Source organism: Microbacterium sp. NPDC089698 (assembly GCF_044749045.1).
Classification (GTDB): Bacteria; Actinomycetota; Actinomycetes; order Actinomycetales; family Microbacteriaceae; genus Microbacterium.
The window spans coordinates 113,210-296,283 of the sequence record NZ_JBIVHE010000007.1; the positions used below are offsets into that span (position 1 = coordinate 113,210).

Sequence of the window (183,074 nt, forward strand, 5' to 3'; positions counted from 1 at the left end):
TCGCGACCGAGGCGGCGGGACTTCCCACCGACGCGCTGCCGGACCCGGCCCTCTCGGCGCAGGCGTACGCGGTCAGCGCACCGGATCCGCTCGCGGCGGGACGTCTCGCTGCCGGAGCCGGTGAGATCCGGGCCGTCGGCGTCGACGCCGTCGCGGAGCGGCTGTCCCGCAACGTCGACGCCGTGCTGGAGCTGGCCGATCGGCACGGCATCGAGGTCGTCTCCTCGCGCGAGCCCGCGGAGCGCGCCGGGATCGTGGTGCTCGCGCCCGCGCATCCGCAGGGCGTCGGCGAGGTGCTCGCCGCCGCCGGGATCGAGGTCACGGTGCGGTCGGGGGTCGTGCGCGTGGCGCCGCATGCGGGGACGACGGCGGAGACCCTGGGCCTGCTCGATGCGGCCCTCGCCGACGCGCGAGAGTTCACCCGCCCTTAACCGGGAAGAGCGCGTGTCCTTCCTGCGCGATGTCGGTGGGGAGTCGTACGTTCATGGCATCGGACACGGCGTCCGATCGAGTCGGCCTCAAGGATCGCGACTCGTGGCCCTGGCTGACTCGCCTAGTACCGGGAATCCCGGGTCGGGAGAGCGTTGTGGCCGCACGTACCGCACTGAAGAGCACCACCCGCACCACTGCCGTGAGCGAAGGGGGTGCAACGCTCGATCAGGATCTGAAGACGTACGTGCTCGACACGTCCGTGCTGCTGTCGGATCCGCAGGCGTTCTTCCGCTTCGCCGAGCACTCCATCGTCCTGCCGGTCGCCGTGATCGGCGAGCTGGAGGGCAAGCGCCACGACCCCGAGCTCGGGTACTTCGCCCGGCGCGCGCTGCGCCACCTCGACGAGCTGCGCGTCGAGCACGGCCGGCTCGACTTCCCGGTCCCGATCGGCGACGGCGGCACGCTGCGCGTCGAGCTGAACAACTCCGACCAGACGGTGCTGCCGAGCGGCATCCGCCTCGGCGACAACGACAGCCGGATCCTCGCCGTCGCGATGCATCTCGCGCAGGACGGTCAGGATGTCACGGTCGTCTCGAAGGACCTCCCGATGCGCGTCAAGGCCGCCTCGCTCGGCATCAACGCCGAGGAGTACCTCGCCGAGCAGGCGGTGGACTCGGGCTGGACCGGGATCAGCTCGATCGCGCTGTCGGGCGACGAGATGAGCGACCTCTACGAGAGCGAGGTGGGCACGAGCGAGGAGGCGATCGGGCTCCCGGTGAACACGGGCCTCATCATCCACTCGGAGCGCGGCTCCGCCCTCGGTCGGGTCACGGGAGACGGCGAGTACGCACTGGTCCGCGGGGACCGTGAGGTGTTCGGCCTGCACGGGCGCTCGGCCGAGCAGCGCATCGCGATCGACCTGCTGTCCGACCCCGACGTCGGCATCGTCTCGCTCGGCGGGCGCGCCGGCACCGGCAAGTCGGCCCTCGCGCTCTGCGCGGGCCTGGAGGCGGTGCTCGAGCGGCAGCAGCAGAAGAAGATCATCGTCTTCCGTCCGCTGTTCGCCGTCGGCGGCCAGGAGCTCGGCTACCTGCCGGGCGACAAAGACGAGAAGATGAGCCCCTGGGGCCAGGCGGTCTTCGACACGCTCGGATCCGTCGTCTCCGGCAACGTCATGGACGAGGTCGTCGAGCGTGGGATGCTCGAGGTCCTCCCGCTCACCCACATCCGCGGGCGCTCGCTGCACGACGCGTTCGTGATCGTCGACGAGGCGCAGTCGCTCGAGCGCAACGTGCTGCTCACGGTGCTGAGCCGGATGGGGCAGAACTCCCGCGTCGTGCTCACCCACGACGTGGGCCAGCGCGACAACCTGCGGGTGGGTCGCCACGACGGCATCGCGAGCGTGATCGAGACTCTGAAGGGCCACAGCCTCTTCGGCCACGTCACCCTGCAGCGTTCCGAGCGCTCGGCGATCGCCGCCCTCGTCACCGAGCTCCTGGAGGGCGGCGAGCTCAGCTGATACCGGGCGGGCGTTCTTGATCGCGACGCCTGCACGATCGAGCGACGGATGCACGACGGATCCGCCGCTCGGATCGTGCAGGCGTCGCCGCGTCCTGCGGTGCTCCGGCCGGCCGTCTCGGCGCCCCGGGCTCGGCGGCGAGCACCTGCACGACCCAGGAACGGATGCACGACGGATCCGGGGGAGCGGCCGTGCATCTGTGCCGGCGTCGTGCGTGCGTGCGTGCCGGCGGGCATCAACGGGCGAGGCGCGTGAGGGCGGCGAGGACCGCGGTCTGCACGGTGGGCCAGTCGTAGAGGATCTGCGCATAGTCGAAGCGCAGGGTCTCGTAGCCGAGTCGGGAAGCCGCTGCATCGCGCACGAGATCCTTGTGCCGGGCCGACCGGCCGTCGTGGTTCTCCTTGCCGTCCGCCTCGAGGATCAGACGCCCGGCGATCACGATGTCCACGATCCCGACCCCGGGGATCCGCATCTGGCAGTCGAGTCGGATCCCGAGGAGATGCAGGCGCAGGCGCAGCAGCGACTCCAGGCCGCTGTCCGCATCTCCGCGCGCGACATCCACGAGCCATCGTGCAGCCTCGGGAAGCGCGTCCCGGATTCGATTTCGGGCGGCGCGAGAGAGGTGCCCTCGGCGCCACGCGGACTCGTAGGAGGCGAAGAACGCTTCGTCGCCTCCGCATCGATACAGGTGCAGGAGCGCCGTCTCCACGTCGACCACTCCGAACCGGGTCGGCCCTTCGAAGAAGTGAGCGACGCAGGTGCACCCCGGATGCGGATGGCTCCTGCCGTTGCGGCCGAGCCACACGTGCGGCGTCTCACGATCGTCCAGGACCCACATGCCGTGGTGCCGGAGTGCCGGACCGCAGGTCAACGCGCCCCCGTGCGCGGCGGCGGTGACGACAGCCGCGGGCAGGGATGGAACCGCGAAGACGCCCGGCCGTACCCGTCGGATCCGATCCTGAGCGACGGCGTCGGCCAGTGCCCTCCGGCTGAGGCCGAAGCGCTGCAATTGCCTGCCGCGGGCGATGCCGCCCAGGCGGTCGAGTGTGGTCGAAGGATCCAGCATCCCCACACCATGTCGCTTGCACGGCCCGCGCAGGGGAGCGCTCCCGCAATCTGGGGAATGCCGGTTCCGAGGCCCGACGGGGGAGGACGATCGACGGACGGACACGTGCACGACCCAGGAACGGATGCACGACGGATCCGGGGGAATGGTCGTGCATGTGTGCCGTCGTCGTGCATGTGTCCCGCCACGCCCCGGAACGACGGAAGCCGCGGTCCCGAGGGGACCGCGGCTTCCGCGCGAGGGGATCCGGCGTCAGCCGGCGTGCGTCATCGACAGCAGGTCGAGCTTGGCGTCGAGCTGCTCGAGCGTGAGCTCGCCGCGCTCGACGTAGCCGAGGTCGAGCACGGCGTCGCGGACGGTGATGCCCTTGGCGACGGCGTGCTTGGCGATCTTCGCCGCGGCCTCGTAGCCGATGAGCTTGTTCAGCGGCGTGACGATGGACGGGCTCATGCCGGCAAACGCGGCCGCGCGCTCGACGTTGGCCTGGAGGCCGTCGACCGTCTTGTCGGCGAGCACGCGCACGGCGTTGGAGAGCAGGCGGATCGACTCGAGCAGCGCGGTGCCCATGACGGGGATCGCGACGTTCAGCTCGAACGAGCCGGAGGCGCCGGCCCAGGCGACGGTCGCGTCGTTGCCGATCACGCGGGCGCACACCATGAGCACGGCCTCGGGGATCACGGGGTTGACCTTGCCCGGCATGATCGAGGAACCCGGTTGCAGGTCGGGGATGTGCAGCTCGCCGAGACCCGTGTTCGGGCCCGAGCCCATCCAGCGCAGGTCGTTGTTGATCTTGGTCAGCGAGACCGCGATCGTGCGCAGCGCGCCCGATGCCTCGACGAGGCCGTCGCGGTTGGCCTGGGCCTCGAAGTGGTCCTTGGCCTCGGTGATCGGCAGCTCGGTCTCGGCCGCGAGCAGCGCGATGACCTTCTGCGGGAAGCCGAGCGGGGTGTTGATGCCGGTGCCGACCGCGGTGCCGCCCAGGGGGACCTCGGCGACGCGGGGGAGGGCCGCCTGCACGCGCTCGATGCCGAGGCGGATCTGGCGGGCGTAGCCGCCGAACTCCTGGCCGAGGGTGACCGGAGTGGCGTCCATGAGGTGGGTGCGGCCGGACTTGACCGCGTCCTTCCACAGCACCGCCTTCGCCTCGAGCGCGACCGCGAGGTGGTCGAGCGAGGGGATGAGGGTGTCGATGAGCGCCTGGGTCACGGCGATGTGCACCGAGGTCGGGAAGACGTCGTTCGACGACTGCGACGCGTTCACGTGGTCGTTCGGGTGCACGGTCGCGCCGAGGATCCGGGTCGCGAGGGTGGCGAGCACCTCGTTCATGTTCATGTTCGAGGACGTGCCGGAACCGGTCTGGTAGGTGTCGACCGGGAACTCGCCGTCGTGCTTGCCTGCGGCGACCTCGTCCGCCGCCTGGGCGATCGCGTCGGCGATGGCGCCGTCGAGGGTGCCGAGCTCCTTGTTGGCGAGCGCTGCGGCCTTCTTGATCCGCGCGAGGGCCGCGATCTGCGTCGACTCCAGGCCCTTGCCCGAGATCGGGAAGTTCTCCACGGCGCGCTGCGTCTGCGCCCCGTACAGAGCGTTCACGGGCACGCGCACCTCGCCCATGGTGTCGTGCTCGATGCGGTACTGCTCGTTGTCGGTCACTGCTGTTCCTCCAGATGTGCCGGGGTGATGAGGGGGGATGTTCAGGCGTGGGCGTCGCTGAGGCCCACGGTGACGACGGGCACGGCCGTGCCCTCGTTCAGCCGGTAGTTGGCGCCGACGATGCCCAGCTTGCCGTCGGCGACGGCCTGGGCGATCAGCTCCGAGGACTGCAGGAGATCGCGCACGGTGTTGCGCAGGTGCTCCTGCCCGACGAGCTCCGCGTCGATCTCGGCCACGGTGGATCCGCCGTGCTCGGCGAGAACCTTGCGCGCGGCCGGCACGATCGGGGCGACGAGCCGCCAGATGTGCGGGGGGAGGGGCGCGGCATCGATCGCGGTGCCGTCGATCGCGGCGCGCACGGCGCCGCAGCTGTCGTGCGCGAGCACCACGATCAGCGGGACGCCGAGGATCGCCACGGCGTACTCGAGGCTCGCGACGATCGACTCGCCGAGGACCTGCCCGGCGTTGCGCACCACGAACAGGTCGCCGAGACCCTTGTCGAAGATGATCTCGGCCGCGAGGCGCGAGTCGGAGCAGCCGAACAGCGTCGCGAGCGGCGCCTGCCCGTCCACGAGCTCGTGGCGCTTGCCGACATCCTGGTTGGGGTGCTCCGGATCGCCCGCGACGAAGCGCCGGTTCCCCTCGCTCATGAGCTGCCAGGCCTGGTCGGGGGTCAGGGTGCTGATCTCGGTCATCGTCCGCTTTCGAGTTGGTCGATCTGCGGGCTGATCTTGGCGACCAGCTCCGCCGTGCCCGCCTTGCCCAGAGCGCCGTAGACGAGGACGTAGTCCTTGCCGACCTGCGTGCCGAGCGCGTAGTTGATGTTCGCCGCCGAGTCGGGGTTCGGGATCACGTACTCGTCCCAGGAGCGCCCGCCGATCTTCAGGGTGCCCTTCGAGGACGTGCCGCGCAGCGGGGTGGCCGCCCAGTCGGCGTCGGCGTCGAACGCCTGGGCGACGTGCGCGTAGCCGCGCGCGTCGTCCGCCTGGGGGGCGACGGTGATGTCCCACACCGTGGGCTTGCCGTCGATCAGGACGGCCTTGTTGACGCGCCAGTTGTTGGGCGGGGTCGGCAGCAGCACCGGGCGGTTCAGCGTGCTCTGCGCGTTCTTCGCGGCGGCCGGGAGATCCACGGCGTTGGATCCCGTGAAGTCGCCGCGCGGCACGATGAGCACGATCAGCAGCACGACGCCGACGGTCGCGATGAGGGCGGCGATCAGGCCGCGGAACGTCTGGCTGGAGCGGTAGGCGGCAGAGGACGCGGCCTTGCGGTCGGCGGTCTCCTGTGCCGTCTCGGGTCGGCCGAGCTCGGCGACGACCGGTGCGTTCTTCGGGGTGCGGCTCATCGTGCGTCTCCCTCGGAGGGGCGGGCCGCGTCCAGACGGCGCTTGGCGCCGAGCAGCCATTCCTCGCAGCGTGCCGCGAGTGCTTCGCCGCGCTCCCACAGCGTGAGCGACTGCTCGAGCGTCGGGGCTCCCTGTTCGAGTTCGGCGACGACGCGGACCAGTTCGTCTCTCGCCTGCTCGAAGCTGAGGGCGGCGGGATCAGCGACGGTCGGCGCAGAGCTCCCTGCGGGGGCGGACGGCTCGTTCGACACAGTCACGCCTTCATCCTACCGGCGCGCGTCGGAGCCCTCGGCCGGTGCGGCGGAGCCCGCGGCAGGACCGTCGGCATCGCGGGACTCGGCGATCTCGCCCTCCGAGACGGCCCGCAGCGAGCCGCGGTCGACGGTGAGGGTGAGCGCCGTGCCGGCCGGGGCGTCGGCGGGGTCGCGGACGATCACGCCGTCGTCGCGGTGCGCGATCGCGTATCCGCGGGCGAGGGTCGCCGCCGGCGACAGCGCGCGCAGCGAGGCGCGCAGCTCGGCCGTGCGTCTCCCGGCCGTGTCGATCGCGCGTCCCAGCGTGTCCCGGGAGCGGGCGGCGAGCAGCCACACCTCCTGCGCACGGCGCTCGATGAGCGGCTCCGGATTCCGCAGCACGGGCCTGGACCGCAGTTGTTCGAGCTGGGCGATGTCGTGCGCGATGCGCTGCGACACCCGGGTCGTCGCCCGGGCCCGCAGCTGCGCGACGAGCGCGCGCTGCTCGCCGACATCGGGCACGACCCGCTTGGCGGCGTCGGTCGGTGTCGAGGCGCGCAGGTCCGCCACGTCGTCCAGCAGCGGATGGTCGTTCTCGTGCCCGATCGCGCTGACCACGGGAGTCGCAGCCGCGGCGACCGCGCGCACCAGGCGCTCGTCGCTGAAGCCGAGAAGGGTCTGCGGATCCCCGCCGCCGCGCGCGATGACGATGACATCGACCTCGGGATCCGCGTCGAGCACCTTGAGTGCCGCGAGGGTCTCCGGCACGCAGCGATCGCCCTGCACCGCGGCGTGCACGGTGCGGAAGCGCACCTGAGGCCAGCGCAGCTCGGCGTTGCGGTGCACGTCCTTCTCGGCATCGGAGTTCTCACCGGTGATCAGTCCGATCACGTGGGGGAGGAAGGGGAGCGGCTTCTTGCGCGAGGGGTCGAAGAGGCCCTCCTGGCGCAGCTGCGCGCGCAGCCGCTCAAGACGCTCGAGCTGGTCGCCGAGGCCGACGTGCTTCATCGCCGAGACCGTGAAGCTGAAGTCGCCGGCCTTGACGAAGTAGTCGGCCTTGACTGCAGCGACCACGTGGTCGCCGACCGCGAGGTCGGCGGGGATCCGCGCCCGCACGCTCGACCACACCCGGATCGAGATCTGCGCGTCCGAGCGGGTGTCCTTGAGACGTGCGAAGACGTTGCCCGCGCGCACGTTCCAGCTGGTGATCTCGCCCTCGACCCAGACCGTGCCCCACTGGGCCACGAAGTCGCGGATCGTCGCGTTCAGCCTCGCGATGGAGGTCGGAGCGTCCGCAGAGGACTCGCGCGGCGCGACGGAGTCGGCGGGCGGGGCCTCACCGGGGACGGAGGCGGCTTCGAAGACGGTCATCGCCTCCCCAGCGTAGCAATGGCCTTCTGCCGGATCCCGGCCGGCTGTCAGGACGCCGCCGGTAGAATCGGGGCGTGAGTTCTCCCGTCGCGCTGCCCGTGCCGCAGATCCCTCGCCGCCGCCCCACGGCCGTGCGCGAGCCGCTCCAGGACCGTCCCGTCGACGGCCGCAAGCGCGTGCTGCTCGCCGCGCCGCGCGGCTACTGCGCCGGTGTCGACCGCGCCGTGGTCGCGGTGGAGAAGGCCCTGCAGCGCTACGGCGCCCCTGTGTATGTGCGCAAGCAGATCGTGCACAACATCCACGTGGTCACCGAGCTCGAGGAGCAGGGCGCCATCTTCGTGGACGAGGTGGACGAGATCCCCGAGGGCTCGCACGTCGTCTTCAGCGCTCACGGCGTCTCGCCGATGGTCGTCTCCGCCGCCGAGGACCGTCACCTGCACGCGATCGATGCGACCTGCCCGCTCGTGACCAAGGTGCACCGCGAGGCCGTGCGCTTCGCCCGCGACGACTTCGAGATCCTGCTCATCGGCCACGACGGCCACGAAGAGGTCGAGGGCACCGCCGGAGAGGCCCCGAACCACGTCACGGTGGTGAACTCCCCGGCCGAGGCGGACACCGTCGAGGTGCGCGACCCGTCCAAGGTGGTCTGGCTCTCCCAGACCACGCTCTCCGTCGACGAGACCATGGAGACCGTGAACCGGCTGCGCACGCGCTTCCCGGAGCTGCAGGATCCGCCGTCCGACGACATCTGCTACGCCACCCAGAACCGGCAGGTCGCGATCAAGAAGGTCGCCGCCGACGCGGATCTGGTGATCGTGGTCGGATCCGCCAACTCCTCCAACAGCGTGCGCCTGGTCGAGGTGGCGCGCGAGTACGGCGCGAAGGCCGCCTACCGCGTGGACTACGCGGACGAGGTGCGGCAGGAGTGGCTCGACGGCGTCACGACGGTCGGGGTGACGAGTGGCGCCTCCGTGCCGGAGGTTCTCGTGCAGGAGGTGCTGCAGGCGCTCGCCGAGGCCGGCTACGGCGATGTCGAGGAGGTGCGCACGGCGGAGGAGGACCTGATGTTCTCGCTGCCGAAGGAACTGCGCCAGGATGTCTCCGGTCAGCGCGACGAGCGGGCTCTGGGCGGACGCAGCCGATGACCGATTCCGGTTCCGTGGAGCAGCCGCGCCGGCCGGCCTTCGGCGAGTACGCGACCCCGGAGGAGCAGAGCAGGCGATCGGGACGGCCGCTGGTGCCACCGCCCGTCGTTCCTGCTTCGCCGACGGCGGAGCCTGTCGCCCCGCCTGCCGCTCCCGCAGCGGCGACGGGGGAGCGCCCGGCACACCCGGTCGACCGGATGGCATCGATCGCGCTTCTCGCCTACGGGCTCTGGAACGTGATCACCTCGATCATCACGTTCATGAACCCCTCCTCGCTCATGACGACGATGCTGCAGGCGGTGGGGATCTCCGGCACCTTCTCGAACTACGGGCAGGCGCGGGTCTGGGGCATGGTCGCCGGCGTGGTCCTGATCGTCGGCTGGATCGCGACCGCCGCCTGGTCGGTGCTCCGGCTGCGACGCGGCAAGCTCACCTGGTGGCTCCCGGTCGCGGGCGGGGTCGTGTTCGTCACCCTGTCGGCGATCTGCATGATGGTGCCGTTCTTCACGGATCCGGCTGTCATGTCCTACCTGAGCGGGCAGATGCAGAAGTAGACCCCTCCCACCGTGAGAGCCCGGCCCCTGCGGGACCGGGCTCTTCGCGATCCGGGGATCAGTGCGCGTTGCCGTTGTTGAAGTGGTAGCCGCCGTTCCCAGTGCCGTGGCCGCCATGCGCGCCGGGACCGCGGCCTCCCGTGCCGGGCTCGACGTGGTTGGTCCTGGTGTGCACGATGTCGTAGTACACGCTCTGGTCGGCCGCGTTCGGGAACACCCGGTAGGTGAAGACGTTCTTGTCGAGCTGCACGATCGGCACGACGCGCTGGAACAGCACCGCGCCGTTCGCGTCCTTGGCGGCGATCCAGCGCGACGAGCCGTCGGCTGCGACGCTCCAGTCGCCGTGCATCTTCGGGCTGTCGTCGAGGTTGTACATCGTGAAGGTGCCATCGGCCTTGAAGTAGGCCCAGCCCACGAAGTTCGACACGGCCGGGTCGTCCAGCGCCACGCGGTTCCCCTGGGCGTCGCGTGCGCTCGTCGTCTTCCACGGTGTGGACGCCAGCGTCTCGGACGGGGGCAGGGCCTTCTTCGCGAAGGGGGCGGCGACCGCGGCGGTCGGGGCGGCTGCGGCGGCCGTCGTGGGGATGACGGCGACGGCGGCGAGGGCGATGGTCGAGGCGGCGATGAGCCTGCGCGAGAGGGAGATGTTCATGTCCTCCACGTTAGGAATCCGGATCTCGCCCCCGCATCGGCCGATCGGCTATTCCGGGCCTCGCCGACCGGATGATCCCGCGGCGCCGATGCCGTCCCGACGGATCGAACGGATCGAACGGATCACGGGAGCACGCAGCGTCCATACTGGGAGCACGACGCCTCGGGATCCGGGTTCGCGGTGGGCACGGCCACGTCTCGCCCACCGGTGAACCTTCGGGGCACGGGCCTCGTTTCCCTGTGAGGAGGCGACTGTGGACGATGACGACGAGCGGCTGACGGCGCTCTACGACGTGCACGCGGGACCGATCCGCCGCTACGTCGTGCACCTCACCGGGAGCAGCGCCTCGGCGGACGACGTGGTGCAGGAGACGCTGCTGCGTGCCTGGCGCACGCCGCGGATCCTGGAGCAGGAGGTGACGACCACCCGGGCGTGGATGTTCACGGTCGCCCGGCACCTCGTCATCGACGAGGCGCGCAGCGCCCGGCGGCGCCATGAGCAGTCGATGGCCGACCTCCCCGAGCGGGTCTCGGGGGACGTCACGGACCGGCTTTTCGACGCGATCCTCATCGAGGACGCGCTCGCAGACCTCAGCCCGGAGCATCGCGCGGTGATCGTCGCCGGCTACTACGGAGGCCGCAGCGTCGACGAGATCGCGACCGAGCTCGGCATCCCGGGCGGCACCGTGAAGTCGAGGATGCACTACGGACTGCGGGCCCTGAGGCTCGCGCTGCAGGAGAGAGGGGTGATCCGGTGAGCGTGGATCCGGATCCGTTCGCGACGTGGGACGCCGCCTATGCGATGGGCGCGCTGTCCGCGGCGGATCGTGCGCGGTACGAGGCGCATCTCGCGGTCTGCGCGGACTGCCGCGCGGCGCTCGCGGAACTCGTCCCCGCCGTGGGGCTGCTGTCGCGCGTGCACGCGGACGATGCGGCGCGGATCGGCACCGAGGACGTCGACCCCGCGGGGCCGAAGCTCCTGTCGATCGCCCGGGCCAGGCGGCGCTCCCGGCGCCGCGCGCTGTGGGCCGGTGTCGGGATCGCGGCCGCACTCGCCGTCGCCGTGCCCGTCGCGCTCGTCGCGCTCGCTCCGCGGCCGGCGGTCTCCGTCGCCATGAAGGGAGCCGGTGAGGTGCCCTTGAGCGCGACGGTCTCGCTGACCCCGGTCGCCTGGGGGACGAAGATCGACATGGCCTGCCTCTACGCCGCCGACGCTCCCGATGCGGGCTGGACCTACGTCCTCACGGTCGTCGGGGGTGACGGGAAGAGCACCGACCTCTCGACCTGGAAGGCCGATCCCGGACGCACGGCGACCCTCTCGGCGGGAACCGCGCAGCCGCTGTCCGACATCCGCACCGTCGAGATCCGCAACGCGGCGGGCACGGTCCTGCTGCGTCAGGACATCGGCCACGGTTCGACGTCGGGGTGATCCTCGACGGCCGATCCGGAGACGACAGGAGCGCCGCGGGAAGGGACTCCCGCGGCGCTCCTGGATGCCGGTTTCTGCGGTGCCGGTGGTCAGCTCTTCGACTGGCCGTAGGAGCCGAGCTGGCGCGTCGACTCGATGACGCGCTGCGCCATCGCGGTCTCGGCGACCTTGCCCCAGGCGCGCGGGTCGTAGACCTTCTTGTTCCCGACCTCGCCGTCGACCTTCAGGACGCCGTCGTAGTTGTTGAACATGTAGCCGGCGATCGAGCGCGTGAATGCGTACTGGGTGTCGGTGTCGATGTTCATCTTCACCACGCCGTTCGCGACTGCGAGGGCGATCTCCGCGTCGGTGGAGCCGGATCCGCCGTGGAAGACGAGGTCGAGCGGCTTGGCGCCCGTGCCGTACTTCGCGGCGACCTGCTGCTGGATCTCGCCGAGCAGCTCGGGGCGGAGCTTCACGCCACCCGGCTTGTAGACGCCGTGCACGTTGCCGAACGTGAGGGCCGCGATGTAACGGCCCTGCTCGCCGAGGCCGAGAGCCTGCACGGCCTGGTCGACGTCCGCGAACGTCGTGTAGAGCGCCTCGTTCGAGCCCTCGTGCGCGACGCCGTCCTCCTCACCGCCGACGACGCCGATCTCGACCTCGAGGATCGCGTTGATCGCCTTCATGCGGGGGAGGAGGTCGCGGGCGATCTCGATGTTCTCCGCGAGCGGCACGGCCGAGCCGTCCCACATGTGCGACTGGAAGATGGGGTTGCGGCCCGCCTTGACCTCTTCCTCGGAAGCGGCGATGAGCGGCTCCACGAAGCCGGCGAGGGCATCCTTCGGGCAGTGGTCGGTGTGCAGCGCGACGGTGACGGGGTAGGACTTCGCAACCTCGGTGGCGAACTTCGCGAAGGCGAGCGCGCCGGTGGCGCGGGCCTTGACGGTCTGGCCGGCGAAGTAGTCGGCACCGCCGGTGGTGACCTGGATGATGCCGTCGGATCCGGCCTCGGTCAGACCCTGCAGCACGGCGTGGATGGTCTGCGAGCTGGAGACGTTGAAGGCCGGGTAGGCGAAGCCGCCCGCCTTCGCGCGGTCGAGCATCTCGGCGTACTGATCCGGGGTGGCAACGGGCATGGCTTCTCCTGTGCTGGACGACGGGGGTCGGTGCCACTCTAGCGCCGCAGGATCGGCGATTCAGAGCGCGTGACGGCGGGCCCGAGAACGCGGATCTTCGGCCTGGTAAAGAAGAGCCGATCTTTCGGTTTCCTGGCGCGGAAATCTGCGGATCCGTAACCTGCCCGCGCCTACGCTGGGGTGCATGGTGAGCCTCACAGCCGATCTCAGCCCCCTCAGCCCCGACCGCAACCTCGCATTGGAGCTCGTCCGTGCGACGGAGGCCGCGGCGATCCGCGCCGTCCCGTTCATCGGGCGCGGCGCGAAGGAGGCGGCCGATGGCGCCGCCGTGGACGCGATGCGCGCCTTCCTCGGCACCGTCGACTTCGATGGTCGCGTGGTGATCGGCGAGGGCGAGAAGGACAACGCCCCCATGCTCTTCAACGGCGAGCACGTCGGCAGCGGATCGGGCACGGGCCCGCAGTGCGACATCGCCGTGGACCCGATCGACGGCACGTCGCTCACCGCGGCCGGCCGCCAGAACGCGCTCTCGGTGATCGCGGTCTCCGATCGTGGCACGATGCTCGACGCCTCGAGCGTCTTCTACATGGACAAGCTCGTCACGGGCCCCGCCGGTGTCGGCGTCGTCGACATCCGCCTCCCCGTGGCCGAGAACATCAAGCGCCTGGCCGGCGCCCTCGGCAAGCCGGTCGAGGAGATCGTGGTCTCCGTGCTGAACCGTCCGCGTCACGAGCAGCTCATCCAGGAGATCCGCGACGCCGGCGCCGGCACGCGTCTGATGAGCGACGGCGACGTCGCCGGCGGCATCAATGCGGCCCGTCACGGCGCGCGCACCGACATGTGCATCGGCGTGGGCGGCAGCCCCGAGGGCATCGTCACGGCGTGCGCGATCAAGGCGCTCGGCGGGCACATCCAGGGCCGCCTGTGGCCGCGCGACGACGACGAGCGCCAGCGCGGCATCGACGCCGGACTCGACATGGACAAGGTCTACGAGGCCGACGACCTGGTGAGCGGCAACAACACGATCTTCGTCGCCACCGGAGTGACCGACGGACAGCTCGTCGCCGGCGTCCGCCGCGACGGCGACTACCTCTACACGGAGAGCGTCGTGCTGCGCAGCGCGTCGGGAACCCTGCGCCGTATCGCCTCGGAGCACCTCGTCTCGAAGTGGCTCTGACCGCTCTGCACACGGCACCGGCTCCCTGAGGGAGGCGGTGCCGCGGAAGCCTGCTGTGGAGGCCCGCGGGTAACGACCTGATCGCATTCCGCGTCTTCTCGGCGTCACCTGGCACAATGGAGGAGGCGCCGACCGGCGTGCACGGCGCATTCAGCGCGGTTCGGAATGCGGAGCAGGGGAGCGTGGACGATGGCTGCGGAGAAGATCTACCGCCAGGAGACGGTCACCGACACCGGATCCGTCAAGATCGTCGAGATGGATGCCGCTCGCCGCACCGACGTCCTTTTCCGAGTGCGCCGCGAAGAGGGCCACGAGATCAGCGCCTGGTGGATGATCGGGGCCTTCGTGCTCTTCTCCGCCACGGTCGTCGCTCTGCTCAGCGGGGTTCCCGGGAGCGCGTGACCTCCTCCTGATCGGTCCGATCGTGGTGCTCACCGCGGTCGGAGTCCCGGTCGATCCGCGCAGGGGCGTCCGCGTCCTGACCGCTCAGTCGGGCACGCAGCTCGCCGAGGTCTGCACGGATCCCCTCCGCATGGCCTGCATCCGCGGATGATGCCAGCTCATCGGCGGTGAACCGCCGCGTCGAAGCGGTCAGCGTCGTCGGGGCGGTGAGCACATCGGCGTCCACGCCGGGGAAGCGGCGCGCCGTCACGAGCACCCGGGATTCGAGGGATCCGGCGAAGCGGTTGTAGCTGTCGACCGTGCGCTCGAGCGCGCGACGCAGGTCGTCGGCGTGGCCGGCCAGCACGCCGAGCCGGTCGTACAGCTGCGTGCCGAGATCGAGGAGCACGGCCGCCTCCGCGGACAGCTCCTGCTGCTTCCAGGTGTAGGCCACGGTCTTCAGCACGGCCCACAGGTTGACCGGGGTGGCCAAGGCGACGCGCTTGTTGAAGGCGTAGTCGAGCAGAGCCGGATCCTCGTCGAGCGCGGCCGACAGCAGCGACTCGGTAGGCAGGAAGCAGATCACGAACTCGGGGCTCACCTCGAGCCCCGACCAGTAGGCCTTCTTCGCCAGCGCGTCGATGTGCGATCGCACGGCCTTGACGTGCTGCTGCATGAGGGAGCGCCGCTGCGGGTCCTCGGATCCGAGTGCTCCCGCGGCGAGGAAGGCGTCGAGCGGGGCCTTGGCGTCCACGGCGATCGACGCGCCGCCGGCGAGACGGATCACCATGTCGGGGCGGCCGTGCCCCGCATCGGAGTGGATCGTGGCCTGCAGGTCGAAGTCGACGTGCCGGGTCAGGCCGGCGGCCTCCACCACGCGCCGCAGCTGGGTCTCGCCCCACACGCCGCGCGCGGAGGTCGAGCGGAGCGCCCCGGCGAGCGACTCGGTCGTGGAGCGCAGGGCCTCGCCGCTCTCCTCGGTGCGCCGCAGCTGTTCACTGAGCTGGCCGAACTGGGCGTGCCGCTCGCGCTCCAGCACGGTCACGGTCTGCTGCATGCGGTGCAGGCTCTCGCGCACCGGGGCGAGCGCGGTGAGCACGGCGTTCTCCTGACGGACGCGTTCCGCGGCGTCGTGCTGTTCGCGGCGCGCATGCTCGACGGCGTCGCGGTACAGGTCGTTCTGCCGGTCCCTGTCCTCGCGCACGACGGCGAGCTCTGCGTCGGCGCGGGCGAGATCGGCGGCGCCGCGGCTGCGGCCGAGGAACCAGCCGAGCGCGAGGCCCGCCACGGCGGTGAGTGCGGCGATGAGCAGTGCGAGCGCGTCCATGCGTCCATCATGGGCGGGGCCACGGACATCGCGGGAGAGCCCGGCCGTGGGCGGCCGGAACGGCGTCAGGCGGCGGCGCGCACCTTCTGCGGCGCGGCGGGGGCGAGAGGGGCGCCGAGGCGCACGCCGATCGCGTCGGCGAGCTGCTGCACCGTGCCCGACGCCGTGCGCCGGGCCGCGTCGATCACGATCTGCGCACACGCACGTGCGTCTGCGAGGGCGTCATGGTGCGGGAAGGCCCCGAAGCCGGCGGCGGCTGCGGCGACCGGGAGCTTGTAGGAGTCGAGGTCGTACACCTTGCGTGCGACGCTCAGGCTGCAGAGCGATTCGTACGGTGGGCACTCGTCTCCCGTGGCCTCGCAGGCGCGCCGGATCACGTTCAGGTCGAAGCCCGCGTTGTGCGCGACGAGCACGTCGGCGCCCGCGAACGCGCAGAGCCGGTCGAGCTGCTCACTCCAGCCGTCGGCGTCGACGACCTCGTGCGCCTCGATGCCGTGGATCCGCACGTTCCATTCCTGGAAGGCGTCGTGCCCCGCCGGAGGGCGGATCAGCCAGCCGGTCTGCGCGACGACGATGCCGTCCCTGACGCGGACCAGGCCCACCGCACACGCAGAGGCAGGGGAGGAGTTCGCCGTCTCGAAGTCGATCGCGGTGAAGTCCAGTGCCACGCATCCACCCTCCGTCGCGGAGGCGCCTGCGTCGTCCAGGCGCGCCGGGGCGGTACGGATCCGGGCGTAGGCTCGGCCCATGGTCGAACGTGCGACGAGCTTCGGATCCGAGACGGGCAGCTATGAGAAGGGACGGCCGGAGTACCGGTCGGACGCGGTCGCCTGGCTGCTGGAGCCGCTGGCGGAAGGCGACAGGGCGGTCGTCGACATCGGTGCGGGGACCGGCAAACTCACCCGCGCCGTGCTGGCCCTGGGCGGCACGGGCGTGACGGCCGTGGATCCGGATCCGCAGATGCTCGAGGCCCTGCGGGAGAAGACGCCCGGTGTCGAGGCCGTGACCGGCACGGCGGAGGCGCTGCCGCTGGCCGACGCGAGCGCCGACGCCGCCACTCTCGGCCAGGCCTGGCACTGGGTGGATCCCGTCGCCGCCTCCGCCGAGATCGGCCGCGTGGTGCGGCCCGGTGGCGTGCTCGGGCTCGTCTGGAACGTGCGGGACGACCGCACCGAGTGGGTGCGACGGCTGACCGAGATCATGGGCGGCAGCGCGGCGGAGGAGATGATCGGCGAGAACGCCGTGCGCGTCGCCGCTCCGTTCGGCGAGCTCGAGGAGCGGCGCTGGGAGTGGTCGCGGGACATGACGCGCGCCGAGCTGCACGCGATGGCGAGCTCGCGCAGCCTCATCATCACGTCGCCGCCCGAGGAGAAGGTGCGGATCGCGCGGGCCATGGACGAGCTCTTCGACGAGCTCGGCCTCGCTGAGGGTGCGACGCTGTCGATGCCGTACGTGACGGCCGCCTATCGCGCGATCCGCGGATCCTGAGTCGAGGCGCACCCCGGTAGACTCGTACCCCGTGGCTCTCACCATCGGAATCGTAGGACTGCCCAACGTCGGCAAGTCCACCCTCTTCAACGCCCTCACCAAGAACGACGTGCTCGCGGCGAACTACCCGTTCGCGACGATCGAGCCGAACGTCGGCGTGGTGAACCTTCCGGACGCGCGGCTGAACGCGCTCGCCGAGATCTTCGGCAGCGAGCGGATCCTGCCCGCGACGGTGTCGTTCGTCGACATCGCCGGCATCGTGCGCGGCGCGAGCGAGGGGGAGGGGCTGGGCAACCAGTTCCTCGCGAACATCCGCGAGGCCGACGCGATCGCGCAGGTCGTCCGCGGCTTCGCCGACGACGACGTGGTGCACGTGGATGGTGAGATCGACCCCAAGAACGACCTCGAGACGATCAACGCCGAGCTCATGCTCGCCGACCTGCAGACGCTCGAGAAGGCGATCGTGCGCATCGAGAAGGAGGTGCGCGGCCGCAAGACCGACGCCTCCGTGCTCGACGCCGCCAACGCCGCGAAGGATGCGCTTGAGCGCGGCCAGCTGCTCTCGACGAGCGGCATCGACCTGACTCCGATCAAGGAGCTCGGCCTGCTGACCTCGAAGCCGGTCATCTTCGTCTTCAACGTCGACGAGGCCGTGCTCACGGACGCCGCCCGCAAGGCGGAGCTCGCCGCTCTCGTCGCTCCCGCGCAGGCGATCTTCCTGGACGCGAAGATCGAGTCCGAGCTCATCGACCTGGATCCCGAGGACGCCGCAGAGCTCCTCGCCTCCACCGGTCAGGACGAGTCGGGCCTCGACCAGCTCGCGCGCATCGGGTTCGACACCCTGGGGCTGCAGACCTACCTCACGGCCGGCCCGAAGGAAGCGCGCGCTTGGACGATCCACAAGGGCGACAAGGCTCCTCAGGCGGCGGGCGTGATCCACACCGACTTCGAGAAGGGCTTCATCAAGGCCGAAGTCATCTCGTTCCAGGACCTGGTGGACACCGGATCCGTGGTCGAGGCCCGCTCCAAGGGCAAGGCGCGCCTTGAGGGCAAGGACTACGTCATGCAGGACGGCGACGTGGTGGAGTTCCGCTTCAACGTTTAGGTTTCTCGTGTGGGTGTACATGCCAGACGGTTACCCGAACTGATGCGTGACGGCGATACGGGACCTTCCGCCGACGTACCTGTGGTGGGCGACGGACTCGCGGTCAAGTCTCCAGAGGGCAGAGCGTTTCTTCGAGGGCAGCTCACCCCTGACGAACCGGTTATCCCCGGACCCATCATTGCGACTCACCCCGAGCAGCCGATGGCAGCATCCCGGTACATCGAGATGATCGAATATCACGGCGAGCCGCAATGGACAAGTGTCGTGGGGTCTGTGTCCCGGAGGGCGTGGGAGGGGCTCGAGACTCCCGTGCTGCGGAACCTGAGCTACCGACCGTATCCTGTTGAGCGTCGCACCCCAGTGGGCCGCGATGCCGATGCGGCAATGACGCTCTTCCCGCCGGTCGTTCTGAGTGCGGCTACGAAGCCGATCGCGCTGAGCCTGACGCCAGCAGAACGAAGCGCCGAGGACCTCGTTGAGAACCGCGACACGGTGCTCGAGATCTCGGGACTCGAGCTCTGGCGGACGGCGACAGGCATGGGGGCAAGCTCTTCTCTGATGTCGGGTTCGTCACCACGGTTGAGGTTCCGCTGTTGACGTTGCCGATGCAGGAATGGCTCACCAACACCTTACGCAGGGTAGCCGTTCGCTCGGTCCTTCGAAGCGCTCCCGAGCGGTCGCTCTAAGCTTGAATCCATGCTCATTGGAATGATCCGCCCGTGCGAGACGCACATCCTCACCGTGCAGGCGTAGGAACTCGACGAGATCCAGGATCTGATCCGCGCGCAGGCCCCTGCAAATTAGGAGACGTCCTCCGCACCCGTGTCGATGAGTTCCGGTTCAACGTCTAGGTTTCTCGTGTGCATTCGCTGCGTGATCCGGCGGTCATCCGTCCTCGACACCGCGAGATTGCCGAGCCGTTGGCGGTCGTATGAGCGATCGGTCCGGCTATGTGCCGAACGAGCTGTTATCGCGCCTTGTCGGCAACCGGATCTACTCGGTCGAGTTCGTCCTCAGCGGCTACGTGCAGCTGTGGTTCGATGGGTAACCAGGCGGATAATGTCGACGTCGAGGTCGCTCATCTGACGGGCTTCGCTGACGGCGCATGGACGGCCTGGAGGCCCGGAGAGGACAGCCTTGAGGATCTGGTCACTGCCAGACACTGACGGCTGATCTGCTGGCGTCGATGCTGTGCTGGTTCGTGTTCGCGAGCCGGCGGGCGAGCTCGCGGAGCAGGTCATTCATCGCTTCCAGGGCTGAGAGCCACTGCGTCTGTGCAACGCGATATGCGTCGCGTGCCTCACCTGACCAGTCCGACTGCAGCTGCTGTGACCGTCGATCGAGGTCTTCCAACACGCTCGCGATGTTCCTGCGAGCAATGACCATGTCTGCCACCAGGCCCGCGATGTCGTTGTGGCGAACACGGATCTGCATGAACTACCGCTCCTCGGACTGCGGAACGCTGAGATCGATCTCCCGCAGCTGGTACGGCTGGGCGACGGCGTCGGTGAGGTAGAAGGTCATGAAGATCACGGCAGCCTCGTCGGCGGTGAAGATCTCGTTCGTGAATACACGAACCATGCGCTTGTCGCTGATGGGGACGGTCGTCGTCTCGTTGTTGTGGGGTTCCTGGCGTCCCACCGCGTAGAGGTGCGAGGTTCCGTCGGAGGTCATCACCCGCGCCTCGATCGCCAGCTTGTCGGCGCTGCCTGCGGCCTGGATGAACGTCTCACCCATACGGCGAGGATCACCACCCGGCTCCGCAAGCCGCCAGATGGAGTACGTCGTGCGATCGTCACCGTTCATTCTTGACAAGATGCGATGAATGCCATCCGAAATTGGGCGGCCCCACTCCTCAAGATAGCCGGACGTCCCCCCGCCGATCTGCTCGCCATGAGTTTTTGTCATGTTCATGGAACATGCACCACCTTTACTTCGGTGATTTGAATCACATCACCATTGTAGATTCCGGTCGCTGGATTCTCGGGATTGACCCCAGAATCGAATATGCGCTGCGGATTTCCATTCCGGAAGTAATCGTCGTAGGCGCTCCCGGACTTCACTTCCACGCCTGCGTACGTTCCGTCAGGTTTTTGATAGATGCCATCGTAGTATCTGGCCGTCCTCCCTGACCCGTCGTAGTTGACGCGCACCTTATCAGAAATGATGTTCACACCACGCTCGTCACGGATCAGGTCGAGGCCTTGTTGTTCTTTGAGTGCGTAGTCGGGGATGGGCGCGTCGGGGTCGCGGTTGGTCCAGTGGCCGCCGTCGTCACGTCCGTCACCACGATTCACACCGGGTTGCCGGTCGCTGCTCTTGGCTTCGCGGAACATGCGGTTCATGCTGTCGCCGAGGAGTCCGGCGCCACCGCTCGCGAGGGCGGCACCGCCCACAACAGCAGGGACAGCGATCGGTGTGCCTGTGCCGACCGTCACCACCTCCAGCCCGCCACCGCCGACGATCAACGCCCCACCACCCACGATTCCGAGAACGCCGCCGAGCATCTCCAGCACGAGATCGGGATGCTCCCAGAGGTTCTGTGCGACACCTCCCAGGAAGTTGAGAGCGGCCAGGAATGGGTGAACGACGGTCGCATCAATCATCGTGCGCGCGGCGGCATCCATGACGGCCTGTTGCGCTTGCTCAGGTGTGAGCGGAAGCGGGGCCGCGTCGCTGGCTTCGCCGATGATGTTCGCGTACCCGGTCGCCAGCACGTCCAGCTGGTACCGGGCGTTCGCGAGTACCTGCTGTGCTTCCTCGTGCGCGGATCCGGACGGGTCGACGAACGGGACATCGACCTCGATGTGGCGCAGACCGGAACTACGCCACATCGTGCGTAACTGCTCGTCGTAGGTAACGCGTGCCGCGACGGCCTGCGCTTCGGCCGCGTTCCACATCTCGATCGCGCGCGCTGCTTCACCCTGCGCCCATTCCAGCGCGCCTGCGTAGTTCTCGAGTGCGTTCGCTGCCGCGATGAACGTGTCGCTCGTTGTCCGCCAGTACGACAGTTGATGTTCGAAGCGTTCCAGATACTTGTCGTAGGCCGCGCCGGACCAGGAGCCATCGTCGTCGAGCTTCGCGAAAGCGGTACGCGTGCTACCCGCCCGAGTGGAGATGTCACGCCAGTCGGTTGCGCCGGATCGTGCGTTGGCCGGTGACCCTGGAATCAGATCGACCGCGTTCTGCGTTTGACCGAGTTCCATCACGAGTCCCAGATCAGCGAGTCCATCTCATGCTTTCCTGCATCCTGTCCCTCGTCGAAGATCCGGGCAGTGGTCTTCAACTTGTCCGCGAAGTCATTCAACTCGCCCACACGAGTTTGCAACCCGATGCCCCACTTCTCCGTGAAACAGCGGACCGCCTCTGTGATCTCCGCGTGATGCAACGCCGCCGGTCGCGGCAGATCCGTGCTCCCGAAATCCTCGGCGATCCTGACCGTCTTCGACGCCATCGCTCTCAGCTGATCAGTGTCCACACCGTAGTCAGCGCCCACAACGCCCCCCTCCAACCACACCCTCACGATAGGCGACGCACGCTCAGGCCGACGCGTGTCCGCTGTCACCGCTCAGCGGCGACGGCAAGGCCGCCCAATCTTCGCGTCAGCGCCCCTGGCGCTTCTTGTAGGGCTTGGGCTGTCCCTTCACGGCGGGAGCACGGCCCTTTCCTTTGGAAGCCTTGGCCTTGCCACCGGACGGCGCATCCGACTTCTGCGGAGGCGGTGGGGCCGCGGCGATCCTGTCGCGCGCCTCGGGGAGCAGGAGAAGGCCGGCGCTGGTCAGGGTGGTTGAGCTTCCACGGGTGACGAGCGGGTGCCCGACCTCTTCTTCGAGCTTCTCGATGGACGAGTACAGCGCGGCGAGCGGGATCCCGAGCCGGGCGGCTGCGCGCGGGAAGTGCAGTTCCTCCGCGACGGCGACGAACCGCCGAAGCTGGGTGATCTTCATGGAGTCCGTCCTTTCGCGCACAGATCGCGGCGTCGTCCAGCGTACGGGCTTCCGCGCCGTCGCACCCACGCGCCGCAGGTGCCCGCCCTCGTAGGATGACGGTGTCGTCCAGAGGAGGCACGGCCATGTCCGATACCGATGAGCAGTCCACGCCTCGACATGTCCCGGCGCCCGGCGAGCCCACGATCCCGGAACTCGAGGAGGACGAGAACATCGCGCCTCGTCCGGAGGAGGAGATCGCGGATCTGTTTCGCGCCGAGCCCGACGAGGGGAACCGGGTCAGCTGACCCGGCGCACCTCCTGCGGCCAGCCGCAGGCCTCGGCGATCCTGCCTGCCCAGACCTTGGCGGTGTCGTCGTCGGCGACGTCGATGATCGTGAAGCCTCCGATGCGCTGCTCGCCCGGGGCGAAGGGGCCGGAGGCGATCACCGTCGCTCCGCTGGTCGCGTCCGCGGTGAACGCCGCATCGTCGTCCTCGTGCACGCCCGCCGCGAAGACGAGGGCGCCGGTGTCCTCGATGTCCGACACGACAGCACTGGCGAGCGGGCCGCGTCCGGCGACCCACTCCGGGCTGTGATCGCCGACCCACTGCTGGTTGAAGTAGATGATGTAGTGCGCCATCGCCGCTCCTCGCATCGCCCGTGTGATCACGGGCTGTGCCGCGATCGTACGCCGCGGATCTGGTGCCGGCGAGCCGCGTGGCGGAGCGCGTGGGGACCGTGCCGCCCCGGCGACCGCCCCAGCGGAGGCCCTGGTGAGACTCGGTACGATGTCCCGGTGACTACCGAGAACAACAGCATCTTCGAACCCGATGGCCGCGCGATCCCCTACATCGATGAGATGTCGGAGGGTGACGGACCCGTTCTGGTGCTCATCCCGGGTCGCGGCCTCGAAGGCGGAGCGCTGGGATCGGTCGCACACATCCTCGCCGGTGAAGGGATCCGCGTACTGCGGATCGGCAACCGCAAGGACGACGACGCGACGCTCGAAGACCGGGTGCAGGACGCGAGCGACGTCATGGACCACGCCGGCATCGGCGCGACGTGGATCGGCGGTCACGGCGTCGGCGGCACGGTCGCCCGCGCCCTCTCCGCGAAGCGCACCGACCGCGCCCTCGGCGTGCTGCTGCTGGGCGTCGAGGACGTCGACGTGCCGATCGCGCCCTCCGTGCCGATCCTGATCATCCAGGGCTCCGAAGACGATGTCATGCCGCCGGCGAACGGCGAGAAGCTGCGCGCCTCCGCGGTGGAGCGCGCCAGCGTCGTGACGATCGAGGGCGGCGGGCACCTGTTCCCCGTGAGCGACCCCGTCGACACGGCGTTCGCGATCGAGGACTACCTGGCCTGGGACTGATGCCGGACGCCGCCGAGCGGTCGGTGGGCCGCACCGTCCTCCTCGTGATCGACATGCAGGCGGGCGTCATGCCCGGCTGCTTCGACGAGCACGGGGTGCTCTCGAGGACCGAAGCCCTCGTGCGCCGTGCGCGCAGCGAAGGCACTCCGGTGGTGTGGGTGCACCACGACCCCGTCGGTGTGGGCACGCCGGACTGGGAGCTCGCGGCGCCGCTCGCCCGCGCCGACGGCGAGCCTCTCGTGCGCAAGAGCTACCGGGACGCGTTCGCCGGAACCGACCTGCCGGCGGTGCTCGACGGCTACGCCGCGACCCGCTTGGTCGTCGCGGGGGCTCAGTCCGACTTCTGCGTGCGCACGACGACTCAGCGGGCGGCGGCGGAGGGCTACGACGTCACGCTCGTGCGCGACGCGCACACGACCATCGACACGACGGCGGACGGCGTCCGGATCACGGGCGAGCAGATCGTCGCCCACACCAACATGTACTTCGCGGGGCTCCGCTATCCGGAGCAGGAGTTCGCCGTCGTGCCACACGACGAGGTCGCACTCGCCTGAGAAGCCTGGCGCGAATGTCCGACCCCGGTGCGAGGATGGGCGCATGCCCGAGTCTCCGGAGGTGCAGGCGCTGGTCGAATTCCTCGACGAGCGGATCCGCGGTCGCGCGATCGCCGAGCTGGACGTCGGTGAGTTCCGCATCATCAAGACGCGGGATCGCCCGCCGGGCTCGCTGATCGGCGCGCGCATCCAGCGTCTGGAGCGCTTCGGCAAGCACGTCGGCCTCGACACCGACGAGGGATGGCTGATGATCGGCTTCGGCCGCAACGGCTGGATCCGCTGGACCGCGCCGGAGGATCCGCCGAGCGACGAGCCCGTTCCGGAGGTCGCCCGGATCGCGCTCGACGACGGCGCGGTGATGCAGCTCGTGGACATGGGCGACTTCCTCGCCGTCACCGCCAACGTCGTGGACGCGCCCGCCGACGTCGCGGGCATCGCGGCACTCGGGCCGGATCCGCTCGAGGAGGGCTTCGATCGCGAGGCCTTCGAGCGCGCCCTCGGCAGCCGGCGCAAGCAGATCAAAGCACTCCTGCAGGAGCAGACCTCGCTCGCGGGGATCGGCAACGCCTACTCCGACGAGATCCTGCATCGCGCGAAGATCCCACCCGCCGTCCACGCCGCCCTGCTCGACGGCGAGGAGCGGGATCGGCTCTTCCACGCCACGATCGATGTGCTGCGGGGTGCCGTCGCGGATCGGCGGGGTCTGCCGCCCGACCGGCTCAAGCCTGCCAAGGTTGCCGCGATGGCAGTGCACGGGCGCGGCGGGGAGGCTTGCCCGGTGTGCGGGACGACGATCGTCGACCGCGTCTTCGGCGGCGCCTCGGCGCAGTTCTGTCCCCATTGCCAGCCCGAACGGTCCGCGGCCTGAACCGACCCCGGGGATAGCATTCGGTGGTGAGCGAGCTTCCTCTGCGACACCGTTGGCGCGTGCGCGCGACGGTCTCGATCATCGTCGGCGTAGTGGTCGGCTTCCTCGTCACGCCGTTCCTCGGCCTCGCGGCGGGGATCCTCGCCGGGTGGGGCACGCTCGCCCTCGTGAGCGTCGTCTGGATCCTGCTGGTGGTGTGGCGGATGGACGCCGCGCAGACGCACGCGCATGCGACCGAGGAGGATCCCGGGCGCGGTGCCGCCCGGGTGATTGCGCTGACCGGCAGCTTCGTCAGCATCGCGGCCGTCCTCGTCGTGGTGCTGCAGGCCCGGCACGCCGAGGGCTGGACCCAGTTCGCGCTCGCGGGGAGCGCGGTGCTGAGTGTCGCCGCCTCATGGGGGCTGATCCAGACCGACTACATGCTGCGGTACGCCAAGCTCTACTACGACGGCGCCGGGGGGATCGTCTTCAACCAGAAGGAGGACCCGGAGTACACCGACTTCGTCTACTTCTCGGTCGGGCTCGGGATGACCTACCAGGTGGCCGACACCAACGTCACGCGCAATGCGATCCGGCGCATCGTCATCGCACAGACCACGATCGCCTACGTGTTCGGGGCGCTGATCCTCGGCACGATCATCAACCTCGTCACGGGACTGGGATGACCGCGGGGAGTTCCTCACGCAGGCGCGGCTCGGTGCGCCTTTCGGGGCGCACGCCGGCCTTGTCGGCGTAGAACGCGCGGATCCGGTCCATGTCGGCCGCGACGTCACCGGTGAGCTCGAACGTGGGCCCGAGGCCGGTCGTCATGGTGGTGCGATCGACGAAGCCGAGGGTCACCGGCATCCCCGTCTCGCGCGCGATGCGGTAGAAGCCGCTCTTCCAGTACTCGTTTCCGCCCCGGGTGCCGTCGGGCGTGACGACGAGCCCGAACACAGCGCCGCCGTTCACCTGCGAGACGACCTCGTCGACGACGCGGGATGGATCCGATCGATCCACCGGGATGCCGCCGAGGCGGCGCATGAGCGGACCGCGCCAGCCGCGGAACAGGCTCTTCTTGCCCAGCCAGTGCACGTCGAGGCCGAGCCGCCACGCGATGCCGAGCATGAGCACGAAGTCCCAGTTCGACGTGTGCGGGGCGCCGACCAGCACCGTGGGGCGCGTCGGGGCCGGTTCCGTCGCGAGCGTCCAGCGACTGAACGCCCAGAACAGGCGGGCGGCGAGGCGTTTGAGCATCCGTCCACGGTAGAGGGGAGCGCATGCCGCGCTCCGCATGAATGCGGGATGGGAACGGGCGCATGACCGGACGCGAGGTCCTGGTCATGCGCCCGTGGGGGGCGTGCCGCGGGTCAGGCGACCTGCGGCAGCAGGGAGAACGACACGGCGCCCTCCTCGTTCACGTTCGCGTCGAGGACTTTGTCGTCCAGGACGATGGCGGCCTCCCCTTCCAGGAAGACCGGGGCGCCGGGCAGATCCAGGATCTGATCGTCCGGCTCCGGCGAGATGACCACGTCGGCGGCGAGGCGGGGTTCGCCCGCCTGTCCCGGCGTCTCGGCCGTGTGGATGCGCAGACCCGCACCCTCCGTGTCGGTGCGACGACGGACGAGCGTGGTGACCAGCGCGGTGGCGTTGTCGGTCAAGGTGAGCACGAGGCACTCCTTCCGGTTGCGGACATGCCGAGGACACGGCATGTGTCCGGGCCACGATTCCCTCTTGGGGTCGAGCTCTCAACCGCTCTGCGGCGATTCGGCCTGATTCGGAGGGTCTTCCCACCTGGGAGCGCGAGGCGGCGCGGGCGTGTGCTTCGGGTGCGCTGGCACGCGGGCGGGCCGGCTTCAGGCAGCGGCGGTTCGGAGTGCCGCGGCCGTCGCCGGATCCAGCCCCGGCACCTCCTCCGTCGGCACGGCGAGAGCGAGCAGCGACCGGCTGAAGTAGTTGCGCGCGGCGGACGCGAGGGTGATGTCCACGATCTGACGGTCGTCGAAACCCGTATCCCTCAGGCGCTGCGTGTCGGCGTCGGTCATCGCGCGCGGATCCTTGGAGAGCGCCTCGGCGTAGCGGATCACGGCCTGTTCGGCAGGGGTGAAGCCGGCGTCGTCGCCCTGCGCGAACGCGGCGAGCCCGTCCGCGGTGAGCACCTCGGCCCGAAGCGACTTGCGCCCATGGGCGAGCAGACAGTGCGGGGACCCGATGGCGCGGGCCGCACCGAGCGTCGCCGCCTCGTACACGCGTACGCCGATCGATGGGACGATCGCGCGGATGAGGGCCATGAACGCCTCGTGCGCCGCCGGATTCACGGCCATCGCCCTTGTATAGGCGAAGACGAAGCCGGCGTCAGCGAGGTCTTCGGCGTACATGTCGGCCGCGTGCCCTTCTGCGGTCTCGGCCGGGGGAGTGCTGATGATCATGGGAGGCTCCTTCGCGTCCGCGTCGGGGCTTTCTCGCAGGCGGCGATCCCCAGCGCACGAGCGAAGACTACGCCGGGCGAACGGCCCGCGACATGGGGCAGACGCCTCAACGGCGCCCGCTGCCGCGCACGGGCGTAGCATCGAGGGATGACCACCGCAGCCGAATCCGAGCAGCAGACCTCCGCGGACGCCCAGCGCCCGACGAATGGTGCTGCTCCGGGCGGCGTCTCGGGCGGCCTGGCGCTGTTCCCAGGCCTCGACGACGCCGACGCCGGCCTCTGCATCGACGGCGTCTGCCGCCTCCCCGGCACCAAGGCCTGACCGAGCCCCGCTCCGGCGCTCCAGCCCCGGCGCTCCCTTTCAGAGTCGTCCCCGTCAGCGGACCCTATGGCGTGCGCTCGTGGGGACGACTCCGGGCCGTGCGCGGCCGCATCCCGATGACGCCCCGAAGGGCGGGTCAGGCAGCGCGGGGGACCCCGAGCAGTCGGAGGTCGCGGGCGATGGACCCCGGGTTGTCCCGGAGCTCCCGGGCGGTGCAGCGGATCTGCACGCGGTCGTGCGCGGCGAGTGCTCGCTGGCGGGCGAGGTCGTCCTCCCAGTGCTCGACCTCTATGTGGAAGGCTCCGTCGACCTCGAGCACCAGGGTTCGCCCATCGGACAGCAGCCACTCGCAGTCGGTGAACCGGATCCGACCGCTCGCATCCCGACGCTTGGTCTGCTGCCGGGGCATGCACAGCCCGTACTCGCGACACATCCGCAGCACGTCGAGTTCCGCTACGGACTGGGATCCTTCTGCGATCTCGCCGAGTGTCTGGCGGAACATCGGTGCCCAGCGCAGAGGCCGCATCCGATCTACCCAGTCGCGAAGCAGTGCCGGCGTCGTGAGTCCTTGCTGCACCGCTGCCGCCACCACTCCCTCTGCCGTGCGCGTCGAGGGCTGGTACGTCGCGAAGTGCAGCACAGCCGGTTCGAGCCGGCAGACAGGCAGATCGAGGTCGGCTCGTCTCATCGTCCTCAGAGGGCGTCGGGTCTCGACGAAGCGGATCCCCTCGATCGGCGGTCCCAGTTCGCGGCCTTGCGGGACCAGCACGGTGATCTCATCGCGATGCCAGTTGCGCAGCCCGCCGAGCTCTGCTGCCGTCAGTCGCCGATCAGCGCGGCGCCGCCCGCGTGCAGGACACCGAGCCGCATGAGCTGCGTTCGGGTGAGTTCGCCGGTCGTCGTGCCGATCACGAGCGACGATCGTGCGACCCACCGATCCGTCGAGATCCGATGCCGGATCATGCCTCTCGTCACCCCGAGCGCGTGCAGCTGCGCCCGGGTGATCAGCCCCTGTTGTGCGTGTGCGATGTCGCGCCATCCCATGCCACGCAAGCGTGCCGCATGGAGGCGAGGCGATGCGGAAACTATCCACAACCACCGAGTCGTCCCCACCAGCGGGCCCCATGGCGTGCGCTGACAGGGACGACCCGGAAGGTGGAGACCCGCATCACCGAGTCGTCCCCACCAGCGGGGCCTATGGCGTGCGCTGGTGGGGACGACTCGAGAAAAGCAGGGTCAGTGCATCGCGGGGGCGGAGCCCTCGGGGGAGCCGGCCTCGTCGGAGTCGTCCTCGGGCTTGCGGATGACGAAGGCGCCGAGGATCGTCACGGTCGCGATGACCGCGCCGATCACGAAGGTGCTGCGCGATCCGGCCGCGACGGCGTCGGGCACCTCGGTGCCGCCGTTCGCGTTCACGATGAGCGTGAACACCGCGATCATCACCGCGATACCGGCCGCACCCGCCACCTGCTGCACGGTGCCGATGACCGCGCTGCCGTAGGAGTAGAACTTCGGCTTGAGCGACGCCAGCGACGCGGTGAACAGCGGCGTGAACGACAGGGCCAGCCCGATCGACAGCAGCGTCTGCGCGACGAGCACGATCCACACCGGGGTGGTCGTGGCGAGGGTCGTATAGAACCACAGCGACGCGGCGGTGAGGATCGAGCCCGGGATCAGCAGGATCTTCGTGCCCCGGGAGTCGTAGATCCGCCCGATCACGGGGCCGAGCAGGCCCATCGCGAGCGCACCGGGCAGCAGCACGAGGCCCGCTTCGGTGGTCTCCAGGCCGAGCGCCTTCTGCAGGAACAGCGGGATCACCGTGAGCGTCCCGAAGAACGCGAGCGACAGCAGGAACATCTGCACCATCGAGAGGGTGAAGTCGCGCGAGGCGAACACGCGAAGGTCGAGCAGCGCGTCATCCTTGCGCTGCAGGACCACCTGCCGCCAGAGGAACGCGACGAGGCCCACGACGCCCACGATCAGCGAGATCACCAGGGGAGCGGCGGTTCCGCCGCCGCCGGCGAGGGCGCCGATCTGGCTGAGGCCGAACACGAGACCACCGAAGCCGAACGCGCTCAGCACGATCGAGAGGACGTCGAGCGGTGCGTCGGTGCGCTCGCCGACGTTCGTCAGGAAGCGCCAGCCGATCACCATCGCGACCAGTGCGATCGGCAGCACGACCACGAAGATCGCGCGCCAGCTGAAGTGATCGAGCAGGAAGCCCGACAGCGTGGGGCCGATCGCGGGTGCGAGCGAGATGACGATGCTGACGCGCCCCATCATCCGGCCGCGGCTCGCCGCGGGGACCAGGTTCATGAGCGTCGTCATGAGCAGCGGCATCATGATCGCGGTGCCGGAGGCCTGCACGACGCGGGCGATGAGGAGCACCGTGAAGCCGGGCGCGAGCGCGGCGATGAGCGTTCCCGCGGAGAACAGGGCGAGGGCGCCGAGGAACATCTGCCGGGTCGTGAAGCGCTGCAGCAGGAAGCCTGTCGTGGGGATCACGACCGCCATGGTCAGCATGAACGCGCTCGTCACCCACTGCGCGGCGAGGGGCGTGATCTTGAGATCGTCGATGAGGTGCGGGATCGCCATGCTCATCGTCGTCTCGTTGAGGATCGCGACGAAGGCGGCGGCGAGAAGCACCCAGATGACCGCCATGTCTCGGCGGGGGATGAGAGAGGATCCTGCGCTCGTGGGCACGGAATCGGTGTGTGTGGCGGACATGCGCTCCTCCGGGAATGCGTTTCGAGGGGGAAGCTGCGCGGAACGGCGAGCGACTCCCAGGCTAACCACAGGGTCGGACATTCCATTCCCGGATCGGATCCGCGGCCGTCCGCGCTGCCGTGAGCAGCGCGCTGCGGCGCGCGTTGCGCCCTGAGCGGACGGGTCCGGCGGGTGCGCCGCGACGTCCGTGCACGGACATACGCTTACCCCGAAGCAGAGAACGGCAGGTGCCGACGGCGAGGGCGACCGGCGGCGGGCAGGGGTGTGGGCGGATGAGCATGATGGCCAGGATGGGCGGCGTGCGCGGCGGCCGCCCCGTCGACGAGGCGGCGCAGCGCAAGCAGAACGCGGACGCGCCCCGCATCCCCGACCTCGGGCGCAGAGTCGTGGGGCTGTTCCGGCCCTACCGGAACCGGATCCTGATGACGGTCCTGCTCGTGATCGTCGGCGCCGCGCTCGGCGTCATCCCCCCGCTCCTGGTGCAGAAGGTCTTCGACGACGCGCTGTTCCCGCACGGCGGGGGAGGACCCCAGCTCGGGCTGCTGGTGGTCCTGGTCGTCTCGATGATCGGCCTGTACCTGCTCTCGTCCGGGCTGGGCGTCGTGCAGACCTGGCTCACCTCCACGGTCGGCAACAGCGTCACGGGCGACCTGCGCGTGCGGCTGTTCGAGCACCTGCAGTCGATGGAGCTGGGCTTCTTCACCCGCACCAAGACCGGCGTCATCCAGTCCCGGCTGCAGAACGACGTGGGCGGCGTCTCCGGCGTGCTCACGAGCACGGTCACGAGCATCCTCGGCAACACCGTCACGGTGATCGCCTCGCTCGTCGCGATGATCCTGCTGGACTGGCGGCTGACCATCATCGCCGTGTGCGTCATGCCGATCCTGGTGCTCGTGCAGCGCAGGGTCGGGCAGGTGCGCGCGCGGATCGCCGGGCAGACGCAGGAGTCGCTCTCCGAGCTCACCGCGATCACGCAGGAGACGCTGAGCGTCTCGGGGATCCTGCTCTCGAAGTCGTTCAACCGTCAGCGCTCCGAGTCGGCGCGCTATCAGGCGCAGAACCGCACCCAGATCCGCCTGCAGGTGCGCACCGCGATGAGCGGGCAGGGCTTCTTCGCCGTGGTGTCCGTGCTGATGTCGAGCGTCCCGGCGATCATATACCTCGTCGCGGGATTCCTCGTCGCCGGCGGCACAGGGACGATCACGGCCGGTGCGATCGTGGCGTTCACGACCGTGCAGGCGCGCCTGCTCATGCCGCTGATCGGGCTCATGCGGGTCGCGCTCGACGTGCAGACCTCGCAGGCCCTGTTCGCGCGGATCTTCGAGTACCTGGACCTGGTGCCGCAGATCCAGGACGCACCGGATGCGCAGCCGGCGACGGCGGCGCCGGGGCCTCGCGGGCGGCTCGAATTCCGCGACGTGCGGTTCCGCTACCCCGATGCGTCCTCCGCCGCGCGCGACACCCTGCAGGGCATCTCGTTCACGGCCGAGCCGGGCCAGCACGTGGCCTTCGTCGGGCCCTCCGGTGCGGGCAAGACGACGATCCTCTACCTCGCGCCGCGCCTCTACGAGGCGTCGGAGGGGGCGGTGCTCTTCGACGGCGCCGACGTGCGCGACCTCACGCAGGAGTCGATCATCGACGAGATCGGGATCGTGTCGCAGGAGACCTACCTGTTCCACGCCACGATCCGGGAGAACCTCGTCTACTCCAAGCCCGACGCGACGGACGAAGAGCTCGTGGCGGCGTGCACCGCCGCCAACATCCACCACGTGATCGCCGGCTTCGAGGACGGCTACGACACCGTCGTGGGGGAGCGCGGCTACCGGCTCTCCGGCGGTGAGAAGCAGCGCATCGCGATCGCGCGGGTGCTGCTCAAGGATCCGCCCGTGCTGCTGCTGGACGAGGCGACGTCCGCGCTCGACACGGTCTCCGAGCGCGTGGTGCAGGAGGCGCTGGACGAGGCCGCGAAGGGCCGAACCACGCTCACGATCGCGCACCGGCTGTCCACGGTGATCGGCGCGGACGTCATCCACGTGGTGCAGGAGGGCCGGATCGTCGAGTCGGGCACGCACGCCGAGCTGCTCGCGCAGGGCGGCCTCTACGCCGACCTCGCCGCGCAGCAGGTGGCCGCGGCCCGGATCGACGACGACATCCGCTCGGCCTGATCGTCGGAGGGCCGGGAGAGCCGGGCGCGAAGGCGCCCGGCTCCGACCCCGAGAGCAGGAACCCGAGCGCTCAGTGCGCGCTCAGCCCGCCGTCGACGAACAGCGAGTGCCCCGTGACATAGGCGGATCCGGCGCCGGCGAGGAACACCGCCGCGCCGGCGAAGTCGGAGGGCAGCCCGTTGCGGCCGATCATCGTGCGGGCGGCGAGCGCCGCGATCTGCTGCGGATCCTCCTGCAGGCGGGCGTTGAGCGGCGTCAGCACGAAGCCGGGCACGAGGGTGTTGCTGGTGACGCCGGAACCGCCCCACGCCTCCGCCTCGGAGCGCATCAGGGACTCGATCGCGCCCTTCGAGACCCCGTAGATGCCGCTGCCGACGAACGCGCGGTGCGCCTGCTGCGAGCTGATGTGGATGAGGCGGCCGTAGCCGCGCTCCGCCATGCCCGTCGCGTACCGCTGCCCGAGCAGGAACGGGGCGAGCGTGTTCACGGTCATCGTGGCGTCCCAGTCGGCCTCGGTGATGTCGGCGAAGGCGGGCCGGATGTTGATGCCCGCGGAGTTCACGAGGATGTCGGGCTCGCCGAAGGGCTGGGCCGCCGCCTCGCCGACCGCGCGGATCCCGTCCCGGGTGCCGAGGTCGCCGACCACGCCGGCGACGCGGCAGCCCGCGTCCGTGAGCTCGCGCGCGGTCTCGTCGATCCGCTCGGCGCCGCGGGCGACGATCACCGTCGCGGCTCCGGCCCGGGCGAGGGCGGTCGCGATGCCGCGGCCGATGCCGGAGCTGCCGCCGGTGACCACGGCGGTGCGGCCATCGAGGGAGAAAAGTCCGGAGAGATAGTCGTTCATGCTGGTCCTGATTCTGGGCGGCTCGATGCGCGCGGGCACGCCTGCCGTCCTGGCAGTGGCCGCGGCTACCAGTGCAGCGCGGCGGCGAGGGTGGGATCCACGCGGGCGTCGGCGAACTCGGGGAGTGCCTCGAGCTCTTCGAGGAACGCTCGGACCGCCGCGGGATACGCGGGGTCGGGGTGGGTGCCGGCGATCTCCTGGAGCGGCGGCACGTCCATCGCGAGGATGAGGTCGAGCCTAGCGGCCACGGCGGCGCGCGCGCCCGCCCGATGCAGTACGTCGATGCCTCCGCGGAGCGCCGCGAGATAGTCGCGCAGCACGCGGAGGCGGTGCTTGCCCTGCGTGATCGAGGTGCCGTTCTCGCGCAGCCGCCACTTCACCACCACGTCGGGGATGACGTCGAAGGCGCGGGCCGTCGTGTACATCCGCTGCGCCACGATCTGATCCTCGTAGGCCACCCCCTCGGGGAACCGCAGGTCGTGCCAGAACGCCGTGCGACTGATCTTCGACCACGCCACGATGTTCGCCGACGCGGCCGGGTGCGCGAAGATCGTGGTTCCGAGACGTCTCGGATCCGTCGCCGCGGCGACCCACGGCTGCACCCGTCCGGCCGCGTAACCCTGCCCGTCCCAGCGCGAGCGCACGTAGGCACCGGTCACGAAGTCGCTCCCGGTCGTGGAGAGGGTGCCGGTCATCCGCTCGAGGGCGGTCGGGGTGAGCTCGTCGTCGCCGTCGAGGAAGCCGAGGTACTCGGTGTCGACGAGGTCGAGGGCCGCATTGCGGGCGGCGCCGAGACCCCGCGAACGTTCGTGACGCAGCAGCGTGAACCGCGGATCCTCGTGCGTCGCGGCCTCGAAGATCCGGCCGGTGTCGTCCCGGGAGCCGTCGTCGACGAGGATCGCACGCCACGAGGTCTCGGTCTGCGCACGCAGCGAATCGAGGGCGGCAGGGGCGAAATCGGCGATGTCGCGGCCGGGCACGATCACGGTCACGAGCGGAGCAGGCACCTCGCCAGTCTAGGAGCGCACGGCGGCCACGGCCTCGGAGACGAGTGCCGCGAGTCGATCGGGACCGTCGCCGGGCAGACCAGCGCGGCCGAGCGTGAAGCGCACCGCGGTCTGCGCGACGACGGGATCGATCCCGCAGGCCAGCAGCACATGCGAGGGCTCGTCGCTGCCGGCCGCGCACGCCGACCCGCTCGATGACACCACGCCGCGCCGCTCGAGTTCGAGCAGCACCGCCTCGCCGGAGACCTCGGCGAACGTGAAGCTCGCCGTGCCGGGCAGCCTTCGCTCCGGGTCTCCGGTGAGGCGGGCCGAGGGCACCGTTGCGAGCACGCCCGCGATGAGTTGCGCGGACTGCGCGCCGACGCGGGCCGCGGCCTCGGCGCGTTCGCCCTCGGCCAGCTCGAGCGCCGTGGCGAGGGCCACCGCACCCGCCACGTTCTCGGTGCCGGAGCGGCGTCCGCGCTCCTGGCCTCCGCCGTGGACCAGGGGCTCGAGCGGCACGCGTCCGCGCACCGCGAGCGCGCCGATGCCCTTGGGGGCGCCCAGCTTGTGGCCGGCGATCGCGATCGAATCGGCGCCGAGGCCCGACAGCGGCAGCCAGCCCGCGGACTGTACGGCGTCCACATGCAGCGGGATGCCGCGCGCCGCCGCCGCGGCGGCGATGCCCGCGACGTCCTGGATCGTGCCGATCTCGTTGTTCGCATGCCCGACCGCGACCAGCGCGGTGTCGTCGCGGATCGCCGCGGCGACCGCGGTGGGATCCACCCGTCCTCGGCCGTCGACGGGAACCAGGGTCGCCTCCACGCCGTGGAAGCGCGCGAGGTACGCGACCGACTCCAGGATCGACTCGTGCTCGATCGGCGTCGTGATCAGATGCCGCCTGCCCCGGGCGCCCCTCGTCTCGTCGTTGCGCTCCTCGCTCGGGAACCGCGCCGCCAGCACGATGCCCTTGACCGCGAGGTTGTTCGCCTCGGTGCCCCCGGCCGTGAAGACCACGTCTCCGGTGCGCATCCCGAGCACGCGGGCCACCCGGGCTCGGGCGTCCTCCAGCGCCGCGCTCGCCGCCTCGCCCACCGTGTGGTGGCTGGACGGGTTCCCGAACGTCCGAGTCAGGAACGGGGCCATCGCCTCGAGCACCTCGGGCCGCACCGGCGAGGTCGCCGCGTGATCGAGGTAGAGCGGACCGGCCATCTCAGTCGATCCGCGGTCCGGCGTCGATCCGCACATCGAGTCCGAGGTCGAGGGCGCGCGCGGAGTGGGTGAGGGCGCCCACCGAGATCACGTCGACCCCGGTGCCCGCGATCCCGCGCACGGTGTCGAGGTCCACGCCGCCCGAGGCCTCCGCGGTCGCGCGGCCGTCGATCAGCGCGACGCCCGCGCGCAGGTCGTCGAGGGAGAAGTTGTCCAGCAGCACGGTGTGCGCGCCGCCCTCCAGGACCGCGGGGATCTGGTCGAGGCGGTCGACCTCGACCACGACGTGCGCGGTGTGCGGCAGCGTCGCGATCGCCTCGCGCAGCGCGGTGGCGAGGTCGCGTCCGCCGCTGCTCAGCACCGCGAGGTGGTTGTCCTTCGCCATCACCGCGTCCGACAGGGAGAACCGGTGGTTCCGTCCGCCGCCGGCGAGCACGGCATGCCGCTCGAACGCGCGCAGGCCGGGGGTGGTCTTGCGGGTGTCCACGATGCGCACCTGCTTGCCGTCGGGACCAGCGCCATCGACCGCGGCGACGTAGGCCGCGGTCAGCGTGGCGATGCCGCTGAGGCGCTGTGTGAAGTTCAGCGCCACGCGCTCGGCCGTGAGCAGGCTGCGCGCGGATCCGGTGACCGTCGCGAGCACGTCGCCGGCCGCGAAAGCGTCCCCGTCCGCGACGTGCAGGTCGACGACGGTCACCGGATCCGTGAGCGTGAACGCCGCGGCGAAGACGTCGCCGCCGGCCAGCACACCGGGTTCGCGTGCGACGAGATCGGCGGCCGCCGTCGCGTCGGCGGGCAGCAGAGCCGTGCTCGTCAGGTCGCCCCACGGGGCGTCCTCTTCGAGGGCGGCGCCGACGACGCGGGTGAGGAGAGCGGGGGTGAGCATCAGACTCCGATCAGGGCGGGGGTCGGATCCGTGACGGGAACCGGAGGAGAGGAGGCGAGGATGTGGTGGGCACCCACCGAGACCGGGCGGGCGAGCGCGGCATCGATCATGGCCTCCGCGACCTGCAGCAGGTTGCGGTCTTCGACCGCGCTGCGGGTCAGGTCCTCCGAGGGCCGCCAGCCGAGGACGGCCGTCCGAGCCTCTTCCAGGCCCTCGGCGGTGCGCAGCGGCCCGACGAGATCCCACATGAGGTCCTGCAGGGCGGCGCGGGAGAACGGATCCGCCGCGGGGGCCCGATCGAGGTCGTCGATCGCGGCCGGCCGCTCCGGGAGGTCGGCGACGACATCGGCGAGGATGCGGGGGCCCGGCGCGACCGTCCCGAGGGCCGCCGCGGCGCGGGCTCCGAACACGGCGCCCTCCAGCAGCGAGTTCGAGGCGAGCCGGTTGGCGCCGTGCACGCCCGTCCTCGCGGTCTCCCCGACCGCGTAGAGGCCGGGCAGCGTGGTGCGACCGTCGGCGTCGGTGACCACGCCGCCCATGAGGTAATGCGCGGCGGGCGTGACGGGGACGGGCTCCCGGGCCCAGTCGAAGCCGCGCTCGCGCGTCACCCGGTCGATCGTGGGGAAGCGGTGCGCGAGACGCTCCGCACCCAGCGCCGTCGCGTCGAGCCGTACCGGGCGTCCCTGCTCCCGGGCGCGGCGGACGACTGCCCGCGTCACGACGTCGCGCGGGGCGAGCTCGCCATCGGGATGGGCGTCGAACGCGAAGCGGACTCCGTCGTCGTCGATGAGAGTCGCACCCTCACCGCGCACCGCTTCGGAGATCAGGAACGCCGGTCCCGGTGCGGCCAGGATCGTGGGATGGAACTGGACGAACTCCAGGTCGGCGACGGCGGCGCCCGCGCGCAGGGCGGCGGCGATGCCGTCGCCCGTGCAGACCGCCGGCGCCGTGGTGTGCCGGAACAGCCGCCCCGCCCCGCCGGTCGCGAGGATCACGGCGTCCGCCGAGACGTCGAGGATCCGTCCGGCGGAGAGGAGCCGGGCTCCTCGCACCACCCCGTCCTCGACGATCAGGTCGACGAGCATCGTGTGCTCGCGCACGGCGATGCCCGCATCCCGGACGGCGCGCACGAGCGCGGCCGAGATCGCCGCTCCCGTCGCGTCGCCGCCGGCGTGCGCGATCCGCGCCGCGGAGTGCGCGGCCTCGAGTCCGCGCAGGAGCCGTCCCTGGCGGTCGCGGTCGAAGGGCACCCCGCGGGCGACCAGCTCGGCGATCCGTGCCGGTGCCTCGTCCACGAGCACGTCGACCACCGCGGCATCGGAGAGGCCTGCGCCGGCCGCGAGCGTGTCCGCGGCGTGCAGCGCGGGGGAGTCCGCCGTGCCATCGGGATCCGCTCCGTACACCCCGGCGATGCCCCCCTGGGCGAGCGCGGTCGCGCCGTCGCCGAGGGCGTCCTTCACGACGACCTCGACCCGGTGCCCAGCCTCGTGCGCGTGCAGCGCCGCGGTGAGGCCCGCGATGCCGCCGCCGATCACGAGCACGTGCAGCGCCTCGGTCGTGCGGCGCTCGCGGGAGGCGGACATCAGGCCACCGCCACCGGAGGGCGCGCCGCGAGCATCCGCTCGAGCGCGACCCGCGCCGGGTCGGCCACATCCGCGGGAACCGTGATGCGGTTCGGGGTGCGCCCTGCCACGAGCTCCTCGAGCACCCAGGCAAGGTAGCCGGGGTGGATCCGGTACATGGTCGAGCAGGGGCAGACCACGGGATCCAGGCAGAAGATCTCGTGCTGCGGATACTCCGCGGCGAGCCGCCGGACGAGGTTGATCTCGGTGCCGACCGCGAAGGTCGTGGGCTCGGTCGCGGCGGCGATGGCCTTGCGGATGAAGTCGGTCGAACCGGCCTCGTCCGCGGCGTCCACGACCTCCATCGGGCACTCGGGGTGCACGATCACGCGCACGCCGGGGTGCTCGGCGCGGGCCTGGTCGATCTGGGCGACGGTGAAGCGGCGGTGCACGGAGCAGAAGCCGTGCCAGAGGATGACGCGGGAGTCCTGCAGTTCGTCCGCGGAGGATCCGCCGAGCGGGCGACGCGGGTTCCACAGGGGCATCTGCGCGAGAGGCACGCCCATCGCCTTCGCGGTGTTGCGGCCCAGGTGCTGATCCGGGAAGAAGAGCACCCTGCGCCCGCGTGCGAACGCCCACTCCAGCACGGTCCGCGCGTTCGAGGAGGTGCACACGATGCCGCCGTGCCGGCCCACGAACCCCTTGATGGCGGCCGAGGAGTTCATGTACGTGACCGGGATCACCGGCACGAGGCCGTCGGCGTCCGGCTCGTCCAGAGGGCCCAGCACGTCGGCCAGCTGTTCCCAGCAGTCCTCGACCTGGTCGATGTCGGCCATGTCGGCCATCGAGCAGCCCGCGGCGAGGTTCGGCAGGATCACGGCCTGGTCCGCACCGGAGAGCAGGTCCGCGGTCTCGGCCATGAAGTGCACGCCGCAGAAGACGATCGCCTCCGCCTCGGGATGCTGCTTCGCGAAGCCTGCGAGCTGGAACGAGTCGCCGACGTGATCCGCGTGCCGCACGACCTCCTCGCGCTGATAGAAGTGACCGAGCACCACGACGCGCTCGCCGAGGGTCGCCTTGGCCGCGCGGATCCGCTCGTGCAGTTCGTCCTCGTCGGCCTCGCGGTAGTCCGCGGGGAGCTCGCCCTGGCGGGGCGCGCCGGTCGGGATCACATCTCCCATGGACGATCCGGGGCCGTAACCGGGGATCGTGTCGAAGTTCCAGGGGCCCGCGGCGAGATCGGTCGTGCACGTCGACTCGGTGGATGCTCCCGTGACGATCAGGCGCAGTGCGTGGTCGACGGACGGATCGATCGGTGAGTGCAAAGAGGTGGTGCTCATGAGGTCCTCGTCTCGTCGGGGGCGAGCGGGCCGCGATCGGCGAGCTCGACGTCGGTGGCATCCCGGTAGAGGCGGGCCGGCCGGTGGCTGCCCGTGCGGAACGCGTTGGTGGGGATCAGGGTTCGCGTCGCGTCGACCTGACGGCGGAAGTTCGCGGGATCCAGCCGGCGTCCGAGGATCGTCTCGTACGCCTCTCGCAGATCGGCCAGGGTGAATTCCGGGGGCAGGAACCCCTGAGCCACCCGGCTGTATCCGGCCTTGTTGCGCAGTCGCCAGAGCGCGTACTCGACGATGCGCGCGTGATCGAAGGCCAGTGCGGGCAGATCGGAGGCGTCGAACCACTCGACGTTCTCGATCTCCACGTCGGCCGAGCGGTGCGCGGCGAGCTGCTGGTCGACGAGGTCCTCGCGCAGCAGCGCCCAGTACACGACCGAGATCACGCGGCTGGGGGAGCGGTCCACGGCGCCGAACGCGTACAGCTGCTCGAGGTAGCTGGGGGCGAGGCCCGTCGTCTCGGCGAGCGTGCGCGCCGCCGCTGCCGCGAGGCCCTCGCTCGCGTCCAGCCATCCGCCGGGGAGCGCCCAGGCTCCGGCGTGCGGGTCGCGGGTGCGGCGCACCAGAGGCAGGGCGATGCGCGGAGCGGCGCTGCCGTCGCGGCGCATCGTGAGGATCACCGTCGAGACGGCGACGCGGATGCCGTCCTCGGATCCTTCGCTTCTGGTCATCATGACTCTAACCTCCGGGAACCGATCTTAGAGTCAAACTGACTCGAAGGCGAGTCCATGACGTCACGAAGCGCGGACCAGGGTCTTCGCGGTGCTGCCGCGAGAAGCCCTCATCGCGATAGGATGAGCGCGCACAATTGAACACGTGGCCGCATGGTCTGTGCGGGAGAGTCCGGTGATCGCTGCCGGACACCGAAGGAGCAAGCCTCCCCGCCAATCTCTCAGGTAACCGCACCGCGCTGACCCGGCCGCTCTGGAAAGTGATTTCGAGCGAAGCAAGAAGTCAGGTCGAGCGAGGCCGCCGAAGGCGCCCGAGCCGAAACCACGGTGAGCAGACCCTCGCGGATCTCCACCTCTTCTTGCTTCACGACGGATCCGCCGACGGTGAAAGCCCCGCGTCCTCTCGAGGAGCCGGGCGAAGCTCTCAGGCCCATGACAGAGGGGGAGTTCTCGGATCCGCGCGCCGTGCGGATCCTCACCGATCCGCACGGGAGAGCTCCATGACAGACCCCCGCTACACCCCGCTCCGGGAGCGCCATGAGGCGCTCGGGGCCTCGTTCACCGACTTCGGCGGCTGGCAGATGCCGGTCCGTTACACGTCCGACCTCGCCGAGCACCACGCGGTGCGCGAGAGCGCGGGCATCTTCGACATCTCGCACATGGCCGAGTTCACGATCGTCGGCGCCGGCGCGGGGGAGTACCTCGACTACGCGCTCGCCGGCCGGCTCTCGGCGCTCGCGGTGGGCAAGGCGAAGTACTCCCTGCTGCTCGCCGAGGACGGCGGGATCATCGATGACGTCATCGTCTACCGCCTCGGCGACGACGACTTCCTCATCATCAGCAACGCGGGCAACCGCGACGCCGTGCGCGAGGCTCTCCTGAACCGCACGACGGATCACGAGGTCGTCGTCGAGGACGTCTCCGACGACTACGCCCTCATCGCGGTGCAGGGGCCGAACGCCGAGGCGATCCTCGCCGGCACGCCCGGCATCGACGAGGTCTCGATCCCCTGGGCGGAGCAGAAGTACTACGCCTGGGCGTCCGCCGCCTACAACGGCAAGCCGCTGCTCCTCGCGCGCACGGGCTACACGGGCGAGGACGGCTTCGAGCTCCTCGTCGCGGCGGACGACGCCGCCGCGCTCTGGGACGCCGTCGTCGCCGCCGGTGCGGAGCGCGGGCTCGTCCCCGCGGGCCTCGCCGCGCGCGACACGCTGCGTCTCGAGGCGGGCATGCCTCTCTACGGCCACGAGCTGAACCGCGAGATCAAGCCGGCTCAGGCCGGGCTCGGCCGCGTCGTCGTCTCCGACAAGGAGAGCTTCGTCGGCAAGGACGGCACCACACCGGCCGAGGGCGCGCGCGTGCTGATCGGCCTGGCCGCGGAGGGCCGCCGCGCCGGTCGCGCCGAATACGCGGTCGTGACCGAGGACGGCGCGGTGATCGGCGAGATCACCAGCGGCGCCCTGAGCCCCACACTCGGCCACCCCATCGCCATGGCCTTCGTCGACCCCGCGGTCGCCGACGGCTCCGTCCCCCTGTTCCTCGACGTCCGTGGAACGAAGATCCCTGCGACCATCACCGCCCTGCCTTTCTACCGGAGGAAGAAATGACCGATCTGAACACCCTGCGCTACAGCGAAGAGCACGAGTGGGTCGCCGTGGACGGCGAGTCCGCGACCATCGGCATCACCGACTTCGCCGCTGACGCCCTCGGTGACATCGTCTTCGTCGAGCTGCCCGCCGTCGGCACCTCGTTCAGCCGCGGCGACGTCTTCGGCGAGGCCGAGTCGACCAAGTCGGTCTCCGAGCTCTACGCGCCGGTCGACGGCACGGTCCTCGAGATCAACGACGCCGTCATCGACGACCCGTCGCTCGTCAACTCCGCCCCGTTCGAGGGCGGCTGGCTGATCAAGATCTCGGTCGCGGCGGGCGCCGTCGACGGTCTCCTCGACCGCGACGCCTACGTCGCCCACACGGAGGGCTGAGAGTGACCGCGTTCCTCGACCGCCACATCGGCACCACCGCCGACGCCCAGCGGGCGATGCTCGACGCCATCGGCATCTCCTACGGCGCCGACGAGCGTCCGGTCGACGCCCTCATGCGCGAGGCCGTCCCCGCTTCGATCCGCTCGGCCGCCGACCGCGTGAGCGTCCTGCCTGCCGCGGCGAGCGAGGCGGAGGCCCTCTCCGAGCTGCGCTCGCTGGCGGACCGCAACACGGTCAACCGCCCCATGATCGGCCTGGGCTACTACGGCACGCTCACGCCGAGCGTGATCCAGCGCAACGTCCTGGAGAATCCGTCCTGGTACACGGCGTACACGCCGTACCAGCCGGAGATCTCGCAGGGCCGTCTGGAGGCGCTGATCAACTTCCAGACCATGGTGTCCGAGCTCACCGGCCTCGACACGGCGAACGCGTCGATGCTCGACGAGTCCTCCGCCGTCGCCGAGGGGATGCTGCTCGCCCGTCGCGGATCCAAGGCCGCGTCCCACACGTTCGTGGTCGACGCCGATGCGCTCCCGCAGACCAAGGCGCTCCTCGCCACGCGCGCATCCGCGCTCGGGATCGAGCTCGTCGAGCGCGATCTCGCGGGCGGCGAGACGCTCCCGGAAGACCTGTTCGGCGTGTTCGTGCAGTACCCCGGAGCCTCGGGGCGGATCTGGGATCCGTCCGCGGTCATCGACGCGGCGCACCTCGCCGGCGGCCTCGCCGTCGTCGCGGCCGACCTGCTCGCGCTCACCCTGATCGCCTCGCCGGGCTCGCTCGGCGCGGACGTCGCCGTGGGCACCACGCAGCGCTTCGGCGTGCCGATGGGCTTCGGCGGCCCGCACGCCGGCTACATGGCCGTGCGCTCGGGACTCGAGCGTCAGCTGCCCGGCCGCCTCGTCGGCGTCTCGCAGGACGCGGACGGCCACCCGGCCTACCGCCTCGCCCTGCAGACCCGCGAGCAGCACATCCGCCGCGAGAAGGCCACGTCGAACATCTGCACCGCGCAGGTGCTGCTGGCCGTCATGGCGTCGATGTACGCGGTCTACCACGGCCCGGAGGGGCTCAAGGAGATCGCCTCCGGCGTCGCGTCGAAGGCGCGCTTCCTCGCGACGCAGCTGGAGAAGGCCGGTGCCGAGATCGTGCACGCGGACTACTTCGACACGATCACGGTGCGCGTCCCCGGCCGGGCCGACGCGATCGTCGCGGACGCGCACGCGGCGGGGATCCTGCTGAACCCCGTCGACGCGGACACGGTGAGCATCGCCGCCGACGAGACCACGACCTACGAGGACATCCTCGCCGTGGCCACGGTCTTCGGCGCGGGGGAGGGGTCGTTCGCCTACATCCCGGTCACGAGCGTGCCCGCGGCCCTCGCCCGCCAGGACGAGTACCTCACGCACCCCGTGTTCCACGCGCACCGCTCCGAGACCGCCATGATGCGGTACCTGAAGAGCCTCGCCGACCGCGACTACGCGCTCGACCGCGGCATGATCCCGCTCGGATCCTGCACGATGAAGCTCAACGCCGCGACCGAGATGGCCGCGATCACCTGGCCCGAGTTCGCGCAGCTGCACCCGTTCGCCCCCGAGGCCGACGTGCAGGGCTCGCTCGAGCTGATCGACCAGCTCGAGGCCTGGCTCGCGGACGTCACCGGCTACGACGCGGTCTCCCTGCAGCCGAACGCCGGATCGCAGGGCGAGCTCGCGGGCCTGCTCGCGATCCGCGGCTACCACCTCGCGAACGGCGATGACCACCGCACCGTGTGCCTCATCCCGTCGTCCGCGCACGGCACCAACGCCGCGTCCGCGGTGCTCGCCGGCATGAAGGTGGTCGTCGTCGCGACCGATGAGCTGGGCAACGTCGACCTCGACGACCTGCGCGCGAAGATCGCGCAGCACGCCGACGAGATCGCCGCGCTCATGATCACTTATCCGTCCACGCACGGCGTCTATGAGCACGACGTGCTCGACATCACGGCGGCGGTGCACGCGGCCGGCGGCCAGGTGTACATCGACGGCGCGAACCTGAACGCGCTGCTCGGCTACTCCCGGTTCGGCGACCTGGGCGGCGACGTCTCGCACCTCAACCTGCACAAGACCTTCGCGATCCCGCACGGCGGTGGCGGCCCCGGCGTGGGTCCCGTCGCGGCCAAGGCGCACCTCGCGCCGTACCTGCCGGGACACCCGCAGGCGCAGCGCACCGCGCACGCGGGCGGCTACGTCTTCGAGGGCGGCCCGGTCTCCGCGGCGCCGTACGGCTCCGCGGGCGTGCTGCCGATCTCCTGGGCGTACGTCCGGATGATGGGCGCAGACGGCCTGCGCGACGCGACCGCGGCCGCGGTGCTCGCGGCGAACTACGTCGCCGCGCGCCTCGGCGAGCACTACCCCGTGCTGTACTCGGGGGAGCAGGGCCGGGTGGCGCACGAGTGCATCCTGGACCTGCGTCCGCTCAAGGAGGCGACCGGGATCACGGTCGACGACGTGGCCAAGCGTCTCATCGACTACGGCTTCCACGCCCCGACCATGTCGTTCCCCGTGGCGGGCACGCTCATGGTCGAGCCCACGGAGTCGGAGGACCTCGGCGAGCTCGAGCGCTTCGTCGAGGCCATGATCCAGATCAGGGCGGAGGCCGACGAGGTCGCCGCAGGCGTCTGGCCGGCCGACGACAACCCGCTGGTGCATGCACCGCACACGGCGGCGTCGCTGCTGATGGGCGAGTGGAACCACGCCTACTCCCGTGAGAAGGCGGCGTACCCCACGCACGCCCTGATCGCGGGCAAGTACTGGCCGCCGGTGCGCCGCATCGACAACGCGTACGGAGACCGCAACCTGGTCTGCGCCTGCCCTCCGGTGGAGGCGTTCGCGCTGTAGCATCCGCACGAGCAAGACGAGACCACGAGGCGCCCTGGGAACGGTCCCAGGGCGCCTCGTCGTCTCAGGTCACCAGTAAGTAACGGTTAACGTTACGCATTCGTGCGATCGGCGGATCGGCGGTTAGGCTCAGGTATCCCTGAGCACTCGACGACGAGTGCGCAGATTGCTGTCAACTGTCCACAGGAGGACACAACGTGAAGCGCAACAAGATCGCCCTCGCGGGCATCGGGCTGCTTGCGGTGGGCGCACTCGCCCTCGCCGGCTGCTCCAGCAAGTCGGGTGGCGGAGACTCCACCGCCTCGGCCGGTGGCAACTCGAACGCCATCATCAAGGTGAGCGGCAGCGAGCCCGAGAACCCGCTGATCCCGACCAACACCAACGAGGTGGGCGGCGGAAAGATCCTCGACTCGATCTTCGCCGGCCTGGCGTACTACGACGCCAAGGGCAAGCTCGTCAACGACATGGCCGAGTCCATCAAGGTCGACGACTCCAGCGACCTCACCGTCAAGGTGAAGCAGGGCAACACGTTCTCGAACGGCGAGAAGGTCACGGCCGACAGCTTCATCAACGCGTGGCAGTACGGCGCCAAGTTCTCGAACAAGCAGCTCAACCAGTCCTGGTTCAGCGACATCGAGGGTTTCAGCGACTCCGCCGACTCCGAGCTGACCGGCCTGAAGAAGGTTGACGACTACACCTTCACCATCAAGCTCTCCAACCCGGTCGCCGCGGACTTCTCGCAGCGCCTCGGCTACTCGGCCTACTACCCGCTGCCCGAGGCGTCCCTCAAGGACATGGCGACGGCAGGCGAGAATCCGATCGGCAACGGACCCTACAAGTTCGCCAAGGCCGGCGCCTGGCAGCACAAGGTCGAACTCGACCTCGTCAAGAGCGACACCTACAAGGGCGCGCGTCAGGCCAAGAACGGCGGCGTGAACTTCATCTTCTACGCGACCGCCGACGCCGCGTACGCCGACCTGCAGAGCAACAAGGTCGACGTCATCGACCTGATCCCCGCCTCTGCGCAGCAGACGTTCGAGTCCGACCTGGGCGACCGCGCGGTCAACCAGCCGGCCGCGATCTTCCAGTCGTTCACGCTTCCGGGCAATCTCGCGCACTTCACGGGCGACGAGGGCAAGCTCCGCAAGGAGGCGATCTCGCTCGCCATCGACCGCGCGGCGATCACGAAGACGATCTTCAACAACACCCGCACCCCGGCCAGCGACTTCACCTCGCCGGTCATCGCGGGCTGGTCGGACTCCCTCAAGGGCGCCGACGTGCTGAAGTTCGACGCGAAGAAGGCGAAGGAGCTGTGGGCCGAGGCCGACAAGATCTCGCCGTGGTCCGGTAAGTTCCAGATCGCCTACAACTCCGACTCCTCGCACCAGGCGTGGGTCGACGCGGTCTCGAACCAGCTGAAGAACAACCTCGGCATCGACGCCTCGGGCAACCCGTACGTCGACTTCGCCTCGCTCCGCAAGGACGTGAACGCGCGCACCATCCAGACCGCGTTCCGCACCGGTTGGCAGGCCGACTACCCGGCGCAGTACAACTTCCTGCAGCCGCTCTACGGCACCAAGGCCTCGTCGAACGACAGCGACTACTCGAACCCGCAGTTCGACGCGCTGCTCGCGAAGGGCGCCTCGGCATCCGACCAGTCCGAGGCCACGAAGGACTACTCGCAGGCGCAGGAGATCCTTCTCCAGGACCTCCCGGCGATTCCGCTGTGGTACTCCAACGTGAACGGCGGCTTCGCCAAGGGCGTGAACAACGTCCAGTTCGGTTGGAACTCGGTTCCGCTGTACTACGAGATCACCAAGGGCTGACCGGCCCGAGGGATCACAACCGCGAGGCGGTGACGACCACGTCACCGCCTCGCGCGCTGTCAAAACAGCGTGAATCAAAAGTGTCGTGCGCGTCGAACACGTGACACGATTCTCTCAGCGAGGCGTCGCACCCGCACAGATCGTGCCGGAGACCCGAGGCGCCTCCTCATCTGGAGGGAGGGCGAATGTTCGGATACATCCTCAAACGCCTCTTGCAGGTCATCCCCGTGTTCCTCGGGGCCACCCTGCTCATCTACTTTCTGGTGTTCGCCATGCCTGGCGACCCCATCGCTGCGCTCTTCGGTGACAAGCAGCCGAGTCCCCAGCTGCATGCGGCTCTCACGGCCCAGTACCACCTGGACCAGCCGTTCATCGTGCAGTACGGGTACTACCTGGCCGGCATCTTCCAGGGGAACATGGGCACCACGTTCTCTGGCCGCTCCGTCAACGACGTGCTCGCGGCGACGCTGCCGGTCACGGGCCGTCTGGCGGTGATGGCGATCGCGCTTGAGTTCGTGCTCGCGATTATCATCGGAACCTTCTCTGCGCTGCGGAAGGGCAAGATCTTCGACAACTCGATGCTCGTGTTGTCGCTGATCTTCATCTCGATCCCGATCTTCGTCATCGCGTTCCTCGCGCAGTACTTCCTCGCGGTGAAGCTGCAGTGGTTCAGCCCGACCGTGGGCGCCGACAACGACTGGGGTGACCTCTGGCTGCCGGCGATCGTGCTGGGCGTCAGCCTGTATGCGACGAGCATGCGGCTGATGCGCGGGTCGGTCATCGACACGCTCAACCAGGACTGGGTGCGCACCGCCTACAGCAAGGGTCTGCCGCGACGACGCGTCATCCCCGTGCACGTGCTGCGCAACTCGCTGATCCCGGTCATCACGAACTCGGCGACCAACTTCGGTGTGCTGCTGGTCGGCGCGACCGTGACCGAGGGCATCTTCAACGTCCCCGGCGTCGGCAACACCCTGTTCCACGCGATCCAACAGCACGAGGGGCCGACAGTGGTGTCCTTCGTGACCGTGTTCGTGATCATCTACGTGCTCGTCAACCTGCTCGTGGATCTGCTGTACGGCCTGCTCGACCCGAGGATCCGCTATGTCTGACACCAGCGCGACGCACTACGTCGCTCCCATTCCCGAAGGCACCGTCGCGGTCGATGCGATCAAGATCGCGGACAAGCCGTCCAATCTCTGGCGCGACGCCTGGTCCGATATCCGCAAGCGTCCGATGTTCTGGATCTCGCTCGTGATCGTGTTGATCGTGCTGCTCATGGCCATCTGGCCGACGCTTTTCACGCAGACGCCGCCGAACAACAACTGTCAGCTGTCGAACTCCAACGGCGGTCCTGCCGCCGGGCATCCGCTCGGCTTCACCTTCCAGGGCTGCGACATCTACGCGCGCACCGTCTGGGGAGCGAGGACGTCACTGTCCGTCGGTATCATCGCTACGCTCATCGGCTCGATCATCGGCCTTGTCATGGGTGCTCTGGCCGGCTTCTACGGAGGCTGGCTGGATGGGGTGCTGTCCCGCGTGGGAGACATCTTCTTCTCGATCCCCTACATCCTCGCGGCCGTCGTCGTGATGAGCGTGTTCGCGCAGTTCCGCAACGTGTTCACACTCGCCTTCGCGATCGGCGGGTTCGCCTGGGCGTCCACTGCCCGGGTTGTCCGCGCCGAGGTGCTGAGAGTGCGCCAGGCTGACTTCGTGATGGCGTCGCGTGCTCTCGGCAAGTCGCGTTTCGGCACGCTCATCTCACACGTCATCCCGAACGCGATCGCACCCTTGCTCGTGATCACCACGCTGAGCCTTGCCGCCGCGATCGTCGCCGAGGCGACGCTGTCGTATCTCGGTGTGGGACTCGGATCCGACACGATGAGCTGGGGCAACGATATCGGCCAGGCTCAGGCCTCGCTGCGCGTTGCACCGATGGCGCTCATCTACCCCTCGATCGCGCTGACCATCACGGTGCTCGCGTTCATCATGCTGGGCGAGCTCGTGCGAGACGCCCTTGACCCGAGAGCGAGGGCGCGCCGATGACTGCTTCGACCGACACACCGCTTCTTCAGATCCGCGATCTGAGGATCGCCTTCGACACGCAGAAGAGCTCGCGCGAGGTCGTGCACGGCGTCAACCTCGAGCTGTTCGCGGGTGAGACGCTGGCCATCGTGGGTGAGTCCGGTTCTGGCAAGTCCACCACGGCGTCCGCGATCATCAACCTCCTTCCCGGTACCGGGCATGTGACCGCGGGCAGCATCATGCTGGACGGACAGGAATTGACCGGCCTCACCGAGGGGCAGATGGAGAAGATCCGCGGACGCGAGATCGGCTATGTGCCCCAGGACCCGATGTCCAACCTCAACCCGGTCTGGTCGATCGGCTTCCAGGTCAAGGAGGCGGTCCGTGCGAACGGACTCGCCACCGGACGCAAGGAGATCGAGGCCCGCGCGATCGAGGTGCTGCAGCAGGCCGGTCTCGCCGATGCGGCCAAGCGGCTGCACCAGTATCCGCACCAGTTCTCCGGCGGCATGCGCCAGCGCGCGCTGATCGGCATCGGACTGGCGGCCGACCCGAAGCTGCTGATCGCGGACGAGCCCACGTCGGCGCTCGACGTGACCGTGCAGCGCGTGATCCTCGATCACCTGGCATCGCTGACGAAGGAGAAGGGCACCTCGGTGCTCCTGATCACGCACGACCTGGGACTCGCGGCCGAGCGCGCCGAGAAGATCATCGTCATGCAGAACGGCGAGATCGTCGAGGCGGGGCCCAGCCGGGAGATCCTGGAGAACCCGCTGCACCCGTACACGAAGAAGCTCGTGGCCGCGGCCCCGAGCATCGCGTCGCAGCGCATCCAGGCCGTGGCCGAGAAGCGGGGGATCGAGACGAGCGAGGATGTCGCCGACATCCCGCCGACGGTTTCCGTGCGGGATCTGACCAAGGACTACAAGATCCGTCAGGGGTCGTTCCGCAGCGTCCCGTTCCGCGCCGTCGACAACGTGTCGTTCGACATCCCGAAGGGCAAGACGCTGGCGCTGGTCGGCGAGTCCGGATCGGGCAAGTCGACCGTCGCGAAGATGGTGCTGAAGCTCGAGGAGCAGACCTCCGGATCCATCCACATCGACGGCTCCGATATCTCCGGCCTGTCCGGTCGGGAGACGCTCGCGCTGCGCCGCCGGATGCAGCCGGTCTTCCAGGACCCGTACGGATCCATGGACCCGCTGCGCAACATCGGCAACACGATCTCGGAGCCGCTGGACATCCACGGCGTCGGCGACAAGGCGTCGCGGCATGATCGCGTGCTGGAGCTGCTCGACCAGGTCTCGCTGCCGCGGGAGCTGGCCACGCGGTACCCGAACGAGCTGTCCGGCGGTCAGCGCCAGCGCGTCGCGATCGCTCGTGCACTGGCGCTCAAGCCCGACATCGTCGTGCTCGACGAGGCGGTCTCCGCGCTCGACGTGCTGGTTCAGGACCAGATCCTGAAGCTGCTCGCCGAGCTGCAGAACGAGCTGGACCTCACGTACCTGTTCATCACGCACGACCTCGCCGTCGTGCGGGTCGCGGCCGACATGGTCTGCGTGATGGAGAAGGGCAAGCTGGTCGAGCAGGGCACGGTGGACGAGATCTTCGCCAACCCGCAGCAGGAGTACACGGATCGCCTGCTCCAGGCGATCCCGGGCGTCTCGATCACCCTCGGTGGTCACGGCGCGTGAGTTCGATGGATCAGATGCCCGTGGGCGCGCAGACGTACCGCGCGCCCACGGGCATCGCCGTACTGGTGGTGTGCGCGGTCCTGGCGGTGTTCCTGCTCGGTGACGCGGTCGTGCGCGGCAGTTGGGCGCAGATGCTGCTGTACGCCCCGTGGGTGCTGCTCGTCCTGTGGCTGATCTACGCGATCAGCGTCGTCTCGATGGTGCGCGTGGACGAGGAGGGTGCGACGGTGCAGAACGTCCTGCGCCGCACCGCGTTCGGCTGGCGCCGCGTGGCAGAGCTCGACCTGCGCTGGCAGCTGGACTTCACGCTCGACGACGGCAAGAAGCTCGCGTGCTGGGGCGGGCCTGGCCGGGCGCAGTCGCCGCGACTGAGCAGGCGTTCGGGCGAGCTCAAGGTGCCGCAGAGCCTGCAGGCGCTCACCGAGGTGCGCACCCGCTGGGAGAACGCGGCCGAGCAGCCCGTCCGCACCGCGGGGGAGGGCGTCGACGCCCCGATCCGCCGCAGCTGGGACTGGCCTGCGATCGGCGCCCTCGTCGTGATCGTCGCCTGGGCCGCGATCGCCGTCGCCGTCACCCGCTGACGCCGTCGCTGTCACCCGCTGACGCCCCCGTCTCCGGCCTTCTTGACCGCGAGACTCCATCTCCGCGACGAGACTGCGTTGTTTGAGCGCAGTCTCGTCGCCCGGTTGGAGTCTCGCGGTCAGAATCAGTGCAGGGCGTCGCGGAGGGAAGCCAGCAGGAACGGGTCGGCGGGGAGCGGGCGCGGCACGCGCGCGGTGCGGAGGATGTCGATGAGCGGATCCAGCTCTCGCAACTCGGGCCAACCCCACCGGATCCGGCGCGACGCGCGGCGCAGCAGCCGGGCTTCGCGACGCTTCTCCTCGAGGATCGCCTTCGCCGGGTCGCCGAGCTCGCCGGCGTACTTGACGGCGCCGTCCGCCTCCCCGATGAGGTCCCGCGAACGCCAGAAGAAGTCGACGCGGTCCTCTGCGCCGTCGATGAGGAATGTCACCTGCGTCTCCGGCAGCTCGAAGCCCGCGAACTCCATCGCGGCGAGGCTGAGAGACTCGAGCACGCTCTCGGGGACGCCGCTCGCCCGGTCGAGGGCCCATCGGGCCCTGCGCCGGTTGCGTGAGGAGAGGCGCGTCTCGTTGATCGCGCGAAGCTGGGCGGCCGAGAGCCGGGGCGTGCGGCGGATCAGCGCGTCGGCGTAGGCGAGTCCCGCGCCGGGAGACGAGGCGCGGGCGACATCGACGGCGGTGTCGGCGCCCGACGTCAGCCGGATCCCGTCGATCTCTTCGATCGTGCGCCGGTCGGCGGAGGTGAGCACGCGCACGACGCCCGAGACGCGGCTGGTGCGATCGGGATCCAGGATGAGCACGGGATCGCTCTGCCGCCCGAGGAAGACGCCGCGAAGAGCGGCCGCGGTGGCGCCGCAGAACACGAACCCGGGATGGGCGAGGTTCACGGCATGCACGCGCGCCAGATAGCGGTCCCAGGGCGCCGAGGCCTCCCACTGCGCGACCGGTGCGTAGACGCCGGGGACGACGCGGACGAGATCGCCCCGCCGCCAGGCCCGGTCGAGGACGGTGGTGTTCGCCGCGCCGTGCGAGCGCATCAGTTCGATCGGGGTCGGTGCGAGTCCGGGCGCGAGAGTCGAGTTCGGCATCCGCTGATCCTCCGCGACCCGGGAACCGCCCGGTTCCCGGGTCGCGAGATCCGTGCAGAACTCCCGCCGCGCGCCGCCGGTGCGGACCGAAGCGCTCCCCGCCACCGTGTCCGCCCCCAGCCTGCGCCCGCACCTGACCGCGAGACTCCAACTCCGCGACGAGACTGCGCTGATCAGCCGCAGTCTCGTCGCCCAGTTGGAGTCTCGCGGACAAGGAGGGAGCTCGATCAGTGCGCGGGGAGACCGAACAGGGCGGGCCACATCGAGGCGGCCCAGGGGTAGCCGACGAAGACCGCGGCGTCGATCAGGAAGTGCGCGACGAGGAACGGCAGCAGCCGTCCCGTGCGCAGGAACAGGAAGCCGAACAGCAGCCCCATGCCGAGGTTGCCGATGAACGCGCCCGGTCCCTGGTACAGGTGGTAGCTCGCGCGCAGCACCGACGTGGCGAGGATGATCGTCCACGGACCCCAGCCGAGCTGACGGAGCCGGGCGAAGAGGTATCCGAGCACCACGAACTCCTCCTGCACGGAGGCGCGAGCGGCGGACAGCAGCAGTACCGGGATCGTCCACCAGTATCCGCTCTGCGGGCCGGGATCCACCGCGACGAACAGGCCCGTCGCGCGCCCCGCGAGATAGAGCGCGAGGCCGGGGATCCCGATCGCGAGCACCAGCGCCAGGCCCTGACCGGCGTCGCGTCCGACGCGTGCGCCGTCGAGGCCCAGGGCGCCGAGGTGCGGGCGCGACGGCCGCCAGAGCAGGAAGCACACCAGCAGGACGGGGACCACGGAGAACCCGATCCCGAGCACCTGATACAGGAAGTCGAACAGCTCGCGGCTGGACTGCGACGGATTCAGCGTCGCCGTCTGGTCCGCGAGAGGCGTCGAGAGCGTCAGGCGATCCAGGAGCTGCACGACCGCGTACACCGCGGACTGCCCGAGCCCGAGGCCGAGCACGATCGCGATCTCGCCGCCGAGACGCTTCCGGGACGGGGCATCCGGCGGGTCGAGCGGCAGGGCGATCCTCATGCGATGAGCGTACGCGTCGCCCTGCAGAGGACGTCCAGGAGCGGTGATGTATCCTGAAGAGTCCGGAATCCCGGGCGAAACCCCAGCTGCATTGGATTCCTTCATGGCGCACGCCCTCCGTTCCGATCTCCGCAACGTCGCCATCGTCGCGCACGTCGACCACGGCAAGACCACGCTCGTGGACGCGATGCTCCGCCAGACCGGTTCCTTCGGCGAGCACGCGCACGTCGAAGAGCGCGCGATGGACTCGAACGACCTGGAGCGTGAGAAGGGCATCACGATCCTCGCCAAGAACACGGCGATCACGTACAACGGCATCCACACCGAGACGCCGATCACGATCAACGTGATCGACACCCCCGGCCACGCCGACTTCGGCGGCGAGGTCGAGCGCGGCCTCTCCATGGTCGACGGCGTGGTGCTGCTGGTGGACGCGAGCGAGGGCCCGCTTCCGCAGACCCGCTTCGTGCTGCGCAAGGCGCTCGAGGCCAAGCTCCCGGTGATCCTGCTGGTGAACAAGACCGACCGTCCCGACGCGCGCATCGCCGAGGTCGAGGAGGAGGCGCACGACCTCCTGCTGGGCCTCGCGTCCGACCTCGTCGACGATGTGCCCGACCTCGACGTCGACGCCCTGCTCGACGTCCCCGTCGTCTACGCCTCCGGTCGCGCCGGCGCCGCATCGCGCACGCGCCCCGAGAACGGCTCGCTGCCCGACAACGAGGACCTCGAGCCGCTGTTCGAGGCGATCCTCGAGCACGTCCCCGCCCCGGCCTACGACGACGAGGCCCCGCTGCAGGCCTGGGTCACGAACCTCGACTCCTCGCCGTTCCTCGGCCGCCTCGCGCTGCTGCGCGTCTTCAACGGCACCCTGAAGAAGGGCCAGACCGTGGCCTGGGTGCGCGGCGACGGATCCACCAGCAACGCGCGCATCACCGAGCTGCTCAAGACCAAGGCGCTCGAGCGCTTCCCGGCCGAGTCCGCCGGCCCCGGCGACATCGTCGCGATCGCGGGCATCGACGAGATCACGATCGGCGAGACGATCGCCGACCCCGAGGACGTGCGTCCGCTCCCGGCCATCACGGTCGACGACCCCGCGATCTCGATGACGATCGGCACCAACACCTCGCCGCTCATGGGCAAGGTCAAGGGACACAAGCTCACGGCGCGCATGGTCAAGGACCGCCTGGACCGCGAGCTCATCGGAAACGTCTCGCTCAAGGTCGAGGACATCGGCCGCCCGGACGCCTGGGAGGTGCAGGGCCGCGGCGAGCTCGCGCTCGCGATCCTCGTCGAGAACATGCGCCGCGAGGGCTTCGAGCTCACGGTCGGCAAGCCGCAGGTGGTCACCAAGAAGATCGACGGCAAGACCTACGAGCCGTTCGAGCACCTCACGATCGACACCCCCGAGGAGCACCTCGGCGCCATCACCCAGCTCCTGGCGAACCGCAAGGGCCGCATGGACAACATGACCAACCACGGCACCGGCTGGGTGCGCATGGAGTTCATCGTCCCGTCGCGCGGACTCATCGGCTTCCGCAGCGAGTTCCTCACCACGACCCGCGGCACGGGCATCGCCAACGCCATCTCGCACGGCTACGAGCCCTGGGCCGGCCAGATCACGACCCGTCAGAACGGATCCATCGTCGCCGACCGCTCCGGTGTGGTCACGCCGTTCGCGATGATCGCACTGCAGGAGCGCATGTCGTTCTTCGTGCAGCCCACCGAAGAGGTCTACGAGGGCATGGTCATCGGCGAGAACTCGCGCGCCGACGACATGGACGTGAACATCACCAAGGAGAAGAAGCTCACCAACATGCGCTCTTCCACGGCCGACAACTTCGAGTCGATGACGCCGCCGCGCCTGCTGACGCTCGAGGAGAGCCTCGAGTTCGCGCGCGACGACGAATGCGTCGAGGTCACGCCCGAGAAGGTGCGCATCCGCAAGGTGATCCTGGACGCGACCACCCGCGGTCGCGAGGCCTCGCGCCAGAAGCGCCAGGACGCCAACGCCTGACCCGCGTCTCGTCCGTTCGCTGAGACCCCCTGCCGCGTGTGCGACAGGGGGTCTCCTGCATCAGCGCGGCCGGACGCCCGCCGGACGGACGTGCTCCGGACGCACGCCCAGACCGATCAGTCGTCCCGTGAGGTGACGAAGGAAGGCGAGGCGGCGCACGATCCGGAGCGGGCGCGGCAGGCGGATCGGGGCTGCGGCATCCGCGGGCGCGTAGAAGCCGCGCAGGATCCGGTCCTGGAACCTCTGCGTGACCCGCGCGGGGACGAGGCGGCGTCGGCGCACGGCGTCCAGCTCCCGGTCCGAGGGCAGCCGCTCGACGAGGATCGGTCCGAGCAGATTCGCCGTCGCGACGGCGTCCTGGATCGCCAGGTTGATGCCGACTCCGCCCGCGGGCGACATGGCGTGCGCGGCGTCGCCGATGCAGAGCAGGCCCGGCGCGCTCCAGCGGCGCAGGTGATCCACACGGACCTTGAGCTCGTGCACGTCGTCCCAGCCGGTCAGGGCGGAGGTCGCGTCGGCGAGCTCGGGGCGCAGGGCCGCGATCCGGGTGCGCAGCGCGTCCAGCCCTGCCCTTCGCAGCCGGTCGGCGGTGCCAGGGGGAAAGGCGTAGGCGAGCTGCCAGTACGCGCCGCGATCGATGCAGATCAATGCCCCGCCTCCGCCCGTGAAGAGCGGAAGGTGCTCGCCCTGACGGCGCGGCACGCGCATCCAGAACACGTCGATCGGGGTGGTGTCCGCGGTCACCGCGAGTCCGGCGAGCGTGCGGACCACCGAACTGCGTCCATCGGCGCCGATCACGAGGTCGGCATCGAAGCGCACGGCCTGGCCGTCCTGCATGCCCGTGACGCCCGTGACGCGCCCCCGTTCCCGGACCAGCCCCGTGACCTCGACGCCGTGCCGCAGAGCGAAGTCCGGCAGCGCGGCGCCTCTTTCGGCGAGGAAGGTGAGGAAGTCCCACTGCGGGACGAACGCGACGAACGGCGACGCGGCGCGCAGACGCGAGAAGTCGGCGACGAGCACCCGTTCGTCGCCGAACGCGATCTCGACCGAGGACATGGCGTCGTGGGGGAGGCGCAGGAAGTCGTCCCTCCAGCTGAGTTCGTCCAGGATCTCGAGCGTGGACGGGTGGATGGTGTCGCCGCGGAAGTCGCGGTGGAAGTCGGCGTGCTTCTCGAGAACGGTCACCGGCACGCCCTGACGTGCCAGGAGGACCCCCGCCATCACGCCGGCGGGTCCTCCGCCCACGATGCAGACCCGCGGACGGGTCCCGCCGTCGTGATCGGTCATGTCGGCTCCTTTCCTCCTCGCCCTTCCAGGAGACGGCGATGAGGGCGACAATGCAAGCATGGTGAATTCGCGGCGGGGTCGCCCTGCCGGCGGATCGGATGCGCGGGAACGGTTGCTCTCGGCCGCGGCGACGCTGTTCGAGACGGAGGGCTACACCGCCGCGACGGTCCGCCGGATCGCCGCGCACGCGGGTGTCGATCATGCTCTGGTGAATTATCATTTCGGCGGCAAGGAGGGCCTCTTCGCGGAGGTCTTCGCGCTCGAGACCGCACCGGGCGCAATGCTCGCGCGAGTTCTCGAGGCGGATCCCGCCCTGCGCGCCGAGCACGTGCTCGACACCGTCCTGCGCGTCTGGGATGCACCGGGCGCGGCCGAGCGGATGCGGGCGCTGCTCGCGGATGTGGCGGCGGATGAGGGGGCGCGGCGGGCGTTCGAGGAGTACGTGCGCACGCGCATCATCGCCCGGTTCGCGGAGGCGGACACCGGCGCGGGCGCCTCGGCGCGTGCGAGCGCGGCGGCGGTCGTGATCCTGGGACTGCTCGTCACGCGGTACGTCGCACGGATCGGACCGCTGGCCCAGGCCTCGCGGCCCGAGGTGGTCGCGATCCTCGCGCCTGTGCTCCGCTCCGCGCTGGACGGCGGCCGCGGGCGGGGCGTCAGCGCAGTTCGGAGATGAGCACCGCGGAGGTGCCCGGCTCGAGTGCCTCGAACACGTGCGACGCGTCGCCGGGATAGGAGAGGTAGTCGCCGGGGCGGAGTTCTTCCGCGGTGTCCGGCGGGCCGATGAGGGCCCGCCCGCTGATCAGCACCACGTGCTCGGTGGTGCCCACATGGTGCGGCTGCGAGCGGCGCGGCTCGCCGGGTTCCGCCTGGATGATGTAGAGGTCGCGGCGGGCGCCCGGGGGACAGGCCGCGATGAGGGTCGCCAAGTACGGGGCGGCGGCCGAGGGCACGCCGGCATGCTCGCCCGCGCGGATCAGCGTCGGAGCGTTGGAGCGCTCCTCGACGAACGCCGCGAACGGCACCCCCAGCGCGTCCGCGATCGCCCACAGCGTCTCGACGCTGGGCCCGGAGGATCCGTTCTCCAGCTGCGACACCGTCGCCTTGGAGACGCCGGCGCGCCGGGCGAGCTCGGAGACCGAGATTCCGGCGGCCTCGCGCTCTCGTCGCAGGGACCGGGAGATGCGCTCGCGGAGATCATCCATGCGGTCAGTATTCCAAACGATCGTTCGCCTTGACAAACGAATCGCCCCTGTTCAGAATGATCGTCATGCGTTCAGAGGAACGAACGATCGATCGCGGCGCCGAGGACGACGCCGCCACCGAGGTGCGCGTCGCGCGCCGGGAGGCGTTCGGCGTCGCGCTCGCCACGAGTGCGTACGGGATCTCCTTCGGTGCGCTCGCGGTCGCGAGCGGCTTCGACGTCTGGCAGACGTGCGTGCTGAGCCTGCTGATGTTCACCGGAGGATCGCAGTTCGCCTTCGTCGGGGTGATCGGCGCCGGCGGGCTCGCGGCCGCCCCCGCCGCGATCGCCTCCGCCCTGCTGCTGGGCGTGCGCAATGTCGCCTACGGCATGCGGATGTCACCGGTGATCGGCAGAGGGGCGGTCCGGCGCAGCCTCGCCGCTCCCTTCACGATCGACGAGTCCACGGCCGTGTCGCTCGCGCAGCGCTCGCCCCGGGCGCGCCGTGTCGGCTTCTGGATCACGGGTGTCGGGATCTACCTCGGCTGGAACCTGACCACCCTGCTCGGTGCGCTCCTGGGCGACGTGCTGGGGGATCCGAAGACCTATGGACTGGATGCGGCCGCCGCCGCGGCCTTCCTTGCCCTGCTCTGGCCTCGTCTGCGCAGACGGCAGGCCATCGCGGTCGGGATCGCCGCGGCCGCCGTCGCCACGGCGCTCACTCCCGTGCTGATCCCCGGCCTTCCGGTGCTCGTCGCGGCGTTCGTCGCGATCGTCGTCGGCTGGTTCAACTGGTTCGCGCCGAAGGACGCCGCGCACCCGGCGGGGGAGGGAGCGGCATGACCCTGTGGAACGCCGTGCTGCTGGCCGCCATCGGCTGCCTGGCGCTCAAGGGTGCCGGGTATCTCGTGCCCGCGTCGGTGCTCGAGGCGCCGCGGCCCGCGCGGATCACCGACCTGCTGACGGTGGCCCTGCTGGCGGCCCTCGTGGCGGTGCAGACGCTTGCGGCGGGCCCGCACATCATCGTGGACGCCAGGGTGCCCGCGGTGCTCGTCGCGGCGGGGCTCCTGCTGCTCCGGCAGTCGTTCCTCGTCGTCGTGATCGCCGCCGCCGCGGTGGCCGCTCTCCTGCGGCTCCTAGGGTGGGCCGCGTAAGCTCGGACCGTGCGTGGATCCTGGCTCGGCAGAGCGCTGTCGTGGGTGGCCCTGTTCGTGGTGGGGGCGGTGTTCGGCCTCGCGACGACGGTCACGCACGCGACCTCGGTCTGGGGACTGCCCTGGGTCGGTCTGGTGCTCGGCGCCGTCGCGTGCGGCGGGATGCTCCTCGCCGTCCGGCTGCTGCTGCACGATCGCTGGGGCGCGCTCGTGACCGGTCTCGGGATGCTCCTGGGCATGGTCGTGATCTCGGGTCGCGGACCCGGCGGCTCGGTCATCGTCCCGAACGATCTGCTGGGCGTGACCTGGACGTGGACGGTGGCCGTGATGGTGCTCCTGGTCGCGGCCTGGCCCGACTTCTCGAGGATCCGTCGCCTCCAGCAGGAGCAGGCGGCCCGAGGCCGGGTGGCGGGAGAAGCCTCGGCCGACGGGTCTTAGACTGGATCCGTGACCTATGTGATCGCCCTTCCCTGCGTCGACGTGAAGGATCGTGCCTGCGTCGATGAGTGCCCCGTGGACTGCATCTACGAGGGCGAGCGATCGTTGTACATCCACCCCGACGAATGCGTCGACTGCGGCGCCTGCGAGCCCGTCTGCCCGGTCGAGGCGATCTACTACGAGGACGACCTCCCCGAGGAGTGGGCGGACTACTACAAGGCGAACGTCGAGTTCTTCGACGAGATCGGATCTCCGGGCGGCGCCGCCAAGGTCGGCGTGATCCACCACGATCACCCCGTCATCGCCGTGCTCCCGCCGCAGGGCGAGTAGTCGCCGCCATGTCCGTCCGCGATCTCGCCGACTACCCCTGGGACGCGGTCACCCCGTTCCGCGAGCGTGCGGCCGCACACCCCGACGGCATCGTCGATCTCGCGATCGGATCCCCGGTGGATCCGACGCCCGACATCATCCGCCACGCGCTCGCCGAGGCGACCGATGCGCACTCCTATCCGCAGACGGTCGGCACCCCGGCCGTGCGCGAGGCCATCGTGGACTGGTACGCGCGGCGTCGTGGCGTGCCCGACCTGCGGGTGGACAACGTGATGCCCACGATCGGCTCCAAGGAGCTCGTGGCTCTGCTGCCGACCCTGCTCGGGCTCGGCGCCGGTGACATCGTGGTGCAGCCGCGCGTCGCCTACCCGACGTATGCGGTCGGTGCCCAGGTGGCGGGTGCGACGGTCGTGAGCGAGGACGATCCCGCGCTCTGGCCGGAGGGCGCCAGGCTCATCTGGATCAACACCCCCGGAAACCCGGACGGGCGCACCTGGACCGTCGACGAGCTCGCCGCGGCCGTGCGCCGAGCACGCGAGCTCGGCGCGATCCTCGCGAGCGACGAGTGCTACGCCGAGCTCGGCTGGGACGGTCCATGGGCGAGCGAGCCGGTGCCCTCGGTGCTGGATCCGCGTGCCACAGGGGGGACCAGGGCGGGCCTGCTCAGCGTGTACTCGCTCAGCAAGCAGTCCAACCTGGCCGGCTACCGGGCCGCGTTCGTCGCCGGCTGCGCCCGCGTGGTGGGGGAGATCCTCACCGCCCGCAAGCACCTCGGTCTCATGCCACCCGCGCCCGTGCAGCACGCCATGGCCGTCGCCCTGCGCGACGACGAGCACGTGGCGGCGCAGAAGGAGCGCTACCGGCAGCGGCGCGATGTGCTGCGACCGGCGCTCCTCGACGCGGGATTCCGGATCGACGGGTCCGAGGCGGGCCTGTACCTGTGGGCCACCCAGGGCCGTGACGCCTGGGAGTCCATGGGGGTGCTCGCCGACCTCGGGATCCTGGCCGGGCCCGGACCGTTCTACGGCGAGAACTCCCCGCAGCACGTGCGCCTCTCGCTCACGGCGCCTCTCGAGCGGATCGAGGCGGCCGCGGCGCGCCTGCGCGGAATGGCTTCGTAGCTTTCCACAGCGTCGCGGCGGTCACTCTTGGTCGTTTTCACAGTAGGTCTGCGCGCGGACTAGGCTGTATGAGCGACGCGATCGCGGGCCCACCGGCACGGATCGCGCATCCCCCACACGAGACAGACGCATGAGGAGGTCTGCGTGAGCGCAGCGGGCGAGCGGCCTACGAAGGCGACGCTGACAGTAGGCGACAAGACCGCGGAGTTCCCGATCCTGCAGGGCACCGACGGGCACGCCAGCATCGACTTCTCCACCCTGACCAGGCAGACCGGCCACACCGGTCTCGACTACGGCTTCGTGAACACGGCCTCCACCAAATCGGAGATCACGTTCATCGACGGCGACAAGGGGATCCTGCGCTACCGCGGCTACCCGATCGAGCAGATCGCCAACTCCTGCTCCTACCTCGAGGTCGCCTGGCTGCTCATCTACGGCGAGCTGCCGAGCGCCTCGGAGCTGGCGGAGTTCGACGAGAAGATCCGTCGGCACACGCTGCTGCACGAGGACCTCAAGCACTTCTTCTCCGCCCTGCCGCACACGGCGCACCCCATGTCGGTGCTGTCGAGCGCGGTCGCGGCCCTCTCGACCTACTACGAGGGCGAGACGGACGTGAACAACCCGGAGCACGTCGAGCTCAACATGGTGCGCATGCTCGCCAAGCTCCCCGTGATCGCGGCGTATGCGCACAAGAAGAGCGTCGGCCAGGCGTTCCTCTACCCGGACAACTCGCTGAGCTTCGTGGACAACTTCCTCAAGCTCAACTTCGGCGTGCACAGCGAGCCCTACGAGATCAACCCCGTCATGTCGCGGGCGCTCGAGCTGCTGCTGATCCTGCACGAGGACCACGAGCAGAACGCGTCCACCTCGACGGTGCGCCTGGTGGGATCCACCGGGGCCAACCAGTTCGCGTCGATCTCCGCCGGGATCCAGGCGCTCTCCGGGCCGCTGCACGGCGGCGCGAACGAGGCCGTGCTGACGATGCTCGGCCAGATCCGCGACTCGGGTCAGAGCGTGCAGCGCTTCGTGGAGCGGGTGAAGAACAAGGAAGACGGCGTGAAGCTCATGGGCTTCGGGCACCGGGTCTACAAGAACTACGACCCGCGTGCGAAGCTCGTCAAGGCCGCCGCGGACGAGGTGCTCACCGAGCTCGGCGTCACGGATCCGCTCCTCGACCTCGCGAAGGAGCTCGAGGAGATCGCCCTCGCGGACGACTACTTCCAGGAGCGTCGCCTGTACCCGAACGTCGACTTCTACACCGGCGTGATCTACAAGGCGATGGGCTTCCCGACCCGCATGTTCACGGTGCTGTTCGCGATCGGCCGCCTGCCCGGCTGGCTGGCGCAGTGGCGCGAGCTGAACCTCGACCCGCAGACCAAGATCGGCCGCCCGCAGCAGCTGTACACGGGTTCGCACGAACGCGAGTTCCGCCGCGGCTGAACCGTAGGTACGCGAAGGGGGAGGATCCGATTCGGATCCTCCCCCTTCGTCGTCACCGGCCGCTTCCGGGCTGCCTCCGTCCCGCACGAAGTCCGCGAGACTCCATCTGGGCGACGAGACTGCGGAGTCTTACTGCAGTCTCGTCGCGGAGATGGAGTCTCGCGGTCAGGGAGGCGGCCGCTGGGGGCGGTCAGCGAGCGGTCGGGGTGCCCTGGGGGCGCGAGGAACGGCGACGGCGGCGGCGGGCGGGAGCGGCGGGAGCCACATCGCCCGCCGCGGAACCGACGACGGATCCGGCCGCGCGGCGCTGGCCCTGACCCTGGCCCGGGGCCTGGCCCTGGCGACCCTGGCCCTGACGACCCTCGCCCTGGCCCTGACGACCCTGGGGCTGCCGGCCCTGGCCCTGCGGGGCGGGCTTCTTCTTCGCCGGCTGGCGCTGCTGCTGGACCGGCTTCGGCGCGGGCTTGACGTAGGCGGCGGTCTCGCCGACGAGCTCGGTCACGACTGGGGAGGACGCGGAGACCGGCTCGATCGCGGCGGTGATCTTCGCCTTGCGCAGCAGGTCCTTCACGTCACGGCGCTGCTCGGGGAGCAGCACGGTGACGACCGTGCCCGCGGCGCCCGCGCGCGCGGTGCGACCGGAGCGGTGCAGGTACGCCTTGTGCTCGGCGGGCGGATCCACGTGCACGACCAGGTCGACGTCGTCGACATGCACGCCGCGGGCGGCCACGTCGGTGGCCACGAGCACGCGCACGCCGCCGTCGGCGGGATCCCCGGCGAAGGCGGCGAGGTTGCGCTCGCGGGCGCCCTGGGAGAGGTTGCCGTGCAGGTCGACCGAGGGGATGCCGGCCGTGGTGAGCACCTTGGCGAGCTTCTTCGCCTGGTGCTTCGTCCGCGTGAACAGGATGCGGCGGCCCGCGCCGGAGGCGAGCGTCTGCACGAGCACCTTCTTGACGTCGGCGTCGGCGACCTCGAGCACGCGGTGGGTCATCTCGCCCACCGGCACGCTGGACTCGTCGACCTCGTGGCTGACCGGGTTCGCCAGGAAGCGACGGGCGAGCACGTCGATGCCGTTGTCGAGGGTGGCGCTGAAGAGCAGGCGCTGGCCGTCCTTCGGCGTCGCGTTCAGGATCCGGGTCACACCGGGGAGGAAGCCGAGGTCGGCCATGTGGTCGGCCTCGTCGAGGACGGTGATCCGCACCTCGTCCAGGCGCACGACGCCCTGCTTCATGAGGTCTTCGAGGCGGCCGGGGCAGGCCACCACGATGTCGACGCCGCGACGCAGCGCCTCCTCCTGGGGACGCTGGCTCACGCCGCCGAAGACCGTGGTGACGCGCAGGTTCGCGGCTTTGGCCAGCGGCGCGATGGTCGCGGCGATCTGCGAGGCGAGCTCGCGGGTCGGCGCGAGCACGAGGCCGCGCGGGTGCTGCGGCCGGGCCTTGGCACCGGTCAGGCGCGCCACGAGCGGGATCGCGAAGGCGAGGGTCTTGCCGCTGCCGGTGCGGCCCCGGCCGAGCAGGTCGCGGCCGGCGAGGGAGTCGGGCAGGGTGCCCTGCTGGATCGGGAACGCTTCGGTCTTGCCGTCGGCTTCGAGCACGGCGGCGAGCCCGGCGGGCACGCCGAGATCGAGGAAGGTAGGCATGGATATCTCCTGGACCGGATCGTCCGGCCGCATACGGGCGTCTGTGCGACGCGAGAGGTCGCCGCTCGAGAACCGGATCGCGAGGGGGAGCAGGGCTCCGCTTCCAGGGATCGAATCCAGGGGATCCGGGATGGCGACGAGATGCCGGAAGATCCGACATCCGGTCCATTCTATCCCGGATCCCCCGATCCTCGGTTCAGGCCTCGACGAGCTCCGGGAGCGGGGTCGCCGAGGTGGTGACCGCGGGGCGGGTGCGCACCACCCAGACGATCGCCCCCGCCAGCAGCGTGGCGATCGCGACGAGCCCCCACGCGGTGGCGAAGCCGGAGCCGGTGCCGTGCGGGGCCGTGCCGAACACGATCGCGCCGGTCGCGGCCGAGCCGATCGCGGATCCGATCGTGCGGAGGTTCGCGTTCACGCCGGTCGCGACGCCGGTGACCGCGGCGGGCACGCTCTGTACGACGATTCCCGCCGATGCCGCATAGGCGAGGCCGCAGCCGATCCCGAAGCCGGCGCCTGCCAGGGCGAGCTGCCACGGCGCCGAGTGCGCGAGCGCCGCGGACGCGCCGGAGAGCGCCATGAGCAGCGAGCCGGTCACCAGCAGGGTGCGCAGCGACAGGATGCGGTTCAGCGCACCGGTGGCGAAGCCGACGCCGCTCATGCCGATGAGCATCGGCACGAGCATGAGCCCGGCGTCGCGCACCGTGAGGCCGCCGCCGCCGGCGGACGCGGACAGCTCGAGGAACTGCGGCAGGTAGCCCCAGAAAGCGAAGACTCCGGCGCCGATCAGGAGCGATGCGGCGTTCACCGGCCAGATCGCAGGGGACGCCAGGAGGCGCAGATCCACGAGCGGCTCCTTGGCGCGGAGCTCGGAGGTGATCCAGGCGGCGAAGGCGAGGACCGCGAAGCCGAAGAGCGCGAGCACGGCCGGCGACGTCCAGCCCCAGCGCGAGCCGGTGCTGAGCGGCACGAGCAGGGCCACGAGCCACGCGGAGAGCAGCACCGAGGAGAGCGTGTTGACCCGGCCCTGTGCGCGGACGCCGCTGTCGCGGACCGCGGCGAGCGTGAGGAACGCGCCGAGCGCCGCGACCAGGAACGGCACGGCGAACGTGCCGCGCCAGCCGACGAGGTCCGCCAGCGGACCGGCGAGCACCGTGCCCGCGGCACCGCCGATGCCGATGACGGCGCTCACCACGCCGATGGCCCCGGTCACGCGCTCACGGGGCAGGGCATCGCGGAGGAGGCCGTAGGCGAGGGGGAACAGCGCCCCGCCCACGCCCTGCAGCACGCGGGCGACGATGAGCACCTCGAGGGTCGGGGCGATCGCGGCGAGGACGTCGCCGGCCGCCGTGACGCCGAGGGTGATCAGGAAGGTCGTGCGCCGGCCGCGCAGGTCGCCCACGCGACCGAGCGTCGGCGTCGCGACCGCGGCCGCGATGAGCCAGGCGGTCATGGTCCAGCTGGCCGCATCCGCGGTGACGCCGAACTCCGCCTGGATGAGCGGCACGAGCGGGATGACGAGGTTCTGCAGAAGTGCGATGGAGGAGACCGCCACGGCGATCGCGACCAGGATCGAGGTGGATGAGCGGGACATGAGTTCCCTTCCGGAGCCTGGAGAAGAGGGGTAAAGTGGAGGGAGACCTCCGAACGGAGGATGCCTCCGGATTGAGATTACCGGAGGGTCCCTCCGGTTTGCAAGAGGTCCTCCGAGACTTTTTGGAAGGACGGCACGATGGGCGGCCAGAACCGGGCGACGACGACGCTGGAGGAGCGGCGACCGCGCCGCGCCGACGCCGCGCGGAACTTCGACGCCCTCGTCGCCGCAGGGCGCGACGCCTTCGCCGAGGACGGCTCCGGCGCCTCGCTCGAGGACATCGCGCGCCGGGCGGGGGTGGGCATCGGCACCCTCTACCGCAACTTCCCGACCAGGGACGACCTGATCGAGACGCTCTACATCCGCGAGGTCGCCGCGCTCGCCGACGCCGCCGATGAGGTGGCGGACCTGCCGCCGCGGGAGGCCTTCGAGGCCTGGCTCGACCGCTTCGTCGAGTACGTCGGCACCAAGCATGTGCTTCTCGACGGCCTGAACCGGGAGTCGACGGTGTTCGCGGAGTGCCGCGGCGTGATGCTGGGCGCGGGGGAGCCGCTGCTGCGGCGTGCGCAGGAGGACGGCGCGGTCAAGGCGGACGTCGCGATCGCGGACGTCGTCAAGCTCATCGCCGGAGTGAGCGCGGTCGCCTACGACGACGAGGAGCAGCGCCGTCGCGTGCTCGGGCTCGCGATCGGGTCGCTGCGCTCCTAGACGCCCCGCCGCGGCGCCGTCGGTCAGGGATGCGCGGGCTCAGGCGTGCAGCGCCTCGTTGAGCGTGACACCCACGCCGGCGCGGCGCACGGCCTCGACGGCGCCGGAGAGCGAGTTGCGGCGGAACAGGATCCCGTTCTCGCCGCTCAGCTCGGCGCCCTTGACGACGGGGCGGCCGCCGTCGGCGAGCGGGGCGCCGTCGGCGAGCACGATCTTCGTGCCGGCCGTGACGTAGAGCCCCGCCTCGACGATGCAGTCGTCGCCGAGGGAGATGCCGATCCCGGCGTTCGCGCCGAGCAGTGTGCGGGCTCCGATCGAGACGCGGTGCGTGCCGCCGCCGGAGAGCGTGCCCATGATCGAGGAGCCGCCGCCGATGTCGGATCCGTCGCCGACGACGACGCCCTGCGAGATCCGGCCCTCGACCATGGAGGCGCCGAGCGTTCCCGCGTTGAAGTTCACGAAGCCCTCGTGCATGACCGTGGTGCCGGGGGCCAGATGGGCGCCCAGGCGCACCCGGGAGGCGTCAGCGATGCGCACGCCTTCGGGAAGCACGTAGTCGGTGAGCCGCGGGAACTTGTCCACACCGGAGATCTGGATCCCGGCGCGCTGCAGCAGCGGGCGCAGCCGTGCGGCGTCGGCGGGGAGCATCGGGCCGGCGCTGGTCCAGGCGACGTTGGGCAGATGGCCGAAGATGCCGTCGAGGTTCAGCTCGTTGGGGCGCACCAGCAGGTGGGAGAGGGCCTGGAGGCGCAGATAGGCGTCGGCCGCGGAGGCCGGGGCGGCGTCCAGGTCGATCGACAGCTGGACCGCCTCGACGGTGACGTTGCGGCGCTCATCCGGACCGGCGAGCGCTTCGAAGGTCATGGCGGAGGCGGCGAGGTCTCCCGCGGACGGCTCGACCGTGCCGATCTCGGCGAACCAGGCGTCCAGCACGGTGCCGTCGCCGGCGATGGTGGTCAGTCCGGAACCGTGGATCATTCGCGCGTCGGTCATGCCTCCACGCTACCGAACGCCGGCCCCCAGCTCGCCCTTCATGACACGGCGCTAGGGTGGGGTCCATGCCGCTCGATCTCACCGCCTCTGCGGCGGACATCACCCGCGCGATCTGCGACATCCCCAGCGTCTCGGGGGAGGAGAAGCCCCTCGCCGACCTGATCGAGGAGGCCGTGCGCGCGCTCGGCCATCTCGAGGTGCTCCGCGACGGCAACACGATCGTCGCGAGGACGAACCTGGGCCGCGCGCAGCGCGTCGCGATCGCCGGACACATCGACACGGTGCCGATCAACGCCAACGTGCCGACGCGCGACGTCGAGATCGACGGCGAGGCGCTGATCTGGGGGCGCGGCACGGTCGACATGAAGGCGGGGGTCGCGGTGCAGCTCAAGCTCGCCGCCGAGCTCACCGCGCCCGTGGTCGACATCACCTGGATGTGGTACGACAACGAGGAGGTCGAGGCCGCCCGCAACGGCCTCAAGCTGCTCGCCGAGCACCGGCCCGATCTGTTCGAGGCCGACTTCGCGATCCTCGGCGAGCCCTCGAACGGCGAGGTCGAAGGCGGCTGCAACGGCACCCTGCGCGCGGTCGTGCGCACGACCGGGGTGCGCGCGCACTCGGCGCGCGCCTGGATCGGCGAGAACGCGATCCACCGTGCGGCGCCGATCCTGACCCGCCTGGCCGAGTACCGTCCGCGCGAGGTCGCCGTCGACGGCCTGGAGTACCGCGAGGGGCTGAACGCCGTGCGGATCAGCGGCGGCATCGCGGGCAACGTGATCCCCGACGCCTGCGAGGTCGAGGTGAACTACCGGTTCGCCCCGAACAAGTCCGCCGCCGATGCCGAGGCGCACGTGCGCAACGTGTTCGCCGGGTTCGCCGTCGAGATCACCGACGTCGCCGAGGGCGCCCGCCCGGGCCTGGACGCCCCGATCGCGCAGGAGTTCGTCGCCGCGGTCGGCGCGACGCCGAAGCCGAAGTACGGGTGGACCGACGTGGCGCGGTTCTCCGCGCTGGGCATCCCCGCGGTCAACTACGGACCGGGGGATCCGCACCTCGCGCACCACGACGAGGAGCGGGTGCCGCTCTCGCAGATCACGGCCACCGAGCGGGGCCTGCGCTCCTGGCTCAGCGGTGTCTGAGGTCGCAGCCACGGCGGCCGCTCGCCGACGCAACGCCGCCGCGCCGCGATGGGCCGCCCGGTTCTACGCGCGCACACCCGCGTGGGCGGGAATACTCGCGGTCTACCTCGGCGCCCGCCTGATCACCACGGGCCTGATGTTCTGGGCCACCACGTTGTCCAGCGCGCCGGGCTCGCGGTTCGGCCACGGGACCTCCATCGCCTCGTTCGTGACCGGGTGGGACGCCCAGTGGTACTGGTACATCGTCGTCTACGGCTATCCGACCGTGCTGCCGCTCGGCCCCGACGGGCACATCACCCAGAACTCGTGGGCGTTCCTGCCGGTATACCCGTGGATCTCGCAGGTCTTCGCCCTGCCGTTCGGCAGCGGCGGCTGGGGCGTGGGGGCGGTGATCGTCTCGCTGGTGGCGGGATACCTCTGCTGCCTCGTGCTGTTCCGGATGATGCGCGGGCGGATCGGACGGATGGCGGCCGTGTGGACGGTCGTCTTCTTCGCCTCCGGCCCCCTGGGCGCCCTGTTCCAGGTGGGCTACGCCGAGGTCCTGAACATGCTGTTCCTGCTGCTCGCGCTGGACGGCCTGATCCGCCGCCGCTACGTGCGGCTGTACCCGCTGATCCTGCTGATGGGCTTCACCCGGCCCGGCGTGCTGGCGTTCGCGCTCATGCTGGGCCTCATGCTCGTGGTGCGCTGGGTGCGACGGAAGGCCGATCCTCTCGCCGGCCGTGAGATCGCGCACTACCTCGCCCTCGGCGCGCTCGGGGTCGTCGTGGGCTTCTCGTGGCAGGTGATCGCGGGGATCGCGACGGGTGTGCCGAACGCCTACCTGGAGACCGAGCTGAGCTGGCGCGGATTCTGGATGCCGCAGGACGGGCACACCGTGTTCTCCCCGTTCGAGGGGTGGTTGACCGCGGTGCCGTACTGGGCGCAGCTGATGGGGCTGCCGGGCTGGCTCGGGCTCGTGGTGCTGGCTCTGCTCATCCTGCTGTTCGCCGCGGCCCTGATCTTCGGCCCGGGCGTGCGACGGCTCGGTCCGGAGATCCGGCTCTTCGCCGCGAGCTACGCGCTGTACCTGCTGGCCGTGTTCTTCCCGCAGTCCAGCACGCTGCGGCTCCTCTTCCCGCTCGCGCCGCTCTGGGGCGCGGTCGGCTGGCGCCGCTCCTGGTGGCTGCGCGTCGGAGTCCTGCTGGTCTGCATCGGCCTGCAGGCGCTGTGGATCGCGAACGTCTACGGCTTCGCGAACACCTTCTGGCGCGTGCCCTGACCGGTCCGGACGACGCCGCACCGGGCCGTGCCGCGGTAAGCGGTGTCCCAGCACCCACTAATATGGGAGCTGTAGACCACCGAGGAAAGGGAGCACCGCGATGGCAGCGATGAAGCCGAGGACTGGCGACGGTCCCATGGAGGCCGTGAAGGAGGGCCGGCTGATCATCGTGCGCGTCCCGCTCGAAGGCGGCGGGCGCCTGGTCGTCTCCGTCAATGACGCAGAGGCGAAGGAGCTTCACGACGTGCTGAGCAGCGTCGTGGCAGCCGCCTGAGCGATCCGCACGATTGCACAGATCCAGATCTTCTCAGATCTTCGAAAGGCCCGCTTCCCGCGGGCCTTTCGTCATTCCGCGATGCCGGTCAGCTGCAGCAGGCCCTCGCCGACCGTGCTCAGCGCGGCGAGCACGGCCGGGGACTGCTGGGTCTCCTGGATGAGCGAGCGGTAGGCGACCGTCACCTCGTCGCGCTGCACCGGATCCGCGACCTTTCCGCCGGCCAGCACGCGCGGCACGAGCACGGTCCCTCCGGCGCGCACGAGCCGCAGACCGTGCTCGACGTACTCGATCACGTTCTCGGGATCCGCGTCCACGAGGACGATGTCGTAGGCGGCCTCGTTCATGCGGGGCAGCACATCGGCGGCCCTGCCGGCGATGAAGCGGGCGCGCGTCGGAGCGATCCGCGCATCCTGGAAGGCGCTGCGGGCCGCGGCGAGGTGCTCCGGCTCGTTGTCGATCGAGGTCAGCACGGCCTTCGGGGCGCCGCGCAGCAGCCACAGTCCGGAGACGCCGGCACCGGTGCCGATCTCCACGATCGAGCGCGCTCCGGTGGCCGCGGCGAGCACGGCGATCTGGGCTCCGACGGCGGCACTGATGGGCTGTGCGCCGAGCTCGACCGCGTGGGCGCGCGCCCGCGCGATCTCATCCGGTTCGATGATGGCTTCGCGCACGTACCGTGCGTTGGCGTCCTGCTCGCTCACGTCGACTCCCTGGCGGTCGCCCAGTGCACCGCATGTTCCCTCAGCGTAGGCGTCCTGCGTGTCCGCGCGGGCGAGGCGCGGCGGTACCCTTGTGACATGTTCTTCGGCATCACCATCGAGAAGCTGCTCGTGATCGGCGTGATCGCTGCCTTTCTCGTGGGCCCCGAGCGCCTCCCTCGGTACGCGGAGTCGTTCGCACGCCTGGTCAAGAAGGCCGGCGACTACCTGCGCGGCGCCAAGGATCGCATGCGCGAGGAAGTCGGGCCGGAGATCGATGAGCTCGACTGGCGCAAGCTCGACCCGCGGCAGTACGACCCGCGGCGCATCATCCGCGATGCGCTTCTCGACGACACCCCTGCCGCGACGCCTGCCGCCCCGGCAGCGGTCGAAGCCGCCCCGGCGCCCGCGGCCGTGGGTTCCGCCGCAGCGCTGCTGGCGACCGCGACCGCGATGAACGCGGCCTCCGCCTCGGGCGAGACCGTTCCCGCGACGAAGGCGCCGAAGGTGTTCTCCGCCGAGGAGCTTCCCCCCTACGACAGCGAAGCCACCTGATCCACGGCGGCGAAGCCGCCCGCGACCCTCAGCGCGGGCTGATCGTCAGGCGCCGCCCGGCGAGGCCGCGGCCCGCCTGATCGACGGCGTCCGCGACCGCGAGGATCGCGCGCGCCGCAGGATCCTGCGGGTCCCCGAGCACGACCGGCAGACCGGCATCGCCACCGGTGCGCAGCGCAGGACTCAGCGGCACGGAGGCGAGCAGCGGGACGGGATCGGCGTCCTGCGAGAGCGCATCCGCCACGGCCTGCCCGCCACCCGAGCCGAACAGATCCAGCACGGTCCCGTCGGGCAGCGTCAGTGCGGCCATGTTCTCGACGACCCCGATCACGCGCTGTCCGGTCTGCCGGGCCACGAGCCCGCTGCGGATCGCCACCTCGGAGGCGGCCTCCTGCGGCGTGGTCACGACGAGCACCTCGGCGTGCGGCAGGAGCTGGCCGAGCGTGATCGCGATGTCGCCGGTGCCGGGCGGCATGTCGATGAGCAGCACATCCAGGTCGCCGAAGAACACGTCGGTGAGGAACTGCTGCACGGTGCGATGCAGCATGGGCCCGCGCCAGGCGACGACGGACTCGCCCTCGCGAAGGAACATCCCGATCGAGATCGCCTTCACATCGTGCGCGACCGGGGGCAGCATGAGGTCGTCGATCCGGGTGGGCTGGGTGCCGGGCGCGATTCCGAGCAGGCCGGGGATCGAGAAGCCGTGGACGTCGGCGTCGATCAACCCGACGCGGCGGCCGCGGGCTGCCAGTGCGACCGCGAGGTTGGCGGTGAGCGAGGACTTGCCGACCCCGCCCTTGCCGCTCGTGACGGCGATCACCCGGGTGAGCGAATCCGGACCGAACGGCATCTGCCTGGGGGCCCTGCCGTCACGCAGGCGCTCGGTGAGCGCGCGACGCTCCTCGGGCGTCATCACGCCCACGGCGACCTCGACGGACTCGATCCCGGCCACCGCGGCGGCGGCCGCGTGCACGTCGGACTCGATCCGCGCGGCCGCGGGGCAGCCCACGATGGTCAGGGCGATCCCGACATGCGCGACCGCGCCGTCCACCGTGATGTCGCGGAGCATGTCGAGGTCGGCGAGCGGACGACGCAGCTCGGGGTCGGTGACGGCGCCGACGGCCCGGCGGACCGCGTCGGCGAGGTCGACGGTCACGGAGCCTGCTCCGCCGGATCCTCATCGCGCAGCTCGGCGAGCATCGCCCTGAGCTCGGCGCGCAGCACCTCGCGGGTGACGCCCTGGGCGGAGCGCTCCTCGAGGGCCATGCGCAGCGCGACGATCTCCCGGGCCAGGTACTCGGTGTCGGCGAGATTGCGTTCGGCGCGCTGACGGTCCTGCTCGATCTGCACGCGGTCACGGTCGTCCTGCCGGTTCTGCGCGAGCAGGATCAGGGGGGCGGCGTACGAGGCCTGCAGCGAGAGGATCAGCGTGAGCAGGGTGAAGTTCGTCGCGGCAGGGTCGAACTGCCACTCCTTCGGCATCGCGATGTTCCACCACAGCCAGACCGCGACGAACACCGACATCCCGATGAGGAAGCCGGAGGTGCCCATGGCGCGGGCGAACGCCTCGGAGAACCGCCCGAAGGTGTCGCTCGACGGCGTCGAGGAGGAGCCGCGACCCAGCATGCCGGAGCGGCCGCGGGGAAGGTCCAGTCCGCGACGGTCCGACTTCGCCATCATCCCGCCGCTCCCGGCGTCGGGACGGACCGCGCGGATCCGCTGTGGTCATCGGCGTCGTGCGAGCGCCAGTCGTCGGGGAGCAGGTAGTCCAGCACGTCGTCGACGCTGATCGCGCCGACCAGGCGGTGTGCCTGGTCCACGACGGGGAGCGAGACGAGGTCGTAGCTGGCGAGCATGCGCGCCACCTCGGCCGCGGACGCGGTCGCGGGCACGGGTTCCAGGGTGTCGTCGACGATCGCGCCCAGCCGTTCGTGCGGGGGGTAGCGCAGCATGCGCTGGAAGTGCACGACGCCCAGCAGGCGCCCGGTGGGGGTCTCGAACGGCGGCAGCGTGATGAACACGGCGGCGGCCAGGGCGGGGTGCAGCTCGTGCCGGCGGATCAGGGCCAGCGCCTCGGCGACCGTGGCGTCGGCGGAGAGGATGATCGGCTCCGGGGTCATCAGACCGCCCGCCGTGTCGGGGCTGTAGCGGAGCAGCATGCGCACGTCCTCGGCCTCCTCGGGCTCCATGAGCTCGAGGAGGTGCTCCAGACGGCCTTGCGGAAGCTGCGCGAGCAGATCCGCCGCGTCGTCCGGTTCCATCTGGTCCAGGATGTCCGCGGCGCGCTCATCGCCGAGGCGATCCAGGATGTCCATCTGGTCGTCCTCGGGCATCTCCTCGAGGGCGTCGGCGAGCCGCTCGTCCGGCAGCTCCTCCGCGACCTCGATCCGGCGCTGCTGCGGCAGGTCCAGCAGGGTGTTCGCGAGGTCGGCGGGGTGCATCTCGGAATAGGTGGCGACGAGCTGCTCCGCCGACTGCGCCTCGCCGGGACGGTTGTGCTCGTGCACCTGGTTCCAGGTCGCGAACGTGGTGGGCCCCTTCGCGAACGGAGAGGCGCTGGTCTTGGGCTTGCGCAGGAAGAGCTGGCTCACGGACCATTCGCCGAGCCGGTTCGGCTCGATCGCGACGTCCTCGATCACCGCGGTGCCGGAGGCGTCGGAGAAGTCGACCCGGCGGCCGACGAGTTCGGCCATGATGCGGACCTCGCCATTGCGCGGCTTGAACCGGCGCACGTTCATCAGACCGGACGTGATGACCTGTCCGGTGCTGATCGATCCGACCCGTCCGATCGAGAGGAACACCTGCCGGCGGCCGGGGATCTCGCACACCAGGCCGATCACACGCGGGGCCGCGCTACTTCGGTACACGACGACGACATCTCGGACTTTCCCGATCCGGTCGCCGGCGGGGTCGAACACGGCGCACCCGGCCAGGCGCGCGACGAAAACCCGCTGTGTGCTCATGGTTCCAGCGTACTGTCCGAAACCCTGGGATCCGGGGCGGGTGACGGCATCCGGCGGCCATGACGCGGCCGCGTGGAACAATGGACCGATGAGCATGCTCAACACGTCAGGACCCGCGGGCGAGATCGGCGAGACGGTCGCCACTGTGACCGAGTACGAGGCCGCGCAGAAGCTCGTCTCGCAGCTGATCGCGGGGGAGATCCCGGCCAGGGCGATCGCGATCGTCGGGGTCGGGGTGCAGACCGTCGAGCGGGTCACCGGCCGCCTCGGCTACGCCAACGCCGCGCGCTCCGGCGCGGTCAACGGCGTGCTCATCGGACTCTTCCTCTCGGCGATCTTCGTGCTGGGCAACCCCTCCGTGCCGATGCAGGCCTTCATCGGGATCCTCTTCGTCGGCGTCGCGATCGGCATGATCCTGAGCCTCATCACGTACTCGATCGTGCGCCGTCGTCGCGACTACGCGAGCGTCATGCAGCTCAAGGCGGATCACTACGAGGTCACGGTGCTGCCGGACTCCGTCGGCAAGGCGCGTCAGGTGCTCGGCCGCGCCGTGACGCCCATCCCGCAGCCCGGTCCCGCCGCCGGCGCTGCCACCGGCCCTGCCGTCGGTTCCGCGGCCGGCCCCGCGGCCGCACCCCCGCAGTACGGCGAGCGGATCGAGGAGCCGCCGCGCTACGGAGAGCGCATCGCGCCGCAGCGTCCGCCGATGCCGCCGGCCCCGCCGGTCGCCTCCGCCCCGCCGGTCGAAGGCGCGTCGGTCGAAGGCGCGCCCGCCTCGGGGGAGCCCGCAGCGGGCGAGCCTGCAGAGGGAGCGAACCCGGCCGAGGGGGAGAACCCGGCGGGCGACGGCGCCGCGCGATGACCGCGCTCCCCGAGGAGCGCTTCCGCATCCCGGTTCCGCTCCCGGCCGGGACGGTCGAGGTCTCGGCGGCGTTCGGCCGCGCGAGCGACGACAGCGGCGGGGACGCTGCTCCGGTCGTGGCGATCGCGCACGGCGCGGGCGCCGGCATGGACCATCCGTTCCTCCTCGGCTTCTCCGCCGCGCTGCAGGCCGCGGGTCTGCACACGCTGCGTTTCACCTTCCCGTACCTCGAGGCGGGGCGGCGCATGCCGGGCCCCGCCGCGCACGCGATCCTCGCCTGGCGCGCCGTGATCGCGGCGGCGCGGGAGCGCGGATCCGGATCCGTCGTCGCGTGCGGCAAGTCCTATGGCGGACGGATGGCGTCGATGGCCGCGGCCGAGGAGGCCGGCCTCGACGCCGACGCGCTCGTCTACCTGGGCTACCCCCTGCATCAGCCCGGCAAGCCGGAGAAGCCCCGGATCGAGCACCTGCCGGCCGTGACGCAGCCTCAGCTCTTCGTGGAGGGCACGAACGATCCGTTCGTGCAGCCGGTGTCGCAGCTCGAGGACGCCGTCGCATCCTGTCAGGACGCGGCGATCGTCTGGATCGACGGCGGCGGGCACTCGTTCGAGGTGAAGGGCCGCAAGCGCCCGGCCGACGCGATCGGGGCGGATCTCGCTCCGCTCGTCGCGGAGTTCGCCCGATCGGGATTCGTGATCGATGCGTCCGCACCGGGCGCACCGGGGAAGGACGCAGAGGGAGAAGCATGAGCACGGCGGAGGAGCTGGACGCGATCGGGATCGACAGGCTGCGCGAGATCGGCAGTCTGAAGTGGTCGGTGTTCCCCGAGGCGATCGGCGCGTTCGTCGCCGAGATGGACTTCCCGCCCGCCCCGGCGATCGCCGCCGCCATGAAGAACGCGATCGACGACGGTCTGACCGGATATCTGCCGGCAGCGGTGCGGACGCGCATGACCGAGGCGACCGCGCGGTGGCAGCAGGACCGCTACGGCTGGGAGGTGCCGGCGGAGCGGATCCGCCCCGTGCCCGACGTGCTCACCGCGCTGCGCGCGACGATCGACTTCTTCACCGCACCCGGATCGAAGATCGTGCTGCCGACGCCCGCCTACATGCCGTTCCTGACGATCCCGGCGATGCACGATCGCGAGATCATCGAGGTGCCGATGCTCGTCGAGGACGGGCGCCACGTCTACGACCTGGACGGCATCGACCGGGCGTTCGCGGACGGCGGCGGCCTGCTGATCCTGTGCAACCCGTACAACCCGCTGGGGCGCGTGTTCGAGCGGGCGGAGCTCGAGGCGGTCGCCGAGGTCGTCGCACGGCACGGCGCCCGCGTGTTCTCGGACGAGATCCACGCGCCACTCGTCTTCGCCCCGCACCGTCACGTGCCCTATGCGAGCATCAGCGCGGTGACCGCAGGACACACGATCACCGCCGCGAGCGCCTCGAAGGCGTTCAACCTGCCGGGCCTGAAGGCGGCGCAGGTGATCTTGACGAACGACGCCGATGCCGAGACCTGGGCGCGGCCGGAGGTCGCCTGGGCCGAGCACGGCACCGCGAACCTCGGCGTCATCGCGACCACGGCGGCCTTCGACGACAGCCGGGAGTGGCTGGACGGCACGCTCGACTACCTCGACGGCAATCGCCGGATCCTGGGGGAGCTCCTCGCGGAGCACATCCCGGGCATGGGCTACCGCGCTCCGGAGGGCACCTACATCGCATGGCTGGACGCGCGAGGGCTCGGCATCGACGGCTCGCCCGCCGCGTTCTTCCGCGAGCACGCGGGGGTCGCGATGACGGACGGCGTCGCCTGCGGCGTCGCGGGGGAGGGCTACCTGCGGTTCATCCTCGCGACGCCCCGTCCCGTGATCGAGCAGGCCGTGCGCCAGATGGCCGCCGCGCTCCGCGAGCACGCCGCCCGCTGAGCGCCGCCCGCTGAGCGCGCACTCCCACTTTCGCCGACGCCCCCTCGCAGCACCGAAGCCCCCTCGCAGTTACGAAACTGCGAGGGGGCTTCGACACTCAGAGGGGGCCTCGACGGAGATGGGCCGGCGTCAGCGCGGCTCGGTCAGGACGCGGATCCCTGCACGCGCGCGATCCAGGCCTCGACCTCGGCGGAGGTGCGGGGGATCGCGGAGGAGAGGTTCACGGGACCGTCGGCGGTGATGAGGATGTCGTCCTCGATGCGCACGCCGATGCCGCGGTACTCCTCGGGCACCGTCAGGTCGTCGATCTGGAAGTACAGGCCCGGCTCGATCGTGAACACCATGCCGGGCTCGATCCGGCCGTCGTAGTACATCTCGCGACGGGCCTGGGCGCAGTCGTGCACGTCGATGCCGAGGTGGTGGCTCGTGCCGTGCACCATGTACCGCCGATGCTGACCGCCCTTGTCGGCGTCGAGCGCCTCCTCCGCGGTGACGGGCAGCAGGCCCCACTCGGCGGTACGGCGCGCGATCACGTCCATTGCGGCGGCGTGCACCTCGCGGAACAGCACGCCCACCTTCGCGGCGGCGAAGGCGGCGTCCGCGGCCTCGACCACGGTGTCGTAGATGCGGCGCTGCACGTCGCTGAACGTGCCGTTCACCGGCAGGGTGCGGGTGATGTCGGCGGTGTAGAGGCTGTCCGCCTCGGCTCCGGCGTCGACGAGGATCAGGTCGCCCGGCAGTACGGCGCCGTCGTTGCGGGTCCAGTGCAGGTAGCAGGCGTGCGGACCGGATGCGGCGATCGTGTCGTAGCCCTCCCAGCTGCCGTCGCTGCGGGCGCGCTGGTGGAAGACGCCCTCGACGATGCGCTCGCCGCGCGGGTGCGCGATCGCGCGGGGGAGGTCGCGGATGATGTCGTCGAAGCCGTTCGCGGTGATCTCGACGGCGCGGCGCATCTCGGCCACCTCGTAGGCGTCCTTGACGAGGCGCAGCTCGGACACGAACTGGGTGAGCTCGCCGTCCTCGTCGACCACGAGGTCGTGCTCGCCCGCGGCGAAGTCGTCCAGGTGCGCGGTGGCCACGCCCAGGTCGGCGGCGACGCCCGCGAGCGCGGGACGCGGACCGATCCAGAACTCGCCGATCGTGGCGTCGGAGTAGAACTCGCTCGTGGTGCGGTCGGCGCGCTCGCGGAAGTACAGGGTCACGTCGTGGCCGTCCGCGGTGGGCTCGAAGACGAGCAGGGAGTCGGGCTCGGAGTCGGCGGCCCACCCGGTGAGGTGCGCGAACGCCGAGTGTGCGCGGAACGGGTAGTCGGTGTCGTTGCTGCGCTGCTTGAGGGATCCGGCGGGGATCACGAGGCGCTTTCCGGGGAAGGCAGCGGAGACCGCCGCCCGCCGGGCCTCGGCGTACGGCGCCTGCGCGCGCGGGGCGGGCAGGGACTCGGGGCGCTCGGCCCAGCCCGTGGAGATGGTGTCGAGGAAGCCCTGGGGGAAGGGCTGGCGGCGGTTGGTGTTCGTCGAGGTGGTCGCGGCGGCGGCATCGCCCTGCTGCTCGATCGTGTCGTGCTCGGAGGTCATGGATCCATCCTCTCACCGGCGGGTGGGAGAAGGATCCCGGCGGGAGGCGACGGAGGGGCCCGGACCGCCGGTGTCGGCGATCCGGGCCCCTCCTGCCGAACCGGGTCAGATCACTGCACGGCCTTGAGCGCGTTCACGATGCCGTGGCCGTAGTAGCTGTTCAGCTCGGGGGTGCCCACGCACGCGGCGCCCTCGTCGTACTGCGGAGCCGAGCACGCGGTCGGCGTCGCATCGTCCTCGAGCTTCTGCACCATCTGCGCAGGGGTCAGCTCGGGGTGCGCGGACTTCATCAGCGCGAGCACGCCGGCGACGTGCGGGGACGCCATCGAGGTGCCGCTCTTGAGCCCGTACTTGCCACCCGGGATCGTGGAGAGGATCCGGGATCCGGGCGCCGCCACGTCGATCTCGCCGAGACCGCGGTTGGAGAAGTACGACAGCTGGCCGGTCTGGGTGAGCGAGGAGACGGTCACGACGCCGGGGATCTGCGCGGGGATGTCCTTGCAGCCCTGGTTGATCGTGCGCGGGGTCGGCTGGGCGGCGTCGTCCGGGCTGCCCTCGTCCCGCGTGTTCACCGTCAGGTCGAGACCGGAGTTGCCGGCCGCGGCGGCGCTCACGACGCCCCGGGAGTTGGACCAGTTCACCGCGCGGGCCACGGCCTCGCGGACCGCCGCCTGGTCGGGCTGGTCGTCGCACCAGAACTCGAACGGGTCGACGTAGTAGCTGTTGTTGGTCACGTCCATCCCGCGCTGCGCGGCCCACATGAAGCCGCAGACCGCGTACTCGGGGTAGATGAACCCGTCGTCGTTGACGACCTTGACCGACGCCAGGCGCACGTTCGGCGCGACGCCGACGATGCCCACGCCGTTGCGCGCCGCCGCGATCGTGCCGGCGACGTGCGTGCCGTGGTCGGAGGTGGTCGGGTACCAGCCGCCCGCGGTCTGGTCGGGGCGTCCGCCGGTGGTGCAGTTGACGGAGTCCGCGACGTCGATGTTGGCCTGCAGGTCGGGATGCGTCGGGTCGATGCCCGAGTCCAGCACGCCCACGAGGACGTTGCGGCTGCCATCGGTGACCTGATGCGCCTGATCCGCCTGGATCATCGTCATGTCCCACTGCTGTCCCTCGAGGGAGTCCGAACCGGTCGCGGGCACCGGCTCGGTGGGCTCGTCGCCGTTGACGGGCTTGTTCTTGCCCTGCTTCCAGCCCGAGGAGCCGGGACCCCACGGCGCCTGCGGGCCGGTGACCTTGTCCTTGACCTCGACGGTGCGGGTCGCACCGACCGACGCGACGACGTTCTTGCCCTTGACCTTCACGGTGTCGCGGAACGCGGCGCGGTCGGACTGCGCGATCACGACGCCGATCTCGGGCCAGCTCTGCACGACGACGCCACCGGCCTCGGCGATGGCCTTCTCGGCCTTGCGGGTCTGGCCGGGGTTCGCCTGGCCGATGTTGACGACGTAGCTCATGACGGTGCCGTCCGGCGGGGTGATCGGCACGGGCGTCGACGGCTCGTTCGTCGCCGCGGTGGCGCTGACGGAGCCCGCCAGGACCAGTCCCAGCGCCGCGACGGTGCAGGCGATGGTGCGGAACGAGCGGTGGGGGTTTGGCATCCTCATCGGTGAGGGTCCTCTCGTGGGGGTGGGTGCCGACCAGGTCGGCGCGGGCGGATGGCCCTGCATCGTTTCTAGCCGCCTCTCCCAGCCATTTCAATGCTTGCTGATAGCCGGGTATCAGGGTAGAAGCGGTGCGGATCCGGATCCTCCCGCGCCTCGGCGCATAGCCCGCCGGGCTAGCGTGGAGGCATGACCGAAGCCGCCTCCGCCCGCCGATCCGCCCTGTCCTGGCCATGGGCGGTGGGGATCGACGCCGTGCTCGTGATCGTGTTCGCCGCGATCGGACGTGCGAGCCACGAGCACAGCGTCGACGCGCTGGGCGTGCTGGAGACGGCCTGGCCGTTCCTCACGGGGCTCGCGGTCGGCTGGCTCGTGCTGCGGGCCTGGAAGGCGCCCGCCGCGCCGCTGCGCACCGGAGCGCCGCTCGTCGTCATCACGGTGGTGCTCGGGATGATCCTGCGGGTCGTCAGCGGCGGCACGACCGCGGTGGCGTTCATCATCGTCGCCACCGTGACGCTGTTCGTGTTCCTCCTGGGCTGGCGCGGGATCGCGGCACTCGTGGTCCGGGCGCGCGCTCGGCGCTGACCGGGGCCCGGATCCGCGCTCGCCGCTGAGCGGCCCGGTTCTGCGCGTGCCGCTGAGCGGCCCGGATCCGCGCGTGCTCCGTGCGGGCGCTACGGCGTCACGCGCTCGAGCTGGGTGATGAGGGCGCGGTGGTCGCTGCCGCCGGAGCCGGCGGGGAGGACCGCGGATCCGGTCGCGCGCCAGTGATCCGTGGCCATGACGTGGTCGATCGGGGCGCCGAGGAGCACCGGCACCGACGTCGGCCAGGTGCCGACGCCGCCGGAGCCGGAGCGTGATGCCGCGTCGCGGCAGGCGCCGAGGTCCCCGCCGGCCGTGCCGAGCCCGCCCATGTGGTCGAGGGTGGCGTTGAAGTCGCCGGCGAGGATGACGTTCTTCCCGGCGGGGCATTGGTCGGCGACCCAGCGCAGATCCCGCGTCCAGTCCGCCATCTCGTCCTGGCGCGGGGCGACCGTGTGCACCGCGACGACCGTCGGCCCGTGGCCGTCGACCGGCATCACGACGGCGCTCGGCACCGAGGACGTGTTGCTGGTCCCGTCGGCGGAGGACGGGATCACCGAGTAGTCGCCGAGCGCGGGCGAGATGAGCACCGTGGTCTGCCACGAGTCCGGTCCCTGGGTGACCTCGGGGCGGTATTGCACGTGATGCACCCACATCGGGTGCCCTGCCTCGCGCAGCGTGAGCGCGATCTCCTCGCCCACGGCCTCGGTGGTCTCCGGCAGTGCCACGATGTCGGCCTTCTGGGCGACGATCGTGTTCGCGATCTCGCTCGCCGACACTGCCTCTCCCGCGGTGTTCCAGGCGAGCACGCGCACGCTCGTCGCGGTCTTCTCCGGCAGCGCGTCGGCGGTGTCGACGCCGCGCAGGGCCAGGATGGCCGCCGAGGCGCCGCCGCCGAGCAGCGCCACGAGCGCGATCGACGCCGCGAAGCCGCGCAGCGGACGGGCGATGAGGAGCAGCAGCGCCAGCACCAGGATCGCGCCGAACACGAGCACGAGCACCGCGCGCGAGGCCACGATCTGCGTGATCGGGAACGTCTGCTCGAGGTGGAAGAACTGCGGCCAGGTCACGACCGCCGTGGCGATCGCGAAGAGGACGGTGAGGAGGATCCCGATCAGTCGAAACATCGCCTCCGAGCCTAGGCGAGCGGATCTGTGAGGGTTCTGGTGTGCGGCCCTGGATCCGCAGAGGGGCGCCCGGCGGTGCGGAGGCTCTCTGCGGCGGCCCGGCGTGGCGCGGCGCGGGGCGGGGCGGGGCGGTCCACGGGCGCGGGGATCGCTACGCTCGGAGGATGACCGATGCCGATCCGACGTCTCGCCCCGCCCTCTTCGACGGGCCGATCGATCTGCATCTGCACTCGAACCGCTCCGACGGCACGGAGGATCCGGGGACGCTCGTCGACCGCGCCGCGCAGGAGGGGCTGCGCACGATCGCACTCACCGACCACGACACGACGGTCGGATGGGTCGATGCGGCGGCGGCCGCGACCGCGCACGGCATGACGTTCATCCCCGGCATGGAGCTGTCCGCCAAGGACGGCTGGCGGAGCGTGCACGTGCTGGCCTACCTGTTCGACCCGGAGGATCCGGATCTGGCCGCCGAGACCGCCCGGATCCGCGAGGACCGCATCGGCAGGGCCGAGCGCATCGTGCGCGGCATCGCGCGCGACTATCCGCTGCGCTGGGAGGACGTGCTGGAACAGACGGATCCGGGGGCGACGGTGGGGCGGCCGCACATCGCGGACGCGCTCGTCGCACGCGGGATCGTGCGCGACCGCGGAGAGGCGTTCGACGGGATCCTGCACCCGCGTCAGGGATATTACGAGGCGCACTACGCGCCGGATCCGCTCACCGCGATCGAACTCGTCGTCGGGGCGGGGGGAGTGCCGGTGATCGCCCACCCCGCGGGGCGCGAGCGCATGACCGATGCGACGCTGCGGCGCCTGATCGACGCCGGCCTGGCCGGGCTCGAGATCGAGCATCGTGAGAACACGGCCGAGGGTCGCGCCTGGCTGCGCGGCATCGCCGCCGAGAACGACCTCATCGTGACCGGATCCAGCGACTACCACGGTGCCGGCAAGCCGAACGTCCCTGGCGAGAACACCACGGATCCGGCGATGCTGCAGCGCATCATCGACAGCGGCTTCGGCTCGTCCCCGGTCTACCCGGTCCGCTCCCGGTAGCTGTCCGCGCCCGGCAACGGTAGCTATCCGCGCCCGGCAACGGCAACTGTCCGCGAGACTGCAAATGGGCGACGAGACTGCACTTTTGGAGTGCAGTCTCGTCGCCCAGATGGAGTCTCGCGGTCAGAGAGGAGCCTGACGCGGGGCAGGGACGAGCGCTGGCGGGGTCAGGCGCCGGGCTGGGGGGCGCTGCCCGCGGCGGCACCGCCGGAGGGGCGGCGACGACGGCGGCGACGGCGCTGTGCGGCCGGCTTGCCGTCGTGGTGCTCCGCGCCCTGGCCGTCGTGCGTTCCGGATCCTTCGGCGGCGCGATCGGCGTCACCGGATCCCGAGGCCTTGGCGGCGGGAGCCTCGGCACCCTCGGCGAAGGTCGATCCGACCTCGCCCTCCGCGTTGCGGCGGCGACGGCGGCGGCGCGTGGTGCCGTCGCTCGTGCCCTCGGCGGCCGCGTCGGAGGCGCGCTGCGGCTCGCGCTGCTTGCGCGCGGGCTTCTCGGACACCGGTGCGGTGACCAGACGGCCCTTGGTGCCGGCCGGGATGTTCAGGTCCTCGTAGAGGTGCGGGCTCGACGAGTAGGTCTCGATGGGCTCGGGCTGGCCGAACTCGAGCGCGCGGTTGATGAGGGCCCACTTGTGCAGGTCCTCCCAGTCCACGAACGTGACGGCGATGCCGGTCTTGCCCGCGCGGCCGGTGCGGCCCGCGCGATGCAGGTACGTCTTGTCCTCGTCCGGGATCGTGTGGTTGATCACGTGCGTGACGTCGTCCACGTCGATGCCGCGGGCGGCGACGTCGGTCGCGACGAGCACGTCCTTCTTGCCCGCCTTGAACGCGGCCATCGAGCGCTCGCGCTGATCCTGGCCCATGTCGCCGTGCACGCCGCCGACGTTGAAGCCGCGGTCGTTGAGCTCGTCGACGAGACGCTGCGCCGCGCGCTTGGTGCGCGTGAAGATCACGGTCTTGCCGCGGCCCTCGGCCTGGAGGATGCGGGCGATGACCTCGTCCTTGTCGAGCGAGTGCGCCCGGTAGACGAGGTGCTTGATGTTCGCCTGGGTGAGGCCCTCGTCGGGGTCGTTCGCGCGGATGTGGATCGGGTTCGTCATGAACCGGCGCGCGAGCGCCACGATCGGTCCCGGCATGGTCGCGGAGAACAGCTGCGTGTGCCGCACCGCGGGGACCTTGGAGAAGATCTTCTCGATGTCGGCGAGGAAGCCGAGGTCGAGCATCTTGTCGGCCTCGTCGAGCACGACCTCGGTCGCGTGCGAGAGGTCGAGCAGACGCTGGTTGGCGAGGTCGATGAGACGGCCGGGGGTGCCGACGACGATCTGCGCGCCGGCCTTGAGCTGATCGATCTGGCCCTCGTACGCCTTGCCGCCGTAGATCGCGACCACGCTGGTCGAGCGGTTGCCGGTCAGCAGATCCATGTCCTCGTACACCTGCACCGCGAGCTCGCGGGTGGGGACGACGATGAGGGCCTTGACGCCGGGCTCGGGGTCGAGGCCCAGGCGCTGCACCACGGGGATGCCGAAGCCGAAGGTCTTTCCCGTGCCGGTCTTGGCCTGTCCGATGATGTCCTGGCCGGGCAGCCCCAGGGGGATGGTCTGCTCCTGGATCGGGAAGGCGTCGACGATGCCCTTCGCCGCGAGGGCGTCCACGATGTCCTGGTCGATGCCGAGATCGGCGAAAGAAGTCACAGTCTTTGATTGCCTGTCCGGCGGGCCTTGCGATCGCGGCGCCGCCTCGTTGATGGGGTCCACGCCGAATCCGTATGCACAGGCGCGGGGCTCCGATCCGTCGCCGGAGCGGGATCCAGCCTACCGGAGCGGGCTCTTCTCGCCGGGATCGGATCGCTCAGGGTGCGCGCCGCCTCCGATCCGGCGGATCCGCTCCACTAGGCTGGGCGCGTGGTGAGGTGGTTCTGGCAGCGCGACAAGGCGCCGCGACGCACCCTGGTGCTCCGCTCCCGAGGCGACCTGGGCGACGCGACCCGCGTCGATTTCGCCGAGCTGGCGCCCGAGCTGAACACGTTCCTCGGCCAGGCCGCTTATCTGCAGCTGGGCTACTTCGAGACGCTCACCCGCCTCATCCGTGCGACGGACGATCTTGCCGAGAAGGAGATCCTGTCCCGCGCCGCCGGTGCGGCCCTCGTCAAGCATCACGCGATCGTCGCGATCATCGCCGCGCACGGCGACCGGCCGACCGAGGTCATGCTCCCGTTCCGGGAGCAGCTGGACGCGTTCCGGCGCAAGACCCTCGGACCGCGCATCGCGGAGACCATGCTCGCCGTGTACCTCACCGCCGGCATGCTCGACGACTTCTACATCGCGCTCGCATCCAGCTACGGCGAGACCGGGGCGGAGGTCGCCAGGATCCTCTCCGAGGCGGACGACCGGCACGAGATCATCGGGATCGTGCAGGCCACGATCGCGAGCGACGAGCAGTGGCGCTCGCTGCTGTCGATGTGGGGACGCCGGCTGGTCGGCGACACGATCCTGGTGGCACGCGCCGCCCTGCGCCCGCACCTCCCCGGCGCCGAGAACGACCGCCTCGAGCCCGTGTTCACCGAGCTGATGGGCGCGCACGCCCGACGCATGGATGCGATGGGCCTCGCGTCCTAGCGACGGGCCTGCGATGCCCGGCCGTGGCGCTCAGGGCACGAGGACGTCGTCGCCGAGCACCGCGCGGGCGGTGAGCATCCCGCCGGAGAGCGATGCCGAGTCGAAGCCGGACTGCGCGAGCAGGCGGTGCGCGATGTGCGAGCGCACGCCGGATCCGCACAGGGCGCGGACGGGGCGGCCCGCTGCGGCGTCGCGCACCTCGCCGAGACGGTCGCGGAGCTCGGTGTGCGGGATGTGCAGCGTGCCGGGGAGATGCCCCGCGGCGTACTCCGCCGCACTGCGCACGTCGAGGATGAGGGCCTCCGCACGGAGACGGTCCCAGTCCTGCGCGTACCAGAGCGCGAGTGTGCCGTCGAGCACGTTGGCCCCGACCATTCCCGCGAGGTTCACGGGATCCTTCGCGCTGCCGTACACGGGGGAGTAGGCGAGATCGAGATCGATGAGGTCGGCCGCCGTGAGCCTCGCCCTGATCGCCGTGGCCAGCACGTCGATCCGCTTGTCGACCCCCTCGCGGCCGACGGCCTGCGCACCGAGCAGGAGTCCGTCCCCGCGGCGGATGTGCACCACGAGCGCCATCTGGGCGGCGCCGGGGAAGTATCCGGCATGCTGCGTGGGGTGCAGATGCAGAGTGTCGGTCTCGATGCCGGCGGTGCTCAGCGCGGTGCTGTTCGCCCCGGTGAGTGCGGCCGTGAGATCGCCGACGCGGACGATCGCGGTGCCCACGGGCGCGGGCAGCGGCCGCGCCGAGTCCGGGCGGAGGATGTGGTCCGCGATGCCGCGTCCCGCGCGGTTCGCGGGACCGGCCAGGGCGACCGGCCGACGCAGACCGGTGACGGCATCGACGGAGAGGACCGCGTCGCCCGCGGCGTAGACGTCCGGCAGGTTCGTGCGGCCGTGCTCGTCGACGAGGATGGCCCCGCGTTCGCAGGCGACGCCCGCGGCCTCGAACGCGGCGGTGTCAGGGCGCACGCCGACGGAGAGCAGGACGATGTCGGTCTCGAGGCGGGTCCCGTCCGCGAGCACGACGGTGTCGTGGTCCTCGTGGTGCTCGACCGATTCGGCGGCGATGCCCGTGCGCACCCGGATGCCCAGACGGTGCAGCTCGGCGGCGACCGGTGTCGCGATCTCGGTCTCGAGCGGTGGCAGCACGTGGGGCGCGAGCTCGACGAGCTCGACCTCCAGCCCCTGGCGTCGCAGAGCCTCGGCCGCCTCCACGCCGATGAACCCGGCGCCGAGCACGACGGCGCGCCGCGCGGACGCCTCGGCGCCCGCCTCGATGCGCTCGCGCAGCCGCACCGCGTCTTCGACGGTCCGCAGGGTGCTCACGCGCGGTGAGTCGAGTCCGGGCAGCGGGGGACGCACCGCGACGGCGCCCGGAGCCAGGATGAGCGCGTCGTAGGCCAGCTGCTCCTCGCCCTCGGGACCGCGGACGGTCACGCTCCTCGCGGCGGCGTCGAACGAGGTCACGTCGTGGTGGACGCGTACATCGAGATCGAGCGCGGCGCGCAGCGTCGCCGGCGTCTGCACCAGCAGGCTGTTCCTGTCCTCGATCTCGCCGCCCACGTAGTACGGCAGGCCGCAGTTGGCGAAGGAGACGTGCGCGCCGCGCTCGAGCACGACGATCTCTGCACGCTCGTCCAGGCGGCGGGCACGCGCCGCCGCGCTCATCCCTGCGGCGACGCCGCCGACGATCACGATCCGCCGCGGACGGTCTGCCAGGGCGATGCTCATCGCCCGAAGATCCGGGAGAGCAGCCCGGCCTTGGCGGGGGCCGCGGCGTCGGCCTCGGTCTGCGTGTGCCGGCCGTCGCACCACTGCGCCGCGGGCACCGTGCGCCTCACCTCGGACACATGCTGGCCGCATCCTGCCCAGGTGGTCTTCTCGCACGTCTTGCAGTTCACTGCACGGCACATCTCGACTCCTCGTCCCGGGCGGTCTTGGATACCCCGGGGAGTATCACCGTAACATACTCCCCGGGGTATAATTGCGGCATGAGCAGCACCCAGATCACCCCGGGGATCGCCGAGGACGCGCCGCGCGCCGCAGCGCACGACCCGGAAGCGACGAAGAAGATCGCGAACCGTCTGCGCCGCGCGCACGGGCAGCTGGCGGCTGTGATCGGCGCCGTCGAGTCCGGCGAGGACTGCCGGACCGTCGTGCAGCAGCTCTCGGCGGTCACGAAGGCGCTGGACCGCGCCGGCTTCCTGGTGATCTCGACCGCGCTGCGGGAGTGCCTGGCGGATCCCAGCGCCGACGGCGCACCGAACCCGGAGGAGCTGGAGAAGCTGTTCCTCTCGCTGGCCTGACCCGAGCCTCGATCCGCGAGGTCTCGCGTCCTGGCGACGTCTCAGCCGGCCTCGAGAGGCATCCGCTCGAGGCGGCGGGTCAGCCGCCAGGCGATCGCCACGGGGATCACGCCGAGGATCCCGAACGACATGTCGATGAGCTGCCAGCCGAGGGGGATCCCGCGGATCGATCCCGCGATGAGGGCGAGCGGGACGATTCCCGCGCAGGCGATCACGCCGAATTGGATCACCCAGATGTTGCGCACCGGGTCGATCAGCGGTCCGAGGAACACCACGGCGATGACGAGGTGCGCGAACGCCAGCCAGTCCGTGCCATAGGCGAGGAACGGATAGCGGGCGCCCGTGTCCGCGAGCGCTCCTGCGACGCGGTCCACCCAGCCGACCGCATCGGGGAAGACCGACGGCAGCGGCGTGCCGGCGAGAAGCCGTGCGCCGAGGTGGAGCTCCTCCCGCAGCGGGAACGCGGTGATGCCGCTGATCACGAGCCCGGCGATCAGGACGCCGAGGCAGATCCGGATTCCGCGCAGCGTGCGCGCACGATCACCGCCGGAGGAGGCGACCACCCTGTGCTCAGACGCCGAGCTCGGCGCGGCGCACGGCGTCGCCGTGGTGGCGCACCCGGGTGAGGATCACGCCGACGGCTGCGGAGACCACGACGGCACCGCCGAGGGCGATCAGCCACAGCCACACGTTCGACTCCTTGAGTCCCGCCCACTGGCCGAGCGCATAGGCGGCGGCCGCGACGGCGGTGGCGGTCGCCGGGACGAGGGCCACTCCGCGGAGATCCCGGTGCGGGATCGCGTAGTGCACCACGACGCCGAGTGCGCAGGCGGCGATCAGCGCGAGCAGGATGTACATGCTCCCGGCCTCGGGTCAGGCCACGAAGCCGACGCGGCGGGACTCCTCGGTCCCGAGCTCCACGTAGCCGAGGTTCGCGGTCGGCACGATGTAGGAGTTGCCCTTGGTGTCGCTCAGGGACACGTGGCTCGCGCCCTGGTCGAGGGCGCCGGCGATCTGCGCGCGCACCTCGTCCGCGGAGGCCGAGGTCTCGAAGCTGAGCTCGCGGCCGGTGTTGATGATGCCGATGCGGATCTCCACGGGAATGCTCCTTGAAAGGTTGAGGTCTCGTCACTCTATCGCGGGGTTCGCGGGGGAGGACCGCGTGCGCGTCGGTGTTCGCCCAGGGCGATGCGGTGCCGGAGCCGGGCCGCCGGGAGGCGTCTGCGCACGGCGATGTCGGTCGCGGCGGCTAGCGTGGGAGCATGCCCGCACAGCCCGCCCCCACCGCTGCGCAGGCCGCGGTGATCGACGCCCCTCCGGGCGCGGTCGGCACCGTGATCGGCGCACCTGGCACGGGCAAGACGCATGCGCTGGTCGAGCGCGTCGCGGCGCTCCTCGAGGGCGGCTTCGCTCCGGAGCAGGTGCTCGCGCTGACCCCGAACCGGCAGGCCGCCACCGCGTTGCGCGACCGGATCGGCGTGCGCGTCCGCGTGGCGACGCCCGGCCCGCTCGCCCGGTCGCTGGGCTCGTTCGCGTTCCAGCTGGTGCGCGGCACGATGGTGCACGCGGGACAGGAGCCGCCCGCACTGCTGACCGGAGCGGATCAGGACCGCATCATCGCGGATCTGCTCGCCGGCGAGGCGGAGGACGAGCAGGAGGGGATCCGCAGCCGCTGGCCCGAGAACCTCGGCGCCGCGGTGCGCTCATCGCGCGCGTTCCGCTCCGAGCTGCGCGCGTTCCTCGCCGAGTGCACCGAACTGGGCGTCACCCCCGCCGAGCTGGAGCGGTCGGAGCGCCCGGCCTGGCGCGCGGTCGGATCCTTCGCCCTGTCCTATCGCAGCGTGCTCGACCGCGCCCGTGCCGCGCACCGCGACGCCGCCGATCTGCTCGCGGAGGCCGCCGCGATCCTGCGCACCGCCGATGCGGAGATGCTGGGCGCTCTCGGCCGGCTGCGCGCCGTGCTCATCGACGACGCGCAGGAGCTGACCGCGGGCGGGGTCGCCCTCGTCGCCGCGCTCCGCAGCCGCGGGATCGCCGTCCTCGCCTTCGGGGATCCGGACATCTCCTCCGGGGCGTTCCGCGGTGCGGGTCCCGAGCTGTTCGCGAGCCTCGTGGCCATGCTCGGCGACGTGCACGTGCTCGACGAGGCGCACCGGCAGGATCCGCCGCTCACCGCGCTCACCCGCACCGTCGTCCAGACGATCGGGGCCTCGGGGCGGATCGAGCACCGTCGCGCCCCGGGGTCCGCGGCGGCCGATGCCCCGGGGGACGCGGTGCAGGCGTTCGTGGCGCCGTCGCCGCACGAGGAGCACGATCTCATCGCGCGCACGCTCCGGGAATGGCACCTGCTCCACGGCATCGGCTGGGAGCGCATGGCGGTGATCGCGCACGACACCCGCCAGGTCGCAGCCCTCGAGGCGGAGCTCGCGGCCCGCGAGGTGCCCACCCGCGCGGCGGGCGTGCAGCGCCCGCTCGGCAGCGAGACGGTCGTGCGCGACATCGTGGGGATCGTGCGGCTGGCGCTCGCGGAGCCGACGGAACGGGATCCGCAGCTGCTCGCGGAGGCGCTGCGCACACCGTTCGGCGGGCTGGACGGCGTGGGGCTGCGGCGGCTGCGCGCGCGGCTGCGGCACCTCGAGCTCGAGGCGGGCGGATCCGCCCCAGCACGGCTGCTGCTGCGCGACGGCATCGCGGAACCCGCCGGGCTCGCCCGGCTGGACACGGCCGAGGCGCGCGTCGCGGACCGTTTCGGCACGATGCTGCACGAGGTGCGCGAAGCACGGCTGCGCGGCGAGACGATCCACGAACTGCTCTGGCGCGTGTGGGACGCCTCGCGCGCCGCCGACGGCCGGCGCCTCGCGCTCGCGTGGCAGGAGGCGGCGAGCTCACCCTCCGGTGCCGAGACCTCGCGAGCGCTCGATGCCCTGGTCGCCCTGTTCGACGCGGCCAAGCGCTCGGTCGAGCGCGCACCGGAGAAGGGGCCGGAGGCGTTCATCCACGACATTCTCGACAGCGAGGTGCCGGAAGACTCCCTGTCCGCCCCGGAGCGTCCGGCCACGGTCACCCTGATGACGCCCGCGACCGCGCTCGGCACGGAGTTCGACGCCGTGGTGATCGCCGGCGTGCAGGACGGGGTGTGGCCGAACGTGCGGCTGCGCGGCGGGCTGCTGGAGACCTGGCGGCTCGGCGAAGCGGTGGCCGCGGCCCGTTCTGGCGAGCCGGAGCACGAGCACTCGACGCTCGACCGGCGTCGCGCGGCGCTGCACGACGAGCTGCGGCTGTTCGTGCGGGCGCTCTCCCGGGCGCGCCACCGCCTGCTGGTCACGGCGGTCGACGACGACGACCAGAGCCCGAGCGCCTTCTTCGGATTCCTGCCGGATCCGCTGCCTCCGCAGGAGCGGCATGCGCACCCGCTGACCCTGCGCGGACTCGTCGCGAAGCACCGCAGGGTGCTGACGACCTCGACGGATCCGATCGCGCGCTCCGAGGCGGCGGGACAGCTGCGCCTGCTCGCCGAGGCCGACGTCCCCGGGGCGGATCCGGACGAGTGGTTCGGCGTGCGCCCTCCGTCCGATGTGCGGCCGTTGCGCGACCTGGACACCGGATCCGTGCCGGTCTCGCCGTCGCGGCTCGAGGCGTTCGAGGAGTGCGGGGTGAACTGGGTCGTGTCGGCGCTCGGCGGCGATACCGTGGCGCCGCCGTCGGCCGGGATCGGCACCATCGTGCACGCGGCGATGGAGCACGTGCCGGACGGCGACCTGGAGGACATGCGCCGCATCCTCGAGGAGCGCTGGGGCGAGCTTGACTTCGAGACGCCGTGGATCGACGCCAAGGAGCGCCGCAGGGCCGACCTCTACCTGCAGCGTCTGCACGACTATCTGGCCGAGGTGCGACGCGAGGGCGGACGGGTGGTCTCCTCGGAGGGCGGGTTCCGGTTCGCCGTCGACCTCGCGGCAGAGCCTCTCGCGCACCCCGTCGATGCGGAGAGGCCCGCTCAGCAGGCGGTCGTGAGCGGCTACATCGACCGCGTCGAGGCCTATCCGGCGGGCGGCGGGGAGCACGAGGCCGCCCGGGGGCGCACCTGGAACACGATGGCGGAGGGCGCCGGGGGAGAACGCGTGGTGGTGGTGGACCTGAAGACGGGCAAGTACGAGCCGGGGACGGAGGCGCTCGTGGCCGAGCACGCCCAGCTGGCCGCGTACCAGCTCGCGGTCGAACAGGGACAGGTCGAGGACGCGGATCCGGCCGCGCTCGCCGGAGCACGCCTCGTGCTGGTCGCGCAGACCATCGGCCAGAGCCCCTACCGCGTCGCGCACCAGCACCGCCTCGGCGACGAGGCGCGAGCCGCGTTCCTCGAGCGCGTGGCCGAGGCAGGGCGCGGCATGGCGGCGTCGAGCTTCACAGCCCAGGTCGAGGCGCATTGCGCCGACACCCAGGTGCGGATCAGCCCGTGCCGCATCCACACGATCCCGGCGGTGAGCGCGTGAGCGGCGCAGAGGGGCCGGTCGTCGGGGACGCGCCGGCCGTCCGCGACCGTGGGACCGCTGCCTGGGAGGGTGGTCACGGCATCGCCGCGACCGACATCTCGGCGGCCCTCGGGCTGCCCACGCCGACTGCGGCGCAGCAGCGCGTGATCGAAGCGCCTCCTGCGCCGGCACTCGTCGTGGCCGGCGCGGGCAGCGGCAAGACCGAGACCATGTCGGGCCGCGTGGTCTGGCTCGTCGCGAACGGCCACGTCGAGCGTGATGAGATCCTCGGCCTCACCTTCACGCGCAAGGCCGCGGGGGAGCTCGCCGAGCGGATCGCGCTGCGCCTCGATCGCATCGACGAGTACGGGCGCCGCGGGCTGCTGCCTCACCTTCCGGAGATCGTGCGCACCGGCGCGCTCGACCGGGTCACGGCGGCGACCGCTCCCGCGCAGCGCGCGGCCGTGCAGCGCGAGGTGCTGGACGAACTCGCCGTGCGATTCGACACCGGGTGGGATCCGAGCGCACCCCGCGCTGCGGAGGACCTCATCATCCGGCCGCGCGTGTCGACCTACAACGCCTTCGCGGACGGCATCGTGCGCGAGCACGCGGCCCACATCGGCCGGGATCCCGACTCCGCCATGCTCAGCCAGTCGGCATCGTGGCTCATCGCCCGTGCCGTCGTGCTGCGCGCGGACCTTCCCGGGCTCGACGAGGTGGACCGCTCGCTGAACGGCGTGATCGATGCCGTCCAGCGCCTCGCGGGCGACGTGCTCGACCACCGGGTCGACCTGGATGCGATGGTCCGCATCGCGGTCGGGCAGGCGGACGACTTCGAGCCCTACCGCGGCAACGCCGACGTGGCCAAGGCCGTGGACAACCTCCGCACGATGCCGATCCTCGCGGATCTGGTCCGCGAGTACATCGCGGAGAAGGGGCGTCGCGGCGTGCTCGACTTCGCCGACCAGGTCGGCGGCGCGTTCGACATCGTGCAGGCCTCGGCCGAGGTGCGGGCGGAGCTGCGCGCGCAGCACCGGATCGTGCTGCTGGACGAGTACCAGGACACCTCCGTGATCCAGACGCGCTTCCTCGCCGCACTGTTCCGCGACGGCGCCGTGATGGCGGTGGGCGACCCGCACCAGTCGATCTACGGGTGGCGCGGCGCGAGCGCCGACAACCTGTACGCCTTCGGGCGCACATTCGCCGAGGAGCGGACCGCCGAGACGTACAGCCTGATGACGAGCTGGCGCAACGACGAGCGGATCCTCGACGTCGCCAACCGCCTGCTGCTCCCGCTGCAGCGCCCCGGACTCGACGTGCCGGCCCTCGAGCCGCGGCCCGGATCCGGTGCGGGCCGCGTGCAGGTGCAGTACGGCGAGACCGCGGACGACGAGGCCGCGGCGGTCGCGACCTGGTTCGCGGAACGCCGCGCCGCGCACGACGAGGTGCAGGCGGGACGCCTCCAGGATGCGCGTCAACACACCGGGGCGATCCTGTTCCGCTCCAAGCGGCACATGCAGACGTTCGCGGGCGCTCTCGCCGCGCAGGGGATCCCGCACCGCATCCTCGGCCTCGGCGGACTCCTGGCGACGCCCGAGGTCGTCGACGTGGTGTCGGCGCTGCGGGTGATCCACGATCCGACCGCGGGATCCGCGCTCATCAGGCTGCTCGTCGGGCCGCGTTTCGCGATCGGCGTCGCCGACATGGCCGCGCTCTACGACCTGGCGCGCGAGCTCGCCGTCCGGGACGGATCGCTCGCACCCCTGACCGATGAGCTCAAGCAGCGCCTGCGCTCCTCGCGCGGCGCGGACGAGGCCGTCTCGATCGTCGATGCGGTCGACTTCGTGCGCTCCGCCCGCGACGATTACCGACTGCTGGAGCGGATCAGTCCCACTGGCCGCGCGAGGCTGCGTGCGGCGGGGGAGATGCTGGAGCGGCTGCGGCGGGCGGCCGGTCAGCCGATCCTGGAGCTCATCCGTACGATCGAGTCCGAGTTGCGCCTGGACATCGAGCTCGCCGTGAACGAGACGCGAGGGCCCGCCAGAGTCGCCGCGACCCAGCTGCGCGCGTTCGGCGACGAGGTGCGCGCGTTCCTCGTCGCGGACGACCGCGGCACGATCTCGAGCCTGCTCGCGTGGCTGGACAAGGCCGAGATGACGGACGAGCTCATGCCGCGCACCGAGCCGCCGGAACCCGGAGTGGTGCAGCTGCTCACGATCCACGGCTCCAAGGGCCTGGAGTGGGACGCGGTCGCGGTCGTGCGGCTCGTCGAGGACGAGCTGCCGGGACGGATCTCCGATGCGCAGGGCTGGTTCGGCTTCGGCGTGGTGCCGTTCGCCCTGCGCGGCGACAGCGACGCGCTCCCGCGGTTCGCGTGGGATCCGCAGTCCGCTGCCGACGCAGCCGGCGACGATCCTCGCAAGCGGGAGAAGGCGGCCCTCGATTCGCTCGCCGCGGGCGTCACCAAGGCGTACCCGCACGGCGGGGCGCTGCGCCGGTTCAAGGACGACTACCGCGACTACCAGCGCGCCGAGGAGCGTCGGCTCGCCTATGTCGCGGTCACCCGGGCGCGCACCGACCTGCTGCTGACCGGTTCGCACTGGTCCGGGCAGAAGAACATGCGCAAGCCCAGCCCGTACCTGCTCGAGGCGATCGAGGAGCTGGGGCTCGACCCGCTGCCCGCCCCGGAATCCGAGGACAACCCCTACGAGGGCGCGGCACGCACCAGCGTGTGGCCGATGGATCCGCTCGGCGGGCGCAGGGCGCGGGTCGCCGGCGCGGCGGACGAAGTGCGTCGGGCGATCGCGGATCCGACCGCGCCGGCACCGAGCGAGGAGCTCGAGCGGCTACTGGCCGAGCGGGCGGCGCGGCAGCGCGGCACGGTCGCGGATGCACCCACGCGCGTGCCCGCCTCGCGCTTCAAGGACTACGTCACCGACTACGGCGGCACGGTCCGCACGATCGCCCGTCCCATGCCGGAGCGCCCGTACCGGCAGACCAGGCTCGGCACACTGTTCCACGCCTGGGTCGAGCACCGCTCGGGATCCGTCGGCGTCGGGACCTCACTGGATGACGCGTTGTGGGATCTGGACGACGATCTCTCCTCGCTGTCCGGGGGAGACGCGAGTCCCGTCGGCGGCGCAGGGGATGAGATCGCCCGTGCGGATGCCGAAGACCTCGCGCGTCTGCGGGAGATCTTCGAGCGCAGCGAATGGGCGCCTCTCCGGCCGATCGCGGTGGAGACCGAGATCGACTTCGCCCTGCCCGTCGGTGAGGGCGAGCCCGCGCGCATCGTGATCTGCAAGCTGGACGCGGTCTACCGGCGCGAGGATCGCGGCGGGCGGATCGAGATCGTGGACTGGAAAACGGGAAGGCCCCCGGCGACAGCGGCCGAGCGCGAGGAGCGCATGCTGCAGCTCGCGCTGTACCGGCTCGCGTATCACCGCCGGTTCGGCGTGCCCCTCGACGAGATCGACGTGGCGCTGTTCTACGTCGCCGACGATCTCGTGCTGCGGGGAGACGTCGTCTATTCGGAGGAGGCGCTGGTCCAGCGCTGGAACGCGGCGCGCGCCGCGCGGTGAGCCTCTGCGACGTCGGAGTCCGAGCCCGCGATGCCGCCCTCGCTCGGCAGCAACGTGCCGGGCCGGGCCGGGCGTTCTCCGTCCTCGTCCTGGTCGCTGCCGAGCGGGCCGCTGCCGGTGGAGAAGGACTCGCGCAGGTCGCCGAGATCCTCGGTGGCGTTCGGATCCAGGTCCTCGATCGCACCGGTGGCCGTCAGGTCCTCCCGGGCGGCGTCGTGCGGCGCGGCATCCTGCTCGTCCGGTTCTGGCGCATCCTCATCGGGCTCGGCGTCGGGGTGTGCGGCGCCCCGCGGCCCGAAGGCGGAGGTGTCGTCCATCGAGATCCCGGCGAACGCGCTCGCGTCGTAGGTGTCGGTCTGCATCGAGGTGTCGATCCGGGTCGCGCCGGTCGCGGGCACCCGGTCCAGCGCGGACATCGCCTCGTCCACGCCGGCACCGGCTCCCGCACGCGGGGCCAGGTCGTCGTGGATGCCGTCGGCGAGGGCGTCCAGCAGCTGCGCGGCGTCATCGACGATGTCGGAGCGGTGCGTGTCGTGGCCGTGCAGCAGCCAGCGCGCCAGCTCGAGCTCGGCGAGCAGGCGCGCACGCGTGGCGAGACCCGCGTCGGGGGCGCGCAGCGTGGCCGACGCGTACGCGTCCAGCACATCGGAGCGGGCGTCGGCGGCCATGGTCAGCCAGGCGAGGTCGACCGCGGGGTCGCCGATCGACAGGGCGTGCCAGCCCACGACACCGGTGACCCGCGGGCCGCGCTCGTCATCGTCCGCGAACAGGAACGACTCCGCATGCGCGCCGCCGAGGGTGACCGCGGATTCGAAGCGCCACAGGTCGTCCGCCTCGACGGCCTCGCGCCATCGCACGGTGAGACGGGCGGAGACCCTTCCGGTGGACGCGGCGCGGTCGATGAGGACGCGCACATCGTCGCGCGCCTCCGCCGGCGTCCGCTCGGCGAGGCCGGCGTTGCGCACCACGGATACCGGCAGCGCGTGCACCCCGGCGATCGCCTTGCCGATCGCGACGGCGGCACCGGGCCCGGACGGCACGTCCGCCGCGTCGATCTGGAAGCCGGGCAGGAGCGTCGTGACCAGGGCGCGCGTGTCGCCGACACGCCCGTCGCCCAGGTGCTCGGGGGCGGAGAAGCGCAGCATCGAGCGTGCGCCCGGCGTGAGCGCGCGAAGCGCCAGGCTCTCCTTGGCGAGCTCGGAGGCGGTCTCGTCGTCGTTCGACGCGCGGATCGCGACCTCGGTGCCGTCGGCCAGCGTCGCCACGGCGGAGTCGAAACGGGCGTCGCCGTCGGCCGAGAGGGCGCGGGCGCCGACGACATCGGCTCCGGGCACCGCCGCCGTGACCGCCGCGGCTAGAGTGAAGGGTGAGCGAGCCATGTCACCAGGGTAGGTCGAGCCTCGTCCGCACAGGGCCCGCCACGCCTGTGAGAAGGGGAGTCGTGACCGTGCCGGAGACCGTCCCCGAACCGAACGCCGACGCAGCGACCGTCCTCGACAGGGCCGCGGAGTGGCGCACCGATCCGCAGACCATCGACCGGCTCCGCGCCGACGCCCGCACCGGCGTGCTCGTGGTGCGCGAGCGCCGCGTGCCCCTGGGCGACGGCCTGATCCTGCTGTCCGCGGGCGACCCGGTGCTGGCCCGCACCCGTGAATGGGCGCTCCTCGGGCGTCGCCCCGACGACACCGGTCTGCTCCTCGCGCTGCAGGATCCCGAGGACGACACCGACGCGGATGGATCCTGGGCGCCGCGCTGGGCTGACCTGCGCGAAGCTCTCCCCGTGGTCGGCGCCGCCGATGCCGAACTGGTCGTCGCCGCGATCGCCCTGGCCGGGTGGCTGCGCGACGCGGGGTTCTGCCCCGCCTGCGGCAATCCGGCCGAGCTGCGGCAGAGCGGCTGGTCCCGGCACTGCGGATCCTGCGGACGCGAGCACTTCCCCCGCACGGATCCGGCCGTGATCGTGGCCGTGCAGAGCGCCGACGGCGAGCGTCTGCTGCTCGGCGCCAACGCGCAGTGGAAGGGACGGTTCCACTCCTGCTTCGCCGGCTTCGTGGAGGCCGGCGAGTCGCTGGAGACCACGGTGCACCGGGAGCTCTTCGAAGAGGCGGGCGTGCGCCTGCGCGATCTCGCGTACTTCTCCTCGCAGCCGTGGCCGTTCCCGCGCTCACTCATGGTCGGCTTCCACGCCACCGTCGTGGACGAGGCCGCGGCGCACGGCGACGGCGAGGAGATCATCGACGTGCGCTGGCTCACCCGCGACGAGATCGGATCCGCGCTCGCCGGGAACGGCCCGGTCGGCCTGCCCGGGGAGGCCTCGATCGCGCACCGCCTCATCGTCGACTGGCATCGGCGGTGAGCGCGCTCGACGGCCTCGACGAACGTCAGCGCGAGGCCGCGTCCGTGCTGCGCGGGCCCGTGGCGGTGCTGGCCGGCGCCGGCACTGGAAAGACCAGGGTGATCACGCACCGCATCGCCCACGGCGTCGAGACCGGCGCGTACACGCCCTCGCGCGTCATGGCCGTGACGTTCACCGCGAAGGCCGCGGGGGAGTTGCGCGGCCGGCTGCGCGCGCTCGGGGTGCAGGGCGTCGCCGCGCGCACCTTCCACGCCGCCGCCCTCTCCCAGCTCGGGTTCTTCTGGCCGCAGCTGGCCGGATCCCCGGCTCCCGCGATCGTGGACAACAAGGTGCGCCTCCTCGCCCAGGCCGCGGACATGCTGCGGCTGCGACCCGACACGGCGACGCTGCGCGACCTCGCCTCGGCGATCGAGTGGCGCAAGGTCTCGATGCTCTCGATCGAGGAGGCGGCTCGGCGCGGGCGGTCGATCGGGCGGCTGGATCCCGGGCAGGTGGCCGAGCTCTCCGGCGCCTACGAGACGCTGAAGGACGACCGGCATCAGCTCGACTTCGAGGACGTCCTGCTCGCGTGCGCGGGGATGCTCGAGGCGGAACCCAGGGTCGCCGCGGCGGTGCACGAGCAGTACCGGCACTTCACCGTCGACGAGTTCCAGGACGTCTCGCCCCTGCAGCACCGCCTGCTCGAGCTGTGGCTCGGCGAGCGCGGCGACCTGTGCGTGGTCGGCGACGCCTCGCAGACCATCTACTCCTTCGCCGGCGCCGACCAGCACTTCCTGCTCGACTTCGAGCGCCGCCATGCGGACGCGACCGTCGTGCGGCTGGAGACCAACTACCGCTCCGCCGCAGGCGTGCTCGGGGTCGCGAATGCGCTCATGAAGGGCCGCCCCGGCGCACTCGAGCTCGTGCCCGCCGCGACCTCGCCCGTCGCAGAGCCCCCCGTCGTCGCGGTGCCGGATCCGGTCGTTGTCGCGTTCGACGACGACGCGGAGGAGGCCAGGGGCGTCGCCGCGGCGATCGCCGCGCGGATCGCCGCCGGCGTGCCGCCCGAGGAGATCGCGGTGCTCTATCGCGCGCATTCGCAGTCGGCGGCGGTGCTGCAGGCGCTCGCCGCGGCCGGAGTCGCCGCCACCGTGCTCGGTGGGAAGCGCTTCTTCGATCTGCCGGAGGTGCGCCAGGCGGTGCAGGCGCTGCGGGCCTCCGCCGTGGCCCCGCAGCAGCACTCCTTCCTCGGTGCCGTGCGCGATGTGCTGCGCGGACTCGGCTACACGGACGACCCGCCCGAGGCGGGGGGCGCTCTGCGGGACGCCTGGGAGGCTCGCCGCGCGGTCCTGCGCCTCGCGGAGGACGCGCCCGCCGGGACCACCATGCGCGCCTTCGCCGACGACCTGTTCGCCCGGGCCAAGGATCAGCACGAGCCCGTGCTGCGCACCGTGACCCTGTCGACGCTGCACGCCGCGAAGGGTCTGGAGTGGCCCCACGTCTACCTCATCGGCTGTTCGGAGGGCCTGCTTCCGATCTCGTACGCGACGAGCTTCGAGCAGGTCGACGAAGAGCGGCGGCTGGCCTACGTCGGCGTCACGCGGGCCGCGCAAGCGCTGACGATGACGTGGTCCAGGGACGTGGATCGAGCCGGACGGCGCCCGTCGCGCTTCCTTGCGGAGATCGGCAGAGGCAGTCTGCGTGAAATCCCGCCGTCCGCGATGATCGTCGCCCGCCAGGACTGATCCGGATCGTCCGGCCCGATCCGTCGCGCACCGCCTCGCGCCGCCCGGCGAGCAGCTCTGCGATCGCCTGCGCGGCCGCGGCGATCCCGGCGAGGGGGATGCGGCCCGGATCCCGCTCGAGCAGCTGCACGTGCAGTGCCGCCCAGGCCGGATCCCGGTCGCGGTCGTGGGAGTCCCGGCAGGACAGGCACGGCGTGCGCCCCGGCGTCACCAGAGGCCCGACGGTCGCTCCGCCCGCGTCGAACGCCAGCGGCAGGTGGGGCTTGTCGGCGGACAGCAGCGCGGTGGCGTCCCGCGCCGGCACCGCGCCGTGACGGATGAGCACCGCGATCGCGTCGCGGTCGTCCACGGCGTCGACACCGGCGTCCGCGAGCGCCTCCTCGAGGCGCAGCAGCGTACGGGCGCCGACGACGGGGGACGGCACCAGGCGCGCCTTCTGGCGGGGCAGGACCTCGACGAGCACGGGAGCGAGCTGAGCGCGCAGCCGGCGAGCAGCCGGCAGCGGGGCGCCGATCCCGTGCGCGACGACCTCGAAGGCGCGGGCGGGGATCCCCCGCGCGAGCTCCTGCAGCATGAGCGGGATCCAGGGCGCCCTGACGGGCAGCGTCAGCACCGGGTCGGCGCCGAGCTGCACGGTGTCGGCGTCGCGCCACAGCACGGGGTGCGCGGGATCGAGTCGGATCGTGGGCATGCCCGATCATGACCGGATCCGCGCCCCGCGCGGGAGCGCGATGCGGGATCGGTGGAGAACTCGCTCAGACCGGCTTCTCGCCGGACCCATCGCCGGATCCGCCCGCCTCACCGGGGTCGGCGTCGCCGGATCCGCCCGCCTCACCGGGGCCGAAGTCCTCGCCGCTGAGCAGCCGCTCGAGCGCCTCGTCCATCTCGTCCGGCGCGGGCTGCTCGCCGCGCGCACGCGCCTGCAGCCGTGCGACCAGTGCGGCCGGGTCGTCGATGTCCGAGGCATCCGGCATCAGGTCGGGGTAGTCCCACAGGGCGTCGCGGGCCTCCACGCCGACGGCGTCGGTGACGGCCCGCCACATCGCCGCGGCCTCGCGCAGCCGGCGCGGACGGATCTTCAGCCCGACGAGAGCGCCCAGGGCGTCCTCCGCCGGCCCGCCGGCCGCGCGGCGACGGCGCGCCGCCTCCGCGATCCGCACGTTGTCCGGCAGCCGCGAGGTGGCCTGCGTCGTGACCACGTCGACCCAGCCGTCGATCGTCGCGATGAGGTTCTCCAGCCGCTCCAGGGCCTCGCGCTGCACGTCCGACAGCTCGGGCAGGAGCGCCCCGCCCTCGATCGCCTCGCGGAGCTCCTCGGGGTTGGACGGATCCAGCCGGCCCGCGACGTCCTCGAGCTTGTCGACGTCGACCGTCACGCCCTTCGCGAACTCGGTGATCTGCGTCATCACGTGCAGGTGCAGCCAGCGTGCGTGCCGGTAGAGCCGCGCATACGCGATCTCCCGCGCGGCCAGGTACAGCGCGATCTGGTCCTCGGGGATCTCCAGGCCTTCGCCGAACGCGGCGAGGTTCTGCGGGATGACGGCGGCGGTGCCCGCCGGGAGCACGGGGATCCCGACGTCGCCGCCGGAGACGACCTCGAGCGAGAGGTTCCCCAGCACCTGGCCGAACTGCATCGCGAAGACCGAGCTGCCGATCCCGCGCATGAGTCGTCCCGCGCCCTGCACCATGCCCTGCATGTCCTCGGGCGTCTGCCCCTCGAGAGCGCTCATGAGCGCGTCGGCGATGCTCGTGGACACGGGGGCGGCGACCTCCTTCCAGATCGGAAGGGTCTGCTCGACCCACTCGCCGCGCGTGAGCGCCCGGGGCGCCGCGCCGAGCTCGGAGATCGTCGTCGCCTCGCCCACCCACAGATCCGCGAGCGCGAAGGCGTCGGCGATCGAGGAGCGGGAATCCGTGTCGATGCCGAGGCCGTCCCGGTTGGCGATGTGCAGCGCCTGGCGGAGCGTCGTCTCCCAGGGGTCGCCGCTCATGGCGTTCTGCATCTGCTGCATCATCTGCTGCATCATCGCGGGGTCGAGGTTCAGACCTTCCATGCCCTGCAGGGCGCTCAGGTCGAAGTCCTCTGCGGATCCGCCGAGCATGCGACGGAGGAACTGCATGAAGTCGTCGGAGTTCGGGTCGTTCTCAGCCATCGGAAGCCCTCTCAGCACGTGTAAAGCCCGTGCTGACTACGCTAGTTGCACCACCACAGGATGCGCCGGGAACGGACCGCTCCGCTGTACGCCGCTCGCGAACGAGCATCCGAAACCCCGCCCTGGAGGCCCTGTGACGATCAGCCCCGCGCCGAGCGGCCCCGAGCAGACCGGCCACGAAGGATCCGATGCGGCCGTGACCGATGCGGTCGTGACCAGGGCCGCGCGTCGCGCCTCCCGGCGGACCAGGATCGGGCTGATCGCCTTCATCGCGTCGCTCGCGGCGCTGCTGGTGCTGACCTTCCTCCCGCTGCCGTACGTCATAGAGCAGCCGGGCCCCGTGTTCAACACCCTCGGCGAGGTCAAGGATGCGAAGGGGAAGGGCGTTCCGCTGATCTCGGTCACGGGCGCGGAGACCCACCCGACCAAGGGCGCGCTGGACCTCACGACCGTGCAGGTCGTCGGCAATCGGGAGAATCCGCCGTCGTGGATGCAGCTCGTGCTGGCGTGGTTCGATCCGTCCAAGGCCGTGGTGCCGGTCGACGCGGTCTTCCCGCAGGGCGTCACCTCGACGCAGCGCGATCAGGCCAACCAGCTGATGATGGTCGACTCGCAGCAGGAGGCCACCGCGGCCGCGCTGCGCGAACTCGGCCACGACGTGCCCGTGACGATCCAGGTCGCCTCGGTGACCGACGACGGCGCCGCGCACGGGATCCTCAAGGCCGGCGACACGGTGATCGCGGTGAACGGGGCGAACCCCGCCGACACGGACGCGATGCGCGCCGAGATCCAGCAGTCGGGCGGATCCCCGGTCACCCTCGCGATCGAGCGCGACGGCACCCGGCAGGAGGTCTCGGTCACCCCGAAGAAGCAGACCGACAACGGGACGAGCCGTTGGCTGCTCGGCATCACCCTGCAGCAGAAGTACCAGTTCCCGATCGATGTGAAGCTGCAGCTCGACAACGTGGGCGGCCCGAGCGCCGGCATGATGTTCGCGCTGGGGATCATCGACACCCTCACACCGGGTGAGCTCAACGGCGGCAAGCAGGTCGCCGGCACCGGCACCATCACGGGCGACGGCACGGTCGGGCCGATCGGCGGCATCCGGCAGAAGCTCTACGGCGCGCGCGCGGCGGGTGCGGACTACTTCCTCGCCCCCGGATCCAACTGCGACGAGGTCTACGGTCACGTGCCCTCCGGGCTCACGGTCGTGCGCACCGACACCCTGAAGCAGTCGCTGGATGCGCTGAAGGTCATCGCCGACGGGGGAGACGTCGCGGCGCTGCCCACCTGCACCGCCGCGGACGTGAAGAAGTAGCGACCGCGTTCGCGACGGGCGAAGCCGGGAACCGTCCGGCTCAGGATCCCGCGAAGGGGCCGACCTAGGATGGGACGGTGACCACCTCACCTGCACCGGCCGCGCCCCGTACTGCCCGACGCATCGTCCTCGCGACGGTGGTGATCCTGGCCGTGCTCATCGCCGCGTTCTTCGTGTTCGCGTCGATGTACACCGACTTCCTCTGGTACGACCAGCTGAACTTCGCGCAGGTGCTCACCACCCGGTGGATCGCGACGGCCACGATGTTCGTCGTCGGCTTCCTCGGCATGGCGGTGCCGATGTTCATCGCCATCCAGCTCGCCTACCGGATGCGGCCCGTCTACGTGCGGTTGAGCTCGCAGCTGGACCGGTACCAGGAGGTCGTGGAGCCGCTGCGCCGCCTGGCGATGTGGGGGATGCCGGTCTTCTTCGGCCTGTTCGCCGGCTTCGCCGCCGCCGGGCAGTGGGAGACCGTGTGGCAGTGGGCCAACGGCACGGCCACCGGCCAGACCGACGCGCAATTCCATCTGGACACCGGGTTCTACCTCTTCGACCTGCCCTTCTACGAGGCGCTCCTCGGCTTCATCTCCGCCGTGCTCATCCTGAGCCTGCTGGTGTCGGCGCTCGTGCTGTACCTGTACGGCTCGGTGCGGATCGGCCAGGGCGAGCTGCGGATCTCCAAGGCGGCGCGGGTGCAGCTGGCCGTGATCGCCGGCGTCTACCTGCTCACGCAGGCCGTGAGCCTGTGGGTCGACCGCTACAAGACCCTCACCGCCACCGAGGACAAGATCACCGGTGCGGCCTTCACGGGCGTGAACGCCGTGATCCCCGGCCTGTCGATCCTCGCGATCATCGCCGCCCTCGTGGCGGTGCTGTTCTTCGTCACGGCCGTGATCGGGCACTGGCGCTTCCCGCTCGCGGCGACCGCGCTGCTCATCGTCGCGGCCCTCGTGCTCGGCATCGCCTATCCGTGGGCGGTGACCACCTTCCAGGTGAAGCCGAACCAGAACCAGCTGCAGGCGCAGTACTACGAGCGCAACCTCAAGGCGACCAAGGCCGCCTACGGGATCGACGGCGTGCAGACCACGCCGTTCAAGGCGCAGACCACGGCCGAGACCGGACAGCTGCGCAGCGACGCGGACACCACCGCATCGATCCGGATCATGGACCCGAACGTGATCGGCCCGACGTTCCAGCAGCTCGAGCAGTACCGCAGCTACTACAAGTTCGCGTCGAAGCTCGACGTCGACCGCTACACGATCAACGGCAAGACGCAGGATGCCGTGGTCGCCGTGCGCGAGATCGACACGAGCCGCATCCCCAGCCCCACCTGGAACAACAGCACCCTGGTCTACACGCACGGCTACGGCCTGGTCGCCGCGGCCGGCAACCAGCGCACGGACGACGGCGAGCCGGTGTTCCTGGAGCGGGGCATCCCGACCTCGGGCGCGCTGACGAACAGCGAGAAGTTCGAGCCCCGGGTGTACTTCGGCGAGAACTCGCCGGCCTACTCGATCGTGGGCGCGCCGAAGGGCACGTCCCCGGTCGAGATCGACTACCCGCGCGGTCAGGATTCGGGTGAGAACCAGACGAAGACCACCTTCACGGGCGATGGAGGACCGCGCATCGGCAACTTCTTCACGAAGCTGTTGTACGCGCTGAAGTTCCAGTCCGAGCAGATCCTCTTCTCGGACAGCGTGAACGCGGACTCCCAGATCCTGTACGACCGGGATCCGACGACGCGCGTGCAGAAGGCCGCCCCCTACCTCACACTCGACAGCGACCCGTACCCGAGCATCGTGGACGGTCGCATCGTGTGGATCGTGGACGGCTACACGACGAGCTCGAGCTATCCGTACTCGACGACGGTGAACCTGCCCAAGGCGATCAGCGACTCCGTGAACACGCAGCCGGGCTTCGTCACGGATGACATCAACTACATCCGCAACTCGGTCAAGGCGACCGTCGACGCCTACGACGGCAAGGTGACCCTGTACGCCTGGGATCCGACCGATCCGGTGCTGAAGACGTGGCAGAAGATCTACCCGTCGACGCTCAAGCCGATCAGCGACATGTCGGGACAGCTCATGAGCCACGTGCGCTACCCGACGGACCTTTTCAAGGTGCAGCGCGCGATGCTCGGCACGTACCACGTCACCGACGCGGCCTCGTTCGCCCGGCAGGACAACCTGTGGGAGACCCCGAACGACCCGCAGAGCGATTCGGCCAACCCCGAACTGCAGCCGCCGTACTACCTGACGATGAAGGTGCCGGGGCAGGATCAATCCCAGTTCTCCATGTACACGACGTTCATCCCTGCATCGCAGGGGTCGAACAGCAGGAACGTGCTGATGGGCTACCTCTCCGTCGACGCCGATGCCGGCTCGACTGCGGGGAAGAAGTCCGATTCGTACGGCAAGCTGCGGATGCTGGAGATCGACGCCGACACCACCGTGCCGGGCCCTGGTCAGGTGCAGAACTCGTTCGACTCGGATCCGACGGTCGGCCAGCAGCTCAACCTGCTCAAGCAGGGGCAGTCGAAGGTGACCCACGGAAACCTCCTGACGCTGCCCGTCGGCGGTGGGTTCCTGTACGTGCAGCCTGTCTTCGTGCAGTCCTCCGGTGGCACCCAGGTGCCCCGCCTGCAGAAGATCCTCGTCGCCTTCGGTGACAAGATCGCCTTCGCCGACACGCTCACCGAGGCGCTGGATCAGCTGTTCGGCGGCGACTCCGGCGCGGCCGGCGGCGACAACAACATCACGCCCACCCCGAACCCGACGCCGACCCCCGGCACGGGGACCGGGACCACGCCGCCCACGGGCGACGCGGCGTTCCAGTCGGCTCTGGCCGACGCCAAGGCGGCCATGCTCGCCCGTGATGCCGCGCTGAAGGCCGGGAACCTGACGGAGTTCGCCGCACAGGATCAGAAGCTCACCGACGCCGTGAACCGGCTGCTCGCACTCGAGGGGAGCGGCAGCAGCACCACCAAGTAGCGCTCGATTCGCGCCGTGTGAAATCCCGTGTTAGGCTATCTCTTGTGCCGCGGGGTGGAGCAGTTCGGTAGCTCGCCGGGCTCATAACCCGGAGGTCGCAGGTTCAAATCCTGTCCCCGCAACAAGAGAAAGGCCCCTGACCTGGAGAAATCCAAGGTCAGGGGCCTTTCGCCTTTTCTGTTTTCCTGTCTCGATTCAGTGCGCGCGCATCTGCGCGACGGCCGCCTCCCGGTCGATCATGTTCATCACGTCGCCGATCGAGTTCACGAGCGGGGCGGGGGCGATCACGAGCGTGTTCTTGTCCACCCCGATCTCGACGAGCGTCTGCAGGGTGCGCAGCTGCAACGCGAGCGGGTGCGACATCATCGTGTCCGACGCGGTGCCCAGCTGGGCGGCCGCGAGCGCCTCGCCCTCTGCGGCGATGATCTTGGCCCTCTTCTCACGCTCCGCCTCGGCCTGCTTCGCCATGGCGCGCTTCATCGAGTCGGGCAGCAGGATGTCCTTGAGCTCGACGAGGGTCACCTCGACTCCCCACTCGACCGTGGTGACGTCGAGGATCTCGCGGATGTTCGCGTTCAGAGCCGCGGTGTCGGAGAGGATCTCGTCGAGGTGGTGCTGGCCGACGACCCGGCGCAAGGTGGTCTGCGCGATCTGGTCGATCGCCGCGCGGACGTTCTCGATCGCGATGACCGACTTCACCGGATCCTGGATCCGGTAGTAGGCGACCGCGGAGACGCCGACCGTGACGTTGTCCTTCGTGATGATGCCCTGCGACTGGATCGGCATCGTCACGATGCGCAGCGAGACCGGGATGAGGACGTCGACGATCGGGAAGATGAACCGGATCCCCGGCTCGCGCACGTTGTGCAGCCGTCCGAAACGCAGCACCACGCCGCGCTCGTACTGCCGCACGATCCGCGCGGACATGAAGAACAGGATGATCGCGAGGAGCACCACGACGATCAAGGTGATGAGCGGGATCATGGGAACCGCCTCCTCCGGCTCCGGTGACGTGCCGTGGGCCAGTGCTTCCATTGTCCTCCGGTCGGCCGCACGCATCGCGGGATCCGGAGGATCCGTGCGCGCCGATCGGCGAGGCTGCCGGGTGCGGGATGATGGAGCCATGACCACCGGAACCGTGACCGTCGCCGTGTGCCAGTTCGCGCCCGTCGACGACCGCGCCGCCAACCGGGAGCGGATCGGCGAGCTCGTCGCACGAGCCGCGCAGCGCGGCGCACGGCTCGTCGTGCTGCCCGAGTACTCGAGCTACTTCGTCGACCCGATGGACGAGACCCTCGCCGCGAACGCGGAGGAGCTGGACGGTGCGTTCACCGAGTGGTTGCGAGAGCTCGCAGGCCGCCATGGGGCGGTGATCGTCGCGGGACTGGTCGAGCGCGCGGACGCCGGCCGGATCCGCAACGCCCTCGTCGCCGTGGACGGGACCGGCCTGCTCGCCGTCTACCGCAAGCAGCACCTGTACGACGCCTTCGGGCAGTCCGAGTCCCGCTGGATCGAGGCGGGAGAGGTCGGAGGCGCCGCGACCTTCGTCGTGGACGGCCTCCGGTTCGGGCTGATGACCTGCTACGACCTGCGCTTCCCGGAGGTCGCGCGCACCCTCGTCGACGCGGGAGCGGAGGCGCTCGTGGTGCCGGCGGAATGGGTGCGCGGGCCGCTCAAGGAGCATCACTGGAACACCCTGCTCGCGGCGCGCGCGATCGAGAGCACGGCCTATGTGGTCGCGGCCGACCATCCGACGCCGGTCGGTGTCGGGCACTCCGCCGTGATCGACCCTCAGGGCGTCGCGATCGCCGGCGTCGGCACGGGGGAGGGGATCGCGGTCGCCGAGCTCGACGCCGAGGCCGTCGCCCGCGTGCGCGAGGTCAACCCGGTGCTGCGGCTGCGCCGCTACCGCGTCGTGCCGCGCTGACCGCGCTCAGGCCTGCGCACGCAGGCCCGCGAGGCGCTCGGCGGCCTCGGCGATCACCTCAGGACGCTTGCAGGCGGCGAAGCGCACGAGGCCGCGGTACGCGTCGCGGTGCTCGGGGCGCACGAACGCCGTGAGCGGGATCGCTGCGACACCGATCCGCTCCGGGAGCGACCGGCAGAAGGCGTCGGCATCCTCGCCGCCGATGCGCGAGGCGTCTGCGACCGTGAAGTAGCCGCCGTCCGGGCGGTGCACCTCGAACCCGGCCGCATCCAGGCCCGCGGCGAGCTGGTCGTGCTTCGCGCGCAGGCGTTCGGCCGCACCCTCGAAGAACGCGTCGGGAAGTCGCAGGCCGACGGCGACAGCGGGCTGGAACGGTCCGCCGTTGACGTAGGTGAGGAACTGCTTGACGCTCAGCACCGCGGTGATGAGCTCCGCCGGTCCGTGGATCCAGCCGATCTTCCATCCCGTCACGGAGAAGGTCTTGCCGGCCGAGGAGATGGTGAGCGTGCGCTCGGCGGCGCCGGGCAGGGTCGCGATCGGCACGTGCGGGGCGGTGAAGGAGAGGTGCTCGTACACCTCGTCCGTGAGGATGATCGCGTCGTGCCGGTGCGCCAGTCGCACGATCTCGGCGCGGATCCCGTCGCTCAGCACCGCGCCGGTGGGATTGTGCGGATCGTTCACGAGGATCACCCGGCAGCGGTCGGTGACCGCGGCCGCGAGCTCCTCCGGATCCGGCTGGAAGTCGGGCAGGCGCAGCGGCACCGTGCGCAGGGTGGCACCGCTGAGGGCGGCGATCGCGGCGTAGGAGTCGTAATAGGGCTCGAACACCACGATCTCGTCCTCAGGACCCTCCACGAGGGCGAGGAGGGCCGCCGCGATCGCTTCGGTCGCGCCCGCGGTCACCAGGATCTCGCGGTCGGGATCCACGTCGAGTCCGTAGAAGCGGCGCTGATGCTCGGAGATCGCCTGCAGCAGATCGGGCACTCCTCGCCCGGGCGGATACTGGTTCGCGCCGCCTGAGATCGCGGCGCGGGCGGCGTCCCGCACTTCGGCCGGGCCGTCCTCGTCGGGGAAGCCCTGACCGAGGTTGATCGCCCCGGTGCGGCCCGCGAGGGCGGAGATCTCGGCGAAGATGGTAGGGGCGACCTCTCCGGCCGCGGAGAGCAGCCCGGCACCGGCCGCCGTACGGCGCCAGGCGCCCGGCAGGATTCCCATGCCGCCCAGGGTAACGCCATAGCGGAATCTGCCACCGGGCATAAGAAAAACACAGAAACGGCCGTCAGTCTGTAAGGGCAAGGTTCAAAGGAGCAGACATGAACGAGCAGACGCCTCACCCCGACGCCGGACACTCCGTGCCCCCGGCGTTCTCGTCCACCCCCGCCGCCTCGGGCGTCCCCGCCCCGGACGGCGCCACCGCGCCCACCACGCCGATCCCGCCCACCGGCGGCTACGCGGTCCCGGGCCCGGCGCACCCGACCCAGCCCGTCCACCCCGGCCACCCGGGCGCGCACACCGGCGCCGCCTTCGGCGCGGCCGCCACGACGGCCCCGGAGCGCAAGGCCAAGAGCGGCATCGGCGGCGGCAAGATCGCCGCGATCATCATCGCCGCAGCCCTCGTCGGCGGCCTCGCCGGCGTCGGCGGAGCCGTCGGCTACGGGTCGCTGACCGCATCGAGCTCCTCCTCGACGAAGTCCGGCACCGGTCCCAGCACCGTGACCGTGAACAACCCGGAGTCCGTGTCGGAGGCCACCGCGATCGCCGCGAAGGCGGTGCCGTCGGTCGTCACGATCGAGGTCTCCGGATCCAGCGCCGCCGGATCCGGATCGGGCATCGTGCTCGACAAGGAAGGCCACATCCTCACCAACGCGCACGTGGTGACCCTGGACGGCGAGGTCTCGAACCCCACCATCAAGGTGACCACCTCGGACGGTCGCATCCTCGACGCCACCGTCGTCGGGATCGACGCGACCTACGACATGGCCGTCATCCAGGTCAAGGACGGCTCGAGCCTCACTCCGATGGAGTTCGCCGACTCGTCCAAGCTCAACGTCGGGTCGATGACCGTCGCCGTCGGAGCCCCGCTGGGCCTGTCCAACTCGGTCACGACCGGCATCGTCAGCGCGCTCAACCGCAGCATCCAGATCCAGTCTTCCGCCGCCCCCTCGCAGGGCTCCAGCGGAGACCAGCAGCAGAGCCCGAACCAGGACGGCTCGCAGCAGCCGTTCCAGTTCGACATCCCCGGCCGCGGCTCCGGATCCCAGAGCGCCGCGGCGACGATCTCGATCTCGGTGATCCAGACCGACGCGGCGATCAACCCCGGAAACTCCGGCGGCGCACTCGTCGACAGCGACGGCAAGCTCATCGGCGTGAACGTCGCGATCGCGAGCGCGGGGTCCTCGTCCTCCTCGTCGGGGCAGTCGGGCAACATCGGCGTCGGCTTCGCGATCCCGTCGAACATCGCCAAGCGCATCGCGAACGACATCATCGCCGACGGCAAGGCCACGCACGGCCTGCTCGGCGCGTCGGTGCAGGACGCGAGCAGCCAGAAGGGCGCCACGGTCGTGGGCGCGTCGATCGCCTCGGTCTCCAGCGGAGGCGCCGCGGCCAACGCCGGCATCCAGGTCGGCGACGTGGTCACGGGCTTCAACGGCAACCCGATCACTGACGCCAGCGACCTCACGGCGCAGGTGCGCTCGGTCGCAGGCGGCAGCACTGCGACGCTCACGGTCAACCGCAACGGACAGTCGCAGGACATCAAGGTCACCCTGGGCACGCTCGCCCAGTGACCCACCGCTCCTGAACCCTGCATCGACGAAGGACGCCATCCCGCGACGCGATCGCGGGGTGGCGTCCTTCCGTTCGCGTACAGGGTCCTCTTCGCTCGTCGGCTCCGCCGACCGGTAGGCTCGCGGGGTGGCGTCCTTCTCCTTCCGTGCGGGCAACGCCGGCAAGCTGCTGAGGATCCCGCTGTACCTGCTCGGACGCCTGGGGACCCTGATCGTCCCGCGCGGTCGCGGATGGGTGATCGGCTGCGGAGCAGGCATCGGCGACGGCGCCCTCGCCCTCTGGCGGACGGCGGTCGACGCGGGCCTGGACCCGCTGTGGCTGACCGGATCCGCTCGCGAGCAGAGCGACGCCTCGGCCCTCGGGATTCGCGCCGTCCCGAAGGACGGCCTTCGCGGGTGGTGGGCCACCGCACGTGCCGGCGTGGTCGTGGTCACGCACGGCTTCGGCGATGCGAACCGCTACGCGACCTCCGGCGCCTTCCTCGTTCAGCTCTGGCACGGCATCCCGCTCAAGCGCATCGGCCTCGACTCTCCGGCGACCGTGCAGAGCGCCTTCCTGCCCGGCTTCGTCCCGCTGCAGAAGCTGCTCGGCATGCTCTACCGGGCGCAGACCCGGCGCATCCACGTGCTGCCCGCCGCCTCGGATCGCTCGCGAGGGCGTCTGGAGTCGGCGTTCGCGCTCGGTGTGCGGCAGGTCCTCGTGACGGGCGAGCCGCGCGTCGATGTGCTGTCGACCGGGGATGCGTCCTCGCGTCGCTCGCAGGCCTCCGCGCTGCGCGACGCCGCGGTCGGGCCGCTCCCCGACGGCGCGCGCGCGGTGCTGTACGCACCGACCTGGCGCGACGGGGCACCGGACCCGGCCGTTCCCGACGACGCGGAGTGGGCGCGGATCCTCTCCGTCCTGGAGCGGACGAACAGCGTGCTGCTGGTGCGCTCGCATCCTCTCGGCGAGGGGGAGTACCGCCCTCCCGTCCCGACCGATCGCGTGCGCGCGATCGGATCCGCCGTCGTGGCCGACATCACGCCGGTGCTGCCCGCGATCGACGTGCTCGTCACCGACTACTCGTCGATGGCCTACGACGTCGGGCTGCTCGCGATGCCGGTGATCTATCTCGCCCCCGATCCCGTCGCGTACGCCCGCACCCGGGGGTTCTACGGCGACTACGCCGAGGTGTCCGGACCCGATCCCGCCGCCGACTGGACCGCGGCGTCCGCACAGCTCGAGGCGACACTCGGGGACGACACGGAGTTCGGCCGTCGCGCCGGGCTCTCCCGGGAGCTCAGCGCCCGCATGCACGCGCACCGCGACGGCCGCAACACCGCACGCGTGCTCGCCGCGATCCTCGACCGCACCGGCGGCTCTGCGACGGTCCCCGCACCTTCCACCCCCGCTCCGAAGGGAACCGAATGACGACCCCCCGCGTCAGCTCCGTCCGCGTCGACGAGGAGCAGCAGGCGCTGCTGCTCACGGGTGAGGGGTCCGCCCCCGCCGAGGTCGAGCTCGCCGGTCGCCGCGCCGTCGCGGCCGCGCGCATCGCCGAGGACGGGACGGAGGCGTGGAGTGCGGTGCTGCCGTTGCGGGCCTCGCGCTGGGGCGGGGCGCAGCTGCCGCTGCCGAGCGGGGACTATGCGCTCACCGTGGACGGTGCTGCGGTCGACGGGCTCGCGATCGAGACCGTGCTGCTCGCGGGTCTCCGCGTCAGCGCCACGGACCGCACGGTGCGGATCGCGCCTCCGGTCGACCCCGCCTACGAGACCGCGGAGGGGAAGCTCGCGCTGGAAGGCCGCTATGCGGCGCTGCCCGGCGCGCGCGAGAACGCGGTGTTCTTCGAATCGTTCTACGGCCAGTCCAGCGGCTGCAATCCCGGCGCGATCGACCGGGAGCTCGCGCAGCGGGCGCCCGGGGTGACCCGCTACTGGAGCGTCGTCGACCTGTCCGTGCCGGTTCCGGACGGCGCCGTCCCGGTGGTCGAAGGATCACCCGAATGGTGGCGTGCACGCGCCGATGCACGGCTCCTCATCGTGAACGACTGGCTGCGCCGTCGCTTCGACCGCAAGCCCGGCCAGCGCGTGCTGCAGACCTGGCACGGCACACCGCTCAAGCGTCTCGCGCTGCATCGCCCGGGACTGCACCCTCGTCGCTGGCTCGCCGTCGTGCGCGAGTCGCGGCGCTGGGATGTCCTGCTGGCGCAGAACCCCTATGCCGAGCGCGTGCTGCGCAAGGCGTACGCCTTCCTGCGCAGGCCCGTCTGGGTCGACGGCTACCCGCGCAACGACGTGCTCACGACGGGGGACGGCGCGCGCATCCGCACGGCTCTCGGGATCGGCGAGGGCGAACGGGTGCTGCTGTACGCGCCCACGTGGCGCGACGACCGGTCGGAGATGGTCGACTTCGTGGACCCGAACGCGCTCGCCGCCGACACCGACTCCGTCGTGCTCGTGCGCGGGCACTCGCGCACGATCCGACCGGGGCGCGACCAGGCCGGATCCCGCGTGATCGACGTGACGGGCTACCCCGACACCGCAGAACTGCTGCTGGTCGCCGATGCTCTCGTGACCGACTACTCCTCGGTCATGTTCGACTTCAGCGCCACGGGCAAGCCGATGTACTTCCTCGTGCCCGATCTCGAGCACTACCGGGGCAAGCTGCGCGGCTTCTACTTCGATCTCGCCGCCCGTGCGCCCGGCCCGCTGCTGCGCACCCAGGGGGAGCTGGTGGCGGCGCTCTCCGATGTGTCCGCGGTCGCCGAGCACGCGCCGAAGTACGTGGCGTGGCAGGCGCAGTTCAACGGTCGTGACGACGGCTCCGCCTCGGCGCGCGTCGTCGACAGGATCCTGGACCGCGGCTGGCTGGACGCCTGACCCTGGCATCGGCCGGCCGACGGCCGACGGCGGTCAGGGCAGGGGCGTGTTCCGCGTGCCGAGGCGTGAGGTGTCGACCGTGTCGTGCGCTCCGCGCAGCACGCCCATGAGGAAGCCCAGCCCCCAGGATAAGTGCATGGTCGGCAGGACGGCGAGCGTCCACAGGCGCTCCCGGGGACTGCGCGGAGGATCCGCGGCTCGGGCGGGCACCAGCGCCATCGCGATGACCAGGACCGCGTAGGCGAGGAGCGGCAGGTACACGGCGGAGGCGATCACGGCGCCGATGCCCGAGAGCACTCCGGTCAGCTGCAGGATGCCGACGACGACCGAGAGCGCCAGGATCACCAGCAGCGCGGGCGGTGCGAAGAAGCGCACCCCGTTGCGGCGACCGTAGCGGCGCACGAGCTCGCCGCGCCAGGCGCCGGTGGAGCGGAACTGGCGCGCGAGCCTCGTCCAGCTCTCGCGAGGCCAGTACGTCACGGCGAGCTGGGGATCGAACCACACGATGTGGCCCGCCTGGCGGATCCGGAGGTTCAGCTCCCAGTCCTCGCCGCGGCGGATGGATTCGTCGAACAGGCCGACCTCGTCGAGCACGGTGCGGCGCATGACGCCCAGATAAGCGGATTCCGCCCTGCCCTCCCGGGTGCCGCCGTGGTAGCTGCCGCCGCCGAGTCCCACGGGCGAGTTGTAGGCGCGGGCGACGGCGGCCTGGAACGGCGTGCGCCCGTCGGCGCGCATGACGCCGCCGACGTTCGCCGCTCCGGTGCGCTCGAGAGTCGCCAGGGCGCGGGCGGCGTATCCGGGCGAGAGCTCGGAGTGCGCGTCGACGCGGATGACCGTCGGGTACCTGCTGGCCCGGATCGCGGCGTTCAGGCCGACCGGGATGTCCGCGGCCGGGTTGTGCACGATCCGCAGCCGCGGCTCGCGGGCGGCCAGGCGCTCGGCGAGCTCGGTGGTGCCGTCGGAGGAGGGGCCGAGCGCGAGCACGAGCTCGGTCGGACCGTCCACGTCCTGCGCGAGCGCCGATGCCACGGCGTGCTCGAGGTACGCGCGCTCATTGAGCACCGGCATCACGAACGACACGCCCGCGCCGGACAGCGGGGCGCCCGCGTCGGGGGAGGACGGATCGCGATGACTCACCCGTCGATCCTTTCACGTCGCACCTGCGCACCCCCAGGGTGGAGGCTCCGGGCGCGCCGGATTACCAGCGCCCGCCGTTCTTCCAGTACTGTCCGATGTCCTCGAGCGGGCGGCCCTTGGTCTCGGGGGCGAGCCACACCACGAAGAAGAACGCGAGGATCGCGATCACGCCGAAGACCGCGAAGGCGCCGGCCCCGCCCAGGGCGTTCAGCATCGTGAGGAAGAACGCTCCGACGATCACGTTGGCGACGAGGTCGCTCGTCAGCATCACGCTCGCGCCGAGCGAGCGCAGATGCGCCGGCATCGCCTCGCCGGCGTACACCCAGACGAGGGATCCGAATCCGAACGTGAAACCGGCGGTGAACAGCACGAGGCCGATGAACCCGAGAACCGTGAGCGCGCCGTCGAAGTGTCCGCCGCCGATCGCGAACACGACGACGAGCAGCAGGTTGGCGAGCACCATCGTGCCGATGCCGATGAGCAGCACGGGCCGGCGGCCCATCCTGTCGATCACGAGCAGGGCGATGAACACCGCGACGAGGCCGGCCACCTGCACCAGGGCGGAGAGGCCGAGCTTGACGATGTCGTCGGTGAAGCCCATCGCCTCGAAGATGCGCGGGCTGTAATAGACGATCGCGTTGATGCCGGTGAGCTGCACGAAGAAGCCGAGGCCCACCACGAACAGCGTCGCACGGAGGAACGGCTTGCGCAGCAGGTCGCGCCAGGAGGACGTGTGCGCGGATGCGAAGCCCGCCGTGATCGTCTCGATCTCGGCGTCGACGTCGACGTCCGGCCCTTCGATCCTGGCGAGGGTCGCGCGTGCCTCCTCGGTGCGGCCCTTCATCACATACCATCGCGCGGTGTCGGGCAGCCGGAGCAGGACGATCGTGATGACCACGCCGGGGACGGCCGCGAGCCCGAGCATCCAGCGCCAGCTCTCGGTGGGCGCGAGCGCCATCGCCACGAGGTAGCCGAGGATGATGCCGGAGACGGTGGCGACCTGGTAGAGCACGAGGAAGGCGCCGCGCGAGCGGGTGGGGGCCGACTCCGCGACGAAGACCGGAACGACCACCACCGAGATGCCGATCGTCAGGCCGAGCAGGAACCGTGCGATCACGAGCACCCACAGCGCGGGGGCGAGCCCCGAGAGGAGGGAGAACAGCGCGAAGCACGCCGCGACGGCGACCATCGTCGGCTTGCGGCCGATCCTGTTCGCGAGCGCCCCGCCGAACAGCGCGCCGAGGATCTCGCCGACCACGACGGTCGTGGTGACCCACGACTGTGCGGCGGCGTCGAGGTGGAAGTCCTTCGCGAGGTACAGCATCGCGCCGCCGATGTTCGACGAGTCGTAGCCGTAGATGATGCCGACGGTCGCGGCGGCGACGCCGACGAGGAGCGCCAGGCGGGTCGTGCGGCTGTTGCCGGTCAATGCCGAGCTCATGGTCCGTCCTTCTGTTCAGGTTCCTCCCAGGGAGGCATTCGAGCGTACCCCGGGGGATCCGCGTCTCAGACGACGAACCGCCAGACGTACTCCAGCCCGTCGTCCGGCCGGAACCAGGCGAGCGTGATCACGATGTCGTCGACATCCGCGTCGCAGAGGCACACCTCCAGCTGATCGCCCCCGCGGACGTGCCCCCAGAGCTGAGTGCGGCCCGGCCCCGAGGGCGCCCGGGCGAAGACGCGCACGAAGCGGACCTCTCCTGCACCGTTGGTGATCACCGGATGCGTCCTGTCGCGTCGATCGACGGTCCAGGGAACCGCATACGCCGGCTCGGGGCGTCGAGCCGAGGGCGGGTCGGGGGAGCGGTTCATGTCCCCACGCTAGGAGCGGGCGCCGACGATCGCGGCGCCAGAGCCCCCGCGGGGACGAGGTCTGTGCAGACCTTCCTCGCTCGAGGGATTGTGCGGATCGGTCAGAGCTGCTCGCCGGGCGGCGAAGGATGCAGTTCCGGGCTGGGGGCTTCCGGAGCGGAGATCGGGGCGGGCTTGCGGCGCATCACGTCAGCGGCCTTGCGGCCCACGATCCCGACGCCGCGTGCGGCGCTGCCGGCGGCTCCCGCCACCGCGGTCCCGGCCAGCTGCGCCCCTCGCGCGATCCGGCTCTCGATGCGCTGCGCACCCGGCACCGGTTCGAGTTCCGCGGGCAGCGTCTGGGGAGGAAGTCCGAATGCACGGCGCGAACTGGTCAGCACGCGCCGGCCGAGCACGTGGTTCCCGGCGCCTCCGATGACGGCGCCGACACCGAACGGCAGCGCCTTGCCCAGCAGCGACGCGCCGCCCACACCGGCGAACTGCTTGATCAGCATGCTCTTCAGCCGGTCGGCGAGCGGACCCACGGCGGCCCGCGGCAGCGACTTCGTCACGAGCTCACCCCAGTAGGCGGACCTGCCCACGCCCTTGCCGCCGGCCTGGCCCGCGAGCTGGCGGATGAGGTCGACCCCCTCCTTGCCGAGCATGAGGGTCATCACGAGGGCGCGCGCCCGGTCGGGGTTCGTCACGGTGATGCCGTGGACCTCGGCGATCGACTGGGCGAAGAGTGCCGTCGTCTCGACGAAGCCGGCCGTCTCGACGCCGGACAGGGCGAGCGTCACCCCGGTGCCGATCCCCGGGATCACGGCCGTCGCGCCGACGGCCGCGCCCCCGGTCGTGACGGCGGCGAGGTAGCGGCGCTCCAGCAGGGCGATGACCTGCGCCGGCGTGGCGTCAGGGTGGCGCAGCCGGATGCTGCGGATGTGCGCGAGCACGAGAGGTCGCTGCACGGCCAGGACGCGATCGAGACCGCGGATGTGCATCGGGTGCTCCGAGGAACCGGCCGGCGGGACCCCTCCGGCCCACGGCGCATCGTCGGGCAGGGAATGGATCCGGTGGATGGCCTTGTCGCCCTTGCCTTCTTTTCGCCCCATGGAGCAGAGCCTATGTCCGCGGTGCTGCGAGAACGCCTGCAACGCAGAGAGCCCGTGCGCGCGACGGGCGCGGCACGGGCTCTCTGCGTTGCAGGGGAGGGTCAGACGAACAGGTTCGCCCGCTCCAGGTCCTCCGCGAAGTCGACCTCGACCGCGTACAGGTCGGAGATGTCCATCGGCTCCAGCAGCAGGCCGTTCTCGACGATCGCGAGCTCGAGGCCGCGCTCGAAGTAGTCCTGGTCGTCCACGCGCTGCAGCTGGCGCATGAACGCCTGCTTGTCGCGCGAGGAGATGTAGTTGATGCCGACGGCCTCGCCGATACCGCCCTTGACGGTCTTGGAGAGCTCCTTGATGTAGCCCTCGGCGTCGACCGTGTACTTGACCTCTTCGTCGCTCACCTTCGCGGTGTTGACGGTGACGAAGGACTGGTCGCGCTCGATGAAGGAGATGGCGCGGCCGAGGATGCGCGGGTCGAACACGACGTCGCCGTTCATCCAGAGCACGCCCTTGCGCCCGGTCGCGGCGAGGCCGCGCAGCAGGCTCTTCGACGTGTTGGTCTCGTCGTAGCGCTCGTTGTGCACGTAGTTCACATCGGGGAACGCCTCGATGATCGTCTCCGCGCGGTAGCCGACGATCGTCGTGATGCGCACGTCGTCGCCGAACGCGGCATGGATGTTGTCGTGCTGCTGCCGCATGATCGATCGCCCGTCGTTGAGCTCGGTCAGCGGCTTCGGGAGGGAGCGCCCGAGGCGCGAGCCCATCCCGGCAGCGAGAATGATGGTCTGAAGAGTCACAGAACTGCTCCTGTTACTTGTGTTCACGGTTACGTCACCGATGGGACACTTCCTCGTGCCGCTGATCATGCTATCGATCGACCCTGAGCGGATCACGGCCAGAGCAGGCGCGATGCCATTCCGTTATCGACTGCTCGGTTCATTCCCAGGTTCACCATAGGCGACATCACGTGCTTCGGATCCCGTCACTTCGGGTCGTCTGGCGGGTTCGCGGGCTCGTCCGTTGCTACCGTGAAGGGCATGACCGGAGCACCCAATGACCCCCGCGCGCCCAAGGATTCCTCACCGCCCACAAAGGCGCGTCGTCCCGCGTCCGCCAGCCCTCGGGCGACGGCCGCGCAGACCGCGCGAGTGAAGGCCGAGAGCCAGGCCTCGGCGGCGCGTGCCGCGGCCGCCAAGCGCACGGCCGCCAGGACGAGTGCCGCGCGCACCGCTGCGGCGAAGTCCGCGGCGGAGAAGGCCGGTGCCGCGAAGGCGGAGGCGGCCGCAGAGGACGCGAAGGAGTCGGCCGCCAAGGTCGCCGCGGTGAAGGCCTCGGCGCCCCGCGCCGCACGCGCGCCGCGGGCGACCAAGAGCGCCACGACCGCGAAGCGCGCCGCCGCGACGGCGAAGAGCGAGGCATCAGCCGCCCCTGCCGAGACGTCGGGGGGCGTCACGGGCCAGGAGGCGAGCGGATCCGCGCCGAAGCGTCCGACGACCGCGAGGACCGCGCGCACGACCGCGGCCAAGACGACCGCGACGAAGCGCACGCCGCGGGCGAAGACCGCAGGGGGAGCGCGGACGGCGCCCGCCGCCGTCGCCGCGCAGGCTGCCGCGGCGGTCGCGGAGGTCGTGAATCCGCCCGCCGCCGTGGAACCGGTGATCGAACCGGTCGAGGACCCGGACGCAACGCCCTCCCCACAGGGCGCCGACACGGGGCATGATGCTGCTGTGGACAGCGAATCTGCGGCGGTCGGACCCGTCACGGACGATGCGGCGACTGCCGAGACCGTCGTGGTCGAGTCCGCGGCCGACGAGCCTGCGGCCGACGAGCCTGCGCTCGCCGAGGCCGAGCCCGAGCTCGAGCTCGAGCCTGCGCTCGCCGCGCCTGAGGCCCCCGAGGCCGACGCCGCCCCGGTTTCCGCCGACGACGTCGACGAAGCCGCAGCCGTGTCGGCGGATCCCGCCGTCGACGCCGACGGGCAGGCTCTCGTCGTGCGCGGTCTCGTCAAGCGCTTCGGCGACTCCGTGGCCGTGGGCAACATCGATCTGACGGTGCCCGCCGGATCCTTCTACGGGATCGTCGGCCCCAACGGTGCGGGCAAGACCACCACGCTGTCGATCATCGCCGGTCTACTGCGTCCCGACGAGGGTACCGTGCGGATCAGCGGGATCGACCAGACGGCCGACCCGGCAGCCGCGAAGAGGGCCCTCGGGGTGCTGCCCGACCGTCTGCGCACCTTCGACCGGCTCACCGGGCGCCAGCTGCTGCACTACTACGGACTGCTGCGGGGCCTTCCCTCCGCCGTCGTGGAGAAGCGCGTCGCAGACCTGGCGAGGGCGTTCGACCTCACCGGAGCGCTCAGCCGCGTCGTCTCGGACTACTCCGCCGGCATGACCAAGAAGATCATGCTCGCCGGCGCCATGATCCACTCGCCGCGCGTGCTGGTGCTGGACGAACCGTTCGAGTCGGTGGATCCGGTGTCCTCGGGAGTGATCCTGGACATCCTGCGCGCCTATGTCTCGCACGGCGGCACCGTCATCCTGTCCAGCCACGGCATGGACCTGGTCGAGCAGGTGTGCGCCCGGATCGCGATCATCGTGGGCGGAGAGGTCCTCGCCGAGGGCACGGTCGACGAGGTGCGGGCCGGGCAGACCCTGGAACAGCGCTTCGTGGAGCTGTCCGGCGCGGGCGCCGAGGTGGAGGGGCTCGAGTGGTTGCACACGTTCTCCGACTGAGGTTCATGCTGGCGCTCGGTGCGCTCCGCGGCGACCGCAGCCGGGTGGTGCGCACCGTCGTCGCGCTCCTGCTCACGGCCGCGGCGACGACGGTGGCGGTCATCGCCATCCGCAGCCTCGCGCACACGTCCGAGGCGGCTGCGCACACGGTCATCGTGCTGGGCAGCTCCGCCGTGGTCCTGGGCTTCTTCGTGGCGCCGATCCTGGCGGGATCCGTCGATCAGCTGGATCCGCGGCGCTTCGTGGTCTTCGGCGTCGACGAGCGCCGCCTCCCCGTGGTCCTCGCCCTCGCGGCGTTCGTGAGCGTGCCGAGCCTCGCGCTGCTGGTGGTGCAGGTGGCCGTGGTGGGCGTGGCGATCTCGTTCGGGGTGCCCTGGCTCCTCGCGGTGCTCTCCGGGCTGCTGACCCTCGCGACGGCCGTGCTCGCCGCACGGGTCGGGATGGCGCTGAGTGCGCGACTGCTGCCGGAGCGGCGCTCCCGCGAGCTCACGTCGCTGTTCGCGCTCGCCGTGATCGTGATCGCGGTGCCCGTGTGCGTGTTCGTCGCCTCGCTGGGCTGGGCGGGCGCCGTCCCGCCGGTCCTGCACACCGTCGCCGCAGTGCTCGGCTTCACGCCGCTCGGCGCGTCCGCCGCCCTGCCGTTCCTCGCCCTGTCTGATCACGGCGGTGGGGTCTGGGGCGCGGCGGTCGTCTCGGTGGCGACGGCGGTCGTCGTCACGGCAGGCTGGCTGGCGCTCGCACGTCGGGCGCTGAGCACGACCGAGCGGCCGACCGCGGTGCGGGAGCGGCCGGGGCTCGGCTGGTTCGCTCTGCTGCCGTCGAACGCCTTCGGAGCCGTGGCCGCGCGCAGCCTCGTCTACTGGCTGCGCGACCGCCGCTACATCATGAACTTCGTGATCGTCCCGATCGCGGGCGTGCTCACGATCGTCCCGCTCCTCGTCGCCGGCGTGCCGCTCGAGATCGCGGCGGCGCTCCCGGTCGCCGTGATGGCGCTGTTCTTCGGCTGGCTGCCGCACAACGACGTCGCCTACGACTCGACAGCCTTCTGGATCCACGTCGCGAGCGGGGTGAGGGGAGTGCCGGATCGGCTCGGCCGGCTGATCCCTGTGCTGCTCATCGCCGTGCCGACCCTCGCCGTGGCGATCCCCGTGACGCTCGCCGTGATCGGGCGGTGGACGCTCCTGCCGCTCTTCATCGGCGTGGTCGCGAGCCTGCTGCTGACAGGTCTCGGTCTCTCCAGCATCCTGTCCGCGGTCGCGCCCTATGCGGTCTCGCGCCCCGGCGACAGCCCGTTCCAGCAGCCGCAACGCGCCCGCGGAGGCGTGCTGGGTCAGGCGGGGACGCTCCTGGGCGCGCTCGTGCTGAGCCTGCCGGCGCTGCTGCTGGCCTGGCCCGCGCTGGCGGATGAGCAGGTCTCCACGGCGCCCGTGCTCTGGACCGGGCTGCTGATGGGGGTCGCCGTGCTGTTCCTCGGCGTCCAGATCGGCGGCCGCACGTTCGAGCGCCGCGGCGCGCAACTGATGGAGTTCGTCGAGACGGTGTGAGGGGATCCGCGTGATCGCGGCGCCGCCGCGCCCGCGCGCGATTAGACTCGCGGTCATGAGTACCCCGCTGGATGCCCCGGACCAGGGCGGCGTCGCCACCCTCGATCGCGAACTCGAGCAGCTCCTCAACGAGGAGCTCCAGGAGCCGGGAGACCACGAGCGGTTCTCCCACTACGTGAAGAAGGAGAAGATCCTCGAGTCCGCCCTGACCGGCAAGCCCGTGCGGGCGCTGTGCGGAAAGAAGTGGACTCCCGGGCGGGACCCGGAGAAGTTCCCGGTGTGCCCGACCTGCAAGGAGATCTACGAGTCGATGGTCGGCTGACCTCGACCGACGTCAGGCGACGTCGACGAACTCGGTCGGGATCGCCGGATCCGACTTGCTGAGCGCGAGGGCGCGCACCGGCAGCTCTTCCCGCACCTTGAGGTGGTGCTCCCGCGCGGCGACGGTTCCGGCCGGACCCTCGTAGGCGGCGTCGATCTCGCCGCCCTCGACGAGGGTCACCTGGAGCGCCCGCCCGTCCGGGTGCTCCAGGACGCCCAGGTCCTCGAAGCCGTCCGCGACGAGCACGCGCTCGGACTGGGCGACGCCGTCCGCGAGGATCCGGAACGCCGCCTTGCGGCCGCCCTTCGACGCCTTGTCCGCCGAGGCCTTGGCCACGGCGACCCAGCCGCCGTCGGATCCCTGACGCGCCACGAGCTTGTAGACCATGCTCGCGGTCGGGTAGCCGGATCCCGTGACCACCGAGGTGCCGACGCCGTAGGCGTCGACGGGGGAGGCCGCGAGGGCGGCGATCGCGTACTCGTCGAGATCGCTCGTCACGGTGATCCTCGTGCCGGTCGCGCCGAGCTCGTCGAGCTGCGCACGCACCTCGGCGGCCATGATCGGCAGGTCGCCCGAGTCGATGCGCACGCCGCCCAGCTCCGTGCCCGCCACGCGGATCGCGGTCTCGACCCCGCGACGGATGTCGTAGGTGTCCACGAGCAGCGTCGTGCCGGTGCCGAGCGCGTCGATCTGGGCGCGGAACGCGTCCTCCTCGCTGTCGTGCAGGAGAGTCCAGGAGTGCGCGGCGGTGCCCATGGTCGGGATGCCCCAGCTGCGGCCGGCCTCGAGGTTGCTCGTGGCGCCGAACCCGGCGATGAAGGCGGCGCGGGCCGCGGCGACCGCGGAGTCCTCGGCGGCGCGGCGGGATCCCATCTCGGCGAGCGGGCGCTCTCCGGCGGCGATGCTCATGCGGCTCGCGGCGGTCGCCACGGCGGAGTCGTGATTGAGCACGCTGAGGGCCAGGGTCTCCAGGATCACGGCGTCGGCGAACGTGCCCTCGACCGTCAGGATCGGGGATCCGGGGAAGTACAGCTCGCCCTCGCGGTAGCCGCGGATGGTGCCGGAGAAGCGGTAGTCCTCGAGGTAGCGGTGCGTGGCCGCATCCACGACCTTCTCGTCGCGCAGGTAGCGCAGCTCGTCCTCGCCGAACCGGAAGTCGCGCAGCAGCGAGAGCAGGCGCCCGGTGCCGGCCACGACGCCGAACCGCCGACCGCCGGACAGGCGTCGGGAGAACAGCTCGAACACGCTCTGGCGCGCCGCGGTGCCGTCGCGCAGCGCGGCCTCCAGCATCGTGAGCTCGTAGCGATCGGTCTTCAGGGCGCTGGACGCGGTCATGGCGATCAGCATACGGGCGGTGGCCTGTCCGGAGCGCGCGGCCGCGTGCGCCGACTAGGCTGGAGCATCATGAACGACGCGCCGATCGGGATCTTCGACTCCGGGGTCGGCGGGCTCACCGTCGCCCGGGCGATCAGGGCGCAGCTGCCCAGGGAGTCGTTCGTGTACATCGGCGACACCGCGCACTCGCCCTACGGTCCGAAGCCCATCGCCGACGTGCGCCGCTACTCGCTCGAGGTGCTCGACACGCTCGTCGACCAGGGCGTGAAGATGCTCGTGATCGCCTGCAACACGGCGTCCTCGGCGATGCTGCGCGATGCCCGCGAGCGCTACGACGTGCCCGTCGTCGAGGTGATCGGCCCCGCGGTCCGCCGGGCGATCTCGACCACCCGGAACGGCCGGATCGGCGTGATCGGCACGATCGGCACGATCGGATCCCGCGCCTATCAGGACATGCTCGAGGTGAACGAGAACCTGGCCGTGTTCACCGCGGCGTGCCCGCGCTTCGTCGAGTTCGTCGAGGCCGGCATCACGGACACCCCTGAGGTGCTCCGCGTCGCCGAGGAGTACCTGGCACCGCTGCGCGACGCGGACGTCGACACCCTCGTGCTGGGGTGCACGCACTACCCGTTCCTGCGCGGGGCGATCGGCTACGTCATGGGGGAGGGCGTCTCGCTCGTCTCCAGCGACGACGAGACCGCGGGCGACGTCTACCGTCAGCTCGTGCGCGGCGACCTCCTCGCCCCGACCGACGCCAGCCCGCGCTACGTGTACGAGGCGACCGGGGCCTCCGCCGACGACTTCACCGCTCTCGCCAACCGCCTGATGGGCCAGGAGGTGCGGGGCGTCCGGCTCGTGCAGACCGGCGTCATCGACCTTCCCCACCTCAAGGAGATCTCATGACCGAGTCCACCATCCGCAAGGACGGCCGCACCGTCGACCAGCTCCGCCCCATCACGATCGAACGCGGCTGGAGCGCCCAGGCGGAGGGATCCGCGCTGATCAGCTTCGGGAACACCAAGGTGCTGTGCACGGCGTCCTTCACGAACGGCGTGCCGCGCTGGCTCACCGGCAAGGGCAAGGGCTGGGTCACCGCGGAGTACGCGATGCTGCCGCGGGCCACGAACGAGCGCAACGACCGGGAGAGCGTGAAGGGCCGCATCGGCGGGCGCACGCACGAGATCTCGCGTCTGATCGGCCGCGCGCTCCGCGCGGTGGTCGACACGAAGGCGCTCGGCGAGAACACGATCGTGATCGACTGCGACGTGCTGCAGGCCGACGGCGGCACCCGCACGGCGGCGATCACCGGGGCGTACGTCGCGCTGGCCGACGCCATCGAGTGGGGCCGGCGCAAGAAGTTCATCGCGCAGAAGGCGCAGGTGCTCCACGACTCCGTGGCGGCGGTGTCCGTCGGCATCATCGACGGCGAGCCCATGCTCGACCTGGCCTACGTCGAGGACGTGCGGGCCGAGACCGACATGAACATCGTCGTGACCGGCCGCGGTCTCTTCGTCGAGGTGCAGGGCACCGCCGAGGGCGCACCGTTCGACAAGCGCGAGCTCGACGCGCTGCTCGAGCTCGGCGTGAACGGCTGCGCCGACCTGCGCGGCCGCCAGCTCGCGGCCCTCGCTCCTGCGACGGGCTCGGGGACCGAGGGATGAGGGTCGTCCTCGCGACGCACAACGCGCACAAGATCGCGGAGTTCGGGCAGATCGTGGCGGCGACCCGCCCCGATCTCGAGGTCGTCGGCTACGACGGGCCGGAGCCCGTCGAGGACGGCGTGACCTTCGAGGAGAACGCGCTGATCAAGGCGCGCGCCGCGGCCGCGCACACCGGTCTCGCGGCGCTCGCCGACGACTCCGGCATCGCGGTGGACGTGCTGGGCGGCTCGCCCGGAGTTTTCTCCGCATACTGGGCGGGGCAGAAGAAGGACGACGTCGCGAACCGGGAGCTGCTGCTCGACCAGTTGCGCGACATCGCGGATCCGCATCGCGCCGCGCGCTACGTCAGCGTCATCGCGCTCGCCCTGCCCGACGGGCGCGAGTGGACGGTCCGCGGCGAATGGCCGGGCCGTCTCGCGCACGCACCCGCCGGTGACGGCGGCTTCGGCTACGACCCGGTGTTCGTGCCGGATGCGCAGGCAGGCGCCGAGCGCACGGTGGGGGAGTTCACGGCCGAGGAGAAGCAGGCGCAGTCGCACCGCGCCCGCGCCTTCGTGGCGCTCGTGCCCCTGCTCGCCGAGCTCTGAGGCTCGGCCGGCGGATCCGTCTCAGCGGATCAACCGCGGCACGAGCCGCACCATCGCGACCATGATCAGAAGCTCCACGAGGGTCTGGAGCACGACCGCAGGCGCCGCGAGTGCAAGCCCGGGCGGCAGAGCGAGCGCGAGCGGCAGCACGACGAGCGAGTTCCGGGTCACCGCGGAGAACGCGACCGCGCGTCGGGCCGGTACGTCCAGCCGGGCGATCCGGCCCGCTGCCGCGCCCGCCGTCAGCGCGATCGCGGCGAAGAGGACGTAGACCCCGGCCGCGCCGAGCAGCAGCGGAAGCCGGCCGACCACGGATCCGGCGTGAGCCGCGACGACCAGCGCGAGGGTCAGCATCATGAGCGGCACCATCGCGGACAGCATCGTGTCGCGCAGGATCCTCGCCGCCCGGAACCTCAGCGCGGCGAGCTGGGTGAGCGCCGCCGCGGCGAGGGGAAGCACGACGAGCAGGAGGAACGCCTCCGCGAACGGCGCGGGCTCGATCGCGGCGACCGCCTCGGGCCCGGCGAACAGCCGGAGGAACACCGGCAGGAGCAGCATCTGACCGAGCATGAGCAGGGGCGTTGCGGCGAGCAGGCGGTCCTTCGCCCCGCCGGCGAGCCCCGTGAACACGATCACATAGTCGACGCAGGGGGTCAGCAGCACGAGCAGGACGCCGATGAGCAGCGCCCGATCATGTGCCACGAGCCGGCTCAGCCCGAACACGACGAGCGGCACGATGAGGAAGTCCACCACGAGAACCGTGCCGAGGAAGCGGTGATCCCGCAGCGATGCGGCGATGCTCCGGAACGGCACGCCGAGGAACGTCGCGTACAGCAGCACGCCCAGCACCGGCATGGCGAGCGGGCGCAGCGCGGCGCCGCCCGACGGCGCCAGGATCCCCACCAGCGCCCCGAGCGCGATCGCCGCGAGGTACAGCGGCACCTGATGCCGCTCCGCCCAGGCCGTGATCCGCTCCACGGGTCCAGCTTGCCGGGTCTCGGGTCGGCAGCGCGAAACCATGTCTGCCGGGACGCGGCGCAAGTGAGAATCATCCCCATTCCCGACTAGCCGAAAACGCCTCCGACCGGGGGATCCCGGCTCTACCCTGGAAGCATGCATGATCACGCACCCGCCACGGGGATCCGCTCTTCAGGGCACCGCCGTCTGCTCGCGATCTCGCTGACGCTCACCTCCGTGATCATGATCGTGCAGGTGGTCGGCGCGATCCTCAGCGGGTCCCTCGCCCTGCTCGCGGACGCGGCGCACATGTTCACGGACGCCTCCGCGCTCGTCATCGCGCTCATCGCGAGCGCGGTCGCCGCGCGCCCGGCCGACGACCGGCGCACCTTCGGCTACCAGCGCGCCGAGGTCTTCGGAGCGCTCATCAACGCGATCATCCTGATCCTGCTCTCCGCCTGGGTGGCGTTCGAGGGCATCACCCGGCTGGTGAACCCCGGGGAGGTCGAGGTCGCCGGATCCCTCATGCTGACCGTCGCCGCGGTCGGCCTGGTCACGAACGCGATCTCGATGTGGCTGCTCAGCGCGGCGCAGCGCGAGAGCATCAACGTGCGCGGGGCGTATCTCGAGGTCATGGGGGACCTCATCGGATCCGCCATGGTCATCGTCGCGGCGATCGTCATCATCACGACCGGCTGGATGCCCGCCGATGCGATCGCCTCGCTCGTGATCGCCGCCATGATCATCCCCCGCGCGATCGCGCTGCTGCGCGAGGTCTTCTCGGTGCTCGCCGAGTCGGCGCCGAAGGGCACCGCGGTCAGCGAGATCCGGCAGCACCTGCTCGGCTACCCGGGTGTGACCGGGGTGCACGATGTGCACGTCTGGCAGCTCACGCGCGGTGCTCCCGTGTTCACCGCGCACGTCTCGGTGCAGCCCGCGGTGCTCGCCGACGGAGGCGCATCGGCGCTCCTGGTGCAGATGCAGACGTGCCTCGCGGAGCACTTCGACGTGGAGCACTCCACGTTCCAGATCGAGCCCGACGCGAGCGGCGCCGGGAGCGCCGGCGACTGCGAGGCCGTGCACGCCTGAGGCCGCACGCCTGAGGCCGCGCGCCTGCGTCCGCGCGGGTCAGGACTCGACGACGACCTCGTCCGGCCGCTTGTCGGGTCGGAGGCCCCGCCAGCGGGAGTGCCTCAGCACGCCGTCGTCGGTCCAGTTCGCGAACTCGACCTCGCCGACGAGCTCTGGCCGCACCCACAGCGCATCCGAGGCATCGGCGACCGGCACCCCGTCGACCGCGGGCGAGGGGATCCGCAGCACCTCCAGCCGCGCGCCGAGGTCCTGCAGCGTCCGATCGGTGAAGCCGGTGCCCACCCGGCCGACGTAGCGCAGCCCGGACGGCAGCGACGGTTCGGGGATCGCGAGCAGCAGCGATCCGATGCGCCCGGTGCGATCGCCCTTTCCCGGCCGGATTCCGACGATCACGACCTCCTGCGCCCTGGTGAGCTTGATCTTCAGCCAGCGCGGCGAGCGGCCGCCCGACGCGTACGAGGAGGCCGGATCCTTCACGACGACGCCCTCGAGATCGAGAGCGGCGCTCGTGGCGAGGGCCGCATCGACGTCGTCGAACACCGGCGGCACGAGCACCGGGGCGGGCAGATCCGCGGCGATCTGCTCCAGGAGCTCGCGCCGGTCGCGCAGCGGGAGCGCGGTGAGGTCGTGGCCTTCGAGGTGGAGCAGGTCGAACAGGTGGTAGCGCACGGGAGTGCGGACGACCTCGCGCTCGATCTCGCGCGCCCGGGTGAGGTGCATCCGGTCCTGCAGGCGGTGGAAGCTCGGCCGGCCCGCCGCGTCCAAGGCGACGATCTCCCCGTCCACCACGGCCTCGCCGACCGGGAAGCCCGGCGCGCCGTCCGCGGTGAGCTCGGGGTAGCGGTCCGTGATGTCGGTGCCGCTGCGCGCCCGCAGCCGGAAGCGTCCCTCCGACCAGGTGCCGATCGCGCGGATCCCGTCCCACTTGATCTCGGCCCAGCCGAGGCCCCGGGCCGTGCCCGGCGTCCCGTGCTCGGCCAGCATGGGCGAGTAGACGGGGACGGGCTCGGAGACGGCGGCGGCGGTTTTGGGGCGCGGGAGCTCGTTTTGGGGCGCATCACGCCCGGAATCCGTGACGGGGCGCGCCCCGAAACGGTGATCTGCGCCCCGAATCGGGGCACCCGTGATCGTCGCGAACGGATCCAGGCCGTTCTCGGCGCGGTCGAGCACCTCGTCGAACCGCAGCTGGCGCAGGTCCGGATCCTCCAGTTCGGCCCAGGTGCGCGGGGCGGCGACCCAGGGCTGCGGGCGGCCGCGCAGCGAGTAGGGCGCGATCGTCGTCTTCTTGCCGTTGTTCTGGCTCCAGTCGAGGAAGACCTTCCCCGCCCGCAGGGTCTTCGTCATGACGCTCGTCACGAAGTCGGGACGATCTGCCTCGATCGCCCGTGCGAGGGCGTGCGCGAAGGCGGAGATCTCGTCGCTCGTCCGATCGCCCGGCAGATGCGCGTACAGGTGGATCCCCTTGCTCCCGCTCGTGACCGGGACCGCATCAAGACCCATGCCGGTGAGGATCCCGCGGGCGAGGAGCGCGACCTCGGCGCACTGCGCGAGCGAGACGCCGGGGCCGGGATCCAGGTCGAGCACCAGACGGTCCGGGTCACCGCGGCCGCCGTCCGGGGCGAAGCGCCACTGCGGGATGTGCAGCTCGATCGCCGCGACCTGGGCCATCCAGACCAGCGTCGCGACCTCGTCGACGAGCGGGTAGTCCTTCGCGCCGCCGGAGTGCGGGATCTCCTGGCGCGGGATCCACCCGGGAGCCCCGGGCTCGAGCTGCTTCGCGAAGAAGGATCCCTGCGGATCCGCCGCGGTGCCGACGCCCTCGACCCAGCGCTTGCGGGTGACCGGGCGTCCGGCGACGACGGGCAGCAGATGCGGAGCGATCCGCGCGTAGTAGTCGATCACCTCGCCCTTGGTGGTCCCGGTCTCCGGGTACACCACCTTGTCGAGGTTCGTCACGCGCAGTCGCCGCTCTCCGATGCGCACGAACTGCGGGCCGTCTGCCATGTGGTCACAGTAGTGCGCACGGAGGTATCCGTCGTGCGCGCCGGTGGTGTGTACTGGTGCCATGAGGACGATCTGGAAGGGCTCGCTCACCTTCGGCCTGGTCAACGTGCCGGTCAAGGTGTACTCGGCGACGGAGGACCACGACGTCTCGCTGCACCAGGTGCACGACGCGGACGGCGGGCGGATCCGGTACAAGAGGGTCTGCGAGATCTGCGGGGAGACCGTCGCCTACTCCGAGATCGACAGGGCCTATCAGGACGAGACGCAGACCGTCGTGCTGACCAAGGAGGACCTGGAGTCGCTGCCGGCCGAGCGCAGCCGTGAGATCGACGTCGTGGAGTTCGTGCCTTCCGATCAGGTGGACCTCCTGACCCTCGACAAGGCGTACTACCTGGAGCCCGACTCCACGTCCCCGAAGGCCTACGTGCTGCTGCGCAAGACCCTCGAGGCCACGGATCGCACCGCGATCGTGCGCTTCACACTCCGGCAGAAGACCCGGCTCGCGGCCCTGCGGGTGCGCGGCGACGTGCTCGTGCTGCAGACCCTGCTCTGGGCCGACGAGGTGCGCGAGGCCGACTTCCCCGCGCTGCAGGAGGACGTCACGATCTCGGACAAGGAGCTGGAGCTCTCCGCGTCGCTCGTCGACGGCTTCTCCGCGGACTTCGATCCGAACGCGTTCGTCGACGAGTACCAGGTCGAGCTGCGCACCCTCATCGACGCCAAGATCGAGAAGGGCGAGGCCTTCGAGACCGAGGAGACGTTCGCGCCGGCGGAGAAGGGCGGCGAGGTCATCGACCTCATGGAGGCCCTGCGGGCGAGCGTCGAGAAGTCGAAGGCCGCACGCGCGGCGGCCTCCGAGAAGGGCGACGCGGGCGGAGCCGCCCGCGACGCCGGCTGAGCCCGGGTCAGATCTCCGGCTCGACCGCCGGGATCCCGGCAGCCGCCTCCTTCTTCGCCTTGCGGCGCTCGTTGAGGTAGTGCCAGACCGTGACGGCGAGCGTGAGCGCGACGACGCCGAGCAGGATCACGTCGATGTACTTGGTCACGAGGTCGGCGATCCACGGGATGTACGCGATCAGGTAGCCGACGTAGGTGAGCCCGAAGCCCCAGATCAGCGCGCCGATCAGGTTGTACAGGCTGTACTTGCGCCACGGCATGTGCCCGACGCCCGCCGCGACAGGGGCGAAGGTGCGCACGACCGGGACGAAACGGGCCAGGATCACGGTGAGTCCGCCGAAGCGCTCGAAGAAGTGGTTCGTGCGTTCCACGTTCTTCCGGCTGAACAGACCCGACTCCTTGCGCTCGAAGACCGCAGGGCCGCCCTTGTGGCCGATCAGATACCCGACCTCGCCGCCGAGGAACGCCGCCAGCGCGATCAGCAGGCCGACCGCCCAGATGTCCACTCCGAACACGTGGTTCGTGTGGGTCAGCAGTCCCGAGATGATCAGCAGCGTGTCGCCCGGGAGCAGGAACCCGATGAGCAGGCCCGTCTCCGCGAAGATGATGAACAGCACCACGGCGAGCGCCCAGGGGCCGGCGCCGTTGATGATGACGTTCGGGTCGAGCCAGGGGATGAGGGCGGCGTGGTGCACAGGTGGTTCCCGTCCGTGGAGTCGTCGCTGGTGGTGGTGCAGGAGGCGCACAGCGCGCCGCCCGTCCGCGGGATGCGGCTTGAGTTGAATTCTAGAGTGGCGCGGGTCTCGGGCGGCTGGGAGTGGCCTCCGACCGCTTCGGGATGATTCATCTGATAATTTAGATATGTGAGTGCAGCGGATCGCGTTTCCGAGGATCGCGTGTATCGCGCCCTGGCGAATGAGACCAGGCGCGAGATCCTCGCGCTCCTCAAGGATCCGGAACGGAGCTTCGGCCGCGAGAGGTATGCGGAGCAGGGGCTGGACATCGATGCCGGGGTGTGCGTCCAGGACATCCAGAAGGCGATCGGGCTCTCCCAGTCGGTGACGTCGACCTACCTCAAGAACCTCCAGGATGCGGGACTGCTGTCGTCCTTCCGGGCGGGTCGCTGGACGTACTACCGCCGCGATGAGGACGCCATCCGCGAGTTCGCCGAGCGGGTGAGCCGCTCGCTGTAGTTCGCCGCGGCCGTCCGGCGGTGTGGATGACTCTCGCCGCCAGGGGCTTCTTCCGTGCGCCTTCGCTCGCACTGTCACATCTATTTATCTAGATTTATGGAGGCAAAATGAGACGCGGATTGTCGATGGCGGCGCTGTCGATGGGGGTGTTCGGCATCATCAGCACCGAGATCGGGCTGGTGGGGGTGCTGCCGCTGGTGGCCTCGCGCTCCCATGTCTCGGTGGCGGAGGCAGGGCTGCTGGTCAGTGTGTTCGCCGTGGTCGTCGCCGCGAGCGGGCCGTTCGGCGTGCTGCTCACCGAACGGTTCGACCGGAAGAGCGTCCTGCTCCTCGCGATGGGCGTGTTCGCCCTGTCCAATGCGGTCTATGCCGTCTCGGAGAGCTTCCCGGTGCTCGTCGTGTTCCGGATCCTCCCGGCCGTCATGCATCCCGTGTACTTCGCGTTCGCCCTGACCGCGGCCGGCAGCATGGCCGCTCCCGGCAAGGCCGCGGGGGCGGCGGCCCGCGTCTTCGCCGGCGTCACGCTGGGGTTCGCGTTCGGAGTGCCGGCGATGTCGTTCCTCGCGGACCGCTTCACCCTCTCCGTCGCGTTCGCTGCGGCGAGCGTCGTCAACATCCTCGCCCTGGTGGGGATCGCCCTCTGGGTTCCCGCTCTGCCGGCTGCGGGAAGAACGGCCGCACGCGTGTCGGTGGGGACCCTGCGGCGGCCCCGGGTGTGGCTGCAGCTCGTGACGGTCACGGCGATCTTCGTCGTGATGTTCTCCACCTACAGCTACTTCGCGGACCTGCTCGGCACGGTCGCGGGCGTGCCGGGGCCGATGGTCAGTGTTCTCCTGCTGGTGTTCGGCGTCCTCATGGTCGGGGGGAACTTCCTCTTCGCGCGGCTGATCGTGCGCGGCCTGCGTGCAACGCTCCTGGGCTTCCTGCTCGCGTATGCGGTGCTCTACGTCGTGCTCGCCCTGGTGGCCCCCTGGGCATGGGCGATCGGCCTGCTCGTGATCCCGTGGAGCCTGGTGCACTCCGGCGGGCTGCTGCTGGGCCAGAGCCTCATCGCGGAGGAGACGTCGGATGCGCCGGAGTTCGGCAACAGCCTGTTCGTGTCCTCGTCGAACATCGGCGTGGCCCTCGGATCCGCGCTCGGAGCGTGGGTCATCGGCGCGTCCGGCGTCCGGTCGGTGCTGATCCTCGGAGCGGTCGCGGCACTGCTGTCCCTCGTGCTCGTCCTGGCCGTGCGGTCGCCGGCGCGACGCGCGGAGGTCGATCTTCCCGGATGAGACGCGTGAGGGGCAGCCGGACGGCTGCCCCTCATGCGTCGTGCGGAAGGTGGGACTTGAACCCACACGCCCGAAGGCACAGGAACCTAAATCCTGCGTGTCTGCCAGTTCCACCACTCCCGCGAGCGCGACCAGTCTATCGGCGGCATGTGGAGCCGCCGGTGAGCCCCGGGACTCAGTCCGCTACGGAGTCTCCGGAGGCCGAGGCGTCCTCGGCGCGCCCCGGCTCGAGTCGGCGCGGCCCTGCGCCCTCGGCGGCGAGGGCGTCGTTCGGGTTCAGCACGAAGCATGTCTTGAGCGAGAGGCATCCGCATCCGATGCATCCGACGAGTTCCTCCTCGAGAAGCTCGATCTCCCGGCGCTTCGCCTCGAGCCGCTCGTGCCAGTTCTTCGAGATCCTGCGCCAGTCGCTCTTGCCGGGCATCCGATCCTCGGGCAGTTCCTCGAAGACATCGGCGACCTCGGTGAGCGGAACGCCGAACCGGCGGGCCGCGACGATGATCCCGATCCTCCGCAGCACGTATCGCGGATAGCGGCGCTGGTTCCCCGTCGTCCTGGTCGACGAGATCAGGCCCTGCTCCTCGTAGAAGCGGATCGCGCTGGTCGCCACGCCGGAGCGCTGCGCGACCTCGCCGATCGTGAGCAGGTCGGTGGGGCGCTGTTTCATGTCCGCCTCGCATTTGACTTCAAGTGAACTTGAACTTCTAGCGTAGCCGTCATGACACGGATACTCCCCGAAAGCACCCCGCCCGCGCCGAGCGGATCCGACGACGGCTGGCGTGCGCTGTTCTCCCGCCCGCATCGCGCGGCGGTCGTGGTGATGGCGAGCGGTGTGGGCCTGTACGCCATGAACCTCTACTTCACCGCGGCGCTGCTGCCCTCGGTCGTCGCCGACGTCGGCGGTGCCGCGTACTTCGCCTGGGCGTCCACGGGGTATCTGATCACGGCCGTGATCGCGACGATGTTCGCGCAGCGGATCCTCGCGACAAGAGGGCCCGCGCGCGCTTACGTCGTGGCGTACCTCCTGTTCGCGGCGGGGACGGTCCTCAGCGCGCTGGCACCGTCGATGGAGCTCTTCGTCGCGGGACGGGCCGTGCAGGGCATGGGGGCGGGGCTGCTCACCGGACTCGGCTTCGCGGTGATCCGCGGAACCGTGCCTGAGGCGCTGTGGACTCGCGCGACGGGTCTCATCTCGGCGATGTTCGGCGTCGGGACGCTGATCGGCCCGGCCCTCGGCGGGCTGTTCGCGCAGGCCGGTGCGTGGCGCGTCGGCTTCGCCACGCTGGCGGTGGCGGCGCTCGCGCTCGCCGCCGTGACGCTGCGGGCGCTGCCGACCGAGAAGCCCGCGCGATCCGCACAGCCGCCCGTCCCCGTCGTCCCCATCGTCCTGCTCGCCGCGACCGCCGCCGCACTCAGCGTGAGCTCGATCCTCGGCGGCGCCGCGGCCGTGGTGCTGGTCGGTGTCGGCCTCGCCGTGCTGATCGCATTCCTGGTCGTCGATGCGCGCACCGCGCACGGTGTCCTCCCGCGACTCACGTACTCGCGCGGGAATCCGCTGAAGTGGGTCTACCTGACGGTCGCCGCGTTCTGCGCCGGCGTGATGGCGGAGAACTTCATCCCTCTGTTCGCGCAGCAGCTCGCCGGCCTCGGACCGCTGACGGCGGGGCTCCTGGGCGCGGTGCTCTCGTTCGGCTGGACGGCGGCACAGCTGTTCAGCGTGAACGCGTCCCGTGTCACCGCGACACGCCTGATCCGCCTCGGGCCGGTGCTGATGAGCGTCGGCATCCTGGGCTACGGCCTGCTGCAGCTCGCCGAAGCGAACGTCGTCGTCGTGGTGCTCTGGGCGCTCCTGCTGCTGATGGCCGGAGCGGGTGTCGGGCTCGCGTTCCCGCACCTCACCGTCGCGGCGATGAGCGCGGCCGTCGATCCGGCGGAAGGCGCCAAGGCGTCGGCCGCGGTCAGCACGACGCAGCTGATCACGTTCACGCTGGCGTCCGCGGCGGCCGGCAACCTGTTGACGCTCGGGGCGGGCTCGCCCGCGGACGGCGCCCGCTGGGTGCTCCTCGGGGTCGGGGTGCTGACGATCCCGGGCATCCTCACCGCGGCGCTGCTGACCCGGTCGCACCGCCGCAGCATGCCGTGAGGGTGCTCCCACCGCCGGTGCTGTGGATAACTTCCGAGGCGGATCCGCGGATCCTGCGACGATGCCGAGGTGAGCCTGACCACCGCCGCCGTGACCGAGCGGGTACGGGCGCGGTTGCGCGCGGAGCGGACGGATCCCTCCGCCCATCCCGAGGAGGCACGGCGGATCGCCCAGTTCGAGGTGCGCCGGCACAACGACCACGCGCTCGCCCGCGGCACCGCCACGATCGACGACGAGGCGGCCTGCGTGCGGGACGTCCTCGCCGGGGTGGCCGGCTACGGGCCGCTGCAGCCGCTCCTCGAGGACGACACGATCGAGGAGATCTGGCTCAACGGACCCTCTCACGTGTTCATCGCCCGCGAGGGGCGCAGCGAGCGCGTGCCGATCGCCCTGACCGAGGCACAGCTGCGCGACCTCGTCGAACGCATGCTGCACTCCACGGGACGGCGGGTCGACATCGGTCAGCCGTTCGTCGACGCGTCGCTGCCGGACGGATCACGTCTCCATGTCGCGATCGCCGACGTGGTCCACGGATCCTGGGCGGTCAACATCCGGCGGTTCCTGCCGCGGTACCGGAGTCTCGCATCGCTGGTGTCGCAGGGCATGGTCCCGCCGCCGGTCGGTGCGACCCTCGCCGACGCGATGCGCGCCGGAGGCAGCGTGGTCGTGTCGGGTCCGACGCATGCGGGCAAGACCACGCTCCTGGCCGCGCTCGTCGCCGAATGCGCCGAGCAGCGCATGATCACCGTGGAGGAGACGTTCGAACTGGGCGTGCAGGCGCCGGACCTCGTGGCGCTGCAGGGGCGTCAGGCGAGCCTCGAGGGCACGGGGGAGATCACATTGCGCCGCCTCGTGAAGGAGGCGCTGCGGATGCGGCCCGACCGGCTCGTGGTCGGCGAGGTGCGCGATGCCGAGGCGCTCGACCTGGTGCTCGCGTTGAACACCGGCATCCCCGGTGCGGCCACCGTGCATGCGAACTCGGCCGCGGACGCACTCGAGAAGCTCACGATGCTGCCCCTGCTCGCAGGTCGCAACATCGACCGGGCGTTCATCGCCCCCGCGCTCGCCGCATCCGTGGACCTCGTGGTGCACTGCAGCCGCGAGGAGGACGGCACCAGGCGCGTCGCCGAGGTGATCGAGCCTCACGGCGTCGATGCCGACGGACGCATCACGCATCGGGTCGTCTATGCGGAGCCGCGTTCGTCCGCCACACCGCCCTCGTATGCCGCTTCGGGCATGCTTCGCGCCGAGGGGGTCGCATGACCCTGTTGGTGGGCGCGCTGCTCGCCGCGGGCGTCATGCTCGCGGTGTCTCCGTGGTTGTGGCCCGCGGGGGAGCGCACGGCACGTGCTCCCCGCGCGGGCGTCGCGACGCGGATGCTCCGTGAAGCCGGGTTCTCGGCGGGTGGGCGTGTGCTCGCGGTGATCGTCGTGGCAGGAGGGCTCGTGGCGGGGTCGGCGGCGTGGTTGATCACGGGGACGCCCGCGTTCGCCGTGGTGCTCGCGTTCGCGGGGGCCGCGATGCCGGTCGTCTTCCTCCGTGCTCGGCGCCATCGGCTGCTCCGGCTGCGGCGCGGACTCTGGCCCGACGTCTGCGACCTGCTGATCGCATCGATCAGGGTGGGCATGTCGCTGCCCGATGCGGTCGCCGCGCTGGAGGAGGCAGCTCCTGCTCCGCTCCGCCCCGCGTTCGCGGCGTTCGCACGCGACCTGCATGCGACGGGACGGTTCGACGCGGCGGCGGCACAGCTCAAGGAGGCGCTCGCAGACCCCGTCGGAGATCGGATCGTGGAGACCCTTCGCATGGCGCGGGAGGTCGGCGGCACCGAGCTCACGGCCGTCCTGCGAGCGCTGTCCGGCTCCGTGCGAGCGGAGGCCGCCCTGCGCGCCGAGGTGGAGGCGCGGCAGTCCTGGATCCGCGGTGCTGCCGTGCTCGGCGCGATCGCGCCGTGGGTGATCCTGGTGCTGCTTCTCTTGCGCCCCGAGGGTGCCGGCGCGTACACGAGCCCCGAAGGCGTGGCGCTCATCCTGGGCGGCGCCGCGGTGTCGTTCGTCGCCTTCCGGATCATGCTGCGCGTCGGACGGCTGCCGGAACCACGGCGGTGGTTCCGATGAGCTCCGTGTCGGATGTCGCCGTGTCGGATGTCGCCGTATCGGTGCTGCTCGGCGGCTTGCTGGCGGTGGGGCTGCTGTTGATGCTGGCGGCCTTCCCTCGCTGGCGCTGGGCCGACCTCAGCACCCGGATCGCGCCGTACGTCCGCGACGTCGCCGACCTCACGGATCCGACCGCGCGGCTGCCCTGGCGGATGCCGGGCGGCGGATCCTGGGCGGCACGGTTCACCCGCGCGCTCGGATCGTTCGGCGGCGACACCGGCGTCAGCCTGCGGATGAGCCAGGCAGGGATGCCCGGCGGATCCGCCGGTTTCCGCAGCCGGCAGCTGGTCTGGGTGCTGTGCGGACTCGGCGCAGGGGCGGCTGCGACGGTCGTGCTCGTGATGATCGGTCGACTGTCCGCTCCGGCGGTGCTCCTCCCGGTGCTGACCGCGGTCACGGCCGGAGCCTGCTGCGACGCGTTGCTCGGCGTCCGGGCGAAGGCACGCGTCCGCCGGCTCACGGAGGAGCTGCCGACGGTGCTGGAGTTCCTCGCGTTGTGCCTGTCCGCGGGGGAGGGGCTTCCGGAGGGGCTCCGCCGCGTGGGGCATGCCGGATCGGGCGAGCTGAGCGGGGAGCTGCGAGGCGTGATCCTCGCCGTCAACACCGGATCCACCCTCGTCGATGCGCTGAGCGAGTGCGCACGGCGACTCCAGGTTCCGCCGCTGACGCGAGCCGCGGATCAGATCGTCGCCGCTCTCGAGCGCGGTGCACCGCTGGCCGCGGTGCTGCAGGCACAGGCGTCGGATGCACGCGAGGAGACCAAGAGGGACCTCATCGAGCAGGCCGGGCGCAAGGAGATCCTCATGATGCTCCCCTTGGTGTTCCTGATCCTTCCGCTGTCCGTGCTGTTCGCCGTCTTCCCCGGCGTCTTCATCCTGCGGCTCGGCATCGGCTGAGACCGTTCCCGTCTTCCGCCTCCTCGAAGGGAATCGCCCATGTTCGCAGATCGCCTGTGGCTTCGTCCCGGCAGCACTCTCACCAACGAGCGCGACGATCCGGAGCGCGGTGATGTGCCCGGCTGGGTCCTGATCACGCTGATGACCGCAGGGCTCGTCGTGCTGATCTGGGCCGTCGCGGGACCGGCGCTCACGAACCTGTTCGAGCAGGCGATCTCGCGCGTGAGCGGACTCTGAGGCGTCATGGATCGCGTGGCGGTACTGGACTGCGGGAACGACGAGCGGGGTTCGAGCCCGGTCGAGTTCGTCCTCGTCGGGGCGCTGTTGACCGTGCTGACTCTCGGAGTGCTGCAGTTCGCCCTGGCCGTCTACGTCCGCAACGTCGTGCACGAGGCCGCGGTCGAGGGTGCACACGTCGCGGCCCTCGCCGACACCGAGGCCGGTGAGGGCGTGCGGCGCACCGAGCTCGTGATCGGTCGCGCCATCGGAGCCGACTACGCGCGGGACGTGAGGGTGCGGGAGACGAGAGCGCTGGGCGCGCCGACCGTCGAGGTCACCGTGCATACGACCCTGCCGCTCATCGGGCTGCTCGGGGTGCCGTCGGGGCTGGAGGTGACCGGTCGTGCTCCCGTGGAGTCGTTCACCGAGGAAGGGTGACTTCGTCGGTCCGGCCCCGGACGAGACCGGATCCGCGGCGCTGGAGTTCATCGGGCTCGGGGTGATCCTGCTCGTGCCGCTGGTCTATCTCGTGCTCGCGCTCGGCGCGATCCAAGGGCAGACGCTGGGGGTCGAGTCCGCGGCGCGGCACACGGCGCGCACGATGAGCGCGGCGGAGGGCGTCGCCGACGCCGCAGCCAGGGCGGACGCGGCGATGCGGTCCGCGATCGAGGAGTACGGGATGGATCCTGCCACTGTCGATATCGACATCCGCTGCGCGCCGACGGCTGTCGTCTGCCCGTCGGCCGGCGCGACCGTCGTGGTCACCGTCACGGCAGAGGTCGCGTTGCCGTTCGTGCCGCCGGTGTTCGGCCTGGACCGCGTGAGCAGGGTGCGGGTGCAGGCGTCATCGGCGTACAAGGTCTCGCGCACGTGGACGGACGGATGAGCGAGGTGCGGACCAGAGAACATCGTGTCGGTCTGCTCGACGATGACCGCGGCAGCACGATGCCGCTCATCCTTGGGTATCTCGTGCTGGCGATCGCCGCGATCTACGTCTGCGTGTGCGCGACCGATCTTTACATCGCGCAGAAGCGGCTCGACTCGGTGGCCGACGCGGCCGCGCTCGCCGGAGCCGACGGCTTCCGTCTGCAGGTCGAGGGCGAGGCGATCCGCGCCGAGCTCGACGACGCGGAGATCGCGGCTCAGACGAGCGCAGTGATCGGGATCATCGGCGGCGGCGCAGAACTGGTCTCTGCGGGCAGCCCCGACGGACGTTCGGCGCGGGTGACCGTGCGCGCGACGTGGTCGCCGCCCCTGCTCAGCGAGCTCGTGCCTTCGATGCTCGTGATCCAGTCGACGGGGACCAGCCGCACGGCACTGGAGTGACTGAGACCGACTCAGCCCGCCGGCCGCCGCGGCACGAACCGCGGGATCCAGCGCAGGAACCCCACCGCGCCGAGCACGCCGATACCGCCGATGACGGCGGCGCCGATCGCGAGGGAGCTGATGGCCGCGATGCCGGAGAACAGCAGGGGAGCGATGGCGCCGCCGGCGTCGGTGAGCGTCCGCCAGGATCCGAGGAACGCCGCGGGCTCCGACTGCGGGGCGACATCGGCGCCGAGCGTGAGCAGGATGCCGCTCGACAGGCCGTTGCCGACGCCGAGCACGGCGGCGATCATCCCGAACCACAGCACGTTGGTGGACGCGTCGTGCGTGAGCGAGAGCACGAGGAATCCCGCACCCATCAGCACCATCGCCGGCAGCGCGGCCCACAGCCGGCCGAACCGGTCCATGACCTGGCCGCTCGCGTAGAACAGGGCGAAGTCGATCGCGCCGGAGACGCCGACGACGAGGGCGATGGAGGACGCGTCCAGGCCGATCGAGACGCCCCACAGCGGCAGCACCACCTGGCGGGCCGAGCGCACCGCCGACAGGCTCGCCGCGGCGAGACCCAGGCGGCCCAGCACGCCGCGGTTGCGCCACATCGTGCGGAAGACGCCCGCACGCTCGATCGTGGGGATCGATCCGCTCACCGCCTCGCCGGTGTCCTCGACCGCATCCGGCTCGCGGTCGGCGGCCGCGGCCTGCGCCTCCGGATCCGGCCCGAACAGCACGAGCAGGATCAGCGCGACGAGCAGGACCGCGAAGAACCACAGGGTCGCGTTCTCGGTGTGGAACAGCGCGAGCAGCGCGGCGGCGAGGAAGGGGCCCACGAACATGCCGGCGCGGAAGGATCCACCGAGCAGCGACAGCGCCCTGGCGCGGAACTTGAGCGGCACCCGGGTGGTCATGAAGGCGTGGCGCGCGAGTCCGAACGCCGCGGCCGACATGCCGACCACGAACACCGCGATCGTGAACACCACGAGGCTGGGCGCGAGCGCCCCCGCGATCACGCCGATCAGCGAGAGCGCGCCCGCGATCACCATCGTGTACCGCTCGCCGACCTTCGCGACCAGCCAGCCCGCGGGGATGTTGCCGCACAGCTGACCGACCACGAGCGCGGAGGCGATGAGGCCGGCGGAGGCGAGCGTCGCGCCGCGGTTCGCCGCAATCACGGGGATGAGCGGCACGACCGCACCCTCGCCGAGCGAGAAGAGCAGGGTGGGCAGGTACACCATCGGGCCGAACTTCCACAGCACTGAGATCGCCCGTTCCGCCACGTCTCCACGGTAGACCCGTGTCGCGTCCGATTCGGAGCGACCGAGCCGTTCAGAACGGCGGGGGAGCGGAACTGCGGAACCCGGTCGGCGTGATGACCTGAATCGTGCCCTGCCCCGGCCGGGTGCGATACCTCGTTCGCGTGCGATGTCGCAGGCGATGATCCCGCGGGCAGAGGGGCCGGAGCGCGCGGATGTCGGTGGTCCCGCCGTCGGCCCAGGGATGCTCATGGTCGATGTCGGCATCGAGTGCCAGGCGGGTGCAGCCGTCGCGGGAGCACGTGCCGTGCTGCAGGATCAGCCAGTCGCGCTGCGCGCGGGTGGGGCGGTAGGTGCGCCGATCCATGTCCACGATGATGCCCTTGACCGGATCCGTGATGACACGGCGGAAGGATCCGGCGTCGAGGAAGATCTGCGTGGCGGTGAGCGGGTCGATGGGGCCGACGCCGACGATCTCCGCCTGCTCTGCGGGACTGCCCTTTCCCGCGAGCACCTGCTCTCCCGCGAGCACCTGCTCTCCCGCGAGCACCTGCACGGGCACCGTGACGAACACCTTCGTCGTGACGGCCGTCGCGGTGCCGTCGCCCTTCAACCAGGCCGCAGCGAGGTCCGTGCGGAGCTGATCCCGCGTGCGGCCGCCCCGCTCCGCCTTCTGCATGTGCTTCGCGGTGGCCGAGAGCCGGTGGTAGGCGGCGTGCAGGTCGGCGGTCGGGCCGTAGATGCTCAGCCAGGACATGCCGTCGCCCGCCTCGGTCAAGGTCACCGCCCTGTCCTCCATCGCCCGTGCATGACGGCGCACGGTGCGGTCGCCGAGCTGCCGGTCCACGAGAGCGCGGACCTTGCGGCGCAGCATCGCGGGAGGGCAGGTCAGCACCCAGTCCGAGGCCGCCTCGTCGACGACGGCGATCGCTCTGCGCGCTTCCGCCCGGGCATCGTCGGAGGCGCCGATCGGCGCCTGAAGCACCCGCACACGGGAGACGACGTCCTGCACCGCCGTGGGAGAGGCGAATCCGGAACGGGCGCGTTCCCAGACGTTCGGCATCAGCGCCATCGCGAACTCGGCGGTCGCCTGCATGGCGCGCACCTGGTCCTCGGAGAGCTGCAGCCGCAACGCCATGTCCATGACCGCCGCGCGTTCGGCGAAACCGGGATCCGCATCGGCCGCGTAGAGGTCGGGGTGACGACGCGCCAATTCGATCACCTCGAGGATCCGCTCGGAGCGCAGAGCCGCCTGCCGGTTCACCTCATGGTCGGCGCGAGCGAGATCGCCCAGGACGAGGTCGACGATCTCCGCCGCGGACGCGAGTCGCGGAACTGAGCCGTCGGAGTTCTCCATGACCCGAGTATAGTACAAAAGTACGAATCATGCCAGGGTTCAGCGCATGATTCCGCGGTCGTTCTCGGCCCTCTCGGAGGCGGCGGGACGGATGGGTCGTCAGGGCGTCGCCGCGCGCGATACTCTGAAGTGCCATGCTCGAACTTGACCTCTCCGCCGAAATCGCGGCCCTCCGTCAGACCTTCGGCGACATCCGCGAGGTCGCCGACGTCGAGGGACTCCGCGCCGACATCGAACGCCTCAGCGAGGAAGCGGGCGCGCCCGACCTCTGGGACGATCCCGAGAAGGCTCAGAAGGTGACGAGCGCGCTCAGCCACCGCCAGGCCGACCTCAAGCGCGTCACCGAGGTCGAGCAGCGTCTCGACGACCTCGAGGTGCTCGTCGAGCTCGCCAACGAGATGGAGGACGAGGACTCCGCCGCAGAGGCGCGTGCCGAACTCGCCTCCCTCACCGACACGGTGAACCAGCTCGAGGTGCAGACCCTGCTGGACGGCGAGTACGACGAGCGCGCCGCGATCATCACGATCCGCTCCGGCGCGGGCGGCGACGACGCCACCGACTTCGCCGAGATGCTGCTGCGCATGTACCTGCGCTACGCCGAGCGCCACAAGTTCCCCGTCAAGGTCATGGACACGTCCTACGCCGAGGGCGCGGGCATCAAGTCCACGACATTCGAGGTCGACGCGCCCTACGCGTTCGGCACGCTGTCGGTCGAGGCCGGCACGCACCGCCTCGCGCGGATCAGCCCCTTCGGCTCGGCCGACAAGCGCCAGACGTCCTTCGCCGCAGTCGAGGTCATCCCGCTCATGGAGGAGGCCACCGAGGTCGACATCCCCGAGGGTGACATCCGCGTCGACGTGTTCCGCTCCTCCGGCCCCGGCGGTCAGTCGGTCAACACGACCGACTCTGCCGTGCGCATCACGCATCTCCCGACCGGCATCGTCGTCTCGATGCAGAACGAGAAGTCGCAGATCCAGAACCGTGCCGCCGCCATGCGCGTGCTGCAGACCCGCCTCCTGCTGCTGCAGAAAGAGGAGGAGGCCGCGAAGAAGAAGGAGCTCGCCGGCAACATCACCGCGAGCTGGGGCGACCAGATGCGCTCCTACTTCCTCTACGGCCAGCAGCTCGTGAAGGATCTCCGCACCGGGCACGAGTCGGGCAACCCGGCGACCGTCTTCGACGGCGATCTGGACGGCTTCATCTCCGCAGGGATCCGCTGGCGCAAGCGCAAGGACGAAGACGACTGATCCGTCGGCGTCGTCGATTCAGGGACTTTCCAGGGCGCCGCGCCCGTGATTGTCATAGGGTGGTGACCCGATGACTGTGACACGGAGAATCCCGATGACTGTGACACGGAAGACGGCGGCCGGCTGCGCGATCGCGGCGCTGATCGTCCCGGTGGCGGCGACGGCCGCGTACGCCTTCGCGCCGGGTGCGCCGGCCTCTTCCTCCCACACGGTGTCGCTCGTCGTCGCCCCGCAGACCTACACGGTCGCCTCGGCGGCGCAGGAACCCCTCACGACGAGGGCCTCCTTCGATGTCCTGTACACGCCGCCGGCGCCGGTCGTCGCGCCGAGCGCCGCGCCCGCCGCCGCGAGCGCGACGACGTCCGCAGCCTCCGCGGCTCCCGCCCAGGCCTTCTCCGGCGACGCGGTCGTCGCCTACGCCCAGACCTTCGTGGGCGTCGTCCCCTACGGCTGGGGGGCGGATCCGAGCGACTCCTTCGGCTGCGACGGGCTCGTCCAGTACGTGTTCGGGCACTTCGGCATCAGCCTTCCCCGCGGCGCGGACAACCAGGCGGCGCTCGGCACCGTGATCTCGGCCGACGAGGCCCGCGCCGGCGACCTGGTGTGGTGGCCCGGCCGGCACATCGGCATCTGGGACGGCGCGGGCGGGATCATCGACGCGCCGGACTGGGGCCGCTACGTCGAGCACCACGCCCCCTGGGCGAGCTCCGGCCCGCCGATCTTCATCCGGCTCTGACGGCGGACTCCTGGTGGCCGCCGTGCCTTCGGCGGTAGAATCGGGGGTTACCCGGGGCAGTCCGAGGAGGTGCGCGGGATGACCACGACCAGGGCATGGCGCACGGTCGGTGCGACCGTGGCGGGACTGGCGCTGTTCGCCGCGATCGTGACCTTCCTCGCGCTGGTGATCGGCCTCGAGCCCTCCTGACGATCCCAGGCACCTCATAGCCGGAGAACCCGGCGCGGTGGGGTGTCGCTCGCGGGCTGCGTGCGGCGCCCGTTTAGGCTCGACACGCCATGATCCGATTCGAGAACGTCACCAAGCGCTATCGCGGCACCAAGCGTCCCGCGCTGTCCGGGGTCGATTTCGAGGTGCAGCGAGGCGAGTTCGTCTTCCTCGTCGGCGCGTCGGGATCCGGGAAGAGCTCCTGCCTGCAGCTGATCCTCCGTGAGGAGTCGCCCACGTCCGGCCGCGTCGCCGTGCTCGGGCGCGACCTGAAGTCCATCGCGAACCGCAAGGTCCCGTACTTCCGCCGCAGCATCGGATCCGTCTTCCAGGACTTCCGCCTCCTGCCCTCCAAGACCGTCTACCAGAACGTCGCGTTCACCCTGCAGGTGACCGGCGCCTCCCGTGGGTTCATCCAGCAGGCGGTGCCGGAGGCGCTCGCGCTCGTCGGCCTGAGCGGCAAGGAGAAGCGCCTGCCGCACGAGCTCTCCGGCGGCGAGCAGCAGCGCGTGGCGATCGCCCGCGCCATCGTGAACCGTCCGCAGATCGTGCTCGCCGACGAGCCGACCGGAAACCTCGACCCCGGCACCTCGGTCGACATCATGCAGCTGCTCGCGCGGATCAACGCCGGCGGCACGACCGTGCTCATGGCCACGCACGAGGCCGCCTTCGTCGACCAGATGCAGCGCCGCGTGATCGAGCTGCGCGACGGCGAGATGGTGCGCGACGAGGTCGGCGGCGGCTACGGCGACACCTCGAACGTCCCGCGTCTGGAGCCAGAGGCGATCCGCGGAGCCGCGGCCACCGCCGCGCTGCAGACGGTCCGAGAGGTGCACCGCCAGACGGAGGCCGCGATCGCGGATCCGGTCTCCGCGCCCGCTCCGGTCGTGGAGAACCAGGCGGCGGCCGCACCGGCGGTCGCGCCGCAGCAGGCGACGGTCAAGCCGTCCGATGACGCGCGTCCCGCGACGCATCCGATCACGATCCCCGCGGTCGACCTCGCCGAGCTGGGCGTGGCGGACCGGCTCGGGCTCGATACCGGCGACGATGAGGAAGTGGGTCCGACGTCATGAGGTTCGGACTCATCCTCGGCGAGGCGCTCACGGGCCTGCGCCGCAACGCCTCCATGGTCATCTCGGTCGTGCTGGTCACGTTCGTCTCGCTCACCTTCGTGGGCGCGGCGATCCTGATGCAGGCGCAGATCGGCACGATGCGCGCCTACTGGCAGGACCGCGCCCAGGTCGCGATCTACATGTGCTCGTCGGTCTCGACGTCGCCGGGCTGCATCGGCGGCACCGCGACCGAGGATCAGATCAAGGCCGTGCAGGACCAGCTCGACGGCGCGACGCTCAAGCCGCTCATCGCCAAGAGCAGTTTCCAGACCGCGGATCAGGCGTACCAGGAGACGCTGAAGCTCGTCGGCAAGGATTACGCCGGCGTGCTGACGGCCGACCAGGTCAACGCGGTCTTCAAGGTCAACCTCAAGGACCAGACCCAGTCCGCCGTCATCGCGGAGGCCTTCAGCGGCGTCAAGGGCGTGGATGAGGTCAAGGACCAGCTCGAGTACCTGGATCCGCTCTTCAACGCCCTGACCGTCGCGACCTACATCGCGGTCGGGATCGCGGTGCTCATGCTGATCGCCGCGGTGCTGCTCATCGGCACCACGATCCGATTGTCGGCGTACGCGCGACGGCGGGAGATCGGGATCATGCGTCTCGTCGGCGCCTCGAACAGGTTCATCCAGACGCCGTTCGTCCTGGAGGGCGTCTTCGCCGCCGTGATCGGATCCGTGCTCGCGAGCGCCGCGGTGCTGCTGGGCGTGCACTTCGGCGTGCAGGAGTACCTCACCAAGCGGGTGTCCTTCATCACGACCTGGGTCGGGCTGAACGAGGCGATGCTCGTGGTGCCCGTGCTCATCGGCATCGGCGTCCTCCTCGCCGCGCTCAGCGCCGGCTTCGCGATCCGTCGCTGGCTGCGCGCCTGAGCCGTCGGCGCGGCGGAGCCGCTTCCGTGTATAGACTGGCGGGCTGGCCTTCTCAGGCCTGACCGGCGCGCGCCGGATCCGTCACACGAACAGCAGGAGACAACCATGCCCAGGGAACGCGGGGAGAAGGTCATCGCGACCAATCGTCGCGCACGTCACGACTACAACCTGGAGAAGTCGTACGAGGCGGGGCTCGTGCTCACCGGCACCGAGGTGAAGTCGCTGCGCCAGGGGCGCGCGAACCTGACGGACGGCTACGCGTTCATCAAGGGCAACGAGGCGTTCCTCGACGCGGTGCACATCCCGGAGTACTCGCAGGGTCACTGGACGAACCACTCGGCCAAGCGGATCCGCAAGCTCCTGCTGCACAAGGAGGAGATCGCGAAGCTCTCGCACGCGGTCTCCGCGGGCGGCTACACGCTCATCCCGCTGCGGCTGTACTTCTCGGACGGGCGCGCGAAGGTCGAGATCGCCCTCGCGAAGGGCAAGCGCGAGTACGACAAGCGCCAGGCTCTGCGCGAGCGCCAGGACTCCCGCGAGGCGGAGCGCGCCATGCGGACGCGCAACCGCCTCGGGGAGTAGTCCCGGGAGCAGGTCCTAGGGGATCGGATCGAATCCGAACACGGATCCCAGGAACCGCAGCTCGGCCCGGGCGGCCGCGATGATCGTGTCCGCCTGGCGGAACCCGTGTCCTTCGCCCTCGAACAGCACGTACTCGTGCGTGACACCGCGCGCGGCGAGCGCGTCGCGGATCGCCTCCGACTGCGACGGCGGCACGACCGCGTCGTCGGCGCCCTGCAGGATCAGCACCGGCACCTCGATGCGGTCCGCGTGCGTGAGCGGCGAGCGGTCGATGTAGGTCTGCTCGGCCTCGGGCAGCGACCCCACGAGGCCGTCGAGGTAGTAGCGCTCGAAGTCGTGCGTCTCCTCGGCCAGCAGCCGCAGATCCACGACGCCGTACCGGTCGAGGCCCGCGGCGAACATCCCGCCGCGCACGAGCGCGGACAGCACCGTCCAGCCGCCGGCGGACCCTCCGCGGATCGCGATGCGGGCGGGATCCGCGCGCCCGGCATCCGCCAGGCCCCGCGCCGCGGCCAGCACGTCGTCCACATCGACGATGCCCCACTGGCCGTCCAGCCGCTCGCGGTAGGCGCGGCCATAGCCGGTGGACCCGCCGTAGTTCACCTCGAGCACGCCGATGCCGCGGCTCGTGAAGTAGGTGATCCACCCCGCCTGTGCGCCCGAGGAATGGGCCGTCGGGCCGCCGTGCACCTGCACGACGTAGGGCGGGAGGGCGTGCGGATCCGCATCGGCATCCGGGTTCGCCGGGGCGTGGTCGAACGCGTGCACCGGGCCGTGCGGTCCGGCGAAGGTCACCGGGCGCGCACCGGGCACCCACGCGGGGTCGACCGGATCGCCGCCGCGGATCGCGCGCGCCACGCCCGCATCGAGATCCAGTTCCCAGAGCCCCGGAGTGACCCGTCGTCCCTGACCGGTGATCAGCACGCGGGATCCGTGCGCGTCCTCCAGGCTGAGATCGCCGTCGAAGGGCACGTCGAGCTCGCGCAGGAGCGCGCCGTCGGCGTCGAGCAGCACGAGGGCGTCGGACCCGTTGGTGCGGACGGCGAGGATCCTGCCGTCCTCGAGCACCCGGAACCAGCGCTGCCCGAGCACCCACAGTCCGCCGCCGGTGTCGGCGTCGGCCACGGAGAACGGCTCGATCGTGGCTGATGGTGTCGGCGCGGGAGGAGCCGACTGCACGCCGATGCGCGCACGGCGCAGGTTCCATCGGCCGGTCACATCGTCGGCGAACAGCAGTTCGTCGTCGGAGAGCCACTCGGGCTGCAGCGCCGCGCGCCCCGCGACCGGGGCTCGCGTGCCGGTCGCCAGGTCCACGACGAGCGCTTCGGACGCCTCCCACGGCATCCGCCGCACATCCCAGGTGACGACCGCGAGCCTCGTCCCATCGGGGGAGAGGGCCGGGTGGGCGAAGAAGCCATCGCCGCTGAGGATCGTGGCGACCGCGCTGTCGTCCTCGGCCGCCGATCCGTCCATCGGGATCTCGACGATCGCGCGCTGATGCGGGTCGGGGCGCAGGTCCTCGCGTACGGCGAACAGGCGCCCCTGCTGAACCCTGAGCCCGCCGTACCGCGGGCCCTGCGCCGTGAGCGGCACGGGCGCATCCGAGCCGGGATCCAGCCGGTGCACGCGCTGGCTCTCGCCGTCGACGAAGAGCAGGGTGCCGTCTTCGGCGACGGTCCACGCACCGCCGCCGTACTCGTGGACGCGGGAGCGGGCGCTCCACGGCGTGCGCAGCACCTCCTGCGCCGCGGCCTCGCCGTCGCGGCGCATCACGCGCATGCGTCCGCGCTCCTGCGGCACCGACTCGCTCCACCAGATCCCGCCCGCGGCATACCGGGCGCCGTCGATCTTCGTGCCGGCGACGGCGAGGTCCGATGCGGACAGCGGGGAGGGCCAGGATCCGTAGGGGGTGCTGCGCGTCGCGTTCTCCATCTGACCGAGTGTGTCATGCCGGAGACACGCTTTCGCCCGCTCAGGGACCGGACATAGGCTCGGCACAGGGTCGCCCGCGTACCGTTCGAGCATGAGCCGGTTCGCGAAGGTCACATCCTGGGGCGCCAGCGTCGTGCTGGGATTGAGCATCGCCCTGTCGGCGGCGCCGGCCCAGGCGTCGACTCCGGACGTCGTGCCTCAGGTGACGGATGCCTCCGCCGCGGGGCCGACCGTCGTGGCGATCGGCGACTCCATCATGGAGGGGCATGGCCTGGCCCCGGACCAGGCCTGGCCCGCGCTGCTCGCCCAGCGGTACGGATGGCGGCTGACGAATCTGGCCAGCGACGGCTCCGGATTCGCCACGGCCGGGAACAACGGCGACACCTTCGCCGACCAGGTCGCCGTCGCGCTCACCCTGCACCCGTCGATCGTGATCATCTCCGGCAGCAGCAATGACGTCGATCGCACGCCGTCGACCCTCTCTGCCGACACGGAGCAGACGCTGCAGACGCTGCGCGCCGGGCTGCCGGACGCGCAGATCCTGGTGGTCAGCCCGGTGTGGTCGGACACCCCGGAGCCGGATCGCCTGGCATCGATCGACGTGCAGACGGCCGGGGACGCGCAGGGCATCGGAGCCAGGGTGATCGACATCGGACAGCCGCTGAGCGGGCGCGCGGACCTGATGCTGCCCGATGACGTGCATCCCACCGCTCAAGGGCAGCAGGCCATCGCGCAGGCGGTGGCCCGGGCGCTGGCGACGCGGACGGCGCAGAGCGGATGACACATGGCGAAACACAGCACGCGTCGCAGGGCGGCGCCGCCTAGCGTGGGGTGACCGCCCCGACCCAGGAGAGAGATGTCCTTCGACGCGCCGCCGTTCGCCCCCGCCGGGGCCGTCGTTCCGCGCGTCCCGGTCTCCTTCGAGCTGTATCCGCCGCGCACCACGGCCCCGATCGAGGCGCTGCACGAGACGATCCAGCAGCTCGCCTCCGCGGCGCCGCGATTCATCTCGGTCACCTACGGGGCGGGCGGATCCGTGGGCGGACGCTCGCTCGACGTGCTGCGCTACATCCGCGAGCACACCGCCGTCGATCCGCTCGCGCACCTCACCTGCGTCGGCAACACGTACGCCGGAGCCTCGCGGCTGATCCGCGAGTTCCTCGACGCGGGGATCCTCAGCTTCCTCGCCCTGCGCGGCGACCCGCCGCTGGATGAGAGCCAGCCGTTCCTCGGCGACCTGGAGAGCTCGGCGCAGCTCGTGCAACTCATCGACCGCGCACAGGCCGAGCGGGCGCCGTACCAGGAACGGCCGATCCCGGGCGTTCCCGGAGCCGTGCAGGTCACGCCGCGCCGGAAGGTGAACATCGCGGTCGCGGCCTACCCCAACGGACACCCGCGGTCGACGTACCGCAACCAGGACATCGACGCGCTGCTGGCCAAGCAAGCCGCGGGGGCGACCCTCGCGATCACGCAGCTCTTCTTCCACCCGGACGACTACTTCGCCTTCGTCGAGCGCGCACGCCGTGCAGGGGTGACGATCCCGATCCTGCCCGGCATCATGCCGATCACCTCGCCCGCGCGCCTGCGCCGCGTGCTCGAGCTGAGCGGTGAGGAGCTTCCCGCCGAGCTGTCGATCGACCTCGAGGTGGAGCCGACCGCCGAGGGCCGCACCCGGATCGGCGTCGCGCATGCGGCCGAGCTGGTGCGCGAGCTCGTGGACGGCGGCGCCCCCGGGATCCACCTGTACGCGTTCAACCAGCACCGCACCGTGCTGGACGTGCTCACCGCCGCCGGGGTCATCCCCGAGGGCGGGGCGGCACCCCAGCCGGGCGACGCCCGCCGGCTCGCAGAGACCAGCGGCGCGCGCTGAGCCGCACCCTTCCCCATCCGTCAGAGAGGACCGTCATGACCGCATTCCCCGAGGGCACCGTCCTGGGCTACCCGCGCATCGGCCGTCGCCGTGAGCTCAAGAAGGCCGTCGAGGCGTTCTGGGCCGGACGGATCGACGAGGCCGAACTCGAGCGCACCGCCGCCGAGCTGCGCGCGACGACGCGCGAGCGCCTCGCCGCGCAGGGCCTCGGCCGCTCCGACTCGGCGATCCCCGAGTCGTTCTCCTACTACGACCAGGTGCTCGACGCCGCGGTCACGGTGGGCGCGATCCCTGCACGCTTCGAGGACCTCCGTTCCGCCGACGGCACGATCGGCCTGCCCGCGTACTTCACGGTCGCCCGCGGTGAGGGCGAGCGCGCCCCCCTCGAGATGACGAAGTGGTTCGACACGAACTACCACTACCTCGTGCCGGAGATCGGGCCGGACACCGTCTTCTCCCTCTCCAGCGACCGTGTGGTGCGTCAGGTGCAGGAGGCGGCGGAGGCCGGTTTCCGCACCCGTCCCGTGCTCGTAGGCCCCGTCACGTTCCTCGCCCTCGCCAAGGCCGCCGACGAGGCGCCGGAGGGCTTCGACCCGCTGTCGCGCCTGGATGACCTCGTCGCCGTCTACGCCGAGGTGCTGGGCGCGCTCAAGGCCGCCGGCGCGGAGTGGGTGCAGCTCGACGAGCCCGCGCTCGTGAGCGAGTCGCTGCCGGCCTCGGCGGCCGTGCTCGGCGCCGCCGCAGAGCGGGCGTACGCGGCGCTCGGCGGTCTCGCGGAGCGTCCGGCGATCTTCGTCGCGGCCCCGTACGCCGCCCTCGACGCGAACCTCGCCGTCCTCGCCGCGGCTCCGATCGAGGCGATCGGCCTCGACCTCGTGCGCGGCACCGTCCCCGCGGCCGTTCCCGGCCTCGCCGACAAGGTGCTCGTCGGCGGCGTGGTCGACGGGCACAACATCTGGCGGGGCGACCTCTCCGCGGCGTTCGATACGCTCGAGGCCCTGCGCGGGCTCGGCGCCGCCGGCGTGGCCGCGGCGACCTCGACCTCGCTGCAGCACGTGCCGCACGACGTCGCGGACGAGACGAAGCTCGACGCGCGCCTCGTGAGCTGGCTCGCCTTCGCCGACCAGAAGGTCGCTCAGGTCACGACCCTCGCCAAGGGCCTGGCCGAGGGGCGCGCCGCGATCTCCGCCGAGCTCGACGCCGCCTCGGCCGCGCTGGCCGACCGCCTCGGCGCTCCGGGCGTGCGCGTGGACGCCGTCCGCGCTCGCACCTCGGCGCTGACCGCCGCGGACTTCGACCGCGGCGACTACGAGGCCCGTGTGGCCGCGCAGTCGATCGCGCTCGACCTGCCCGCCCTGCCGCTGACGACCATCGGATCCTTCCCGCAGACGGGCGAGATCCGTCGCGCCCGCGCGCAGTTCACCAAGGGCGAGATCACCGCGGACGAGTACGACGGGTTCCTCCGCGAGGAGATCGGCCGAGTCGTGACGCTGCAGGAGGAACTCGGCCTGGACGTGCTCGTGCACGGAGAGCCCGAGCGCAACGACATGGTGCAGTACTTCGCGGAGAACCTCGACGGCTTCGACGTCACCGAGAACGGCTGGGTGCAGTCCTACGGATCCCGGGCCACGCGCCCGTCGATCCTCTGGGGCGACGTCTCCCGTCCTGCGCCGATCACGGTCGCGTGGTCGGAGTACGCGCAGTCCCTCACCGCGAAGCCGATGAAGGGCATGCTGACCGGCCCGGTCACGATCCTCGCCTGGTCGTTCGTCCGCGACGACCAGCCGCTCGCCGAGACGGCCAACCAGGTCGCCCTGGCGCTGCGCGACGAGATCGCAGACCTCGAGGCCGCCGGGATCGCCGTCATTCAGGTCGACGAGCCGGCGCTGCGCGAGCTGCTGCCGCTCAAGAAGGCCGACCAGCCGGCGTACCTCGACTGGTCCGTCGCCTCGTTCCGCCTGTCCACGGCGGGTGCGGAGACGGCGACGCAGGTGCACACGCACCTCTGCTACTCGGAGTTCGGCGTCGTGATCGACGCGATCCGCGCGCTCGACGCCGACGTCACGTCGATCGAGGCTGCGCGCAGCCGCATGGAGGTCGTCACCGACATCGCCGCGGCCGGCTTCGACCACGGCATCGGCCCCGGCGTGTACGACATCCACTCGCCGCGCGTGCCCGACGCCTCCGAGGTCGAGGCGCTCCTGCGCCGTGCGGTCGAGGAGATCCCGACGCGCCAGCTCTGGGTCAACCCGGACTGCGGCCTGAAGACCCGCGGCTACGAGGAGACCAACGCCTCGCTGCGCAACATCGTGGAGGCCACCCGCCGCGTCCGCGAGGACGTGTCGGTCGCGGTCTGAGCGACCGCGCCGGACGCCGTCCTTCGTCGAGGCCCCCTCGCAGCACCGAGGCCCCCTCTCAGATCCGGATCTGAGAGGGGGCCTCGGTGCGCAGAGGGGGCCTCGACGTGGATGGAGCGGGGAGCGGGAAGGCGCGGATCAGACCGCCCGCAGCACCGCCACGACCTTGCCGAGCACCGTGGCGTCGTCGCCCAGGATCGGCTCGAAGGCGCTGTTGCGGGGGAGCAGCCACACGTGGCCGTCCCGGCGGCGGAACGTCTTGACCGTGGCCTCGCCGTCGAGCATGGCCGCGACGATCTCGCCGTTCTCGGCGGTGCCCTGCGAGCGCACGACCACCCAGTCGCCGTCGCAGATGGCCGCGTCGATCATCGACTCGCCCGAGACCTTGAGCATGAACAGGTCGCCCTTGCCGACCAGCTGGCGGGGGAGGGGGAAGATCTCCTCGACCTGCTGCTCCGCGGTGATCGGCACTCCGGCCGCGATCCGGCCCACGAGGGGCACGAGCGCGGCGTCGCCGACCGAGGGCGCGGCGTCGGCCGGGTTCTCCGTGGAGAGGCCTGGCAGGTCGATGAGGACCTCCATGGCGCGGGTCTTGCCGGCGTCGCGACGCAGGTAGCCGCTGAGCTCGAGCTGCCCGAGCTGATGCGTCACGCTGCTGAGGGACTTGAGGCCCACGGCGTCGCCGATCTCGCGCATGCTCGGCGGGTAGCCGTACCGGGCGATCGAGGTCTGGATGACCTCGAGGATCGCCATCTGCTTCGCACTGAGGCTCTTGCGGCGCCGCGTCCGCGGGGCCTCGGAGCCGAGGTTCGCACCGTCGCTCATGCCATCTCCTTCGTGTGCATCGGGCCCTCGCGGATCCGGGGAATCGGCATGGATTCGCGGGCGGCGATTCGAATGTCGGTGGTCCGTGATGGGGTCTTCGTATCGAAACCGTATCCGAGATCGGCGCGGAATCGATAGATCTGTTCGAGCGTGTCGGCGATTCATCGGAACCGATATTCGAAGAACGCTTGACAGATGTTCGAACTCGAAAGTAGTTTCGGTACGTAGGTTCGCCTCTCCAGAGGCCCGGATTCGAAGATCCTCCACAGAGGATCCCGATCCGGGGAGAGGCGGACCGACACAGACACTGAGGAGAAGCACCATGAGCAGCATCACCTTCGCCGGTCCGGTTCCCGCCACGCGACTGCGGATCACCGCACGCGGCCGGCGCGTGCTCGCCGCGCTGGTCGCGCTCCCGGTGGCTGCGGCGATCGCGTTCGCGGCGCTGAGCGGCGGATCCGCGCTCGCCTCCGGAGAGCAGACGACGGGCAACACCTTCACGACCATCACCGTCCAGCCCGGCGACACCCTGTGGTCGATCGCGGGCGAGGTGGCGCCGAACGCCGATCCGCGCGACGTCGTCGCCAAGATCTCCCAGCTGAACCTCGTCGACGGCGGGGTGATCGAGGTCGGCCAGCACCTGGCCATCCCCGCGGAGTACGGCGCGACCGGTCGTTGATCTCGTCATGCGGCGCGTACGCCACAGCTGGGCCGCCTAGCATGGCAGGGTGACTGCCTCGCTCGACGACTTACCCCTTCGCGACGACCTCCGCGGGCTGCGCCCCTACGGCGCCCCGCAGGCGCCGCTGCCCGTGGCGCTGAACGTGAACGAGAACACGCATCCGGTTCCCGAGCAGGTCGCGAGCGACATCCTCGACGACATCGCCGTCGCGCTGCGCGACGTCAACCGCTACCCGGACCGCGAGTTCACCGAGCTCAGGGAGGCGTTCGCCGGTTACCTCGGCCACGGCCTCGGGGCCGCGAACATCTGGGCGGGCAACGGGTCCAACGAGGTGCTCCAGCACATCCTGCAGGCCTTCGCCGGCCCCGGCCGCTCCGTGTTCGGGTTCGCGCCGACCTACTCGATGTACCCGCTGCTCGCGCAGGGCACCGGCGCGACCTGGATCGCCGGTACGCGCCACCCCGACTACGAGCTGACCGTCGACGAGGCGGTCGCGCAGGTCCGGGAGCACGATCCCGACGTGATCCTGCTGTGCGCACCGAACAACCCCACGGGCACGCCGCTGCCGCTCGATGTGATCGAGGCGGTCTACGAGGCCGCGCGCGGCATCGTGATCGTCGACGAGGCCTACCAGGAGTTCGCCCCGAAGGACTCGCCGAGCGCACTGACGCTGCTCGAGGGGCGGCCGCGGCTCGCCGTGTCCCGCACCATGAGCAAGGCCTTCGCCTTCGCCGGCGCGCGGGTCGGCTACCTCGCCGCGGATCCGGCGTTCATCGACGCGCTGCGTCTCGTGCGCCTTCCGTACCACCTGAGCGCGCTCACCCAGGCGGCGGCCATCGCGGCGCTGCGGAACGCTCCCGTCATGCTCGCGATGGTCGACGAGATCGTCGCGCAGCGCGATCGGATCTCCGCGACTCTCGAGGCGCTGGGATACGCACCGCACCCCTCGTGGTCGAACTTCGTGCTCTTCGGAGGGGTCTCCGATCCCGCGGCGACCTGGCGTGCGCTCTACGACAGGGGCGTGCTGATCCGCGATGTCGGGATCCCGAACCACCTGCGCGTCACGGCCGGAACCGAGGCCGAGACCACCGCATTCCTGGACGCCCTCGCCTCGATAGGATCGGCCTCATGACCGCTGAGACCCCCGCTGCGGCCCGGACCGCGCGCCGCACCCGCTCCACGTCCGAGTCGACGATCGAGCTCCAGCTCGACCTCGACGGCACGGGTCAGAGCCACATCGACACCTCGGTCCCGTTCTTCGACCACCTGCTGACGGCGTTCGCGAAGCACTCGCTGACCGACCTGACCGTGCGCGCCTCGGGCGACACCCACATCGACGCGCACCACACGGTGGAGGACGTGGCGATCGTGCTCGGCCAGGCGATCCGCGAGGCCCTCGGCGACAAGAGCGGCATCTCCCGCTACGGCGACGCGCTCGTCCCGCTGGACGAGGCGCTCGTGCAGGCGGTCGTCGACATCTCGGGGCGCCCGTATCTCGTGCACGAGGGGGAGCCGGCCGGCTACGAGCACCACCTCATCGGCGGCCACTTCACCGGATCCCTCGTGCGTCACGTCTTCGAGGCGATCGCGTACAACGCCGCCCTGACCGTGCACGTGCGCGTGATCAGCGGTCGCGACCCGCACCACATCGCAGAGGCCGAGTTCAAGGCGTTCGCGCGGGCGTTCCGTCAGGCCAAGGCGCTCGACCCCCAGGTCGTCGGCGTGCCCTCGACCAAGGGGGCGCTGTGAGCGAGGGGGCGGAGGGGCGGCGTCCGACCGTCGCGGTCTTCGACTACGGATCCGGCAATGTGCACTCCGCCGTGAAGGCGCTGATCCGCGCCGGCGCGGACGCGCAGCTCACCGGTGACCGCACCGCGGCGCTCGAGGCCGACGGGCTCGTGGTGCCGGGCGTCGGTGCGTTCGCTGCGGTCCGCGAGGCGCTGGCCGCGCATCGCGGCGACGAGATCATCGAGCGGCGGCTGGCCGGCGGTCGTCCGGTGCTGGGCATCTGCGTGGGCATGCAGGTGCTGTTCGCGGGCGGCGTCGAGCGCGGCGCCGAGGTCGACGGACTCGGCGAGTGGCCCGGGATCGTGACCGAGCTCGACGCGCCGGTGCTGCCGCACATGGGCTGGAACACCGTGGAGCCGGACCCGGGCAGCGTGCTGTTCCGGGGGATCGAGCATGAGCGCTTCTACTTCGTGCACTCCTTCGCTGCGCAGTCCTGGGAGCTCGAGGTCATGCCGCCGTTCCCCGAGCCGCACCTCACCTGGGCCGAGCACGGCTCGCGCTTCCTCGCCGCGGTCGAGAACGGCCCGCTCTCGGCGACCCAGTTCCACCCGGAGAAGTCCGGAGAGGCGGGCATCCAGCTGCTCCGGAACTGGATCTCCACGCTCTGATCCGCCTGTGCCGCGCGACGGCGGAGGATTGGTGCCCCGACCGCGCGCGGACTACTCTCTTCTCTCGTGCCGCGCCCGAAGCGCGCGGTGCATCGTGACCCGAAGGACGACATGAACGAGTTCGCGCAGTCCCCCTCCCTGACCCTCCTCCCCGCGGTCGACGTCGCCGGCGGACAGGCCGTCCGCCTCACCCAGGGCGAGGCCGGAAGCGAGACGAGCTACGGCGATCCGATGGACGCCGCCGCGGAGTGGGTGGATCAGGGCGCCGAGTGGATCCACCTGGTCGACCTCGATGCCGCGTTCGGCCGTGGCAGCAACACGGCGATCCTGCGTCGCGTGATCAAGCAGTTCCGCGGCGTCAACGTCGAGCTGTCCGGCGGCATCCGCGACGACGCGAGCCTCGAGGCGGCGCTGGAGTCGGGTGCTGCCCGGATCAACCTCGGCACCGCGGCGCTCGAGAACCCCGAGTGGGCGGCCGACGTCATCGCCCGCTACGGCGACGCGGTGGCGGTGGGCCTGGACGTGCGCGGCACGACCCTCGCCGCCCGTGGCTGGACCAAGGAGGGCGGCGACCTCTGGACGGTCCTCGACCGCCTCGAGGACGCCGGCTGCAGCCGCTACGTCGTGACCGACGTCACCAAGGACGGCACGCTCAAGGGCCCGAACCTCGATCTGCTCCGCGAGATCACCGCGCGCACGCCGAAGCCCGTCGTGGCCTCGGGCGGCATCGCGAACCTCGACGACATCGCCGCGCTCCGCGAGCTCGTGCCGCTCGGCGTCGAGGGCGCGATCGTCGGCAAGGCGCTGTACGCCGGCGCGTTCACCCTGGCCGAGGCGCTGGATGTCGCCGGATCCTGACCACGCCGCGTCCGGGGCCTGCGATCACGATCACGACCACGGCGCGCACGACAACACGGGCGACTCCGCCGGGGTGCCCTGGGCGGGACGCTCCTTCCAGGAGAACACCCGCGCGAGCGATGACGGCTCCGCGGATCCCGCCCTCTGGGAGGCCCTGACGCGCTTCCGCGCCGGTGACGGCTCGCAGGCCGAGGTCGTGGACGCGTTCCGTGCAGCGCGCGTGCTCGTGCCGCTCGTCGCGGAGAAGGGCGAGGAGGGCGTGGCGCCGTCCGGCCTGACCGTGGACAAGACGCAGGAGCTCTCCCTCGTCACGGTCGCCGCGCCCGACGGCCGCACGGTGCAGCCGGCCTTCACGAGCGTGGACACCATGCGCTCCTGGGATCCGATCGCTCGCCCGATCCCGGTCGAGGCAGCCCGAGTGGCGCTCTCCGCGTCGTCGGGCGACGCGGAGCTGATCGTGCTGGATCCCGGATCGGCGACCGAGTTCGTGCTTCGCCGCCCCGCGGTGTGGGCGATCGCACAGGGGCAGCACTGGGAGCCGAGCTTCCTCTCGCCCGAGGTCTACGCGGGCCTCCTGGAGAGCGTCGGCAGCGAGCTCGCCGTGATCGACGTCGCCGTCTCCGCCGGCGACCCGGACGCGCGTCTGCGCGGGCCGGAGCTCATCGTCACGCTCGAGCTCGTCGAGGGACTGGACCGGGAGACGCTCGACGCGGTGCTCGCCCGCCTCGCCCAGCGCTGGGCCGCCGACGACCGCATCGCGGTGCTCGTCGACTCGCTCACCGTGCGCCTGCGCGCGAGCACCTGACGGCGGAAGCGAGCGAACTCGCCTCCGCCGGTGCGGACTCAGTTGACCGGTCCGGTCCACTTCTCGCCCGGACCCTGCCCGATCGGGTCGGGGATGACGGAGGCCTCGCGGAAGGCGAGCTGCACGGAGCGCAGGCCGTCGCGCAGGGAGCGCGCGTGCATGTCGCTGATCTCGGGGGCGGCGGCCGTGATGAGACCGGCCAGGGCGTTGATGAGCTTGCGCGCCTCGTCCAGGTCCTTCTGCGTCTCGGGGTCGTCCGCGAGGCCCACCTTGACCGCGGCCGCGCTCAGCAGGTGCACGGCGGCCGTGGTGATCACCTCGACCGCGGCGACATCCGCGATGTCGCGGGCGGCCCCCGACGCGTCGGGGGAGAGGGGGGTGACGTGCTCGTGGCCGTCGGGCGCGGGAGTGCTCACTGTGCCGGCTTTCCGAAGGTCTTGCCTTCTGATAGACTTCTGCGGGCTCCGGGACTTCTCGTCCCGGCACGAAAGAGGATTCACTTCCCACCCGCGCTTGCCGCTCAAGGCTACCGGGTTCAGCACTCCGCCGATTCACATCGGTAGCCGCTGTGCAGCGAAGGCTGCGCAGCGGGTCAGGGTGCCGCCGGCGTCTGAATGCCGGCGGGTGGGACGATTCTGATTTCGCCCGTGATCCGTCCGGATCACGGTGGCCGAAACCATCGTCTAAGGAGTCCGCATCAGCGATCCCCGCACCAATGAGCGCATCCGCGTCCCCGAGGTCCGCCTCGTCGGCCCCGCGGGTGAGCAGATCGGCGTCGTCCGTATCGAGGCGGCGCTGCGTCTTGCGCAGGAAGCCGACCTCGACCTCGTCGAGGTCGCCCCGAACTCGAAGCCTCCCGTGGTCAAGATCATGGACTACGGCAAGTTCAAGTACGAGGCGGCGCAGAAGGCGAAGGAAGCTCGCCGCAACCAGGCGAACACGATCCTGAAGGAGGTGCGCTTCCGTCTGAAGATCGAAGCGCACGACTACACGACGAAGCTCAAGCGCGCCGAGGGCTTCCTCAAGGCGGGCGACAAGGTGAAGGCGATGATCCTGTTCCGCGGCCGGGAGCAGTCCCGTCCCGAGCAGGGCGTGCGACTCCTCCGCAAGTTCGCGGAGGACGTGGCCGAGTTCGGCACGGTGGAGTCCAACCCCACCATCGACGGACGCAACATGGTCATGGTGGTCGCCCCGCTGAAGAACAAGTCCGAGGCGAAGGCCGAGCAGAACGCGGTGCGCGACGCGCAGCGCGCGGCCAACAAGCAGGCCGCCCGGGATGCCAAGGCGCCCGGCACTCCGGCCGCTCCGGCCGCACCGGCTGAGTGATCCCGGATCCCACAGCCCCACACAGACCTCCCGCACGACGGGCAGAACCCTGTCGCCCAGCTGGGCGCCATACGAAGGAAGAGAAGATGCCGAAGCAGAAGACCCACTCGGGTGCCAAGAAGCGCTTCAAGATCACCGGCAGCGGAAAGCTGAAGAAGCAGCAGGCCGGGATGCGCCACAACCTCGAGCTGAAGTCGAGCCGTCGCACCCGTCGCCTCAACCAGGACCAGGTGCTGTCGAAGGCAGACGCCAAGGTCGCCAAGAAGCTCCTCGGCCGCTGACGCCGATCGCACGATAGGAATACACGAAAATGGCTAGAGTCAAGCGCGCCGTCAACGCTCACAAGAAGCGCCGCGTCATCCTCGAGCGCGCCTCGGGTTACCGTGGCCAGCGCTCGCGCCTGTACCGCAAGGCGAAGGAGCAGGTCACCCACTCCCTCGTCTACGCGTACCGCGACCGTCGCAAGCGCAAGGGCGACTTCCGCCGTCTGTGGATCCAGCGCATCAACGCCGCTGCCCGCCAGAACGGCATCACGTACAACCGCTTCATCCAGGGCCTCGGTCTCGCCGGCGTCCAGGTCGACCGCCGCATGCTCGCCGAGCTCGCGGTGAACGAGCCGGCGACCTTCGCCGCTCTGGTCGAGACGGCCCGCAAGGCTCTGCCGGCGGACGTCAACGCGCCCAAGTCGGCTGCGTAAGCATCTGATTCACGAAGGGGCGTCGTCCGCGAGGACGGCGCCCCTTCGGTGTCCCTAGACTGTGAGGGTGCTGGAGAATCCCCGATCCCCGCGCGTGCGCGCCGTCGCCAAGCTCACCAAGCGCAGTGCCCGCACCGAGACCGGCCTGTTCCTTCTCGAGGGACCTCAGGCGGTGCGCGAGGCGCTGTCCTATCGTCCCGAGGCGATCGTCGAACTCTTCGCGACGCCGACAGCGTGGGACAAGCACGGCGATCTGCGCCAGGCGGCGGCCGGCGCCGACGTGCGCTTCGAGTACGTGACGGAGTTCGTGCTCGCGGCGATGGCCGACACCGTCACCCCGCAGGGGGTGGTCGCGGTCGCGCGGCAGACGCCCACCTCGGTGCGCGAGATCTTCGCCGCCTCGCCTCGTCTCGTCGCGATCTGCGAGGAGGTGCGCGACCCCGGCAACCTCGGCACGATCATCCGCGCCGCGGACGCCACCGGCGCCGACGCGGTCGTGCTCACCGGCCGCACGGTCGACCTGTACAACCCGAAGGTCGTGCGCTCGACCACCGGATCCCTGTTCCATCTGCCGGTCTCGGTCGGCGGGGAGCTCGCCGATGTCGTCGAACGGGCGCACGCCGCGGGCCTGCAGGTGGTCGCGGCCGACGTGAAGGGCGACGACCTGCTCGCGGCCCGCGCCGAGGGCGTGCTCGCGCGGCCCACTGCCTGGTTGTTCGGGAATGAGGCGCGCGGGCTCGAAGAACCTGCGCTGCAGCTGGCCGATCGGGCGCTGCGGCTGCCGATCTTCGGGAGGGCCGAATCGCTGAACCTCGCGACCGCCGCGAGCGTCTGCTTGTACGAGAGCGCGTTCGCGCAGCGGGCCTAGGGGCAGAAGGAGACACGCCCCCGGTATGAAGATCCTCATCGTCGAAGACGACGAACGCGTGGCCGATGCCCTTGCCGGCTTCCTCGGCCGCGCCGGCTACGCGGTCGAGCGCGCCGGGGACGGGCGCGGAGCGCTCGACATGCTCGGGACGGACACCGAGGCGGTGATCCTGGACCTCGGCCTCCCCGACATCGACGGCATCGAGCTGTGCCGCCGCATCCGCGCGGTCAGCGGGGTCCCGATCCTCATCGCCACGGCGCGCAGCCAGGTGCACGAGAGGATCCGAGGCCTGCGGGCCGGAGCGGACGACTTCCTCGTCAAGCCCTACGACGTGCAGGAGCTGCTGGCCCGCATCGAGGCGGTCACCCGCCGCAGCCATGCGATCGGCGCAGAGGTCGGTCCCGTGGGGATCGACATCGACGGCGTGCGGATCGATCTGGTCGCGCGCCGGGTGCTCGTGGACGGCGATCCCGTGGAGCTGACCCGCAAGGAGTTCGACATCGTCGCGGTGCTGGCCCGCTACCCGGGCGTGCCCGTGCCGAGGGAGCGGCTCATCCGCGAGGTGTGGAACACCGACTGGCAGAGCTTCGCACGCTCGCTCGAGGTGCACGTCGCCTCGATCCGCCGCAAGCTCGGGCGGCCCGCGCTCATCGAGACCGTGCGCGGCGTGGGCTACCGGCTGACCGGACTGTGACCCGTGCGCAAGCGCCTCGTCATCGTGTTCCTGGTGCCGCTCGCGGCCGTGCTGCTGCTGCTCGGCGGCGCGTACGGCTGGACAGCCTCGCGCGGCGTGCAGCAGAGCTTCTACACGCAGCAGGTCGGTGACATCGGCACCTTCGTGACGAGTGCGCGGCAGGCGCTGCTGTCCGGAAGCGCCGAGGTGCTGGACGGCGAGCTGCGGCGCTATCACGAGCTGTACGGCACGCGGGTGATCGTGGTCGACCGATCCGGCCGGCCGTGGTCGCCGCAGCAGGGCGACGCGCCGGTGCTGGACGACGCGACGGCGAACAAGGTGCAGCTCGCCCTCTCCGGACGGCGCAGCGATCTGCCGGAACCGGTCCTGCTGCCCTGGCAGTTCGCCGAACAGTCCCTCGTCGAGCCGATCTTCGACCAGGGCGACGTGATCGGCGCCGTGGTCATGTCGGCGAGCGTGGAGGCGCCGCGGGCCGAGATCGTGCGGCAGTGGATCCTGCTCGGCATCGTCAGCGTCATCGCGATCGGGATCGGCCTTCTCGTGGTGCTGGGGCTCGCGCGGTGGGTGCTCAAGCCCGTGCACCGTGTGGACGAGGCCATGGAGGCCATCGAGCGCGGAGACATGGAGGCGCGGATCGCGGACGACACGGGCCCGCCGGAGCTGCACCGGATGATCCTGCTCTTCAACCGCATGGCGGAGGAGATCGAGCGCGTCGTATCGCGGCAGCAGGAGTTCGCGCTCAACGCCTCGCACGAGCTGCGCAATCCGCTGAGCGCGCTGCTGCTGCGAGTGGAGTCGCTCGCCACGGGTCTGGACCGCGGCTGGGACGGCGAGGTCGAGGCCACGCGCGAGGAGGGCCGGCGGATGACCCGGATCCTGGACACGCTGCTGTCCTTCGCGCGCGGCGCGGATCCGGCCCCGCTGCGGGATCCGATCGATCTCGCCGCGCTCGCGGAGCGCCGGGTGGCGGCCTGGCGGGATGCGGCGGCCGCGAAGGGCGTCGCGCTCGTGCTGCACGTCGACGGGCCGGTGCGCTCGCGCACCGACGAGACCATCGCGGAGAGCGCGCTGGACGCGGTGATCGACAACGCCGTGAAGTTCTCGCCCGCCGGCACCGCGATCGAGGTCACGGCCGCGCGGGCCGAGGCGGGGTGCGAACTGTCGGTACGGGATCACGGCCCCGGCATCCCCGAGGAGGACCTCGCGCGCGCCACCGACCGGCACTGGCGCAGCGACCGGACCCGTGCGATCCCCGGAACCGGCCTCGGGCTCGCGATCGCCACGGATCTGCTGGCCACGGTCGACGCCGGGGTGCGGGTCGAGGCGGCGGACGGCGGCGGGCTCCACGTGGTCCTCGTGCTCCCGGCTGCGGAGGTGCGATGACGAGGCGACCCCTGCGTGCGTCGGCGCGGATGCTGCTCGCGCTCCTGCTGTGCGTGCTCAGCGCGTGCGGCCTCGCATCCTGCGCGCCCGCGGATCGCGGCTGGGCGGACAAGCCGCAGGCGATCGCGGGCGGGGGAGCGACCGGCGTGTACTACTCCTACGGTCAGCAGTTCGCCGATGCTCTGACCTCGCGTCTGGGAGCGCGGTTCGCCGTGCAGCAGACCAACGGATCCGTCGACAACCTGGAGCGGGTCGGATCCGGGCGCGCGGTGCTCGGATTCGCCCAGGGCGATGCGGTCGCCGACGCCGTGGCCGGCACCGGCGCCTTCCGCGAAGCCGTCCCGATCGTCGCGGTCGCGCGCCTCTACGACGAGTACGTGCACATCGTGGTCCGCGAGGGGTCCGACCTGCACGACCTCGGCGACCTCGCCGGGCGTGCGGTGTCCCTCGGCGCGCGCGGGTCGGGGGTGGAGCTCGTCGCGGGCCGGGTGCTCGCCGCCGCCCACGTCGACGCCGCCACGATCCGCAACCCCGAGCTGGGCCTGGAAGGCTCGATCGCCGCGCTGCGCAAGGGCGAGATCGAGGCCTTCTTCTGGGTCGGCGGATTGCCGACCCCCGGCATCGCCGCGCTCGCGGCCGACACCCCGATCCGGCTGCTCTCGATCCCGCCGTCCGTCGTCGAGGCGGTCAACACGGCGCATGCGGGGGCCTACCGGCAGGCGGACTTCCCGATCGGCGGCTACGGCATCGATTCCTCGACCGTGACGATGACCGTGCCGAACTATCTCGTCACCCGCGCGGACGCGCCGGAGGGCCTCATCCACGACGCGACCGCCGTGCTCTTCGACGAACGCGCGACGATCGCCCGGCATGCGCCGGCGGCCGCGCTGCTCGATCGACGGCAGGCGATCTTCACCGACCCGATCGCCCTGCACAGCGGGGCCGCGCGCTACTACCGCGAGACCCACGACTGACGCCCGCACGCGGATCCCTCCGACGGCGGCATCCGCCGAGGTATCTGCACCCGCCTCAAGAAAGGCTCAAGGAAACCCACGGGGCGTCTCCCGATCAATAGCCTCGTCGGGTCGGAGCCGTGGGGTTCCGGCACCAGCCCGAACATCCGGCCATTCGATTCGATGGAGAGTCAGCCATGACCGACGTCACCCCTGCTGCCGAACGTCCCGAACCCGCCGCTGCGCCCGTCGGCGCCCCCCTCGTCGTCGTGCAGAACGTGCAGAAGCACTATGGCGATTTCCAGGCTCTGACCGACATCGACCTCACCGTGCACAAGGGCGAGGTGGTCGTGATCATCGGCCCGTCCGGATCCGGCAAGTCCACGCTCTGCCGCACGATCAACCGGCTGGAGACCATCACCAGCGGCTCGATCACGATCGACGGCGAGGAGCTGCCCGCCGAGGGCAAGGGCCTGGCCCAACTGCGCGCCGACGTGGGCATGGTCTTCCAGTCGTTCAACCTCTTCGCCCACCTGACGATCCTGGAGAACGTCACGCTCGGACCGATCAAGGTCCGCGGGCTCAAGAAGGCGGATGCCGAGAAGGAGGCGATGCAGCTGCTCGAGCGCGTCGGCGTCGCCGCCCAGGCGTCGAAGCTGCCCGCGCAGCTCAGCGGCGGCCAGCAGCAGCGCGTCGCCATCGCACGCGCACTGGCCATGCACCCCAAGGTGATGCTCTTCGACGAGCCGACCAGCGCCCTGGACCCGGAGATGATCACCGAGGTCCTCGACGTCATGATCGAGCTCGCCGCGAGCGGCATGACGATGATCGTCGTCACGCACGAGATGGGCTTCGCCCGCAAGGCGGCGAACCGCGTCGTGTTCATGGCCGACGGCCGGATCCTCGAGGAGGCCCAGCCCGAGGAGTTCTTCACGAACCCGCGGTCCGACCGGGCCAAGGACTTCCTGTCCAAGCTCCTCACCCACTGACCTGATCCCCGCACCACAGCACCTGCAACGAAGGAGAAGCTCATGCGAAAGTCACGGATCCTCACGGGCATCGGCATCGCGGCCGTCGCCCTGATCGCCCTCACGGGCTGCAACAGCGGCAGCCCCACCAGCCCCGGAGCTACGGGGGAGGGCGTGAGCCCGACCAGCGACAAGCCGCTGTTCGAGGTCGCGAAGGACGTCAAGCTCGAAGGCAGCCCGACGTTCGACCGGATCACCAAAAACGGCAAGATCACGATCGGCGTCAAGGAGGACCAGCCCGGTCTCGGATTCAAGGATGCGACCACCGGCACGCGCAGCGGCTTCGACGTCGACATCGCGCGCTGGATCGCGGCCTCGCTCGGCTACAGCGAGGACAAGATCGAGTTCAAGCCGATCCCGTCCGCGAACCGCGAGCAGTCGATCGTGAACGGCGACATCGACTACTACGTCGGCACCTACTCGATCACCGACAAGCGCAAGGCCGTGATCGACTTCGCCGGCCCGTACTTCGTCACCGGGCAGGGCCTCCTGGTCCGCAAGGGCGAGGACACGATCAAGAGCGAGAAGGACCTCGCGGGCAAGACCGTCTGCTCCGCGACCGGGTCCACCCCGCTGCAGAACATCCAGGCGAACTTCCCCGACACCAAGACCGTCGGCCTCGACCTGTACTCCGCGTGCGTGGACCAGCTGATCAGCAAGCAGGTCGACGCGGTCACCACCGACCAGGCCATCCTGATCGGCTACGCCGCGCAGGACCCGACGGAGCTCAAGGTCGTGGGCGAGCCGTTCACCACCGAGCGCTACGGCGTCGGCCTCGCCAAGGGCGACACCGCGCTGCAGTCGTTCATCAACAAGATGTTCACCGACGGGGGCGACACCTGGAAGGCGATCTTCGAGAAGAACCTCGGTGCGAGCGGCCTGAAGGTCGCTCAGCCCGCCGTCGACAAGTGAGCCGCAGCGGCCGGCGGGACTGATCCCGCCGGCCGCGTCCCCTCCCGACGACATCCCCCATCCGAAGTCCTCGAACTCGAAGGAGAGATCGCGTGGACGCACTCCTGGGCAACCTCGACCTGTGGGGCAAGGCGACCCTGAACACGGTCCTGCTCTTCCTCGGCGGCGGCGCACTGGCGCTCGTGCTGGGCACCATCGTCGGCGCCATGCGGGTCTCGCCGGTGCCGATCGCCCGCGGCGTGGGCACGGTCTATGTGAATCTGGTCCGCAACACCCCGCTGACCCTGGTGTTCTTCTTCTTCGTGTTCGGCTATCCGAAGCTCGACCTGCCGGAGATCCCTTTCATGCCGCTGGGCATCATCGCGCTCGGCATCTACACGGCGACCTATGTCGCCGAAGTGCTGCGCGCGGGCATCAACACGGTGCCGGTGGGACAGGCCGAGGCAGCGCGCGCGATCGGGCTGTCCTTCGGGCAGGTCATGACGCTGGTGGTCATGCCGCAGGCGTTCCGCTCGGTCGTGCCGCCGATGATGAGCGTGTTCATCGCCCTGCTGAAGAACACCACGGTGGCGGCCGGGTTCTCGATCGCCGAACTCGCAGCGCTCCGCGCGACCGTCGCGGATTCGCCGAACCGCCCCGGCACCGTCATGGAGATCCTGCTCTGGGTCGCCGTGGTGTTCATCGTCCTGGTGTTCGTGCTCAGCCTCGTGCAACGGCACTTCGAGAAGAAGTGGAGGATCGTCCGATGAGCGGCGCATCCGTTCTCTACGACGTCCCCGGCCCCAGGGCCGTGGCCCGCAATCGCATCCTCGGCGCCGCCACCGTGCTCGTCGTCCTCGCGGCGATCGGCTTCGTCGTCTACCGCTTCGCCGTGACGGGGCAGTTCGACGCCGCCCGCTGGAACCTGTTCACCTACACGCTCGTCTGGCAGGGCATGGCTCAGGCGTTGTGGGCGACGGTCAGCGCGTTCCTCGCCGCGGCGGTCGGCAGCCTGGTCCTCGGCTTCGTGCTCGCGATCGGACGGCTCTCGGAGCACGCCTGGGTGCGGGTGCCCGTCACCGTCGTGATCGAGCTGCTCCGCGCCGTGCCGGTGCTGGTCATGATGATGATCTTCTTCTACGGCGTGAACTCGATCCCGGGGTCGACCTTCCGCATGTCGGCGTACGCGGCCGTCGTGATCGGTCTCGTCCTGTACAACGGATCGGTGCTCGCCGAGGCCCTGCGCGCGGGCGTGGAAGCACTGCCGCGCGGTCAGAAGGAGGCCGGCTACGCGATCGGCCTGCGGAAGTCCGGCGTGATGGCGTTCATCCTGCTCCCTCAGGCGATCCGGGCCATGCTGCCGATCATCGTCGCGCAGCTCGTCGTGACCCTGAAGGACACCGCGCTCGGCTTCATCATCACCTACCCAGAGCTCATCTACTACGCCAAGTACCTCAGCTCGCAGCCGGGCAGGCCGCTGCTGCAGGCGGGCTTGATCGTCGCAGTCATCTACATCTCGATGTGCCTGATCCTGTCCGGCGTCGCGAAGTGGCTCGAGGTGCGCACCCGGCGCTCGCCGAAGGTCCACCATGACGCCGGCAACGCCGCGGCGGACGACGAGTCGACCCTGACCGAGGTCATCGCCCTGCAGGGGCGCGCCGGCCGGCTCGACTCCGGCGGCGGGCAGTTCTGAGACTCCGGCGCGCTCAGTGAGGGGCTGAGCGCGCCGGTACCTTCGCGCGGGCCGGGCTCCGGCACGCCGGTAGACTCGGTTCTCGTGTCCGACAACGCACAGACCACATCTGAGATCACCCCCGAGGCGGTGGAGACCGCCGTCGAGGCCGCGCTCGTCGCGATCGGATCCGCGGCCGACACCGCCCAGCTGAAGGCCGCACGCGCCGCGCACGTCGCCGAGGGATCGCCTCTCGCGATCCTCAACGCCTCCATGCGCCAGGTCGCGCCCGAGCACAAGGCCGCGTTCGGCAAGCTCATCGGCCAGGGCCGCGGGCGCGTCACGCAGGCGCTCGCCGCGAAGGAGGCGGAGCTGGCCGAGGCCGAGACCGCCGCGCGGCTCGAGGCCGAGCGCGTCGACATCACCGCGGTCGCCTCGCGCACCCGCGTGGGAGCCCGGCACCCGCTCACCCTGCTGCAGGAGCAGATCAGCGACGTGTTCGTCGGCATGGGGTGGGAGATCGCCGAGGGCCCGGAGCTCGAGCACGAGTGGTTCAACTTCGATGCCCTCAACTTCGACGTCGATCACCCGGCACGCCAGGAGCAGGACACGTTCTACGTGGATCCGCCCTCGCGCCACCTCGTGATGCGCACGCACACCAGCCCGGTGCAGGTGCGGTCGATGCTCGATCGCGAAGTGCCGATCTACGTGCTGTGCCCCGGGCGGGTCTACCGCACCGACGAGTTCGACGCGACCCACCTGCCGGTGTTCACCCAGTTCGAGGGCCTCGTCGTCGACAAGGGCATCTCGATGGCGCACCTCAAGGGCACGCTCGACCACGTCGCGCGCCAGCTCTTCGGCCCGGAGGCGAAGACCCGCTTCCGCACGAACTTCTTCCCCTTCACGGAGCCCTCCGCCGAGCTCGATCTGTGGCACCCGACCTTCAAGGGCGGCGCGCGCTGGATCGAGTGGGGCGGCTGCGGCATGGTCAACCCCCACGTGCTGCGCGCGGCGGGGATCGACCCCGACGTGTACAGCGGCTTCGCGTTCGGCATGGGCGTGGAGCGCGCGCTCATGTTCCGCAGCGACGTGCAGGACATGCGCGACATGGCCGAGGGCGATGTCCGTTTCAGCGAGCAGTTCGGGATGGTGGTGTGATGCGCGTCCCGCTTTCGTGGCTGCGTGAGTACGTGGATGTGGCCGAGACGGCCACGCCGGACGACGTCTTCGCGGCGCTCGTCTCCGTGGGCTTCGAGGAGGAGGAGCTGCACGGCTTCGACATCTCGGGTCCGGTCGTGGTCGGACAGGTCCTCTCCTTCGAGGAGGAGCCCCAGTCCAACGGCAAGACCATCCGCTGGTGCCAGGTCGATGTCGCAGAGGCGAACGGCGGTGTCCGCGGCATCGTCTGCGGCGCGAGCAACTTCGCCGTCGGCGACAAGGTCGTCGTGACCCTGCCCGGCGCGGTGCTGCCTGGACCGTTCCCGATCGCCGCGCGCAAGACCTACGGGCACGTGTCCGACGGCATGATCGCCTCGGCCCGTGAGCTGGGGCTCGGCGACGAGCACAACGGGATCCTGATCCTCTCCGAGCTCGGCATCGACGCGCCCGTCGGCACCGACGCGATCGCGCTGCTGGGCCTGGACGACGTCGCGGTCGACGTGAACGTCACGCCCGACCGCGGCTACGCGTTCTCGCTCCGCGGCATCGCCCGCGAGTACGCGCACGCGACGGGGGCGGACTTCCGCGACCCCGCCGACCGCGACTTCGCCGAGCTGCAGCCGGGCACCGGCCGCACCGCCATCGTGGAGGACGGGGCGCCGATCCGCGGCGCCGTCGGCGCGACCGAGTTCGTGACGCGCGTGGTGCGCGGCGTGGATCCGTCCCGGCCCACCCCGCCCTGGATGATCGCGCGCCTCACGCTCGCGGGCATGCGCTCGCTCGGCGTGCTCATCGACATCACGAACTACGTGATGCTCGAGCTCGGCAACCCCGTGCACGGCTACGACCTGGACAAGCTCGACGGGAACATCGTGATCCGCCGCGCCGCGCAGGGCGAGAAGATGGTCACCCTCGACGGCCAGGAGCGGATCCTGCACGCCGAGGACCTCCTCATCACCGACGGATCGGGTCCGATCGGGCTCGCCGGCGTCATGGGGGGCGGCACCACCGAGATGAGCGGGACCACGCGCAACGTGCTGATCGAGGCGGCGACGTTCGACCCGATCACGATCGCGCGCTCCGCCCGCCGGCACAAGCTGCCCAGCGAGGCGTCCAAGCGCTTCGAGCGCGGTGTCGATCCGCTCATCCCGTTCGCGGCCGCGCGTCGCGTCGCGGACCTCATGGTCGACCTCGCCGGCGGCACGCTGACCGAGGAAGGCGGCGCGCTCTTCGCCGAGGTCTTCATCGAGGGCATCGACCTCCCGGCCGGCTTCGTGCAGGGACTCATCGGCGTCGACTACACCGACGCCGAGGTGACGGGCGCGCTCGAGACGATCGGCGCCGAGGTCACGGCCGTCGGCCCTTCGGCGGGCTCAGGGACCGGGTGGAACGTGATCCCGCCGAGCTGGCGTCCCGACCTCACCGACAAGTGGTCGCTGGCGGAGGAGGTCGCACGCATCCACGGCCTGGACCGGATCCCGTCCGTGCTGCCGACGCCGCCGTCCGGCCGCGGCCTCACCGACCTGCAGCAGGGCCGGCGTCGCGTCGCGAACGCCCTGGCCGCCGCAGGACTCGTGGAGACCCCGGCGTTCCCGTTCACCACGCAGGAGCAGAACGACCTGCACGGCTCGGCCTCGGGGGAGAGCCTCCCCGGCGTGCGCCTGGCGAACCCGCTCGACGGGCAGGCGCCGTTCCTGCGCCGTTCGCTGCTCCCCGGCCTGCTGCAGATCGCGCACCGCAACATCGCGCGCGGCCTCGTGGATCTCGCGATCTTCGAGACCGGCGTCGTGTTCCTGCCCGAGCCGGGCGTGGTCTACGGCACCGACGAGGTGCCGCCGCTCGGCGTCAAGCCCTCGGACGAGACCCTCGCGGCCCTCGACGCCTCGATCCCGCCGCAGGCCCGTCTCGTCGCGGCGCTGTTCACCGGTCACGTCACCCCCCGCCAGCCGGGACGGGCGGCCGAGGAGTACGGCCTCAGCGAGGCGCTCGACGCCGTGCGCGTGATCGCGGATGCCGCCGGCGTCGAGATCGACGTCGTGCAGGGCCGTCGTGCGGCGCTGCACCCGGGACGCACCGGCGTGCTGCAGGTGCGCGACGCCACGGGCTCCGTGACCGAGGTGGGCTACGTCGGCGAGCTGCACCCGCAGGTCTCGGCGGATGCCGACCTGCCCGGGCGCGCGGTGGTGCTCGAGCTCGACCTGGACGGCGTCCTTGCGCTGGCGGGGGAGCGCGTGGTCGCCGCGTCGCTGTCGACCTACCCCGCCGCGACGCAGGACGTGTCGCTCGTGGTCGATGCCGGGATCCCCGCCGCCGAGGTGAGCGCGGCCCTGTCCGAGGGCGCGGGCGCGCTCCTCGAGTCGGTCCGCCTCGTCGACGACTACCGCGGCGAGGGCGTCGCGGACGGAGCCAAGAGCCTGAGCTTCGCGCTGCGCTTCCGGGCCGACGACCGCACGCTGACCGCCGCCGAGGCGACCGAGGCGAAGCTCGCCGGCGTCGCCGTGGCGACCGAGCGGTTCGGGGCCCAGATCCGCGACTGAGACGCGACACAGACGCACGACAGGGGAACGCCTGCACGACCGGATCCGCGGATCCCTCGTGCAGGCGTTCCTTCATCGTGCATCCGTCGCGCGACCGGCGCGGGCGAGCCCGGACGGTTCCTGGCTAGACTGACCGGCAGTGACACGGGGTGCCGCATCCGCGGCTGAGAACACACCCGTCGAACCTGATCTAGGTCGTACTAGCGAAGGGATGTCGCGATGAGCGCGCGTCTGGAAATGTCGTCCGAATCCGTGGTGGAATCCGCCGCGGACCTTCTCGCCGAGCTGCGGGCGGAGCCGCCGCTCGTGCACTGCATCACGAACTCGGTCGTCACCGGGTTCACCGCCAATGTTCTGCTCGCGCTCGGCGCGGCACCCGCGATGGTGGACATCACGGGCGAGGCCGGCATGTTCGCCGGGGTCTCGTCCGGACTGCTGGTGAACCTCGGCACGCCCACCCCCGAGCAGCGCTCGGCGAGCCTCGAGGCCGTCGGCGGCGCCCGCACGGCCGGCACGCCGTGGGTGCTGGATCCGGTCGCGGTCGGCGCACTGCCGGTGCGCACCGCGCTGGCGCAGGATCTGCTCGCGCTGCGCCCCACGGTCATCCGTGGCAACGCCTCCGAGATCCTCGCCCTCGCCGGTCGCAGCCAGGGCGGGCGCGGTGTGGATGCACTGGACGCCACCGAGGCCGCGGCCGACGCGGCCCGCGAGCTGGCCCGGACCACCGGGGGAGCGGTGGCGGTGTCCGGCCCGGTCGACCTTCTCGTCGACGCCGGCCACGAGATCCGCATCGCGAACGGCGACGCCCTGCTGACGCGCGTCACCGGCGGCGGCTGCGCGCTCGGCGCCGTGATGGCGGCGTTCCTCGGCACCGCACGACGGACCGGCGACAGCCCGCTGGTCGCGGCCGCCGCGGCGACGCTCGTCTACACGCTCGCCGCCGAGGACGCCGCGGTGCGGTCCGAGGGTCCGGGATCCTTCGCGGTCGCCCTGCTCGACGCGCTCGCCGCGATCCGGCCGGATGCGCTCCCGGCCCGCGCCCGCGTCGCCGCAGGCAGGTCCGAGACGGCAGGGGTCGCGGCATGACGCTGACCGACCTCGCCCCCGGCTCCCGTGCCGCGGTCGCGCCGCGGCAGGTCGCCCGGAGAAGGCTGAAGACCGACGACCTCGCCCTCTACCTCGTCACGGATCCCGTGCTGAGCGGAGCACGCGGGATCGCTGCGGTGGTCGACGCGGCGGTCGCCGGCGGCGTGCGGATCGTGCAGCTGCGCGACAAGGACGCCGACGACGCGTCGATCGTGGAGCAGCTCGTGGCGCTCTCCGAGGTCATCGCGGGACGGGCGCTGCTGGTCGTCGACGATCGCCTCGACGCCGTCGTGGCGGCGCGGCACCGCGGCGCCCGCGTCGACGGGATCCACCTCGGCCAGTCCGACGCCTCCCCGCTCCTGGCGCGCTCGGTGCTCGGCCCGGACGCGATCGTGGGTCTCACCGCCAACACGCCCGCCCACCTCGACGCCGTGCGGGCGCTCCCTTCCGGAACCGTGGACTACCTCGGGGTGGGCGTGATCCATCCCACGAGCACCAAGGCCGACCACCCCGTGCCGCTCGGCGTGGCGGGCTTCGCGGCGTTCGCCGCCGCGAGCCCGCTGCCGTGCGTCGCGATCGGCGGCATCGAGCGGACCGACGTGGCCGCGCTCCGCGCCGCGGGAGCGGCCGGTGTCGCGGTCGTGTCCGCGCTGTGCGCGGCGCCGGATCCCCGTGTCGCCGCGCGCAAGCTGCTCCGCGCCTGGGGCGCGGGCGGGGTGCCGCGCGTGCTCTCGATCGCCGGCAGCGACCCGTCCGGCGGGGCGGGGATCCAGGCCGACCTCAAGGCCATCGCGGCGAACGGCGGCTACGGCATGGCGGCGATCACGGCGCTCACCGCGCAGAACACCCGCGGCGTCAGGGGCGTTCACGTCCCGCCCGCCGCGTTCCTCCGCGCCCAACTGGACGCGATCAGCGACGACGTGCGGATCGACGCCGTCAAGATCGGCATGCTCGCCGGATCCGCGGTGATCGACGAGGTCGGATCCTGGCTGCGGGAGCACCGGCCGCCCACGGTCGTCCTGGATCCGGTCATGGTCGCCACGAGCGGCGACAGGCTGCTGGACGCCGAGGCGGAGCACGCCCTGCGCGCCCTGCTGCCGCTGGCGGATCTCCTCACGCCGAACCTGCCCGAGCTGGCCGTCCTCGCGCGCGAGCCCGCGGCCACGAGCTGGGCCGGCGCCCTCGCCCAGGCGCAGCGGCTCTCGGCCGAGACCGGCGCCCTCGTGCTCGTGAAGGGCGGACATCTCGGGGGCGACGAGGCGCCGGACGCCCTCGTCGGTCCCTCCGGACCCGTGCGCGAGTATCCCGGATCCCGGATACGCACGGCCAGCACGCACGGCACCGGCTGCTCGCTGTCCGCCGGGCTCGCGACCCGCCGGGCGGCGGATCACGACTGGCGCGACGCGGTCGCCGAGGTGCGCTCGTGGCTGCGGGAGTCGATCGCCGCCGGCGCAGGACTGCAGGTCGGATCCGGCCATGGCCCCGTCAGCCACTTCGCCGGACTGTGGCGGCGGAGCGGCCTCGAGGCGGGCCCGGGCCGCGCGGCGATCGCCGCGGAGTGGTGGTCCTCGATCTCCGCGATCCGCACGGCGATCGACGACCTGCCGTTCCTGCGCCGTCTCGCCGACGGGAGCCTGCCGGAGGCCGCGTTCCGCTGGTACCTCGCGCAGGACGCCCTGTATCTGCGCGACTACGCGCGCACCCTCGCCGAGGCGGCGCGCATCGCACCGGACTCGGCGGAGCAGGCGTTCTGGGCGCACTCCGCCGAGCAGTCCGTGATCGGCGAGCTGCAGCTGCACGCGAGAGTGCTCTCGCCCGAGGGGGTCGGGACGGCGACGTTCCGCGCGGATCCCGCCCCCGCGACGACCGCCTACCTCGACCACCTGCGCGGTGCGGCGTTCGACGGCGACTACCGTGTGCTCATCGCCGCGCTGCTGCCGTGCTTCTGGATCTACGCCGACGTCGGCACGCGGCTGCACGCGCAGGCGGGCGGCGACCCCGCGCATCCGTTCGCATCCTGGCTGGACGAGTACGCGGATCCGCGCTTCGCCGAGGCGACCGAGGAGGCCGTCCGGATCGTCACGGCGCACGCCGCCGCCGCGGATCCCCGCACGCGCGAGCGCATGCGGATCGCGTTCCTCCGCTCGAGCGAGCACGAGCTCGCGTTCTTCGCCGCCGCCGTCCTCTGAGCGCCCTTCGTCTCGCCTTCGGCTCGCTCAGGGACCATCATCGGTTCCTGAGCGAGCGCAGCGAGACGAAGGACGATTTGGTCGAGGACGCCACCCCGCGATATCGTCGCCGCATGCTTCCGGCTCCGCACACGACCACCCCGAAGGGTGCTGCCGTGGTGCGTCGACGCCGTACGGGCGACCGCCGACTCTAGGCGATCCTGCGCTCCCGCGTCGACGACGGCGGGGTGCCGGTTCGCCGCCTCCGGCCCCGCATCCGCACTGCTGCCGCACGCCGCCTTCTTGGGCGTCGTCGGCAGGCCCGACCGTTAAGGTGGAAGCATGACGTATTCCGTCGCCGTCTCCGGCGCATCCGGTTATGCGGGCGGCGAGATCCTTCGCCTGCTCGCGAACCATCCCGACGTCGAGATCCGCACCGTCACGGCGCACTCGAACGCCGGCCAGAAGCTCTCCGAGCACCAGCCGCACCTGCGCTCCCTGGCGCACCTCACCCTCCAGGACACGACGCCGGAGATCCTCGCCGGGCACGACATCGTGTTCCTCGCGCTGCCGCACGGCCAGTCCGGGCAGTACACCGATGCTCTCGGCGAGGTCCCGCTCGTGATCGACGCGGGCGCCGATCACCGGCTCACCTCGCGGTCCGCGTGGGACGCGTTCTATGGCGGGGCGTTCCACGAGCCGTGGGCGTACGGCGTCCCCGAGCTGCTGGTCGGGGGTGCCTCGGGCGGCTCCGTGAAGCAGCGCGAGCACCTGCGCGGCGCCACCCGGATCGCGGCTCCCGGCTGCAACGCCTCCACGGTGAGCCTGAGCCTCGCCCCCGGCGTCGCGGCGGGCGTGATCGACCCCTCCGACATCGTGACGGTCCTCGCCGTCGGCCCCTCGGGGGCGGGCAAGAGCCTGAAACCGCACCTGCTGGGCAGCGAGATCCTCGGATCCGCCAACCCCTACGCGGTCGGCGGCACGCATCGGCACATCCCCGAGATCCGGCAGGCCCTCGCGGCAGCGTCCCGGGCCGGCTCGGGGACCGTGGATCCGGACGGCATCCGGATCTCGTTCACCCCGGTCATCGTGCCGATGGCGCGGGGGATCCTCGCGACCTCGACCGCCCCCATCGCCCCCGGCGCCACCGATTCGCAGATCCGCGACGCATGGCAGGCCGCCTACGGCGATGAGACCTTCGTGCAGCTGCTGCCGGAGGGATCCGTCCCGCGCACCGCCGACGTGCTGGGCGCCAACACGGCCCTCATCGGCCTCGCGATCGACCGCGCCGCGAACCGCGTCGTCGTCGTCACCGCCGTCGACAACCTCGTCAAGGGCACCGCGGGCGCCGCCATCCAGTCCATGAACATCGCGCTCGGCCTCACCGAGACCACGGCGCTCAGCATCAACGGAGTCGCCCCATGAGCGTGACCGCACCCCAGGGATTCGAGGCGGCCGGTGTCGTCGCAGGTCTCAAGTCCACCGGGAAGCCCGACGTGGCGCTGGTGGTGAACCGCGGCCCGCGCAAGGTCGGCGCCGCGGTCTTCACCAGCAACCGTGCCAAGGCCAATCCGATCATCTGGTCGCAGGAGGTGGTGAAGGACGGCGTCGTCGAGGCGGTCGTGCTGAACTCCGGCGGGGCGAACTGCTTCACGGGACCCTTCGGCTTCCAGACCAGCCACCTCACCGCGGAGCGTGCGGCGGAGCTCCTCGGCGTGAGCGCCGGGGACGTGGTGGTCTGCTCCACCGGTCTCATCGGCACGGGCGACGAGGTCTTCCGGGGCAAGGTGCTCGCAGGCGTCGAGGCCGGGGTCGCGCAGCTGAGCGCCGACGGCGGCGAGGCCGCGGCCGAGGCGATCATGACCACCGACACGGTCGCGAAGACCGTCTCGGTGAGCCGCGACGGCTGGACCATCGGCGGCATGGCGAAGGGCGCAGGCATGCTCGCCCCGGGGCTCGCCACGATGCTCGTGGTGCTCACGACCGACGCCGACCTCGAGGCGTCGGAGGCCCACGCCGTCCTGCGTCGCGCGACCGGCGCGACCTTCGACCGGCTCGACTCCGACGGGTGCATGTCGACCAACGACCAGGTGACCCTGCTCGCCAACGGCGCGAGCGGGATCCGCCCCGACCTCGACGCGTTCGCGGCGGCGCTCACCGAGGTCTCCGACGAACTGGCCCGCAAGCTGCAGGACGACGCCGAGGGCGCGAGCCACGCGATCTCGATCGAGGTCGTGCACGCGGCGGACGAGCGGGACGCGGTCGAGGTGGGCCGCTCGGTCGCGCGCAACAACCTCTTCAAGGCGGCGATCTTCGGCAACGATCCGAACTGGGGCCGAGTGCTCGCCGCGATCGGCACCACCCGCGCCGCCTTCGACCCCTATGACGTGGACGTGTGGATGAACGGCGTGCGGGTGTGCACCGCCGGCCGCCCCGATCGCCCGCGCGAGGAGGTCGACCTGACCCCGCGCGCGACGCATGTGCTGATCGACCTCAAAGTCGGCGACGCGGCGGCGACGATCCGCACGAACGACCTCACCCACGACTACGTGCACGAGAACAGCGCCTACGCCTCATGAGCGACCTTCAGGACACCGCGCCCGAGGAGGCGGCGCTCAAGGCGCAGACCCTCATCGACTCCCTGCCGTGGCTCAAGCGGTTCCGGGACCAGATCGTCGTCGTCAAGTACGGCGGGAACGCCATGATCTCGGACGAGCTGCAGGAGGCCTTCGCGCAGGACATCGCGTACCTGCGCTACGTCGGCGTGCAGCCCGTCGTGGTGCACGGCGGCGGCCCGCAGATCTCGAACATGCTCGACCGCCTGGCGATCCCGAGCGAGTTCAAGGGCGGCTACCGGGTCACCTCGACCGAGGCGATCAGCGTCGTGCGGATGGTGCTCACGGGGCACATCAACCCGCAGCTCGTGGCGAAGATCAACAGCCACGGCCCGATCGCGACCGGTCTCAGCGGTGAGGACGCCGGTCTGTTCGGCGGCCGCCGCCGCGGCGTGGTCGTGAACGGCGAGGAGGTGGATCTGGGCCGCGTCGGCGACGTCGTGCAGGTGGATCCGACTCCGGTGCTCGACCATCTCGCCGCGGGCCGGATCCCCGTGGTCTCCAGCATCGCGCCGGATCTGGATCACCCGGGCCAGTCGCTCAACGTGAACGCGGACGCGGCCGCCTCGGCCCTGGCCACCGCGCTCGGCGCGGTCAAGCTCGTGATCCTCACGGACGTCGCCGGTCTGTACGCGGACTGGCCCAACCGCGACTCCCTGGTCTCGCACCTCACCACGGGGGAGCTGAAGAAGCTCCTCCCGTCGCTCGAGTCAGGCATGATCCCGAAGATGACCGCGTGCCTGGAGGCCGTGGAATCGGGCGTGCACGCGGCGGCCATCATCGACGGACGGGTGCCGCACTCGGTGCTCGTCGAACTTTTCACCAGCAAGGGAATCGGAACGGAGGTGGTGGCGGGATGACGTCGCCGGCCGAGGGAACATGGCAGCAGAGCGCGGATCGCGACCTGATCCTGAATGCGGGGCCGCGGTTCGAACTGCTCGTCCGCGGTGAGGGGTCGCACCTGTGGGACGGCGAGGGGCGACGCTACCTCGACTTCCTCGCGGGGATCGCGGTCACCGCGCTCGGGCACGCCCACCCCGTCTTCGTCGAGGCGGTGTCCCGCCAGGCGGGCACGCTCGCGCATGTGTCGAACTACTTCGCCACGCCTCCGCAGCTCGAGCTCGCGGCGCGGCTGAAGCGCCTCGCCGGAACCGGGGACGAGGGACGCGTGTTCTTCGGCAACTCGGGGACCGAGGCCAACGAGGCCGCCTTCAAGCTCGCCCGCCTCCACGGCGGGGCCGAGCGCCCCCGGATCCTGTCCCTCGACAACGCGTTCCACGGCCGCACGATCGGCGCTCTCGCACTCACGGCGAAGGCGTCGATGCGCGATCCGTTCCAGCCGCTGCCGGGAGGCGTCGAGCACATCCCCGCCACGATCGAGGCGCTCGAGGCGGCGATGGACGACCGCGTCGCCGCGCTGTTCGTGGAGCCCATCCAGGGCGAGGCCGGTGTTCTCGAGCTGCCGGAGGGCTACCTCCGCGCGGCGCGCGAGCTCACCGCGAAGCACGGCGCCCTGCTCATCGTGGACGAGATCCAGACCGGCGCAGGACGCACCGGCGACTGGTTCGCCTTCCAGCACGAGGGCATCGTGCCCGACGCGATCACCCTGGCGAAGGGCATCGGCGGCGGCTTCCCGATCGGCGCGCTCGTCGCGTTCGGCGAGGCGGCCGCACTCCTGCAGCCCGGATCCCACGGGTCCACCTTCGGCGGCAACCCGCTCGCGACCGCCGTCAGCAACGCGGTGCTGGAGGAGATCGAGAAGTCCGGCCTCGTGCAGAACGCGCGGGATCGCGGCGTGCAGGTGCGCGAAGCCGTCGAGGGGATCGGATCCCGGCTCGTCACCGGTGTGCGCGGCCGCGGTCTGCTCATCGGCGTGGCGCTGGCCGCGCCTGTCGCCGGCGACGTCGTCGCCGCGGCGCAGCGCCTCGGGCTCGTCGTCAACGCCGCGAACCCGTCCTCGGTGCGGATCGCCCCCGCCCTCACGATCGGCGATGCCGAGATCGCCGAGTTCACCGAACTGTTCACGGCCGCCCTCGCCGAGGTCGCGGCCACCGCTCTCACGGAGACCCACGCATGACCCGCCACCTGCTGCGCGATGACGACCTGACCACGGCCGAGCAGACGGAGATCCTCGACCTCGCGCTCGAGCTGAAGAAGGACCGCTGGGCGGACAAGACCCTCGCCGGTCCGCAGACCGTCGCGGTGATCTTCGACAAGTCCTCCACCCGCACCCGCGTCTCGTTCGCGGTCGGGATCGCGGATCTCGGCGGATCCCCGCTGATCATCTCGACGGCGAACAGCCAGCTCGGCGGCAAGGAGACCCCGGCCGACACGGCGCGCGTGCTCGAGCGCCAGGTCGCCGCGATCGTGTGGCGCACCTACGCGCAGGCGGGGCTCGAGGAGATGGCGGCCGGCACCCGGGTGCCGGTGATCAACGCCCTGTCCGACGACTTCCACCCGTGCCAGCTGCTCGCCGACCTGCTCACGATCCGCGAGCACAAGGGAAACCTGAAGGGCCTCACGCTCTCGTTCTTCGGCGACGGGCGCAGCAACATGGCGCACTCCTACGTGCTCGCCGGCGTCACGGCCGGGATGCATGTGCGGGTCGCCTCTCCCGAGGCCTACGCCCCTCGCGCGGACGTCGTGGCCGACGCGCACCGCCGCGCCGCGGAGACCGGCGGATCCCTGACCCTGGTCTCGGATCCGGACGAGGCCGCGGCCGGTGCCGATGTGATCGTCACCGACACCTGGGTGTCGATGGGCAAGGAGGAGGAGAAGGCGCAGCGCCTTCGCGACCTCGGCGCCTACAAGGTCACGAGCGCGACCATGGCTCTCGCGGATGCCGAGGCGATCTTCATCCACTGCCTGCCCGCCGACCGCGGCTACGAGGTCGACTCCGAGGTCATCGACGGACCGCAGAGCGTCGTCTGGGACGAGGCGGAGAACCGCCTGCACGCCCAGAAGGCGCTGCTGGTCTGGCTCATCGGGAAGTCTTCGGGGCCGTCGAGCGAGGGAGCGAAGTGACCGAGACGAAACGCACCGCCGCGCACGGCACGAACCAGGGCGCGCTCTGGGGCGGCCGGTTCGCCGGAGGTCCGAGCCCGGAGCTCGCCGAGCTGAGCCGGTCGACGCAGTTCGACTGGATCCTCGCACCGTACGACATCGCCGGCTCGCACGCCCATGCGACAGCGCTCGAGGCGGCAGGCTACCTGGAGGCGGACGAGGCTCGGCGGATGCACGCCGGTCTCGACGCCCTCGCGGGCAGGATCGCCGACGGCACGCTGCTCCCGCAGCCGGCCGATGAGGACGTGCACGGCGCGCTCGAAGCAGCGCTCATCGCCGAGGTCGGCGCGGATCTGGGCGGGCGCCTGCGCGCCGGCCGCAGCCGCAACGACCAGATCGCGACCCTCGTGCGCATGTACCTGATCGACCACGCGCGGGTCATCGCGCGAGAGGTGCTCGGGCTCGTCGACGCCCTCGTCGCCCAGGCACAGGCGCATGACAGGGCGATCCTGCCGGGTCGCACGCACCTGCAGCACGCGCAGCCCGTGCTTCTCGCGCACCACCTGCAGGCGCACGCGTGGCCGTTGGTGCGCGATCTCGAACGTCTCGTCGACTGGCGCGCGCGGGCAGGCGTCTCGCCGTACGGCGGAGGAGCCCTGGCCGGATCCACGCTGGGGCTCGACCCGGCGCTGGTCGCCCGCGAGCTCGGTCTCGATCGTCCGGCGGAGAACTCGCTCGACGGCACCGCCTCGCGCGACGTGGTCGCGGAGTTCGCCTTCATCACCGCGATGATCGGCGTCAACCTGTCCCGCATCTCCGAGGAGATCATCCTCTGGAACACCCGCGAGTTCGGCTTCGTCACCCTCGACGACGGCTACTCCACCGGATCCAGCATCATGCCGCAGAAGAAGAACCCGGACATCGCCGAGCTCGCGCGCGGCAAGTCGGGGCGGCTCATCGGCAACCTGTCCGGTCTCATGGCGACGCTCAAGGGCCTGCCGCTCGCGTACAACCGCGATCTTCAGGAGGACAAGGAGCCGGTGTTCGACTCGGTCCGCACCCTCGAGGTCGTGCTGCCGGCGTTCACCGGGATGGTGGCGACGCTGCGGTTCGACACGGAGCGCATGGCGCAGCTCGCACCCCAGGGCTTCTCCCTCGCGACCGATGTCGCCGAGTGGCTGGTGAAGAACCGGGTTCCGTTCCGTGAGGCCCACGAGATCTCCGGATCCCTGGTGCGCGCGTGCGAGCAGCGGGGCATCGGCCTCGAGGATGCGGATGATGCGCTCCTCGCCGAGGTGTCGCCGCACCTGACTCCGGCCGTGCGCGAGGTGCTCACGATCGAGGGATCCGTCGCCAGCCGTGACGGCGTCGGGGGGACCGCCCCGGTGCGCGTCGCCGAGCAGCGCACCGAGCTCGTGGCACGGGCGCAGTCCGCGGCGCACGCCCTCGGGATGTGAACGAACCCTTCGCATCAGCAGCGCCGTAGACCGCTGAAACCCCTCTCCAGGCCCTGGCCGGGAGAGGGGTTTCGCCGTTCATCAGGTGTTTCATCCGTACTCGGCCATGCAGCACCACCCCGCGACACGCCCGGGGTGCGGCCAGGATTTGCCGGAACCCCAGGATCCGCGTAACTTATTACTTGTTCGCCCCAAGCGGTAGAGCGAAAGGCCGGAAGGTCTGACTCCCCAAGCGGCGAACGAATCCCGATCTCAACGAAGAACTTCCCTCGCGGAAGATCTTCGACTATGATTGGGAACTCCCACCTCAGGTTCGCCGCAAGGCGCAGCGAGGGGGAGTGAGATCAAGCCCTACTTGTGATGCCGCGAGGCTGAACTGTAGGAGCATCCGATCCTTGAGAACTCAACAGCGTGCACTTGTCAAATGCCAATTTATTCCTCGTCCAGCTTTCGGGCTGGTTGAGAAATTCCTTTG

General features: G+C 71.0%; 176 protein-coding genes, 2 tRNA genes and 2 riboswitches (1 of these 180 cut by a window edge). Of the genes, 109 read left to right on the forward strand and 69 right to left on the reverse strand.

The window, feature by feature from the left end; all coding sequences use genetic code 11:
* Both ACIPY5_RS17420 and ACIPY5_RS17425 read left to right on the forward strand, forming a co-directional pair.
* Window positions 1-431: the 3' end of an aminotransferase class V-fold PLP-dependent enzyme gene (locus tag ACIPY5_RS17420; protein WP_400972923.1), read on the forward strand. 694 nt of this gene lie to the left of the window's left edge; 431 of the gene's 1,125 nt are visible here — the last part of the coding sequence; its start codon lies off the left edge, out of view; its stop codon occupies window positions 429-431.
* A gap of 200 nt (window positions 432-631) precedes the next feature.
* Complete coding sequence (locus ACIPY5_RS17425) at window positions 632-1,951, forward strand: PhoH family protein (RefSeq protein WP_309341047.1); 1,320 nt, start codon at window positions 632-634, stop codon at window positions 1,949-1,951.
* A 235-nt stretch (window positions 1,952-2,186) separates the two neighbouring features.
* On the opposite strand, the gene ACIPY5_RS17430 is transcribed toward ACIPY5_RS17425, so the two are convergent.
* From ACIPY5_RS17430 to xseA, 6 genes are all read right to left on the reverse strand, one after another.
* On the reverse strand, window positions 2,187-3,017 hold the full coding sequence (locus ACIPY5_RS17430) for a DUF559 domain-containing protein (RefSeq protein WP_400972926.1): 831 nt from the start codon (window positions 3,015-3,017) through the stop codon (window positions 2,187-2,189).
* Between the two features lie 252 nt (window positions 3,018-3,269).
* Entirely contained in the window at window positions 3,270-4,667 is a 1,398-nt protein-coding gene (locus ACIPY5_RS17435; RefSeq protein WP_400972929.1) for a class II fumarate hydratase, read from the reverse strand.
* A gap of 41 nt (window positions 4,668-4,708) precedes the next feature.
* Window positions 4,709-5,362: a carbonic anhydrase gene (locus ACIPY5_RS17440; RefSeq protein ID WP_309341031.1), complete on the reverse strand. Its 654-nt coding sequence runs from the start codon at window positions 5,360-5,362 to the stop codon at window positions 4,709-4,711.
* On the reverse strand, window positions 5,359-6,012 hold the full coding sequence (locus ACIPY5_RS17445; RefSeq protein ID WP_309341032.1) for a DUF4245 family protein: 654 nt from the start codon (window positions 6,010-6,012) through the stop codon (window positions 5,359-5,361). The genes ACIPY5_RS17440 and ACIPY5_RS17445 overlap by 4 nt, the downstream gene beginning before the upstream one ends.
* On the reverse strand, window positions 6,009-6,263 hold the full coding sequence (locus ACIPY5_RS17450; protein WP_309341049.1) for an exodeoxyribonuclease VII small subunit: 255 nt from the start codon (window positions 6,261-6,263) through the stop codon (window positions 6,009-6,011). The genes ACIPY5_RS17445 and ACIPY5_RS17450 overlap by 4 nt, the downstream gene beginning before the upstream one ends.
* Window positions 6,264-6,278: 15 nt before the next feature.
* Entirely contained in the window at window positions 6,279-7,616 is a 1,338-nt protein-coding gene (xseA, locus tag ACIPY5_RS17455; protein WP_400972932.1) for an exodeoxyribonuclease VII large subunit, read from the reverse strand.
* Window positions 7,617-7,747: 131 nt separating this feature from the next.
* On the opposite strand from xseA, the gene ACIPY5_RS17460 reads away from it, so the two are divergent.
* Complete coding sequence (locus ACIPY5_RS17460) at window positions 7,748-8,761, forward strand: 4-hydroxy-3-methylbut-2-enyl diphosphate reductase (RefSeq protein ID WP_309341052.1); 1,014 nt, start codon at window positions 7,748-7,750, stop codon at window positions 8,759-8,761.
* Window positions 8,758-9,315 carry a DUF6264 family protein gene (locus tag ACIPY5_RS17465; protein WP_400972935.1) on the forward strand — a complete coding sequence of 186 codons (558 nt, stop codon included), beginning with the start codon at window positions 8,758-8,760 and terminating at the stop codon, window positions 9,313-9,315. The genes ACIPY5_RS17460 and ACIPY5_RS17465 overlap by 4 nt, the downstream gene beginning before the upstream one ends.
* A gap of 58 nt (window positions 9,316-9,373) precedes the next feature.
* On the opposite strand, the gene ACIPY5_RS17470 is transcribed toward ACIPY5_RS17465, so the two are convergent.
* The gene (locus tag ACIPY5_RS17470) at window positions 9,374-9,967 is read right to left on the reverse strand and encodes a DUF4822 domain-containing protein (protein ID WP_400972938.1); all 594 of its coding nucleotides are present in this window, start codon (window positions 9,965-9,967) and stop codon (window positions 9,374-9,376) included.
* Between the two features lie 253 nt (window positions 9,968-10,220).
* On the opposite strand from ACIPY5_RS17470, the gene ACIPY5_RS17475 reads away from it, so the two are divergent.
* Window positions 10,221-10,724, forward strand: a complete 504-nt coding sequence (locus ACIPY5_RS17475; protein ID WP_309341037.1) for a sigma-70 family RNA polymerase sigma factor — start codon at window positions 10,221-10,223, stop codon at window positions 10,722-10,724.
* Window positions 10,721-11,395 (forward strand): zf-HC2 domain-containing protein, encoded by a 675-nt coding sequence (locus tag ACIPY5_RS17480; protein WP_400972941.1) that lies wholly within the window; start codon window positions 10,721-10,723, stop codon window positions 11,393-11,395. The genes ACIPY5_RS17475 and ACIPY5_RS17480 overlap by 4 nt, the downstream gene beginning before the upstream one ends.
* Before the next feature lie 89 nt (window positions 11,396-11,484).
* Here the strand turns inward: ACIPY5_RS17480 and fbaA are convergent, their stop codons facing one another.
* Window positions 11,485-12,513, reverse strand: coding sequence for a class II fructose-bisphosphate aldolase (gene fbaA / locus ACIPY5_RS17485; protein WP_400972944.1), 1,029 nt, complete (start codon window positions 12,511-12,513; stop codon window positions 11,485-11,487).
* Between the two features lie 184 nt (window positions 12,514-12,697).
* On the opposite strand from fbaA, the gene glpX reads away from it, so the two are divergent.
* Both glpX and ACIPY5_RS17495 read left to right on the forward strand, forming a co-directional pair.
* Window positions 12,698-13,690, forward strand: a complete 993-nt coding sequence (gene glpX / locus ACIPY5_RS17490) for a class II fructose-bisphosphatase (RefSeq protein WP_309341041.1) — start codon at window positions 12,698-12,700, stop codon at window positions 13,688-13,690.
* A gap of 189 nt (window positions 13,691-13,879) precedes the next feature.
* The gene (locus ACIPY5_RS17495; protein WP_045272196.1) at window positions 13,880-14,092 is read left to right on the forward strand and encodes a hypothetical protein; all 213 of its coding nucleotides are present in this window, start codon (window positions 13,880-13,882) and stop codon (window positions 14,090-14,092) included.
* Here the strand turns inward: ACIPY5_RS17495 and ACIPY5_RS17500 are convergent.
* Window positions 14,067-15,398, reverse strand: coding sequence for a DNA recombination protein RmuC (locus ACIPY5_RS17500; protein WP_400972947.1), 1,332 nt, complete (start codon window positions 15,396-15,398; stop codon window positions 14,067-14,069). The genes ACIPY5_RS17495 and ACIPY5_RS17500 overlap by 26 nt on opposite strands.
* Window positions 15,399-15,463: 65 nt before the next feature.
* Window positions 15,464-16,066: a 3'-5' exonuclease gene (locus tag ACIPY5_RS17505; protein ID WP_400972950.1), complete on the reverse strand. Its 603-nt coding sequence runs from the start codon at window positions 16,064-16,066 to the stop codon at window positions 15,464-15,466.
* Between the two features lie 79 nt (window positions 16,067-16,145).
* Here ACIPY5_RS17505 and ACIPY5_RS17510 point away from each other — a divergent pair, with 79 nt between their 5' ends.
* Complete coding sequence (locus ACIPY5_RS17510; protein ID WP_400972953.1) at window positions 16,146-16,886, forward strand: class I SAM-dependent methyltransferase; 741 nt, start codon at window positions 16,146-16,148, stop codon at window positions 16,884-16,886.
* A 31-nt stretch (window positions 16,887-16,917) separates the two neighbouring features.
* The gene (gene ychF, locus ACIPY5_RS17515) at window positions 16,918-17,991 is read left to right on the forward strand and encodes a redox-regulated ATPase YchF (RefSeq protein WP_309341574.1); all 1,074 of its coding nucleotides are present in this window, start codon (window positions 16,918-16,920) and stop codon (window positions 17,989-17,991) included.
* A gap of 1,149 nt (window positions 17,992-19,140) precedes the next feature.
* Here the strand turns inward: ychF and ACIPY5_RS17520 are convergent.
* From ACIPY5_RS17520 to ACIPY5_RS17540, 5 genes are all read right to left on the reverse strand, one after another.
* Window positions 19,141-19,425, reverse strand: a complete 285-nt coding sequence (locus ACIPY5_RS17520) for a WXG100 family type VII secretion target (RefSeq protein ID WP_309341572.1) — start codon at window positions 19,423-19,425, stop codon at window positions 19,141-19,143.
* 3 nt (window positions 19,426-19,428) lie between these two features.
* Window positions 19,429-19,728: a hypothetical protein gene (locus tag ACIPY5_RS17525; protein WP_309341571.1), complete on the reverse strand. Its 300-nt coding sequence runs from the start codon at window positions 19,726-19,728 to the stop codon at window positions 19,429-19,431.
* Window positions 19,729-19,901: 173 nt separating this feature from the next.
* Complete coding sequence (locus tag ACIPY5_RS17530; RefSeq protein WP_400973273.1) at window positions 19,902-21,197, reverse strand: putative T7SS-secreted protein; 1,296 nt, start codon at window positions 21,195-21,197, stop codon at window positions 19,902-19,904.
* Window positions 21,197-21,487 (reverse strand): hypothetical protein, encoded by a 291-nt coding sequence (locus tag ACIPY5_RS17535; protein ID WP_309341569.1) that lies wholly within the window; start codon window positions 21,485-21,487, stop codon window positions 21,197-21,199. The genes ACIPY5_RS17530 and ACIPY5_RS17535 overlap by 1 nt, the downstream gene beginning before the upstream one ends.
* A gap of 106 nt (window positions 21,488-21,593) precedes the next feature.
* Window positions 21,594-21,938, reverse strand: a complete 345-nt coding sequence (locus ACIPY5_RS17540; protein WP_400972959.1) for a LysR family transcriptional regulator — start codon at window positions 21,936-21,938, stop codon at window positions 21,594-21,596.
* Window positions 21,939-22,063: 125 nt separating this feature from the next.
* On the opposite strand from ACIPY5_RS17540, the gene ACIPY5_RS17545 reads away from it, so the two are divergent.
* The gene (locus ACIPY5_RS17545; RefSeq protein ID WP_400972962.1) at window positions 22,064-22,225 is read left to right on the forward strand and encodes a hypothetical protein; all 162 of its coding nucleotides are present in this window, start codon (window positions 22,064-22,066) and stop codon (window positions 22,223-22,225) included.
* Here the strand turns inward: ACIPY5_RS17545 and ACIPY5_RS17550 are convergent.
* Complete coding sequence (locus tag ACIPY5_RS17550; RefSeq protein ID WP_400972965.1) at window positions 22,218-22,559, reverse strand: YciI family protein; 342 nt, start codon at window positions 22,557-22,559, stop codon at window positions 22,218-22,220. The genes ACIPY5_RS17545 and ACIPY5_RS17550 overlap by 8 nt on opposite strands.
* Window positions 22,560-22,715: 156 nt before the next feature.
* Between ACIPY5_RS17550 and ACIPY5_RS17555 the strand changes: the two genes are divergently transcribed.
* Genes ACIPY5_RS17555 through ACIPY5_RS17570 form a run of 4 tightly spaced genes read left to right on the forward strand, consistent with a single transcriptional unit; the run spans window position 22,716 to window position 25,378 of the window.
* Window positions 22,716-23,291: an alpha/beta hydrolase gene (locus ACIPY5_RS17555; protein WP_309341562.1), complete on the forward strand. Its 576-nt coding sequence runs from the start codon at window positions 22,716-22,718 to the stop codon at window positions 23,289-23,291.
* Window positions 23,291-23,845 (forward strand): isochorismatase family protein, encoded by a 555-nt coding sequence (locus ACIPY5_RS17560; protein WP_400972969.1) that lies wholly within the window; start codon window positions 23,291-23,293, stop codon window positions 23,843-23,845. The genes ACIPY5_RS17555 and ACIPY5_RS17560 overlap by 1 nt, the downstream gene beginning before the upstream one ends.
* Before the next feature lie 43 nt (window positions 23,846-23,888).
* Window positions 23,889-24,713 (forward strand): Fpg/Nei family DNA glycosylase, encoded by an 825-nt coding sequence (locus tag ACIPY5_RS17565; protein WP_400972972.1) that lies wholly within the window; start codon window positions 23,889-23,891, stop codon window positions 24,711-24,713.
* 26 nt (window positions 24,714-24,739) lie between these two features.
* Window positions 24,740-25,378 (forward strand): DUF1345 domain-containing protein, encoded by a 639-nt coding sequence (locus ACIPY5_RS17570; protein WP_309341557.1) that lies wholly within the window; start codon window positions 24,740-24,742, stop codon window positions 25,376-25,378.
* Here ACIPY5_RS17570 and ACIPY5_RS17575 read toward each other — a convergent pair.
* The 3 genes from ACIPY5_RS17575 to ACIPY5_RS17585 form a co-directional block, all read right to left on the reverse strand.
* Window positions 25,362-25,949, reverse strand: coding sequence for a 1-acyl-sn-glycerol-3-phosphate acyltransferase (locus ACIPY5_RS17575; RefSeq protein ID WP_400972975.1), 588 nt, complete (start codon window positions 25,947-25,949; stop codon window positions 25,362-25,364). The two genes, ACIPY5_RS17570 and ACIPY5_RS17575, sit on opposite strands and share 17 nt — an antisense overlap.
* A gap of 113 nt (window positions 25,950-26,062) precedes the next feature.
* Entirely contained in the window at window positions 26,063-26,362 is a 300-nt protein-coding gene (locus ACIPY5_RS17580; RefSeq protein WP_400972978.1) for a Fe-S cluster assembly protein HesB, read from the reverse strand.
* A gap of 186 nt (window positions 26,363-26,548) precedes the next feature.
* Window positions 26,549-27,121, reverse strand: coding sequence for a carboxymuconolactone decarboxylase family protein (locus ACIPY5_RS17585; RefSeq protein WP_400972981.1), 573 nt, complete (start codon window positions 27,119-27,121; stop codon window positions 26,549-26,551).
* 147 nt (window positions 27,122-27,268) lie between these two features.
* On the opposite strand from ACIPY5_RS17585, the gene ACIPY5_RS17590 reads away from it, so the two are divergent.
* Window positions 27,269-27,442, forward strand: coding sequence for a hypothetical protein (locus ACIPY5_RS17590; RefSeq protein WP_309341553.1), 174 nt, complete (start codon window positions 27,269-27,271; stop codon window positions 27,440-27,442).
* A gap of 136 nt (window positions 27,443-27,578) precedes the next feature.
* Here ACIPY5_RS17590 and ACIPY5_RS17595 read toward each other — a convergent pair whose 3' ends face one another.
* The 3 genes from ACIPY5_RS17595 to ACIPY5_RS17605 all read right to left on the reverse strand — a co-directional run bounded on the left by ACIPY5_RS17595 (window position 27,579) and on the right by ACIPY5_RS17605 (window position 30,169).
* Window positions 27,579-28,130 carry a hypothetical protein gene (locus ACIPY5_RS17595; RefSeq protein ID WP_400972985.1) on the reverse strand — a complete coding sequence of 184 codons (552 nt, stop codon included), beginning with the start codon at window positions 28,128-28,130 and terminating at the stop codon, window positions 27,579-27,581.
* 131 nt (window positions 28,131-28,261) lie between these two features.
* Window positions 28,262-28,486, reverse strand: coding sequence for a hypothetical protein (locus ACIPY5_RS17600; protein WP_400972988.1), 225 nt, complete (start codon window positions 28,484-28,486; stop codon window positions 28,262-28,264).
* Window positions 28,487-28,678: 192 nt separating this feature from the next.
* On the reverse strand, window positions 28,679-30,169 hold the full coding sequence (locus ACIPY5_RS17605) for an MDR family MFS transporter (RefSeq protein ID WP_309340539.1): 1,491 nt from the start codon (window positions 30,167-30,169) through the stop codon (window positions 28,679-28,681).
* 281 nt (window positions 30,170-30,450) lie between these two features.
* Between ACIPY5_RS17605 and ACIPY5_RS17610 the strand changes: the two genes are divergently transcribed.
* Window positions 30,451-32,334, forward strand: coding sequence for an ABC transporter ATP-binding protein (locus tag ACIPY5_RS17610; protein WP_396652886.1), 1,884 nt, complete (start codon window positions 30,451-30,453; stop codon window positions 32,332-32,334).
* 70 nt (window positions 32,335-32,404) lie between these two features.
* On the opposite strand, the gene ACIPY5_RS17615 is transcribed toward ACIPY5_RS17610, so the two are convergent.
* The 7 genes from ACIPY5_RS17615 to ACIPY5_RS17645 form a co-directional block, all read right to left on the reverse strand.
* Window positions 32,405-33,178, reverse strand: coding sequence for an SDR family NAD(P)-dependent oxidoreductase (locus ACIPY5_RS17615; RefSeq protein ID WP_400972992.1), 774 nt, complete (start codon window positions 33,176-33,178; stop codon window positions 32,405-32,407).
* A gap of 65 nt (window positions 33,179-33,243) precedes the next feature.
* Window positions 33,244-34,185 carry a glycosyltransferase family 2 protein gene (locus ACIPY5_RS17620; protein WP_400972995.1) on the reverse strand — a complete coding sequence of 314 codons (942 nt, stop codon included), beginning with the start codon at window positions 34,183-34,185 and terminating at the stop codon, window positions 33,244-33,246.
* Between the two features lie 9 nt (window positions 34,186-34,194).
* Complete coding sequence (locus ACIPY5_RS17625) at window positions 34,195-35,376, reverse strand: cysteine desulfurase family protein (protein ID WP_400972998.1); 1,182 nt, start codon at window positions 35,374-35,376, stop codon at window positions 34,195-34,197.
* 1 nt (window position 35,377) lies between these two features.
* On the reverse strand, window positions 35,378-36,262 hold the full coding sequence (nadC, locus tag ACIPY5_RS17630; RefSeq protein ID WP_400973001.1) for a carboxylating nicotinate-nucleotide diphosphorylase: 885 nt from the start codon (window positions 36,260-36,262) through the stop codon (window positions 35,378-35,380).
* A complete protein-coding gene (nadB, locus tag ACIPY5_RS17635) occupies window positions 36,262-37,845 on the reverse strand; it encodes an L-aspartate oxidase (protein ID WP_400973004.1) in 1,584 nt (527 codons plus the stop codon). The genes nadC and nadB overlap by 1 nt, the downstream gene beginning before the upstream one ends.
* Window positions 37,845-39,164, reverse strand: a complete 1,320-nt coding sequence (gene nadA / locus ACIPY5_RS17640; protein ID WP_400973007.1) for a quinolinate synthase NadA — start codon at window positions 39,162-39,164, stop codon at window positions 37,845-37,847. The genes nadB and nadA overlap by 1 nt, the downstream gene beginning before the upstream one ends.
* The gene (locus ACIPY5_RS17645) at window positions 39,161-39,889 is read right to left on the reverse strand and encodes an NrtR DNA-binding winged helix domain-containing protein (protein WP_309337189.1); all 729 of its coding nucleotides are present in this window, start codon (window positions 39,887-39,889) and stop codon (window positions 39,161-39,163) included. Before ACIPY5_RS17645 ends, nadA begins: the two co-directional genes overlap by 4 nt.
* 153 nt (window positions 39,890-40,042) lie before the next feature.
* Window positions 40,043-40,136: riboswitch (glycine riboswitch) on the forward strand.
* A 253-nt stretch (window positions 40,137-40,389) separates the two neighbouring features.
* On the opposite strand from ACIPY5_RS17645, the gene gcvT reads away from it, so the two are divergent.
* From gcvT to ACIPY5_RS17685, 8 genes are all read left to right on the forward strand, one after another.
* Window positions 40,390-41,496: a glycine cleavage system aminomethyltransferase GcvT gene (gene gcvT / locus ACIPY5_RS17650; protein ID WP_309337182.1), complete on the forward strand. Its 1,107-nt coding sequence runs from the start codon at window positions 40,390-40,392 to the stop codon at window positions 41,494-41,496.
* On the forward strand, window positions 41,493-41,870 hold the full coding sequence (gcvH, locus tag ACIPY5_RS17655; RefSeq protein ID WP_105688568.1) for a glycine cleavage system protein GcvH: 378 nt from the start codon (window positions 41,493-41,495) through the stop codon (window positions 41,868-41,870). Before gcvT ends, gcvH begins: the two co-directional genes overlap by 4 nt.
* A gap of 56 nt (window positions 41,871-41,926) precedes the next feature.
* Entirely contained in the window at window positions 41,927-44,743 is a 2,817-nt protein-coding gene (gcvP, locus tag ACIPY5_RS17660) for an aminomethyl-transferring glycine dehydrogenase (protein WP_400973277.1), read from the forward strand.
* A gap of 197 nt (window positions 44,744-44,940) precedes the next feature.
* Window positions 44,941-46,569, forward strand: a complete 1,629-nt coding sequence (locus ACIPY5_RS17665; RefSeq protein ID WP_400973012.1) for an ABC transporter substrate-binding protein — start codon at window positions 44,941-44,943, stop codon at window positions 46,567-46,569.
* Window positions 46,570-46,754: 185 nt separating this feature from the next.
* Window positions 46,755-47,681, forward strand: coding sequence for an ABC transporter permease (locus ACIPY5_RS17670; protein WP_309342732.1), 927 nt, complete (start codon window positions 46,755-46,757; stop codon window positions 47,679-47,681).
* On the forward strand, window positions 47,674-48,615 hold the full coding sequence (locus ACIPY5_RS17675; RefSeq protein ID WP_309342734.1) for an ABC transporter permease: 942 nt from the start codon (window positions 47,674-47,676) through the stop codon (window positions 48,613-48,615). Before ACIPY5_RS17670 ends, ACIPY5_RS17675 begins: the two co-directional genes overlap by 8 nt.
* A complete protein-coding gene (locus tag ACIPY5_RS17680) occupies window positions 48,612-50,285 on the forward strand; it encodes a dipeptide ABC transporter ATP-binding protein (RefSeq protein WP_400973016.1) in 1,674 nt (557 codons plus the stop codon). Before ACIPY5_RS17675 ends, ACIPY5_RS17680 begins: the two co-directional genes overlap by 4 nt.
* A 5-nt stretch (window positions 50,286-50,290) precedes the next feature.
* The gene (locus ACIPY5_RS17685) at window positions 50,291-50,866 is read left to right on the forward strand and encodes a PH domain-containing protein (RefSeq protein ID WP_400973019.1); all 576 of its coding nucleotides are present in this window, start codon (window positions 50,291-50,293) and stop codon (window positions 50,864-50,866) included.
* Between the two features lie 125 nt (window positions 50,867-50,991).
* Here the strand turns inward: ACIPY5_RS17685 and ACIPY5_RS17690 are convergent, their stop codons facing one another.
* Together ACIPY5_RS17690 and ACIPY5_RS17695 are read right to left on the reverse strand one after the other, a co-directional pair.
* Window positions 50,992-51,954, reverse strand: coding sequence for a hypothetical protein (locus ACIPY5_RS17690; RefSeq protein ID WP_400973022.1), 963 nt, complete (start codon window positions 51,952-51,954; stop codon window positions 50,992-50,994).
* A 227-nt stretch (window positions 51,955-52,181) separates the two neighbouring features.
* A complete protein-coding gene (locus ACIPY5_RS17695) occupies window positions 52,182-52,979 on the reverse strand; it encodes a CPBP family intramembrane glutamic endopeptidase (protein ID WP_400973024.1) in 798 nt (265 codons plus the stop codon).
* A gap of 103 nt (window positions 52,980-53,082) precedes the next feature.
* On the opposite strand from ACIPY5_RS17695, the gene typA reads away from it, so the two are divergent.
* Window positions 53,083-54,993 (forward strand): translational GTPase TypA, encoded by a 1,911-nt coding sequence (gene typA, locus ACIPY5_RS17700; protein WP_400973026.1) that lies wholly within the window; start codon window positions 53,083-53,085, stop codon window positions 54,991-54,993.
* A gap of 60 nt (window positions 54,994-55,053) precedes the next feature.
* Here the strand turns inward: typA and ACIPY5_RS17705 are convergent, their stop codons facing one another.
* Window positions 55,054-56,280, reverse strand: a complete 1,227-nt coding sequence (locus ACIPY5_RS17705; protein ID WP_400973028.1) for an FAD-dependent oxidoreductase — start codon at window positions 56,278-56,280, stop codon at window positions 55,054-55,056.
* Window positions 56,281-56,338: 58 nt separating this feature from the next.
* Here ACIPY5_RS17705 and ACIPY5_RS17710 point away from each other — a divergent pair, with 58 nt between their 5' ends.
* On the forward strand, window positions 56,339-56,956 hold the full coding sequence (locus tag ACIPY5_RS17710; RefSeq protein WP_309342748.1) for a TetR family transcriptional regulator: 618 nt from the start codon (window positions 56,339-56,341) through the stop codon (window positions 56,954-56,956).
* On the opposite strand, the gene ACIPY5_RS17715 is transcribed toward ACIPY5_RS17710, so the two are convergent.
* The gene (locus ACIPY5_RS17715) at window positions 56,937-57,485 is read right to left on the reverse strand and encodes a helix-turn-helix domain-containing protein (protein ID WP_400973031.1); all 549 of its coding nucleotides are present in this window, start codon (window positions 57,483-57,485) and stop codon (window positions 56,937-56,939) included. The two genes, ACIPY5_RS17710 and ACIPY5_RS17715, sit on opposite strands and share 20 nt — an antisense overlap.
* Window positions 57,486-57,550: 65 nt before the next feature.
* Between ACIPY5_RS17715 and ACIPY5_RS17720 the strand changes: the two genes are divergently transcribed.
* The 6 genes from ACIPY5_RS17720 to ACIPY5_RS17745 all read left to right on the forward strand — a co-directional run bounded on the left by ACIPY5_RS17720 (window position 57,551) and on the right by ACIPY5_RS17745 (window position 61,946).
* On the forward strand, window positions 57,551-58,306 hold the full coding sequence (locus tag ACIPY5_RS17720) for an AzlC family ABC transporter permease (protein ID WP_400973033.1): 756 nt from the start codon (window positions 57,551-57,553) through the stop codon (window positions 58,304-58,306).
* Window positions 58,303-58,617, forward strand: coding sequence for an AzlD domain-containing protein (locus ACIPY5_RS17725; protein WP_309342754.1), 315 nt, complete (start codon window positions 58,303-58,305; stop codon window positions 58,615-58,617). The genes ACIPY5_RS17720 and ACIPY5_RS17725 overlap by 4 nt, the downstream gene beginning before the upstream one ends.
* Window positions 58,618-58,626: 9 nt before the next feature.
* Window positions 58,627-59,055, forward strand: a complete 429-nt coding sequence (locus ACIPY5_RS17730) for a histidinol dehydrogenase (protein ID WP_400973036.1) — start codon at window positions 58,627-58,629, stop codon at window positions 59,053-59,055.
* A gap of 9 nt (window positions 59,056-59,064) precedes the next feature.
* Window positions 59,065-59,385, forward strand: a complete 321-nt coding sequence (gene fdxA, locus ACIPY5_RS17735) for a ferredoxin (protein ID WP_045272231.1) — start codon at window positions 59,065-59,067, stop codon at window positions 59,383-59,385.
* Between the two features lie 8 nt (window positions 59,386-59,393).
* The gene (gene dapC, locus ACIPY5_RS17740; RefSeq protein ID WP_400973039.1) at window positions 59,394-60,506 is read left to right on the forward strand and encodes a succinyldiaminopimelate transaminase; all 1,113 of its coding nucleotides are present in this window, start codon (window positions 59,394-59,396) and stop codon (window positions 60,504-60,506) included.
* Between the two features lie 144 nt (window positions 60,507-60,650).
* Window positions 60,651-61,946 (forward strand): citrate synthase, encoded by a 1,296-nt coding sequence (locus tag ACIPY5_RS17745; RefSeq protein ID WP_309342760.1) that lies wholly within the window; start codon window positions 60,651-60,653, stop codon window positions 61,944-61,946.
* Window positions 61,947-62,136: 190 nt separating this feature from the next.
* Here the strand turns inward: ACIPY5_RS17745 and ACIPY5_RS17750 are convergent, their stop codons facing one another.
* Window positions 62,137-63,588 (reverse strand): DEAD/DEAH box helicase, encoded by a 1,452-nt coding sequence (locus ACIPY5_RS17750; RefSeq protein ID WP_400973043.1) that lies wholly within the window; start codon window positions 63,586-63,588, stop codon window positions 62,137-62,139.
* Between the two features lie 196 nt (window positions 63,589-63,784).
* Window positions 63,785-65,182, reverse strand: coding sequence for an MFS transporter (locus ACIPY5_RS17755; protein WP_400973046.1), 1,398 nt, complete (start codon window positions 65,180-65,182; stop codon window positions 63,785-63,787).
* 138 nt (window positions 65,183-65,320) lie between these two features.
* Here ACIPY5_RS17755 and ACIPY5_RS17760 point away from each other — a divergent pair, with 138 nt between their 5' ends.
* A complete protein-coding gene (locus tag ACIPY5_RS17760; RefSeq protein ID WP_400973048.1) occupies window positions 65,321-65,890 on the forward strand; it encodes a TetR/AcrR family transcriptional regulator in 570 nt (189 codons plus the stop codon).
* Window positions 65,891-65,929: 39 nt separating this feature from the next.
* On the opposite strand, the gene dapD is transcribed toward ACIPY5_RS17760, so the two are convergent.
* Window positions 65,930-66,883, reverse strand: a complete 954-nt coding sequence (gene dapD / locus ACIPY5_RS17765; RefSeq protein WP_400973051.1) for a 2,3,4,5-tetrahydropyridine-2,6-dicarboxylate N-succinyltransferase — start codon at window positions 66,881-66,883, stop codon at window positions 65,930-65,932.
* Between the two features lie 65 nt (window positions 66,884-66,948).
* Here dapD and dapE point away from each other — a divergent pair, with 65 nt between their 5' ends.
* The 3 genes from dapE to ACIPY5_RS17780 all read left to right on the forward strand — a co-directional run bounded on the left by dapE (window position 66,949) and on the right by ACIPY5_RS17780 (window position 69,557).
* Window positions 66,949-68,022: a succinyl-diaminopimelate desuccinylase gene (gene dapE, locus ACIPY5_RS17770; protein WP_400973054.1), complete on the forward strand. Its 1,074-nt coding sequence runs from the start codon at window positions 66,949-66,951 to the stop codon at window positions 68,020-68,022.
* Window positions 68,015-69,283 (forward strand): hypothetical protein, encoded by a 1,269-nt coding sequence (locus tag ACIPY5_RS17775; protein WP_400973056.1) that lies wholly within the window; start codon window positions 68,015-68,017, stop codon window positions 69,281-69,283. The genes dapE and ACIPY5_RS17775 overlap by 8 nt, the downstream gene beginning before the upstream one ends.
* A 100-nt stretch (window positions 69,284-69,383) precedes the next feature.
* Window positions 69,384-69,557, forward strand: coding sequence for a DUF3117 domain-containing protein (locus tag ACIPY5_RS17780; RefSeq protein ID WP_082072398.1), 174 nt, complete (start codon window positions 69,384-69,386; stop codon window positions 69,555-69,557).
* Between the two features lie 71 nt (window positions 69,558-69,628).
* Here the strand turns inward: ACIPY5_RS17780 and ACIPY5_RS17785 are convergent, their stop codons facing one another.
* Complete coding sequence (locus ACIPY5_RS17785) at window positions 69,629-70,261, reverse strand: O-methyltransferase (RefSeq protein ID WP_400973060.1); 633 nt, start codon at window positions 70,259-70,261, stop codon at window positions 69,629-69,631.
* Window positions 70,262-70,357: 96 nt separating this feature from the next.
* Here ACIPY5_RS17785 and ACIPY5_RS17790 point away from each other — a divergent pair, with 96 nt between their 5' ends.
* On the forward strand, window positions 70,358-70,813 hold the full coding sequence (locus ACIPY5_RS17790; RefSeq protein ID WP_400973063.1) for a Sec-independent protein translocase TatB: 456 nt from the start codon (window positions 70,358-70,360) through the stop codon (window positions 70,811-70,813).
* Window positions 70,814-70,841: 28 nt separating this feature from the next.
* Here ACIPY5_RS17790 and ACIPY5_RS17795 read toward each other — a convergent pair whose 3' ends face one another.
* Genes ACIPY5_RS17795 through ACIPY5_RS17805 form a run of 3 tightly spaced genes read right to left on the reverse strand, consistent with a single transcriptional unit; the run spans window position 70,842 to window position 73,776 of the window.
* Window positions 70,842-71,969, reverse strand: coding sequence for an Mrp/NBP35 family ATP-binding protein (locus ACIPY5_RS17795; protein ID WP_400973065.1), 1,128 nt, complete (start codon window positions 71,967-71,969; stop codon window positions 70,842-70,844).
* Window positions 71,966-72,490, reverse strand: a complete 525-nt coding sequence (locus tag ACIPY5_RS17800) for a DUF1003 domain-containing protein (protein WP_309342802.1) — start codon at window positions 72,488-72,490, stop codon at window positions 71,966-71,968. The genes ACIPY5_RS17795 and ACIPY5_RS17800 overlap by 4 nt, the downstream gene beginning before the upstream one ends.
* Window positions 72,490-73,776: a magnesium transporter MgtE N-terminal domain-containing protein gene (locus tag ACIPY5_RS17805; protein ID WP_309342782.1), complete on the reverse strand. Its 1,287-nt coding sequence runs from the start codon at window positions 73,774-73,776 to the stop codon at window positions 72,490-72,492. The genes ACIPY5_RS17800 and ACIPY5_RS17805 overlap by 1 nt, the downstream gene beginning before the upstream one ends.
* An 88-nt stretch (window positions 73,777-73,864) precedes the next feature.
* Between ACIPY5_RS17805 and ACIPY5_RS17810 the strand changes: the two genes are divergently transcribed.
* The 3 genes from ACIPY5_RS17810 to ACIPY5_RS17820 are packed head-to-tail and all read left to right on the forward strand — an operon-like array spanning window position 73,865 to window position 76,562.
* Entirely contained in the window at window positions 73,865-74,638 is a 774-nt protein-coding gene (locus ACIPY5_RS17810) for a general stress protein (RefSeq protein ID WP_400973069.1), read from the forward strand.
* On the forward strand, window positions 74,635-75,387 hold the full coding sequence (locus ACIPY5_RS17815) for an alpha/beta family hydrolase (RefSeq protein ID WP_400973072.1): 753 nt from the start codon (window positions 74,635-74,637) through the stop codon (window positions 75,385-75,387). The genes ACIPY5_RS17810 and ACIPY5_RS17815 overlap by 4 nt, the downstream gene beginning before the upstream one ends.
* The gene (locus tag ACIPY5_RS17820; RefSeq protein WP_400973075.1) at window positions 75,384-76,562 is read left to right on the forward strand and encodes a MalY/PatB family protein; all 1,179 of its coding nucleotides are present in this window, start codon (window positions 75,384-75,386) and stop codon (window positions 76,560-76,562) included. The genes ACIPY5_RS17815 and ACIPY5_RS17820 overlap by 4 nt, the downstream gene beginning before the upstream one ends.
* Before the next feature lie 143 nt (window positions 76,563-76,705).
* Here the strand turns inward: ACIPY5_RS17820 and ACIPY5_RS17825 are convergent, their stop codons facing one another.
* Both ACIPY5_RS17825 and ACIPY5_RS17830 read right to left on the reverse strand, forming a co-directional pair.
* Window positions 76,706-78,136, reverse strand: a complete 1,431-nt coding sequence (locus ACIPY5_RS17825) for an aminopeptidase P family protein (protein WP_400973078.1) — start codon at window positions 78,134-78,136, stop codon at window positions 76,706-76,708.
* Between the two features lie 110 nt (window positions 78,137-78,246).
* On the reverse strand, window positions 78,247-79,749 hold the full coding sequence (locus tag ACIPY5_RS17830; RefSeq protein ID WP_400973081.1) for a S8 family peptidase: 1,503 nt from the start codon (window positions 79,747-79,749) through the stop codon (window positions 78,247-78,249).
* A gap of 186 nt (window positions 79,750-79,935) precedes the next feature.
* On the opposite strand from ACIPY5_RS17830, the gene ACIPY5_RS17835 reads away from it, so the two are divergent.
* Window positions 79,936-80,331 carry a DUF3054 domain-containing protein gene (locus tag ACIPY5_RS17835; RefSeq protein ID WP_400973084.1) on the forward strand — a complete coding sequence of 132 codons (396 nt, stop codon included), beginning with the start codon at window positions 79,936-79,938 and terminating at the stop codon, window positions 80,329-80,331.
* 89 nt (window positions 80,332-80,420) lie between these two features.
* On the opposite strand, the gene ACIPY5_RS17840 is transcribed toward ACIPY5_RS17835, so the two are convergent.
* Window positions 80,421-81,455 carry an endonuclease/exonuclease/phosphatase family protein gene (locus tag ACIPY5_RS17840; protein ID WP_309342794.1) on the reverse strand — a complete coding sequence of 345 codons (1,035 nt, stop codon included), beginning with the start codon at window positions 81,453-81,455 and terminating at the stop codon, window positions 80,421-80,423.
* Between the two features lie 164 nt (window positions 81,456-81,619).
* Here ACIPY5_RS17840 and ACIPY5_RS17845 point away from each other — a divergent pair, with 164 nt between their 5' ends.
* Window positions 81,620-82,510, forward strand: a complete 891-nt coding sequence (locus tag ACIPY5_RS17845) for a PHP domain-containing protein (RefSeq protein ID WP_400973088.1) — start codon at window positions 81,620-81,622, stop codon at window positions 82,508-82,510.
* 167 nt (window positions 82,511-82,677) lie between these two features.
* On the opposite strand, the gene ACIPY5_RS17850 is transcribed toward ACIPY5_RS17845, so the two are convergent.
* Window positions 82,678-84,201, reverse strand: coding sequence for a DEAD/DEAH box helicase (locus tag ACIPY5_RS17850; protein ID WP_400973091.1), 1,524 nt, complete (start codon window positions 84,199-84,201; stop codon window positions 82,678-82,680).
* 210 nt (window positions 84,202-84,411) lie between these two features.
* Between ACIPY5_RS17850 and ACIPY5_RS17855 the strand changes: the two genes are divergently transcribed.
* Window positions 84,412-85,125, forward strand: a complete 714-nt coding sequence (locus ACIPY5_RS17855) for a ferritin-like fold-containing protein (protein ID WP_400973094.1) — start codon at window positions 84,412-84,414, stop codon at window positions 85,123-85,125.
* Window positions 85,126-85,155: 30 nt separating this feature from the next.
* Here the strand turns inward: ACIPY5_RS17855 and ACIPY5_RS17860 are convergent, their stop codons facing one another.
* A complete protein-coding gene (locus ACIPY5_RS17860) occupies window positions 85,156-86,856 on the reverse strand; it encodes an FAD-dependent oxidoreductase (RefSeq protein ID WP_400973096.1) in 1,701 nt (566 codons plus the stop codon).
* Entirely contained in the window at window positions 86,853-87,038 is a 186-nt protein-coding gene (locus tag ACIPY5_RS17865; protein ID WP_400973099.1) for a hypothetical protein, read from the reverse strand. Before ACIPY5_RS17865 ends, ACIPY5_RS17860 begins: the two co-directional genes overlap by 4 nt.
* Before the next feature lie 78 nt (window positions 87,039-87,116).
* On the opposite strand from ACIPY5_RS17865, the gene ACIPY5_RS17870 reads away from it, so the two are divergent.
* Window positions 87,117-87,431 (forward strand): metal-sensitive transcriptional regulator, encoded by a 315-nt coding sequence (locus tag ACIPY5_RS17870; RefSeq protein ID WP_400973102.1) that lies wholly within the window; start codon window positions 87,117-87,119, stop codon window positions 87,429-87,431.
* A gap of 41 nt (window positions 87,432-87,472) precedes the next feature.
* Here ACIPY5_RS17870 and ACIPY5_RS17875 read toward each other — a convergent pair whose 3' ends face one another.
* The 3 genes from ACIPY5_RS17875 to ACIPY5_RS17885 are packed head-to-tail and all read right to left on the reverse strand — an operon-like array spanning window position 87,473 to window position 88,529.
* A complete protein-coding gene (locus tag ACIPY5_RS17875; protein WP_400973105.1) occupies window positions 87,473-87,994 on the reverse strand; it encodes a hypothetical protein in 522 nt (173 codons plus the stop codon).
* A 7-nt stretch (window positions 87,995-88,001) separates the two neighbouring features.
* A complete protein-coding gene (locus ACIPY5_RS17880) occupies window positions 88,002-88,289 on the reverse strand; it encodes a hypothetical protein (protein ID WP_400973108.1) in 288 nt (95 codons plus the stop codon).
* 15 nt (window positions 88,290-88,304) lie between these two features.
* Complete coding sequence (locus tag ACIPY5_RS17885) at window positions 88,305-88,529, reverse strand: DUF3107 domain-containing protein (protein WP_292723510.1); 225 nt, start codon at window positions 88,527-88,529, stop codon at window positions 88,305-88,307.
* Window positions 88,530-88,693: 164 nt separating this feature from the next.
* On the opposite strand from ACIPY5_RS17885, the gene ACIPY5_RS17890 reads away from it, so the two are divergent.
* Together ACIPY5_RS17890 and ACIPY5_RS17895 are read left to right on the forward strand one after the other, a co-directional pair.
* Window positions 88,694-91,918: an ATP-dependent helicase gene (locus ACIPY5_RS17890; RefSeq protein WP_400973111.1), complete on the forward strand. Its 3,225-nt coding sequence runs from the start codon at window positions 88,694-88,696 to the stop codon at window positions 91,916-91,918.
* An 80-nt stretch (window positions 91,919-91,998) separates the two neighbouring features.
* On the forward strand, window positions 91,999-95,478 hold the full coding sequence (locus ACIPY5_RS17895; protein WP_400973279.1) for an ATP-dependent DNA helicase: 3,480 nt from the start codon (window positions 91,999-92,001) through the stop codon (window positions 95,476-95,478).
* Here ACIPY5_RS17895 and ACIPY5_RS17900 read toward each other — a convergent pair.
* Window positions 95,424-96,857, reverse strand: coding sequence for a phosphotransferase (locus tag ACIPY5_RS17900; protein WP_309339650.1), 1,434 nt, complete (start codon window positions 96,855-96,857; stop codon window positions 95,424-95,426). The two genes, ACIPY5_RS17895 and ACIPY5_RS17900, sit on opposite strands and share 55 nt — an antisense overlap.
* A gap of 62 nt (window positions 96,858-96,919) precedes the next feature.
* Here ACIPY5_RS17900 and nudC point away from each other — a divergent pair, with 62 nt between their 5' ends.
* Together nudC and ACIPY5_RS17910 are read left to right on the forward strand one after the other, a co-directional pair.
* Window positions 96,920-97,834: an NAD(+) diphosphatase gene (nudC, locus tag ACIPY5_RS17905; RefSeq protein WP_400973115.1), complete on the forward strand. Its 915-nt coding sequence runs from the start codon at window positions 96,920-96,922 to the stop codon at window positions 97,832-97,834.
* Window positions 97,831-99,558, forward strand: coding sequence for an ATP-dependent helicase (locus ACIPY5_RS17910; RefSeq protein ID WP_400973118.1), 1,728 nt, complete (start codon window positions 97,831-97,833; stop codon window positions 99,556-99,558). The genes nudC and ACIPY5_RS17910 overlap by 4 nt, the downstream gene beginning before the upstream one ends.
* A 755-nt stretch (window positions 99,559-100,313) precedes the next feature.
* Here ACIPY5_RS17910 and ACIPY5_RS17915 read toward each other — a convergent pair.
* A complete protein-coding gene (locus ACIPY5_RS17915) occupies window positions 100,314-101,711 on the reverse strand; it encodes a zinc-dependent metalloprotease (RefSeq protein ID WP_400973121.1) in 1,398 nt (465 codons plus the stop codon).
* A gap of 196 nt (window positions 101,712-101,907) precedes the next feature.
* Between ACIPY5_RS17915 and ACIPY5_RS17920 the strand changes: the two genes are divergently transcribed.
* From ACIPY5_RS17920 to ACIPY5_RS17930, 3 genes are all read left to right on the forward strand, one after another.
* Window positions 101,908-103,029 (forward strand): PDZ domain-containing protein, encoded by a 1,122-nt coding sequence (locus ACIPY5_RS17920; protein ID WP_396652857.1) that lies wholly within the window; start codon window positions 101,908-101,910, stop codon window positions 103,027-103,029.
* A gap of 77 nt (window positions 103,030-103,106) precedes the next feature.
* Window positions 103,107-106,022 carry a UPF0182 family protein gene (locus ACIPY5_RS17925; protein ID WP_400973124.1) on the forward strand — a complete coding sequence of 972 codons (2,916 nt, stop codon included), beginning with the start codon at window positions 103,107-103,109 and terminating at the stop codon, window positions 106,020-106,022.
* Between the two features lie 48 nt (window positions 106,023-106,070).
* Window positions 106,071-106,144, forward strand: a tRNA-Met gene (locus tag ACIPY5_RS17930).
* Between the two features lie 73 nt (window positions 106,145-106,217).
* On the opposite strand, the gene ACIPY5_RS17935 is transcribed toward ACIPY5_RS17930, so the two are convergent.
* Window positions 106,218-107,006 (reverse strand): SPFH domain-containing protein, encoded by a 789-nt coding sequence (locus tag ACIPY5_RS17935; protein ID WP_309337904.1) that lies wholly within the window; start codon window positions 107,004-107,006, stop codon window positions 106,218-106,220.
* 139 nt (window positions 107,007-107,145) lie between these two features.
* Between ACIPY5_RS17935 and ACIPY5_RS17940 the strand changes: the two genes are divergently transcribed.
* Complete coding sequence (locus ACIPY5_RS17940; RefSeq protein WP_400973127.1) at window positions 107,146-107,949, forward strand: carbon-nitrogen hydrolase family protein; 804 nt, start codon at window positions 107,146-107,148, stop codon at window positions 107,947-107,949.
* Between the two features lie 6 nt (window positions 107,950-107,955).
* On the opposite strand, the gene ACIPY5_RS17945 is transcribed toward ACIPY5_RS17940, so the two are convergent.
* Window positions 107,956-109,164: an aminotransferase class I/II-fold pyridoxal phosphate-dependent enzyme gene (locus ACIPY5_RS17945; protein ID WP_400973130.1), complete on the reverse strand. Its 1,209-nt coding sequence runs from the start codon at window positions 109,162-109,164 to the stop codon at window positions 107,956-107,958.
* Between the two features lie 98 nt (window positions 109,165-109,262).
* Here ACIPY5_RS17945 and ACIPY5_RS17950 point away from each other — a divergent pair, with 98 nt between their 5' ends.
* From ACIPY5_RS17950 to ACIPY5_RS17960, 3 genes are all read left to right on the forward strand, one after another.
* Window positions 109,263-110,735: a S1C family serine protease gene (locus ACIPY5_RS17950; RefSeq protein WP_400973133.1), complete on the forward strand. Its 1,473-nt coding sequence runs from the start codon at window positions 109,263-109,265 to the stop codon at window positions 110,733-110,735.
* A gap of 127 nt (window positions 110,736-110,862) precedes the next feature.
* Entirely contained in the window at window positions 110,863-112,146 is a 1,284-nt protein-coding gene (locus ACIPY5_RS17955; RefSeq protein WP_400973136.1) for a CDP-glycerol glycerophosphotransferase family protein, read from the forward strand.
* Complete coding sequence (locus ACIPY5_RS17960) at window positions 112,143-113,597, forward strand: CDP-glycerol glycerophosphotransferase family protein (protein WP_400973139.1); 1,455 nt, start codon at window positions 112,143-112,145, stop codon at window positions 113,595-113,597. Before ACIPY5_RS17955 ends, ACIPY5_RS17960 begins: the two co-directional genes overlap by 4 nt.
* Before the next feature lie 33 nt (window positions 113,598-113,630).
* Here ACIPY5_RS17960 and ACIPY5_RS17965 read toward each other — a convergent pair whose 3' ends face one another.
* From ACIPY5_RS17965 to ACIPY5_RS17985, 5 genes are all read right to left on the reverse strand, one after another.
* On the reverse strand, window positions 113,631-114,668 hold the full coding sequence (locus tag ACIPY5_RS17965; protein ID WP_400973281.1) for a glycosyltransferase: 1,038 nt from the start codon (window positions 114,666-114,668) through the stop codon (window positions 113,631-113,633).
* A gap of 130 nt (window positions 114,669-114,798) precedes the next feature.
* The gene (locus ACIPY5_RS17970) at window positions 114,799-116,178 is read right to left on the reverse strand and encodes a sugar porter family MFS transporter (protein WP_400973142.1); all 1,380 of its coding nucleotides are present in this window, start codon (window positions 116,176-116,178) and stop codon (window positions 114,799-114,801) included.
* Between the two features lie 65 nt (window positions 116,179-116,243).
* Window positions 116,244-116,549 carry a hypothetical protein gene (locus ACIPY5_RS17975; RefSeq protein WP_309337892.1) on the reverse strand — a complete coding sequence of 102 codons (306 nt, stop codon included), beginning with the start codon at window positions 116,547-116,549 and terminating at the stop codon, window positions 116,244-116,246.
* Window positions 116,550-116,650: 101 nt separating this feature from the next.
* Window positions 116,651-117,640, reverse strand: coding sequence for a hypothetical protein (locus ACIPY5_RS17980; RefSeq protein ID WP_400973145.1), 990 nt, complete (start codon window positions 117,638-117,640; stop codon window positions 116,651-116,653).
* Window positions 117,641-117,741: 101 nt separating this feature from the next.
* On the reverse strand, window positions 117,742-118,434 hold the full coding sequence (locus tag ACIPY5_RS17985) for a phosphocholine cytidylyltransferase family protein (protein WP_309337887.1): 693 nt from the start codon (window positions 118,432-118,434) through the stop codon (window positions 117,742-117,744).
* Window positions 118,435-118,785: 351 nt separating this feature from the next.
* Between ACIPY5_RS17985 and ACIPY5_RS17990 the strand changes: the two genes are divergently transcribed.
* From ACIPY5_RS17990 to ACIPY5_RS18000, 3 genes are read left to right on the forward strand one after another with little or no spacing between them, the layout of a single operon-like run.
* Window positions 118,786-120,372 carry an ABC transporter ATP-binding protein gene (locus ACIPY5_RS17990; RefSeq protein ID WP_400973148.1) on the forward strand — a complete coding sequence of 529 codons (1,587 nt, stop codon included), beginning with the start codon at window positions 118,786-118,788 and terminating at the stop codon, window positions 120,370-120,372.
* A gap of 5 nt (window positions 120,373-120,377) precedes the next feature.
* Complete coding sequence (locus tag ACIPY5_RS17995) at window positions 120,378-121,916, forward strand: hypothetical protein (protein ID WP_309337881.1); 1,539 nt, start codon at window positions 120,378-120,380, stop codon at window positions 121,914-121,916.
* Window positions 121,917-121,971: 55 nt separating this feature from the next.
* Complete coding sequence (locus tag ACIPY5_RS18000; RefSeq protein ID WP_045272272.1) at window positions 121,972-122,238, forward strand: DUF3039 domain-containing protein; 267 nt, start codon at window positions 121,972-121,974, stop codon at window positions 122,236-122,238.
* A 12-nt stretch (window positions 122,239-122,250) separates the two neighbouring features.
* Here ACIPY5_RS18000 and ACIPY5_RS18005 read toward each other — a convergent pair whose 3' ends face one another.
* Window positions 122,251-123,573 carry a nicotinate phosphoribosyltransferase gene (locus ACIPY5_RS18005; protein ID WP_400973152.1) on the reverse strand — a complete coding sequence of 441 codons (1,323 nt, stop codon included), beginning with the start codon at window positions 123,571-123,573 and terminating at the stop codon, window positions 122,251-122,253.
* A 69-nt stretch (window positions 123,574-123,642) separates the two neighbouring features.
* Between ACIPY5_RS18005 and murI the strand changes: the two genes are divergently transcribed.
* The 3 genes from murI to rdgB are packed head-to-tail and all read left to right on the forward strand — an operon-like array spanning window position 123,643 to window position 125,821.
* A complete protein-coding gene (gene murI, locus ACIPY5_RS18010) occupies window positions 123,643-124,476 on the forward strand; it encodes a glutamate racemase (RefSeq protein WP_309337874.1) in 834 nt (277 codons plus the stop codon).
* Entirely contained in the window at window positions 124,473-125,234 is a 762-nt protein-coding gene (gene rph / locus ACIPY5_RS18015) for a ribonuclease PH (RefSeq protein WP_400973156.1), read from the forward strand. Before murI ends, rph begins: the two co-directional genes overlap by 4 nt.
* Complete coding sequence (gene rdgB / locus ACIPY5_RS18020) at window positions 125,231-125,821, forward strand: RdgB/HAM1 family non-canonical purine NTP pyrophosphatase (RefSeq protein ID WP_400973159.1); 591 nt, start codon at window positions 125,231-125,233, stop codon at window positions 125,819-125,821. Before rph ends, rdgB begins: the two co-directional genes overlap by 4 nt.
* A 21-nt stretch (window positions 125,822-125,842) precedes the next feature.
* Here the strand turns inward: rdgB and ACIPY5_RS18025 are convergent, their stop codons facing one another.
* A complete protein-coding gene (locus tag ACIPY5_RS18025) occupies window positions 125,843-126,799 on the reverse strand; it encodes an arsenic resistance protein (RefSeq protein WP_400973162.1) in 957 nt (318 codons plus the stop codon).
* Window positions 126,800-126,934: 135 nt separating this feature from the next.
* On the opposite strand from ACIPY5_RS18025, the gene ACIPY5_RS18030 reads away from it, so the two are divergent.
* On the forward strand, window positions 126,935-127,867 hold the full coding sequence (locus tag ACIPY5_RS18030) for a cation diffusion facilitator family transporter (RefSeq protein WP_309337864.1): 933 nt from the start codon (window positions 126,935-126,937) through the stop codon (window positions 127,865-127,867).
* 39 nt (window positions 127,868-127,906) lie between these two features.
* Here ACIPY5_RS18030 and ligD read toward each other — a convergent pair whose 3' ends face one another.
* Entirely contained in the window at window positions 127,907-129,874 is a 1,968-nt protein-coding gene (gene ligD, locus ACIPY5_RS18035) for a non-homologous end-joining DNA ligase (RefSeq protein ID WP_400973165.1), read from the reverse strand.
* A gap of 61 nt (window positions 129,875-129,935) precedes the next feature.
* Here ligD and ACIPY5_RS18040 point away from each other — a divergent pair, with 61 nt between their 5' ends.
* On the forward strand, window positions 129,936-130,772 hold the full coding sequence (locus tag ACIPY5_RS18040; protein ID WP_400973167.1) for a Ku protein: 837 nt from the start codon (window positions 129,936-129,938) through the stop codon (window positions 130,770-130,772).
* Between the two features lie 7 nt (window positions 130,773-130,779).
* Here ACIPY5_RS18040 and ACIPY5_RS18045 read toward each other — a convergent pair whose 3' ends face one another.
* A complete protein-coding gene (locus tag ACIPY5_RS18045) occupies window positions 130,780-131,466 on the reverse strand; it encodes a DedA family protein (RefSeq protein WP_400973170.1) in 687 nt (228 codons plus the stop codon).
* A 201-nt stretch (window positions 131,467-131,667) separates the two neighbouring features.
* On the opposite strand from ACIPY5_RS18045, the gene ACIPY5_RS18050 reads away from it, so the two are divergent.
* Together ACIPY5_RS18050 and ACIPY5_RS18055 are read left to right on the forward strand one after the other, a co-directional pair.
* Window positions 131,668-131,964 (forward strand): ArsR/SmtB family transcription factor, encoded by a 297-nt coding sequence (locus tag ACIPY5_RS18050; RefSeq protein ID WP_400973172.1) that lies wholly within the window; start codon window positions 131,668-131,670, stop codon window positions 131,962-131,964.
* Between the two features lie 107 nt (window positions 131,965-132,071).
* Complete coding sequence (locus ACIPY5_RS18055; RefSeq protein WP_400973175.1) at window positions 132,072-133,238, forward strand: MFS transporter; 1,167 nt, start codon at window positions 132,072-132,074, stop codon at window positions 133,236-133,238.
* 41 nt (window positions 133,239-133,279) lie between these two features.
* On the opposite strand, the gene ACIPY5_RS18060 is transcribed toward ACIPY5_RS18055, so the two are convergent.
* Both ACIPY5_RS18060 and soxR read right to left on the reverse strand, forming a co-directional pair.
* Window positions 133,280-133,361, reverse strand: a tRNA-Leu gene (locus tag ACIPY5_RS18060).
* A 52-nt stretch (window positions 133,362-133,413) separates the two neighbouring features.
* On the reverse strand, window positions 133,414-133,905 hold the full coding sequence (soxR, locus tag ACIPY5_RS18065; RefSeq protein WP_400973177.1) for a redox-sensitive transcriptional activator SoxR: 492 nt from the start codon (window positions 133,903-133,905) through the stop codon (window positions 133,414-133,416).
* A gap of 51 nt (window positions 133,906-133,956) precedes the next feature.
* Here soxR and ACIPY5_RS18070 point away from each other — a divergent pair, with 51 nt between their 5' ends.
* From ACIPY5_RS18070 to ACIPY5_RS18105, 8 genes are all read left to right on the forward strand, one after another.
* Window positions 133,957-135,381, forward strand: a complete 1,425-nt coding sequence (locus ACIPY5_RS18070) for an MFS transporter (protein WP_400973180.1) — start codon at window positions 133,957-133,959, stop codon at window positions 135,379-135,381.
* A gap of 69 nt (window positions 135,382-135,450) precedes the next feature.
* Window positions 135,451-136,644 (forward strand): CpaF family protein, encoded by a 1,194-nt coding sequence (locus tag ACIPY5_RS18075; protein WP_400973182.1) that lies wholly within the window; start codon window positions 135,451-135,453, stop codon window positions 136,642-136,644.
* Complete coding sequence (locus ACIPY5_RS18080; RefSeq protein WP_400973185.1) at window positions 136,641-137,495, forward strand: type II secretion system F family protein; 855 nt, start codon at window positions 136,641-136,643, stop codon at window positions 137,493-137,495. The genes ACIPY5_RS18075 and ACIPY5_RS18080 overlap by 4 nt, the downstream gene beginning before the upstream one ends.
* A complete protein-coding gene (locus ACIPY5_RS18085) occupies window positions 137,492-138,430 on the forward strand; it encodes a type II secretion system F family protein (protein ID WP_400973188.1) in 939 nt (312 codons plus the stop codon). The genes ACIPY5_RS18080 and ACIPY5_RS18085 overlap by 4 nt, the downstream gene beginning before the upstream one ends.
* 39 nt (window positions 138,431-138,469) lie before the next feature.
* Entirely contained in the window at window positions 138,470-138,667 is a 198-nt protein-coding gene (locus ACIPY5_RS18090) for a hypothetical protein (RefSeq protein WP_400973190.1), read from the forward strand.
* A 6-nt stretch (window positions 138,668-138,673) separates the two neighbouring features.
* Window positions 138,674-139,087, forward strand: coding sequence for a TadE/TadG family type IV pilus assembly protein (locus ACIPY5_RS18095; protein ID WP_400973193.1), 414 nt, complete (start codon window positions 138,674-138,676; stop codon window positions 139,085-139,087).
* Entirely contained in the window at window positions 139,053-139,535 is a 483-nt protein-coding gene (locus ACIPY5_RS18100) for a TadE family protein (RefSeq protein WP_400973196.1), read from the forward strand. The genes ACIPY5_RS18095 and ACIPY5_RS18100 overlap by 35 nt, the downstream gene beginning before the upstream one ends.
* The gene (locus ACIPY5_RS18105; RefSeq protein ID WP_400973198.1) at window positions 139,532-139,975 is read left to right on the forward strand and encodes a pilus assembly protein TadG-related protein; all 444 of its coding nucleotides are present in this window, start codon (window positions 139,532-139,534) and stop codon (window positions 139,973-139,975) included. Before ACIPY5_RS18100 ends, ACIPY5_RS18105 begins: the two co-directional genes overlap by 4 nt.
* 11 nt (window positions 139,976-139,986) lie before the next feature.
* Here the strand turns inward: ACIPY5_RS18105 and ACIPY5_RS18110 are convergent, their stop codons facing one another.
* Window positions 139,987-141,207, reverse strand: coding sequence for an MFS transporter (locus ACIPY5_RS18110; protein WP_400973284.1), 1,221 nt, complete (start codon window positions 141,205-141,207; stop codon window positions 139,987-139,989).
* 91 nt (window positions 141,208-141,298) lie between these two features.
* Window positions 141,299-142,582: an HNH endonuclease gene (locus ACIPY5_RS18115; protein ID WP_400973201.1), complete on the reverse strand. Its 1,284-nt coding sequence runs from the start codon at window positions 142,580-142,582 to the stop codon at window positions 141,299-141,301.
* Between the two features lie 134 nt (window positions 142,583-142,716).
* Between ACIPY5_RS18115 and prfB the strand changes: the two genes are divergently transcribed.
* From prfB to smpB, 5 genes are all read left to right on the forward strand, one after another.
* Window positions 142,717-143,829: a peptide chain release factor 2 gene (prfB, locus tag ACIPY5_RS18120; RefSeq protein ID WP_251447169.1), complete on the forward strand. Its 1,113-nt coding sequence runs from the start codon at window positions 142,717-142,719 to the stop codon at window positions 143,827-143,829.
* Between the two features lie 94 nt (window positions 143,830-143,923).
* Window positions 143,924-144,565 (forward strand): NlpC/P60 family protein, encoded by a 642-nt coding sequence (locus ACIPY5_RS18125; RefSeq protein WP_309356946.1) that lies wholly within the window; start codon window positions 143,924-143,926, stop codon window positions 144,563-144,565.
* A 278-nt stretch (window positions 144,566-144,843) separates the two neighbouring features.
* Window positions 144,844-145,845 carry a cell division ATP-binding protein FtsE gene (ftsE, locus tag ACIPY5_RS18130; protein WP_309356947.1) on the forward strand — a complete coding sequence of 334 codons (1,002 nt, stop codon included), beginning with the start codon at window positions 144,844-144,846 and terminating at the stop codon, window positions 145,843-145,845.
* Window positions 145,842-146,756 carry a permease-like cell division protein FtsX gene (gene ftsX / locus ACIPY5_RS18135; protein ID WP_400973205.1) on the forward strand — a complete coding sequence of 305 codons (915 nt, stop codon included), beginning with the start codon at window positions 145,842-145,844 and terminating at the stop codon, window positions 146,754-146,756. Before ftsE ends, ftsX begins: the two co-directional genes overlap by 4 nt.
* Before the next feature lie 105 nt (window positions 146,757-146,861).
* The gene (gene smpB, locus ACIPY5_RS18140; protein WP_292716067.1) at window positions 146,862-147,338 is read left to right on the forward strand and encodes an SsrA-binding protein SmpB; all 477 of its coding nucleotides are present in this window, start codon (window positions 146,862-146,864) and stop codon (window positions 147,336-147,338) included.
* Between the two features lie 15 nt (window positions 147,339-147,353).
* On the opposite strand, the gene ACIPY5_RS18145 is transcribed toward smpB, so the two are convergent.
* A complete protein-coding gene (locus tag ACIPY5_RS18145; RefSeq protein ID WP_400973209.1) occupies window positions 147,354-149,270 on the reverse strand; it encodes a prolyl oligopeptidase family serine peptidase in 1,917 nt (638 codons plus the stop codon).
* A gap of 91 nt (window positions 149,271-149,361) precedes the next feature.
* Here ACIPY5_RS18145 and ACIPY5_RS18150 point away from each other — a divergent pair, with 91 nt between their 5' ends.
* The 3 genes from ACIPY5_RS18150 to metE all read left to right on the forward strand — a co-directional run bounded on the left by ACIPY5_RS18150 (window position 149,362) and on the right by metE (window position 153,497).
* A complete protein-coding gene (locus tag ACIPY5_RS18150; protein WP_400973211.1) occupies window positions 149,362-150,051 on the forward strand; it encodes an SGNH/GDSL hydrolase family protein in 690 nt (229 codons plus the stop codon).
* Between the two features lie 75 nt (window positions 150,052-150,126).
* A complete protein-coding gene (locus ACIPY5_RS18155) occupies window positions 150,127-151,140 on the forward strand; it encodes a methylenetetrahydrofolate reductase (protein WP_400973212.1) in 1,014 nt (337 codons plus the stop codon).
* 35 nt (window positions 151,141-151,175) lie between these two features.
* Window positions 151,176-153,497, forward strand: a complete 2,322-nt coding sequence (gene metE / locus ACIPY5_RS18160) for a 5-methyltetrahydropteroyltriglutamate--homocysteine S-methyltransferase (protein ID WP_400973215.1) — start codon at window positions 151,176-151,178, stop codon at window positions 153,495-153,497.
* A gap of 138 nt (window positions 153,498-153,635) precedes the next feature.
* Here the strand turns inward: metE and lexA are convergent, their stop codons facing one another.
* Entirely contained in the window at window positions 153,636-154,322 is a 687-nt protein-coding gene (gene lexA / locus ACIPY5_RS18165; RefSeq protein WP_309356953.1) for a transcriptional repressor LexA, read from the reverse strand.
* A gap of 322 nt (window positions 154,323-154,644) precedes the next feature.
* Here lexA and ACIPY5_RS18170 point away from each other — a divergent pair, with 322 nt between their 5' ends.
* The 6 genes from ACIPY5_RS18170 to ACIPY5_RS18195 all read left to right on the forward strand — a co-directional run bounded on the left by ACIPY5_RS18170 (window position 154,645) and on the right by ACIPY5_RS18195 (window position 159,063).
* Entirely contained in the window at window positions 154,645-155,001 is a 357-nt protein-coding gene (locus ACIPY5_RS18170; protein ID WP_375907084.1) for a LysM peptidoglycan-binding domain-containing protein, read from the forward strand.
* A 49-nt stretch (window positions 155,002-155,050) separates the two neighbouring features.
* Complete coding sequence (locus ACIPY5_RS18175) at window positions 155,051-156,136, forward strand: histidinol-phosphate transaminase (RefSeq protein ID WP_400973219.1); 1,086 nt, start codon at window positions 155,051-155,053, stop codon at window positions 156,134-156,136.
* Window positions 156,133-156,753: an imidazoleglycerol-phosphate dehydratase HisB gene (hisB, locus tag ACIPY5_RS18180; RefSeq protein ID WP_309356956.1), complete on the forward strand. Its 621-nt coding sequence runs from the start codon at window positions 156,133-156,135 to the stop codon at window positions 156,751-156,753. The genes ACIPY5_RS18175 and hisB overlap by 4 nt, the downstream gene beginning before the upstream one ends.
* Window positions 156,750-157,400: an imidazole glycerol phosphate synthase subunit HisH gene (gene hisH, locus ACIPY5_RS18185; RefSeq protein ID WP_400973222.1), complete on the forward strand. Its 651-nt coding sequence runs from the start codon at window positions 156,750-156,752 to the stop codon at window positions 157,398-157,400. The genes hisB and hisH overlap by 4 nt, the downstream gene beginning before the upstream one ends.
* A gap of 111 nt (window positions 157,401-157,511) precedes the next feature.
* The gene (gene priA / locus ACIPY5_RS18190) at window positions 157,512-158,258 is read left to right on the forward strand and encodes a bifunctional 1-(5-phosphoribosyl)-5-((5-phosphoribosylamino)methylideneamino)imidazole-4-carboxamide isomerase/phosphoribosylanthranilate isomerase PriA (RefSeq protein WP_309340704.1); all 747 of its coding nucleotides are present in this window, start codon (window positions 157,512-157,514) and stop codon (window positions 158,256-158,258) included.
* Window positions 158,242-159,063: an SseB family protein gene (locus ACIPY5_RS18195; protein WP_400973224.1), complete on the forward strand. Its 822-nt coding sequence runs from the start codon at window positions 158,242-158,244 to the stop codon at window positions 159,061-159,063. The genes priA and ACIPY5_RS18195 overlap by 17 nt, the downstream gene beginning before the upstream one ends.
* Window positions 159,064-159,101: 38 nt before the next feature.
* Here ACIPY5_RS18195 and ACIPY5_RS18200 read toward each other — a convergent pair whose 3' ends face one another.
* Window positions 159,102-159,479, reverse strand: coding sequence for a DUF1844 domain-containing protein (locus ACIPY5_RS18200; protein ID WP_374954868.1), 378 nt, complete (start codon window positions 159,477-159,479; stop codon window positions 159,102-159,104).
* A gap of 307 nt (window positions 159,480-159,786) precedes the next feature.
* On the opposite strand from ACIPY5_RS18200, the gene infC reads away from it, so the two are divergent.
* The 21 genes from infC to argH all read left to right on the forward strand — a co-directional run bounded on the left by infC (window position 159,787) and on the right by argH (window position 182,599).
* Window positions 159,787-160,389, forward strand: coding sequence for a translation initiation factor IF-3 (gene infC / locus ACIPY5_RS18205; protein ID WP_396652888.1), 603 nt, complete (start codon window positions 159,787-159,789; stop codon window positions 160,387-160,389).
* A gap of 86 nt (window positions 160,390-160,475) precedes the next feature.
* Window positions 160,476-160,670: a 50S ribosomal protein L35 gene (rpmI, locus tag ACIPY5_RS18210; protein WP_182253581.1), complete on the forward strand. Its 195-nt coding sequence runs from the start codon at window positions 160,476-160,478 to the stop codon at window positions 160,668-160,670.
* Window positions 160,671-160,699: 29 nt separating this feature from the next.
* Window positions 160,700-161,086 carry a 50S ribosomal protein L20 gene (gene rplT, locus ACIPY5_RS18215; RefSeq protein ID WP_045272308.1) on the forward strand — a complete coding sequence of 129 codons (387 nt, stop codon included), beginning with the start codon at window positions 160,700-160,702 and terminating at the stop codon, window positions 161,084-161,086.
* Window positions 161,087-161,153: 67 nt separating this feature from the next.
* On the forward strand, window positions 161,154-161,954 hold the full coding sequence (locus tag ACIPY5_RS18220; RefSeq protein WP_400973229.1) for a TrmH family RNA methyltransferase: 801 nt from the start codon (window positions 161,154-161,156) through the stop codon (window positions 161,952-161,954).
* A gap of 25 nt (window positions 161,955-161,979) precedes the next feature.
* Entirely contained in the window at window positions 161,980-162,648 is a 669-nt protein-coding gene (locus tag ACIPY5_RS18225) for a response regulator transcription factor (RefSeq protein ID WP_309356844.1), read from the forward strand.
* Between the two features lie 3 nt (window positions 162,649-162,651).
* A complete protein-coding gene (locus ACIPY5_RS18230) occupies window positions 162,652-164,031 on the forward strand; it encodes a sensor histidine kinase (RefSeq protein ID WP_400973232.1) in 1,380 nt (459 codons plus the stop codon).
* Window positions 164,028-165,005: a TAXI family TRAP transporter solute-binding subunit gene (locus ACIPY5_RS18235; protein WP_400973235.1), complete on the forward strand. Its 978-nt coding sequence runs from the start codon at window positions 164,028-164,030 to the stop codon at window positions 165,003-165,005. Before ACIPY5_RS18230 ends, ACIPY5_RS18235 begins: the two co-directional genes overlap by 4 nt.
* A 176-nt stretch (window positions 165,006-165,181) precedes the next feature.
* Entirely contained in the window at window positions 165,182-165,973 is a 792-nt protein-coding gene (locus ACIPY5_RS18240) for an amino acid ABC transporter ATP-binding protein (protein ID WP_309356841.1), read from the forward strand.
* A gap of 42 nt (window positions 165,974-166,015) precedes the next feature.
* Window positions 166,016-166,924 carry a glutamate ABC transporter substrate-binding protein gene (locus ACIPY5_RS18245; RefSeq protein ID WP_400973239.1) on the forward strand — a complete coding sequence of 303 codons (909 nt, stop codon included), beginning with the start codon at window positions 166,016-166,018 and terminating at the stop codon, window positions 166,922-166,924.
* Window positions 166,925-167,016: 92 nt separating this feature from the next.
* Entirely contained in the window at window positions 167,017-167,673 is a 657-nt protein-coding gene (locus ACIPY5_RS18250) for an amino acid ABC transporter permease (protein ID WP_309356839.1), read from the forward strand.
* On the forward strand, window positions 167,670-168,596 hold the full coding sequence (locus ACIPY5_RS18255; RefSeq protein ID WP_400973242.1) for an amino acid ABC transporter permease: 927 nt from the start codon (window positions 167,670-167,672) through the stop codon (window positions 168,594-168,596). The genes ACIPY5_RS18250 and ACIPY5_RS18255 overlap by 4 nt, the downstream gene beginning before the upstream one ends.
* 84 nt (window positions 168,597-168,680) lie before the next feature.
* Window positions 168,681-169,733 (forward strand): phenylalanine--tRNA ligase subunit alpha, encoded by a 1,053-nt coding sequence (gene pheS / locus ACIPY5_RS18260; protein WP_400973245.1) that lies wholly within the window; start codon window positions 168,681-168,683, stop codon window positions 169,731-169,733.
* Window positions 169,733-172,270: a phenylalanine--tRNA ligase subunit beta gene (gene pheT / locus ACIPY5_RS18265; protein ID WP_400973248.1), complete on the forward strand. Its 2,538-nt coding sequence runs from the start codon at window positions 169,733-169,735 to the stop codon at window positions 172,268-172,270. The genes pheS and pheT overlap by 1 nt, the downstream gene beginning before the upstream one ends.
* A gap of 135 nt (window positions 172,271-172,405) precedes the next feature.
* Window positions 172,406-172,499, forward strand: a riboswitch (TPP riboswitch).
* Window positions 172,490-173,356, forward strand: coding sequence for a hydroxyethylthiazole kinase (gene thiM / locus ACIPY5_RS18270; RefSeq protein ID WP_400973251.1), 867 nt, complete (start codon window positions 172,490-172,492; stop codon window positions 173,354-173,356). Its footprint overlaps the riboswitch before it by 10 nt.
* Window positions 173,353-175,545: a bifunctional hydroxymethylpyrimidine kinase/phosphomethylpyrimidine kinase gene (locus ACIPY5_RS18275; protein ID WP_400973254.1), complete on the forward strand. Its 2,193-nt coding sequence runs from the start codon at window positions 173,353-173,355 to the stop codon at window positions 175,543-175,545. The genes thiM and ACIPY5_RS18275 overlap by 4 nt, the downstream gene beginning before the upstream one ends.
* Before the next feature lie 321 nt (window positions 175,546-175,866).
* Window positions 175,867-176,949, forward strand: a complete 1,083-nt coding sequence (argC, locus tag ACIPY5_RS18280; RefSeq protein WP_400973256.1) for an N-acetyl-gamma-glutamyl-phosphate reductase — start codon at window positions 175,867-175,869, stop codon at window positions 176,947-176,949.
* Window positions 176,946-178,103 carry a bifunctional glutamate N-acetyltransferase/amino-acid acetyltransferase ArgJ gene (gene argJ / locus ACIPY5_RS18285; RefSeq protein ID WP_309337030.1) on the forward strand — a complete coding sequence of 386 codons (1,158 nt, stop codon included), beginning with the start codon at window positions 176,946-176,948 and terminating at the stop codon, window positions 178,101-178,103. Before argC ends, argJ begins: the two co-directional genes overlap by 4 nt.
* The gene (gene argB / locus ACIPY5_RS18290; protein ID WP_309337033.1) at window positions 178,100-178,999 is read left to right on the forward strand and encodes an acetylglutamate kinase; all 900 of its coding nucleotides are present in this window, start codon (window positions 178,100-178,102) and stop codon (window positions 178,997-178,999) included. The genes argJ and argB overlap by 4 nt, the downstream gene beginning before the upstream one ends.
* Window positions 178,996-180,216, forward strand: coding sequence for an acetylornithine transaminase (locus ACIPY5_RS18295; protein WP_400973260.1), 1,221 nt, complete (start codon window positions 178,996-178,998; stop codon window positions 180,214-180,216). The genes argB and ACIPY5_RS18295 overlap by 4 nt, the downstream gene beginning before the upstream one ends.
* A complete protein-coding gene (gene argF, locus ACIPY5_RS18300) occupies window positions 180,213-181,163 on the forward strand; it encodes an ornithine carbamoyltransferase (RefSeq protein ID WP_400973263.1) in 951 nt (316 codons plus the stop codon). The genes ACIPY5_RS18295 and argF overlap by 4 nt, the downstream gene beginning before the upstream one ends.
* The gene (argH, locus tag ACIPY5_RS18305) at window positions 181,160-182,599 is read left to right on the forward strand and encodes an argininosuccinate lyase (protein ID WP_400973266.1); all 1,440 of its coding nucleotides are present in this window, start codon (window positions 181,160-181,162) and stop codon (window positions 182,597-182,599) included. Before argF ends, argH begins: the two co-directional genes overlap by 4 nt.
* The last annotated feature ends 475 nt before the right edge of the window (window positions 182,600-183,074 follow it).

Excerpts from the sequence above, each read along its gene's own strand:
- ACIPY5_RS17430 (WP_400972926.1), bottom strand. The coding sequence starts at position 3,017 with ATGCTGGATCCTTCGACCACACTCGACCGCCTGGGCGGCATCGCCCGC.
- ACIPY5_RS17440 (WP_309341031.1), bottom strand. The coding sequence starts at position 5,362 with ATGACCGAGATCAGCACCCTGACCCCCGACCAGGCCTGGCAGCTCATG.
- ACIPY5_RS17445 (WP_309341032.1), bottom strand. The coding sequence starts at position 6,012 with ATGAGCCGCACCCCGAAGAACGCACCGGTCGTCGCCGAGCTCGGCCGA.
- xseA (WP_400972932.1), bottom strand. The coding sequence starts at position 7,616 with ATGACCGTCTTCGAAGCCGCCTCCGTCCCCGGTGAGGCCCCGCCCGCC.
- ACIPY5_RS17465 (WP_400972935.1), top strand. The coding sequence starts at position 8,758 with ATGACCGATTCCGGTTCCGTGGAGCAGCCGCGCCGGCCGGCCTTCGGC.
- ACIPY5_RS17470 (WP_400972938.1), bottom strand. The coding sequence starts at position 9,967 with ATGAACATCTCCCTCTCGCGCAGGCTCATCGCCGCCTCGACCATCGCC.
- fbaA (WP_400972944.1), bottom strand. The coding sequence starts at position 12,513 with ATGCCCGTTGCCACCCCGGATCAGTACGCCGAGATGCTCGACCGCGCG.
- glpX (WP_309341041.1), top strand. The coding sequence starts at position 12,698 with ATGGTGAGCCTCACAGCCGATCTCAGCCCCCTCAGCCCCGACCGCAAC.
- ACIPY5_RS17495 (WP_045272196.1), top strand. The coding sequence starts at position 13,880 with ATGGCTGCGGAGAAGATCTACCGCCAGGAGACGGTCACCGACACCGGA.
- ACIPY5_RS17500 (WP_400972947.1), bottom strand. The coding sequence starts at position 15,398 with ATGGACGCGCTCGCACTGCTCATCGCCGCACTCACCGCCGTGGCGGGC.
- ACIPY5_RS17510 (WP_400972953.1), top strand. The coding sequence starts at position 16,146 with ATGGTCGAACGTGCGACGAGCTTCGGATCCGAGACGGGCAGCTATGAG.
- ACIPY5_RS17520 (WP_309341572.1), bottom strand. The coding sequence starts at position 19,425 with ATGCAGATCCGTGTTCGCCACAACGACATCGCGGGCCTGGTGGCAGAC.
- ACIPY5_RS17525 (WP_309341571.1), bottom strand. The coding sequence starts at position 19,728 with ATGGGTGAGACGTTCATCCAGGCCGCAGGCAGCGCCGACAAGCTGGCG.
- ACIPY5_RS17530 (WP_400973273.1), bottom strand. The coding sequence starts at position 21,197 with ATGGAACTCGGTCAAACGCAGAACGCGGTCGATCTGATTCCAGGGTCA.
- ACIPY5_RS17540 (WP_400972959.1), bottom strand. The coding sequence starts at position 21,938 with ATGAAGATCACCCAGCTTCGGCGGTTCGTCGCCGTCGCGGAGGAACTG.
- ACIPY5_RS17545 (WP_400972962.1), top strand. The coding sequence starts at position 22,064 with ATGTCCGATACCGATGAGCAGTCCACGCCTCGACATGTCCCGGCGCCC.
- ACIPY5_RS17550 (WP_400972965.1), bottom strand. The coding sequence starts at position 22,559 with ATGGCGCACTACATCATCTACTTCAACCAGCAGTGGGTCGGCGATCAC.
- ACIPY5_RS17560 (WP_400972969.1), top strand. The coding sequence starts at position 23,291 with ATGCCGGACGCCGCCGAGCGGTCGGTGGGCCGCACCGTCCTCCTCGTG.
- ACIPY5_RS17565 (WP_400972972.1), top strand. The coding sequence starts at position 23,889 with ATGCCCGAGTCTCCGGAGGTGCAGGCGCTGGTCGAATTCCTCGACGAG.
- ACIPY5_RS17575 (WP_400972975.1), bottom strand. The coding sequence starts at position 25,949 with ATGCTCAAACGCCTCGCCGCCCGCCTGTTCTGGGCGTTCAGTCGCTGG.
- ACIPY5_RS17585 (WP_400972981.1), bottom strand. The coding sequence starts at position 27,121 with ATGATCATCAGCACTCCCCCGGCCGAGACCGCAGAAGGGCACGCGGCC.
- ACIPY5_RS17590 (WP_309341553.1), top strand. The coding sequence starts at position 27,269 with ATGACCACCGCAGCCGAATCCGAGCAGCAGACCTCCGCGGACGCCCAG.
- ACIPY5_RS17595 (WP_400972985.1), bottom strand. The coding sequence starts at position 28,130 with ATGAGACGAGCCGACCTCGATCTGCCTGTCTGCCGGCTCGAACCGGCT.
- ACIPY5_RS17600 (WP_400972988.1), bottom strand. The coding sequence starts at position 28,486 with ATGGGATGGCGCGACATCGCACACGCACAACAGGGGCTGATCACCCGG.
- ACIPY5_RS17605 (WP_309340539.1), bottom strand. The coding sequence starts at position 30,169 with ATGTCCGCCACACACACCGATTCCGTGCCCACGAGCGCAGGATCCTCT.
- ACIPY5_RS17610 (WP_396652886.1), top strand. The coding sequence starts at position 30,451 with ATGGCCAGGATGGGCGGCGTGCGCGGCGGCCGCCCCGTCGACGAGGCG.
- ACIPY5_RS17615 (WP_400972992.1), bottom strand. The coding sequence starts at position 33,178 with ATGAACGACTATCTCTCCGGACTTTTCTCCCTCGATGGCCGCACCGCC.
- ACIPY5_RS17625 (WP_400972998.1), bottom strand. The coding sequence starts at position 35,376 with ATGGCCGGTCCGCTCTACCTCGATCACGCGGCGACCTCGCCGGTGCGG.
- nadC (WP_400973001.1), bottom strand. The coding sequence starts at position 36,262 with ATGCTCACCCCCGCTCTCCTCACCCGCGTCGTCGGCGCCGCCCTCGAA.
- nadB (WP_400973004.1), bottom strand. The coding sequence starts at position 37,845 with ATGTCCGCCTCCCGCGAGCGCCGCACGACCGAGGCGCTGCACGTGCTC.
- nadA (WP_400973007.1), bottom strand. The coding sequence starts at position 39,164 with ATGAGCACCACCTCTTTGCACTCACCGATCGATCCGTCCGTCGACCAC.
- ACIPY5_RS17645 (WP_309337189.1), bottom strand. The coding sequence starts at position 39,889 with ATGACCAGAAGCGAAGGATCCGAGGACGGCATCCGCGTCGCCGTCTCG.
- gcvT (WP_309337182.1), top strand. The coding sequence starts at position 40,390 with ATGACAGACCCCCGCTACACCCCGCTCCGGGAGCGCCATGAGGCGCTC.
- gcvH (WP_105688568.1), top strand. The coding sequence starts at position 41,493 with ATGACCGATCTGAACACCCTGCGCTACAGCGAAGAGCACGAGTGGGTC.
- gcvP (WP_400973277.1), top strand. The coding sequence starts at position 41,927 with ATGCTCGACGCCATCGGCATCTCCTACGGCGCCGACGAGCGTCCGGTC.
- ACIPY5_RS17670 (WP_309342732.1), top strand. The coding sequence starts at position 46,755 with ATGTTCGGATACATCCTCAAACGCCTCTTGCAGGTCATCCCCGTGTTC.
- ACIPY5_RS17675 (WP_309342734.1), top strand. The coding sequence starts at position 47,674 with ATGTCTGACACCAGCGCGACGCACTACGTCGCTCCCATTCCCGAAGGC.
- ACIPY5_RS17680 (WP_400973016.1), top strand. The coding sequence starts at position 48,612 with ATGACTGCTTCGACCGACACACCGCTTCTTCAGATCCGCGATCTGAGG.
- ACIPY5_RS17685 (WP_400973019.1), top strand. The coding sequence starts at position 50,291 with ATGGATCAGATGCCCGTGGGCGCGCAGACGTACCGCGCGCCCACGGGC.
- ACIPY5_RS17690 (WP_400973022.1), bottom strand. The coding sequence starts at position 51,954 with ATGCCGAACTCGACTCTCGCGCCCGGACTCGCACCGACCCCGATCGAA.
- ACIPY5_RS17695 (WP_400973024.1), bottom strand. The coding sequence starts at position 52,979 with ATGAGGATCGCCCTGCCGCTCGACCCGCCGGATGCCCCGTCCCGGAAG.
- typA (WP_400973026.1), top strand. The coding sequence starts at position 53,083 with ATGGCGCACGCCCTCCGTTCCGATCTCCGCAACGTCGCCATCGTCGCG.
- ACIPY5_RS17705 (WP_400973028.1), bottom strand. The coding sequence starts at position 56,280 with ATGACCGATCACGACGGCGGGACCCGTCCGCGGGTCTGCATCGTGGGC.
- ACIPY5_RS17710 (WP_309342748.1), top strand. The coding sequence starts at position 56,339 with ATGGTGAATTCGCGGCGGGGTCGCCCTGCCGGCGGATCGGATGCGCGG.
- ACIPY5_RS17715 (WP_400973031.1), bottom strand. The coding sequence starts at position 57,485 with ATGGATGATCTCCGCGAGCGCATCTCCCGGTCCCTGCGACGAGAGCGC.
- ACIPY5_RS17720 (WP_400973033.1), top strand. The coding sequence starts at position 57,551 with ATGCGTTCAGAGGAACGAACGATCGATCGCGGCGCCGAGGACGACGCC.
- ACIPY5_RS17725 (WP_309342754.1), top strand. The coding sequence starts at position 58,303 with ATGACCCTGTGGAACGCCGTGCTGCTGGCCGCCATCGGCTGCCTGGCG.
- dapC (WP_400973039.1), top strand. The coding sequence starts at position 59,394 with ATGTCCGTCCGCGATCTCGCCGACTACCCCTGGGACGCGGTCACCCCG.
- ACIPY5_RS17750 (WP_400973043.1), bottom strand. The coding sequence starts at position 63,588 with ATGCCTACCTTCCTCGATCTCGGCGTGCCCGCCGGGCTCGCCGCCGTG.
- ACIPY5_RS17755 (WP_400973046.1), bottom strand. The coding sequence starts at position 65,182 with ATGTCCCGCTCATCCACCTCGATCCTGGTCGCGATCGCCGTGGCGGTC.
- ACIPY5_RS17760 (WP_400973048.1), top strand. The coding sequence starts at position 65,321 with ATGGGCGGCCAGAACCGGGCGACGACGACGCTGGAGGAGCGGCGACCG.
- dapD (WP_400973051.1), bottom strand. The coding sequence starts at position 66,883 with ATGACCGACGCGCGAATGATCCACGGTTCCGGACTGACCACCATCGCC.
- dapE (WP_400973054.1), top strand. The coding sequence starts at position 66,949 with ATGCCGCTCGATCTCACCGCCTCTGCGGCGGACATCACCCGCGCGATC.
- ACIPY5_RS17780 (WP_082072398.1), top strand. The coding sequence starts at position 69,384 with ATGGCAGCGATGAAGCCGAGGACTGGCGACGGTCCCATGGAGGCCGTG.
- ACIPY5_RS17790 (WP_400973063.1), top strand. The coding sequence starts at position 70,358 with ATGTTCTTCGGCATCACCATCGAGAAGCTGCTCGTGATCGGCGTGATC.
- ACIPY5_RS17800 (WP_309342802.1), bottom strand. The coding sequence starts at position 72,490 with ATGGCGAAGTCGGACCGTCGCGGACTGGACCTTCCCCGCGGCCGCTCC.
- ACIPY5_RS17805 (WP_309342782.1), bottom strand. The coding sequence starts at position 73,776 with ATGAGCACACAGCGGGTTTTCGTCGCGCGCCTGGCCGGGTGCGCCGTG.
- ACIPY5_RS17810 (WP_400973069.1), top strand. The coding sequence starts at position 73,865 with ATGAGCATGCTCAACACGTCAGGACCCGCGGGCGAGATCGGCGAGACG.
- ACIPY5_RS17815 (WP_400973072.1), top strand. The coding sequence starts at position 74,635 with ATGACCGCGCTCCCCGAGGAGCGCTTCCGCATCCCGGTTCCGCTCCCG.
- ACIPY5_RS17820 (WP_400973075.1), top strand. The coding sequence starts at position 75,384 with ATGAGCACGGCGGAGGAGCTGGACGCGATCGGGATCGACAGGCTGCGC.
- ACIPY5_RS17825 (WP_400973078.1), bottom strand. The coding sequence starts at position 78,136 with ATGACCTCCGAGCACGACACGATCGAGCAGCAGGGCGATGCCGCCGCC.
- ACIPY5_RS17830 (WP_400973081.1), bottom strand. The coding sequence starts at position 79,749 with ATGAGGATGCCAAACCCCCACCGCTCGTTCCGCACCATCGCCTGCACC.
- ACIPY5_RS17835 (WP_400973084.1), top strand. The coding sequence starts at position 79,936 with ATGACCGAAGCCGCCTCCGCCCGCCGATCCGCCCTGTCCTGGCCATGG.
- ACIPY5_RS17840 (WP_309342794.1), bottom strand. The coding sequence starts at position 81,455 with ATGTTTCGACTGATCGGGATCCTCCTCACCGTCCTCTTCGCGATCGCC.
- ACIPY5_RS17845 (WP_400973088.1), top strand. The coding sequence starts at position 81,620 with ATGACCGATGCCGATCCGACGTCTCGCCCCGCCCTCTTCGACGGGCCG.
- ACIPY5_RS17860 (WP_400973096.1), bottom strand. The coding sequence starts at position 86,856 with ATGAGCATCGCCCTGGCAGACCGTCCGCGGCGGATCGTGATCGTCGGC.
- ACIPY5_RS17865 (WP_400973099.1), bottom strand. The coding sequence starts at position 87,038 with ATGTGCCGTGCAGTGAACTGCAAGACGTGCGAGAAGACCACCTGGGCA.
- ACIPY5_RS17870 (WP_400973102.1), top strand. The coding sequence starts at position 87,117 with ATGAGCAGCACCCAGATCACCCCGGGGATCGCCGAGGACGCGCCGCGC.
- ACIPY5_RS17880 (WP_400973108.1), bottom strand. The coding sequence starts at position 88,289 with ATGTACATCCTGCTCGCGCTGATCGCCGCCTGCGCACTCGGCGTCGTG.
- ACIPY5_RS17890 (WP_400973111.1), top strand. The coding sequence starts at position 88,694 with ATGCCCGCACAGCCCGCCCCCACCGCTGCGCAGGCCGCGGTGATCGAC.
- ACIPY5_RS17900 (WP_309339650.1), bottom strand. The coding sequence starts at position 96,857 with ATGGCTCGCTCACCCTTCACTCTAGCCGCGGCGGTCACGGCGGCGGTG.
- ACIPY5_RS17915 (WP_400973121.1), bottom strand. The coding sequence starts at position 101,711 with ATGGCTGAGAACGACCCGAACTCCGACGACTTCATGCAGTTCCTCCGT.
- ACIPY5_RS17935 (WP_309337904.1), bottom strand. The coding sequence starts at position 107,006 with ATGATCCCGCTCATCACCTTGATCGTCGTGGTGCTCCTCGCGATCATC.
- ACIPY5_RS17940 (WP_400973127.1), top strand. The coding sequence starts at position 107,146 with ATGACCACCGGAACCGTGACCGTCGCCGTGTGCCAGTTCGCGCCCGTC.
- ACIPY5_RS17945 (WP_400973130.1), bottom strand. The coding sequence starts at position 109,164 with ATGGGAATCCTGCCGGGCGCCTGGCGCCGTACGGCGGCCGGTGCCGGG.
- ACIPY5_RS17950 (WP_400973133.1), top strand. The coding sequence starts at position 109,263 with ATGAACGAGCAGACGCCTCACCCCGACGCCGGACACTCCGTGCCCCCG.
- ACIPY5_RS17960 (WP_400973139.1), top strand. The coding sequence starts at position 112,143 with ATGACGACCCCCCGCGTCAGCTCCGTCCGCGTCGACGAGGAGCAGCAG.
- ACIPY5_RS17965 (WP_400973281.1), bottom strand. The coding sequence starts at position 114,668 with ATGCCGGTGCTCAATGAGCGCGCGTACCTCGAGCACGCCGTGGCATCG.
- ACIPY5_RS17970 (WP_400973142.1), bottom strand. The coding sequence starts at position 116,178 with ATGAGCTCGGCATTGACCGGCAACAGCCGCACGACCCGCCTGGCGCTC.
- ACIPY5_RS17975 (WP_309337892.1), bottom strand. The coding sequence starts at position 116,549 with ATGAACCGCTCCCCCGACCCGCCCTCGGCTCGACGCCCCGAGCCGGCG.
- ACIPY5_RS17980 (WP_400973145.1), bottom strand. The coding sequence starts at position 117,640 with ATGGGGCGAAAAGAAGGCAAGGGCGACAAGGCCATCCACCGGATCCAT.
- ACIPY5_RS17995 (WP_309337881.1), top strand. The coding sequence starts at position 120,378 with ATGCTGGCGCTCGGTGCGCTCCGCGGCGACCGCAGCCGGGTGGTGCGC.
- ACIPY5_RS18000 (WP_045272272.1), top strand. The coding sequence starts at position 121,972 with ATGAGTACCCCGCTGGATGCCCCGGACCAGGGCGGCGTCGCCACCCTC.
- ACIPY5_RS18005 (WP_400973152.1), bottom strand. The coding sequence starts at position 123,573 with ATGACCGCGTCCAGCGCCCTGAAGACCGATCGCTACGAGCTCACGATG.
- murI (WP_309337874.1), top strand. The coding sequence starts at position 123,643 with ATGAACGACGCGCCGATCGGGATCTTCGACTCCGGGGTCGGCGGGCTC.
- rph (WP_400973156.1), top strand. The coding sequence starts at position 124,473 with ATGACCGAGTCCACCATCCGCAAGGACGGCCGCACCGTCGACCAGCTC.
- rdgB (WP_400973159.1), top strand. The coding sequence starts at position 125,231 with ATGAGGGTCGTCCTCGCGACGCACAACGCGCACAAGATCGCGGAGTTC.
- ACIPY5_RS18030 (WP_309337864.1), top strand. The coding sequence starts at position 126,935 with ATGCATGATCACGCACCCGCCACGGGGATCCGCTCTTCAGGGCACCGC.
- ligD (WP_400973165.1), bottom strand. The coding sequence starts at position 129,874 with ATGGCAGACGGCCCGCAGTTCGTGCGCATCGGAGAGCGGCGACTGCGC.
- ACIPY5_RS18040 (WP_400973167.1), top strand. The coding sequence starts at position 129,936 with ATGAGGACGATCTGGAAGGGCTCGCTCACCTTCGGCCTGGTCAACGTG.
- ACIPY5_RS18055 (WP_400973175.1), top strand. The coding sequence starts at position 132,072 with ATGAGACGCGGATTGTCGATGGCGGCGCTGTCGATGGGGGTGTTCGGC.
- soxR (WP_400973177.1), bottom strand. The coding sequence starts at position 133,905 with ATGAAACAGCGCCCCACCGACCTGCTCACGATCGGCGAGGTCGCGCAG.
- ACIPY5_RS18070 (WP_400973180.1), top strand. The coding sequence starts at position 133,957 with ATGACACGGATACTCCCCGAAAGCACCCCGCCCGCGCCGAGCGGATCC.
- ACIPY5_RS18080 (WP_400973185.1), top strand. The coding sequence starts at position 136,641 with ATGACCCTGTTGGTGGGCGCGCTGCTCGCCGCGGGCGTCATGCTCGCG.
- ACIPY5_RS18085 (WP_400973188.1), top strand. The coding sequence starts at position 137,492 with ATGAGCTCCGTGTCGGATGTCGCCGTGTCGGATGTCGCCGTATCGGTG.
- ACIPY5_RS18090 (WP_400973190.1), top strand. The coding sequence starts at position 138,470 with ATGTTCGCAGATCGCCTGTGGCTTCGTCCCGGCAGCACTCTCACCAAC.
- ACIPY5_RS18095 (WP_400973193.1), top strand. The coding sequence starts at position 138,674 with ATGGATCGCGTGGCGGTACTGGACTGCGGGAACGACGAGCGGGGTTCG.
- ACIPY5_RS18105 (WP_400973198.1), top strand. The coding sequence starts at position 139,532 with ATGAGCGAGGTGCGGACCAGAGAACATCGTGTCGGTCTGCTCGACGAT.
- ACIPY5_RS18110 (WP_400973284.1), bottom strand. The coding sequence starts at position 141,207 with ATGGTGTACCTGCCCACCCTGCTCTTCTCGCTCGGCGAGGGTGCGGTC.
- ACIPY5_RS18115 (WP_400973201.1), bottom strand. The coding sequence starts at position 142,582 with ATGGAGAACTCCGACGGCTCAGTTCCGCGACTCGCGTCCGCGGCGGAG.
- prfB (WP_251447169.1), top strand. The coding sequence starts at position 142,717 with ATGCTCGAACTTGACCTCTCCGCCGAAATCGCGGCCCTCCGTCAGACC.
- ACIPY5_RS18125 (WP_309356946.1), top strand. The coding sequence starts at position 143,924 with ATGACTGTGACACGGAAGACGGCGGCCGGCTGCGCGATCGCGGCGCTG.
- ftsE (WP_309356947.1), top strand. The coding sequence starts at position 144,844 with ATGATCCGATTCGAGAACGTCACCAAGCGCTATCGCGGCACCAAGCGT.
- ftsX (WP_400973205.1), top strand. The coding sequence starts at position 145,842 with ATGAGGTTCGGACTCATCCTCGGCGAGGCGCTCACGGGCCTGCGCCGC.
- smpB (WP_292716067.1), top strand. The coding sequence starts at position 146,862 with ATGCCCAGGGAACGCGGGGAGAAGGTCATCGCGACCAATCGTCGCGCA.
- ACIPY5_RS18145 (WP_400973209.1), bottom strand. The coding sequence starts at position 149,270 with ATGGAGAACGCGACGCGCAGCACCCCCTACGGATCCTGGCCCTCCCCG.
- ACIPY5_RS18150 (WP_400973211.1), top strand. The coding sequence starts at position 149,362 with ATGAGCCGGTTCGCGAAGGTCACATCCTGGGGCGCCAGCGTCGTGCTG.
- ACIPY5_RS18155 (WP_400973212.1), top strand. The coding sequence starts at position 150,127 with ATGTCCTTCGACGCGCCGCCGTTCGCCCCCGCCGGGGCCGTCGTTCCG.
- metE (WP_400973215.1), top strand. The coding sequence starts at position 151,176 with ATGACCGCATTCCCCGAGGGCACCGTCCTGGGCTACCCGCGCATCGGC.
- lexA (WP_309356953.1), bottom strand. The coding sequence starts at position 154,322 with ATGAGCGACGGTGCGAACCTCGGCTCCGAGGCCCCGCGGACGCGGCGC.
- ACIPY5_RS18170 (WP_375907084.1), top strand. The coding sequence starts at position 154,645 with ATGAGCAGCATCACCTTCGCCGGTCCGGTTCCCGCCACGCGACTGCGG.
- hisB (WP_309356956.1), top strand. The coding sequence starts at position 156,133 with ATGACCGCTGAGACCCCCGCTGCGGCCCGGACCGCGCGCCGCACCCGC.
- priA (WP_309340704.1), top strand. The coding sequence starts at position 157,512 with ATGAACGAGTTCGCGCAGTCCCCCTCCCTGACCCTCCTCCCCGCGGTC.
- ACIPY5_RS18195 (WP_400973224.1), top strand. The coding sequence starts at position 158,242 with ATGTCGCCGGATCCTGACCACGCCGCGTCCGGGGCCTGCGATCACGAT.
- rpmI (WP_182253581.1), top strand. The coding sequence starts at position 160,476 with ATGCCGAAGCAGAAGACCCACTCGGGTGCCAAGAAGCGCTTCAAGATC.
- rplT (WP_045272308.1), top strand. The coding sequence starts at position 160,700 with ATGGCTAGAGTCAAGCGCGCCGTCAACGCTCACAAGAAGCGCCGCGTC.
- ACIPY5_RS18225 (WP_309356844.1), top strand. The coding sequence starts at position 161,980 with ATGAAGATCCTCATCGTCGAAGACGACGAACGCGTGGCCGATGCCCTT.
- ACIPY5_RS18235 (WP_400973235.1), top strand. The coding sequence starts at position 164,028 with ATGACGAGGCGACCCCTGCGTGCGTCGGCGCGGATGCTGCTCGCGCTC.
- ACIPY5_RS18240 (WP_309356841.1), top strand. The coding sequence starts at position 165,182 with ATGACCGACGTCACCCCTGCTGCCGAACGTCCCGAACCCGCCGCTGCG.
- ACIPY5_RS18245 (WP_400973239.1), top strand. The coding sequence starts at position 166,016 with ATGCGAAAGTCACGGATCCTCACGGGCATCGGCATCGCGGCCGTCGCC.
- ACIPY5_RS18255 (WP_400973242.1), top strand. The coding sequence starts at position 167,670 with ATGAGCGGCGCATCCGTTCTCTACGACGTCCCCGGCCCCAGGGCCGTG.
- pheT (WP_400973248.1), top strand. The coding sequence starts at position 169,733 with ATGCGCGTCCCGCTTTCGTGGCTGCGTGAGTACGTGGATGTGGCCGAG.
- thiM (WP_400973251.1), top strand. The coding sequence starts at position 172,490 with ATGAGCGCGCGTCTGGAAATGTCGTCCGAATCCGTGGTGGAATCCGCC.
- ACIPY5_RS18275 (WP_400973254.1), top strand. The coding sequence starts at position 173,353 with ATGACGCTGACCGACCTCGCCCCCGGCTCCCGTGCCGCGGTCGCGCCG.
- argC (WP_400973256.1), top strand. The coding sequence starts at position 175,867 with ATGACGTATTCCGTCGCCGTCTCCGGCGCATCCGGTTATGCGGGCGGC.
- argJ (WP_309337030.1), top strand. The coding sequence starts at position 176,946 with ATGAGCGTGACCGCACCCCAGGGATTCGAGGCGGCCGGTGTCGTCGCA.
- argB (WP_309337033.1), top strand. The coding sequence starts at position 178,100 with ATGAGCGACCTTCAGGACACCGCGCCCGAGGAGGCGGCGCTCAAGGCG.
- ACIPY5_RS18295 (WP_400973260.1), top strand. The coding sequence starts at position 178,996 with ATGACGTCGCCGGCCGAGGGAACATGGCAGCAGAGCGCGGATCGCGAC.
- argF (WP_400973263.1), top strand. The coding sequence starts at position 180,213 with ATGACCCGCCACCTGCTGCGCGATGACGACCTGACCACGGCCGAGCAG.